This is a genomic window from Afipia birgiae 34632 (genome assembly GCF_000308295.2).
Taxonomy (GTDB): Bacteria; Pseudomonadota; Alphaproteobacteria; order Rhizobiales; family Xanthobacteraceae; genus Afipia; species Afipia birgiae.
Genome location: NZ_HG326653.1, coordinates 703,212 through 908,754, shown reverse-complemented (window position 1 = coordinate 908,754; position 205,543 = coordinate 703,212). Strand labels below are relative to the sequence as shown.

The 205,543-nt window shown below is 62.0% G+C and carries 194 protein-coding genes, 1 tRNA gene and 3 pseudogenes; 93 read left to right on the top strand and 105 right to left on the bottom strand.

Annotated elements, in window-relative coordinates; all coding sequences use genetic code 11:
* Positions 1-35 precede the first annotated feature (35 nt).
* The 6 genes from BN32_RS18310 to BN32_RS18285 all read right to left on the bottom strand — a co-directional run bounded on the left by BN32_RS18310 (position 36) and on the right by BN32_RS18285 (position 7,023).
* Complete coding sequence (locus BN32_RS18310) at positions 36-761, bottom strand: ABC transporter ATP-binding protein (RefSeq protein WP_040426663.1); 726 nt, start codon at positions 759-761, stop codon at positions 36-38.
* Positions 758-1,519, bottom strand: coding sequence for an ABC transporter ATP-binding protein (locus BN32_RS18305; protein WP_019198880.1), 762 nt, complete (start codon positions 1,517-1,519; stop codon positions 758-760). Before BN32_RS18305 ends, BN32_RS18310 begins: the two co-directional genes overlap by 4 nt.
* A complete protein-coding gene (locus BN32_RS18300) occupies positions 1,512-2,609 on the bottom strand; it encodes a branched-chain amino acid ABC transporter permease (protein WP_040426661.1) in 1,098 nt (365 codons plus the stop codon). The genes BN32_RS18305 and BN32_RS18300 overlap by 8 nt, the downstream gene beginning before the upstream one ends.
* Positions 2,610-2,614: 5 nt before the next feature.
* Positions 2,615-3,487 (bottom strand): branched-chain amino acid ABC transporter permease, encoded by an 873-nt coding sequence (locus tag BN32_RS18295; RefSeq protein ID WP_019198882.1) that lies wholly within the window; start codon positions 3,485-3,487, stop codon positions 2,615-2,617.
* 266 nt (positions 3,488-3,753) lie between these two features.
* Positions 3,754-4,953 (bottom strand): ABC transporter substrate-binding protein, encoded by a 1,200-nt coding sequence (locus tag BN32_RS18290; RefSeq protein ID WP_040426660.1) that lies wholly within the window; start codon positions 4,951-4,953, stop codon positions 3,754-3,756.
* A gap of 210 nt (positions 4,954-5,163) precedes the next feature.
* Positions 5,164-7,023, bottom strand: coding sequence for a feruloyl-CoA synthase (locus BN32_RS18285; protein ID WP_019198884.1), 1,860 nt, complete (start codon positions 7,021-7,023; stop codon positions 5,164-5,166).
* Between the two features lie 417 nt (positions 7,024-7,440).
* On the opposite strand from BN32_RS18285, the pseudogene BN32_RS28235 reads away from it, so the two are divergent.
* Positions 7,441-7,557: pseudogene (locus tag BN32_RS28235) on the top strand (allophanate hydrolase-related protein); the annotation flags it as partial.
* Between the two features lie 100 nt (positions 7,558-7,657).
* On the opposite strand, the gene BN32_RS18275 reads toward BN32_RS28235, so the two are convergent.
* Entirely contained in the window at positions 7,658-9,841 is a 2,184-nt protein-coding gene (locus BN32_RS18275) for a TonB-dependent receptor (protein ID WP_019198886.1), read from the bottom strand.
* 237 nt (positions 9,842-10,078) lie between these two features.
* Here BN32_RS18275 and BN32_RS18270 point away from each other — a divergent pair, with 237 nt between their 5' ends.
* The 5 genes from BN32_RS18270 (at position 10,079) to BN32_RS18250 (ending at position 15,940) form a co-directional block, all read left to right on the top strand.
* Positions 10,079-11,257 carry a PepSY-associated TM helix domain-containing protein gene (locus tag BN32_RS18270; RefSeq protein ID WP_019198887.1) on the top strand — a complete coding sequence of 393 codons (1,179 nt, stop codon included), beginning with the start codon at positions 10,079-10,081 and terminating at the stop codon, positions 11,255-11,257.
* Between the two features lie 194 nt (positions 11,258-11,451).
* On the top strand, positions 11,452-13,563 hold the full coding sequence (locus tag BN32_RS18265; protein WP_040426657.1) for a TonB-dependent receptor: 2,112 nt from the start codon (positions 11,452-11,454) through the stop codon (positions 13,561-13,563).
* A gap of 236 nt (positions 13,564-13,799) precedes the next feature.
* Positions 13,800-14,732: a tonB-system energizer ExbB gene (gene exbB / locus BN32_RS18260; RefSeq protein WP_040426656.1), complete on the top strand. Its 933-nt coding sequence runs from the start codon at positions 13,800-13,802 to the stop codon at positions 14,730-14,732.
* 3 nt (positions 14,733-14,735) lie between these two features.
* Positions 14,736-15,167, top strand: coding sequence for a TonB system transport protein ExbD (gene exbD, locus BN32_RS18255; RefSeq protein ID WP_019198890.1), 432 nt, complete (start codon positions 14,736-14,738; stop codon positions 15,165-15,167).
* 20 nt (positions 15,168-15,187) lie between these two features.
* Positions 15,188-15,940: an energy transducer TonB family protein gene (locus BN32_RS18250; protein ID WP_019198891.1), complete on the top strand. Its 753-nt coding sequence runs from the start codon at positions 15,188-15,190 to the stop codon at positions 15,938-15,940.
* 120 nt (positions 15,941-16,060) lie between these two features.
* On the opposite strand, the gene BN32_RS18245 is transcribed toward BN32_RS18250, so the two are convergent.
* A complete protein-coding gene (locus BN32_RS18245; protein ID WP_019198892.1) occupies positions 16,061-16,597 on the bottom strand; it encodes a methylated-DNA--[protein]-cysteine S-methyltransferase in 537 nt (178 codons plus the stop codon).
* A 122-nt stretch (positions 16,598-16,719) separates the two neighbouring features.
* Between BN32_RS18245 and BN32_RS18240 the strand changes: the two genes are divergently transcribed.
* Positions 16,720-17,043 (top strand): DUF1304 domain-containing protein, encoded by a 324-nt coding sequence (locus BN32_RS18240; RefSeq protein ID WP_040426655.1) that lies wholly within the window; start codon positions 16,720-16,722, stop codon positions 17,041-17,043.
* On the opposite strand, the gene BN32_RS18235 is transcribed toward BN32_RS18240, so the two are convergent.
* Entirely contained in the window at positions 17,040-17,468 is a 429-nt protein-coding gene (locus BN32_RS18235) for a DUF1330 domain-containing protein (RefSeq protein ID WP_040426940.1), read from the bottom strand. The genes BN32_RS18240 and BN32_RS18235 overlap by 4 nt on opposite strands.
* Before the next feature lie 197 nt (positions 17,469-17,665).
* On the opposite strand from BN32_RS18235, the gene BN32_RS18230 reads away from it, so the two are divergent.
* Complete coding sequence (locus BN32_RS18230; protein WP_019198896.1) at positions 17,666-19,951, top strand: transglycosylase domain-containing protein; 2,286 nt, start codon at positions 17,666-17,668, stop codon at positions 19,949-19,951.
* A 70-nt stretch (positions 19,952-20,021) separates the two neighbouring features.
* On the opposite strand, the gene BN32_RS18225 is transcribed toward BN32_RS18230, so the two are convergent.
* From BN32_RS18225 to BN32_RS18210, 4 genes are all read right to left on the bottom strand, one after another.
* Positions 20,022-20,861, bottom strand: a complete 840-nt coding sequence (locus BN32_RS18225; RefSeq protein WP_019198897.1) for a M48 family metallopeptidase — start codon at positions 20,859-20,861, stop codon at positions 20,022-20,024.
* Positions 20,862-21,113: 252 nt separating this feature from the next.
* Positions 21,114-22,439 carry a polyhydroxyalkanoate depolymerase gene (locus tag BN32_RS18220; protein ID WP_019198898.1) on the bottom strand — a complete coding sequence of 442 codons (1,326 nt, stop codon included), beginning with the start codon at positions 22,437-22,439 and terminating at the stop codon, positions 21,114-21,116.
* A gap of 119 nt (positions 22,440-22,558) precedes the next feature.
* Positions 22,559-23,389: an ABC transporter permease gene (locus tag BN32_RS18215; RefSeq protein ID WP_019198899.1), complete on the bottom strand. Its 831-nt coding sequence runs from the start codon at positions 23,387-23,389 to the stop codon at positions 22,559-22,561.
* Positions 23,386-24,180, bottom strand: coding sequence for an ABC transporter ATP-binding protein (locus BN32_RS18210; protein WP_051488543.1), 795 nt, complete (start codon positions 24,178-24,180; stop codon positions 23,386-23,388). Before BN32_RS18210 ends, BN32_RS18215 begins: the two co-directional genes overlap by 4 nt.
* A 109-nt stretch (positions 24,181-24,289) precedes the next feature.
* Here BN32_RS18210 and BN32_RS18205 point away from each other — a divergent pair, with 109 nt between their 5' ends.
* From BN32_RS18205 to BN32_RS18190, 4 genes are all read left to right on the top strand, one after another.
* Positions 24,290-25,612 carry an ActS/PrrB/RegB family redox-sensitive histidine kinase gene (locus BN32_RS18205; RefSeq protein WP_019198901.1) on the top strand — a complete coding sequence of 441 codons (1,323 nt, stop codon included), beginning with the start codon at positions 24,290-24,292 and terminating at the stop codon, positions 25,610-25,612.
* Positions 25,613-25,722: 110 nt separating this feature from the next.
* The gene (locus BN32_RS18200) at positions 25,723-26,277 is read left to right on the top strand and encodes an ActR/PrrA/RegA family redox response regulator transcription factor (protein ID WP_019198902.1); all 555 of its coding nucleotides are present in this window, start codon (positions 25,723-25,725) and stop codon (positions 26,275-26,277) included.
* 91 nt (positions 26,278-26,368) lie between these two features.
* On the top strand, positions 26,369-26,590 hold the full coding sequence (locus BN32_RS18195) for a hypothetical protein (protein WP_019198903.1): 222 nt from the start codon (positions 26,369-26,371) through the stop codon (positions 26,588-26,590).
* 43 nt (positions 26,591-26,633) lie between these two features.
* Positions 26,634-27,245 (top strand): biliverdin-producing heme oxygenase, encoded by a 612-nt coding sequence (locus tag BN32_RS18190; RefSeq protein ID WP_019198904.1) that lies wholly within the window; start codon positions 26,634-26,636, stop codon positions 27,243-27,245.
* On the opposite strand, the gene BN32_RS18185 is transcribed toward BN32_RS18190, so the two are convergent.
* On the bottom strand, positions 27,224-27,715 hold the full coding sequence (locus BN32_RS18185) for an MmcB family DNA repair protein (protein WP_019198905.1): 492 nt from the start codon (positions 27,713-27,715) through the stop codon (positions 27,224-27,226). The two genes, BN32_RS18190 and BN32_RS18185, sit on opposite strands and share 22 nt — an antisense overlap.
* A 148-nt stretch (positions 27,716-27,863) precedes the next feature.
* On the opposite strand from BN32_RS18185, the pseudogene BN32_RS18180 reads away from it, so the two are divergent.
* From BN32_RS18180 to BN32_RS28080, 5 genes and pseudogenes are all read left to right on the top strand, one after another.
* Positions 27,864-28,803 (top strand): annotated as a pseudogene (locus BN32_RS18180) (vWA domain-containing protein).
* Positions 28,804-29,095: 292 nt separating this feature from the next.
* Positions 29,096-31,522 carry an EAL domain-containing protein gene (locus tag BN32_RS18175; protein WP_019198908.1) on the top strand — a complete coding sequence of 809 codons (2,427 nt, stop codon included), beginning with the start codon at positions 29,096-29,098 and terminating at the stop codon, positions 31,520-31,522.
* A gap of 86 nt (positions 31,523-31,608) precedes the next feature.
* A complete protein-coding gene (locus tag BN32_RS18170; protein WP_019198909.1) occupies positions 31,609-32,283 on the top strand; it encodes an MBL fold metallo-hydrolase in 675 nt (224 codons plus the stop codon).
* A 100-nt stretch (positions 32,284-32,383) separates the two neighbouring features.
* Positions 32,384-32,608, top strand: coding sequence for a GDCCVxC domain-containing (seleno)protein (locus BN32_RS27825; protein ID WP_082773581.1), 225 nt, complete (start codon positions 32,384-32,386; stop codon positions 32,606-32,608).
* Positions 32,586-32,720, top strand: coding sequence for a hypothetical protein (locus BN32_RS28080; RefSeq protein ID WP_283805253.1), 135 nt, complete (start codon positions 32,586-32,588; stop codon positions 32,718-32,720). Before BN32_RS27825 ends, BN32_RS28080 begins: the two co-directional genes overlap by 23 nt.
* 163 nt (positions 32,721-32,883) lie before the next feature.
* Here the strand turns inward: BN32_RS28080 and BN32_RS18165 are convergent, their stop codons facing one another.
* The 8 genes from BN32_RS18165 to BN32_RS18130 all read right to left on the bottom strand — a co-directional run bounded on the left by BN32_RS18165 (position 32,884) and on the right by BN32_RS18130 (position 37,963).
* Positions 32,884-33,264, bottom strand: coding sequence for a nitrile hydratase accessory protein (locus BN32_RS18165; RefSeq protein WP_019198911.1), 381 nt, complete (start codon positions 33,262-33,264; stop codon positions 32,884-32,886).
* A complete protein-coding gene (gene nthB, locus BN32_RS18160) occupies positions 33,261-33,923 on the bottom strand; it encodes a nitrile hydratase subunit beta (RefSeq protein ID WP_019198912.1) in 663 nt (220 codons plus the stop codon). Before nthB ends, BN32_RS18165 begins: the two co-directional genes overlap by 4 nt.
* Positions 33,920-34,594 (bottom strand): nitrile hydratase subunit alpha, encoded by a 675-nt coding sequence (nthA, locus tag BN32_RS18155; RefSeq protein WP_019198913.1) that lies wholly within the window; start codon positions 34,592-34,594, stop codon positions 33,920-33,922. The genes nthB and nthA overlap by 4 nt, the downstream gene beginning before the upstream one ends.
* A gap of 87 nt (positions 34,595-34,681) precedes the next feature.
* Positions 34,682-34,885 (bottom strand): dodecin family protein, encoded by a 204-nt coding sequence (locus BN32_RS18150; RefSeq protein ID WP_019198914.1) that lies wholly within the window; start codon positions 34,883-34,885, stop codon positions 34,682-34,684.
* A 162-nt stretch (positions 34,886-35,047) separates the two neighbouring features.
* Positions 35,048-35,323 (bottom strand): pentapeptide repeat-containing protein, encoded by a 276-nt coding sequence (locus tag BN32_RS18145; RefSeq protein ID WP_019198915.1) that lies wholly within the window; start codon positions 35,321-35,323, stop codon positions 35,048-35,050.
* Positions 35,324-35,379: 56 nt separating this feature from the next.
* Positions 35,380-36,258 carry a hypothetical protein gene (locus tag BN32_RS18140; protein ID WP_019198916.1) on the bottom strand — a complete coding sequence of 293 codons (879 nt, stop codon included), beginning with the start codon at positions 36,256-36,258 and terminating at the stop codon, positions 35,380-35,382.
* Between the two features lie 92 nt (positions 36,259-36,350).
* On the bottom strand, positions 36,351-37,523 hold the full coding sequence (locus BN32_RS18135) for a DUF3095 domain-containing protein (protein ID WP_019198917.1): 1,173 nt from the start codon (positions 37,521-37,523) through the stop codon (positions 36,351-36,353).
* Positions 37,524-37,675: 152 nt separating this feature from the next.
* Complete coding sequence (locus tag BN32_RS18130) at positions 37,676-37,963, bottom strand: DUF3551 domain-containing protein (RefSeq protein ID WP_019198918.1); 288 nt, start codon at positions 37,961-37,963, stop codon at positions 37,676-37,678.
* A 122-nt stretch (positions 37,964-38,085) separates the two neighbouring features.
* Between BN32_RS18130 and BN32_RS18125 the strand changes: the two genes are divergently transcribed.
* The 9 genes from BN32_RS18125 to BN32_RS18080 all read left to right on the top strand — a co-directional run bounded on the left by BN32_RS18125 (position 38,086) and on the right by BN32_RS18080 (position 49,775).
* Positions 38,086-38,490 carry a YccF domain-containing protein gene (locus BN32_RS18125; RefSeq protein ID WP_040426653.1) on the top strand — a complete coding sequence of 135 codons (405 nt, stop codon included), beginning with the start codon at positions 38,086-38,088 and terminating at the stop codon, positions 38,488-38,490.
* A 108-nt stretch (positions 38,491-38,598) separates the two neighbouring features.
* Positions 38,599-39,513 carry a CHAD domain-containing protein gene (locus tag BN32_RS18120; RefSeq protein WP_019198920.1) on the top strand — a complete coding sequence of 305 codons (915 nt, stop codon included), beginning with the start codon at positions 38,599-38,601 and terminating at the stop codon, positions 39,511-39,513.
* A 130-nt stretch (positions 39,514-39,643) separates the two neighbouring features.
* Positions 39,644-41,023, top strand: coding sequence for a cytochrome P450 (locus BN32_RS18115; protein WP_019198921.1), 1,380 nt, complete (start codon positions 39,644-39,646; stop codon positions 41,021-41,023).
* Between the two features lie 92 nt (positions 41,024-41,115).
* On the top strand, positions 41,116-42,702 hold the full coding sequence (locus tag BN32_RS18110; protein WP_019198922.1) for an AMP-binding protein: 1,587 nt from the start codon (positions 41,116-41,118) through the stop codon (positions 42,700-42,702).
* Positions 42,703-42,739: 37 nt separating this feature from the next.
* Entirely contained in the window at positions 42,740-43,921 is a 1,182-nt protein-coding gene (locus tag BN32_RS18105; RefSeq protein ID WP_040426933.1) for a saccharopine dehydrogenase family protein, read from the top strand.
* Between the two features lie 406 nt (positions 43,922-44,327).
* Positions 44,328-46,469 carry a methyl-accepting chemotaxis protein gene (locus BN32_RS18100; RefSeq protein WP_019198924.1) on the top strand — a complete coding sequence of 714 codons (2,142 nt, stop codon included), beginning with the start codon at positions 44,328-44,330 and terminating at the stop codon, positions 46,467-46,469.
* Between the two features lie 420 nt (positions 46,470-46,889).
* Entirely contained in the window at positions 46,890-48,590 is a 1,701-nt protein-coding gene (locus BN32_RS18095) for a sulfatase-like hydrolase/transferase (protein WP_162161321.1), read from the top strand.
* A 490-nt stretch (positions 48,591-49,080) separates the two neighbouring features.
* A tRNA-Arg gene (locus tag BN32_RS18085) sits at positions 49,081-49,157 on the top strand.
* A 192-nt stretch (positions 49,158-49,349) separates the two neighbouring features.
* Positions 49,350-49,775 (top strand): MFS transporter, encoded by a 426-nt coding sequence (locus tag BN32_RS18080; protein WP_019198926.1) that lies wholly within the window; start codon positions 49,350-49,352, stop codon positions 49,773-49,775.
* A 201-nt stretch (positions 49,776-49,976) separates the two neighbouring features.
* Here the strand turns inward: BN32_RS18080 and BN32_RS26910 are convergent, their stop codons facing one another.
* From BN32_RS26910 to BN32_RS18055, 4 genes are all read right to left on the bottom strand, one after another.
* A complete protein-coding gene (locus BN32_RS26910) occupies positions 49,977-50,444 on the bottom strand; it encodes a hypothetical protein (RefSeq protein ID WP_156946995.1) in 468 nt (155 codons plus the stop codon).
* Positions 50,445-50,645: 201 nt separating this feature from the next.
* Positions 50,646-51,587, bottom strand: a complete 942-nt coding sequence (locus tag BN32_RS18065; protein WP_019198929.1) for a DUF1259 domain-containing protein — start codon at positions 51,585-51,587, stop codon at positions 50,646-50,648.
* 61 nt (positions 51,588-51,648) lie between these two features.
* A complete protein-coding gene (locus BN32_RS18060) occupies positions 51,649-52,002 on the bottom strand; it encodes a hypothetical protein (RefSeq protein ID WP_156946994.1) in 354 nt (117 codons plus the stop codon).
* 23 nt (positions 52,003-52,025) lie between these two features.
* Positions 52,026-52,604, bottom strand: a complete 579-nt coding sequence (locus tag BN32_RS18055; protein ID WP_040426651.1) for a superoxide dismutase — start codon at positions 52,602-52,604, stop codon at positions 52,026-52,028.
* Between the two features lie 426 nt (positions 52,605-53,030).
* Between BN32_RS18055 and BN32_RS18050 the strand changes: the two genes are divergently transcribed.
* Genes BN32_RS18050 through BN32_RS18040 form a run of 3 tightly spaced genes read left to right on the top strand, consistent with a single transcriptional unit; the run spans position 53,031 to position 55,390 of the window.
* The gene (locus tag BN32_RS18050; RefSeq protein WP_019198932.1) at positions 53,031-53,888 is read left to right on the top strand and encodes an ABC transporter substrate-binding protein; all 858 of its coding nucleotides are present in this window, start codon (positions 53,031-53,033) and stop codon (positions 53,886-53,888) included.
* A 24-nt stretch (positions 53,889-53,912) separates the two neighbouring features.
* Positions 53,913-54,635 carry an ABC transporter permease gene (locus BN32_RS18045; RefSeq protein ID WP_019198933.1) on the top strand — a complete coding sequence of 241 codons (723 nt, stop codon included), beginning with the start codon at positions 53,913-53,915 and terminating at the stop codon, positions 54,633-54,635.
* Positions 54,632-55,390, top strand: a complete 759-nt coding sequence (locus BN32_RS18040) for an ABC transporter ATP-binding protein (RefSeq protein WP_019198934.1) — start codon at positions 54,632-54,634, stop codon at positions 55,388-55,390. Before BN32_RS18045 ends, BN32_RS18040 begins: the two co-directional genes overlap by 4 nt.
* A gap of 34 nt (positions 55,391-55,424) precedes the next feature.
* On the opposite strand, the gene BN32_RS18035 is transcribed toward BN32_RS18040, so the two are convergent.
* From BN32_RS18035 to BN32_RS17995, 9 genes are all read right to left on the bottom strand, one after another.
* Positions 55,425-55,718, bottom strand: a complete 294-nt coding sequence (locus tag BN32_RS18035; RefSeq protein ID WP_019198935.1) for a hypothetical protein — start codon at positions 55,716-55,718, stop codon at positions 55,425-55,427.
* A gap of 43 nt (positions 55,719-55,761) precedes the next feature.
* Positions 55,762-56,490 (bottom strand): LamG domain-containing protein, encoded by a 729-nt coding sequence (locus tag BN32_RS18030; protein ID WP_040426650.1) that lies wholly within the window; start codon positions 56,488-56,490, stop codon positions 55,762-55,764.
* Complete coding sequence (locus BN32_RS18025; protein WP_051488530.1) at positions 56,477-57,889, bottom strand: ABC transporter permease subunit; 1,413 nt, start codon at positions 57,887-57,889, stop codon at positions 56,477-56,479. Before BN32_RS18025 ends, BN32_RS18030 begins: the two co-directional genes overlap by 14 nt.
* Complete coding sequence (locus BN32_RS18020; protein ID WP_019198938.1) at positions 57,852-58,580, bottom strand: ABC transporter ATP-binding protein; 729 nt, start codon at positions 58,578-58,580, stop codon at positions 57,852-57,854. Before BN32_RS18020 ends, BN32_RS18025 begins: the two co-directional genes overlap by 38 nt.
* 105 nt (positions 58,581-58,685) lie before the next feature.
* Positions 58,686-59,903 carry a cytochrome b gene (locus BN32_RS18015; RefSeq protein WP_019198939.1) on the bottom strand — a complete coding sequence of 406 codons (1,218 nt, stop codon included), beginning with the start codon at positions 59,901-59,903 and terminating at the stop codon, positions 58,686-58,688.
* A 19-nt stretch (positions 59,904-59,922) separates the two neighbouring features.
* A complete protein-coding gene (locus BN32_RS18010; protein ID WP_019198940.1) occupies positions 59,923-60,297 on the bottom strand; it encodes a hypothetical protein in 375 nt (124 codons plus the stop codon).
* A gap of 142 nt (positions 60,298-60,439) precedes the next feature.
* Positions 60,440-60,850 (bottom strand): hypothetical protein, encoded by a 411-nt coding sequence (locus tag BN32_RS18005; RefSeq protein WP_019198941.1) that lies wholly within the window; start codon positions 60,848-60,850, stop codon positions 60,440-60,442.
* A 19-nt stretch (positions 60,851-60,869) separates the two neighbouring features.
* A complete protein-coding gene (locus BN32_RS18000; RefSeq protein WP_019198942.1) occupies positions 60,870-61,340 on the bottom strand; it encodes a chromate resistance protein ChrB domain-containing protein in 471 nt (156 codons plus the stop codon).
* Positions 61,337-62,302 carry a Fe-Mn family superoxide dismutase gene (locus BN32_RS17995; RefSeq protein WP_019198943.1) on the bottom strand — a complete coding sequence of 322 codons (966 nt, stop codon included), beginning with the start codon at positions 62,300-62,302 and terminating at the stop codon, positions 61,337-61,339. The genes BN32_RS18000 and BN32_RS17995 overlap by 4 nt, the downstream gene beginning before the upstream one ends.
* A 116-nt stretch (positions 62,303-62,418) precedes the next feature.
* On the opposite strand from BN32_RS17995, the gene BN32_RS17990 reads away from it, so the two are divergent.
* From BN32_RS17990 to BN32_RS17970, 5 genes are all read left to right on the top strand, one after another.
* Positions 62,419-63,390 carry a chromate resistance protein ChrB domain-containing protein gene (locus BN32_RS17990; protein WP_084494587.1) on the top strand — a complete coding sequence of 324 codons (972 nt, stop codon included), beginning with the start codon at positions 62,419-62,421 and terminating at the stop codon, positions 63,388-63,390.
* Positions 63,391-63,406: 16 nt separating this feature from the next.
* Positions 63,407-64,822: a chromate efflux transporter gene (gene chrA / locus BN32_RS17985; RefSeq protein WP_019198945.1), complete on the top strand. Its 1,416-nt coding sequence runs from the start codon at positions 63,407-63,409 to the stop codon at positions 64,820-64,822.
* Between the two features lie 131 nt (positions 64,823-64,953).
* Positions 64,954-65,991 carry a Cj0069 family protein gene (locus BN32_RS17980; protein WP_019198946.1) on the top strand — a complete coding sequence of 346 codons (1,038 nt, stop codon included), beginning with the start codon at positions 64,954-64,956 and terminating at the stop codon, positions 65,989-65,991.
* 616 nt (positions 65,992-66,607) lie between these two features.
* On the top strand, positions 66,608-67,009 hold the full coding sequence (locus BN32_RS17975) for an invasion associated locus B family protein (RefSeq protein ID WP_162161320.1): 402 nt from the start codon (positions 66,608-66,610) through the stop codon (positions 67,007-67,009).
* Positions 66,927-68,072 (top strand): LysR family transcriptional regulator, encoded by a 1,146-nt coding sequence (locus BN32_RS17970; protein WP_347335061.1) that lies wholly within the window; start codon positions 66,927-66,929, stop codon positions 68,070-68,072. The genes BN32_RS17975 and BN32_RS17970 overlap by 83 nt, the downstream gene beginning before the upstream one ends.
* Before the next feature lie 62 nt (positions 68,073-68,134).
* Here BN32_RS17970 and BN32_RS17965 read toward each other — a convergent pair whose 3' ends face one another.
* The 27 genes and pseudogenes from BN32_RS17965 to BN32_RS17835 form a co-directional block, all read right to left on the bottom strand.
* Positions 68,135-68,362 carry a DUF2274 domain-containing protein gene (locus tag BN32_RS17965; RefSeq protein ID WP_019198949.1) on the bottom strand — a complete coding sequence of 76 codons (228 nt, stop codon included), beginning with the start codon at positions 68,360-68,362 and terminating at the stop codon, positions 68,135-68,137.
* A 2-nt stretch (positions 68,363-68,364) separates the two neighbouring features.
* Positions 68,365-69,516 (bottom strand): TraB/TrbI/VirB10 family type IV secretion system protein, encoded by a 1,152-nt coding sequence (locus BN32_RS17960; RefSeq protein WP_019198950.1) that lies wholly within the window; start codon positions 69,514-69,516, stop codon positions 68,365-68,367.
* Positions 69,516-70,490, bottom strand: a complete 975-nt coding sequence (trbG, locus tag BN32_RS17955) for a P-type conjugative transfer protein TrbG (protein WP_019198951.1) — start codon at positions 70,488-70,490, stop codon at positions 69,516-69,518. The genes BN32_RS17960 and trbG overlap by 1 nt, the downstream gene beginning before the upstream one ends.
* On the bottom strand, positions 70,487-71,176 hold the full coding sequence (gene trbF / locus BN32_RS17950; RefSeq protein ID WP_019198952.1) for a conjugal transfer protein TrbF: 690 nt from the start codon (positions 71,174-71,176) through the stop codon (positions 70,487-70,489). Before trbF ends, trbG begins: the two co-directional genes overlap by 4 nt.
* Complete coding sequence (gene trbL, locus BN32_RS17945) at positions 71,173-72,540, bottom strand: P-type conjugative transfer protein TrbL (protein WP_019198953.1); 1,368 nt, start codon at positions 72,538-72,540, stop codon at positions 71,173-71,175. Before trbL ends, trbF begins: the two co-directional genes overlap by 4 nt.
* A gap of 3 nt (positions 72,541-72,543) precedes the next feature.
* Entirely contained in the window at positions 72,544-72,831 is a 288-nt protein-coding gene (gene trbK-alt / locus BN32_RS17940) for a putative entry exclusion protein TrbK-alt (protein WP_019198954.1), read from the bottom strand.
* Between the two features lie 10 nt (positions 72,832-72,841).
* Positions 72,842-73,606: a P-type conjugative transfer protein TrbJ gene (gene trbJ / locus BN32_RS17935; RefSeq protein WP_040426649.1), complete on the bottom strand. Its 765-nt coding sequence runs from the start codon at positions 73,604-73,606 to the stop codon at positions 72,842-72,844.
* Positions 73,607-73,608: 2 nt separating this feature from the next.
* A complete protein-coding gene (gene trbE / locus BN32_RS17930; RefSeq protein WP_019198956.1) occupies positions 73,609-76,059 on the bottom strand; it encodes a conjugal transfer protein TrbE in 2,451 nt (816 codons plus the stop codon).
* 12 nt (positions 76,060-76,071) lie between these two features.
* Positions 76,072-76,353: a VirB3 family type IV secretion system protein gene (locus BN32_RS17925; protein WP_019198957.1), complete on the bottom strand. Its 282-nt coding sequence runs from the start codon at positions 76,351-76,353 to the stop codon at positions 76,072-76,074.
* Entirely contained in the window at positions 76,353-76,685 is a 333-nt protein-coding gene (locus tag BN32_RS17920; protein ID WP_019198958.1) for a TrbC/VirB2 family type IV secretion system protein, read from the bottom strand. The genes BN32_RS17925 and BN32_RS17920 overlap by 1 nt, the downstream gene beginning before the upstream one ends.
* Positions 76,682-77,662, bottom strand: coding sequence for a P-type conjugative transfer ATPase TrbB (gene trbB, locus BN32_RS17915; protein ID WP_040426648.1), 981 nt, complete (start codon positions 77,660-77,662; stop codon positions 76,682-76,684). The genes BN32_RS17920 and trbB overlap by 4 nt, the downstream gene beginning before the upstream one ends.
* Before the next feature lie 307 nt (positions 77,663-77,969).
* Complete coding sequence (locus BN32_RS17910) at positions 77,970-78,398, bottom strand: ribbon-helix-helix protein, CopG family (RefSeq protein WP_040426647.1); 429 nt, start codon at positions 78,396-78,398, stop codon at positions 77,970-77,972.
* A gap of 4 nt (positions 78,399-78,402) precedes the next feature.
* Positions 78,403-80,385 (bottom strand): conjugal transfer protein TraG, encoded by a 1,983-nt coding sequence (locus BN32_RS17905; protein ID WP_040426912.1) that lies wholly within the window; start codon positions 80,383-80,385, stop codon positions 78,403-78,405.
* A gap of 22 nt (positions 80,386-80,407) precedes the next feature.
* A complete protein-coding gene (locus tag BN32_RS17900; RefSeq protein WP_040426911.1) occupies positions 80,408-82,171 on the bottom strand; it encodes a relaxase/mobilization nuclease domain-containing protein in 1,764 nt (587 codons plus the stop codon).
* 247 nt (positions 82,172-82,418) lie between these two features.
* A complete protein-coding gene (locus BN32_RS17895; RefSeq protein ID WP_019198963.1) occupies positions 82,419-83,114 on the bottom strand; it encodes a lytic transglycosylase domain-containing protein in 696 nt (231 codons plus the stop codon).
* A gap of 69 nt (positions 83,115-83,183) precedes the next feature.
* Positions 83,184-83,531, bottom strand: a complete 348-nt coding sequence (locus BN32_RS17890; RefSeq protein ID WP_019198964.1) for a DUF736 domain-containing protein — start codon at positions 83,529-83,531, stop codon at positions 83,184-83,186.
* Between the two features lie 67 nt (positions 83,532-83,598).
* Positions 83,599-84,144: a S26 family signal peptidase gene (locus BN32_RS17885; RefSeq protein WP_019198965.1), complete on the bottom strand. Its 546-nt coding sequence runs from the start codon at positions 84,142-84,144 to the stop codon at positions 83,599-83,601.
* Positions 84,141-84,659: a DUF2840 domain-containing protein gene (locus BN32_RS17880; RefSeq protein ID WP_019198966.1), complete on the bottom strand. Its 519-nt coding sequence runs from the start codon at positions 84,657-84,659 to the stop codon at positions 84,141-84,143. The genes BN32_RS17885 and BN32_RS17880 overlap by 4 nt, the downstream gene beginning before the upstream one ends.
* Positions 84,656-84,910 carry a hypothetical protein gene (locus BN32_RS17875; protein WP_019198967.1) on the bottom strand — a complete coding sequence of 85 codons (255 nt, stop codon included), beginning with the start codon at positions 84,908-84,910 and terminating at the stop codon, positions 84,656-84,658. The genes BN32_RS17880 and BN32_RS17875 overlap by 4 nt, the downstream gene beginning before the upstream one ends.
* Positions 84,907-85,650, bottom strand: coding sequence for a DNA-methyltransferase (locus BN32_RS17870; protein ID WP_019198968.1), 744 nt, complete (start codon positions 85,648-85,650; stop codon positions 84,907-84,909). Before BN32_RS17870 ends, BN32_RS17875 begins: the two co-directional genes overlap by 4 nt.
* Entirely contained in the window at positions 85,647-86,300 is a 654-nt protein-coding gene (gene parA, locus BN32_RS17865) for a ParA family partition ATPase (RefSeq protein ID WP_019198969.1), read from the bottom strand. Before parA ends, BN32_RS17870 begins: the two co-directional genes overlap by 4 nt.
* Before the next feature lie 310 nt (positions 86,301-86,610).
* Positions 86,611-87,497 (bottom strand): annotated as a pseudogene (locus BN32_RS17860) (replication initiator protein A).
* Between the two features lie 18 nt (positions 87,498-87,515).
* Positions 87,516-87,797 carry a helix-turn-helix transcriptional regulator gene (locus tag BN32_RS17855; RefSeq protein WP_019198971.1) on the bottom strand — a complete coding sequence of 94 codons (282 nt, stop codon included), beginning with the start codon at positions 87,795-87,797 and terminating at the stop codon, positions 87,516-87,518.
* Positions 87,798-88,086: 289 nt separating this feature from the next.
* Positions 88,087-88,629 (bottom strand): DUF2285 domain-containing protein, encoded by a 543-nt coding sequence (locus BN32_RS27380; RefSeq protein ID WP_244438193.1) that lies wholly within the window; start codon positions 88,627-88,629, stop codon positions 88,087-88,089.
* 64 nt (positions 88,630-88,693) lie between these two features.
* Entirely contained in the window at positions 88,694-88,897 is a 204-nt protein-coding gene (locus tag BN32_RS27820) for a transcriptional regulator domain-containing protein (RefSeq protein ID WP_019198973.1), read from the bottom strand.
* 109 nt (positions 88,898-89,006) lie between these two features.
* Entirely contained in the window at positions 89,007-89,204 is a 198-nt protein-coding gene (locus tag BN32_RS26310; RefSeq protein ID WP_488225993.1) for a hypothetical protein, read from the bottom strand.
* A gap of 168 nt (positions 89,205-89,372) precedes the next feature.
* Entirely contained in the window at positions 89,373-89,627 is a 255-nt protein-coding gene (locus tag BN32_RS17835; protein ID WP_040426646.1) for a helix-turn-helix domain-containing protein, read from the bottom strand.
* Positions 89,628-90,143: 516 nt separating this feature from the next.
* Here BN32_RS17835 and BN32_RS17830 point away from each other — a divergent pair.
* From BN32_RS17830 to BN32_RS17815, 4 genes are read left to right on the top strand one after another with little or no spacing between them, the layout of a single operon-like run.
* The gene (locus BN32_RS17830) at positions 90,144-90,587 is read left to right on the top strand and encodes a Chromate resistance protein ChrB (protein WP_244438207.1); all 444 of its coding nucleotides are present in this window, start codon (positions 90,144-90,146) and stop codon (positions 90,585-90,587) included.
* 1 nt (position 90,588) lies between these two features.
* Positions 90,589-91,851, top strand: coding sequence for an MFS transporter (locus BN32_RS17825; RefSeq protein WP_040426645.1), 1,263 nt, complete (start codon positions 90,589-90,591; stop codon positions 91,849-91,851).
* 48 nt (positions 91,852-91,899) lie between these two features.
* Positions 91,900-92,457 (top strand): phosphatase PAP2 family protein, encoded by a 558-nt coding sequence (locus BN32_RS17820; RefSeq protein ID WP_019198978.1) that lies wholly within the window; start codon positions 91,900-91,902, stop codon positions 92,455-92,457.
* A gap of 10 nt (positions 92,458-92,467) precedes the next feature.
* The gene (locus BN32_RS17815) at positions 92,468-94,507 is read left to right on the top strand and encodes a bifunctional DedA family/phosphatase PAP2 family protein (RefSeq protein ID WP_019198979.1); all 2,040 of its coding nucleotides are present in this window, start codon (positions 92,468-92,470) and stop codon (positions 94,505-94,507) included.
* A gap of 184 nt (positions 94,508-94,691) precedes the next feature.
* On the opposite strand, the gene BN32_RS27270 is transcribed toward BN32_RS17815, so the two are convergent.
* On the bottom strand, positions 94,692-94,856 hold the full coding sequence (locus tag BN32_RS27270) for a hypothetical protein (RefSeq protein ID WP_019198980.1): 165 nt from the start codon (positions 94,854-94,856) through the stop codon (positions 94,692-94,694).
* 477 nt (positions 94,857-95,333) lie between these two features.
* On the opposite strand from BN32_RS27270, the gene BN32_RS17810 reads away from it, so the two are divergent.
* From BN32_RS17810 to BN32_RS17800, 3 genes are read left to right on the top strand one after another with little or no spacing between them, the layout of a single operon-like run.
* Positions 95,334-95,609 carry a metal/formaldehyde-sensitive transcriptional repressor gene (locus BN32_RS17810; RefSeq protein WP_040426905.1) on the top strand — a complete coding sequence of 92 codons (276 nt, stop codon included), beginning with the start codon at positions 95,334-95,336 and terminating at the stop codon, positions 95,607-95,609.
* Between the two features lie 17 nt (positions 95,610-95,626).
* Positions 95,627-97,594 carry a heavy metal translocating P-type ATPase gene (locus tag BN32_RS17805; RefSeq protein WP_244438192.1) on the top strand — a complete coding sequence of 656 codons (1,968 nt, stop codon included), beginning with the start codon at positions 95,627-95,629 and terminating at the stop codon, positions 97,592-97,594.
* A gap of 55 nt (positions 97,595-97,649) precedes the next feature.
* Positions 97,650-97,838, top strand: coding sequence for a DUF1289 domain-containing protein (locus tag BN32_RS17800; RefSeq protein ID WP_040426644.1), 189 nt, complete (start codon positions 97,650-97,652; stop codon positions 97,836-97,838).
* A 154-nt stretch (positions 97,839-97,992) separates the two neighbouring features.
* Here the strand turns inward: BN32_RS17800 and BN32_RS17795 are convergent, their stop codons facing one another.
* The 10 genes from BN32_RS17795 to BN32_RS17750 all read right to left on the bottom strand — a co-directional run bounded on the left by BN32_RS17795 (position 97,993) and on the right by BN32_RS17750 (position 111,456).
* Positions 97,993-98,394: a single-stranded DNA-binding protein gene (locus BN32_RS17795; protein ID WP_019198983.1), complete on the bottom strand. Its 402-nt coding sequence runs from the start codon at positions 98,392-98,394 to the stop codon at positions 97,993-97,995.
* A gap of 690 nt (positions 98,395-99,084) precedes the next feature.
* Positions 99,085-99,501 (bottom strand): hypothetical protein, encoded by a 417-nt coding sequence (locus BN32_RS17790; protein WP_019198986.1) that lies wholly within the window; start codon positions 99,499-99,501, stop codon positions 99,085-99,087.
* Between the two features lie 162 nt (positions 99,502-99,663).
* Entirely contained in the window at positions 99,664-100,596 is a 933-nt protein-coding gene (locus BN32_RS17785) for a DUF2493 domain-containing protein (RefSeq protein ID WP_040426903.1), read from the bottom strand.
* Between the two features lie 324 nt (positions 100,597-100,920).
* A complete protein-coding gene (locus BN32_RS17780) occupies positions 100,921-101,979 on the bottom strand; it encodes a DUF7146 domain-containing protein (RefSeq protein ID WP_019198988.1) in 1,059 nt (352 codons plus the stop codon).
* Positions 101,979-106,307 (bottom strand): strawberry notch family protein, encoded by a 4,329-nt coding sequence (locus tag BN32_RS17775; RefSeq protein WP_019198989.1) that lies wholly within the window; start codon positions 106,305-106,307, stop codon positions 101,979-101,981. Before BN32_RS17775 ends, BN32_RS17780 begins: the two co-directional genes overlap by 1 nt.
* 147 nt (positions 106,308-106,454) lie before the next feature.
* Positions 106,455-106,871: a hypothetical protein gene (locus BN32_RS17770; protein ID WP_019198990.1), complete on the bottom strand. Its 417-nt coding sequence runs from the start codon at positions 106,869-106,871 to the stop codon at positions 106,455-106,457.
* A gap of 63 nt (positions 106,872-106,934) precedes the next feature.
* A complete protein-coding gene (locus tag BN32_RS17765; protein ID WP_019198991.1) occupies positions 106,935-107,354 on the bottom strand; it encodes a DUF6915 family protein in 420 nt (139 codons plus the stop codon).
* Between the two features lie 10 nt (positions 107,355-107,364).
* Positions 107,365-107,844: a DUF6878 family protein gene (locus tag BN32_RS17760; RefSeq protein WP_040426901.1), complete on the bottom strand. Its 480-nt coding sequence runs from the start codon at positions 107,842-107,844 to the stop codon at positions 107,365-107,367.
* 97 nt (positions 107,845-107,941) lie between these two features.
* Entirely contained in the window at positions 107,942-110,089 is a 2,148-nt protein-coding gene (locus BN32_RS17755) for a ParB/RepB/Spo0J family partition protein (protein ID WP_019198993.1), read from the bottom strand.
* Between the two features lie 173 nt (positions 110,090-110,262).
* Entirely contained in the window at positions 110,263-111,456 is a 1,194-nt protein-coding gene (locus tag BN32_RS17750; protein ID WP_040426643.1) for a hypothetical protein, read from the bottom strand.
* Positions 111,457-111,823: 367 nt separating this feature from the next.
* On the opposite strand from BN32_RS17750, the gene BN32_RS17745 reads away from it, so the two are divergent.
* The 4 genes from BN32_RS17745 to BN32_RS17730 are packed head-to-tail and all read left to right on the top strand — an operon-like array spanning position 111,824 to position 115,638.
* On the top strand, positions 111,824-112,417 hold the full coding sequence (locus BN32_RS17745; protein WP_019198995.1) for a DUF6088 family protein: 594 nt from the start codon (positions 111,824-111,826) through the stop codon (positions 112,415-112,417).
* Entirely contained in the window at positions 112,410-113,429 is a 1,020-nt protein-coding gene (locus BN32_RS17740; RefSeq protein WP_040426642.1) for a nucleotidyl transferase AbiEii/AbiGii toxin family protein, read from the top strand. Before BN32_RS17745 ends, BN32_RS17740 begins: the two co-directional genes overlap by 8 nt.
* 15 nt (positions 113,430-113,444) lie before the next feature.
* Positions 113,445-114,326 carry an AbiJ-NTD4 domain-containing protein gene (locus BN32_RS17735; RefSeq protein WP_019198997.1) on the top strand — a complete coding sequence of 294 codons (882 nt, stop codon included), beginning with the start codon at positions 113,445-113,447 and terminating at the stop codon, positions 114,324-114,326.
* Positions 114,316-115,638, top strand: a complete 1,323-nt coding sequence (locus BN32_RS17730; protein WP_040426641.1) for an AbiJ-related protein — start codon at positions 114,316-114,318, stop codon at positions 115,636-115,638. Before BN32_RS17735 ends, BN32_RS17730 begins: the two co-directional genes overlap by 11 nt.
* A gap of 219 nt (positions 115,639-115,857) precedes the next feature.
* Here the strand turns inward: BN32_RS17730 and BN32_RS17725 are convergent, their stop codons facing one another.
* The 3 genes from BN32_RS17725 to BN32_RS17715 form a co-directional block, all read right to left on the bottom strand.
* The gene (locus BN32_RS17725; RefSeq protein WP_040426899.1) at positions 115,858-118,035 is read right to left on the bottom strand and encodes a hypothetical protein; all 2,178 of its coding nucleotides are present in this window, start codon (positions 118,033-118,035) and stop codon (positions 115,858-115,860) included.
* 76 nt (positions 118,036-118,111) lie between these two features.
* Positions 118,112-119,035: an ImmA/IrrE family metallo-endopeptidase gene (locus BN32_RS17720; protein ID WP_019199000.1), complete on the bottom strand. Its 924-nt coding sequence runs from the start codon at positions 119,033-119,035 to the stop codon at positions 118,112-118,114.
* Entirely contained in the window at positions 119,032-119,352 is a 321-nt protein-coding gene (locus BN32_RS17715) for a helix-turn-helix domain-containing protein (protein ID WP_019199001.1), read from the bottom strand. The genes BN32_RS17720 and BN32_RS17715 overlap by 4 nt, the downstream gene beginning before the upstream one ends.
* A 186-nt stretch (positions 119,353-119,538) precedes the next feature.
* On the opposite strand from BN32_RS17715, the gene BN32_RS17710 reads away from it, so the two are divergent.
* Together BN32_RS17710 and BN32_RS28325 are read left to right on the top strand one after the other, a co-directional pair.
* Positions 119,539-120,786 carry a nucleotidyltransferase domain-containing protein gene (locus BN32_RS17710; protein ID WP_019199002.1) on the top strand — a complete coding sequence of 416 codons (1,248 nt, stop codon included), beginning with the start codon at positions 119,539-119,541 and terminating at the stop codon, positions 120,784-120,786.
* A gap of 2 nt (positions 120,787-120,788) precedes the next feature.
* The gene (locus BN32_RS28325; RefSeq protein ID WP_019199003.1) at positions 120,789-121,037 is read left to right on the top strand and encodes a type II CBASS E2 protein; all 249 of its coding nucleotides are present in this window, start codon (positions 120,789-120,791) and stop codon (positions 121,035-121,037) included.
* A 33-nt stretch (positions 121,038-121,070) separates the two neighbouring features.
* Here BN32_RS28325 and BN32_RS17700 read toward each other — a convergent pair whose 3' ends face one another.
* A complete protein-coding gene (locus BN32_RS17700) occupies positions 121,071-124,043 on the bottom strand; it encodes a Tn3 family transposase (RefSeq protein WP_006023681.1) in 2,973 nt (990 codons plus the stop codon).
* Between the two features lie 135 nt (positions 124,044-124,178).
* Here BN32_RS17700 and BN32_RS17695 point away from each other — a divergent pair, with 135 nt between their 5' ends.
* On the top strand, positions 124,179-124,805 hold the full coding sequence (locus BN32_RS17695) for a recombinase family protein (protein ID WP_024342673.1): 627 nt from the start codon (positions 124,179-124,181) through the stop codon (positions 124,803-124,805).
* Positions 124,806-125,249: 444 nt separating this feature from the next.
* Here the strand turns inward: BN32_RS17695 and BN32_RS17690 are convergent, their stop codons facing one another.
* The 5 genes from BN32_RS17690 to phnC are packed head-to-tail and all read right to left on the bottom strand — an operon-like array spanning position 125,250 to position 129,693.
* Positions 125,250-126,137 (bottom strand): LysR family transcriptional regulator, encoded by an 888-nt coding sequence (locus tag BN32_RS17690; RefSeq protein ID WP_006023683.1) that lies wholly within the window; start codon positions 126,135-126,137, stop codon positions 125,250-125,252.
* A gap of 7 nt (positions 126,138-126,144) precedes the next feature.
* On the bottom strand, positions 126,145-127,146 hold the full coding sequence (locus tag BN32_RS17685) for a phosphonate dehydrogenase (protein WP_006023684.1): 1,002 nt from the start codon (positions 127,144-127,146) through the stop codon (positions 126,145-126,147).
* 12 nt (positions 127,147-127,158) lie between these two features.
* A complete protein-coding gene (gene phnE, locus BN32_RS17680; protein ID WP_006023685.1) occupies positions 127,159-127,977 on the bottom strand; it encodes a phosphonate ABC transporter, permease protein PhnE in 819 nt (272 codons plus the stop codon).
* Between the two features lie 7 nt (positions 127,978-127,984).
* Positions 127,985-128,845 (bottom strand): phosphate/phosphite/phosphonate ABC transporter substrate-binding protein, encoded by an 861-nt coding sequence (gene phnD, locus BN32_RS17675; protein WP_006023686.1) that lies wholly within the window; start codon positions 128,843-128,845, stop codon positions 127,985-127,987.
* On the bottom strand, positions 128,842-129,693 hold the full coding sequence (gene phnC, locus BN32_RS17670; protein WP_006023687.1) for a phosphonate ABC transporter ATP-binding protein: 852 nt from the start codon (positions 129,691-129,693) through the stop codon (positions 128,842-128,844). The genes phnD and phnC overlap by 4 nt, the downstream gene beginning before the upstream one ends.
* A gap of 222 nt (positions 129,694-129,915) precedes the next feature.
* Here phnC and BN32_RS28320 point away from each other — a divergent pair, with 222 nt between their 5' ends.
* Both BN32_RS28320 and BN32_RS17660 read left to right on the top strand, forming a co-directional pair.
* A complete protein-coding gene (locus BN32_RS28320) occupies positions 129,916-130,269 on the top strand; it encodes a type II CBASS E2 protein (RefSeq protein ID WP_488225992.1) in 354 nt (117 codons plus the stop codon).
* Positions 130,266-131,300 (top strand): CBASS cGAMP-activated phospholipase, encoded by a 1,035-nt coding sequence (locus BN32_RS17660; RefSeq protein ID WP_019199008.1) that lies wholly within the window; start codon positions 130,266-130,268, stop codon positions 131,298-131,300. Before BN32_RS28320 ends, BN32_RS17660 begins: the two co-directional genes overlap by 4 nt.
* A 31-nt stretch (positions 131,301-131,331) precedes the next feature.
* Here BN32_RS17660 and BN32_RS17655 read toward each other — a convergent pair whose 3' ends face one another.
* The 9 genes from BN32_RS17655 to BN32_RS17615 all read right to left on the bottom strand — a co-directional run bounded on the left by BN32_RS17655 (position 131,332) and on the right by BN32_RS17615 (position 142,242).
* Complete coding sequence (locus tag BN32_RS17655) at positions 131,332-132,456, bottom strand: DUF3800 domain-containing protein (RefSeq protein ID WP_019199009.1); 1,125 nt, start codon at positions 132,454-132,456, stop codon at positions 131,332-131,334.
* An 8-nt stretch (positions 132,457-132,464) separates the two neighbouring features.
* On the bottom strand, positions 132,465-132,905 hold the full coding sequence (locus BN32_RS17650) for a hypothetical protein (protein WP_019199010.1): 441 nt from the start codon (positions 132,903-132,905) through the stop codon (positions 132,465-132,467).
* A gap of 94 nt (positions 132,906-132,999) precedes the next feature.
* A complete protein-coding gene (locus BN32_RS17645) occupies positions 133,000-133,626 on the bottom strand; it encodes a hypothetical protein (protein ID WP_040426640.1) in 627 nt (208 codons plus the stop codon).
* 64 nt (positions 133,627-133,690) lie between these two features.
* A complete protein-coding gene (locus BN32_RS17640; protein ID WP_040426639.1) occupies positions 133,691-135,052 on the bottom strand; it encodes a tyrosine-type recombinase/integrase in 1,362 nt (453 codons plus the stop codon).
* A gap of 523 nt (positions 135,053-135,575) precedes the next feature.
* On the bottom strand, positions 135,576-136,601 hold the full coding sequence (locus BN32_RS17635) for a DUF1214 domain-containing protein (protein ID WP_019199014.1): 1,026 nt from the start codon (positions 136,599-136,601) through the stop codon (positions 135,576-135,578).
* A gap of 10 nt (positions 136,602-136,611) precedes the next feature.
* Positions 136,612-137,928, bottom strand: a complete 1,317-nt coding sequence (locus BN32_RS17630) for a DUF1214 domain-containing protein (RefSeq protein WP_019199015.1) — start codon at positions 137,926-137,928, stop codon at positions 136,612-136,614.
* A gap of 551 nt (positions 137,929-138,479) precedes the next feature.
* Positions 138,480-139,550, bottom strand: a complete 1,071-nt coding sequence (locus tag BN32_RS17625) for a hypothetical protein (RefSeq protein WP_019199016.1) — start codon at positions 139,548-139,550, stop codon at positions 138,480-138,482.
* A 290-nt stretch (positions 139,551-139,840) separates the two neighbouring features.
* Positions 139,841-141,691 (bottom strand): GGDEF domain-containing protein, encoded by a 1,851-nt coding sequence (locus tag BN32_RS17620; protein WP_040426638.1) that lies wholly within the window; start codon positions 141,689-141,691, stop codon positions 139,841-139,843.
* A gap of 293 nt (positions 141,692-141,984) precedes the next feature.
* Positions 141,985-142,242, bottom strand: a complete 258-nt coding sequence (locus tag BN32_RS17615; RefSeq protein WP_019199018.1) for a DUF3551 domain-containing protein — start codon at positions 142,240-142,242, stop codon at positions 141,985-141,987.
* 400 nt (positions 142,243-142,642) lie between these two features.
* Between BN32_RS17615 and BN32_RS17605 the strand changes: the two genes are divergently transcribed.
* Positions 142,643-142,861, top strand: a complete 219-nt coding sequence (locus BN32_RS17605; RefSeq protein WP_019199020.1) for a hypothetical protein — start codon at positions 142,643-142,645, stop codon at positions 142,859-142,861.
* Positions 142,858-143,724: an SDR family NAD(P)-dependent oxidoreductase gene (locus BN32_RS17600; protein WP_019199021.1), complete on the top strand. Its 867-nt coding sequence runs from the start codon at positions 142,858-142,860 to the stop codon at positions 143,722-143,724. Before BN32_RS17605 ends, BN32_RS17600 begins: the two co-directional genes overlap by 4 nt.
* A 156-nt stretch (positions 143,725-143,880) precedes the next feature.
* On the opposite strand, the gene BN32_RS17595 is transcribed toward BN32_RS17600, so the two are convergent.
* The 5 genes from BN32_RS17595 to BN32_RS17575 form a co-directional block, all read right to left on the bottom strand.
* Positions 143,881-146,166 carry a xanthine dehydrogenase family protein molybdopterin-binding subunit gene (locus BN32_RS17595; RefSeq protein ID WP_019199022.1) on the bottom strand — a complete coding sequence of 762 codons (2,286 nt, stop codon included), beginning with the start codon at positions 146,164-146,166 and terminating at the stop codon, positions 143,881-143,883.
* Complete coding sequence (locus BN32_RS17590) at positions 146,163-146,654, bottom strand: (2Fe-2S)-binding protein (protein WP_040426636.1); 492 nt, start codon at positions 146,652-146,654, stop codon at positions 146,163-146,165. The genes BN32_RS17595 and BN32_RS17590 overlap by 4 nt, the downstream gene beginning before the upstream one ends.
* A 207-nt stretch (positions 146,655-146,861) precedes the next feature.
* Positions 146,862-147,779 (bottom strand): DMT family transporter, encoded by a 918-nt coding sequence (locus BN32_RS17585; protein WP_019199024.1) that lies wholly within the window; start codon positions 147,777-147,779, stop codon positions 146,862-146,864.
* A gap of 75 nt (positions 147,780-147,854) precedes the next feature.
* On the bottom strand, positions 147,855-148,211 hold the full coding sequence (locus tag BN32_RS17580) for an AtuA-related protein (protein ID WP_040426635.1): 357 nt from the start codon (positions 148,209-148,211) through the stop codon (positions 147,855-147,857).
* A gap of 4 nt (positions 148,212-148,215) precedes the next feature.
* The gene (locus BN32_RS17575) at positions 148,216-149,568 is read right to left on the bottom strand and encodes an acyclic terpene utilization AtuA family protein (protein WP_019199026.1); all 1,353 of its coding nucleotides are present in this window, start codon (positions 149,566-149,568) and stop codon (positions 148,216-148,218) included.
* Positions 149,569-149,643: 75 nt separating this feature from the next.
* Here BN32_RS17575 and BN32_RS17570 point away from each other — a divergent pair, with 75 nt between their 5' ends.
* Positions 149,644-149,973: a hypothetical protein gene (locus BN32_RS17570; RefSeq protein WP_040426885.1), complete on the top strand. Its 330-nt coding sequence runs from the start codon at positions 149,644-149,646 to the stop codon at positions 149,971-149,973.
* Between the two features lie 146 nt (positions 149,974-150,119).
* Here the strand turns inward: BN32_RS17570 and BN32_RS17565 are convergent, their stop codons facing one another.
* The 3 genes from BN32_RS17565 to BN32_RS17555 form a co-directional block, all read right to left on the bottom strand.
* Positions 150,120-150,686 carry a polysaccharide biosynthesis/export family protein gene (locus BN32_RS17565; RefSeq protein ID WP_019199028.1) on the bottom strand — a complete coding sequence of 189 codons (567 nt, stop codon included), beginning with the start codon at positions 150,684-150,686 and terminating at the stop codon, positions 150,120-150,122.
* A gap of 118 nt (positions 150,687-150,804) precedes the next feature.
* The gene (gene msrA, locus BN32_RS17560; protein WP_019199029.1) at positions 150,805-151,458 is read right to left on the bottom strand and encodes a peptide-methionine (S)-S-oxide reductase MsrA; all 654 of its coding nucleotides are present in this window, start codon (positions 151,456-151,458) and stop codon (positions 150,805-150,807) included.
* 164 nt (positions 151,459-151,622) lie between these two features.
* Positions 151,623-151,940, bottom strand: a complete 318-nt coding sequence (locus BN32_RS17555; protein WP_019199030.1) for a hypothetical protein — start codon at positions 151,938-151,940, stop codon at positions 151,623-151,625.
* A gap of 311 nt (positions 151,941-152,251) precedes the next feature.
* Between BN32_RS17555 and rpsT the strand changes: the two genes are divergently transcribed.
* From rpsT to BN32_RS17510, 9 genes are all read left to right on the top strand, one after another.
* Positions 152,252-152,518, top strand: coding sequence for a 30S ribosomal protein S20 (gene rpsT, locus BN32_RS17550; RefSeq protein WP_019199031.1), 267 nt, complete (start codon positions 152,252-152,254; stop codon positions 152,516-152,518).
* A gap of 1,172 nt (positions 152,519-153,690) precedes the next feature.
* Positions 153,691-155,160 (top strand): chromosomal replication initiator protein DnaA, encoded by a 1,470-nt coding sequence (gene dnaA / locus BN32_RS17545; protein ID WP_019199032.1) that lies wholly within the window; start codon positions 153,691-153,693, stop codon positions 155,158-155,160.
* Between the two features lie 272 nt (positions 155,161-155,432).
* Entirely contained in the window at positions 155,433-156,551 is a 1,119-nt protein-coding gene (gene dnaN, locus BN32_RS17540; protein WP_019199033.1) for a DNA polymerase III subunit beta, read from the top strand.
* Positions 156,552-156,582: 31 nt separating this feature from the next.
* The gene (gene recF, locus BN32_RS17535) at positions 156,583-157,722 is read left to right on the top strand and encodes a DNA replication/repair protein RecF (RefSeq protein ID WP_019199034.1); all 1,140 of its coding nucleotides are present in this window, start codon (positions 156,583-156,585) and stop codon (positions 157,720-157,722) included.
* Positions 157,723-157,974: 252 nt separating this feature from the next.
* Positions 157,975-160,416, top strand: a complete 2,442-nt coding sequence (gene gyrB, locus BN32_RS17530) for a DNA topoisomerase (ATP-hydrolyzing) subunit B (protein ID WP_040426633.1) — start codon at positions 157,975-157,977, stop codon at positions 160,414-160,416.
* A 92-nt stretch (positions 160,417-160,508) separates the two neighbouring features.
* On the top strand, positions 160,509-161,933 hold the full coding sequence (locus BN32_RS17525) for an MATE family efflux transporter (RefSeq protein ID WP_019199036.1): 1,425 nt from the start codon (positions 160,509-160,511) through the stop codon (positions 161,931-161,933).
* Entirely contained in the window at positions 161,914-162,399 is a 486-nt protein-coding gene (locus tag BN32_RS17520) for a DUF2867 domain-containing protein (protein ID WP_040426632.1), read from the top strand. Before BN32_RS17525 ends, BN32_RS17520 begins: the two co-directional genes overlap by 20 nt.
* A 42-nt stretch (positions 162,400-162,441) precedes the next feature.
* Complete coding sequence (locus tag BN32_RS17515) at positions 162,442-162,900, top strand: Rrf2 family transcriptional regulator (RefSeq protein ID WP_040426631.1); 459 nt, start codon at positions 162,442-162,444, stop codon at positions 162,898-162,900.
* Positions 162,890-163,798 (top strand): NAD(P)/FAD-dependent oxidoreductase, encoded by a 909-nt coding sequence (locus BN32_RS17510; RefSeq protein ID WP_019199039.1) that lies wholly within the window; start codon positions 162,890-162,892, stop codon positions 163,796-163,798. Before BN32_RS17515 ends, BN32_RS17510 begins: the two co-directional genes overlap by 11 nt.
* On the opposite strand, the gene BN32_RS17505 is transcribed toward BN32_RS17510, so the two are convergent.
* Positions 163,795-164,550 (bottom strand): bestrophin-like domain, encoded by a 756-nt coding sequence (locus BN32_RS17505; RefSeq protein ID WP_019199040.1) that lies wholly within the window; start codon positions 164,548-164,550, stop codon positions 163,795-163,797. The two genes, BN32_RS17510 and BN32_RS17505, sit on opposite strands and share 4 nt — an antisense overlap.
* Before the next feature lie 148 nt (positions 164,551-164,698).
* Here BN32_RS17505 and BN32_RS17500 point away from each other — a divergent pair, with 148 nt between their 5' ends.
* From BN32_RS17500 to BN32_RS17490, 3 genes are all read left to right on the top strand, one after another.
* A complete protein-coding gene (locus tag BN32_RS17500; RefSeq protein WP_019199041.1) occupies positions 164,699-166,066 on the top strand; it encodes an MmgE/PrpD family protein in 1,368 nt (455 codons plus the stop codon).
* Between the two features lie 149 nt (positions 166,067-166,215).
* Entirely contained in the window at positions 166,216-167,592 is a 1,377-nt protein-coding gene (locus BN32_RS17495) for a malonyl-CoA decarboxylase (RefSeq protein WP_040426630.1), read from the top strand.
* 30 nt (positions 167,593-167,622) lie between these two features.
* Complete coding sequence (locus BN32_RS17490) at positions 167,623-168,540, top strand: pirin family protein (RefSeq protein ID WP_019199043.1); 918 nt, start codon at positions 167,623-167,625, stop codon at positions 168,538-168,540.
* Between the two features lie 3 nt (positions 168,541-168,543).
* Here the strand turns inward: BN32_RS17490 and BN32_RS17485 are convergent, their stop codons facing one another.
* A complete protein-coding gene (locus BN32_RS17485) occupies positions 168,544-169,323 on the bottom strand; it encodes an SDR family NAD(P)-dependent oxidoreductase (RefSeq protein ID WP_019199044.1) in 780 nt (259 codons plus the stop codon).
* A 256-nt stretch (positions 169,324-169,579) separates the two neighbouring features.
* Between BN32_RS17485 and BN32_RS17480 the strand changes: the two genes are divergently transcribed.
* Positions 169,580-170,371 (top strand): enoyl-CoA hydratase/isomerase, encoded by a 792-nt coding sequence (locus tag BN32_RS17480; RefSeq protein ID WP_040426881.1) that lies wholly within the window; start codon positions 169,580-169,582, stop codon positions 170,369-170,371.
* 224 nt (positions 170,372-170,595) lie between these two features.
* A complete protein-coding gene (locus tag BN32_RS17475; RefSeq protein ID WP_040426629.1) occupies positions 170,596-172,806 on the top strand; it encodes an SLC26A/SulP transporter family protein in 2,211 nt (736 codons plus the stop codon).
* 31 nt (positions 172,807-172,837) lie between these two features.
* On the opposite strand, the gene BN32_RS17470 is transcribed toward BN32_RS17475, so the two are convergent.
* Both BN32_RS17470 and BN32_RS17465 read right to left on the bottom strand, forming a co-directional pair.
* Positions 172,838-173,167 (bottom strand): hypothetical protein, encoded by a 330-nt coding sequence (locus BN32_RS17470; RefSeq protein WP_019199047.1) that lies wholly within the window; start codon positions 173,165-173,167, stop codon positions 172,838-172,840.
* A 257-nt stretch (positions 173,168-173,424) separates the two neighbouring features.
* Positions 173,425-174,426, bottom strand: coding sequence for an adenosine kinase (locus tag BN32_RS17465; RefSeq protein WP_019199048.1), 1,002 nt, complete (start codon positions 174,424-174,426; stop codon positions 173,425-173,427).
* Between the two features lie 126 nt (positions 174,427-174,552).
* Here BN32_RS17465 and murJ point away from each other — a divergent pair, with 126 nt between their 5' ends.
* The 15 genes from murJ to trmB all read left to right on the top strand — a co-directional run bounded on the left by murJ (position 174,553) and on the right by trmB (position 188,645).
* Positions 174,553-176,109, top strand: a complete 1,557-nt coding sequence (murJ, locus tag BN32_RS17460; protein ID WP_019199049.1) for a murein biosynthesis integral membrane protein MurJ — start codon at positions 174,553-174,555, stop codon at positions 176,107-176,109.
* 63 nt (positions 176,110-176,172) lie between these two features.
* Positions 176,173-177,210, top strand: a complete 1,038-nt coding sequence (gene trpS, locus BN32_RS17455; protein WP_019199050.1) for a tryptophan--tRNA ligase — start codon at positions 176,173-176,175, stop codon at positions 177,208-177,210.
* A gap of 201 nt (positions 177,211-177,411) precedes the next feature.
* The gene (locus tag BN32_RS17450; protein WP_040426628.1) at positions 177,412-177,906 is read left to right on the top strand and encodes a universal stress protein; all 495 of its coding nucleotides are present in this window, start codon (positions 177,412-177,414) and stop codon (positions 177,904-177,906) included.
* A gap of 122 nt (positions 177,907-178,028) precedes the next feature.
* Positions 178,029-178,595, top strand: coding sequence for a NifU family protein (locus BN32_RS17445; protein WP_019199052.1), 567 nt, complete (start codon positions 178,029-178,031; stop codon positions 178,593-178,595).
* A gap of 185 nt (positions 178,596-178,780) precedes the next feature.
* Complete coding sequence (gene tsaB / locus BN32_RS17440) at positions 178,781-179,470, top strand: tRNA (adenosine(37)-N6)-threonylcarbamoyltransferase complex dimerization subunit type 1 TsaB (protein ID WP_019199053.1); 690 nt, start codon at positions 178,781-178,783, stop codon at positions 179,468-179,470.
* 2 nt (positions 179,471-179,472) lie between these two features.
* Entirely contained in the window at positions 179,473-179,979 is a 507-nt protein-coding gene (gene rimI / locus BN32_RS17435; RefSeq protein ID WP_019199054.1) for a ribosomal protein S18-alanine N-acetyltransferase, read from the top strand.
* Positions 179,980-180,187: 208 nt separating this feature from the next.
* Positions 180,188-180,637, top strand: a complete 450-nt coding sequence (locus BN32_RS17430) for a Fur family transcriptional regulator (protein ID WP_019199055.1) — start codon at positions 180,188-180,190, stop codon at positions 180,635-180,637.
* Positions 180,634-181,332, top strand: a complete 699-nt coding sequence (locus BN32_RS17425) for an HAD family hydrolase (RefSeq protein ID WP_019199056.1) — start codon at positions 180,634-180,636, stop codon at positions 181,330-181,332. Before BN32_RS17430 ends, BN32_RS17425 begins: the two co-directional genes overlap by 4 nt.
* A gap of 107 nt (positions 181,333-181,439) precedes the next feature.
* Positions 181,440-182,843, top strand: coding sequence for a tRNA (N6-isopentenyl adenosine(37)-C2)-methylthiotransferase MiaB (miaB, locus tag BN32_RS17420; protein ID WP_019199057.1), 1,404 nt, complete (start codon positions 181,440-181,442; stop codon positions 182,841-182,843).
* A gap of 4 nt (positions 182,844-182,847) precedes the next feature.
* Positions 182,848-183,897 carry a PhoH family protein gene (locus BN32_RS17415; RefSeq protein ID WP_019199058.1) on the top strand — a complete coding sequence of 350 codons (1,050 nt, stop codon included), beginning with the start codon at positions 182,848-182,850 and terminating at the stop codon, positions 183,895-183,897.
* A gap of 50 nt (positions 183,898-183,947) precedes the next feature.
* Positions 183,948-184,454 (top strand): rRNA maturation RNase YbeY, encoded by a 507-nt coding sequence (gene ybeY / locus BN32_RS17410; protein WP_019199059.1) that lies wholly within the window; start codon positions 183,948-183,950, stop codon positions 184,452-184,454.
* A gap of 1 nt (position 184,455) precedes the next feature.
* The gene (locus BN32_RS17405; RefSeq protein WP_019199060.1) at positions 184,456-185,586 is read left to right on the top strand and encodes a hemolysin family protein; all 1,131 of its coding nucleotides are present in this window, start codon (positions 184,456-184,458) and stop codon (positions 185,584-185,586) included.
* Positions 185,583-187,184 carry an apolipoprotein N-acyltransferase gene (gene lnt / locus BN32_RS17400; RefSeq protein ID WP_019199061.1) on the top strand — a complete coding sequence of 534 codons (1,602 nt, stop codon included), beginning with the start codon at positions 185,583-185,585 and terminating at the stop codon, positions 187,182-187,184. Before BN32_RS17405 ends, lnt begins: the two co-directional genes overlap by 4 nt.
* A gap of 197 nt (positions 187,185-187,381) precedes the next feature.
* Entirely contained in the window at positions 187,382-187,798 is a 417-nt protein-coding gene (locus BN32_RS17395; protein ID WP_040426880.1) for a helix-turn-helix domain-containing protein, read from the top strand.
* Positions 187,799-187,910: 112 nt separating this feature from the next.
* On the top strand, positions 187,911-188,645 hold the full coding sequence (trmB, locus tag BN32_RS17390; protein WP_019199063.1) for a tRNA (guanosine(46)-N7)-methyltransferase TrmB: 735 nt from the start codon (positions 187,911-187,913) through the stop codon (positions 188,643-188,645).
* 14 nt (positions 188,646-188,659) lie between these two features.
* Here trmB and BN32_RS17385 read toward each other — a convergent pair whose 3' ends face one another.
* Positions 188,660-189,751, bottom strand: coding sequence for a DUF2336 domain-containing protein (locus BN32_RS17385; RefSeq protein ID WP_019199064.1), 1,092 nt, complete (start codon positions 189,749-189,751; stop codon positions 188,660-188,662).
* 422 nt (positions 189,752-190,173) lie between these two features.
* Here BN32_RS17385 and rimP point away from each other — a divergent pair, with 422 nt between their 5' ends.
* The 11 genes from rimP to BN32_RS17330 all read left to right on the top strand — a co-directional run bounded on the left by rimP (position 190,174) and on the right by BN32_RS17330 (position 204,664).
* The gene (gene rimP, locus BN32_RS17380) at positions 190,174-190,950 is read left to right on the top strand and encodes a ribosome maturation factor RimP (RefSeq protein WP_040426878.1); all 777 of its coding nucleotides are present in this window, start codon (positions 190,174-190,176) and stop codon (positions 190,948-190,950) included.
* A gap of 3 nt (positions 190,951-190,953) precedes the next feature.
* Positions 190,954-192,558 (top strand): transcription termination factor NusA, encoded by a 1,605-nt coding sequence (gene nusA / locus BN32_RS17375; protein ID WP_019199066.1) that lies wholly within the window; start codon positions 190,954-190,956, stop codon positions 192,556-192,558.
* Between the two features lie 72 nt (positions 192,559-192,630).
* A complete protein-coding gene (locus tag BN32_RS17370) occupies positions 192,631-193,314 on the top strand; it encodes an RNA-binding protein (RefSeq protein WP_019199067.1) in 684 nt (227 codons plus the stop codon).
* 53 nt (positions 193,315-193,367) lie between these two features.
* The gene (infB, locus tag BN32_RS17365) at positions 193,368-195,980 is read left to right on the top strand and encodes a translation initiation factor IF-2 (protein WP_019199068.1); all 2,613 of its coding nucleotides are present in this window, start codon (positions 193,368-193,370) and stop codon (positions 195,978-195,980) included.
* A gap of 155 nt (positions 195,981-196,135) precedes the next feature.
* On the top strand, positions 196,136-196,561 hold the full coding sequence (gene rbfA, locus BN32_RS17360; protein WP_019199070.1) for a 30S ribosome-binding factor RbfA: 426 nt from the start codon (positions 196,136-196,138) through the stop codon (positions 196,559-196,561).
* Positions 196,561-197,679 (top strand): tRNA pseudouridine(55) synthase TruB, encoded by a 1,119-nt coding sequence (gene truB, locus BN32_RS17355; protein ID WP_019199071.1) that lies wholly within the window; start codon positions 196,561-196,563, stop codon positions 197,677-197,679. Before rbfA ends, truB begins: the two co-directional genes overlap by 1 nt.
* Positions 197,680-197,681: 2 nt before the next feature.
* Positions 197,682-197,951 carry a 30S ribosomal protein S15 gene (gene rpsO, locus BN32_RS17350; RefSeq protein WP_019199072.1) on the top strand — a complete coding sequence of 90 codons (270 nt, stop codon included), beginning with the start codon at positions 197,682-197,684 and terminating at the stop codon, positions 197,949-197,951.
* Positions 197,952-198,260: 309 nt separating this feature from the next.
* Positions 198,261-200,405 carry a polyribonucleotide nucleotidyltransferase gene (pnp, locus tag BN32_RS17345; RefSeq protein ID WP_019199074.1) on the top strand — a complete coding sequence of 715 codons (2,145 nt, stop codon included), beginning with the start codon at positions 198,261-198,263 and terminating at the stop codon, positions 200,403-200,405.
* Between the two features lie 160 nt (positions 200,406-200,565).
* A complete protein-coding gene (locus BN32_RS17340; protein WP_040426627.1) occupies positions 200,566-201,324 on the top strand; it encodes a superoxide dismutase in 759 nt (252 codons plus the stop codon).
* 421 nt (positions 201,325-201,745) lie between these two features.
* Positions 201,746-203,944 carry a catalase/peroxidase HPI gene (gene katG / locus BN32_RS17335; RefSeq protein WP_040426876.1) on the top strand — a complete coding sequence of 733 codons (2,199 nt, stop codon included), beginning with the start codon at positions 201,746-201,748 and terminating at the stop codon, positions 203,942-203,944.
* 123 nt (positions 203,945-204,067) lie between these two features.
* On the top strand, positions 204,068-204,664 hold the full coding sequence (locus tag BN32_RS17330) for a glutathione S-transferase family protein (protein ID WP_019199077.1): 597 nt from the start codon (positions 204,068-204,070) through the stop codon (positions 204,662-204,664).
* 31 nt (positions 204,665-204,695) lie between these two features.
* Here BN32_RS17330 and fabI read toward each other — a convergent pair whose 3' ends face one another.
* Positions 204,696-205,505 (bottom strand): enoyl-ACP reductase FabI, encoded by an 810-nt coding sequence (gene fabI / locus BN32_RS17325; protein ID WP_019199078.1) that lies wholly within the window; start codon positions 205,503-205,505, stop codon positions 204,696-204,698.
* Between the last annotated feature and the right edge of the window lie 38 nt (positions 205,506-205,543).

Below are 205,543 nucleotides of genomic sequence, written 5' to 3'. Positions count from 1 at the left end.
ACGGGTGGCGGACGCGAGGTCGCGTGGGGTGACAGTCACGCAATCGCCGACTCAACCCCCAGATGCTGCTCCAGCAGATCCTGCTTCTGCGCCAGCTCAGCCGGCGTCCCGTCGAACACCACCGCGCCCTTCGACAGCATCACCATGCGGTCCGCAATCCGCGACAGCGAGCGAAAGTCCTTGTCGACGACGATGGTCGCAACGCCTTCGCCGCGGATGATACCGAGGGTGCGCCAGATGTCTTTGGCCACCAGCGGCGCAAGCCCTTCGGTCGCCTCGTCAATCAAGATCAGATCGGGGTTGGTCATCAGCGCGCGGCCGATGGTCAGCATCTGCTGTTCGCCGCCGGAGAGCTGATGTCCGCCATTGGTGCGGCGGGCGTGCAGACGCGGAAACAGTTCGTAGATTTTTTCCAGCGTCCACACCTTGCGTCCATCAATGCCGGGACGCGCGGCCATGACGAGATTTTCCACCACCGACAATGAGCCAAACACGCCGCGGCCTTCCGGCACCAGCGCCACGCCCGCGCGCGCAATCGCTTCAGGGGCCGCGCGCATGATGTCGCGGCCGTTGAGAGTGATCTGTCCACGGCGGTCAGCGACGAGGCCCATCAGCGAGCGCAACAGCGTGGTTTTGCCCATGCCGTTGCGGCCGAGCAGAGCCACCTGTTCGCCGCGCGCGATCCCAAAGCCGATGCCATGCAGCACCTGGCCCGCGCCGTAAAATGCTTCGAGCTTCTGCACCTCAAGTAAAGTGCTCACGCGTCCTCCTCAACGCCGAGATAGGCGAGCCGCACCGCCGGATCGACACGGACATCCTGCGGCAGGCCGCTGGCAATGACGTGACCGTCCGCCATCACCGTCAACCGGTCCGCCAGTTCGAACACCGCATCCATGTCGTGCTCGACCACCAGCACCGCGCGGCCCTTCTTCAGTGAGGCAATCAGATCGACCACCTTGCGCGCCTCCGATTGGCCCATGCCCGCAAGCGGCTCGTCGAGCAGGATGATGCGCGGCTGCGTCGCCAGCACCATCGCGATTTCAAGCTGGCGCTGCTCGCCATGAGACAGGTGCATCGCCGTCAGCTGTGCACGCGCCGAAAGCCCCGCCTGCTCCAGCGCCTCGCGGGTGCGGCGATTGACGTCGGCGTCGGAATAGACGTTGCCGAACATTTTCAGCGGCGACGCGGCATGGGCCTGCGCCGCCAGCCGCACGTTTTCCTGCGCGGTGAACTGCGGGAAAATCGTGGTCTTCTGGTATGAGCGACCCAAACCCGCGCGGGCACGGCGATCCGGCGCCAGCCGCGTAATATCGTTGCCGCCCAGCATGATCTCGCCAGCGCTCGGCGTGAGGTCGCCGGACAACAGATTGATCAGCGTCGATTTGCCCGCGCCGTTCGGCCCGATCACGGCGTGGATTTCTCCAGTGTGAACGTCGAGCGACACATCGGAAACGGCAGTGAGGCCGCCGAAATGTTTCTTCAGGCCAACGGCCCGGAGCGCGATATCCGCGTTAGCCATGACCCGCCTCCTTCGCGTCGTCATTGCGAGCGGAGCGAAGCAATCCAGAAGCATTCGGCAAAGAACTGGATTGCTTCGTCGCTACGCTCCTCGCAATGACGGTTGATGAATCTGCGTCAGATTGCGGGTCTGATGCGGGAAGGATCATCTTCAGCAGATCGCGCACGCCGTTCGGCAGCGCCAGCACGATCAGGATCACGGCCAGACCTTCCGCGAGTTTCCAGTGCTCTGTCGTCGCCTTCAGCACTTCCTCGAGCCCGATCAGCACAAGCGCACCGACCAGCGGACCGGCCACCGAACGCTGACCGCCGATCAGCACCATCACCAATACTGTCGCCGACAGATGCCAGCCCAGCATCTGCGGCGCGACGAAGCCGAACTGCGCGGCAGCGAAATATCCGGCGATGCCCGCAATCGCGCCCGAGATCACGAACGCCGTCAGCCGCACGCGGAACACCGGGAAGCCGAGCGCGCGGGCGCGGCGTTCATTGTCGCGGGCTGCCGCCAGCGCATGACCGAACGGCGAACGCACGATCATGGTCAAAAGCGCAATCACCGCGACCAGCACGGCCAGCACCACGAAGTAATAGACCAGGGGTTTTTCGAGATCGAGCAGCGTGATGTTGCCGAGCATCATCGACGGCTTGTTGTAGATGAAAGCGCCGTCGGAACCGCCGGCGAACTTGCTGTCGTGAAACAGGAAGAACAGCATTTCGCCGAACGCCAGCGTCACCATGATGAAGTAGATGCCGCGGGTGCGCAGCGCCAGCGAACCGATCACCGCGGCGGCCGCCGCGGAGGCGGCCACCGCGAGCGGCAGCGTCCACCACAGCGAAGCGGGATCGTATTTCGGCGACGCCAGCGCCAGCACATACCCCGCGATGCCGAAGAACGCGGCATGGCACAGGCTCACCAGCCCGCCATAGCCGACCACGAGATTGAGCGACATCGCCAGGATGCCCATGATCAGCGCCTTGCTGATGAACTGCACATAGTATGTGGGTGCAACGAACGGCAAAGCGATCGCCAGCGCCAACAGGGCAACGGGCACAAGCCACACGCGCGGATCAGGTCGCTCATTGTTTTGCATGCGGGTCAGACCTCCCGCCGGCCGAGAATGCCGTTCGGACGCCACAACAACACCGCCGCCATCAGCACATAGATCAGAACGCTCGATACGCTCGGGAAGAACACCTTGCCGAACGTGTCGGTGAGGCCGATCAGCAGCGCGCCAATCGCCGCACCACCGATCGAACCGATACCGCCGAGCACGACAACGACAAAGGAGAGAATGAGCATGCTGTCGCCCATGCCGGGATAGACGGTCGATACCGGAGCGACAATGATGCCGCCGAGTGCTGCGAGCGCAATGCCGACCGCGAACACGTAGCGGTTCACGGTGTCGAAATTAATGCCGAGCGTGCGCGTCATTTCGCGGTTCTCGGCGCCGGCGCGTACGATCATGCCGATTTTCGTTCGTGTGATCACAACGTAAATGATCGCGGCCGCAACGAGACAGAACGCACAGATCGCGAGGCGATAGACCGGATAGGACAGGTTGTCGGTGAGCTGGATCGCGCCGCGCAGCCCTTCCGGCGGCAGCACCGAATGCACGTCCTTGCCGAACAGCAATTGCCGCACCTCGTCGATCACGAGGATCAGACCGAACGACAGCAACACCTGCGCGAGGTGATCGCGGCCGTAGAGCCTGCGGATGAAAACGTTTTCCAGCAGCAGCCCGACGACGAAGGCGATGGCCACACCCGCGACCACGGCGATCCAGAAGCTGCCGGTATAGGCGGCGATCCAGTAGGCGAGATAGGCGCCCAGCATATAAAACGCGCCGTGCGCGAGATTGATGACGCCGAGAATGCCGAACACCAGCGTCAGCCCGCTGGCGACGAGAAACAGGACCATCCCATACTGAATGGCATTCAGAAGCTGAACGCCGAGAGTCACGAGGTCCATTGAGCTAACGATCCTATTGATCAGACTTCGTCATTGCGAGGAGCGACAGCGACAAAGCAATCCAGTCTGTGGGCACATCACTGGATTGCTTCGTTTCGCTCGCAATGACAGATTTCTCTGTCATCCTTCGAGGCTCGCCGCAAGCACGGCTCGCACCTCAGGATGACGCTCTCTTGTTTCCTTCGCCCTGCATGCTTAACCCGTCACCCTGAGGTGCCGGAGCGAAGCGGAGGCCTCGAAGGGCGACGGGCTAAACGCGCGACGCCTCACGCCATCTTGCAGCCGCGCGCCGGATCGTCGACGGCGGCCTGCGCGATCGACACCATTTCATTGCGGCCGTTGCGCACTTCGCGCAGATAGATGTTCTGGATCGGGTTGTGTGCCTTGTTGAAACTCAACGGCCCGCGCGGCGAGTCGATCTTCGCCGCGCCCATCGCGGCGATCATCTTGTCCTGCGCCTTGGCATCGCCGCCCACCGCCGTGAGACCGATATCGAACAGCGTGGCCGCGTCGTAGCCTTGCACGGCATAGATATCGCCGTCGAGGCCGGTCTTGGCCTTGAACGCTTTCAGGAACGCAAGGTTGGCCGGGTTGTCGAGATTGTCGGCGTAATGCAGCGTGGTCTTGATGCCGTTGGCCGCCTCACCCTGTGCCGCAATGGTTCCGTCGGTAAGGAATCCCGCGCCGTAGAGCGGAATGGTCTTGTTGAGGCCCGCCGCCGCATAGTCCTTGACGAATTTCACAGCGCCGCCGCCGGCAAAGAACGAGAACACTGCGTCGGGCTTCAAAGTGGCGATGCGGGTGATCAGCGCCTGGAATTCGACCTCGGGGAACGGCAGTGTCAGATCCTCGACGATCTTGCCGCCTGACTTGGTGAAATTCTCCGAGAACGCGCTGATCATTTCCGCGCCGGCAGTGTAGCGCCAGGTGATGGTGACGACGTTCTTGATGCCGGCGTCGAACATCACCTTGCCGGCGGGATAGGTCGACTGCCAGTTCGAGAACGAGGTGCGGAACACGTTCGGCGAACACAGCGCGCCGGTGGCGTCATTGGCGCCCGCATTCGGAATGATAAGCATCGTCTTGGTGTCGCGGGCGACCTTGACCATCGCCATGGCGACGCCGGAATGCACCGTGCCGACCACGACATCGACCTTCTCGCGTCCGACCAGGCGGTTCATGTTGTCGGTGGCAGCTTCCGGCTTGGATTCATCGTCCACCTTGATGAACTGGACCTCGCGTCCGCCGAGCTTGAGGCCCTTCTGCTGGTAGTAAAGCTCGAAGCCGTTATCGATGAACTGGCCGAGCTTCGCGAATGTGCCGGTATAGGGCAGCATCAGACCGACTTTCAGCGGCGCATTCTGCGCGATCGCCGGGCTGAACAGGCGGGGCGTTACAGCAAGCGTCGCGGCGCCCGCGGCGCCGGACAGCAGTGCTCTGCGGCTCACCTTCATGGTCTTGGACATAGGCGTCTCCCTCTCATTTCTTATGTTTGAATCTTCTTCAGCACGATCTTCCGAAAACCTGTTTCCGCTTTTCGGGATCATGCCTTTGCAGGCCCGTTCAGGCTCCGCCGGTTTATGGATTCCCGCAGTCCACACCCGCCGCATTGGGTACAGGCACCCGATTGCAGCACGCATGGCCTGGTGTTTTCAATGGCAGTGTTTTGCGGCCGGTCAGGCCGGACATCCGATCCAGTCGCCGCACCCATCGTCATCGAGCCTTTTGAGATCTGAAGCGCGCCGCGACAACACCGCGCGCTGGTTGATATAGCCCTTGTCGGTAATCTCGCCGCCGTCCACCGACGGCAGATCCGCTAACAGCAGGGCACGGGTGGCGAAGCTTGAGGAGCCGCCGCCCCGTGCCTTCAGGCGCGCGAGCCCCTGCGCCATCGTGTCGCGCACAACTGGCGCGCGCAGCACGTCGGCGAGATCGGCGTCGGGCAGTTTCGCCAGCGCGCGGCAGGCCGGGATATTCGGAAACACCAGAAAGCGGACGTCATCCTTGTCGTGACCTGTGACCACGATGTCCTGCGCCAGCGGCGCAAGGGCTGCGATGCCCGCGATGCGCAGCGTGCCGACGCTGACCCAGGTGCCCGATGTCAGCTTGAAATCCTCGGCGACGCGGCCGTCGAAAAACAGACCGAGTTCGGGGCGCGCGGCATCCGCGAATATCATCGCGTCGCCCATCAGATAAAAGCCGTCGGCATCGAATGCCTTCGCGGTCTGCTCGGGCGCTTTCCAGTATCCCGGCGTTACGTTCGGGCCGCGCACCCGCGCCTCCAGCTTGTCGCCTGTCGGCACCAGCTTGATTTCGGTGCCGGGGATCGGCACGCCGATATTGCCCGAGCGCGGCGCCTGGAAATGGCAGTCCGTCGCCAGCGGTGCGGTTTCGGTCGAGCCCCATGACGAGACCATCGGCACCGCATGGCCGACGGTCGCGATCGACAAGGATTCGAGCGCTTCCCAGAGATTCTGCGGCAGCGCGGCGCCTGCGTAGAACAGCAGCTTCACATTGGAGAAGAAGCGCCGGCGCAGTTCGTCATCTTCGCGGAGTGCCGCGATCAGCATGTCGTAGCCGCGCGGCACATTGAAATACACTGTCGGAATCACGTCACGCAGATTGGCGAGCGACAGCGCGAACAGGCCAGGCGCGGGCTTGCCGCTGTCGATGTAAAGCGTGCCACCGTTGCGCAGCACGCAGTTGAAATTGTGATTGGCGCCGAACGTATGGCTCCACGGCAGCCAGTCAAGCGTGGTGAGATCGGGGTCACCGAGGAACGGCCAGGTCTGGATTTTCGCGGCCTGGTTGGAGGTCAGCATGCGCTGGGTATTGATCACGGCCTTTGGCGTGCCGGTCGAGCCGGACGTGAACAGAAACTTCGCGATGGTGTCATGACCGACGGCCGCGAAAGCACGCGCGACCTCAGGGGTCTCTGTCGCCGCCGTCAGGGACGAAAATGAAATCGCGCTGTCGAAGCCATCCGGATCACCGGCCACAACGACCGCCGTGTGCAGCGGCGCAATGGCATTCAGCGCGGGCGCAAACATCTTTGCGCTTGAGACGTAGATCGCGCCGGGGTCGAGCAGCGCGATCATGCTTTTCAGCTTGTCGAAATCCTTCGAGACCAGCGAATAGGCCGGCGACACCGGCGCCGCCGGTACGCCTACATGCATCGCCGCCAGCATGAACACAGCATGATCGATCGAATTGTCGGAGAGAATAACGAGCGGGCGCTCCGCGCTCATGCCCTGCGCGAGAATCCATGCACCCGCAGCGCGCACCCGCCGCAGCGTTTCGCGATAGGTCAGCTTGGTCCATGGCGCATCGGCATTGCCGCGCTCGGCAAGGAAAACGGTATCGGGCGTGTCGCGCGCCCATTGCTCCAGCCAGTCGCCGACGCAACGCGCGAACGGCTGCAACGGTGTCGCCGATCGCAACCAGATGCTGCCATCGGTTTTGCGTTCTGCGACGATATTCGGGCTGGCGAACAGCGCCTGCGCGCTGGCCTGACGATGAGCCGTGGCCGCTGTCATGGCCGCGCGCCCGGTGCATGCGCCGGCATTGTTTCCGCCGCAACTTCTGCGCGCGCAGACATCGGTTTCCCTCCCCGTGGCGACTGCAACTTTAGCATAATAATGCAGTTCTTCCCGCCGCTCTTCGGCGACTAATGCAATATAATGCAGATTGTTTAGAACGTGTCAATCGCCGTCCACGCTCTGTGGCTGCGGCAGCATGCCGCCTAAAATTTAGTCTGACGCCGGAGGCCGCGCATTGTTTTCGCCGCCTAAGGGATCCTGTCGGCGCGTCTCAACCTGTTGTTTCAGATCGGCAATCAGTCATCTCCGCGACTGCTCCGCGCCTTGTACACACAATGGCACGCTTGCCTCGTTCAGACCGGAGAACGAGGTGTCGCCGATGCTGCCAACCAAAAATTTGCTCGGGGCCGAGCCGCCGGCGGCTCCGCCGCAAAGGGCTTTCTGGTCGAGGCCGCCGCGATCGAAGGCGCACGCGACATCACGGCGTTCGGCGGCTGGCGATTCATCGCGGCGCAGGTGAAATCGGCGTAAGGACTCATCCTCGAAATATTGCGATCAAAACGCAAAAGGCGCCTGCCAATAAATTGGCAGACGCCTTCATGCGAGACGGTGGGGGCTGTTCTGACTCGCCTTAGAAGTTCGCCGTGGCCGACACGCGGAACGTGCGCGGCGCACCCGGGGTGATGTTCACGTTGCTATGCGCTGTCGCGTAATACCCAACATCGAAGATGTTCTCGACATTGAGCTGCGCGCGCCAGTTCTGGTTTAGCCTGAAGTAGAGCGCGGCGTCGACGCGGGTGAAGGCAGGCAGCCTCACGGTATCATCCGAGGAGGCATACGAACTGCCGTAGTGGATCACGCCGACGCCCGCGCCCCACATCTCGTCGATCTTATACCGGTTCCACATCGTAAACGTGTTGTACGGCACGAGGCCGACGCGATTGCCCTTCACGATGGTGGTCGAGTTATCGCTGGTGATACGCGAGTCGGTGTAGGCATATCCCCCCGTGATCTGCCACTGATCGGTCACATAGCCGGTCAAGGCGACTTCCGCACCACGGGTCTTGGTTTTGCCTGTGGTCAGAATGTTACCCAACACATCGGTAAATCTCTGGTTCTCGCGATCGAGATCATAGACCGCCGCGGTGAATTGCGTCCGGGGCGCGATGTCCCATTTGACGCCGACTTCGGTGTTGATGAACTTCTCCGGCTCGGTAACAGCGAGTTGGGGCGTCAGCGAACTAAACTGGTCGCCTGAGCTTGGCAGATATGAGGTGCTGTAGCTGCCGTACACCGAGACGTTTTCAACCGGCTTGAACACGAGGCCGACGCGCGGCGAGACCAGATTGTCCACTCGGTTCGAGGTCGTGCCGCCCACGTTGCGGTTCGTGGAGGTGAGGTCGAAACGGTCGAAGCGAGCCCCAGCGATCACCTGGAAGTATCGCGTGATCTCCATCTGGTCCTGAACATAGGCGGACGCCAAGTTCAGCGTCGCCAGGGAATTCGGGTCATCTGCCGCATGAAAGAAATTGATCGGCGCGAATGACGTCGGGTTCGACGCGGGAACGGAGTTGCTGCCCGGGATGACGAACGCGCCGCTATTGCGCAGGCTGCCCGTGGTCTGCCGCCCGACCTCCGTTCCGAAGACGATGGTGTGCAACACCGGCCCCGTGTTCGTCCGGTACGTCCAGTCGGTCTGGTTGAAGGCGTTCTCACGCTTGATCGCACTGTTGTATGCGGACAGCGCCACGCGCTGCGTGGCGGGGTTCACGGCTCCGCCCGCGAAAACGTTCTGGTAGAACTTGTCGAAATTCGAGTATTGCGATGCGCTCCTGACCGTCAACCCGTTGTTGAAATCGTGCTCGATCACTGCATTTGCGATGTGAGCGTCCGCGCGGGAAACACTCAGATCGGGATTGCCGAAGAATGTCGACCGGGAAGTCTGGAAAGGACTGGCGGGGTTGAAGCGCGTTCCCGTCCCGTAAGACGGAATGCCGCGATCCGCGGTGCGATCGTCATGGAAGTATTCGTAGCTCAGTTTGACCTTGGTATCCTCGCCCCGGATCGTAACGGTCGGATTGATGCCGTAGCGCTCGAGATCGACGTAATCCCGGAAGCTGCCGGACTTCTCATACATCGCGTTGATACGGCCTGCGACATTGGAATCGACCGCGCCGCCGGCATCGATCGAAACCCGCTTGTTGTCGTACGATCCGCCCTGGACAGTCACTTCGCGGATCGTCCTGCCATCCGCTTCCTTGGTGATGCGATTGATAACGCCACCGCCGCCGCCGCGGCCGAAGATCAGTGCATTCGGGCCCTTGAGCACTTCAATGCTCTGAATGTTGTAGAAGTCACGATAGTACTGGACGTCGTCGCGCACGCCATCAACAAAGAAATCGGCTGACGTGTTCTGGCCGCGAATCACGAGTTGGTCGCGATTGCCTTCGCCCTGTGCCGGTACCAGCCCGGGAACATAACGTATTGCTTCACTGATGCTCTGCGAGCCGGTGTCCTTGAGGAAATCCTTGGTGAGCACCGTCACGGACTGAGGCACGTTGATTAGCGCCGTGTTGGTCTTGGTCGCGCTGGACGTCCGCGTGGCGAGATAGCCGATGGTGCCATTCTTGTCGCCGGACGCGCTTTCGATGTCGATCGTGGGCAATGCTTCCTGCGCAACAGCGCCTGACACAATGGCCGCGGAAGCCAGCATCAACGCAACATAACTCACCGAAAACCGTGCCGTGCGCCCGAAGTAAAGTCCGGCTTCGCGTGAAGCGACTCCCTTCAAGGCAATTCCTGCAACAACCCGCATACATCCATCCCCACTTAATTGCCGCGCGTTCATGAGAACGGCGAATTCAGGGCACGCCTTTAGAAAATGTAATGAAGACAGGAAAGCCTTTGAGATTAGAACGTCTTCAAATCGGGCATGTCGCGGAGATTAGGAATTGCGGCAATAAGCGCTGCGCGACTAGAAGAAGTAGGCAATACGCGCTTCTGATGATCCGTTTTAGAATCTCTCCAAGTCACTGAATTAGAAACAATCTAAATGCCAGACCCAACTTCAGATTACCGCCGCGGAGCTCTGAAGCGGCTCTGGCGTAACATTCACCTGTGGCTCGGCATCGGCCTGTTCATTCTGCTCGTGCCTGTGGCGCTGTCCGGCGCGATCCTCGTCTATCACGACGACATCGGCGAATTTCTGAGCACGCCGAGCGGCGCAGTCGCGCCGTCGAAGCCACCGGACATCGCGCTCGCTATTGCGAATGCACGCAAGGCTGCAGGCGACGGCTTCACACCGATGTCGATCAGCTTTCCGGAAGACAACCGCGCACCGCTGACGATCGCGTTGCGCGGACCCGCGGCGAAGGGCGAACGGCCGGTGCGCCTCACCGCGACCATCGACCGCCATGATGCACGCGTTCTCAGCATCGTCGATTTCCGTCAGACATTCTTCGGCTTCATGCACGTGTTCCATGAAAATCTGACCATTCCGGACTACGGACGCAGCATGGTCGGGTGGACCGGAGTTGCGATGCTGACGCTCTCGCTGACCGGCCTGTATCTGTGGTGGCCACGGCACGGCCAGTGGTCGCGCGCCTTCGTGTGGCGGCGCAGCCCGGCGACGTCATCGAACCTGCACTACATGACCGGCTTCTGGATCTGCTTTCCGCTGGCGCTGATCTCATTGACCGGGATTTATCTCGCCTGGCCGCAACAGGGCCGCGATCTGCTGTCGTCGATCGCGCCGATGACAGCACAGCAGCAGCGCGGCGGTGGTCCGGGCGGCCAGGTGATGGCCAGGCCGACGCATTCGCCGTCCGAGATTTACGCGACCGCATCCGCGCAGCCGAATTCGGCCGTTGACGCGATCTTCTTTCCCAATCCGCAAACCGGCAGCTGGCGCGTCAGGCTACGCGAAGACGGCAAGACCGAACCGGTGACAATCATGATCAACGACCGCAGCGGCGACGTGAGCGTCGTTCAGCCGTTGTCGGGTGATCGGACCGCGTCCTGGATTCGCTGGCTGCATGAAGGCAGTCATTCCGGTGAAGTCTGGCGCTTCGTCGTATTCCTGAGCGGCATCATGCCGACAGTGCTCGGCGTCACAGGCATTCTGATCTGGCTGCGCCAGCGTCGTCAGCGCGCGCTGATGAAAACGAACGCACCGCTCGCCGCGTCGAACAAGCCGTCACGCCCGGTCGGCGACGCCGCGCCCGCAGAATAATCGCAACCTCACAAGTCCGACCTCCGCCGCCGCAACGGCGCGCCTCGCGCCCCGCCGGCGAGGTTCGCCGTCGCTTGCCCATGCCTCTAATATCCCGCGCCACCTGCTTCTTGAGAATCAATCGCAAAAACTATTGCGAATAGTTCGCACTTGCATTATCAACTCCCGGCGAGTTGCGTCGGCGTGGGGGTGAAATGCGTTTGAACTCATGGGTTTCCGCAGCGAGCATGGCCTGCGTATCGGTGACCGTGGCGGGTGTAGGGCATGGTCAAGCCCAGGACGTCCTTCCCGAGATCGCAGTGTCGGCACCGGTCCCCACGGGAACCACATCTGATGACGGATTGCAGCGCGGACCGCTCAACGTCATCGACAACACCTATCAGTCGGCCACCGCGATCACCGGCCGCGAAATCCAGCGCAGCAACGCGGCGTCTCTCGCCGATCTGCTGTCCGGATTGCCCGGCGTCTCGTCATCGACCTTCGCGCCTGGCGCGAGTCGTCCCAACATTCGCGGTCTCGACGACTATCGCGTGCGCGTGCAGGAAAACGGCATCGGCACCCAGGACGCATCCGACTTCAGTCAGGATCACGTCGTACCGATCGATCCGCTCGCCGCCGACAAGGTCGAGGTGATCCGCGGACCGGCGACGCTGCGCTACGGATCACAGGCGATCGGCGGCGTGGTGAACGCCACCAACAATCGCATTCCCGAGCAACTGGTGCAGGATGGTTTCAGCGCGCGGTTCAAGGGCGGCGCATCGTCCGTGGACAACGGCCTCGACGGCGCGGTGAGCCTCGACGCCAGCGGCAACAATGTCGCCATCCATGCCGACGCCTACGGCCGGCGCGCAGGCGATTACCGGATTCCCGGCGGCGTGCAGGCCAACACGCGCTTGCAAACCGAAGGACAGTCCGTCGGCGGCTCCTACATTTTCGATGGCGGCTTTATCGGCACCGCGATCCAGCACATCACCAGTCTCTATCACATCCCCGGCGTGGCCGATGCGCAGCAGAATTCGCGCATCGACATGGAACAGACGAAATGGACCAGCAAGGGAGAGCTGCGCGCGCCGGTCGACGGCATTGATGCCGTACGTTTCACCTTCGGCGCCGGCAACTACAAGCACAATGAACTCGGCCTCGACGCCAACGGCGTCGACGCCCTGAAGAACATCATCAAGAACCGCGAAGTCGAAGGCCGTTTCGAACTGGATCACGCGGCGATTGCAACCGCCGCGGGCGCGCTGACCGGAACATGGGGCGCGCAGTTCGGCCAGCGCGACCTCGGCACCGACGGCAGCCTCGGCGGCCTGCTGGCGCCGACGAAAACCAACACCGCTGCCGCCTTTGCGTTCGAGCAAATTCAGTTCACCGATACGCTGCGCATGCAGGCGGCGGCCCGCATCGAGAACCATATCGTCAAGGGACTGGCGCCGACTTTCCCGGCAGACTTTCTGCCGCCGCCCAACACGTTCACCGAAGAACCTGCGCGGCGAACCTTCACACCGAAAAGCGCCAGCCTCGGTGTGTTGAAGAACCTGCCCTGGGACATGGTGGCGACACTCAACGCCCAGTATGTGCAACGGGCGCCCGCTGCGCCTGAACTTTTCTCGCGCGGCTCCGATGGCGCGTCGGGCACTTTCGTGATCGGTAATCCGGATCTCAAGATCGAGACCGCGCAGACTGCGGAAATCGGCCTCAAGCGCGCCAAGGGACAGTTGCGGTTCGAGACCAGCCTCTATTACACGCGCTATCAGGATTTCATCTTCAAGCAGGTCACCGGCAATTTCTGCACCGACACGTTCGCAACCTGCGGCGCCACCGGTCCGCTGACACAGGTCGCTTACGGCCAGCGCGATGCGATCTTCAGGGGCGCAGAAGTCGCCGCCCAGCTCGACGTCACACCGCTTGGCGACGGCATGTTCGGCATCGACGGACAGTATGACATCGTGCGCGCAACCTTCACCGATGGAACCAACGTGCCACGCATCGCGCCGATGCGCGCGGGCGGGGGCGTGTGGTGGCGCAGCGCCGAATGGTACACGCGGATCGGCCTGCTGCATGCGTTCGCGCAGAACGATGTCGGGCTCAACGAGACGCCCACCGACGGCTACAATTTGCTCAAGGCAGAGGTGAGCTACACGCATACGTTCAGCAGAACGGACAGCGGACCGCGCGAAATAACCGTCGGCCTTGCCGGCGACAACCTGCTCAACGAGCGGATTCGCAATCATATTTCCTTCAAAAAAGCCGAGGTTCTACAGCCCGGCCTCGGCGTGCGGCTGTTCACGAATGTGAGGTTCTGATGAGGCGCAAACTCTGGAATCGTTCCAGTTTTGGCGAAATCTAGGCCCCCGGTGGCGACAAGGACATCGCAGTGCACTATTCTGAAAATGAACCTCGCCTCTCGGCGGACGGCTATGGCCGCAGTGCCTCGCTGCGGATTCATCGACGAGAGCTTCGGACCAAAACTGCAAGATAACGAGCCATTCAGCGTTAGGCCGGTGACGGCTGCAAACGCGATTTGAGAAGCGGAGAGCATATGACCAACCCCAAGAAGGCTGCCGGATCCCTGGTCTTGCTTGCCGCGGCAACGTCTTTGATGATTACGCAGGCTTTCGCGCAAACTCCCGCATCACCGACGCCATCTGCACAAACACCTGCTGTGCAAGCGCCTGTCGCACAAACGTCTGCGCCGACGTCAGCCGCTCCGGCAATCACGGCGCCCGCTGCGCAGGCTCCCGCGGCCCAAGCACCCGTCGTTGGGCAGACTGCAAAAAATCCGACGCTTCCGCACAACCTGTCCCCGTGGGGGATGTTCATGGGCGCGGACATCGTCGTCAAAGCCGTGATGATCGGACTGGCTTTCGCCTCGCTCATCACCTGGACGATCTGTGTCGCGAAGCTTCTTGAACTGCGCCACGAGACCAGACGCGCGAAGAAGCGCATCAAGGTCCTCGCCAACGACATCTCTCTCGCCGAAGCAGAGCGTGACGCCCGCAGCGGCAAGGATGCCGTGTCGCGGCTGGTGCAATCCGCAGCCGCGGAAGCTGCGCTGTCGGATACTGTCAACGACGAGGGCTTCAAGGAACGCGTCGAACTGCGGCTCAGCCGTGTTGAAGCGGCGATGTCGCGGCGGATTTCGCGCGGCACCGGCATGCTCGCCACCATCGGCGCGACCGCACCGTTCGTCGGCCTGTTCGGCACGGTGTGGGGCATTATGAACTCCTTCATCGGCATTTCCGAAGCTCACACCACCAACCTCGCGGTCGTTGCGCCCGGCATTGCCGAAGCATTGCTCGCGACCGCAATGGGTCTGATCGCCGCTATCCCCGCGGTCGTGATCTACAATCATCTCGTCCGCATGATCACGGCCTACCGCGCGCTGCTCGGCGATGCGACTGCGCAGGTCATGCTGCTCATCAGCCGCGACCAGGGCCGGCGTTCACTGCGCATCGCGCGCGCGGCGGAGTAAGTCATGGGCGCACGTCTGGGTGGAAAAGTCGGCGGTTCGGATGACGATCTGACCGAGACCCACGAGATCAACGTTACGCCGTTCATCGACGTGATGCTGGTCCTTCTCATCATCTTCATGGTCGCCGCTCCGCTGGCAACCGTCGACCTCGGCGTCGAGCTTCCGGCCTCGACGGCGACGCCGCCGCCACGGCCCGACAAGCCGGTCTTCATCACCGTGAAGCCCGATCTCTCGGTTGCGGTCGGCGAGGATATCGTTCCGCGCACCACGCTGATCGGCGCGCTCGATACCGCCACCAGCGGCAAGAAGGCCGATCCGGTTTATCTGCGCGCCGACAAGAGCGTCCCTTACGGCGATCTGATGGACGTGATGAACATGCTGCGCAACGCGGGCTACCTCAAGGTGGCGCTCGTCGGGCTCGACGCAAGAAACTGACGACAGAGAGCCTCGCCGCGATGAACACACTCGTCCTGCACGGACCGCCCGATATTTCAGACGTTCGCCGCTGGGGTCTCGCGGCGGCGCTGGTCGTGGCGACGCATGTGGCGCTGGTCGCAGGATTTGTGCTGTACACACCGTCCATCCCGAACGCGATCGGCACGGCGTCCGAGCCGATCATGCTCGATCTGGAATCCGCACCGCAAACGCCGGAGCCGGTGCAGCAGGACATCGCACCCGGCCCGCAGATGCAAGAAGCCGAACCTCCCGCTCCCGAGCCTGAAAAGCAGCCGGAGGTGGTCGAGGAACAAATCGCGCCGACGCCTTTGCAGGAAAAGGCGGAAATCGTTGCACCGCCGGAGAAGCCGAAGCCCAAGCCGGAGCCGGTCAAGAAAAAACCGAAGCCCGTCGTCGAGAAGCCGAAGAAGCCGACCGACAATCCCGCGCCGCAGACCACGGCAACGCCACAGGCCGCACAGGCCGCGCGCGCGAGCTATAACGGTATCCTTTCGGCACATCTCCAGCGCTACAAACAATATCCATCAGCTGCGAAGGCCGCCGGCGAGCAGGGCGTCGCGATGCTGAGCTTCACCGTCAGCCGCACCGGCGGCGTGCTGAGCGCGCAGCTTGCCAAATCGTCCGGATCGTCGGCACTGGATGGCGAAGCCATGGCGATGATCCGTCGCGCGCAGCCGTTGCCATCGTTCCCGCCGGAAATGACGCAAAGCTCCGCGAGCTTTACCGTGCCGGTGCGCTTTTTCATGCGCTAACGGCATCCGTCACGTGATCGCCTCTCACGCCAGTGTCCCGAACACGTGACGCCGCGCGCCGGTAACATCCCGGCGGCCTTCCCGAAGACTCCCCCGAGAGTTTCGCAGGATCATGCCCGATCATTGTTCGGGGCGTTTGAATGCAGCGCCCTCATGCGCGAGCAGCCATTCTTTCCGCGCAAGACCGCCGCCATAGCCTGTGAGCGAACCGTCTGCGCCGATCAGGCGATGACACGGCACCACGACGCTGACCGGGTTGGCGCCGTTGGCGAGACCGACCGCGCGGGCCGCATTCGGCACGCTCAGCCGCGATGCGAACGCACCGTAACTCGACGTCTTGCCGGCGCGGATCTTGTGCAACTCACTCCACACCTTGCGCTGGAAGTCCGTGCCGTTGGTCCGCCATTTGATGTTTTTCAACTGGCCGAGATCGCCCGCGAAATAACCCGTCAGCGCCGCGACGATGTCCTTCGGAGCGGCTGCTTTCTCCAGAACATAATCGCCGTAGTGCCGCCGCAGCAGACGGTGCAGCCGCGTTTCATAGTCGCTCCAGTCGAGCGCGCGCAGGAAGTCTCGATCGTCGGTGACGAGCAGGGCGGTGCCGATCGGAGTTTCCAGCCGGTCGAGACGAAATCGGTGCGGTTGCTTTGCGGTCATGTTCGGCTTCCGTGATCGTGAATTTCAACCATCATGGCCGCGGCGATCGGGGAAGTCTTTCCGTTTTCCGACAACATCGGGCCCTCGGCATTCATCATACTTGCTGCTAGGTTTCCCTAGCGCTGCACATCTATTTCCTGGTGCTGGAAATGTTTCTCTGGACCAAGCCGAAGGGTCTGGCGACGTTCGGCAACACCATCGAGAAGGCGCAGGCCTCCGCGGTGCTCGCTGCCAATCAGGGACTTTACAACGGCTTCCTCGCCGCCGGACTGATCTGGGGCCTGCTTCACCCCAATCCGGCGTTCGGCTTCCAGATCAAGGTGTTCTTCCTGCTATGCGTGATCGTCGCCGGACTATACGGCGGCTACTCGGTCAGCAAGCGGATTATCATCGTGCAGGCGCTTCCCGCCGCGGTCGCACTCATCCTGCTCTGGCTGGCCCGCTAGTCGGGAATTTCGCCGAACGTCGCGCCGACCTGCATCGGCGCGGTGCGGATCAGCCGCGAGTCTTCGACCGCTGCCTGACGGTGCTTGACCGCTTCGCGGTAGACAGGATCGCGGATCATCTCAACGAACGCGGCCACGCTCGGATATTCCGCGATGAAGCAGTGATCCCATCGCTCGGTTGAAGGGCCGATCAGCATCAGTTCGAATTTGCCCTGCCAGACGATCCGGCCGCCGAGCCGGGTAAACACCGGCCCGCTTTCGCGCCCGTAACTGGCATAGGCTTCCGCGCCGGTCGCTGCACGGCCGTCAGGGTATTTCGCCTGCGCATGCAGCCGCACCAGGTTCAGCATGTGGATCGGACCGGGACGATCGTTGGCGCGGAATGCGGCGAAGACGTCCTTGGTGGGGTCGATATGGCCGGTCATCATCTTACCTTTGTGCATGAAATTGGCCGGCAGCCTCGCTCGATCCGCAAGGCAAGGTCAAGGCAGCTCTGGACCGGCATTTCTGGCATGCCGCGACGGAACATCTAATCCCTCGTTAACCTTTGCGTAACGCGCCTTTAAACCGCCGCCGCTAGCCTGCACGCCTTGCACAATCATCATTGCCGGCACGGGTTTGGATGGCGTTGGGGCGTAAAAAGAAGAGCGGCCGCAAGGAGCCGAAGTTCGACGGCGCCGCGTCGCTCGATAACGTCCGCCTCAATCCTTGGGACCGCGTCGGTGGGCCAGAGGACGACGACGACGTCCGACCGAAGCGGCGTGCGAAAAGCCGTCCGGTCGATGACGACGAAGATGACGCGCCGCGCGAACCCCGTCCGCGCAAGACCCGCGCGTCGGGCCGCAAGGAAAGTAAGGCCAAGGCGAAGGGACGCGCGCGGTCCGGTTTCGGTCGCCTCGTGTATTGGGGCGCCGTACTCGGCCTGTGGGCGATTATCGCCGGCGCTGGCGTCGTCATCTGGGTCGGCGCGCATTTGCCCGCGATCCAGTCGCTGGAAATTCCCAAGCGCCCGCCGACCATTCAGATCACCGGCATGGACGGCAGCGTCATCGCCACGCGCGGCGAAATGCCGGGCGCCAATGTCTCGCTGAAGGATCTGCCGCCCTATCTGCCGAAAGCGTTTATCGCCATCGAAGACCGCCGCTTCTATTCGCATTTCGGCGTCGATCCCACCGGCATCATGCGCGCCGCTGTCGCCAACCTCATGCATCGCGGCGTCTCGCAGGGCGGTTCGACCCTGAGCCAGCAACTCGCCAAAAACCTGTTCCTGACGCAGGAACGCACCTTCCAGCGCAAGCTGCAGGAAGTCGAACTGGCGCTCTGGCTGGAACGGAAATACTCGAAGAACGAGATTCTGGAGCTTTACCTTAACCGGGTTTATTTCGGCTCCGGCGCGTATGGCGTCGAAGCGGCAGCGCAGAAGTATTTCGGCAAGTCGGCAAAGAACGTCTCGGTGTCCGAAGCCGCGATGCTCGCCGGTCTCGTCAAGTCGCCGTCACGGCTCGCGCCCAACCGCAATCCGGAAGGCGCGGAGAAACGCGCACAGATCGTGCTGAGCGCGATGGCCGACGTGAAGTTCATCACCGACGCGCAGGCCAAGGCCGCAATCGAAAAGCCGTCCTATGCCGTGCGGCCGGTCGGCGCGGGCACCATCAACTATGTCGCTGACTGGATCGGCGAAGTGCTTGACGATCTCGTCGGCCAGATCGACCAGAACATCGTGGTGGAAACATCGATCGATCCCAAACTCCAGAGTGTCGCCGAAGCTGCGATCATCGATGAACTGGCCACCAAGAGCGTGAAGTTCAACGTCACGCAGGGCGCATTGGTGGCCATGACGCCAGAAGGCGCGGTGCGCGCCATGGTGGGCGGGCGCAACTATGCGGAAAGCCAGTTCAATCGCGCAGTGACGGCGAAACGCCAGCCCGGCTCGGCGTTCAAGCCGTTCGTCTATCTCACCGCCGTCGAGGCCGGGATGACGCCTGACACCGTGCGGCAGGACGCGCCGCTCGACGTCAAGGGCTGGCGGCCCGAGAACTACAGCCGCGAATATTTCGGCCCGGTGACGCTGACGCAGGCGCTGTCGATGTCGCTGAACACCGTCGCTGTGCGTCTGGGTCTCGAAGTCGGCCCGGCCAATGTGGTGCGCACCGCGCATCGTCTCGGCATCGCCTCGAAGCTTGAGCCCAACGCAACACTCTCGCTCGGCACATCGGAAGTTTCGCTCAATGAACTGGTGGGCGCTTACGCGCCCTTCGCCAATGGCGGCCTCGCCGCTTCGCCTCACGTGGTGAACAGGATCCGCACGCCCGAGGGCAAGGTGCTGTATGCGCGCCGCAACGATCCGCCAACGCGCGTGATCGCCGCAAACGCCGTCGGCATGATGAACGTGATGATGCACGAGACGCTGGTCACGGGAACCGCGAAGAAGGCGGACATTCCGGGCTGGTCGGCTGCCGGCAAGACCGGCACCAGCCAGGATTTCCGTGATGCCTGGTTCATCGGTTACACCGCTAACCTCGTCACCGGCGTGTGGCTGGGTAACGACGACAATTCTCCAACGAAGAAGGCAACCGGCGGCGGACTGCCGGTCGAGGTATGGACCCGTTTCATGAAGGCCGCGCACCAGAACGTGCCGGCATCGCCGCTGCCGGGCTCGATGCAGTCGCCCGGCGGCTTCCTGTCCAACCTGTTCCCGGGAACTTCGCGCGCGCCTTCTCAGCAACAGCCCTACCCCGCGCAGGCTTATCCGCAACAGTCGAACAACCGGGATTTCCCGCCGCCGAATGCGCCGGTGCGCACTCCGCAACAAAGTCAGCCGCCCGTTACACAGACGTCGTCACGGCCTGAAGCAGCAGCAGGTCTCGATGGCTGGCTGATCGATCGGGTATTCGGCGGACGACGTTGATCGTACGCATAACTGAAGTCTGATTCAGCCTTACTGAATCAGACTCGCTGCATGTCACTCGGGTCAGATGTTATTCGTCGATGCCATAGCGATGAAGATCGTTGCCGTGGGTGTCGAGCCAGCGCTTGGCGCGTTCGGTGGCCGGACAAATTTTCGCCACGACTTTCCAGAACCGCGGCGAGTGGTTCATCTCGACCAGATGCGCAACCTCATGTGCCGCGAGGTAATCCAGCACATAAGGCGGCGCAAGAATAAGCCGCCACGAGAACGACAGCGCGCCTGCGGAGGTACATGACCCCCATCGGCTCGACTGATCGCGGATGGTGATCCGCTTGACCTTGACCCCAAGCACGTCAGCATAGCGATGCGAGGCTTCAGTCAGCGCCCGGCGCGCTTCGCGCTTGAGGAAGTCGTGAATGCGGCGATCGATAAACTCGACATCACCCGCGACACACAGAATCTTGTCGCCGCTGTCGCGCATTTCCTGCCACACGGTTCCACGCACACCGGCACGATGAACGATCCGGTGCAGATTCCCGCGCAACGGCACCGATGTGCCAGGTGAAAACGGCGCGGCTTTGGGCAAACCACCGAGACGCGCAGCGATCCAGGCGCCGTGACGCTGCGCGAAGTCCTTGGCTTCAATCAGATTTCCACGCGGAGGCATGGTGAGGATGGCTTCGCGCCTGCTCGGATGAATACGCAAGGTGTATCGACGCGCGCGGCGATGTCGCCGCAACTGAATCGTGTAGATTGATGAGCCAATTTTCACCGCAAGCGTGCGCGGTTCGGTCGGGCGGCGATAAAGGAGAGCACGAAAGGCCATGTCAGCGGGTCCGGACAGCAGGAATTCGCCGGGATTCTGCCATATCCGCCGCCAGTGAAATTCATCGGCGCAAAAACAAATCATTTGCCCAATATATCGTAGCTTTAAGGCCTTAGCCTCCTACATCCGGGGGGCTGGAACATGAAATTTCGATTCATTTCTAAGCCGGAACCGGCGCCGGAAAGTGCCGCGGGAATTCACTCCTCCGCCGCAATTGCAGACGGCAAAATCGATTGTGGATTCAGAGGCTTATGGCAGTGATGGGAGACTCCAGAGTGAAAAGCTCCAGAATCCCCCAAAAATGGGGCTTTTTCGCCCCAAAGCTCCAAAAAGAGCTTATTCCGCAGCCGCCAGAGCCCGCTTGGCATGGGCCGACGAATGCATGAAATCGGAGATACGCGGGACGATTTCCGACCTGAAGCGGGAGCCGTTGAACACGCCGTAGTGGCCGACGCCCTTCTGCACATAATGCACTCGCCGCGTGTCCGGAATCGAGCTGCAGAGGCCATGGGTGGCTTCGGTCTGCCCCAAACCGGAGATATCGTCGTTCTCGCCTTCGACCGTCATGAGAGCTACGCGCTCGATCTTCGATGGATCGACCGGCTTGCCGCGATGCTTCATCTCGCCCTTCGGCAGAGCGTGCTTCACGAACACCACATCGACGGTCTGCAGATAGAATTCGGCCGTGAGATCCATCACCGCCAGATATTCGTCGTAGAACTCGACATGCTTGTCGACGAGATCGCCATCGCCTTTGACGAGATTGCTGAACAGGTTCTTGTGCGCATCGACATGGCGGTCGAGGTTCATGCTCATGAAGCCGGTGAGCTGAAGAAATCCCGGATAGACGTCGCGCATGAAACCCGGATGCGGGAACGGCACCTTGGTGATGACGTTGTTGCGGAACCATTCGATCCCTTTTTGCTCAGCCAGATCGTTCACGCCGGTCGGATTGCGCCGCGTGTCGATCGGGCCGCCCATCAGGGTCATTGAGGTCGGGAAGTAAGGATCCTTCTCGGCTTCCATGATCGACACCGCAGCCAGCACCGGCACGGACGGCTGGCACACTGCCACGACATGCACGTCGCCCTTGAGCGCGTGGATCATCTCGATGACGTAATCGACATAGTCGTCGAGATCGAAGCGGCCCTGCGCCACCGGCACCATGCGGGCATCGGCCCAATCGGTGATGTAGACGTCATGCGCCGGCATGAAGGCTTCGACCGTACCGCGCAGCAGCGTCGCGTAGTGCCCCGACATCGGCGCGACGATGAGCACGCGCGGATGCGGCGCGCGCAGCGGCTGGGTCAGCTTGCGCTCGAAATGCAGCAAGCGGCAGAACGGCTTTTCCCAGACCGTCTTGATCTCGACGGGAACCCGCATGCCGTTGACTTCGGTATCATGCAGCCCCCATTCCGGCTTGCCGTAACGACGCGTGGCGCGCTCGAACAGTTCGCAACCGGCTGCCACTGATTTTCCAAACTCTGTGCTCGCGAGCGGATTGAACGGGTTCTCGAACCACAGCTTCGTCATGTCGGCGACGGCCCGCGCGGGATTGAGCGAAGCCTGGCCCATCTCGTACACCCAGTACATGGGCGTGGTCAGCGCAGGGCTGACTTCGGACGGCAGGCTCGGCGGCCTGCCAAATTCGCCTATCGGCATGGTTAGTCCTCGATCCCAGTTTCGCAACGCAGCATACTGTCGGCACTGCGGCAAAGCGTCAATCCGACGAATCTACAGGACAGGCGGTTAATTAACGGAACAGCGCCCTTTCCACAGGGCTATTCGCCGCTCTGTACCAGCGATCCATTCTTTCGGGCGCTCTTCAGCAGCAGCAGGAAGGCCACAGTCGAGGCGGCAAACAACACCACATTGATCGCCAGTGCCTCGATCATCAGGTCCGCGCGGAATACGCGGTCGATCAGCAGCGCCCGCATCCCCTCAAAGACGTAGGTCGGCGGCAGCATCCACGCCACCACCTGCAGCCATTCCGGCAACACCGAAACCGGGTAATAGACGCAGGTCAGCGGCAGCAGCGCGAACATCAGCGTCCACGCCAGCCCCTCCGCACCCATGCCGTTGCGAAGCACCAGCCCCGACGAGATCAGCCCGAACGACCAGCTCGTGAAGATCAGGTTGCAAAAGAACGCCACCAGCGCGAGGCCGAAACCGAACAGGTTGAAACCGAAAAAAGCGATGGCGAGGATCGTCATCGGAATGACGCCAACGGCCAGCCGCACCACGCTCATCACCATCAACGAGATCAGGTATTCGCTGACCTTGAGCGGACTCATCAGGAGATTGCCGAGATTCTTCGACCACATCTCTTCGAGAAACGACATCGAGAAGCCGAGCTGACCGCGGAACAGGATGTCCCACAGGATCACCGCGCCGATGAAGGTGCCGCCGGCCTTGGCAAAGAATCCCGCGTTCTGCGAGATGTAGGCCTGCGAAAAGCCCCATGTGATCAATTGCAGCACCGGCCAGTAGATCAGCTCAAGCAGCCGCGGCCATGACGACGTGAGAAGATACCAGTGACGCAGGATCATCGCGCCGATGCGATACGGCGCAATGGCGTGTGGATTGGTGTGCCGAAGCCCGGCCCCGCTCATGATGCGGCCTGCTGCACGCGGCCGCGCGCCACATCGAGAAACACTTCTTCCAGCGTGGCGCGGTTATAGCGCGCAAGAATCGCCGCCGGACTGTCGTCGTCCTCGATGCGGCCGCGCTTCATGATGATGACGCGGTCGCACAACCGTTCGACTTCCAGCATGTTGTGCGAGGCCAGCAGGATCGTGGCGCCGCGCTCCTTGCGGTAGGTTTCGAGATGACTGCGGATCCAGTCCGCGGTGTCCGGATCGAGCGACGCGGTCGGCTCGTCCAGCAGCAGCAGTTCCGGCTCGTTGATCAGGGCTTTCGCCAGAGCGACCCGGGTCTTCTGGCCCGCCGACAGCTTGCCGCTGGGGCGGTCGAGGAATTCGCCGAGATCGAGATCGGCGGCAAGCGAAACGATCCGGTCCTTCAGGCGCTCCACCCCGTAGAGCCGGCCGAACACGGTGAGATTCTGCCGCACCGTGAGACGGCCGGGCATATCCACGTAGGGACTTTCGAAATTCATCCGGCCGAGCACCTCGGCGCTCTGTTCGGGCATCGCGCATCCGAGCACGCTGACCCGGCCCGAGGTCGGCGACACCAGTCCCATAATCATGGAAATGGTCGTGGTCTTGCCGGCGCCGTTGCCGCCGAGCAGCCCCGTCACCGAGCCGTGCGGAATCGTAAACGAGATATCGTCCACGGCGCGCGTGGTCTTGTAGACCTTCACCAGCCGGTCGAGCCGGATCGCGGCGTCGGGCGTTGCCGGACCGGCCTGAGGCATGACGTGGGCTTGAAGCGGAGCACTCATGACAAGGCGTTCATTGGGCCAACCGCGCCGTGTCTGCAAGGGCCGGATATGCAATGCTCTGATGTGGACGCGGTTTGTGATCGGCGTGGCCAGACGCTAAGACTACCCGATGAGCGATCTTGCGTCTGATTTCCGCCATCCGAACCGCTACGTGCGCCTCGATACCATTCTGAGGCTGCGCTGGCTTGCCGCGCTCGGGCAATTGGCGACGATTTTCATCGTCTCCGAAGGGCTCGATTTCGAGGTCCCGGTGATCCCCTGCGTGGTCATCATCGGGCTGTCGTCACTTCTCAATCTGGTTCTGCAGATCAGGTTCAACCCCGTCCACCGCCTGGCGCCCCGGTATGCCGCGGCGCTTCTCACCCTCAACATCGCCGAGCTTGCCGCGCTGCTCTTCCTCACGGGCGGTCTGCAAAATCCATTTTCATTTCTCTTTCTTGCACCGGTCCTGATCTCCGCGACCGCGCTGCCGACGCGGATCACGATCGGACTCGGAATCTTTGCAGCGGCCTGCGCCACGGCCCTCGGATTCTACCATCTGCCGTTGCCGTGGAACGGCGAGGAGCCTCTCGTCCTGCCGCGCACCTACATGATCGCGGTCTGGATTTCGATCGTGCTAGTGATCGGCGTCACCAGCCTCTACGCGTTTCAGGTCACCGAGGAAGCACGCAAGCTGTCCGACGCGCTGGCCGCGACCGAACTTGTGCTGACGCGGGAACAGCACCTGACCCAGATCGATGGCCTTGCGGCCGCCGCCGCGCATGAACTGGGCACACCACTGTCCACCATCTTCCTGATTTCGCGCGAACTGGAGCAGGCGATCGAGGCCAAGGGCCTCGACGAACACGCCCGCAACGACCTGAAGACGCTGCGCGAGCAGGCGCAGCGCTGCCGCGAAATTCTCGCGAAGATCACGCAACTGTCATCGCAGGGCGCGCCGTTCGACCGGATGCCGCTCTCCACATTGATCGAAGAGACGGTCGCGCCGCATCGCGATTTCGGCATCGCCATCAAGGTGCGCATCGCGCTGGCACAGGACGCCGAGCCGGCCGGCATGCGTAATCCGGCGATCCTCTACGGCGTCGGCAACATTCTGGAGAACGCCGTCGATTTCGCGCGCGAGCGCGTCGAGGTGAATGCGTGGTGGGATGCGAACACGGTCGAGATCGTCGTGTCCGACGACGGGCCGGGAATTGCGCCGGACATTCTCAAGCGGATCGGCGAACCCTATCTGACACGCCGGCGCAACAGCGACGCGACCGGTGGCGGCCTCGGCCTCGGTGTTTTCATCGCACGTACCCTGCTGGAGCGAACCGGCGCGCGGGTGTCTTTCACCAACCGCACATTTCCCGACCATGGTGCGATCGTCACGATTGTCTGGCCCCGCAGCAGCTTCGAGACCTCGGAAGTTCCGTCAGAGACCCTTACTTAATAGGCGCCGCACGGCGGTTAGGCGGCAAAAGCCGCGCCGGCCTTGGCATCGCCCGATTGACGCGCCATATCTATAAGACACATCGTAGGACACCTCAGGAGGCGCAAACCGTGACCGCAACTGCCGATTTGACCGAGATTGCCGACCGTTCCTTGCTGATTGTCGAGGATGACAAGGCATTTCTCGACCGGCTGGCGCGCGCCATGGAAACCCGCGGCTTTGCGGTGAGCACCTGCGACAATGTGTCCGACGGACTCCATCATATCGATCAAACCCCGCCAGCCTTCGCGGTGGTCGATCTGCGGCTCGGCGACGGCAACGGCCTCGACGTGGTTTCGGCGCTGAAGCGTCAGCGGCCGGATGCCCGCGCCATCGTGCTGACCGGCTATGGCAACATCGCAACCGCCGTGACCGCCGTAAAGATGGGCGCGGTCGATTATCTCTCGAAGCCCGCCGACGCGGACGACGTTGTCGCGGCGCTGCTCGCGAGCGGCACCGACAAGTCGCAGCTCCCGCAGAACCCGATGTCGGCCGATCGCGTCCGCTGGGAACACATCCAGCGCATTTATGAAATGTGCAATCGCAACGTGTCCGAGACGGCGCGCCGCCTGAACATGCACCGCCGGACCTTGCAGCGTATCCTGGCAAAGCGCGCACCGCGCTAAGCGCGGCTCAACGGCGCGGAACTTTTGTGATCGGCCCTGCGTTATCCGCGCAGGACCATCAGAAAGGGAGCGGCCGCGGCGCCGAGAGCAGATGCGAAAAGCGCGGCATATCGAAATCTCGTCCCGGCTCGAAGTCACCAAACAGTTTGGCCTGGTTGAAGATTATCGCATCGACTGGCCGACGGGATCGAGCCTGCGTGCGCCGCGCATTACCGTCCGCAGGCGGGAAGCCTATCCGGCTCAGATCACACGCAATTATGTGACGACGCTGCTTGAGCCGCTGGTCCCCTCCCGCGAAATCGTGGTGACGTAATCTCAAGCGCGAGATCACACGCAGCATCAAAGGCGAAACCATCATGGGCGCCGCAATCTGGGATACGATCCGCGAAGCGACACAGACGTCGCACAGTCGTCTTGACGTCGCGCTGGCAAAGCTCGACTTGGCGATTCCCCTCTATCACGAGGGCTTCCTGCGCAGTCAGGCCGAAGTGTTGGTTCCTCTCGAAGCCGCGCTGGAAGCCGGTGGCATTGAAAGTCTGATCCCGGACTGGACGCAACGTATCCGCACCCCGGCGCTCGAACGCGACCTCGCGACGTTGAACATCTCCTGCAATCCGCTACCCGCGCCCGGTTTCGGATCGGCGGCGGAAATGCTCGGCGCGGTCTACGTGCTTGAAGCCTCGCGCATGGGATCACGCGTGATGCTCGCGCGTCTTGCGGAGCACCCCGACTCGGATGCGATGAACGCGACGGCCTATCTTCGTCACGGCTTCGGCAAACGATTCTGGCCAAGTTTTCTCACGTTGCTGGAAACTCATCCCGCCGCGCAAAGCGATACGGCAGGCGTGATCCGTGGCGCGGAAATCGCATTCGCGATGTTCGAGACTGCCTTGAGGCCGATGGCAAACGCCGTCGTGGACTTTACACGCGGCGGCGAAAGCGGCGCCTACTCGCCGACACCCGGATAACCCTGCGGATCGGCCAGCCGGTGCATGCGCTGCGCCGCCAGCAATCCAAAACTGATCAGCATCGATTTGCGCGTCGCGGCCGGCAGCCGATGCTCGGGCGCGTCGCAATGCAGATGCGCGCCGTAGGCGTCGGCGACGATCAATCCGGCATCGGGCGGAAACAGTTCGCAGGGCAAATCCTGCGTGAAGGCGAAGAACAGCCGGTCGCAATGCAGCCGGTAGTCCTGCCATTTTTGATCGGCGCGCAGATCCTCGACCGACGACTTGATTTCAACGATCCAGATGTCGCCCCGGGCGTTCATCGCCACCAGATCGGCGCGCCGTCCTGACGGCAAAGTCAGTTCGCTGATGCATGAAAAACCCAACGATCTCAAAAACCTGGAAGTGCCGCGCGCAATCGCCAGCGCGGTGTCGGACTGGCGGCGATCCGGCGGCAAACTCGGCTCGATATGGCGAAACGGTGAATGCATGATTCCGGGGAGGGTAGCAGAAAAGCAAAAGCTCCTCAGCCCCAAAAGCGTACGCCGCGCGACACAATTCGGACCCCGCGCCGTCGCGAAGCATGGGAACCATCGGTTCCGCTGGGAGCGAACCCGGTTTCAGCCCTTGGAGGGGGAAATGGACTCACGCATCACCGACAAATTCAAATTCGGCGGCTATGGACTCGCACTTGCCGTTCTCACATTGCCGATCACCGCGACATTGTCGCAAGCCGTTGCGAAACCGGCCGTCGAAGTCGCGTTCGTCGAACTGAAAGCGCGGGGCGGCGGCGACTGGCCAGAGAGCGTCAACGAAGCGCTCGATGTGGCGGTCAACACGTTGCAATGGAGCAAGGGCAGCGATGCGAAGCATCGTGTTTCTGGTTGGCGATGCACCGCCGCACATGGACTACGCGCAAGACACCAAATATCCGAAGACGCTCGCGGTGGCCAGACAGCGCGACATCGTGGTCAACGCTGTGCTCGCCGGCGGCGCGCGCGACACCGAGCGCGTCTGGCAGGACATCGCACAACTCGGCGACGGCCGCTTCATTCCGATTCCGCAGGACGGCGGCGAGGTCGTGGTGATCGAGACGCCTTACGACGACGACATCATCATCCTGCAGAAGGAAATCAACGGCACCGTGATTCCCTATGGACCGATGAAGCTGCAGAAACGCGTCGAGGAAAAAACCCGGCAGTTGTCACAGGTCGCGGCGGCGGCGCCGGCGCAGGCATCCGACATGGCGAGCTATCTCAACAAGCGTTCGAAGATCTCCTCTGAAGCGGTTACCGGCGACGGCGACCTTGTCGGCGCTGTTGCGTCCGGCCGCGCGACGCTCGGCAACGTCAGGGATGACGAGCTTCCCGACGATTTGCGCAAGCTCTCCCCCGATCAGCGCAAGGCCGAACTCGAACGGCGGACGCTGGCCCGCAAGACCCTGAACGAGAAACTCGCCATCCTGGTGCAGAAGCGGGATGCTTACGTCACCGACAAGAAGCGCAGCGCCGCGCCCGCCAAGGTCTCATCATTCGACCGCGTCGTTGAGGACACGCTGAAAGCCCAGACGAAGCGATAAGGTTTATTTCGCGTTTCCGGCTGGCCCGGGACCTGTTTCTGGCGATTCGACCGGCCGCCCTCCCGGCGGCCGGTTTACAGTTACAAAACATCCCGGAAAATTTACGCGCGATTCACGCAACTTTCGGGTTCCGCAACCGGAAGGAGCAACATTCGCGCGTTCTTAATCGGTTACCGCCAGTGTTGGAACTCGCGCATTCGGACGAGGCCAAGACCTACGCCGCCTGCGCTGGAGTGAGAATGGCAGACAGGGAATTCACGTCAAACAGCAGGCGGGGGGCGTACGGCGTCCGATGAAGTTCAATTTTGTATCCGCGAAAATGCGTCTGCTGCGGCTGGTCTCGCCCTTCATCGCCATTATCCTGTTGCAGGCCTTTCTTGCAGGCATGAGCCTGAGCATCCTGTCGTCCGTCCGCGCCTATGTCGGCGGCGAAAGCCTGTGGTCGAAAGGCCAGAAGAACGCCGTCCACCATCTCTATCTCTACGGCGAAACCGGCAACGATCAGCACTTCGAACAATACGAGAAAGCCATCGCCGGACCGCTGGGCGACCGCACCGCGCGTCTCGCGCTGGAACAGAAGCCTCCGGACCTCGCAGCCGCCCGCGCCGGTTTCCTGCTAGGCGGAATTCACCCCGACGACATCGACGGCGTCATCTGGCTGTATCGCTATTTCCGGGAGTTGCCGCCTTTCAGGAAAGCGATCACGCACTGGGTCAACAGCGACCCGATGCTCGATGAACTCACCGGCCTTGCGAAGCAAATCCAGATCGAACAAAACGGCACGCTGGTTTCGCCCTCGCAACTCAGCTCGCTGCGCGAGCGGATCGACCAGTTCAACGCCCGCATCGCGCCCGAGGCGACAGGTTTCGCCGAAAGCCTCGGTAACGGATCGCGGCAGGTCAAGCTCGTCCTGACCATCGCCAATCTGCTCGTCGCCGCGCTGCTGGTGGGTCTGCTGCTGACGCTAACGCGTTACTTCATGGCGCAGCGCCGCAGATTCGTGCATGCGCTGCGCACCGAGAAGGAACGCGCGCAGATCACCCTCGCGGCCATCGGCGACGCCGTCATCAGCACCGATGCAAAGGGCAACGTCGAATACATGAATCCGGCCGCCGAGCGACTGGTCGCCTGCCGCGCGCTGGCCGCCAGAGGACTGCCGGTCGCCTCGCTGTTCCGCATTCTCGACGAAGAGACCGGACAACCGCGCGAAAGCCAGATCGAACAGATTCTGGAAGGCGGCGACCTCACTCACCCCACGCGTCCGCAATTGCTGCAACGGCCGGATTCCACGTCCGTCGCGATTTCGATGATCGGAACGCCGCTCTACAAGGAGGGCGCCGTTGCGGGCGCCGTGCTGGTGCTGCACGACATGACCAGCGAAAAGAAATACATCGCCCGCCTGTCATGGCAGGCCTCACACGACAGCCTGACCAAGCTGGCCAATCGCCGAGAGTTCGAGCACCGGCTGGAAAAGGTCTTGCGGCATCAGGACCACCACCGGGACGGGCCGCACGCGCTCATGTTCCTCGACCTCGACCAGTTCAAGATCATCAACGATACCTGCGGCCACGCCGCCGGCGACAAGCTCTTGTGCGAAGTCGCCGTGGCGCTGCAACTGCATCTGCGGGTCGAAGACCTGCTGGCGCGGCTTGGCGGCGACGAGTTCGCGATCCTGCTGGGGAACGGCGACCTCGAACGCGCGGCGATTGTCGCGGAGCGGCTGCGACAGGCGGTGCAGGATCTCAACTTCGTCTGGAACGGGCGTCCGTTCACGGTCACCGCGAGCATCGGTCTCGTTCAGATGCGCGAGAACGCCACGAAGAATGAAACCCTGCGCACGGCGGACCTCGCCTGCTACCTTGCCAAGGAGAAGGGCCGCAACCGGATCCAGATCCACAATCCGAGCGACACCGAACTGCTGCATCGCTTTGGTGAAATGGCGTGGGTGCAACGCATTCACGACGCGCTGGAAGAAGAGCGCTTCTGTCTCTACGCACAGACCATCGCCGCCCTGCACGACACCGGACAAGCCGGCGCGCATATCGAGCTGCTGTTGCGGCTGCGCGACAGGGACGGCAATCTGGTGCCTCCAGGCGATTTCATTCCTGCTGCCGAACGCTACGGCCTGATGCCCCTGATCGACCGCTGGGTCGTGCATCACGCTTTCGATATTATCTCTGCGCGGATCGGCAGCATCGCACCGGAGAACATCGCCACCTGCGCGATCAACCTGTCAGGCGCAACTTTCAGCGACGAAGGTTTCATCGACTACGTCCGCGAGCAGCTCGAGCTTTTCAGCATTCCGCCGGCGATGATCTGCTTCGAGATCACCGAAACCAGCGCGATCGCCAATATCGACAACGCCAACCGCTTCATCGGCGTGCTGCAGAAACTCGGATGCCGGTTCTCGCTCGACGACTTCGGCAGCGGCATGTCGTCGTTCGGTTACCTGAAACATCTTCCGGTGAACTACCTCAAGATCGACGGCGGGTTCGTCAAGGACATGCTCGACGATCCGATCGACCGGGCCATGGTCGAAATGATCTGCCGGATCGGCAAGGTCATGGGCAAACAGACCATCGCCGAATTCGTCGAAAACGATGCCATTCTCCAGGCGCTTCGCGAAATCGGAGTCGATTACGCGCAAGGCTACGGCGTCGGCCGCCCGGAACCGTTCGACATGGTCAGCACCGCCGCACCAAATCTGCGCGTGGCCTGACCGCGCCGGCGGCGGGTAACCCTCTCATCGGCAAGATTCGTCGGAATCCACTTGGCGCGGCGCAAAAAATCAGCATTGTGGCCCGCATGACAGATGAATCGAAGACTGCCGCCAAAGCCGGTGCCCTGATCGTACCGGTCTCGCCGTTTCAGCAGAATTGCACGCTGCTGTGGAACGCAGCGACCATGCATGGGGTCGTGATCGATCCCGGCGGAGACGTTCCGGACATCCTCGCCGCGATCAAGCAGGCTGGCATCACGGTCGACGAGATCTGGATCACCCATGGCCATATCGATCACGTCGGCGGCGCGGCGGAACTTCGCGACGAATTGAAAGTGCCTATCGTGGGTCCGCATGTCGCGGACAAATACCTGCTCGACAACGTCGTCGCGAGCGGCGCCAATTTCGGCATGACCGGCGTGCGCAACTTCGCGCCGGACCGCTGGCTGAATGAAGGCGATCAGGTCAAGATCGGCGATCTCACGTTCGACGTCTATCATTGCCCCGGACATTCGCCGGGCAGCGTGGCGTTCTTCAACAAGGACATGCGTTTCGCGATCGTGGGTGACGTGCTGTTCAACGGCTCGGTCGGGCGCACCGACCTGCCCGGCGGCGATCACGCCACGCTGATCAGTTCCATCAAGGACAAACTGTTGCCGCTCGGCGACGATATCGGCTTCATCTGCGGCCATGGTCCCGGTTCGAATTTCGGCCACGAGCGCATGACCAATCCGTTCCTGAACCACAGCGAGATGGGCTAGCGAGGCGATTGACGCTCGTGAGGGAGTACTCACCCCTCCTTCACATTTGTTTGAGTGTCATTTTCCGAAGGAGACCCATTGGCGCGTGTAAAGTGAGTCGATGCAGCTTGAATCAACGATCATCTGTCCGGATTGCGGCCATCGCGCGATGGAAACAATGCCCACCGACGCCTGCCAGTTTTTCTACGACTGTAAGGGTTGCGGCACGCGGCTGAAGCCGAAGACAGGAGACTGCTGTGTATTTTGTTCCTACGGCTCCCTGTCCTGCCCACCCATCCAGGCACAACGGGACGGAGAAGCAGGTGCGGCGTGCTGCAAAAGCTGAACGTCGAGAACGGCGATCACGCCACGCCGATATCGTCTGCAGCCACGGCCTCGGCTCGAATTTCGGCCACGAGCGCATGACCAATCCGTTCCTGACCGACGAAACGGGTTAGCGTCCAGCGCATGTCATCCCGGTCGCCCCCGCGCAAAGGCGCGAAGCGCGTCTAACGCAACAAGCGGGAACCCACTCTTTGAAAGAACTGGATTCCCGCTTTCGCGGGAATGAACGGAAAGAGTATTCGTTCAACGCGAGCGGATCGTGCTCCAAACCCTCGATCAGAAATCTTCAGCCGCCAACTCGATCGGCTGGCCGTGCGGCGTGCGGTCGGCGGCGTGATCCCACGCATCACGATAGCGACGCAGCTCGTTCGCCGCCGCGATATCCTTCGCCGTCACCAGTTTCTCAAGCGTCGCGAGCCAGTGCCGGTAATAGGTCTCGCCGGTGTCGGCGTCGCCGTCGGCCTGCGCAAGCTTGATTTGCTGCGCCAGTGCGTCCGCCCATTCCGTCCATGTGAACAGGCCGCGCGCATGCAGCGCCAGCGCCATGGCGAAGGCGCGTGCCTCCCATGGCTCGCGAAACACCGGCCCCTCGTCGTCGCGCGGAATTCCTGGAACGCTCGCCGTGGCCTGCATCGCTGCGCGTTGGTCAATCGTCATTCGGCGCGCTCCAGATAGGTTTCCCAGGCGTCCACCGAAACTGCAGTGCGCGGATCGGCGCGTTCGCCCCATAACTCCGGGCCGGTAAAGCGCACGGTGTAAAGCTGCTGCGGATTTTCGCCTGTGCCGCGCGCATTGCTGTCCGCAAAGACATGCGCACCATGAAGCAACTCCACCACACCGGTATGACCCCGAACATAGCGGGGCAGCCGGACATGGCCTGCCGGATGAATGTTCTTTGCACGCACGCGGTCGCCGACGGCGAACAGCGGCGCCGACGTTGCGTCGCGCGCCGTCGGCGCGCCCCGGCGCAACATGCCGTCGACGTCGTCGCGCGCCAGGACAGCCACGTCAGCCTTCGGCGGATGCAACATGCGGCCGGCCTCGACCTCATCCGGCATCACCAGACCGCGCTCCTGCATCAGCCGCTCCAGACCCACGAGCCAGATCTGGTAGTAACTCTTGCCGAGATAATCCGCGGGCGATCGGTCCTCGCGGGCGAAACGGGACATGTCGATGTTCCAGCCGCCGGGCCGTGCCATCGCCAGCGTCATCGCCAGAACCCGCCGCTCCCACTCGCCATGAAACACCGGCTCGTTCGGCTCAGGCCTCACCGGACCGAAGCCATCGACGCCGCCCATGTCATGCGCGCCGTTCATGGTGCGGCCTGTCCTGGTAATTTCGCGAAACCGGTCCCGATCATGCTGTCGCGCGTGACCAGTTCCGCAAGTTGCTCCTCACTCCAGCCCTCGGTGCCGGCGGGTCGCTGCGGCACCACCAGATAACGGATCTCGGCGGTGGAATCCCACACGCGAATCTCCGTGTCGGCCGGAAGCTCAAAGCCGAAATCGCGCAGCACGCCGCGCGGATCGATCACCGCGCGCGACCGGTACGGCGCGGCCTTGTACCAGACTGGCGGCAGGCCGAGCACCGACCACGGATAACAGGAGCACAGCGTGCAGACGACCATGTTGTGCTGCCGCTCGGTGTTCTCGACCGCAACGATGTGCTCGCCCTGACGCCCGGAGTAACCGAGTTCGGCGATGGCGGGCGTGGCATCGGCCAGCAGGCGCGCACGATAGGCCGGATCAGCCCAGGCCTTTGCGATCACGCGCGCACCGTTGCGCGGCCCGACCTTGGTCTCATAGGTTTCGATCAGCAGATCGAGCGCCGCAGAGTCGACGTAGCCTTTTTCGGTCAGGACGGATTCCAGCGCGCGGACGCGCAATTCCGTCTCCGACAGTTCGGAATGATCATCATGATGGTGATGATGGCCATGGTGATGATCGTCGTGATGATCGTCGTGATGATCGTGATCGTGTCCACTCATGAGGCAAGGATAATCCCACCCGCCTTCGCGTGTCGAGAGCGCGAATGGCAGGTCGCAACACCATAATGAGATGTGATGCGGGGACGTTCAGTCTTTGAGGATAAATGTCACCTTCAGATTGACGCGGTATTCCGCGATCTTGCCGTTCTTGATGACGCATTTCTGATTGGCGACCCAGACACCTTCGACATTCTTCAATGTCTTGATGGCGCGCTTGACGCCAACCTGGACGGCGTCTTCAAAACTTTTTGGGGATGCAGAAATGAGCTCGGTGACGCGTGCAACTGACATGATTTTCTCCTGACATGGATCAAGACGTAAATCCTTGGCACTTGAGCAAAGTCAGCTTAGGCGCACCGCGAGGGGCGTCAAGATCGCAGGGCCGGCTGGTGCATCTGCAGCATGGCCGTCACCGCCGCAGGGCAGCGCCCAATACAGGACGGCTCCGCAGAATTACACCGGCTTTTGCTTGTTGTACGCCGCCAGCATGTCTTCGACCTTGACGCCGTTGATGGTCATGCCCTCGATCCGGCAATCCGTGAGGCAGGCCCCGGCCATATTCGCGTTATTAACGTGCAGGCCAGCAAGATTGGCGTAATCGATCCGTAGCCCGCTGAGATTGATGTCGTGCATCGTGCAGCCCGACATGTTCACATCGTCAAATGACGATCCCGAAACGTCCGAACCCTTCACATCCAGGCGTTGCCTCTGTCCTCCGTGGATATCCATGTCCGTTCCTCTCGATGAACACGTTCTGGCTCGTCTGCTGCCGCTGTTCGCGAAGCTCAGTTTCTCACCGCATAGAGCGGCGTTCGTAATGTGAATTGAACAAACGGATCCGGCGTCCAGGACACCTCGATCGTCGCCCCGAACAGCCGGTTGTCATTGTCATCCATCCGTTCGAGGTCGATCCTCATGGTCGGCTGGGTAAACGCCTTTGCCCTGATGAGACCACCGAAAATCTGGCCCCCGCCGAATGTCTGAATGCCGAAGCGGCCGGACAGCTTCCAGTTGTTCGGCCACTGATAATAGCCGCCGAGATACCCGACATACGCAGGCTCGACTTTCGCAAGCGCCGAGTCCACCCAGACGGCGGTTACGCGTGTGCCTGCGAGCAGACCCTGCGTTTCATCTTCGTTGAGCGCGCGATCGAGTTCGACAACCGTCTGGTTCGATGTCGATCCCAGCCCCGGCACGCTGTTGATCGATCGCGTCACGGTCGAGATCACCGTGACGGTGGCTCCGTCCTGCCGGATGACGTCGGCATTGAACCCGATATTCCAGCTATCGAGAATCATCGACGACCACGGCGAGATATCAGAGCGCGACGTGATGGCGCTGACGCCGCCATAGATCGAGAACCGGTCGGTAAGATCAATCGTCAGCGGCGCGTTCAGCATCACGAGTTGCGATCCCACCGGAATCGGCGAGACGAAATTCCTGAGCCCGATGGCGAGCGTATTGGGCGGCACGATCGCATAGGCCGTGTTGTAATCCAGGTAAATGTTCGGCTGCTTCGGGCCTGCCTTGGATGATTCGTCGTCTTCGTCGTCGCTGCCACGCGCCGGATCGAAGCAGCCGAGGACGGCAAGCAGCCCGAGCGCGGCACCGTAAAACGGTGTCCGGCCACGCTGGCGCTTACTCCTGGAATCGATTCTGCCCATTACGGCTCACTAACATGAACGCGCCCGCGAAAGTCCAGCGATGGTGCCGCTTTCCACGTCCCTTTTCAATGACCGTCGGGAAAACGTCTGGCTTAGTTCAACGTTGCCTTCAACGCGGTGGCGGCGGACGCATAACCACCGCGTGCGCCATCGACGAAATGAAAATGATCGGGCCGCGACGCCGCCAGGGTAAAGCATGTCATCAACGCCGCATCCTGGCGGTGCAGGCCGTAACGCGCCGTCCCGGCGGCCGCCGCAGCCGCGAGGCGGCCTTCCAGCGCGTCCGCCAGTTCGGGCTTGCAGTCAAGCACCATGCGCAGGCCGTCGTCATATTTCCGGAAATCCGAATTCTCGACCACCTGTTGCATGTAAACCTGTGGCACGAAGCCGCCGGCGGGAATGCCGAAACGAAACAGCACATAGGCAAACAGCGTCATGGCATGAACATTGAGACGGCGGACAAACAGCGGCCCACCGCGCTGCGCCAGCGCCTCATACTGAGCGCCCGGCGCCGGCCAGCGCAGCGACGGCCCGGCAGCCGGGACCGGCCGTCCCGAACCCGGGCTTCGCTCGACCAGCGTCACCACATCCTCGATCAGGCGGCGGAATGCGGCGCTGTCCGCGGATGCAGGCACGATCAGCATCGACAAGATGAGGCCGCGCTCCGCCGGCATCTCGGAAAACCGGCACGACAGTCCGGTGAGATCGGGATGCGCGCCCGGCGGCGCCATCGGCACCGCGAACTCGCCGCGCTTCATGGCAGCTTCCGCCCACGCCAGTCCGCCGCCCGAGAACATCGCGTAGGACACATGCGGCGAGGCCGCATAGCGCGCAACCCGCACATCGAGACCCTGCGCGCGAATGGCTTCGATCGGCACCAGCGCGACGCGCAGCGACAGATCGAGATCCTCCTTCACCCACGTTGCGGTGGCCGCCAGCGCCTCGCGCGCCAATTCTGCATCCTGCGGCGACACCGCGAAGCTCGCGCCGTCGCCTCCGAAGGCAAACGGGAAATCGCGATTCTCCAGCGCATTTGTCACGGACGCGATCACCGACGCGCCCGCCATGTTCACGGCCTTGTAGCGATTGTCCGCAATCGCCTTGGTCGACTGCACGATGTCGGCCACGCCAATGAACCATCCGCCAGGCAACGGCTGGTACAGCGACGGATCCATCAGATTGGCGAAGCCGCGAAACACCGGCATGGCGCTGTAAAAGGCGTCCCCACCGCCGCTGTCCGCATTCTGGCCGTCCGCTACGTTCATCACTTGCCATTTCTCTCAGGCGCGGGTGCTGCACAACGTTCCAAAAATACGGGCGCGCAGCAATACGGGTTCAATATTCGCCGCAAACAAATATCGGCGCGGAAGCTCCGCGCCGAGGATATCTGACGGCACTGCGTGGACCGGGAATGATCTCAGCTATGATGCCGGTGCCGGCGATGTCGGCGCGGAGCGGGCTCATAGTATCCGCGCGGCTGGTACCACGCATTGGCGCTGCATGAGCCGCCGACGCCGCTGGTAGCCGCCCGGCACTGGTCATAGGTGTAGTAGGCGCACACCCGGCCCTGACCGGCACGGCTATAGTTCTCCGAGCAGAACGGCGCATCGGCCTTGGCCGGCGCGGAGCCAAGCGTGATCGCAAGCGCCGCAACGGCAACCGTTGCCAGACTTGCAGTGGCTGACGCAAAATTGAGTTTCGACATGGGTGCCTCCTTGATGTCTTACTCTATATGGGCACCGCCTCCGGATTGGCTACCGGTTTTCATCACGGCGTCGCCGGAAGGTGCTACACTGGACCAAGCGGCTCTCCAGCAAATGAGTTCCGATGTCTCCCGTCTCTCTGATGCTCAACATTTTGTGGGTCGTGCTTGGCGGCTTCTGGATGGCGTTCGGCTGGGCGGTCGCTGCGGTCATCATGGCGATCACCATCATCGGTCTTCCGTGGGCGCGCGGCGCCTGGAATATTGCCGTCTACACGCTGTTTCCGTTTGGCCAGAAGGCCGTATCGCGCGAGATCTATATCGGCGAGCGCGACTTCGGCACCGGGATTTTCGGGTTCATCGGCAATCTGATCTGGCTGATCCTGGCCGGGTGGTGGCTGGCGCTCGGCCATCTCTTCACGGCGCTCCTGCTCGCCATCACGATTATCGGAATTCCGTTCGCCTGGGCGCATTTGAAACTTGGCGCCATCGCGTTGTGGCCGATCGGCAAGACCATCATCCCGGCCTAGTCCGTTTGCCGAAGGGCAGCATCCCGCATTCGCGGTATAACTGGATGGAGACTTTCCACCGCCGCGTAGAACCCATAATCTTGCGCGAATGGTTCTGGACAGACGTCGATGATGCACGGCCCACAAGCTCCGCCGGTTGCGCATTCGCTGCGTCAGGTCGCGGATGATATCCTGGCAACGGCCCGGGCCGCGCAAGACCAGATCCAGGAACGGCTCAATGGCGGTGATCCCAGCACGGCCATTCATGACCTTCGCGTCGCGCTTAAACGCTGGCAGGCCTTGTTGCGGCTGCTGAAGGATCCGGTCGGTGACGAGTCCGTGACTTTGCGCCACGAGGTGCGGCTCCTCGCCCGCGAGTTTGGCCGCAGCCGCGATGCACAGACCGCTCTCGATGCGCTGGCCGACATTGCAAAGCCGAGGGAGGCCGAGACACCCCCGCTGTCGAAGCGAACCGAGACAACCCTCACCCGGCGGCTGCAGGAGGCACGAGCGGCATCCGAAGCCGCACAGCTTCATGCGGAGGCCATTCAGCGCCTGCACGACGGCCTTGCGCGAGCATCGGTCTGCGTAACAAACTGGCCGCTTGAAAGCATCTCCTTTGACGACATCGTTACGGCGCTCGCACAATCCTATCGCCGCGCCCGGCGCCGTCTTCCGCGCAAATGGGAGGATGCCGATCCCGAGGACATTCATGATTTTCGCAAGGCCGTCGTGACATTCCGCTACCAGCTGGACCTCATAGCGCCGCTGTGGCCGAAGGTGTGGCATGCCTTTATCGACGAGGTGCAAAAGGTGCGTCTGCAACTCGGCAGGAGCAACGATCTCGTCGCTCTCGGCCTGTTGACGCAACCGAGACAACCATTGGCTCACTGGCGCTCGCGCCTGACGCCGCCGATCGAAAGCCGGCGGCAATTTCACCTCGACCGCGCGCGGTCGCTGGCCGGCCGGGTGTTTGCAGAATCGCCGCGATCATTCCGCAAACGCATCGAGGCCCTGGCGAAAGCGGCAGCGGATTTCGCCTAATCTGCCGGCGTTTTCCGGGCTCAAAGATTCAATGCACCGCACCATCACAACTCCCCGATCCAGCCGCGATCGGAGTTGTCGGTATCCGCCAACTCGGCGATAATTCCGGCAGCCACTCCGGGGAACGCTCATGTCGATGCAAAGCCTGACATCACCGGTCGCGGTCAAGCCGCCTGTCATGGTGGACCGCAGCAAACTTGCCCACATTCCCGGCGACGAAGGCTGGCCGTTTGTCGGACGAACGCTCAATGTTCTCGCCGATCCGAAAGGCGAAGCCGATGCGATGGCGCGGAAATACGGCCTGATCTATCGCTCGCGGGTTCTCGGCGAAACAAGCGTGTCGCTGCTCGGGCCTGAAGCCAATGAATTCATGCTGCTCGACCAGACCAAGCTGTTCTCCTCGACCAATGGATGGGAAACAATCCTCGGCCGGCTGTTTCCGCGCGGGCTGATGCTGCTCGATTTCGAGGAACACCGCCTGCATCGCCGCGCCATGTCGGTCGCCTTCAAGTCGGGACCGATGAAGAATTATCTCGCGCAACTCGATACCGGTATCGCGGCGCGCGTGGATCAATGGCGCGAGGCGCCCGGCCCGATGCTGTTCTATCCGGCGATGAAGCAACTGACGCTCGACCTCGCTGCGACCTCATTTCTCGGCACCGGGATCGGCCCCGAAGTCGATGAAGTCACACGCGCCTTCGTCGACATGATCGCCGCCTCCGTTGCGGTGATTCGCCAGCCGTGGCCGGGCACGCAGATGGCGCGCGGCGTCAGGGGACGTCAGCGCATCGTGGCCTATTTCTCGCAGCAGATTCCCCTGCGGCGCGAGAACGGCGGCGACGACTTGTTCTCGCAGCTCTGCCACGCGACCCATGAGGACGGCGCGCTGCTCTCGACGCAGGATATCGTCGACCACATGAGTTTTCTGATCATGGCGGCGCACGATACACTCACATCGTCACTCACGTCATTCGTGGCGCTGCTCGCGGCGCATCCTGGGTGGCAGACGCGATTGCGCGACGAAGTCGCCGCGCTCGGAATAGAGCCCGGCGCGCCGCTGCCGTTCGACAAGCTCGACGCCATGCCGCTCACCGAAATGGCGTTCAAGGAAGCGATGCGGATGAAGCCGCCGGTGCCGTCGATCCCGCGCCGCGCGACGCGTGACTTCAGCTTCAAAGGCTATGATATTCCGGCCGGGACGCTGGTCAGCATGAATCCGCTGTTCACCCATCACATGAGCGAACACTGGCCTGACCCCGAGACGTTCGATCCGCTGCGCTTCACCGACGAAGCGCAGCGCGCACGCCATCGCTTCGCATTCATCCCGTTCAGCGGCGGCGCGCATATGTGCATCGGAGTTCACTTCGCCTACATGCAGGCCAAATGTTTCGCGTTTCATTTCCTGCAGAACCTCAATGTCACCCTAGAGCCGGGCTATGTGCCCGCATGGCAGATGTGGCCGATCCCGAAACCCAGGGACGGATTGCGCGTAATTTTGACTGCTACCTGAAGCCCCGCGCGGGCCGCCAAACCGTTGACTCCGCGCCCCCTGTCAGACAAGCAGTTGGCAACCCGCAGCGGACAAGCGGGACGGGAGAAAACATGCCTAATTTCAACATCGCACCGGGTCATATCGGCCCCTTCGCCGGACTCGATGTGCCGTGGCTGCTGCGACTGCGCGCCGAAACACGGCGCGACCATCCATTCCCGATCTGGGCGCCGTTCGACGCGCCGTCACGTCCATGGACCTATGGCGAATTCCACGAACGCGTCGGCGCGCTGGCCGCGGGCCTCGCGCAACGCGGAGTCAAGCCCGGCGACTGCGTGCTGATCCATCTCGACAACTGCATCGAGATGCTGCTCACGTGGTTCGCCTGTGTCGAACTCGGCGCCATCGCCGTGACGACCAATACCCGTTCCGCGCCGGGCGAGATGGAGTACTTCGCCGGTCACTGCGGCGCAGTGGCCGCGATCACGCAACCAGCCTATGCCGAGTTGATTGCAGCGAACTGCCGCAACCTGCGCTGGCTCGCGGTGATTTCCCACGACGCCGGCGCCGCACCCGCGCAGGGAGACAAGCCGCCGAAGAGCGAAGCGTTCGAGACGCTGTTTGCCAACAGCGCGGACCGGCCGCGCCGTCCCGCCGATCCTTACGCATCGTGCAGCGTGCAATACACGTCCGGCACCACGTCGCGGCCGAAGGCGGTGTTGTGGACCCACGCCAACGCGCTGTGGGGTGCGAAGATCAACGCCGTGCATCAGGACCTGCGGCCCGAGGACATTCACCAGATTTATCTGCCGCTGTTTCATACCAATGCGCTGGCCTACTCGATGCTGTCGACGTTGTGGGTCGGCGGCACCGCCGTGATCCAGCCGCGCTTTTCCGCAAGCCGCTTTTGGACGACAGCGCTGGAGCATCGCAGCACCTGGACATCGCTGGTGCCGTTTTGCGTCAAGGCGCTGATGGAGCGCGAGATCCCGAAGAGGCATCACTTCCGGCTGTGGGGCAGCGCGATCTGCGAGCCGCCGACCGACGCCATCTTCGGCGTGAAAACCATCGGCTGGTGGGGCATGACGGAAACCATCACCCACGGCATTGTCGGCGAGCCCCATCAGCCCAACGTTCCGCTCGCCATCGGGCGCGCCGCGCCGGAATACGAGATTCGCGTTGTCGACGAGCACGGAGCGCCGACGCAGGTCGGCGGCACCGGCGATCTTCTGATCCGCGGCGTTCCCGGCCTGTCGTTGTTCAAGGAGTATCTGCACAACGAGAAAGCGACGCGCGAGAGTTTCGACGAACACGGCTATTTCATCACCGGCGACCGCGTGAAGCTGCTGGAGAATGGCTTCCTGCGGTTCGGCGATCGCGCCAAGGACATGCTGAAGGTCGGCGGCGAGAATGTCGCGGCCTCCGAGATCGAACAGGTCGTCATCACCGTGGCGGGCGTGCGCGAAGCAGCGGTGGTTGCAAAGAAGCATCCGATGCTGGACGAAGTGCCCGTGGTGTTCGTCATTCCGACGAGCGGGCTCGGCGGTGCGCCGCTTACGCTTCAGCAGGATATTCTGAGCGCCTGCAGGAACGCGCTGGCCGACTTCAAGGTGCCGCGCGAAGTGCACCTGGTCGAGGACATGCCGCGTTCGACGCTTGAAAAGGTGGCGAAGGCGGAATTGCGAAAATTGCTGGCATGACCCGGTGGCGCCCGACGAACGGAAAGAGGATATCGCGATGACCCAACCGAAATTCGATGTCGTTGTTTATGGCGCGAGCGGCTTCACCGGCAGACTCGTCGCCGAATATCTCGCCGCGCATTACGGCCCCGGAAACAATCTCACATGGGCGATGGCAGGCCGCAGCCGCGACAAGCTTGCGGCGGTCCGCGACGAGATCCGCGCGCCGAAAGACACACCGCTGATCGAAGCCGACGCCAGCGACCCCGCCTCACTGAAGGCGCTTGTCGCCCAGACCAAGGCGGTTTTGACCACCGTCGGTCCCTATCAGCTTTACGGCTCCGAGCTTGTGGCGGCCTGCGCCGCCTCCGGCACCGACTATCTCGATCTCTGCGGTGAACCCGCATGGATGCGCCAGATGATCGATGCCCATCACGCAAAGGCGCAATCCACCGGCGCCCGCATTCTGTTCTCATGCGGGTTCGATTCGATTCCGTTCGAGCTCGGCGTATTCTTTCTGCAAGGCGCGGCGAAGAAGCAGTTCGGCGCGACTGTGCACCGCGTGAAGGGCCGCGTGCGCAAGATGAAGGGCACGTTCTCGGGCGGCACGGCGGCAAGCCTGAAAGCCACTTACGCGGCCGCAGCGAAGGATCTCAGCATTGTGCCGCTGCTCAAGAATCCGTTCGCGCTGACGCCGGGCTTCGAGGGCCCGAAGCAGCCGCCCGGCAACAAACCGCTCCACGATGACGAACTCGGCATGTGGGTCGCGCCGTTTGTGATGGCGACGATCAACACCCGAAACGTGCACCGCTCGAATCTTCTGATGAATTTCCCCTACGGCCAGGACTTCGTCTACGACGAGATGATGCTGGCCGGGCCCGGCGAAAAAGGCGAAGCCACCGCCAAGGCCATCGTCGCCGCCAATGCCGCAATGGGCGGGCCGGGCGGACCGAAGCCCGGCGAAGGCCCCTCAAAGGAAGAGCGCGAGACCGGTCTCTACGACATCCTGTTCGTCGGCGTGTCGCTTGACGGCCGGCAGATCCGCGCGTCGGTCAAAGGCGATCGCGATCCGGGCTACGGCTCGACCTCCAAGATGATAGCCGAATGCGCCGTCTGTCTCGTGCGCGACGCCGCGGACGTTGCCGGCGGCATCTGGACTCCGGGCGCAGCATTGGGCGACCGCCTGATCAAGCGTCTCATCGATCACGCCGGTCTGCAATTCGCAGTCGAGACCGCCTGACGAACAAAACGCCTCCGTAGAAGCCCTGAGGTGCGCGTGAGCTTGCAGCCACGCGCAGCCGTTGCTCGCCACGGGCTCGCGGAATGCCGCGCGCGTCGTTCTCGGCGCGCGGGAGCGCAACCAAATCTTAGGTCTTGGATCATAAAAATCGAATCAAGAACGTGGCCAAGATCCTGCAGGCAACTTTGCCTTGCGGTCGAAGCAGGGCAGACGAGAAGAGAAGCCGGGAATTGAGCCTTCAGCAGCGTATCTTGCGACCCTCGCTGATTCCCGCACAGCCTGTAACGGCCGCAGGGGCGCATCCAGCTTTCACCCCGCCTCGCCGCCATTTGCCATGCGCATTGCTTGTCGCGCACGAGCGGTTTGCTTTCCCCTCCTACATGATCCGGAGTTTCTGATCTTGAAAATGAATCTGCCTGTCGTTGACGTCGAATATCCGCTTGGCGACGAGACGATGATCGTCTCCAAGACCGACACCAAGGGAAAGATCACGTACGTCAACGACCAGTTCATTGAAGTCAGCGGTTTTAGCGAAGCCGAATTGCTCAATCAGCCCCACAACATTGTTCGCCATCCGGACATGCCGGCCGAGGGCTTCGGTGATCTGTGGGCGACGCTGAAGAGCGGCAAGCCATGGACCGGCGCGGTGAAGAACCGGCGCAAGAACGGCGAATATTACTGGGTGCTGGCGAGCGCTTCTCCGATCTGGGAGAACGGCGCGGTGACCGGCTACATGTCGGTGCGCACCAAGCTGCAGTCCGACCAGCGGCGCGAAGCCGAAACCGTCTACGCCCAGATCCGCGCAAAGAAGGCCGACAACTACCGGCTGGACGCGGGCATTCTGCGCAAGCGTTCATTCGCCGACCATTTCTCGTTGTTTACCGGCTCGCTGCGCGCACGGCTGATCACCCTTGTCGCGACGCTGACGATATTCATGCTGGCGATCGGCCTGGTCGGCCTCGTCACCGCGCAACAGGCCAATACCCACCTGAAGCAGGTCTACAACGACCGGACCGTGCCGCTCGCCCACCTGTTCGCGATCAATGACCGGATGCAGAGCAATATTCTGTCCCTGTACGGCGCGGCCACCAACGGGCTCGCCAAAAAGGCGGTCGGAGGCGTGGAGACGACCGTCAGCAACAACATCGCCCAGATCGGCAAGAGCTGGGAGAAATTCATGTCGAGCTCCCACACCGCGGCGGAGCAAGCCATTGCCAACAGCTACAGCCAGAAGCGGCGGAGCTATGTCGAGGACGGCCTGAAGCCCGGCCTCGCTTTGCTCTCGGCCGGCAAGTTCGGTGACCTGTCACAGCATCTCACCGAAAGAGTGAACCCGCTGTTTGAAGCCGCCAAGCAGGACGCGGAAAAGCTCGTCGCGCTGCAGATCGATGTCGCAAAGGACGAATACGAAAACGCCCAGAGCAACTTCACGACCTCGATCATGGTCGCATCCGGCGCCTTGATCGCGGCGCTCGCTCTCGGCATCCTGCTCGGCCTGATGACGATCCGCGCGATCAGCCGCCCGACAGGCCGGCTCATCGAGCTGATGACACGTATCGCCCAAGGGCATTTCAACAACCGGGTCTTCATCGAACGCGACGACGAGATCGGTGTCGCCCTGCGCAATCTTCAGGCGATGCAGGCCAAACTCGGTTTCGACCGGGAGATGCAGAAGCAGGATGAAAAGAACCGCCTGATCCGCACGCACCGGATCGAGGAGCTCGTGTCGACATTCGAGGCGGACGTCTCCAGCATGCTTGGCTCGGTTTCGTCGCAGGCCGCCGAATTGCAGGCGACGGCGGCGTCGATGTCGACGATTTCCGAAGAAACGTCCCGGCAATCCACCACGGTCGCCGCGGCATCGGAGCAGGCCACGGCGAATGTTCAGTCCGTGGCGGCTTCCACCGAGGAAATGGCGGCTTCGGTCAACGACATCGCCCGGCAATTGCACGAGTCGAGCACGGTTGCCGCGGAAGCGGTCCGGCAAGCCGAAGTGACGAACACAAGGATCATGGCCCTGTCCCAGGCCGCCGACAGCATCGGCGATGTGGTCCAGCTTATCAACACGATCGCCGGGCAAACCAACCTCCTTGCGCTCAACGCCACGATCGAGGCCGCGCGCGCAGGAGAATCCGGCAAGGGCTTTGCGGTCGTTGCACAGGAGGTGAAGATGCTCGCTGCGCAGACCGCGAAGGCGACCGGCGATATCAGCGAGCAGATCAGCGGCATGCAGGCCGCGACGCAGGAGTCGGTGACCGCGGTCAAAGGCATCAGCGAAACCATCGACCGCATCTCGTCGATTGCGGCCGCCATCGCAGCCGCGGTCGAGCAACAGGGCGCCGCGACCAACGAGATCGCCAACAACGTGCAGCAGGCTGCGCGGGGAACGGCGCGGGTCACCAGCAACATCGCAAGCGTCAGCACCGCCGCACAGGAAACCGGTGTGGCCTCGACGCAGATGCTGGCGTCGGCGGACGAACTCAGCCGGCGCGGCGAAGAGCTGAAGAAGCAGGTCGACCACTTCCTCGATCAGGTGCGCGCGGCCTGAGCCGCCGCTCGCATCTTCCTAAACCCGTGCGGGCGGTTGCCCGCATGGGTCATAGATGGCCACGCACCCGTAGCTCAGCTGTATAGATGCGGATCCTCACGAACCCTTGCGGCGGCAACCTTCTCTTGCCGCCAAGAAGGCAGCAGGGCGAACGCGCCCGCGCAGCCAACCGCGAGGTGCCTCAATACCTACGACTCGCGATTTAGTCCGAGTTATCTCTATCGCCGAGTGGCGAGGGTATCTTTTTACCTTCGATCGCAATGAAGAATGTCGATCTCGATTCAATTTTTTAAAACCTTAACCCTAGAAATATCTCCTGCTTGAACTGTGCGAGTTCACGATCCAGACAACTGCGACGCATGAGCAGATCAGTTGTTTGGGCTCTGCCGAACCTAAGAACAGAGAGCAGCGCCTATGCGTTTGGATCATGCGAGCCACACGTCGGGAATCGCGAGAGCAATAGCGATCGTCGGGCTCAAACTCTGCGGCATCTTCGTGTTTGTCGCCGTGACCAATCCAAATGCCTTGACGTGGCCCAGCCAATACATCGAACAGGGGCGATGGCTCACGCTTGTCGTCTATCTCGGGCTCTGGGCCTGCGCCCTCACCGCCATCCTGATCGCTGCTTTCCAGGTTAATCCCTGGGTCAGATCGTTTTGGGCGGCGATCATCGCACTTTCGAGCGCCGCAGGTTTTGCCTTCTATCTTGTTTCCGGCGTGGAAATATCGATGTTCGATATCGCATCGTTATGGGCTGCGCGTCATGAACTCGGCCGTGCCCTCGAGTTCTACGGCTCGGCCATGGCCTGGAGCGCCCTGGTTTTCCTCTTCGGATTTATCGTCATTGCGGCGCCATCGGTTAGGCCCGGCGCGCCATTGCGACGACTGTTGCGATATCTTGCGTGGGCACCGGCGTTTCCGATCATGCTTTTCGCCGCGGTCATTTATGCAAAGGACGGCGGCGGACACTATGGCATGTCGATGCAATTCGCCCCGCTGTCCGTCGCAGCCTTGTCTGGTGCAAGGCTCGCAACCAAAGCGACGCCTACCCGTGAGCGGGTGACGTGGCGCGCCGACGGTCGAAAAATCCGGCACGTGGTTTTACTGGTTGATGAAAGTGTGCGCGGCGATTACATCGACTGGCGCCCCGGAAATCCTTACACCCCGGACATCGCCAGCCTGAAAGATCGCATCATCAATTTTGGACATGCGGCTTCTGGAGGCAACTGCAGTTCCTATTCCAATGCACTGCTGCGATTTGGTGCGACACGCCCCGATCTGATGCATTCTGTCGCGAGCAACGCGACAATCTGGGATTATGCAAAGACCGCTGGCTTCCGGACCGTCTTCATTGATGCTCAGGCAGCCTTCCTGCGGGGACCGGCCAAGCTGCAGAACTTCATGACGCCCGAGGAAAAGAGGGAGATCGACTCATTCAATGCTGTCGAAGAGACGGTAGCCCCGCCCGACCTTGATGACAGGCTTGTCGACATCCTCGCCGAGACGCTCAAATCCGATCAGCCGACGTTTGTTTATGCCATCAAGAACGGCGCGCATTTCCCTTACGACCGTGGATATCCATCGACGCAACAAATTTTCCGGCCGACGATGAGCGAGAGCGCCCGCGACGATGGGCAGGCCTTGATCAACTCGTATCGGAACGCCATACGATGGTCGGTGGACCGCGTTCTAAAGCGTCTCGTCGACAGTGTCCCACTCGATGATACGCTTATCATCTATACTTCCGACCACGGGCAAAATCTGTCGACTACGGCATTGTCGCACTGCTCCGTTAAAAACGCTGACCCGCGCGAAGCTCTGGTCCCGCTTTTTGCAATCACTGAGGAGCCCCGACTGCGCGAAAGACTTTCGGCCGGCGCCAAGACCAACTGGGGCTATGCCAGTCATTTTTCCGTTGCGCCGACACTTCTCGACCTGTTCGGTTTCAAACCGCAAGACATCGCAACCAAATACGGGCCGTCCCTGTTTGAGAAGCCGGAGCAACAGGCCGAGTTCACGTCGGGCGATATCTTTGGATTGATTTCCGAAAGAGTTCATTGGAATAAGATCGACCTGTCAAAGAGCTATATGGAGCGGGAAAGCCGAAAAGATGCTTTCTGACAATTCTGCCTTGCCGGCGAGCCGATAGCGGGCCGATCGTCAACGGGCCAACCGCACCACAACCCGCCACAGAGGCCGCGTCTCATCCGACACGGCCCGAACCGGTGATCTGAGACAGGGCAACACGGGCCCGAAATCGGGCTTCAAAATCCACTCCGCCCGTTGCCCGCGCGGGGCCAATCGGCTAAATGGACACTATTGCACCCGTAGCTCAGCTGGATAGAGCGTTGCCCTCCGAAGGCAACGCTAAGTCAAGTGCGGTGAAGGTGCGAGTCGAGAAAATCGAGGTAAACCAAGCGATTGGCAAAACTCGAAGGAAGCAGGAAAACCGCTTCCGTGGTCGCGGAAGCATCGCGGAAGCAAACGGTGGGGAGTGTGTAGAGTACGAACGGCGACAATCGGTGGGGCGTGAGCCCGCGTCGTTGCGCTGATGTGAATGTCAGATTCGAGATTGACCCTGTTCGGTCTCGGCCACTATCTGAAGATCAATGCACCCGTAGCTCAGCTGGATAGAGTGTCGGCCTCCGAAGCCGAAGGTCACAGGTTCGAATCCTGTCGGGTGCGCCAAATACCGCCGATTGCCCTCTAAAGCCGCCGATAACCCGCCGAAACTACGCATGCGCGAAGAGCGGAAGATGGTCCGTGCGCGAAAAAGCGTAGAAACTGCGGTGTTTGGGGTGAACAAGCTCGAATCGCTGACGGTGATATCGCGTTTATTATCCCGCGCAGCCCCAGGTCGATGGCTCAACGCTTTCACGGGTGCTGCTCGGGATTGGCATTGCCGGTTTCATCGGCACCAGCTTCATCAGCCGTTTCCGGAAGGATGGCCCCTATCGCACCTTGATTGTGATCCCGGTCGCGATGGCAGGCATTGCGGTTACGCTGATCCTGTTCGGCGGGCACCTCGCCGTCACCGCGACGGTTCTTGCGGCCTGGGGCCTCATTGGCACGGTCACGCCGGTCGGCTGGTGGACCTGGCTGACGCGATCGCTGCCGGATGACGCGAAAACCGGCGGCGATCTGCTGGTCGCTGTGATCCAGCATGCGATTACGTTCGGTGCCGTGATTGGAGGCGTCCTCTATGACATGAGCGGCTATCGCATAACATTTGCAGCCCGCGCCGGTCTGCTTCTGATTGCTGCTCTCTCAGCCATACTGACATCTCGGCAGAGACAAACTGCGTAGTGCGCTTGCCCCAAGAAATACCTGATATCTTGCACTTGGCCCGATTTTGGCAAAGCGTTCGGTTCGGACGGTGCACGTAATCGCGAAGGCTCGTGCGCGCCGGTTCGCTGCCGGCGCGTAATGTGCCGCGCGGTTCAATGACACGGCGAACACTCAGAATAGTTATCGAGGCTTGGCCGTAGCAACTGGTGCCGAACGGCGTCATCTGCCTCTTGTCGGCAAATTCGGCCACGCCGCCGAATTGCTGGCATCTGAAATCGGCTGGAGAACACCCTCGATCGTTAGACCCGTTCCCTTCGGCGTCATTACGATCCGCGAGCCCGAGGACTTCACTTCGTAGCAGCCTCCATCGGGTTCGGGGAGATCAACGCAGAAATCATCCGCACGAACGAACCATTTTCCCGTTCGCAGCTTGCCCATCGAGTAGCTGCGGACCGAGCCGTCCCGTTGGTAGACTTCGCGCCAATGCACTTCATCGGTGAGCTGCATATTCGAAAATCTGGCGCGTATCTGTACGCCCGATAGCCTCTTTAGATTTTCCGCCCATGTGCTCCCGCTCTCGAACACCAGCAGGGTCAGAAAGGTGATGCCGACAAACTGGATGATCGGTCTTGCACCACGTCCACGCACAACGGCACTTAGTGTTTTGGTTTGCACGACTTGAGACATATCTGGTACTCGGTCTTACAGGCCAGACCTGCGTAATTCTTCATACACGCCTTACGCTGTTCGGCGCATACCTTGCAGGACGTCTGGGCTTCGGCGGCCCGATCAGCGGCGAAGAGAACAGTCACCGCGAGCGCCACCAGGGCCGCGCGCCTCATCCACCGGTTTCTCCTCAAGTTCGGCATATTATTCGTTCCTCCTGTTCTATCTCATTGTGCTGGTGGTCTTGTCGAGCGCCGCGCGCAGACTCTTTGCCAGCTTGATCGCATCGTCGACGGCCCAGAAATGCAGGAAGAACAGTCGCGGCTGCTCGCTGAGCATGTGGCTATGAATCGCCGTCACGTCGATGCCATTCGATTTTAGGGCTTTGATGACCGGATTGACCTCGTCGCCCGTCAAAACAAAATCACCCGTGATCGCGGCCTTGCCGCCGCCGGTCGGCTGGAAGTTGATCGCCTGCGCCACGCCCATCGGGCCGACCGGCGCGATCTGCATTCCGCCCTCGCTGATCGGATCGCGCCGCGGAACGGCGAAAGCGTAGACGCCGCCATTGTTCTGCCCCTTGGCGCCGATGATTTGATCGAGCTGGGCGGTATCGAGATCGATCGCTGGCGGCGCAGATGCAGCGGTCGGCGTCAACGGCGTCTTGCTTGCTGCCAGCGCGTCGCGGATGACGGCAGCCATCTTCACAGGATCGCCGCGACCGCCGACATGCATGTAGAAGGTCGCGGGACTCGCCCGCAGCAGGTGGTTGTGAATCGCGGTGATCTCAAGCCCACCCGCGATAAGCTTGGCCATGACCGGGTTGACTTCGGTTTCCAGCAGCACGAGATCGCCCATTGCCATGGCTTCGCCGTGCATCGGCATGAACGCAATCCAGCCGCCGAGCGCCAACGACGGCTTGATGGTCACGCCATCCAGCGTGACGGTCAGATCACTGCGTGGAAATCCATAACGATGCACCTCGCCGGAGATCGCCGGCTTCCGACCAAAGATGTCATCGACCTTTTGCCACTCGATGGTCTGGGCGTAGGCACTGGAGATGAATGGTTCGGTAAAGACCTTCCAGTCGATGGATTGCGCATTCGCGCTCAATGCGGACGACGACGCCAGGATTGAAGCAGCCAGACAATTTCTCAGACGCATTGTGAACCTCCATGGTTGGATCAAAACAGATCCCCCCTCCGAGCCCGCATTAATTTCATCGTCACTTGCCGCGATGCTTGGCAATAATGGCGTCGAATGTCTCCTGATCCTTGCTGGCGCGCATCCTGACATTCGCTCCGGACATCCACACCTCACTGCACTCGACCGACGTACTGCTCGGCAACGATATACAAAGCTTGTTGCCCTGGACCTTCCAGATGCCGGTCCATGAACTACCGGACTCGGCGCTAATCAGCTTGCCGTCCGGCCGCAGATACATCGACCAGTGCGGACCGTCGGTGATGTCGTTGCCGACGATCCGCGCACGAATCTGGCTCGCATCGAGCAATTTAAACTGGTCTTCTGCGCGCGCGGAAGATTGTGAGGCGAGCGTGAGCGTGCTTGCAACTAGCACGATCCCAAGTCGTCGATGCGAAGTCATTTCAGGAGCCCCTCATAGACGCGCTGCACTGCCGGCCAATTGATGGTTGACATGAAGACGCCGACATAATCGCCAGCCTTCGCGCCGTAATCGATGTGATAGGAATGCTCGTACATATCGAGCGCCAGGATCGGCGTTGCGCCGGCCAAGGTATGGCAGTGATCAGACGCCCATTGATTGACGAGTTTCGGATCACGCGGCGACCAGGTCAGCAGTACCCAGCCTGAACCACCACCCAGCGCCTTGCCCATTGCGATGAATTCGGTCTGCCAGCGCCCATAGGAACCGAAATCACGTGCGAGCGCGTCCTTCAGGCTGGTTCCCGGCTCGCTTTCATCACCAAGGCCATCGAAGAACACCTCGTGCAGGATCATTGAATTGGTCGCGATGAGCTGTTCTCGCTTCAGCCCGTTGATCAGGAAATTGGGTGCCGTTGCATAGTCGAGGCCGGCAAGCTGCTCTTCGATGAGGTTCAGCCGCTTCACCGCGCCGCCGTAGTTATTCTCGTAGTGACTGACGATCATGCGTTCGGACATGCCACGGATGCGGCTCGGATCGCATGAAAGGGGTTTCATGACAGCCTCCCGACGTATGGCCTGGAAGGCAACCTGACACCTGAGCCGTCGGCTGACCGCAGCACGCCAGCATCAGAGATTTTATCGGGTGAGATTGGGATATCGGCAGACATGATGCGCCCTTGGTGGAAAACCGGACGCGATTCTTGGGCATGTCGCCTCGTGGGGAGATCGCTTCCCCATGAAGGTAGGTAAGGCCGGAGAAGCCAATTTGTCAATGTCGAAGCCGGGTACTGGTCCAAGCCACCCATTGGCAGGCGGAAATTTCTCATCAGTCGCGTGTAGGACCTTTTCCATCGACGGTTCTCCCGCTACTGTCGGTTCCATCGTAGCAAGCTGATGAGCCGCTGCGCATTCTGGCATGACGATGCCGGTGATTTCAAAATCCATTCATCCACCGTGATGGATCGCGCAGGAGACTGACGCATGATTCGCCGTTGCCATTTACTTCTGGCTACTCTTTTCGTCGGCCTAGCGGGTCTGGTTACGCCGGCAAACGCGCAACCTGCCAACTCCAATGAACTCGTTGTCCTGACGACCACGACCACGCAGGATAGCGGAATCCTACGAGTCCTGACCGATGCATTTGCGAAAAAATCCGGCCTGACCGTAAAAGCGATTGTCGCCGGCAGTGGCGACATCCTGAAACAGGGTGCCCGTGGCGAGGGGGACGTCCTGCTGACGCATTCGCCCGAGGCTGAGAAGCTCTGGATGAGCGATGGCAATGGCACGTCGCGGCGGCTCGTGATGTATAATGATTTTGTCGTTATCGGGCCGGACAGTGACCCGGCGAAGATCCGGGGCCTGAAGGCGGTCGACGCACTGCGGCGCATTGCTGAGACCAAATCGCCGTTTGTGTCCCGTGGCGATCAATCCGGAACGCATGTTCGAGAATTGGCAACATGGAAACGAGCCGGGATCGATCCGAAAGGCCAGTCCTGGTATCGTGAAACGGGTCAGGGCCAAGGCTTGACGATGGATGTCGCGTCCCAGTTCCAAGCCTATGCCTTCACCGATCGGGGCACCTACCTTGTCCACGCCAAACGCCTCGGCTTGCCCGTTCTCGTCGAGAACGATCCTGTCCTCTACAATATTTACCACGTCATGCCGGTGAACTCGACCAAGTTCCCCCGCGTGAACGCGCCAGCCGGGCAAGCGTTCGCAGACTGGATCGTTTCTTCGGAGGGACAGGCGGTTATCGCCGAAGTCGGAAAGGCAGAGTATGGCCGGTCGCTATTTGTGCCGGCCGCAAACCTGAACGAGGCCCAGCTTCTGCAGAACTGATACCGGGATCGGCGAGGCTGCGTGATGGGGACCGGATCCTGGGACTACTGGGCCGAGATTGGTCAGGGGCTTGTCGACGCGGTTCTGCTGCTCGTGACGGGCGATCCCGAAACGTGGATCATCATTCGGCAGTCGCTGCTTATCTCGGTCTCGGCCACCCTCGCCAGCATGGCGGTCGGCGTTCCAATCGGGCTCTGGATCACCTATGCGAGGTTTCCAGGCCGCGTGGTTTTGCTTGCCATTTGCAACACCGGCTTCGGGCTTCCGCCGGTCGTCGTTGGCCTGGTCCTTTCGATTCTGCTGCTGAGGCATGGGCCGCTGGGATACCTGAACCTGCGGTTCACACCCTATGCGATGATGGTCGGCCAGTTCATCCTAAGCGTGCCGATCATCGTCAATCTGACCGTCGTTGCGCTCCAGCAACTCGACCCAAAGCTTCGGCTTCAAATCTGGGCACTTGGCGCCTCACGTTGGCAAACGCTTTGGCTCTTGAGTCGCGAAATACGCCTGCCTTTGTTGGTTGCATACATGGCCGGCTTCGGCGCGGTCGTGTCCGAAGTCGGTGCAAGTCAGATGCTCGGCGGAAACCTGCCCGGCTCGACGCGGGTGTTGACCACAGCGATCGTCATGGAAACCGGCATGGGTCATTATGATCGGGCTATGGCCTACGGCATCGTCTTGCTCCTGCTGGTGGCGCTGGTCGTCGGCCTGCTGACCTGGGCGCAACAACGCGATGGTCACCGGTGACGGGCGCGCTCCTTCGGGCCACGGGCATCAGTGTTCACCGGGGCAGCCGCCTGACGCTCCAGCCAACCGATTTCCTCGCGCATGCCGGCGAAACTATAGGCATCTATGGTCCAAACGGCGCCGGAAAGAGCACCTTGTTGCAGGCGCTCGCGGGCCTGCTCCCTCTTGCCTCGGGCTCGATCGCCTTGAAGGGGCAGATTCTGGGACGGGAGTTGCCACCATTAGCCTACCACCGACGCATCGCGGCCGTATTTCAGCAACCGCTGCTTCTCCGTGGCACAGTCGGCCACAATGTCGGCCTTGGACTGGCCTTGCGGGGCGTCGGCCGCATCGAGCGCCAGGCACGGGTCAAGCCGGTGCTCGAGCAATTGAAGATCGACCATCTCGCCGACCGCAACATTGCCACGCTCTCAGGTGGAGAGGCGCAGAGAACGAGCCTGGCGCGAGCTTTGGTGCTCGAGCCGGAAGTCCTGTTCCTCGATGAGCCATTTGCCGCGCTCGACCAGCCGACCCGTCGTCGCCTGGTTCAGGAATTGGCGGTCGTACTGCGAGCGCGGCGAATGGTGACGGTGTTCGTTAGCCACGATCTGGCGGAGGCTTCCATCCTTTGCGTTCGCTGCCTGATCATCGACGCAGGAACGATCATCCAGGAAGGCTCGCCCCAGGGAATCGTGCAACACCCCGGAACGCGTCGTGTTGCCGAGATCGTCGGCAGCGATCATCTCTGGGATGCCCGCACCAATAGTGGTCAATAGATCAATTGTAACAATGAGAGGCCAGACTCAGGCCTCAATCATCGTCATCGTCGTCAGCCGCGCGCAACCGGCCGGTTCGCGCGTCGACGACGACCTTCGTGGTTTGGCCGGCCTTCGCACCGATCGCTTCAAGATACCGTCCATCGCGAACGATCTGTACGTTTGACCAACCGTCGGATTGCAACTTCTGTCGCACTTGATCCTCGGTGACCGGCTGGTCGCCTGCTATGAAAACCGGGCCTCGGCGGGGTTCGGCCGTGAGCATGGCCGCTCCGGTAATGGCCAACAGCAACACGCCGCTAGCTGCAAATATCCACTTCCTGTCCATGGCGGTTCTCCTCGTCTCGGCCCCCCGTTTGCGTCTGCATGTTTCAATCGGCCCCAGTGACGGTGTAGTCGCTGAAGTACATATGGCTGTCGGCCTTCGACCACAGGCCGACGCGTCCCGACACCGGTTGCGCCAGGGTGTCTTCGAGGTAAAGCTTGCCGTCGAGATAACCTTCGACCTTGGTGCCGTTAATGCGAACCTTCAATTCATGCCATTGATTGGCCGCAGTCGGCGTATTGCGCACCCACTTGACCGAGGAGCGCTTGCCTTTCTCGAACTTCCACAGCACGAGGTTGTTTTCGAGACAATTGGCGCGAATGGTCAGGTAGTCGCCGTTCGGCTTGAGATTGAACAGAATGCCAGCGCCTTGATCAATGCGACCGGAAATTCCTTTGAACTGGACCGTGATCTCGCCACTTTTGAAATCCGGGATGTCCTTAGCCACGGCATAGGGAAAATACGCATAGGCTTGCACGCGGTCCAGAAACTCGGCGTAGCGCTCGCCATACAGCGCGCGCGCTTTGTCAGCGACACCGGCAGACGATTGTCCTTCTTTCCACTTACGGCCATCGACAACGATGACGTTCTTCCCTCCTTCTTGCTCGATCCGCCAAATTCCGACGACGCTCAAAAAGGACTTGGGCTCGGTGCCGACGGACTCTTTCGCAAGGTCAACCTTTATTGCCTGTTGTGCGGCGAGCGGAACGGCGGCCAGAGTTAGCAAGCAAGCGGATAGTGTTGCTGCGATGGTGAGATGACTATGCGTGTGCATGGGTGTCCTCCAACTTGAACATTTTGCGGACATCGAGGGTGCGGCGGCTCCACCTCCAACAAAGAGCGATCAGCAGCGGCAAACCACCAAAGAACCAGGCCCAGACCGGGCCGGTTTGGGTGACGACGAGGGGATAACCCGGATAGTCGGGTGTCGAGAGCTGGGTTGGCGGAGCAAGGCCGGCCAGCGAATAGATCAAAGGAAGGATCTCGCGAGGGCTGGTCGACCGACTGGCATCCGTTCGCCGATTGTAGACGTAGGTTACCTCGCCATAGCGTTCATCGCTCGTACCCGTGCGAGGACTGAATAGACCATCCGCGATTTCAACGGTCACATTTGGTGCCGCTCTTTCAAGCTTTGCCAGCACATTGCGCCGAAGGTCGACATAACGTGGGTCCTCAATGGCGAGATGCACGGTGATCAATAAAGGCCCGGTGAGTTTGGCCAGCGCCCACTGATCCGCCGTGGCGAAAGAATTGCGTTGATCTTCAGTCACATCGAACGTGGTTCGCAGGGCGCCCGATGCACCCAAGGTAAGCCCGAGGGCGGCAACGCAAACCGCCGAACGCCACATTTTTTTGCGTGCCGGGACGCCCGTCGGCAGCCAGACAGCCGCCAACCCGCAGAAGCCGGTGATCGCCGCAATCATGCCGGCGACGAGACCAAACGACAACAACCCGCCTTCAAACGTGCGCAGTGTCGGCGTCAAGGAGAGATGCGCGACCAAGCCCATGAAACCGGAGCTGCCGGCAGTCGTGAAATCGAGGACCCACGATCCGATCGTAAAGGCCAAAGTGATGATCGCCGCCGTCGCCGAGGAATCAGAAAGAGATGCGGCAAACAACGCAATCGAGCCGACCAGAAGAGCATATAGCCCATGTCCGAGTAGAAGGTTCAGAAGCTCGGGACCAGCCAAATGACCGCCGAAGAACAGCCAGGCCAGAAGGGCCGATCCGCACGCCACGCCCGCAGCCACGAACCAAGCCAACCCGACGGCGACAAGCTTGATGCCGATCACGGTCGAGACGCGATAAGGCAACTGAAGCAACAGCCGGACCGCTCCGGATTCTTTTTCGCCGCCCAAGACACGGATCGCGACAAAGGGAAATAGCAGGGTCACGGCAACGTAGAAGCCGCCGAAGGTCGGCACGAGGATGCCGTCCAGAGGCGAAAGGCTGTTGGCCATGACGGGTGAGCCGATCGCCACCGAGCTGGCTTCGCTGTAGATCCGCAAGGCTTCCATGAAACTGAAGCCGACCAGCGGACAAAGCAGCAGCAACATGGCCCACGCCGCACGTCCGCCGAAGATCTCCCAAAGCTCTTTGACGAGCAGCGGCAGGAGCGGCGCGCGCGTTTGGGGCTTAAGCGAGCGCAAGAAACACCTCCTCAAGGCCGGCATTGGGTGCCTTGATGCGCGTGCGAAGCTCATCGAGTGTGCCCACCCCGCGCACCTCACCTGCCGATAGCAGGACGAAGCGGTCGCACATGCGCTCGGCGTCAGATAGCTGGTGAATGGACAAAAGGAGCGTGCGGCCCTGCGCAGCCTCCCGCCGCAGCACCTTCATCATCTCCCGGGTCTGCTTCAGATCGAAACCGTCGAACGGTTCATCCATCAAAAGAAGCGGTTGCCGCGCCAGAAAACCCAGCGCCAGCATCAGGCGGCGGTTAAAGCCTTTTGAGAGTGACCCGACGCGCTTCGCCAGCGACCCTTCGAGACCCACCCTGATAACGATACCCGCTACGAACTCCCGCGATCTGCCATAGACATCGGCGACGAAGAACAGCACCCGTGCGACCGGTTGATCGGCATAAGGCCGAACGCCATCGGGGACGTAAAACATGAAATCACGGCGCCGAGCCGGCGCGATCGAAGCGCCCCTCACCAATACAAAACCGTTATCCGACGGAAGAAGGCCGGCGAGGGCTTCAAGAAGGGTAGTCTTGCCGGCGCCATTTGGACCGATCAGGCCCAGCACTTCGCCCTCGCAAACAGCGAAGCCAACGTCGTTGAGCGCGAGCTGCTCGCCATAGCGCTTCGTCAGCGAGACGATTTCCATCAGCGGTTCACTTCGCAAAACGGCAACCGTCATGGGCGGTTTCTCCGGTCAACGCGCCTTGTCGTTCGGATCGAACGGCTTGAGGTCGGATGCTTCTGCCTCTGTCATGCGGGCGTCCTTTGGACAGTCGTCACAGCCTCATCTTGCAGGCACAGATACCGATTGACGGGTTGCGACAGGGAGCGACTGGGGATGCTCGAACCAGCCAACGAAAGGAAGAACGATCAGGAAGTGCAGGAAGTAGTAGGTGGCGCCAATACGACTCAAAATGAGCCACGCACCTTCTGGCGGTTGCCCGCCCGCAAATGTGAGCAACACGCAGTCGCTCACAAAAATCCAGAAGAACCAACGGAAGACCGGCCGAAACCGGGCCGAGCGCACGGGGCTCGTATCCAGCCACGGTAGAAGGAACAACACGAAGATGGCGCTGAACATGCTGATCACGCCAATGAGCTTGTTCGGCACGGCGCGAAGGATCGCGTAGAAGGGCAGAAAGTACCACTCAGGCACGATGTGGGGCGGCGTCGCCGCTGGATTCGCCGGAATCGAGTTGTCCGGATTCAGTAGCGCATTCGGCTCGTAAAAGGTGAACCACGAAACGACGATCAGGAAGATCGCCACGCCAAACAGATCCTTTGCTGTATAATAGGGATGAAACGGGACTGTGTCTTCAGGGCCTTTACTATCGACGCCGAGCGGATTGTTCGAGCCAAAACGATGCAGGGCGATCAGATGCAATCCGACAACGGCGACAATCACGAAGGGCAACAGATAGTGCAGCGCAAAGAAGCGGTTGAGCGTGGGATTACCCACTGAGTATCCGCCCCACAACCACGTGACGATGCTGTCGCCAATGCCCGGAATTGCAGAAAACAAATTGGTGATGACCGTCGCGCCCCAGAAGCTCATCTGGCCCCATGGCAGCGTGTAGCCGAAGAATGCCGTGGCCATCATCAGCAAGAAAATAATGATACCCACTCCCCATAGAAGCTCGCGGGGCGACTTGTAGGAGCCGTAGTACATTCCGCGGAAGATGTGGATGTAGACAACAGCAAAGAACATCGATGCGCCGGTGGTGTGGAGGTAGCGGATGAGCCATCCGTAGTTCACGTCGCGCATGATCTGCTCGACGGAATTGAAGGCGCCGTCGGCGGTTGGCGTGTAGTGCATCGCCAGAACGATGCCGGTCGCGATCATGATCACGAGTGTAAGACCAGCCAGAGAACCAAAATTCCAAAGGTAGTTCAGATTTCGTGGCGTGGGATAGTCGTGCAACTCGCGTCGCAAGAAGGAAAAGATCGGTAAGCGATAGTCGATCCACGCGATAAAACGATTTTGATGATCTGGCTGGCTCATCGACGGAACTCCTGGCGATCTATCGGCGGTTACTCATTCTTTCTAGAACGCCTTCAAAGGGAGGATAGGACGAGCCTGGAATTTTCATCTGAAGCGTGCGCATAGAGATCCAGACCTCGTAGCAGATTGTCTTTTTCTCGTCGTTGTAGGTCTTGCAAAACTGATCTTTGACGATTTGCCATAGACCTGTGCGAATATTGCCCATCTCGTCACTCGTAAACTTCCCGCTTGGCGAATAGGATTCCACCCAATGGGATTCATCCGTCAGTTGCATGCCGGTCAGCTTCGCCCGGATTTGCGCCCCCGACAGTTTTCGGAATTCCTCTGCGTTGGCGTGTCCAGCCAAACCAACAGCACAGGCGATGATGATCGGGATAAGTTTATTGGGCTTCATCGTCAAAACACTCGTATTTCATCTTCTCTCGTAGAAAAGACGGCCGTGTGCCATGCTCGCTGACCTAAGGTTGAGAGCTGCAACCGCCTCATCTGGATTCCCGAACGTCGATTTTCCGTTGGATGGCGGTACAGAGCACTCATCAATTTCGCCTCAGTGGACGCTGCAGGATACCTTCGTCGTAGATGTCCAAGCCGGGTTGACGAAGTTGAAATGTTTTTCCCGAGCGCCAAACCTCATAGCAGCGTTGATCATCTGCCGCCTGATCCAGGCAGAGTTGATCTTGTTGCACGCTCCAACGCCCCGCGATCTTTCGGCTCATCGAATAGATCGTGAGAGTGCCGCTACGAGCAAAGACATACGCCCAATGAACCTCGTCGGTGAGTTCCATACCCGCTAACGTCGCCCGAATCTCGGAGCCTTTGAGCATCCGAAACGTACCCGCTGCGCGCGCAATGCCGTTCCACGGAAAGGTTGCGGCGACAATCGCGAGTGCGGCGACGCCGAGCATGATCCGCCGTGCCAGCTGATAGCGTGCTAAGTCTTGATGCATGAAACGCCTCCGATGTCAGTCAGCCGGATGTCGCCTTCATCGCGGGCGGCCAGTTATGCGTTTCCGCTTTACGTCGTGATGCCCAGGCATAGAGCGCGTCGTAGATGACGAAGCCGTGGTTCAGGACCTCGTGGTCATCCGGAGACAGGTCGCGCAGTCCCATTGAGATCGCCAACAGACCGGCTGACTGCGGTGTGAGATCGTGCCTATCCGTATCGGCGCCGCGGACGATGGCCGCAATCGTGACGATGGCCGGATTCTTGGCGAGATCATGCTTCTCGACGAAGGCGTCGAAACTGCAGCCCTCACCGAAATGCGTGTATTCGACGCCGGGCACGTCGTAGGGGATGGCTCCGGCTTCTTCAGCAACCTTTCTGACCTGATCCGGCGGCACGAACAGGAATTCCGCCTCCTTGTCGATGAACCTTGCGATCAGCCAGGGACAGGCGATCCGGTCGATGACCGGACGTTCACGGGTAACCCACTTCATGATGCGGTCCTCCTGGTGGAAGCAGTGAACGGAACGGTCGATCCTCCGATCGCGCGCCAGGCGGCGATGCCACCGGACAAAAAATGCGCATCGAAGCCGCGACGGTGAAGCTCGGCGACCACATTGCGGCTGGCCTGAAGACCGTAAGTGCAGTAGGCAATCACGGGTTTGCCGCCAGTCAGTTCATCGATCCAGTCAGCGACCGCTTCCGGAGCACGGAACGTCGCACCCGGAAGCATGTCGTTGCGCATCGGCAGATCTTCGACCAGACAGGTGTCGATGAGCAAAACGTCCTCTTGCCGCTGAAGTCGGACAAGCAGATCTTCAGGGGCAATTCCGAGGTCGGGCTCATCATTCTCGTGCGCATCCAGTTGCCGGTCAGCGATGCGCTGGAATCGTTTGCCGACACGCTCCCAGTGGATGTTCTTCATGAAGGCATCGACATAGGCGCCGGCCTTCGCCCCAAAATCGATGTGGTAGGCATGCTCGTACATATCGAGCGCCATGATCGGGATACTGCCTGCAAGGCAGTTCGTGTGATCCTGCCCCCATTGGATCACCAGGCGCCGATGGCGCTCCGACCAGACCAGCAAGGTCCAGCCCGATCCGCCGGCCTGCGCCTTGGCGCAGGCCGCAAAGCGGGATCGCCATTTGGTGACGCTGCCGAAATCGCGCTCGAGGGCCGTTGCGAGATCGGCAGCCGCATCTCCCGTTCCTCCGAGGCCGTCGAAATAGATCTCGTGCAGGATCGCTGAGTTCGCCGCGATCAGTTCCTCCCGCTTCAGGCCGTTGATGTCGAAGACCGGGGCTGCTCCCCAATCTATTTCGTCCAGCCGGCGCTCGATAGCGTTCAACCGCCGGACGGCACCTCCGTAATTGTTCTCATAGTGGCTCGCCAAAAGTCGCTCCGAGAGCCCCTCGAGGCGCGGCGGCTTGAATGGCAATGGCATGATCCGATGCATGACGGTCCTCCACTCGGGATGCGCGATTGAGGTGAAGGCTACGCGCGAATCTGAAATGATACAAGTGTTGCGTTTGGGAATTTTGATGGTACAGTATGGATATGAGTTGTGATGGAATGCCTGCCGAGCAGCGATGGCTGCTCCTGATCCACCAGTTGCCCAGCAAGCCGGCCTATTTTCGAGTGAAAATCTGGCGTCGGCTGCAAGGCATCGGGGCTGTGGCGGTCAAGAGCACGGTCTACGCGCTGCCGGCGAATGCGGAGACGCAGGAGGATTTCGAATGGCTCCTGAAGGAGATCGCTGAGGGCGGCGGCGAGGCGATGGTTTGCGAGGCCCGCCTGATCGACGGTCTCTCCGATGTCCAGGTTCGCGGGCTCTTCGACGCAGCCCGCGACGAGGACTACGAGGCGGTCGCCAAGGAATTGCGCACGCTGATCGAACGCCTCGATATCGGTGTGACGTCCGAGGAGAAGGCGGAAGCCCGCTCGCAAGCCAGTCGTCTGCGCAGACGGCTCTCAGACATCGCGGCGATTGATTTCTTCGGGGCGACCGGCCGCCTGACAGCCGAGAGCCTGATCGCGGAGATCGAATCCAGGCTCGCAGAGGATGTGGATATGACGAAGCAATTGGTGGAGGTCCCGGCGCAAACGCTGGGTGATTTCAAGGGGCGAACCTGGGTCACGCGCAAGGGCGTGCATGTCGATCGCATCGCCTGTAGCTGGTTGATCCGCCGCTTTATCGATCCCGAGGCAGTAATTCGTTTCGTGCCGGGCAAGGGATACAAGCCCAAGGTCGGAGAATTGCGCTTCGACATGTTCGAGGGCGAAATTACTCACGAGGGCGACCGTTGCAGCTTTGAGGTCTTGCTGGCACGGGCCGGCATTGCGGACCCCGCACTCCAGGCGATCTCCGAGATCGTCCATGACATCGATCTCAAGGACAGCAAGTTCAGCCGCGAGGAAACGACGGGTATCGCCAGCCTGATCGCCGGCATCTGTGCGGCAAATCCACAGGACGAGCAGCGCGTCGTTCAAGGCACGAGCGTCTTCGACAATCTTTATCAGTATTTCCGCTCCAAGCGCGGTTGACCGACAGGAAGTGACCATGAGCCAAATAGAAGCGATCGATAAGTCGACAATCCAGAATTCCGATGTGCCTGCTCATGGCATTTCGTTTGGTGAAGCCATGCGCGTCTGGGCGCGTGTCGCTGCCCTCAGCTTCGGTGGCCCTGCCGGGCAGATCGCCGTGATGCACCGGATCATCGTCGAGGAGAAACGCTGGATCGGCGATACGCGCTTTCTGCATGCGTTGAACTACTGCACGCTTTTGCCGGGACCGGAGGCGCAACAGCTCGCGATCTACATCGGTTGGCTCCTGCATAAGACCAAGGGGGGCCTCGTCGCCGGAATCCTGTTTGTGCTTCCCGGCGCACTGGCCATCATGGCGCTGAGCTGGATCTATGTCATTTTCGGCAATGTTGGCGCCGTCCAGGCTCTCTTCTTCGGACTGAAAGCCGCGGTGCTGGCGATCGTACTCGAAGCCGTTATTCGCATTGGCCGGCGCTCGCTCAAGAACAACGTCCTGATCGGCATGGCGGCGGTCGCCTTCCTTGCTCTGACTGTGTTTCAGGCGCCGTTCCCGCTCGTGGTCTTTGGGGCGGGCCTGATCGGCTATATCGGCGGGCGAGCTGGATGGAAGGCGTTTCTTGCCGGCGGCAGCCACGGCAAATTTAGTGGCAAGGAGGTCGCGGACATCGACAGCGTGCTCGGCGAAGGGGTTCCAGAACATGCCCGTCCTCCGCTTTCGTGGTCGCTCAAGGTCGCGATGGTCGGAGCGCTGGTCTGGGGCGGGCCTGTCCTTGCGCTACTTGTATTTCTCGGGTCAGGAGACGTCTTCACCGACATTTCCATCTTCTTTTCCAAACTGGCCATGGTCACCTTCGGCGGCGCCTATGCGGTCCTGTCCTATGTCGCGCAACAAGGGGTCGAGCACTATGGCTGGCTGAAGCCGGGCGAGATGCTGGACGGTCTCGGCCTCGCTGAAACGACTCCCGGCCCGTTGATCATGGTGACGCAGTTCGTCGGCTTCCTGGGCGCCTACCGCTCACCGGGGGCGTTGAACCCTCTGCTCGCCGGCACGCTGGGCGGGTTGCTGACAACCTGGGTGACCTTCGTTCCCTGCTTTTTGTGGATTCTCCTCGGCGCGCCGTTCATGGAGAACATGCGCAACAATAAGGCGCTGTCGGCGGCACTCTCGGCGATTACCGCCGCCGTCGTCGGCGTGATCCTCAATCTTTCGGTCTGGTTCGCGTTGCATGTGCTGTTTTCGCAGGTCCATGAGGTTCGCGGCTTTGGCGCGACGGTCGATCTGCCCGTCCTGAGTTCGGTGAACATTCCCTCACTTATCCTGACGGCTGGCGCGATCATCGCGGTGTTCCGCTTCAAAATCGGCATGCTGACGGTGTTGGGTAGCTGCTCGGTCGCCGGAATTCTTTATGGGCTTTTCGCTGGGGGTGTCTGATCGGAGCGGCCGGGATCGGGGTCGTAGCGGGGAGCTGAGCAGCGGCCTCGCGTTCATGGCCATACGCTCGACGTGTCGTTTCGTGGCCTCTCCGCCGAGAGGTGCTGCATGTATTTCGAGGGCCGATTGCCATGTCTCAGTCCACCGCTCGCCTTGGCCGCATCGCCATTCTATGGCGGGACGATGAAGCGGCACGCTGCACTGCCACGCCGGAGACGAGCCGGTTCAAGGCTGTCTTCGCGGCGCTCGGCGAAGTCGGTATCGATGCGAAACCGGTGGTCTACGAAGATGACGTTCTGGACGCCGTGCGCGCACAACTTGCTGCGTTTGATGGTGTGTTGGTCTGGGTCAACCCGATCCATGAGGGGCGCAACCGCGCGAAACTCGACGCGCTGCTCCGCGAGATCGCGACGAGCGGGGTATGGGTGAGCGCCCATCCCGATGTAATTCTCAAGATGGGCACAAAAGACGTGCTCTATCGCACCCGCACCATGAGTTGGGGCTGCAACACGGCCCTCTATCGAACGGCCGAGGAGATGCGCGCAGAATTGCCGGCGCGGCTTGCCGCCGGCCCGCGTGTGATTAAGCGCAACCGCGGCAATGGCGGCCAGGGCGTTTGGAAGGTCGAGACGCTGGCAAGTTCACGAAACCAGCCGATGGTACGTGTGCTCGATGCCACCAAGAATGCGGCGGAGGAGCTGGAGCTGGATCGCTTTCTAGAGCGTTGCGTCGCGTATTTCGAAGACGGTTGCGTGATCGATCAGCAGTTCCAGCCGCGCCTGACTGAAGGTGTGGTGCGCTGCTATATGGCGGGCAACCGCTGCGCCGGCTTTGGCCATCAGAAGGTCAGGGCGCTGGTCGAGGCGCCTGCGGCACGCGCTGAGGCCGGACCGCGACTCTACACCTCCAATGCCGATCCGCGCTTCCAGCGTCTGCGCCGGCTGATGGAAGACGAGTGGACCCCGCAGTTGACCTCCTTGCTGGGCATCCCGCCACGCGACCTCCCAATAATATGGGATGCGGACTTCATGCTGGGTCCATCAAACGCCGACGGGACCGACAGCTACGTGCTGGGGGAAATCAATGTCAGCTCGGTGTTTCCGATTCCCGACGAGGCGCCGACGGAGATCGCGCGCCGGGTTGCCGAACGACTGCAATCGAAACGCTGAATGATCGCTACAAGGCCCACAACATGGGAGCGGCCTATAATTTCTTTCATTTCAATTATGACACGGAAGGGGCCGTTGGAGGGGACTACGTGTTTTGCGAACTGGTGCGTCGCAGCGGCTACGACGTTTGGCTCTACATGACTGACCGCATCAGACACTTCGGAGAGCATGGTTACCGGCTTTCTGTCTAGGAGCGTTCCACACCGATGCATGGCCTGGAGACTGCTGCCGGGACCGGCTTCGGGCGTTCCTGTCGTCGCGGCGACACGCCACAGATGGCAACGCGCTGGCCGAGGGCCGCAAATTAGGCCGGCAATTGGCACCACTGTTTCAACCGATGAACGAAAGACACTCGGACGATGAGCGGGCAATTTCGGTTCTTTGGAGGCGTCTCATTCGCAATGCTCGCAATAGCAGCCGGCATAACGATCTGTATTACGCCCGGCGTTACGATCTCTGCGCCGAGCCAGGCAGCTTCGATCATCGAGCGCTATGACGGTCCCGCGCCGCAGCGCTTCGAGCTCGCACAGTCGGCACAACCGGCCGGCGCAAACGCTGGCAGGACCGCCTCCGGCCTTCCCGGCGGTGCATCCTCACTCAGCGAGACCTACCGGGATTGGCGCGTCGCCTGCGTTCAGGATGGGACGGCCAAGCGCTGCTCGCTATCGCAAGTTCAGGCACGTCAGGAGGCCAGCGTGTGCTGGCGATCGAATTGAACGCGCCGAACGGCAATACGGTTTCAGGCACGCTGATCATGCCATTCGGGCTCGCGCTTGATTCAGGCGTGTCCCTTCAGATTGACGACAAGCCCGCGATGCAGGCCCCGCGCTTCAGGACCTGCGTGCCGGATAGATGCCTCATCATCGTCGCCTTCGACGCGCCCACGACAGTTGTGCTCCGCTCCGGCACAGCGTTGAAGGTAAAGGCTGTCGCCGATGGTAGGGCCGCTGCGCCGTTCTCGAGCTCGCCGCAAGGTTTCGCCACTGCGCTTGACGGCGCGGGGGGGCTGTCGTGTTGAGGTTGGCCAGCCGAGCGGACCATTCAACGCGGTTACGTTACGTCTCGCCCCGGTATCGGCGAGCGACCGCAAGGCACCGGCCGGAAACCCCGCTCGAAACAGCGTGGGGGGCTGCCCCATGCTGACGCACAAACCCAACAAGCCGTTCTGCGCTAACTGCAAACAGATCGCCGCGATCGAGCTACGGCATCTGCGCTATTTCGTGGCGGCGGTCGAGCATGGCAGCTTCCGCAAGGCCAGCGTTGCACTTCGCATTCAGGAATCGGCGATCAGCCGCCGCATTCGCGATCTCGAGGGCCATCTCGGCGTCGCCGTTTTCAAGCGATGCAGTTGGGGCGTTCAGCTCACCGACGCCGGCGAGCGTTTTTTGCCGCGGGCGAAACGCGCGCTTCGTCACGTTCAGGAGGGCGCTGGAGATGCCGCCGTCGTCGCGTACGGGCGAGAAGGACGGATCAGGACCGGCATTTTCTCCTCGATCGCCTCCGGCTTTCTGCGTGAACTTCTGGATGCTTTCGCGAAAGAACATCCCGGGGTCCATGTCGAACTGATCGACGGCAATCCTTCCGAACATATCGCGGCCATTCGACAGCTTCGGCTCGACTTGGCGTTCATCACCGGAACCGTCGATTGGCCGGAATGCGAGACCGAACAGCTCTGGACCGAGCGCGTGTTTGTCGTGCTGCCTGATGGACATCATCTCTGTCGGCACGAGGAGCTGGAATGGGAGAACTTGACTAGCGAAAAGTTCATCGTCAGTGACACCGCGCCCGGCGAGGAGATCCGCGACTATCTGGTCCAGCATCTAGCGGACCTCGGCCGGCATCCGGAGATCAATCCGCAATTCGTCGGTCGGGACAGCCTACTGGCTTTTGTTTCGCTCGAGCGCGGCTTGACGCTGACCAGCGAGGCGACGATCGCGATGCAGATGCCGGGGATCAGGTATCGGCCGATCCGCAATGAAGTCCTGCCCTTCAGTGCTGTGTGGTCGGCGAGGAACAACAACCCCGCCGCCGACAAACTTTTGAACCTCGCGCGTTCGATGGCCTCAAAGATGCGGACATAAGCCCGTTCCAATGGCGATACGCGTGAACGATCAAGGGCGAGAATTCCGTCCCCCGATACAGATCAAACCTTTTCGGAACGAGAGACGCGCCTCCCCTTGGCGAACCCGCGATCTGTGGCGATGAAGCGCTCCAGCATCGGCACGATGAGCTTGGCCGGCTCGACTGGCGCGCCGCCATCGGCGAGGAGGCGGCCGTATTCCAAGAGATCGCGATGCAAGGTCGCCGGCAGCTCCAGCGCGATCTTCACCGGCCTGTCGTCAGCGATGGGGCCGAGTTTGAGCTTGGTCATGACTACCCCCTGTATGCTTCGAGTACCAGATCTCGCGTGACGACAATCCTGACCGGGAATCCCGGCCGGATGGTCAGCGTCGGCGCGACATTGAGCTGACGGCGGACGATCTGCTGGCCAGCATCATTGATGGTGTCCTGCCCGCCGCTACGAATGGCGCGCAGCAATCGGTTCTCGTCGCTGATGGCGAGTTCGGAGCCGACCGCGAGCAAGGTGGAAAGGCCGGCGGCCTTGGCGAGGTCCCACCAGTGGTAATCGACGCCGTCTTCAAGCCCGGCATAGCCTTGCGTGTCGGCGCCGGGCTGGCGTTCCAGCACGATGGAGCGACCGTTCGGCATGATGAGGCGATTCCAGACGAGCAACACCCGGCGCTGGCCGAACTGCACATTGTTGTCATACTGGCCGATGATCCGTGTCCCCTGCGGCACGAGCAGAATGCGTCCCGTGGGGCTGTCGTAGATGTTCTCCGTGACCTGCGCGGTGATCTGGCCGGGAAGATCGGAACGGATGCCGGTGATGAGCGCGGCCGGAATGACGGCGCCGGCCTGGAGTACGAAGGGCGAGGCTGGCGCCATGACGCGATCCGACGAAGTCGTGCGGCGATCGACGGGCGCGTTCAGGAATGCGAGCTGTTTGTCCTGCGCCGTCTGCTGACCGGGCAGCCCTGACAGGCTCGCCATGTCGAAGCCGGCAAGGCCCGGCGTCGGTGTTCCGGCTGCGGCCGGCGAACCTGCCCGCGACTGGAAAAACACGGTGCTGGTGCGGGCGGCTTCCTCCTCGGCGCGGCGGCGTTGCTCGGCCTCGTCGACGCCGGGCGCCGGAACGACAGGCGGCACGACGGGTTGGCCTGCATTCTGTGCGGAGAGGATCGGCCGTCCGAGATCGCCCGGCAGCGGCGGCCCGAGAACGGGGCCGGTATAGTCGCGCGGCAGGCCAGCGAGACCGTCGGCGGGCTGCCGGTTGCCGGTCGAATACAGCTCCTCGCCCTCCTTGCCGGCATTGCGGGTCTGGAGGGCGTAGATCAGCGATCCACCGATGCCGACCAGCGCGACCGCTGCGACGCTGGCGAGCACTTTGCGCGACAGGCGGGTGACGCGCGGCGGCTCGGCACGAAGACGCATCGGGGCAGCGGTATTGGTTGAGTTGTCGCTCATTATGACGGCCTCCCGTCGGTCCGGACGATGCGGACGGTCTGCTGGCGGTCGCCGCTGCCGAGGCGTAGCTCAGCCGCGCCGAACAGGCGGTCGACGATCAGGATGTGTTGATAGATGCGCGTATTGGCGATCTGCGCCTCGCCCTCCGAGCCGATCACGAAGATCGGCGGCATCTCGCCCTGGACGATCCCTCGCGGAAACTCGACATAGACGCGGCGGCCGTCGTCATAGACCGCGACCGGCTGCCACGGCGGATTGTCGCCGGTGAGGCCATAGCGATAGTTGCGCGCAGCGGCGGCCGGGATGACCGGCGTCGCCGGCATGGCCTGCCGCTGGCCGGGAGCTTGCGGATAAGCCCAGGCGACGGCGGGCATATAGGGCTTCTGGCCGGAGCGCAGTTCGAGCATGTAGGTGCGCCGGTCGGTGGTGACGACGAGATTGGTGGTGATGTCGGCGCGCGAGGGTTTCACCAGCACATGGACGCGCCGCGTGGCGCCGCTGCCGCTCTCGGTGTCGCCGATGATCCAGCGCGCGGTGTCGCCCGCTGCGATCGGGCCTGCGCCGGTCAGGCTTTCGCCGGGTTCGAGCGCGATGTCGGTGATCTGCCCCGGCGCCGCATAGACCTGGTAGAGCGCGCCATCCGACCACGGATAAATCTGGATGGCGTTGTAATAGCCTTCGCGGCGCGGCTGAACGCGGGCGGCGGCGTTGGCGTTCTCGACGCGGGCTGTCGGCGTGCCTGCGGCGACCCCTCCGCGTGCAGGCGTCCACGCCGGTGGGACATGCAGCGGCCTCGGCCGATCATTGGTGACGGCGGCCGGAACAGAGGGCAAAGGCGGCACGCTTGAATCGTAAGTAATCTCCGGCGGCTTGCTCGCGCAGCCCGCAAGCACGCTTGCGGAAAGCAGCAAAGCCGCGATTGTGGATTTACGGAAAGACGGCATCCCGCCTTTGCGGATCGTCGGCCCGGTCATTGGCTCATCTCCCGCGACCATGAGATTGCGTTGATGTAGATGCCGAGCGGATTGGCCTTGAGCCGTTCGGCGTCGCGCGGCGGTTGAACCACGATGGTTAGGATCGCGGTCCAGCGCTCGGTCGCGGAGAGTTTTCCGTCCTCGTAGCGACGCTCAATCCAGGCGACGCGGAAGCTATCCGCCGAAGCGCGGATGACACTGGAGACTTCCACCGCGACCTGCTGCTTGCCGACCTTGGCGAACGGGTCGTTGGCGCGGGCATAATCGTTGAGCGCGGCCGCGCCGCGATCGGTTGTCCATTCATAGGCGCGCAGCCAGTTCTGCCGGACGATGATCGGATCGGCTGGAATACTCCTGACCTGTTCGACGAAGCGGGCGAGATGCCAGGCCACTTGCGGATCGGTCGGGCGATAGTCGGCCGTAGCGGCGGCGACGGTTTGCGCTTGGCCGAGATTGTCAACCTGCACCACCCACGGCACGACGGTCCCCCGCGCGGATTGCCAGACAAGCGCGGCGGCGAAGCCGGCCGACAGGATCAGCGATCCAAAGGCCATGTATCGCCAGTTCTTCGCCTGTACGCGGGCCGAGCCGATGCGTTCGTCCCATACTTGGGCAGCGCGCTGGTACGGCGTCTCAGGTTGCGGTGTTTTGCCGTAATGCGTGGCGGGGCGTCTGAAGGGGTTCATGAGCGATCGCTTTCGGAGAGGTTGACGGAGGAGCCGGAGCCGTGACTGTCGCCGGAGCGGACGGCATGTGCGACGGCGCTGACGCCGTGACTCACGGCCTGATGGCGCTTCATGCGCCTGGCCCAGTCGGGCGCGCCGCCGCGTACCGTTGCCTGGCTTTCGGCGGATGAGGCATCGGCTGCAGGGGCGCCCTCGACCGTTCCCATGGTCGAGGCGCCGCCTGTCATGGCGAAACCGGCTTTCGCGCCATCAGCGTTGCTTGATTTGACGCTCTCGCCGGCACGGGCGGCGGCGCGGCGTAGCGGTGATGCGACGGCAGAGCCGGCGGCGCGCGCGACGCCACCCAGACCGGAAGCCACGCCGGATGCGCCAGACTGCCCGAGAGAACCAAGGGTGTAGGCTGACGAAGCAGCGCCGGCAGCCGTGGCGCCACCACGAACGGCAGCCGTCCCGCCCGAGATGGCGGCTGCTCCTCCCTTCGCGGCCAGGCCCGCCGCTCCGGCGGCAGCCACTGCCGCGCCCCCGACAGCAAGGCCGGTTCCTACGGCGGCGCCCGCGCCAAGCTGCGGACCGCCGGAGACGAGACCATTGGCGATGCCGGGACCGAAGATGCCGAGACCGAGCAACGACAGCGCGGCCAGCACGATGGCCATGGCCTGATCGACAGTCATCGTCTGCGCGCTGGCGCTCTGCGTGAACTGCGAAAACAGCGTCGAACCGATGCCGATGATGACCGCAAGGACGAGAACCTTGATGCCGGAGGAGATGACATTGCCGAGGACGCGCTCGGCCATGAAGGCGGTCTTGCCGAACAGGCCGAAGGGGATCAGCACGAAGCCGGCGAGCGTCGAGAGCTTGAACTCGATGAGGGTGATAAAGAGCTGGATCGCCAGAATGAAGAAGGCGAGGATCACCAGCGCCCAGGCGAAGAGCAGGCAGACGATCTGAATCAGGTTCTCGAATACCGAGATCCAGCCCATCAGGGGCGAGATTGCTTCGAGCAACGGCCGGGCGGCGTCGAGGCCGGTCTGCGCGACCTTGCCGGGACGCATCAGGTCCGCCGCGGAAAACCCCGTCCCGCTCGCCTTCAGGCCGAGACCGGCGAAGCTATCGAAGACAATCTTGGCGAGATTGTTCCAGTTAGAAATCAGATAGGCGAAGACACCGACGAACAGCGTCTTCTTGACGAGGCGCGCGATGATGTCGTCATCGGCGCCCCAGCTCCAGAACAGGGCCGCCAGCGTCACGTCAATGACGATCAGCGTGCTCGCCACGAATGCGACCTCGCCGGACAGCAGCCCGAAGCCGGAGTCGATATAGCGGGTAAAAACCCCGAGGAAATTGTCGATGACGCCACTACCCATGCGTCACCGCCCTTCCGGGGGCAGCGGCGCAACGGGCGCGGCCGTCTTGCCGAGAAAACGATCGCGGGTCTCGGCCCAGACGCGCAGGCAGTCGGCGTCGTTCGCCGCCGCCTGCCCAAGCTGCTGACACCGGCGCTGGCTCGCGCGCAACGGATCGGTTGCGGGGTGGAGCTGCGGCATCGGCGAAGATGCCGGCGCGTCGTCCTTGCGGGTCAGTTCGATCGCGGTCGCCGTGATAGCGACCGCGACGAACATGATTGCGCCGATGCGCGCCAGCATCTTGCCGTCCATGCTCTCGCCCTCAGTTACCGCTGTTGAACATCTGGGCGTTGCCGGGCTGGTAGCCGCTGCCCGGCGCTAGAAAGCGGCGACGCTGCTCGCGGCCCTGTTCGGCGGCTGCCGTGCGCTCGGCTTCGGTCAGCATCTGCGCGCGGCCATTGGCGGCGCCAACGGCGGTGAGATCGGCAAGCTGCTGGGCGAGAAGCGCGAGGAGCTGGTTGCCGGCCTGCGTCGCCTGCAACGCGCCGGTCGCCGACTGGCTCTGGCTGACCAGCGCCGACATCTGCGTGCGGTTGCTGTCGATATTGCTGACGACGCCGGCCTGCACGCGCATCGCGTCCTGCAACCCGCCGACCGTGTTCTGCCAGCGCGAGCGCGCGTCGGTGATGAGCTGCTGATCGGTCGCCGATATCGAGACGCTCCCGTATTTCTGCTGAAACATCTGGTCGATCTGCTGGACATTGAAGGCGATGTTCTGCGCCTGGCTGAGAAGCTGCTGGGTGCGCTGGACGTTCTGCTGAAGCTGCTGGAGCGCGGAATACGGCAGGCTCGCCAGATTGCGCGCCTGGTTGATGAGCATCTGCGCCTGGTTCTGGAGCGACGTGATCTGATTGGTGATCTGCTCCAGCGAGCGCGCGGCGGTCAGCACGTTCTGCGCATAGTTCGACGGATCGAACACGATCAGCGCGTGCGCAGGAGTTGCGAGAATCGGCGTGAGCGCGATGGGCGCCGCGAGCATGGTCGCGGCCAGGATCATGGCGCGCGAACGGAAAAGACGGATATTCATGGTCAAGACTCCTTTTCGGCCTGGGGGATGAGCGCCGGGAAAGTCGGGATGAGATCGGCGGCCCAACCGACGTCGCGGGACTGGAGCCAGGCCGCGAGGAATCCTTCGCGACCATGCTCGGCGACGAGATTGGCGATCAGGGTCTGGGCGGATTTGGAGGACGCGGCGCAAAGCGCGAGGGCTACTTCGCTGAGTCCCAGTTCGAACAGCCGATTGCCGCGCCGCGACTGGCAGTAATAGTCGCGCTTGGGTGTCGCCCGCGCCAGAATTTCGATCTGTCGGTCATTCAAGCCGAAGCGGCGATAGATGGCCGTGATCTGCGGCTCGATCGCGCGCTCGTTCGGCAGCAGGAGCCGCGTCGGGCAGCTCTCGATAATTGCGGGCGCGATATTGCTGCCGTCAATGTCGCTGAGCGACTGCGTGGCGAAGATGACGCTGGCGTTCTTCTTGCGCAGCGTCTTCAACCACTCCCTCAACTGGCCGGCGAAGCCTTCATCGTCCAGCGCGAGCCAGCCTTCATCGATGATGAGCAGCGTCGGGCGGCCGTCGAGCCGGTCGCCGATGCGGTGAAACAGATACGCGAGCACAGCCGGGGCCGAGCCGGTTCCGACAAGCCCCTCGATCTCGAAGGCTTGCACGGCGGCGCGGCCGAGCTGTTCGGCCTCGGCATCGAGCAGTCGGCCATAGGGACCGCCAACGCAGTACGGACGCAGCGCCTGTTTCAGATCGTTGGACTGAAGCAGGACGCAGAGGCCGGTGATGGTGCGCTCCTCGACCGGCGCGGAGGCGAGCGAGGTCAGCGCCGTCCAGATATGTTCCTTGGCTTCGGGCGTGATGGTGATGCCTTCGCGCATCAGGATCGCCACGATCCAGTCGGCGGCCCAGGCACGCTCATAGGTGTCGTGAATGCGTGCGAGCGGCTGGAGCGACACGGAAGCGTCGGAGCCTTCGGTCAGCCCGCCGCCGAGATCGTGCCAGTCGCCGCCCATGGCGAGCGCGGCGGCGCGGATCGAGCCGCCGAAGTCGAAGGCGAAGACCTGCGAATTGTCGTAGCGGCGGAACTGCAAAGCCATGAGGGCAAGCAGGACCGATTTGCCCGCGCCGGTCGGGCCGACGACCAGCGTGTGGCCGACATCGCCGACGTGCAACGATAACCGGAACGGGGTCGAGCCTTCCGTTCTGCCGTAGAGCAGCGGGGGCGCACCGAAATGCTCGTCCCGTTCCGGCCCCGCCCACACAGCAGAGAGGGGGATCATGTGGGCGAGATTGAGCGTCGAGACCGGCGGCTGGCGGACATTGGCGTAGGCATGTCCGGGGAGCGAGCCGAGCCAGGCATCGACGGCGTTCACACCTTCGATCATGGCCGTGAAGTCGCGGCTCTGAATGACCTTCTCGACGAGGCGCAGTTTCTCATCGGCGAGACGCGGATCGGCATCCCAGACGGCGATGGTCGCGGTGACATAAGCCATGCCCGCCACGTCCGCGCCGAGTTCCTGCAAGGCCATATCGGCGTCAGCCGCCTTGTTCGACGCATCGGTATCGACCAGCACGGATTGCTCGTTGGTCATCACCTCCTTGAGGATCGCGGCGATGGACTTGCGCTTGGCGAACCACTGCCGTCTGATCTTCGTCAGCAACTTCGTGGCGTCGGTCTTGTCGATCAGGATCGCCCGCGTGGACCAGCGATACGGGAACGCCAGCCGATTCAGATCGTCGAGCAGGCCGGGCGTGGTCGCGGTCGGAAAGCCAGTGATGGTGAGGATGCGAACGTGCTGATCGCCAAGGCGTGGCTCCAGCCCGCCGGTCAGCGGCTGATCGGCGAGCAGCGCATCGAGATAGATCGGGGTCTCGGGAACACGGACGCGATGACGTTTCGTCGAAACGCAGGAATGGAGGTAAGTCAGCGTCTCGCTGTCATCGAGCCAGGCGCATTCCGGCATGAAGCCATCGAGCAACGCGATAACGCGATCGGTGCGATCGGTGAAAGCGCGCAGAATCTCATGCGGATCGACGCCTGACTTTTCCCGGCCCTCATAGAGCCAGGCTTCGGTGCGTGCTGCTTCCTCGGCCGGCGGCAGATAGAGGAAGGTCAGGAAATAGCCCGATACGAAATGGATCCCTTCTTCCTCGAAGTCGGCCTTGCGCTCGGCATCAACGAGGCCAGAGGCCGGATCAGGAAAGACGCTATTGGGATAGGTTGCGGCCTCATGGCGCTGCGCTTCGACAAAAATGCTCCAGCCCGATCCGAGACGGCGGAAGGCGTTGTTGATGCGGCCGGCGACGGCGACCAGCTCGGCGGCAACAGCACTATCGAGATCGGGGCCACGAAACTTCGCCGTGCGCTGAAAGCTGCCGTCCTTATTGAGCACGACGCCGGGGCCGACGAGCGCGACCCAGGGCAGATAGTCGGCAAGGCGCGAAGCCGAGCGGCGATATTCGGCGAGATTCATCATGGATCGCGCTCCTCAGACCGACAGATGACCGGGGATACGCAGATGGCGGCGGCCGACTTCCACGAAGAGCGGATCGCGTTTCGCCGCCCACACCGCCGCGAAATGGCCGACGGCCCAGATAGCCAAGCCGACCAGCCAGAGGCGCAGGCCGAGGCCCACGGCTCCGGCCAGCGTCCCGTTCAGAATTGCGATGGACCGCGGCGCGCCGCCGAGCAGGATGTGCTCGGTCAGTGCGCGGTGGACCGGGACCGAATATCCCGGCACGGCGTCGAGTTGTTCGAAGGCGGCAGCCATCAGATCAGCGCCCCGCCGCCGAAGGAGAAGAAGGACAGGAAAAAGCTCGACGCGGCGAAGGCGATCGAAAGCCCGAAGACGATCTGGATCAGACGGCGAAAGCCGCCGGAGGTGTCGCCGAAAGCGAGCGCCAGGCCGGTCGCGATGATGATGATCACCGCGACGATTTTGGCGACCGGCCCTTCGATCGACTGAAGGATTTTCTGAAGCGGTTGCTCCCACGGCATGGAAGAGCCGGAGGCATGGGCGGCCGGGAGCAGAATGAGATTGATGGTGGCGACGGCGACCGCCGTCGCGAAGGTGCGGCGGATACGGATTGCTGTACGGATCATGCGGGCTCCATGGAGTTCGAAGTGGCAGGGGTGATGTGGTAGTCGCCGTCAGGACCGAGCCCTTCGACGCGGGCGAGTTCGGCCAGCCGGCGCGCGGACCCGCGGCCGGAGAGGACGGCAACGAGGTCGATGGTCTCGGCAATCAGCGCGCGGGGGACCGTGACGACGGCTTCCTGGATGAGCTGTTCGAGCCGGCGCAGCGCACCGATGCCGGTTCCGGCATGGATCGTGCCGATGCCGCCGGGATGGCCGGTGCCCCAGGCTTTGAGGAGATCGAGCGCTTCGGCGCCGCGCACCTCGCCGATGGGAATGCGATCGGGCCGCAGGCGTAAGCTGGACCGCACGAGATCGGAGAGCGTCGCCACGCCGTCTTTCGTGCGCATGGCGACGAGGTTCGGCGCGGCGCATTGCAGCTCGCGCGTGTCCTCGATGATGACGACACGATCGGCGCTCTTGGCGACTTCGGCCAGCAGCGCGTTGGTCAGCGTGGTCTTGCCGGTCGAGGTGCCGCCTGCGACAAGAATGTTGGCGCGGGAGACGACTGCGATACGTAGCGACGCGGCCTGATCGGCGGACATGATGCCGGCGGCGACATAGTCGTCGAGCGTGAACACCGCGACGGCGGGCTTGCGGATGGCGAAGGCAGGCGCCGCGACAACGGGAGGCAATAACCCTTCGAAGCGTTCACCAGTTTCGGGAAGCTCGGCGGAGACACGCGGGCTCCGCGCGTGAACCTCCGCGCCAACGTGATGCGCGACCAGACGCACGATGCGTTCGCCATCGGTCGCCGACAGTCGCTCGCCCGTATCAGCCAGCCCTTCCGAGAGACGATCAATCCAGATGCGCCCGTCCGGGTTCAGCATTACCTCGACGACGGCAGCATCTTCCAGAAACCGCGCGATGGCTGGACCGAGCGCCGTGCGCAGCATGCGCGCGCCGCGCGCGTGACGTTCCGAATATTGATGCATAGCCGCCATATCGCCCCGATTTCCAGCCGGGACTGACAGACGCACCCCCATGCGGGGCTGATTAAAAGAGCCAGATCTGAGGCCACTTCAACAAGAAAACAGAGGCGTAGTAGTGTAGCGCGCAAATACAGGAGATCGGCGGAATCACAGATCCGAGGTGAGCGACAAGAAGGTCGTCGGAAGGAAGGTTCGATGATCGATAGACAGATTCGGCATTGGTGCTGCGCCATTTGTTTTTGCCGACTGCGTCCGTTCGTCGGGCAATGATCGAGATTTTCAACGCGGCACTATGGTCGACGGGCGCAAGGGCAGCAGGCTATTCCGACACTTCGCTCGGCGCGGCGCCCGGCACATCGTCCGGGATTTCGCGCAGGAAGCTCTGGCCCTTCTGCAATCGCTTGCCGAGCGTCTCCACGAAGCCGTCAAACCGCTCGCGGCCTTTGGCCTGCGCGGCAGCGTGGGCGTCCGGCGGCACGGGCGGGGTGATCGACAGCCAGAAGCGCACATAGAGCGCCAGTGTTTCGGCGGTGACGCCGAGATCGCGCTCCATCCGCTGGACCTGTCTGGACAGCCGGTCGAGCCTGCGGGCGAAGGCTGCTTCGCGCGCGTCCGCGTGGTCGGGCGACAGGAACGAACTGACGGCCGCCTCGACGATCGCGGACCGAGGCAATTTCTTGCGATCGGCAAGCTCATTGATGCGACCGATGAGTTCGGCGGGCAAAGTGAGATTGAGACGGTCGCGCATGGTGTCACAGCTCCATGTTGTCGCCGGGATCGAGTGCGACCTGGCGGGCGATGCCGGTCATTTGGCGACGCAGCGCCTGGCGCTGGCGCGCGACGTCTTCCGGCTCGTCGTCGAGGATGCGCGTGAACTCCTCGGCGGGACGCATCTCGGTCGTCTCCTTGACGATCGCAACATGGTCGGGAAGCTCGGGTTCGCGGCGCAGGCCCGCATTGGCCTTGTCGGGCTTGTGGGCGGCTACCAGCGCGGGATCGGGCTTTTGCGGCTGGAGAGTCGACCAGCCATCCTTATGACGGGTGCGCCCCGATTTTTGCGAATCTGGCGGCGGCAGCACGCGCTCGCGGAACCGTGCATCTTCGTAATAGCGCGCCTTCTTCGCCCGCACCGGCGGCGTGCCGGCGACCATGACGATTTCGTCGGTCGGCGGGAGCTGCATGATCTCGCCTAGGGTGAGCAGCGGCCGGGCGGTTTCCGAACGCGACACCATCAAATGGCCGAGCCAGGGCGAGAGCCTGTGCCCGGCATAGTTCTTCATCGCCTTCATCTCGGTCGCGGTCCCCAGCGCATCCGAGACGCGCTTGGCGGTCCGCTCGTCATTGGTCGCGAAGCTGACGCGGACATGGCAATTGTCGAGGATCGAATTGTTGGCCCCGTAAGCTTTCTCGATCTGGTTGAGCGACTGGGCGATGAGGAAGCTCTTGATGCCGTAGCCGGCCATGAAGGCGAGTGCCGACTCGAAGAAGTCGAGGCGGCCGAGCGCCGGGAATTCGTCGAGCATCATCAGGATGCGGTGCTTGCGCTCCTTGGCGTGCAGATCCTCGGTGAGACGGCGGCCGATCTGGTTGAGGACCAGGCGGATCAGCGGCTTGGTGCGCGAGATGTCGGACGGCGGCACGACCATATAAAGCGTGGCGGGCTTTTCCTCGGTCGTGAGATCGGCGATGCGCCAGTCGCACCGGCTGGTGACTTCCGCCACGACCGGATCGCGATAGAGGCCGAGGAACGACATGGCGGTCGAGAGCACGCCGGAGCGCTCGTTGTCGGATTTGTTGAAGAGTTCGCGCGCCGTCGAGGCGACGACCGGATGCGGACCGGCTTCACCGAGATGCTTCGTCGCCATCATCGCGGAGAGCGTCGCCTCGATCGACCGTTTCGGATCGGAGAGAAAAGCTGCGACGCCCGCGAGCGTCTTGTTCTCCTCGGCATAGAGGACGTGCAGGATCGCGCCGACGAGAAGGGAGTGGCTGGTCTTTTCCCAATGGTTGCGCTTGTCGAGCGAACCCTCGGGATCGACCAGGACATCGGCGACGTTCTGAACGTCGCGGACTTCCCATTCGCCGCGCCTGACCTCGAGCAAAGGATTGTAGGCGGCTGAGTTCGGATTGGTCGGATCGAACAGCAGCACGCGGCCGTGCCGGGAACGGAAGCCGGCGGTGAGCTGCCAGTTCTCGCCCTTGATGTCGTGGACGATGGCCGAGCCCGGCCAGGTCAGGAGCGAGGGTACGACCAGGCCGACGCCCTTGCCTGAGCGCGTCGGCGCAAAGCAGAGCACATGCTCCGGCCCGTCATGGCGCAGATAGTCCTGTTCGAGCCGCCCGAGCACCACGCCGTCGGCGCCGAGCAGACCCGCCGCCGCCACCTCTTTCTTCTCGGCCCATCGCGCCGAGCCGTAGGTCTGGACATTCTTGGCCTCGCGCGCCCGCCAGACTGACATGCCGATGGCGACAGCGATCGCGATGAAGCCGCCGGAGGCCGCGATGAAGGCGCCTTCCGTGAAGGTGCCCGGCGCATAGGCGTCGTAGAAATACCACCACCAGAAAAAGGCCGGCGGATAATAGACGGATACGCCGCCTAACTTGAACCAGGGTGTTCCGAGCTGCGCCTGAAACCCGAGCTGCCAGGCGACATATTGCGTGGCGCCCCAGGTGGTGGCGAGCACGATGAGGGTGACGACGAGAATCTGTCCCCAAAGGATTTTGGTTGCGGACATGGCGAGATCCTTTCCGTGGTTGTCAGATGCCGAGATCGCGCTTGCGGCCGATCGCCCACTCGATGCCGCCGCCATCCTTGGCGACGCCGGCGACGTGCTGGCCGAGTTTGCGTTCGAGGTCGCGGGACCAGGGGACGAGCTGGAAGCCGAGCCTGTCGTCGATCATCGCGAAGCGGCCGGAAGACAGCGTCAGGCGCTGGCGCACGGTGCCGGCGACGTACTCGCCGGCCTGTGCCTTCACATGCGGCAGGCCGGTCTCGGCCGTAAGCTTCTCGCCGACAGCATCGACTTCACGCCGACGCAGCGTCGTAAGAAGATCGCGCTGCATCACGATGCGTTGGCCGTCCCGGCGCGCCAGTCCCTGATCGGCGAGATGATCGGCCCGCGCATGGATGGCGTCGCGCACCTCCTGCGCAAAGCCTGATTGAGCGAGCGGCATCGCCTCGCGCTCGACAAGGCGATGGTCGAGCCAGGTGGCGCCGGGCGCCGTGACCTGCGCCTGAAGATCGAGATCGGAGCGCGTCGCGAGCACGAGCGTCGGACGTTCGTCCTCGGGGCCGCCGAAGCGGCGAACCTCGACGATGCCGCCATTGGCCGGAGCGCGTTCGAAGGCGTCGATGTCACGAAAGCGGACATGATGCGCACGCCCGTCGACGCCATCGATGACGGCATAGGCCTCACCGCTCAGCTCGTCATGCAGGCCGCGATCGACGAGACGGCCAATGATCGGAGCTTCGGCTGCGCCGCCGTCGATCACGAAATCGGAAAAGCCGCGATCCTGATCGCGCCCGGCGAAGGCGCGGTGCATGGTCTTGATGATGTCGCCGCGGATGCCGAGCTCGCGTAACGTGCGTTCGGCTCCGAGTCCGACCGTCCACTGGCCGGGCTCACCCTCGAACGCAAGGTCCATCTTCTTAAGATGCTGGAGGCGGCCGACCATGAGGCGGCGCAGTTCAGGATCGGCGGGACCGCTCTGGTCGGGCCGCAGATCGATGAAGCCGGTTTCGTCGGCGACGCGTTGAATCTCGCCATCGATGCGGGTCCAGCGTTCGGCGGTGATTTCCTTTTCCAGCGCGTTGCGAATCTCATGCTCGGGCTTCGGGCCGAGTTCGATGTCGACCAGGTCCATAGCGCGGGAGCGCAGGCCCCGACTGATATAGTCGCGCGAGATGACGAGATCGGCGCCGGTCTCGTCGACGCCGCGCACCAGAAGATGGACATGGGGATTGTCGGTGTTCCAGTGATCGACGGCGATCCAGTCGAGGCGCGAGCCGAGATCGGCTTCCATCTGCCGGGCAAGGTCGCGGGTGAACGCTTTGAGGTCGATCATCTCGGCCGCGTCCTCGGGCGAGACGATGAACCGGAAATGATGCCGGTCGTCCTTGCACCTCTCGGCGAAGGCGAGGTCATCGGCGCGATCGGTTCCGGCGTCGAACATGACGCCTTTCTCTCCGTCGCGGCTCACGCCCTCGCGCTTGAGATAACTGAGATGGCTGGTCAGCGGCGCCGAGCGATACGCCTTGCCCCGATGGCGAGCGATCCGCGCCTTGATGACGACGCGGCGCTGCGGGGAGAAGATCCGCGAGCGGCCGAAGATGTTGCGGCCGCGTCCGAAGGTCGAGTGGCCAAGGCGCCGGCCAGCCTTGCCTGCCGGCGCTCCGCCAGACGTATGGCCAGCGCGCTGTGCGGCGGCGAGCACCTGATTGACGAAGCTCTTTGTCCTCGGCGCGCGCGTCGAACGGACGCGGCCCGGCTTGATGCGGAAGTCGCTGTCGCGCTCGCTCATGCCGGCGCTCCGATCGGCGCGCAAATCGCGGCGTGCATATCGAAGCGTTGAAAACGCTCGCGAAATCCGGGCAGCATGCCCGCGACCGACCGCCATGCCCGCGAAAACGCAAGCCATACCAATGGCTTGCGTTGATCCAGGCATGGGCTTTTACCTTGCCCTCTCAGTCGGTCGTTCCCTGTCTCCCCCCTCTTCGCACGCCATGACACGCGGGAGCCCGAGACCGTGCGACAGATGCCGAGCAGGCTCATGGCGTGGTCCTGTCGCCCGAACGCGCGACGAACAGGCCGCCCAATCGTGGAACGATGGCGGAGAGATCGCGCGCCGGGGCTGCATTCGGAGCGGTGACGGATGAACGGCCGGGCGGCACAGGATCGGCGGCTGATCTACGATCCGGCTGCGCGATGAACAGCGGTGCGCGGATCCAGGCGAGCGGATCGGCAGCCGCCATCATTGTCCCGCCGGAGCCGATGGCCGACGCGACAGTGGCGACATAGGCGCGGGTTTCCGCCGGTAGCGGGCGGCCGTTCAACGCTTCGTCGTAGCGGCCGGGACCGGCGTTATAGGCCGCGATCCAGCCCGGCGATCCATAGCGATCGAGCAGCTCGCGGATATAGCCGCTACCCGCGATGATGTTGTCACGCACGTTGTAGGGATCGCCGCCGAGACGATGGCGAGCGCGCAGCTCCGCCCATGTCGCCGGCATGATCTGCATCAGACCCATCGCGCCCTTCGGCGAAATGGCGCGCGGATCGCCAGCGCTTTCCGTGCGCATGACGGCGCGAATCCAAGTGGCCGGCAAGCGGAAGCGCGTCGCGGCCTCAGTGATATGGGCGGCATAAGGATCGCCGGCCGAGGCCGATGCGACGGCTAAGCTCTGCGCCATCGTGACCGCCGGCATGACGTACACGACGGCAAGGCCGGAAAGGAGAAGAAGAGCCATGCGCCGGGCCGCGCGATGCAACCCGGACACATTTAGATGGCTCGTCGGCGAACGAGAGCCAAGCATCACTCACTCCTTCTCGCCGCGATCGCGTTGACGCGACCAGTGCAGCGACCAGGTGCTGCCGGCATCGTCGTCACGGAATAGGTTGGCGCGGATCGGCTGCGCCAAACCCGGATCGTCGATCACCAGCGCGATGTATTCGCCGGCCTTCTCGCCGGTGCGTTTCCAGCCCGCGCCGATCTCCGGGCCGATGTCTCGGACGCCCGGATCGTGGTCATGGACGCGGTAGTCCGGCGCATTCTCCGCATCCGACGGATCGGCCGGAACGATGACGATGTCGTGGAAAAGCGTGAATGTTTCGATGCGCCCGACGATACGGGATTCCTCGCGCGTGAACTGTCCGATTTGCGGCATGATGGTCTCCTTGGCGGTGAGGTTGGAAATCCGTCGACGGGCACCGCTCCCGCCGAAGGAAAGGCGGTCAGCGCGTCGGTGCGCGCCATTCGAAACGGCCGTCGCCGCCCTCGTCGCTCCACAGCGGGATGGCGCGGCCGATGATCTGGTCGGTGGAGGTCAGGCCGAAATAGCGGCCGTCGAGACTGTCGTTGACCTGCCAGTTCATGAGAAAGACTTCGCCGGTCGCGATGCGGCGGCAGCCCTGCCAGACCGGAAGATCGCGGCCAGCGCGATCACGATCGAGCGCCACGCCGACATTGACGCCATCGACGGTGATGGCGAGGTTCGAGCGGCAAACCGTCTGCCCGGACACGGCGAGGATACGCTTCAGCAGCGGCACGCCCTTCGGCAGGTAGCCGCGCTCGGCGAGGAAGGTAGCGAGTGGTTCCGGTGCATCGACGGCGACCAGATCGGTGACTTCGAACAGCCCCTCGAAGTCGATCGAGTAGAAGCCGATCGGCGCGCTGGCGGAGGCGTTCCAGATCAGCTTGGTCGGCATCGACGTGAGGCCGGGATAGCCGACGCCCATGGCCGCGAGCGCCGTCGTGAATATCAAGCCAAAGCGCGTCATGGCTCGACCTTTCGGCGCAGCAGGTAGACGTGATGTTGGTCTGACGTGTAGGCGCGAGGTTCCTGGCCGGCGGTCATTCGGTTGTGAATATGCCGCCAGTGGTCGGGCGAGACCGCTGCGGGATCGATGCCGAGACGCTCGATCGCGTCGATCGCCTGCAGCACGCGTTCGACCTTCGGCCAGCTCTCGATCTTGAGCAGGATGTCGCCGCCAGGACGCACGAAGGGCAGCGTCTGGAACGGCTCGCCGCGGCACACCGCGCGCACGATGTCGATGCGCGAGATGATCGTGCCGTACTCGCCCGCCGCCCAGCGGACGAAGGCGAAGATGCTGTTCGGCGCGAACCCGACGATGCTGCGGCGGCGATCGAGGATCTGTTCGTAATTCTTGCGGCCGAACCTGATCCAGTGCTCGACCTTCTGTTTCTGGAAGGTCAGTTCGACCAATGTCGTGAACGGCGCAGGCCCGTCCGGCCGCGGACGGCTGCGCGCGCGATGGGCCGCTCTGCCCGTCATGGCTGATCTCCCGCGATGGGTGGAAATTCGCGCGCGAGCAGCTCGCGCAACGCCTCGGCGACGGTGATCCCGCGTCGAAAGGCCGCGACCTTGATGCGACCGCGCAGTTCAGGCGTGATGTCGATGGTCAAGCGGGCGGTGAACGCATTGTCGGCAGCCATGCCGGGCGGTTGCGGCTCAGTCGCTCTGATCCATTTTTCGGGATTGCCCGGCCGGGACACAAACCGGCGTTTGTCGGCGCGCTCCGTCATGCCGCGCCTCCACCATGGAACGGCAGCAGGGCTGCGATGCGCGCGCGGGCGCGCTCAGCCATGACGGCATCGATCTCGCAGCCGAGATAACGACGGCCGCTGAGCCGGCAGGCTTCACCGGCCGCGCCGGAACCGGCGAACCAATCGCCGACCAGGCCGCCTTCGGGGCAGCTCGTGCGGATCAGAATTTCGAGAAGCGCTGACGGTTTCTCGGTCGGATGGATCGCGCGACCATGACAATTGCGCACGTAGATGACGGAGCGCATGAGCCTTGGGCCGCCGTCATGGCTGAGATAGTGGCCGGCATCGATCTGGCCGGTATGCGGCGGACGTTGCTTCCGTCGCGCGGTGCGCGCCGTCGCATCGGGCGTCGTCTGCACATCATTGTAGATGTCGCGCCACGGCGTCTCGGTTGGATAGAACTGGACGGCCAGTTCATGCACGCGCTTGAAGCGATCCGCGTGAAAGCTGGAGCCGTTCTGCTTCTCCCAGACGATTTCCTGCGCGACGCGTAGCCTCGCGTCGGCGAAGCGGTCGGCGGTCGCCATGAAGCATCGCAGCGAGCCGAACACCCACAACGAGCCGGTCGGGCGCAGCGCATCGCGAGCGCGCGTGATCCAGCCGTCGACCCGCCGGTCCCAGGCGAGCGACGTGTCGCCATAAGGGGGATCGGCGAGGATCAGATCGAACGGGCCGTGCGCCGGCATGAGGTGGCGGCAATCGCCGGTGAGGATCGTCATGGTGCGATCCTCCCGATGCGAAGTTGCTCGATCTCGCTGGCGAGCGCAGCGATCTCGCGAGCGGCGGGACCGTCGTCATCGATCTCGAAAGAGAGCCGGCCCGACTGCGCGGCGTCGGCGTAGATGACGCGCTGCCCGATCGCCGTGCGCAGTACCGGCGGATCGTGATCGGCCAGCGTCTCGGCCGTCTCGCGAGCGATGACAGTGCGCGCGCCGCAACGGTTGAGGACAAACCGCGCGGCAAGGCCGGGGCGATAGATGCGAGCTTCGTTCAGAAGCGCGAGCATCTCCGCCGAGGCCCAACCGTCGAGTGGAGACGGCTGCACCGGGATCAGCACCAGGTCGGCTGCGAGCAGCGCCGAGCGCATGAGGCCGGCGACACGCGGCGGACCGTCGATCACGACATGATCGACGTCGCGCGCCAACTCGGGCGCCTCACGATGCAGGGTATCGCGCGCAAGGCCAACAATACCGAACAGGCGCGGCGAGCGTTCACGGGCGCGTTGTTGCGACCAGTCGAGAGCCGAGCCCTGCGGGTCCGCGTCGATCAGCGTGACCCGCTTCCCCTTCCCGGCCCATTCGCCGGCGAGATGCAGCGCGAGTGTCGTCTTGCCGACACCACCCTTTTGATTGAGGAGCGCTACGATCATGACGCGCCTCCGTTCGTGAACTTGCCAGGCCAGTTCACGATTAAAGGAAACCCGGTCTCCGATTTGAGGAGCAAAACAACGGCGGATTGCCAGCCGTTTCCAGCCTTTGCGCCATCGTTGCGGAGGTTATCCGCAGGCGTGCAACAGTGCGGGGGCGTTAGAAAGATTCCGAAGGAATCTAGGTTAGAGAAGTTACGGCCGTCGCAAGCCTTTGAATCTCGGCGATGAATCGTCGTTTCCGGTCCCCGATAGCACGAGGATCGGGTCCCCGATGGCACGATAGGGGCGGTCCCCGATAGCACGAGTGAATTCACAGCTTGTCCCCAAAGCGCGTTGACGGTTTCCGTCGCGGGCGCGGCGGGGTGAAAAAAGTCGGATCGGTTGCGACGAAGGTGAGGAGTTCGGGACCGCCGACCTGCTGCGTGATGGCGAGCCGGTAGCCAGGCAGGGGCTGGCGGCGGATGATGTCGCGCAGGTCGTAGGCGAAATGCTTCAGCGGCGAGAGGCTGCCGGATTTCTGGTGCAAGTGAGCGAAGTCGAAGCTCCAGCCGAAGGACTGGCGGCCGCCATGTTTGCGCACGACGCGGTAGAGCCAGCGTTCGAGCCCGCCGGTCAGATCGAAATAGGCGCGGTCGATGGTCAGAACGAGCGCGTCATCGAGAACGGCGCGATAGAACCAGTCCGGCAGGATCAGCTCGACGCCGACAGGGCGACCGTCGCGATCGGTTCGCTCCTGCCATTCGTTGATCCACGAGAAGCGATGCCGACGGCCTTCCGCCGGTTGGCGGATCGAGGTTGCGACGGTAGTGGATTGGAGCCGGTCGAGCGCGGCCTTCAGGCGCTGGTAATCGCGCAGCGATACGCCACGGCCGACGAAGGTCAAAATCTCAAAGGTGTCGTCGCCATGAGCCGGGAGGTGCGCAGGCCTGCGTCGCGCGCCTCGACGATCTGGCTCGCGGCCCAGATCAGGATGTCGGCATCCCAGATGGTCGCCATGCCGTGATCGGGCACGGCCTCGACACGGATGGTCACATCGCCGGCTTTGAAATCGATGGGCGCGATGCGTTTCGATTTGGCGAGGGAGAAGAACGGATAAGCCATGAGATCCTGCGCGTCTCGCGGCGCGAAGTCGCCGGGGAGCGCCCGGAACAGATCGAGCTGCCCGCGCTCCGAAGGGGACTGGTGCCGCGCCGCCATTCGGAAAATCGTGCGCTGTCAGCGTGCGTATCGTCCTGCGCGCGCCGGCGGCGTCGGCGACTGGCGCTTGGCGGGAAGAACCGAACCGCGCGGATCGGAGGTCGAGGTGACGGCGCCGCGATCGGCCCAGGCTTCGAGATCGTCGATGGCGTAGACGACGCGGCCGCCGAGCTTTCGATAAGCCGGGCCGGTTCCGTAGGTCCGGTGCTTTTCCAGTGTTCGGGCGGAGAGGCCGAGGAATTCGGCGGCTTCCTTGGTGCGCAGAAAGCGCGGCGGGAGAACGGCGAGTTCAGGTCGCATGGATCGGCCTTTCGTGGTGTTTGCGTGAGCCGTTGGAAATCAGCGGCGGGCGAAGACCACGATGGCGAAGCGAAACAGGTGAGATGGAGTGGGATTTTGGGGGGACCTGAAATCCCACACCACATCCGCCGAGCCCTTGGGGTGGACTGACAGCAATGACGTGTTCGCGGCGGATGAAAGGAATTTTGTGAGACGCGTTGCGCTGTTGGCGTTGTACGTCAGCGGTTCGCGAGAGGCGGGCAACGCATCCGCCGGTGTCCTGCGGTCATGCAATGGCGATGTTCTGCGTTCAGCGTTGGTCGCTTTCGGTTCGCCTGGTTCGCGAACCCTGGGACCGCCGGTGGCGCAGCAACGTTCGATAACCTCCAGCGACCATCGCATGTGCATCGCGCAGCAAGGCCATGACGGTATGGCGGGCAGAGGATATCTGCCAGTCGTCCCGCTTCATCCGCGGAAGACGGAAGATAATGCGGGCGATCTCCTGCTGAGTTGCGCCATCCCGGAAGCCGTCGAACGCTTGCAACATGTGACGCATCCGCCTGCGCTTCTGCGGCGTGAGGCGTGTGTCCTGTGGCACCGCGCGGCCGTAGAGCGACGCAAGAAGGCGGTAAATGGACTCTACCCGATCAAATCCTTCCAGACCGATCGGGACCATGGCGACCAAAGGAACCGCAGGCGAATGGCCGGAGGGCAGGATGAGCTGGAGGTGCTGGTTCTTGCTCAGTTCGTAGAGGAGAAGCGTTTCGCCACCCTGTTCGACCGATCGAGCGATATCGAATGCGGCTCGTGCATCGCGATCCAAAGAGAAGATCGGGGGAGCGGCTGCCAGCACAATTGTGCTGGTGTCGGCATGTGGGAGCCAGAACACCTGCGCCTTGGGAGGGGCCTGCAGTGGATCAAGCGGGAAATCGCAGCCCCCACTGCTGCCGAATCCTGTCGGTCAGCAATTGGGGATCTTCCTTTTTGAGCGAGTACACATCGAAATCATGATCATACGCTTCATTGCGACGGAGCCATTCCCAGGCGATGTCAGAGGCAGCAAGTCGGTCAACGTGGAGGTAGAGCGCCGAGGAGCGCCATCCTGAAGCGTCGGGTATCATCGTCAGTCCTCCCTCCGTCAAATTGCGGGGGAGCCAGCATTCCCGGAACGATTGTGACGCTGAAGCCGCGAAGTTTGGCGGGGGCGATGCCGCAGCGGCATCGCATGGATCAATGACGCTGACTTTCGCGCACCAGCTCGCGATACCCGTGCTCGGTCATCCAACGAGCACGCGCAAGGTGAGTGTCGTGAATCCGACGACAGCGCTGCGGATTGCTTTGTGGATCGAGGCCGAACAGGATTTGAACGGCTTCCTGCCAATCGGCGCCGTCACGCGCCGCGTCGAGGAGCCGTAAATAGAGAACCATGTGCGTGCGATTATAGTTGGTGAGCCGCTGACTTATCGGCGGCTCATCCAGGAACGCAAATGTCGATGGTTCCCTCATTGCCGAACATTCGCATGGTTAGGATATTTTAACCATCGCCCGGTGCGTGCATCTTGGGATGCTGGCGAATGGCTCGATGGCGCGGAACGACTATCGGCGAGCGTGGCGGTTGAGCGTGTCATGATGCAGCAGAACCCCTTGCCCTTTGTCGGTGGAGAGCAGAACGATCCCTGCCGCTTCAAAAGCCCTGCGCACCTGATCGCGCGTCGTTTCGTAGACCTCGAGACCGCTTTCGGATTCGAGGCGTTTCAACGCGGTCAGCGATATGCGGGCCTTGTCAGCGAGCGTCTCCTGCGTCCAACCCAGCAACGCGCGAGCGGCCCGCGATTGTCGGGGAGTGATCATGCATGATCACCTCCCACCGACGCGAACGCACTTGCCAGAACTACGACTATAATAGTCGTTCTTGTCGCCTCGATCCAGCCGAAAGTCGCTTCACCGCGCTGCGGTGGGCCCAATCGACCGACGACTGGTTCGGTCGTGCCTTTTGCCGAAGGCGGGGCCGAAGCCCCATCCGGCTCAGGCGAACGGATCGATCTCGCCGACGATGGTGTCGGCCTCTCCATCATATTCCGCGGCGGGCATGACGCTCATGGTGCCGTATCTCGGCTCGTGCGAAGCTGTCCGTTACGCGCGTAATTCTGAAAGTTCTGCGGGCGTGTTCGGTCGCCCGCCCGTAGCGAATGAACCGGAGCAGCTATCGATCGCCTGTAGCGAGCGCTCTTATTGATTTGTAACGGCCGTTTCATTATACAGGCGGCTATGGTTTCGTTTTCATGGCTATTGCTCACGTATAAGGTCCCGCCCGACCCAGCCACCAAGCGCGTCGCGCTCTGGCGACGGCTCAAGGGCCTAGGAGCTGTGTATTTGCAAAACGGTGTCTGTCTGCTGCCGAAGACCGATGATCACGTCCGCCGGCTGAAGATGATCGAAAACGACGTTTCGGAAATGGGCGGCGAAGCCGTGATCTTGGAAACCGTCGCGCTCGATCGTGCACAGGAGGAGAAGGTCGTGACCCGTTTTCGGGCCGACCGGGACGATCAGTATCGCGAGTTCCTTGGGAGATGCGCGGATTTCGAGAAGGAGATCGCCAAAGAAATTGCGATCAACAAATTCACCTACGCCGAGCTTGAGGAGGAAGATACAGACCTGAAGAAGCTGCAAGGCTGGCTGCAGAAGATTAAGAAACTCGATTTCTATGGCGCGCCGCTCGCAGAGGAAGCCACGACACGCCTAAGGGCCTGCGAGGAACTGCTCGACAGCTACGCACAGCGTGTCTTCGATGCTCACGACGAGAATCGCTGAGATGAGCGACCAAGCTCGAGAGCGAGCCGCCGCCATCGAGAAGACATCCCGAACCGGAGCCCGTCGCGGGATTCCCGCCGGCATATGGGCGCTCGGCTCCGTCTCGATGCTGATGGATATCTCCTCGGAGATGATCCACGCGCTTCTGCCGGTCTATATGGTGGCCGTGCTCGGCACCTCGATACTGGCCGTCGGCGCTATCGAGGGCATTGCCGAGGCGACCGCATCGATCACCAAGGTCTTTTCCGGGGCACTCAGCGATTGGCTCGGCAAGCGCAAATTCCTGGCGGCGCTCGGCTATGGTCTTGCTGCCTTGACCAAGCCGATCTTTCCGCTGGCTTCGTCGCTCGATTGGCTCGTCGCCGCCCGCTTCATCGATCGTATGGGCAAGGGCATTCGCGGCGCCCCCCGTGACGCGCTTGTCGCCGATATCGCGCCGCCTGAGCTTCGCGGCGCGAGCTTCGGCCTGCGCCAGTCGCTCGATACGATCGGCGCCTTTGTCGGACCGGTCCTTGCTATCGGCCTGATGTGGCTGACGGCAAACCATTTCCAGACGGTGTTCTGGATCTCCGTCATTCCAGCGTTCCTGTCCGTCGCGCTCATTCTCGTCGCAGTCAAGGAGCCGGAACGTCCGAAGGAGTTGCGCAAGGTTCGGATGCCGTTGCGCCGCGAAGAGCTGCGCCGCCTGGACGCTGCTTACTGGCGGGTCGTCGCCGTCGCGGCAATCTTCACGCTAGCTCGATTCAGTGAGGCGTTTCTCGTCCTCCGCGCGCAGTCGATCGGCCTGCCGTTCGCGCTGGTGCCGGTGGTGCTGGTCCTCATGAGCCTCGCCTATTCACTGTCGGCCTATCCCGTCGGCATCCTGTCCGACCGCATGGACAAGATGGCGATTCTGATCGTCGGGCTTCTGCTGCTGATCGTCGCGGATGTGGTGCTGGCTTTCGCAACCGGCCTTTTTGCTGTGGGTATCGGCGTCGTGCTCTGGGGCCTTCACATGGGCTTCACGCAAGGGTTGCTCTCGACGCTGGTGGCAGAAACCGCGCCGGCGGAATTGCGCGGCACGGCCTTCGGCATATTCAATCTGATCTGCGGCCTGGCGCTGCTCGCCGCTAGCATTATCGCCGGCGCGCTTTGGGACACGGTCGGACCTCGGGGGGCGTTCCTTGCGGGCGCTATTTTCGCCGCCCTGACCGTGCTGGCGTTTCTTCGTATGCGACACATGCTGGCAAGCCCTGTCATGCCCCAAGCAAAACAGGATCAATGAAGCGCCGCCAACACGAAGGGGCCGACAAGAAAAGAAGAGGATTTGATATTGCAGCTTTATGATCTCGATGCCGCCGCGACTCGCACCATCAATAGCTTTGCCGGAGCGAGCGCTGCGGTTGATTTCCTGATGATCCAGGTATCGGCCATCGGCGTGCCGCTGCTCGTGCTGGCAGTTGCCGCACAATGGTGGCGAGGACCAGACAGATCTCACAACAGACACGTTCTCGTTGCGACGGGGCTCTCGTTCTTGCTCGGCCTGGCGATCAATCAGCTCATCCTGCTGTTCGTCCATCGCGTCCGGCCATACGATGGCGGCATATCGCATTTGCTGATTAGCCCTAGCGCCGATCCGTCGTTCCCTTCCGACCATGCCACAGCGACCTTCGCCGTCGCCGCGGCCTTTCTGCTGCACGGGATGCGGCGAATGGGATTGTGGTTTCTCGCGACGGCGGTTCTGGTAGCGGTGTCCCGTGTCTATATCGGGACTCACTATGTCAGCGACGTGCTCGGGGGAGCCGCTACGGGTATTGCTGCTGCCACGTTGATCCGCAGGCTCTATCGGGAAGGGACGCGCCTAGATCGGCTCGTCACCTCAATCCTGTAGGAAACGCGGAATGGTCGTGTCCTTCTTCTCGACCGTCACAGCGTTCATCGCGGCATACCCGCATCTGGCCTATGCGGTCGTTCTCCTCCTCGCCCTGTCGGAATCCATTCCGGTCATTGGCGTCTTCATCCCCGGCACCGCCGCCATTCTGGCAGTTAGTGCGCTGGTTCCAACCGGAATCGTAAAGCTCTTGCCGTTGCTCGGCGCTGCGACGGCCGGTGCCATCATCGGCGACGGCCTCTCGTTCTGGATCGGCCACCGCTACCACCGCGAAATCCTTGAACGGTGGCCGCTCAACCGGCACCCGGACCTCATCACCCGCAGTGAGGCCTTCTTCGCACGGCACGGCGACAAAAGCGTCTTCATCGCGCGCTTCACGCCCGGCGTGCGGGCCTTCATTCCCCTGATTGCAGGCATGTTGCGGATGTCGGTGATGCGTTTCTACGTCGCCAACATCCTGTCCGCATTGGTATGGGCACCATCTCATGTCCTGCCCGCCGTGTTCGTTGGCGCGGCGTTCGGCATGTTCGGCGCAGCCGCCAAGCCGCTCGCCATTTTGTTTGTTCTAATAGTCTTCGTCATCTGGGCGATGATCCGTCTCGTCCGGTTCGCACTGCATCATGGCCCGGAATTCGTGTCGGGCCTGTCGGACTGGCTGCGCCGGCGCGCGGCGGCGAACCCGTCCCGCTGGAGCCGCTTTGCGTTCGACCTTCTCGATCCGGCGCGGCCCGATATGCGGGGCGTCACGCTGCTAGCCTTGCTGCTGATCGGCTCCGCATGGCTGTTCTTGGGGATTCTCGAAGACGTCGTCAGTAGCGACCCACTGGTCCGGGCGGACACCGCGATCTATCAAGCGCTTCAAGACCTGCGCACCCTACCAGGCGATTCCGTAATGCTCGCCATCACCGAGCTTGGCGACACCTATGTCGTCATGGCGATAACGATCGCCGTGCTTCTATGGCTCGTGTGGAGACGCGCGTGGCGGTCGGCGGCCTATTGGCTGGCGGCGGTCGCCGGAGCGTCGGCGCTCAACACCGTCATCAAGGTTACGCTTCACCGCGCACGTCCGACCGAATTGTTCTACACGGGCTGGAGTGCATTTTCCTTTCCGAGCGGCCACAGCACGGTCAATCTCGTTCTCTATGGCTTCCTCGCCTTGCTGATCGGTCGCGAGGTTCGACCGGCCTGGCGTCTTCCTGTCGCCTTCACTGCTCTATCTTTCGCGCTACTGATCGCTTTCTCGCGCGTCTATCTGGGCGCGCATTGGTTCTCGGACGCGGTCGGAGGCTTGGCCTTCGGCACGGCCTGGGTGGCGGTGCTCGGGCTTTTCTACGTGCGAAAGCCGGCCCAACCCGTTGGTGCGGTGTACTTGATGGTCGTCTCCTGCCTGGCGCTCATGCTTGTCGGCGGCGCGAATGTCTATCGGCATCATTCTCTCGACGTCGAACGCTATGCTGTAAACCGCGTGATGCCCACGATGATGGCCGGCGACTGGTGGTCGTCAGGATGGCAGCGGCTGCCCGCCCGGCGCATTGATCTGACCGGCGAAATCGAGGAGCCGCTAACAGTCCAATGGGCAGGAGACCTGCCTGCCATTCGCCAGGATTTGCAGGACAAGGGATGGCGTCTGCCTGCAACATGGACGTCATCGAATGCACTGGGGTGGCTGATCGCGACGACACGTCCTGTCGAATTGCCGGTTACACCTCATCTCTCAAGCGGAAGGCTCCCGAGCCTCACGCTTGTCTTGCAAGACAGTGCCGCACCGGATGATTCGCGGTTTGTGCTACGACTATGGGATGCTGACGTCGAGCTCGTGGACAGAAACCCGTCGCCCGTTTGGATCGGTTCTGTCGTGAAAGAGCGTGTCGCGCGGCCTCTTTCCCTTTTCACCATTGCATGGGCCCAAGCGGATGCGAACACACCGCGTGACACTATGGCTCAGATGCTTCGATCGGGCCGTGTCGCGACTCGCCCCGATAGCGACGCAGGCGCGGATTGGGATGGAGGTGTCCTGCTGCTAAGGGATCGCACTAACTCGGTCAAATAAACTGGCTAAGACTTAGTGCAACGATTCCAAGAAACCGCACCCGAATACCTTATCTATAATAGTCGTTCTCGGTGCGTTGATCTAACCGAAAGTCGCTTTGCGGACTGTGGCGAGAGTAATCGGAGAGCGACCGGTTCGGGCGCGCCCGCCTTGCCGAAGGCGGGGGCCGATGCCCCCATCCGGTTCAGGCGAACGGATCGATCTCGCCGACGATGGTGTCGGCATCCCCATCATATTCGGCGGCGGGCATGACGCTCATGGTGCCGTCGCCGGCGCGGTAGATGATGATCGTGACCATCAGGGTGGCGGCCAGGCTGAAGGCGAAGGCGTGGGCATCTGCGAGGGACATTTTCCGGCTCCTGTCTGGAGGCGGGGACCATCCCCGCTCGACAGGCGCCCGACGTGTTTCGGTCCTGGCCGGGGTCATCAGAGAGGCAAAGCCGAACTGACCGCACGCTTCGCGTAGCGGACCCCTCGAGGGTTGACCGCATGAGGTCGGGATTGAAACCAGGGTCAGCCTCAAAGAGCGGGGTGGTGCCCGCTGACCGGAGCGGAAATCCCTACATCGCGCGCTATGACAGTCCTGCCGCCGCCCGGCGGCTGCAGCGTCGTCGAGCCGGGGAGCGCCGCTGCATGCTCGCTGCCGGAGGGGATGAAGCCGGAAAGGGCTTTTTGCCTGAACCGGATGGGGGCTTCGACTTCACGGGTGGAAACAGGGGCGTGTGACAGCAGTCATCTGCCGGGGACCAGCACGATGCTGCCATGCAGGCCTGTGTTTGAATAATATAGGGGGGTATACTATCTGTATTGGCAGATGGAGGGCGTCATGTCGCACACGACCCGCGAGAAAACGAAGCTGCTGAATCGGGTGCGTCGCATTCGAGGCCAGATGGAGGCCGTCGAGCGCTCGCTCGAGGACGAAAAGGGCTGCGCCGAGGTGCTCCAACTGATCGCGGGTGTCCGTGGCGCCATCAACGGGCTGATGGCTGAAGTGATCGAGGACCACATCCTGCTGCACGTGGCCGATCACGCTCTCGCGCAAAACGAACGCAATGAAGGCGCGGCCGAACTGATCGATGTCGTACGCGCCTATCTCAAGTAACACCGGAGTCTGCCGCTATGACCATCCAGAATGTCTATGACCGGGCGCGCGTCGATGCCGCCGAATCCCCCATAGCCGCCCCGGCCGCCGAAACGCATCTCCATCATCGCGATGATCATCATCACGACCACGACGATCATGACCACGAGCACGGGCATGATCACGATCATCCCTTCGAATGGTCCGAGGCCGTTCGCATCGCACTCGTCGCGGTTGCGGCGGCAGCCGTATGGTTTCGTGTCTGGGAGCCGTTCCCCGCGGTCAGCGTGATCGGCGTCGTCGGCCTCCTGATCGGCGGCTGGCCAATCCTCAAGGAAGCCTTCGAGAACATCATCGAGCGGCGCATGACCATGGAGCTGTCGATGACGATCGCCATCGGCGCGGCTGCCGCCATCGGCGAGTTCTTTACGGCGCTGGTTATTACCCTATTCGTATTGGTCGCCGAAGTCCTTGAGGGCCTGACCGTCGGTCGTGGCCGCAAAGCGATCCGCGACTTGCTTGAGTTCCTGCCGCGCGAGGTCTCGGTGCGGCGCGCCGGTTCGATCCGGTCTGTCTCGGCGGAGGAGCTGTCGATCGGCGACGCCATTCTGGTGGCGCCCGGTGGACGTATCCCTGTCGACGGGGCAGTTCTGTCCGGCCATTCCTTTGTCGACGAGTCCCGCATCACCGGTGAGTCCATGCCGGTCGAGAAGACTGCGGGCACGCACGTCTTCGCCGGCTCCATCAACCAGTCTGGCGCGCTTGAGGTGGCTGCTGAACGGATCGGCCGCGACACGAGCTACGGCAAGATCATCGAGGCTGTCGAACGAGCCGAAAAATCCCGCGCGCCGGTCCAGCGTCTTGCCGACCGCCTGGCTGGCTATCTCGTCTACTTTGCGCTCGGCGCCGCCATCCTGACCTTCCTGATCACTCGCGACATCTATTCCACGATCTCGGTGATCATCGTCGCCGGCGCTTGTGGTGTCGCCGCCGGCACGCCACTTGCTATTCTCGGTGGCATCGGCCGTTCCGCCCGCCTTGGCGCCATCGTCAAGGGAGGCGTTCACCTTGAGACCTTGGGCCAGGTCGATACCGTGGTGCTCGACAAGACCGGTACGCTCACCTTCGGCCGCCCCGAGGTGCAGGAAGTCACACCCGTGGCCGGCGTCAGCGCTGATGATCTGCTCGACGCCGCCGTAACGGCTGAACTGCGCTCCGAACACCCACTCGGCAAGGCGATCGTCGCCCATGCCCGCACGCAAGGGCGTGGTGTGATCGAGCCGTCGAGCTTCGCGTATACGCCGGGCCGCGGCATCACGGCTAGGGTGGCCGAGGTCACCATCTTGGTCGGCAACCAAGTATGGATGACCGACAACGGGATCGCCATGTCGCAAGTATCCGGCCAGAAAGGCCTGGCGGGCTCCGAGATCTATGTCGCGCGTGATGGGCGACTGCTAGGCTCGATTGGGGTAGCGGACACGGTTCGGCCCGAGGCGAAGCTGGCGATCGCAGCCTTGCAGCGCATGGGCATTCGCACGGTGCTGCTCACGGGCGATGCGCGGCGTGTGGCGGATGCTGTCGGCGTCGAGCTCGGCATCAAGGAAATCGAAGCGGAGCTGTTGCCGGAAGACAAGCTGGCGCGCATCGGGACGCTCGTCGCGGCCAAGCGTAAGGTCGCTATGGTCGGCGACGGCGTCAACGACGCCCCTGCGCTCGCCGAAGCCAATGTTGGCGTCGCCATGGGTTCGGGAACGGATGTGGCGCAGGAGAGCGCCGATGTGGTGCTCCTCGGCAATGACCTTGAACGCTTCGTCGAGACACTCGCCGTCGCTCGGCGCACCCGCAGCATCATCTGGGCAGAATTTCGCCGGAACGATCGGTGTCGACACGCTTGGCATCGCGCTGGCTGCCTTCGGCTTCTTGAACCCGCTGTTGGCGGCAGGCATCCATGTCGTGTCGGAGCTGGTCTTCATCCTGAACTCGGCCCGCCTCCTGCCAACGCCTGAAAAGACGGTCGCCGCGGCGCCTGAACTGAAACCCGAACCCGCGAAGGTGTGAGCCGTGGCAATCGCGTCGCCTTGTCTTGATATCTGCAAGTCCGATCGGAAGGCGAACCTGTGCGTTGGGTGCTTGCGCACGACGGAAGAAATCCGCCAGTGGCGCAAGCTCACCGACCACAAGCGTCGGCAGATTCTGGCCGAGCGCCGTCGACGTGAAACCAAGCTGGCGGAACGTCGGGCGATTCGGTGAGCGAGACTTCAGTGACGGCGATGGAGCCGATCCTGATGGCTTGTGGAGAGGAGACGCCATCGCTGTATCGGGATCACGGCATTGGCTGAGCTTCCAGTTCCCCGCGAACATGTAAAATCCCGGCGGCTTTCGCCGCCAGCTTCCGGTATCCCGATCAGAACGGGATGTCGTCGTCATCGACGGTGTTATCGCCGTCGTTCAGGGTCTGCTTCGCCCGGCTCAGGAAATCCACCGTCTCGGCGATGATCTCGCAGCCGTAGCGATCGACGCCCTGCTGGTCAGTCCATTTCGTGTAGTGGATGCGGCCGCGAACCAGAACCTTCATCCCCTTCTCGCAATGCTGCTGGATCGTCTTGCCGAGGCCGTTGAAGGCGGTGATGCGGTGCCATTCGGTATCTTGGACCCGGTAGCCCTTCTCGTCCCGGATGACCCTGCCTTCCGAGTAGCGGGGACGCGAGGTGGCGAGCGTGAAGTGGGTGATGCTGGCGCCGCCGTTGGTGGTGCGGGTTTCAGGGGCCTGACCAATGTTGCCGGCGAGAATGACGATGTTCTGCATGGAAAGTCTCCGTTGCTTCGCGGAGGGGCCATTCCCTCCGACGAGACCCGGCCAAGGCCGTCGGGAGACTCCTGCACTGACGCCTTCGGCGGCAGCTTGACCCCCAAGGCCCGGAGTGGTGCGGGCAGGCGCTTCAGCGCCAACACGGTCCGGAGCCGCGGGGGTTGCCGGAGGAAACAGAACGGACTTAGGGGATCAGTCAGTCGGAGGGATTGGCGCCTCTCGAAAGCCGGGAGACGACGCGCAGCCGAACCATCGTGCTTGCTGGCAAGAGCGCCCGATCAGGCCTATCCGCCACGCGGACGCACTCAGAACCCACTTTGCCTCCTCATGCGTCCTTGCGGAAAAGGCAGGCTGGAACGAGGACGGTATAGCTATCGGGTTTCAGGCGCGTGGCGCTGCCCCACCGTATCAGCGCGAAGAGGAGATCCATGCGGATGTGCATGAGGCATGATGAAGGTGTTCGCGGCTATTTCCACGCCGATATGGGACAGGCCGCCCCGGTGCGCGGTGATCGCCATGGCTGCGGGATTCGCTGTCAGACGGCGTTTTTCGAAATGGGCGATGCGGATCGAACGCGCCGGCGAGCGCGTTCCTGATACTGTCGATCTCGTTCTGATCGGGATACCGGAAGCTGGCGGCGAAAGCCTACGGGATGTCTCGCGGGAGCGGAGGATCGCGGCCGTTGCCTCAGCGCGAAAGGACGGCTGTTCCGACCGCGTAGAGGTTGAGCATCGCCGCGATGCCGATGAATAGACCGCCAGCGCCGCACAGCAGATTGAGGACGAGACCTCCGTCGATCATGTGCTTGGCGATGCCGTGGACAACCGTATAGCCGGCGATCACGGCGGGAATGGCGAAGATCGCCAGCGCGATAAGACGCAGAGCCGGGTTTTTCGCGAAACCGACGACGGCGATGACCAATGCGGTCGAGCCGAGCGCCGCGCCGATAGCGGCAAGGCCCGACATGAGAAAACTTGCATCGGCCGCATAGGCATATTGAAACGCGGTCAAACCGGCCGCGAAGGGCAAGGCGTAGATCGCGAGATTGTAGGCGAGCACACAAAACGCGATCGTCAGGGAGATGGCGAGCAGGATCAGCGTCATGAAAACCTCCGTGCAAACGGTTGGGGATCACGACAGGCTGCCGGGAGATACGCTCCGCCTGCGACTATGCTGCTTCGCCGGTACTGCAAGAATGCTGATGTATTCTGAACGAGAGCGTTTTTCTCGTAAAGACAATTATAGCCGCCGCGAGGCGGCGGCGCGTTATGCGCCGCCGTCGAACTTCATGACGGGGATGCCGAGTTTCCGGGCCTTGTCGCCGAGATTCTCTTGAATCCCGCTGCCGGGGAAGACGAGGACGCCGACCGGCAGGACATCGAGCATCGCGTCGTTGCGCTTGAACGGGGCGGCCTTGCCGTGTTTGGTCCAGTCGGGCTTGAAGGCGATCTGCGGCACCTTGCGGTTGTCGGCCCATTTGGCGGCAATGAGTTCGGCGCCCTTCGGGCTTCCGCCGTGTAGCAGCACCATGCCCGGATGCTTGACGTGAACCTGATCGAGCCTGGCCCAGATCAGGCGGTGATCGTTGAAATCGAGACCGCCGGTGAAGGCAACCTTCGGACCGGGAGGCAGGAGCACCTCGTTTTCCGAGCGCCGCTTGGCGGCGAGGAAATCCCGGCTGTCGATCAGAGCGGCGGTGAGGTTGCGATGATTGACCATTGAGCCGGTGCGCGGCCGCCAGATCGAGTGGGTGTTGCGCTCGAAGTGCTCGGCGGCCTGGTCGCGCATCAGCTCGAAGGCGTTGCGCCGTTCGAGAAGGGTCTGGCCCTGTGCCGTCAGGCGTTCGAGTTCGACGGACTTGACCTCCGAGCCATCCTGTTCGCGCTGGAGACGTCGCTGGGCGATTTCGTTGTCGTCGAGTTCGCGTTCGATCCGGTCGGTGGCGCGATGGAAGAGGTTGACCGTGCCCCAGAGCAATTCTTCCAGATCGGGTTCGAGGCGGGTGTCAGCGAGCGCCACCACGAGGGCGTCGAAGATGTCGGCGATGCTGCCGGCGATGACGCGGCCTTCCGGAAGCGGTCGCGGATCGGGTTCGTCTTCGAAGGGACGGTAGCCGTAGAGCTGGAGTTCCTGAAGCAGGTGATCGGTCGGAGAGGAATCGTGGTGTGGCTCGTATGCGGTGTCGTGTTCGTCGGTCATGGCGACTTTCCTTCGCGGTGTGGCCGCGCCCATCGCGGCCTTCATGGCGACGAAGGCGGCGGGCGGGCCGGACCTGCACCCGCAGCGAAGCGAAGGGCCGGAACGCCGTGGAGGATGCTGGAGGCCGGCGATTTTGCCTCGCGATGCAAAGCGTCCGTAGGACGCGGCGGAAAATCGTCGGCCGCAGGCATTGCCTGTCCGGCCCGGCTGACGCCCGATCGCCCTCTCAGAAGGCCGTGGGTGTGGCCTCTCGACCCCGAAGGTCTCGCGCCATGATCGCAGCCTCTCACGCACCCCGCTGTCGCACCTTCCCTTGCCAGTCGATCAGGCCGCCAGGGACATGAAGCGGGCGACGTCCTCCGAGCCGACCTGAAGACGCAGATGGGCCGCAAGGACGTCGAGGCCGAGCAGCCGGAGATCCTCGTTGAAGTCCCCGAGCCGTGGCGTGAGCACGATCGTCTCGATCCCGACGGCGCTGGCGCGCTCGATCAGCACGGTCATCGCCCTGTCGCCGGCCGGATCGTTGTCGCGCGCGACGTAGAGTCGCCGCAGCATCCGCGGGAACAGGATGGCCGAGAGGTGCGCGGCCGAGAGCGCCGCCATCGACGGCATCTGCGTCAGGACCGATCGGACGGACAATGTCGTCTCGATGCCTTCGCCGGCCGCCATCACCTCGCCGCCCACGCCGAAGCGCACGGCATGGCCGAGGAGGTCCCCCATCGCACGCCGCGGCGTCTCGATCGGGGCACGGCCGAGATTGGCCTCGCTGAAGCCGCCGGGGTCGAGCCAGGTGCGGTGTGCGCCGGTCAGCTTGCCCGAGAGGTCGGTGACGGCAGCGATCATCGCGGGCCAGGTTTCGGTCGGGCTATGCTCGTCCGGCCGGTAGTAGCAACGTGGATGGAAGTGAAGCGCGCCGGTTTCGTGCAAAGCCGTAATGCCGCGTTTGCGCAAAACCGCTTCGACGAGGGTTCCGCCGATCGGCTGCGACATGGCAAAGAGCCGCCGCGCCGCTTCGGGCGAACCGGCGCTGGTGGACCGTCTGCCGGTCGGTGTCCTGGTCCTTTCCGGTTCGGGATGCGGGAGCGCGAGGAATCGGCGCGCTTCCTCGGCCACATCCTTGAAGTCGACAAGGCCGCAACTTTCGCGGATCACGTCGAGCAGATCGCCATGCTCGCCCGGCGCCGCGGCATCGGTCCATTTGCCGGCCGGACCTTTCGGCGAATCCTTCAACCGCACGAACATCGAGCGGCCCGGCGTGTTGCGCACATCTCCGACCTGCCAGTAATTGCCCTGACGGCGTCCGGCGGACAGATAGTGACGGCACACCGCCTCGGCCTGCCGGCCAAGGCGGTGTGCAAGTTCTGCGGCATCGTGACGGGGCATCAGGCTGCCTCGCGCTCACCGATGCGCGCCACCGGATAGGTGTCGAGCAGCTTTCCGAGCACCGTCGGCCCCGTGCTGTCGATCGGCACGAAGAACCGAAGCGACCAGGAGATGATCTCGGTGAAGAGACCATACGCGCGAAGGCGGTCGCGCATTGCCTCGGTGAAGCCGGACAGCTCGATACGGCTCGCGCCCATGACGCGCACGCGGCGGAGCTGAAGACCTTCGGCAAGGTCGAGGATCGTCCGCCCGTCGATCAGCGCGGCATAGGCGTCGTCTGCCGACAAGCTGGTCGTGCCGGTCGACGCGGCGTTCGCGGCCCAGGCCGGAGAAACGCGGCGGCCGATGATGCGCTCGCCATCGTCGGTCTGAAGCCGGTACACGCGGGTCGACTCGTTCGGCAGGCGCTTCCACACCGGCAACAATAATCCAGCGACGATGTGGATCGCGCTTTCCGTGAAGGTGGGCACATCGGCGAGTTCACTTGACCAGGCCGTGGCGAAGGTGTCGCGATCTGCCTCCTGCCAATGGCTTTCCGCCATCGACTTCAACGAAGCGTGGTGATGCTCCATCGGCCGGATCAGCCGAACGCGGCGCTCGATCTCGCCATCGTCGAGCATCAGCGACGGTGCAGGAATCTGCACGGCGGCGCGCCCGGACCGCTCGTTGACGAGCAGCTTCGCTCCACGATCATCAAGCCAGCAGAGCGCGTCGTCGAGCGACAGCGGACGGTTACGTTCGCGCTGGGTGATGGTCAGCAGCCGGGTCTGCGCGCCCGATGCCGGGTGGGTGTAGATCGTCGTGCGATCGGTGACGACGAAGCTCTCCGCCGTCAGCGTTTCGAGGCCGACGTCATAGATGCCGCTGGCAATCGCGCCCGACACCTTCGCGTCAAGAAGCTGTTCGAACGCGGTGAAGAGGATACCCTGCAATTCAATAGTGAGGGCCAGCAGCCGATTGAGAAACGTGGTGATCGGCGGCAGCTCGTCCTTGATGCCGTTATCATCCATCAGCTTGAGGCCGGTGGCGGTTTCGAAGCGGTGCAGCGAGCAGCCCGCGATCTTGCCGCGCACGATCAGGAGGTAGAGCTGGCGCAGCGCGTCGCGCGCGTAGCAGGATTCCAGATTGTCCTCGGGCCGGAACAGGCCCTGGCCGCCGGTCTGCCGCTGTCCGCGCGTGATCGCGCCGAGCGTATCGAGCCGGCGCGCGATCGTGCTGAGGAAGCGCTTTTCCGCTTTCACGTCGGTCGCGATCGGACGGAAGAGCGGCGGCTGCGCCTGGTTCGTCCGGTTGGTGCGGCCGAGCCCCTGGATCGCCGCGTCGGCCTTCCAGCCCGGTTCGAGCAGGTAATGCACGCGCAGCCGCTGGTTCTTCGCCGACAATTCCGCATGGTAGCTGCGGCCGGTGCCACCCGCGTCCGAGAAGACGAGGATGCGCTTCAAATCGTCCATGAAGGCGGCCGTCTCGGCGAGGTTCGCCGATGGTGCGCGGTTCTCCACGGCCAGACGCTCACCCTTTTTGACGATCCGCCGCGAGCGGCCCGTCACCTCGGACACCATGTCGGTGCCGAAGCGTTGAACGATCTGGTCGAGCGCGCCCGGCACAGGCGGAAGCGAAGCAAGGCGTTCGATCAGCTCGTCGCGGCGCGCGACGGCTTCGCGGCTCTCGACCGGCTGCCCGTCGCGATAGACCGGGCGGGATGACAGATTGCCTTCGCCATCGGTGAACGGCTCGTAGAGCTGCACCGGGAAGGAGTGGGCGAGATAGTCGAGAACGTATTCGCGCGGCGTGATGTCGACGCGCACGTCGTTCCACTCGTCTGTCGGGATTTCGGCCAGGCGGCGTTCCATGAGGGCTTCGCCGGTCGACACGATCTGCACGACAGCAGCATGGCCAGCCGCAAGGTCGCGCTCGATGGAGCCGATCAGGGCCGGCGTCTTCATCGACGTCAGCAGATGCCCGAAGAAGCGCTGTTTCGCGGATTCGAAAGCCGAGCGGGCGGCGGACTTCGCCTGCCGGTTCAACGTCCCGGTAGAGCCGGTGATGTTGGCGGCCTCCATCGCCGCGTCGAGGTGGTTGTGGATGATGGCGAACGCGCCGGCATAGGCATCGTAGATGCGGCGCTGTTCGTCGGTGAGCTGGTGTTCGACCAGTTCGTATTCCACGCCGTCGTAGGAGAGCGAGCGGGCGGTATAGAGTCCGAGCGAGCGCAGGTCGCGGGCCAGCACCTCCATCGCCGCGACGCCGCCGTCTTCGATCGCCTCCACGAATTCGGCGCGCGTGGCGAACGGGAAATCATCGCCGCCCCAGAGGCCGAGCCGTTGAGCATAGGCGAGATTATGGACGGTGGTTGCGCCGGTGGCGGATACATAGACGACACGGGCATTCGGCAGGGCGTGCTGAAGCCGCAGGCCGGCGCGCCCTTGCTGCGAGGGGGCGACGTCGCCCCGGTCTCCCTTGCCGCCGCCGGCGTTCTGCATCGCGTGGCTCTCGTCGAAAATGATCACTCCGTCGAAATCGGAGCCCAACCATTCGACGATCTGCCGGACGCGCGAAACCTTCTCGCCACGGTCGTCGGAGCGCAGCGTGGCGTAGGTTGCAAATAGGATGCCTTCCGACAGTGCGATGGGCTTGCCTTGCGGGAAGCGCGATAGTGGTGTGACCAGCAGGCGCTCCATGCCGAGCGCGGACCAATCGCGCTGCGCGTCCTCGATCAGCTTGTCGGACTTGGAGATCCAGACGGCCTTGCGGCGGCCCTGGAGCCAGTTGTCGAGGATGATGCCGGCCGACTGGCGACCTTTCCCTGCGCCGGTGCCGTCGCCGAGCATGAAGCCGCGGCGGAAGCGAATGGTGTCGGGCGCGTCGGCGGGTGCGGCCTTCACGAAGTCGAAGGTCTCGTCGGCCGTCCACGATCCGGCGAGGTAATCGCTATGTGCCTCGCCGGCATAGATCACCGTTTCGAGCTGGGCATCGGATAGCAGGCCAAGGATGTTCGCCGGCAGGGTCGGCCGATAGTTCGGCTTCGGCGGCGCGATGCTCGCCATCGCGGCGGATTGCACGAGCTTGGTCGGGTGCGCCTGCGCACCGGGGATACGGATCGACTGCAATCCGTATTCTTCATAAATCGCATCGGTCAGATGCGCGCCCTCGGCAGGCGTCCAGTCCACGGTCTCATAGGCGAGCGCGACACCTGCGGGATCAGCGGCGACCGATGCGGACGGACGCGAGGCCGCCGCGCGGGCGAGATAGCCGTGAACGGATTTCGGCGGGGCGACCGCGACCGACGCGGAGATCGTCGGCAAGGCGACGGGCGGACGGGCCGGCATGTCGCGCGCGATCCAACCGAGCAGCGTCGCGACGTCGGGAGCCGAGCCGGCCGATGCTGGCAGCACGGTCGGGTCGGCAGCGGGAGCCTTGTCGATGACGGTCAACCGCGTCGGAAACGTCGTTCCGTGCTTGGCATAGACGGAGCCCGCGATGGCGGCAGAGAAGACGACGGTGCCGCGCTCCTGCAAACGCACAAAGGCATCACGCCAGTCCGGTAAGTCTGGTCCGACGTTGGCGCCGGTGATCGCGACCAGGCGGCCACCGGGCGCGAGCCGGTTCAGCGCCGATGCGATATGGCGAAACCCGGCCTCGGCAACACGGCCGGCGACGTTGGCCATGGCTGAGAACGGCGGGTTCATCAGCACAACGGACGGAACGACCGCGCGATCGAGGTGATCGTCGATCTGCGCGGCGTCAAAGCGCGTGATATGCAAGGCCGGAAAGAGGGATGAGAGAAGATCGGCGCGGACCTCGGCCAGTTCGTTGAGGATCAGCGAACCACCGGCCGTCGATGCCAGGATGGCGAGCAGGCCGGTGCCGGCCGAAGGTTCCAGCACGCGGTCGGTCGGCGCAACCGACGCGGCCGTGAGCGCGGCGAGACCCAATGGGATCGGCGTCGAGAATTGCTGAAGCGCCTGCGATTCCTCGGAGCGACGGGTATGTGTCGGCAGCAAGCCAAGGATTTTCGACAAGACGGAAAGCCGCGCTGCCGGCGATGCGGATTTGCGGAACAGGGCCTTTCCGTATTTGTGCAAGAAGAGGACAGTTGCGACCTCGCAGGCTTCATAAGCCGCTTTCCACGTCCAGGCGCCGGACGTGTCCGATGCGGCGAAGGCTGTCTCGAGCGCGGTGCGCAAGATGGCAGCGTCGATCCGCGCGCCGCGTTCAAGATGAGGAAGGAGAAGATTGGCGGCCGCCAGGATCGCGGTGGCAGAGTTGGCGTTGGACGCAAGCGGAGACGTCGCCGCGGGCTCGCCGGCGACGGAAAGCATGATGTTCATGTCGAAAACCTCGGGAGAGCGGAAAACGGGCAAGCCCGCGCGGCGCTCTCTCTCGAACCACCCGGACTCGCCTCGTCCCGGCCGGCCTCTCCCTCTCAGGGGCCTGACATGAAAAAAGCGCCCGACCGCGAGGTGGGCGCTTTTCGTTCAGTCGCCGGGCGTACCGCCGTCGAGCAACTCGGCGAGCCAGCCATCGGTGTAGATCCAGCCGATCGTCTCGCCAGTCGCGAGATCGAGCACATGCGCGCCGCCACCGAAGCCGTCGAGGCGCGGGCGCGAGCAAGTGTTGGCGTATTGGAAGCCCCAGCGACCGACGAGACCGAATTCGGTGGCGCAGCGCTTCACGAACTGGATCAGCCGCTCGGGATCGCCGGTGACATCATCGCGCATCCAGAGCCTCGAGCCGCCATGCTCGGGCTGGATCGAGAGGAGGAAACCTTCCGAAGGTGGTTCCTCGGATGCACCCTCCTCGGACAGCGCATTGTAGAGATCGAGCGCGCGCGCGGCGTTCTTGGGTGTGCCTACATCGAGCAGGCAGGAGAAATGGGTGAAATAGTCGGCCATGTCAGGCTCCTGAAACGAAAATGCCCGGCGCGAGGCCGGGCTGAGGTGAGCGGATCAAAGCGGTCAGGCCGCTGTTGGATCGGCGGCAGAGTGCGGCGGGGTTCCAGGGTCCGGTCCCGATTCCTGCCGCGCGGCGAAGGGATCGACCAGCTTGTGGAGCGGCTGTGCGCGTCCCATCCACGGCTGCGGCCGGATGCAGCGCACCCAGTCGGCGAAACTCGGGATGAAGCCGAGATCCTCCAGCACATGCTGCTCGCCGATCAGCCGAACCGGCACGATGCGGCCGGACGAGATGGTGATGGTGGCGCCGAAGGTCCGCTCCAACTCGAATATGCCCTGCGCATGATGGCGAAGCGCACGATGACGGAAGTCTGCCGTGATCTCCTTCGATTCATCGAACCATTGATGGAGCGGGAGGTAATCTTCCGCCGTTCCGCCCCATTTGCGCGCGGAGGACAGCGCGTGGTGATAGCAATGTCCCATCGCGGCCTCCTCAAAAGCTATGAGTGTAGTTTTCGGACGCGGTGTAACGCGCGTTGTAGTCGAGCGTTATCGTCCGCTCCGCGACGTCGAAGACGATGTCACCATAGGCGCCGTCGTTGTTTTCCCAACCGGAATGCGTTCGTTCGAGAACGTCATAGGCCAGGTTTTCGGCTGCCGTGGCGATGGTGACGGTGGAGCGCTCGGGCTCGGGTTGACCCCAGACCGTCACCTCGAACTCGATCGTGGCGTTGGGCATGGCAACATCGTCATCGCCTGCGCGAGCCTCGACGTTTTCGATCTGCCCAGAGTCGCCATAGCCATCGAAGGTGACAACGACTTTCGCGACGTTGGTGGATTCCAGCGCGTTGAACAGCGCTGACTTGTTGGTCTGGAACACCTCGTTCTCAAGCCGGGTCCGCAGGGCAGACAACGCTTCCCATTCCGAAAGCGATGGAGTGGGCGCGGCGGTGGTATCGGATGTCTCGGACATCATGGTCTCCTGAAACGAAAATGCCCGGCGCGACAGCCAGGCGAAGGATGAGTTGAGGGAATGTGCGGGACGGCCGGAGCCGTCCCGCATTGGCGCGCTATTCGGCCGCGATCATCGCGACGTGCTTGTCGTCTTCCGGCTCGACGGTCTCGTCGTCCTCGCCATCGTCGGCGAGGAATGCCGGCAATGCCTCGTCGCCGCCGCCCCGATCCGCGCCCTCGGCGTTAGGTTCGTCGACGCCGCCGCTGACGCGCAGCGGCTCCGGCAACCAGCCGGTGTCGGCCAGCAGACGCTCGGCCTCCTTCGCCATGTCGCCCTTCTTCATGTGGTCGATGAGCTGCGCGGCCCGCTCGCCGGCGCCTTCGCGAACGGCTTCGAGAATGCGCGCCTTGGTGACGCGGCCGAGATAGTTGCCGACCGTCGGACGCCAGCCCGCTTCCACCATGTCCATGCCGGTCGCGCGGGCGAGGCGATCAGCCTGCGACAGGCGGACCTTCAGGCCATGCTCGCTCACGCCGGAGCCGCTGTACGGGTTCGGCTTCTCGTAGAGCGCGTTGACGCCATAGCTGACGCAATGGGCGAGTAACGCCATGCGGCTGGTGTCGTCGAGCCCGGCGAGCCAGTTCCATAGCGTGGCATCATCGGCGGGGACATCGACCTTCCATGCCTCATGCCGCTCGGCGACGGATTTCGCGGAAGGACTATCCTTCAGCTCGTCCGCCTGCGCCGGGAAGAAGATATGCCGGACATTGGCCTCCAGGCACCCTGTCCCCGCGCGATGTTGGAACGTATCCGACACCAGCTTGTGGAGCAGCGCCGTTATCGCGACATGCGGATTGGTCGCCACGGCGTCACGTAGCGCGAGCGTGCGATGCGCGGTCAGTTCGGAGACAAGGCGGTCGGGTAGCGGCTTGATGCCGTCGTCCTCCTCGTCCTCGGCCTGAACAGGCTGGCCGCCGATGGTGATGACGGCGCGCTGGATAGCAGGCGTGCGGATTTCGCCGGTGTCGGGATCGACCTCGTCGTGCGGCGCATCGCCATCTCCGGTCTCGATCGGCAGTTCGTCCTCGGGACGGACATAACCGCGATCGACCGACAGCGAGCCGTCAGAGCCGATGCTGACGAACACGCCGGCAATGGCAATGTCGGCCGAGTCGTAACGGACGGGCCGATTGTCGAGTGCGTCCATGGCGGTCTCGATCTCACCGAGACGTTCATCGACTTTCTCCGGAAGCTCATCGGCGTCCTGATACTCTTCGGTCAGCCGATCGAGTTCCGCCTCGAGCGCATCGCGGGTCGCCTGTTCTTCCGGGGTCAGGTCGAGTGTTTCGCCAGCGATCTCGCGCAGGCCGTTCGTGACGCCGTAGGGAATGCTGACAGCGGCCTCGACCCATTTCCAGCCTTCGGCGCCGATCTCGTCGGCGATCACGGCGAGTTTCTCGGAGACCAGACGATCGAGCAGCGCCACATCCTGAAGCCAGCCGCCATCGTCGGACTGGAACAGGTCGCGCAGCACGACGCCGCCCGCGGCCTCATAGGCATCGACGCCGACGAACACGGCGCGCTTGTCCGAGGCGCGAACCGTGGTTTCCGTCAGCATGCGCCGGATCTGGAACGGCTCCTTCTGCCAGCTATTGCGGATTTGCTCCCAGACCTGCTCCTGGCGAGCGTGATCCTGCGAGACCGTGAACGCCATGAGCTGTTCGAGCGTCATGCCGTCGTCGGCATAGATGTCGAGCAGATTCGGCGAGACGGACGCGAGGCGTAACCGCTGCTTCACGACGTTGACGCCGACGAAGAAGGCCGCGGCGATGGCCTCCTCGGTCATGCCCTTGTCGCGCATGGACTGGAAGGCGCGGAACTGTTCGAGCGGATGGTTCGGTACGCGCTCGTCATTTTCCGCCAGCGAGATTTCCTCCATCAGGATGCCGCTGTCGATCGCGCTGACGACGCAGGGCACGGACGCGGACTTGTTGAAGCGCTTCTGCTTCACCAGCATCTCAAGCGCCCGGTAGCGGCGGCCACCGGCGGGCACCTCGAACAGGCCGGTCTCGACGCCCTCGGTATCGACGACGGGGCGAACGTGCAGCGACTGGATAAGACCGCGCCGCGCGATCGACGCGGCCAGTTCCTCGATCGAGACGCCGGCCTTGACGCGCCGAACGTTGGACTGGCTCAGCACCAGCTTATTGAAGGGAATGTCGCGCGCGGACGACAGCGTGATCTTCTGAACGGCAGTTGCCATGTTGGTTACTCCGCGACGAGCGCTGAGAGCCTCTCTCTCGAACCCAAACTCGTCACGAAGCGAAGCGCCGCCCTCTCACTCTTGGAGGGCAGCGCCACGGATACGGAGGAACGGAGAGGCACGAAGGCGCAAAGCCGGAGACACGGAAATCCGTGCTTCCGGCTTCACTGCAATCAGGCGGCGCGATCGAGCAGCTTCTTGGCCTTGCCCTCCAGTTCGAGCCGCGCATCCTGGTTGGTCTTTTCGCGGGCAACGGCGGTGATGCCTGCGACAAAGTCGAAGATGGACTCGGGCGGGCGGCCTTCCTCGGCCAGGACGGTCTCGATGATCTTGCCGGTCTCGGCCTTCGAGAACCCGCGCTTGCGCAGGAATTCGGTCCGGTCTTCATCGGATTTCGCAACGATCCGCTCGCGCGCCGCCTTGATGCCGTTGATGAAGGGCATGGGCGAGGAGTTCGCGAAGTTCAGCAGCGCCGGCGTGGCCTCGTGCGCGAAGCGGGACGCCGCGTACTTGCTATGGCGGATGGTGATCTCCTCGAAATCTTCCACGCCCCACAAATTGCGATTCTGGCAGACCGCGCGGAGGTAGAAGCTCGCCATGCCAAGCGTCTTCGCGCTCACCTCGGAATTCCAGCAGTAGAAGCCGCGGAAATAGAGGTCCGGTGAACCATCGGGGAGCCGACCGGCCTCGATGGGGTTGAGATCGTCCACGAGGAAAAGGAATACATCCCGATCGGACGCATAGAGTGTCGTCGTGTCCTTGGTGATGTCGACGCGGGGATTGTAGACGCCCGTCGACCAGTCGAGCACGCCCGGCACCTTCCAGCGCGTGTCACCCGTGCCGTTGCCGGCGATCCGCTGCACCGCCTCGACCAGCTCGTGATCGTAGATCCGGCCGTAGTCCGGGCCGGTGACGGCGCGCAGCTCGATGCGGCCGTTGTCGGTTTCGAGCGTTTTGATCTGCTCGGCCCGGTGCGAGGTCAGGCCATATTGCAAGTTGATGCCGGCCAGCGCGGCGGGGAGCTGACGAAGATAGGCGGCGGGAGCGCCGACCTGGCTGGCGAGCTGGCCGAAGCTCCAATGGGTCGGCGCGGCGGGCGTGTCCGAGCCCGGCAGAATGAGCGACAAGCGTTCCGGATCGGTGCGGCTCGCCTCGACATGGACCAGCGCGGTCTCCACCACGCGGGTCCGACTACGCTCGGATCGCCCGCGCACCGAGTCCGCCAGCTCCGACAGGGAAAGGTAGCGCTCGTCATCGGGGCGCGAGAACCACTCAGAGGAAACGCGGCCGAGGCGTTCACCGCGATTGACGTCCACCTTCCAGCCGCCACTCACGTCGCGCCGGGCATCGAGAATCTGCATGTTCATGGGATCAAACTCCATGACGGGCGTCGGAAGACTCTCTCCCGACCCTCAACCCGTCACGGAAACCCGGTCCACACTCTCACTCTAATGGGGGCGTTGCGGGGTCTCCCCGCAGAAGGGGTCGGCCGAGACCTTGGGCTCGGCCACAGGGGAAGGCTTTCCCCTCCCGGCCTCCCAGATTGCAGTCGCTACGCTCCCAATCAGCGGGTGACTGATTTCCAATCAGCCGAACCTAACGCCCCCTTGCCGGCCTGCCTTGGGTTCTGGCGCGGAAGGAATGTTTCGCCGCAAGAGCCCCGATTTGGACCGGCCTCCAGAGGAGATTGAAAACTGTCAGAAAACTGCGTATATTTCTGACAGGAGATTTGCTGTGCAACGACTGACCGAACAGATTCTGGCGCATACCGAGGGCCTTCCCGAGGGCGCTCCGATCGCGGCTAAGAGCTTGCTCCACCTCGGCAATCGCGCCGCGGTGGATCAGGCATTGTCGCGACTGGCCGAACGTGGCCGGCTGATGCGTGCCGGGCGCGGCGTCTACCTGCGCCCGGTTTCGAGCCGGTTCGGCGTGCGGGCGCCATCCTTAGAGAAGGCCGTCGAAGCCCTCGCGCTCCAGCGGGGTGAGGTCATCGTGTCGAACGGCGCAGCCGCCGCCAACGCGCTCGGCCTCACGACCCAGGTGCCGGTCCGGTCGGTCTATCTGACATCGGGCCGTAGTCGGACGATGAATCTGGGCCAGCAAATCGTCGAGTTGCGGCATGCGCCACGCTGGCAACTGGCGCTGGCCGATCGGCCCGCCGGACAGGCTGTGCGCGCGCTGGCCTGGTTGGGGCCGGAGAAGGCAGAAGCCGCCTTGAAGACATTGAAGCGCAAGTTGCCGTCTTCCACGTTCGGCGAACTCGTCGCGGCCGCGCCCCAGCTCCCGAGCTGGCTCGCCAGGACGGTGGGCAAGGTCGCGCATGGCTGAAGCCTTCCTCACATTGTCGGCGGGCGATCGGCGCGAGGCCCTGGCCGTCGCTGCCGATCGATCCGGCCGCCCGCTCCATCTGCTGGAAAAGGACGTGTGGGTTGTCTGGACTCTCGCGACGCTGTTCGGGTCCGATCTCGGCGAGCATCTCGTGTTCAAGGGCGGCACGTCGCTGTCGAAGGCGTACCATGTCATCCGACGCTTTTCCGAAGACGTGGATCTCACCTACGACATCCGCGCCATCGCCCCTGACCTGGTGGGCGAGAATGGTGAAGCTCTGCCGAAAAACCGGAGCGAAGAGAAACGGTGGTCGAAGGCCGTTCGGCACCGCCTGCCGGAATGGGTCGATGGAACGGTCCGGCCTCTCCTTGCCGGTGCGATCGACGTACAATCGCTGCCCGCGACGCTCAGGGTCGAAGGCGACAAGCTGTTCGTCGACTATGAGGCGACCGCTGCGGGATCTGGCTATGTGGCTCCGAGCGTGATGCTGGAGTTCGGAGCCCGCTCGACCGGCGAGCCAGCCAGCCCGCGCGATGTCGTGTGCGACGCGGCCGGACTGATCGAAGGCGTTGAATTTCCGACGGCGCGGCCGCGCGTGATGCATGCCGAGCGGACCTTCTGGGAGAAGGCGACGGCGATGCACGTTTTCTGCTTGCAGGAACGGCTTCGTGGCGAGCGCTTCGCCCGCCACTGGCACGACGTTGTTCGACTGGATGATGCCGGGATTGCCACCGCCGCAACGTCCGACCGTGATCTCGCCGGCGCGGTTGCCCGCCATAAGAGCATGTTCTTCACGGAGAAGGCTGCCGATGGCGAGGCCATCGACTACGAAGCCGCCGTCGGCGGGAAACTGCAGCTCGCGCCGGCTGGTGAAGCGCGCACGGCATTGGCTACCGACTATGTGCGCATGGTCGAAGACGGGCTGCTGCTCGAAGATGCCGAGCCGTTCGAGGCGCTGATCGAGCGATGCGCAGACATAGCGGAGCGGGCAAACCGCGCGGCAAAGGGATGATATTGGGGGAAACGGGTGTCTACCTATTTTACGGATCGTGAATACGGAACACGGCCCCAAACCATCGATGTCATCGATGAGCGCTTGTGGGCCGGCCTCTACAGCTTGATCCAGACCGGAATTGGTAACGGCTCATTTGGCCTGCGCTTTCCGGAACAGTGCCCGGACGGAAACGGTCCGTGCGGGTGTGACGAGCAGGCCTTCCGCCAGGTGCTAGGCGCCGAGGTGCCGTGGATCGAATGGCCGCTTTCTCCGAACGTAGTGCCCGACACGCCGGTGATCCTTGATCTGCTCGAGTTCTGCGCCAGCGCCGTGGGTGAGCCTATTCAGGGCGCCTATCATTCCTACTACCGCCACCATCACCTGAGTTGGGACCGAGACGCCGGCCTTGAACGATTTGTGGCGGACGTGAACCTCCTGTTTCGCCGGAACGCTATCGCCTATGAGCTCACGGCAACCGGACAGGCCCGCCGCCTTCTTCCGCAGGCGATCGCCAACACGATTGGCTGGGCCTTGTTTCAGACTGGCGATGCGGAGACGGACCGGCTGCTCGAAGCCGCGCGCCAACGGTTTCTCTCGCCAAAGCCCGAAGATCGGCAGGACGCGCTGGAGAAGCTGTGGGACGCTTTCGAACGGCTGAAGACGCTGGAGCCCGGCGCCAACAAGCGCGCGCAGGCTGATGCGCTGCTGGACCGCGTCGCCCCGCCAGGCTCTGGATTTCGGGAAGCGTTTGGGCGGGAGGCCGCTGAGCTGACCTCCATAGGGAACAGCTTTCGCATTCGTCATTCCGAGACGACGCAGGAAGCGCTGACCTCTCTGGATCAGGTCGATTATCTGTTTACGCGGATGTTTGCATTGGTACGCGTGATCCTGAAGGGGACCGGGCGTGGCGGATGACCTTTACGGGCTCATCTCCGGGATTCTGCACGGGATGACGCACACCCAAATGAGCCGGGAGCCAGAGCAGATCGCCGGGCTGGTCGTGCCTGCCCCGGAGGGTTTCTCGAAACGGCAGCGTATCGAAGCGGTGCTCGAGAACCTCACGCAGGAGGATCTGGCTCGACTGGCGCTCAAATTCGCTGCTGCTCGCAGCGATATCCCGCTCGATGAAGCGGGTCGCAAGGTGCTCGAGGCTGATGATCCGCCGCTGACGCAGATCACACGACGAGACGTCGCGCGGATCCTCGGCGACGATCTCGCCGGTGAACGCAGCACCGTGGAAGTGGTCGAGGGCTACTTCCCGCTTTCCTCGCCATTCGAAGGCTTTTTCGGCAGCAGCGGCCAGAGCCTGCGCGACCGGGTCGCCCGGCACATGGATCACAATCCCGGCGATTGGTCGGTCGAACAATTGTTCGGAGAAATCGGGGCCTTCGATTGTTCCAGGGCCAGGTTCGGCGCCTTGCTCGAACAAGTTGTTCATCCCCTTTGCCGATCGGGCGATGAGCAGGCGAAGACGGTCGCAGCGCTGAACAGGGTTCTCGCGCGGGATGGATATGAGCTTGCGCGGGACGGCGAGATATCCGGTCACCCGCTCTTCAGTTTCCGCTCCCTGGTGCGCGGGGTTAGTGGTCGGCCGAAAAACCTGATCTTCGCCTCGCGAGGACCAAAGCCGGAGATCGGCTTTGTCGATGCGATCAACAACGACATCATCATCCTGTCTGGCGAAGAGAGCTGCCTGGTCTACGACCGGCCGATTGGCGCGACCGGTCTTTTGTGGTCGGAACTCGTTTCCTGGTGGGGCGAGGTCACGCCGGGGGCTGATGCTGCAAATCTCGGAGCGCGCCTCCAGGAATCCCTGGCCTCGGACGCAGAACGCAAGCTTTTCGCGACCTACTTCAAGGCCTATCGGTCCGCCCTCGGCGAGGCGCTGCCGGCGCTCCTGCCGCAGGTCTACCTTCACTATGATCCTGCCGTCGTGAAAACCCTGCGCCACCGGCTTCCCCTACCGCGTCAGCGCATGGACTTCCTGATGCTGCTTCCCAGCCGCCAGCGCATCGTGATCGAGGTCGACGGCAAGCATCACTTCTCGGAAAACGATCTTCCTTCATTGAAGGTCTACGCCGATATGGTGTCGGCCGACCGCGAGCTGCGCCTTGCCGGATACGAGGTCTATCGGTTCGGCGCGAATGAGCTGGTCGGTGACGGCGCCGAGGCGAGGATTACGGATTTCTTCGAAAAGCTCTTTCGACTGCATCGCGTCCGGCAATGAAGTTGCTCGCCGATCCACCAATCTCCGACGGACTTTGGCTTCTCAACAACCATCTGTAGACTGGGGGTCGAACTCCACCGCGATCGACCCAGAGGTCGAAGGGCCACGCGCCTGTAGCGGCAGCCTTGCGATGAACCTCCGTCGTCTTGATCTTGATGAATCTTCTTTCCGAGGCGGCCATCGAGCATCGCGCAGTGAGATCGGCGACCTGACGCGGGCTCAACGACGTCGTTGCTGGGCTCGCCAAGCGCGATCAGCTTTACGGACCGCTCGCTGCTCTTGCCTTCGCATTGCATCTTTGATGGCGTGCGTAACTGCCTTGGCTTCGCGTTCGACCCACTCACCATCAACCGAAAATAGCTTCGCAATGCTAGCAGTCGTCATTTCATCGTGCGCGAGATCAACGACTGCCGCAACGGTGCGCTCTCCCAGACCAAAGCGATGTCCGCTCTTCTTTGCATGGCCAATCATCAACTGCAACTGAAGGGGGTCAGCGAGATACGATACCAAGTCGTCCGGCGTTGGCTTGTCTCCCTTCCAAAGCGACTTCATCGCCGTACGGTGCAGGACGATGCCCTTGCCTTTGAGATTGTGTGGCCGAACGATGTGGAAGTTGCGGTCTTGAAAGAATCGCTTCAATCCCGAGGCGTCGGTGATGTAGACGCCGTCAAGATCGCCCGTTCTTGCATATGGTAGGGAATTGACGACACACGGCACGATGGTCTTGTTGGCCACGTCAATGCCGGCTCGCTCGAGAACGATATCGGAATGCTCGACAAGCGCATCGGCCAGTCGCTTCACTTGATTGACCGCTGACAGCATCTCCAGCGCGAAGTGATATGCGGCCGCAGGGTTGTGTCCCGATAGCGTACGGTTCTTGCATTCGAGGATGAAGATGTAATCGTCCCACGGAACGACTACATCGTACTCGAACTCCTCTCCGTCCCGCTTGAACTTGAAAGCCTTTGCTGCAAAGCCTTGTTTCACGAAGAACGCTAGCGTCTCCTGCTCGAAAGCCTTTCCTTTGCGACCTAGCTGCTTGCCCTGATTTCCGATAGCGGAAAGGGTCAAACGCGCGGGATCAGAAGTCAGAATGCCGGGGCCGAAGACGAGGAGTGAACCGTCCTCCATGCGAATTAGCGGATGGTCGAAAAGATCGCGGCTGGACGCCCGAAGCGACACGAGGTCGATGAATATCTCGGCCGTCCCGTCCTTCAGGCCGACACGATCGAGGACGGCAATAAGCGTCTCGCGGGGCACGGTGGCGCAGAGGCCATTCCTCCCGGCCTGGACGTATCGTTCGTCGGAGAGGCAACGCAGCGTCGCGTAACCCCGAATCCATTCGATAAGCCTCAACCCGCAGGGACGCTCCTGATCATCGACGATCGAATAGCCGAGGATCTCACTGAGAGAGACGTCGGAATGCGCCTCCTGCGCTGAAACGAAGACGCCAGGGGGGAGGCTTAGCGGTCTCGCGATGCCCGACTCCGTCGCATCCATGTTGATCTGAAGCGCCATCTCCTGGAACGTTTGGATGAGGCGATCGTTGAGGCGATCGTTCGCGAGGTAATCGAAGAATTCGCCGTCACTGATGTGGTCGTATTCAATGGCCGTTTCGGCACCTTCGGGTGTCCACGTCGGTAGATTGCCTTTCGTGAAAACCTTGAGTTCGCCACCGAAATAGCGGCAGCGCTGCTCCATCCGTTCCCAGTGACGCCAGGAGGCGGCCAACACTTCCGTCAACCCGGCCTTATAGATCTCGTCGTCGGTGACGTCCGACAATTTCGGCAACACCAGGAACTTCTGACTATCGAACCAACGGTAGCGATGACCGAGGAGCATCAGAGTCATCGTGGTGATATCGACAATGCCCGCGAGTACGCCATCGGGCGAATAGGAAGAGCCGTCGGGCTGCCTTATCCGGAAGGACTGCAGCGTCAATTCCTTCCGTGTGCTGCTCGCGGTGCGGAAGGCTTCCATCAGCTCATGATAGGAGTATGCCGATCGCGAAAGCGCTGCCGAAGCCTGGGTGTCAGGCAGCAGCTTGGCGGCGACCGTCCCCTCCTGTGTACGTAGGATTTCGCGATAGCCGTCTTCGATTCGTTGAATAATTGCGATCTCATTGCCGAGCGGCGCCGCTGCGTCCTGGCCGTGGTGATCCCTGAGGAAATTGCCCAACTCGTCGATGAAGATGGAGCGCGCCGCTTCCCGAGCTGCGTCAGGTCGCTTGATGAGAAAATCGGTGCTGCGACGAATGTGGCCGAGGAGTTCCGAGACGACATCGTCGTCCAGATCCAACATCGATAGATGCTGTTTGAACTGGTCCCAGGCGAATGTCTTCAATGCCTGTTTTACGAGATTCTCTTTCAGCTGCCGCGGCGGATTTTGTAACGGCACGGGCTCACTCGCATTCATATCTCAACAACCGCAATGGATCGTCTAGGCCGGTTCCGATGCGAAGAGGATTGTTATTCTATCGAACCGGCATTTGGCCGCTTCGTTTGAAATGGTCGAAAACGTCGGTCTCTTCCTCTTCTGCTTGGAACCGCGGACCGTCTGCTTCGAATTGCAGCACGGTGATTTCCTGGTCATATCGGTCAGAGCGAAAGCACATCTCATGGACCGGCTCCGGAAACCAGATGCCAGCTTGTTGCGAAATGCCGCTCAGCGCGCGGTCAGAGTAATCGCGCCTTGCAGCAAAGGCTTGCGAGGGCAGCTCGTACACCGTGTTCTTCGTCCTGATGAATCGCCCCGACTTCAGCGCAGGACCACTCGGCTTCGCCCAATGCGCAAAACCCTCGTTCGAGACCACCATCATGGCCCGTGTTTCGGTGTATTCGAGCCAGCGCAGGATCGCCGCAGTCAACGACACGCCATAGCGTTTCGCGAGGCGGCTGAGCGTGTCAAAATCAGCCCGTGCCTTGGCCGGCAGCTGGCGGCGGAAATCGTGAAGCGGCATCAGCAGAGCCGCGGCAAACTCGTCGGCTTCCTGCTCGATGCCGGACCCACCGCGACGATCCACCGCGTTCTCATCGCAATAGATGCCGCCGTCGAAAGCCCCATCCTGCTCGATCAGCTGGCGATGCAGGACGTAGTGGGCGAACTCGTGTCCGACGGTAAACGAGCGACGCCCGTCCGACTGGCCGACATGGTACATGATCGCCCATTGACGCGGTCGCGCCTCGCCATAGACCAATGCGCCGACGCAGCCAGGCATCTTGCGCGCGACGACCTCGTGGATGGGGCTTTCGGGCGCGATCTGGCGAGAGTATTCCAACGCGAGTCGGAGTACGTCGACCGGCGCTCGATCAAATCGATCCGCTCCGAGCACGATGTCCAGCATCTGCGTGATGCGCGCCGCCTCCTTCAGCGGGCGAAGGCGGCCGGGTTCGCTCATTTGCGTGTTTTCGTATCCAGGATGCGGGCCATCTCGCGAATCTGCCGGCGGGTATCCTCCGGAAGACCGCTATATTGCCGGAAGAAGGCGGTATCCTCCGCCTGGCTGAGCGTCTGCTTGTCGCTTCCGATCAGATAGTCGACCGTAACCCCCAGGGCGCCCGCAATCGCGGACAGCTTTTCGGCAGAGGGCCTGGGCGGATTCTTGTTCTCCAGCTCCCAGATGTAGCTCTTCGACGAGCCGGTATCCTGCGCAAGCTGATCGAGCGTCAGACCTTTCTTTGTCCGTAAGTCCTTGATCCGCTCACCAAATTTCATAACCAGTCCTTCCGCTCGGTTCGGCCCAAGCCCTGTTCGGAGTAGCTATATCCTATGTCCCTTGACAGACGCATTCAAGCTCCCCATCTTGTTCGGAGTAGACATATTCCGATTCATATCATCCCGAACATCGCGCGGGCGGTGACGAGATGCACAGATGCAGCCCAGCCCGCCGCGGAGATCGATGTGAACATCCAGCTTGCGCCGACCGGCCTCAATCCCTTCGACGACCCTCTCGACCGTATCCTCGCCGAAATCGCGCTCAGCGTTCAGCTGCCGCCCTCGCTGCATGACAAGGCGAAGTCACGCTACGAGGCGGTGCGACGCCATCTCGAGGCCACGGCCGCCTTCTTCGACCAGATCGAGCACTTCTATCCGCAGGGCTCCATGGCGATCGACGCCACGATTTCGACGCGCGGCACTGATGACGAATACGATCTCGACATCGTCTCACAGCTCGGCGGCCGCTTTCGCGGCATGCCGCCCCTCGAAATCCTGACCGAGCTCGAATCCGCGCTCAGTGACTACCCCGTGCAGCGGGTATTGCGGCAGACGCGCTGCGTCACCCTGTTCTACGCCGACAAGATGCATCTCGATGTCACGCCATCGCTGCGCGCCTACGGCACGCTTGATCGCGAAGGCTTGATCACCCACGCCAAAGGTCCGCGCCGCTCCGAAGACGATCGCTTCGTCGACATGAACGCCTACGGCTTCGCACAGTGGTATGCGAGCCGGACGCCGCTGGAAGTCCGCATGGCGAAGGAGTTCCACCGGCGGTGGCTCGACCATGCGGGCCTTGCGACGCGCGCCGACGCCGACGTCGACGATGTGCCCGATCAGTGCGACTTCATCGTCAAGAATACGGCGACGCTCGCGCTCCAGCTCCTCAAGCGCTACCGCAATATCCGCTACGCCAGCTACAGCGGACGCATCCCGCCGTCGGTGATGCTCTCTTACTATGCCGGGCTCGCCGCGCATCCGAACACGTCGCTCAGCGCCATGCTCGTTCGCCTCGCAAGCTGGATCGTCCGCGACATCGAGCAGGCCTCGCTCTACGGGCGCCTCCTGCATGTCGCCAATCCGGTCTGCAAGGCCGATGTCTTTACCGACCGTTGGCCTGAATCCGTTGCTCAGCAGAATGAATTCGCCGAGTATCTGCGTGAGCTCGTGCGTTCGCTGGAGGCGATGCGCAAGGGCGAGATGTTCCCCAACACGATGATGGACGTCTTGCGCGGGAATTTCGGCGACCGCGTCGTGACCCGGGCCGCCGATCAGATCGCGACCGAAGTTGGTGGCGGCATCCAGCAGTCGCGTCAGCTCTACACTCGGCGGGGCGGCGTGCTGTTGCCCTCCGCCGCCGCAGTCGCTGCGCCGATGATCAATCCGGCAGTCGCGACAGCGCGGCCGCACACTTTCTTCGGGCAGAAGATCTGACGATGGCGGCGATCCTCTCCATCGACGAGCAGATCGCCTCCATGAAAGCGGCCTGGCCGCAGTTCGCTGCGCGCGGTGTCGACCGTCGCGCCCAGTCCGCCCGGTGGGTAGGAAGCGTAAGGCCGCAATATGCGAGTTACTCTCTGGAGATACGATACGAGCTCGGATCCTTTCCCGAAGTGCGGGTGCTCTCGCCCGTGCTGATCCGTTTACCCGGGAACGTGGAGGGGCAGCTACCTCATGGCCCCTGAACATTAAAGGGGCACAGATATACGGCAGGCGGATCATGGGTTGAACGGGATGGCTCGGAACCCGTTTTTGTCGAGAGCCGGCTTTTCTTCCCAGAGGTAATCGCCGGTCAGGTTCACATGCTCCCATGTGAGAGGCGACAGGCTGGACAGCAGATGATCCGGGATAGCCTGTCCTGCACTGCGCAGGGCATCGATGACGCGGCCGATATAGATTGTGTTCCAGTGAATGATGGCGGTGACAACCAGATTGAGAGCGGATGCCCGGATCGACAGGTTTTCCTGACTGCGATCGCGGAAACGGCCGAGACGATGAAGATTGACTGCCCGAACAAGGCTGTTCCGGCTTTCGCCCTTGTTCAATTCAGCGGTAGTTGTCTTTCGCAATTGCTCGTCGTTGATCCAGTCGAGGGTGAAGAGGGTTCGTTCAATCCGTCCCATCTGGCGCAACGCCTGGGCAAGACCGCTTTGCCTCGTTGTCGCCGACAATCGCTTCAGCATGAGCGAGGCGCTGACGGTGCGCGTGCGTAGCGAGGTCATCAGGCGCAAGATATCATCCCAATGCGTCCGGATCAGATCGGCGTCAATCCGGTCACCCATGACATTCTGAAGAATTCCGTATTGTTTGGCCAGTCCGAAGGCGTAGAGGCATCGCCCGTCGAGATCGGGGATGCGCGGCACGAATGCGAAGCCGAGCGCATGACAGAGGGCGAATACAAGATCGCTGACGCCGCCGCCATCGACGTGGTGTCGGACAATATTAAGGCCAGCGTCGGTTTCCAGCAATGCGTCAAGCACGTGAACGGCTTCACTTGCCGTTGCGGCGATGATTTTGGTATGAAAGGGCGCGTAGCGACCAGAGATTGCGGTGTAGAGCTTGATAATCGGGTTGTTTCCATACCTGCCATTGACGCCGCCTGCGACTTCGCCGCCGTCGCCAAGATGGATATGTTGTCCGTCCGACGAGGAAACAGCGTGCGAGCCGAACACTGTTGAGAACGGGGCAGAGTGTTGAGCCTCAACCAGTTTGGCGAGCGCCAGAGCGAATGTCTCCTCGCGAAAATGCCAGATTGCCATCTGCTGTAGCTGGCGGCGCGTGATGCCGGGACAGGCATGCGCCATCTTCGAGAAGCCGAGATTTGTGGCTTCGGCGATCAGCGCCGCATAGAACACCCGCAGATCGGAAGGTGACCGACCGGTCTGGAGGTGCTCGAATAACGAACTGAAGCCGGTCATCCGGTCGATATCGGCCACAAGGTCCGTCAACCGGATTGGCGGCATGGCTGTCGCCACCCGCCTTGCGAACGCGATTGCGGCTTCGGTTTCCGTGCTTCTGACCGCTGGGACCCGCAATCCTTTTGCGCCGATGCGGGTATCGCCTCGACTAGTTTCCAGGCGACGTGTCGCCTCACGCAGCTTTTGATCCAGAGCGTCGGCCTTCTGGGCGAGATAGGTCTCGACATCGATCGGAATCGCGACCGGAATGCGGGCCTCGGCTTTGATGACGGCAAACGTCTGGTGCGAGATCATGTACTCGTCGAGTGCGCGGTAGGCGCGGGAACCCCTGATCCATATGTCGCCGGCGGCAATCCTGTTTTTCAGCTCGACGATGAGAAAGAGTTCCAGCATCTTCCGGTCGATCACGTCATCAGCGCCGACGATTTCCTTGCGCCATCGCGCATTCGCCAGCAGCAACGCCTTGCGGATCCAGGGCCGATCGTTTGATCTGGCCCCTTTCCTCCAGGCAGTTTCCATCTGCACAATAGCTTCAATGATATGTACGTTTCGGCGGTTTCCTTCAAAGGTGAACGAGGCCAGAAATGCAGCCGCGAACCGCCGGATGCGAGCATATTGAGCCGGCAGGTAGGTGATCAAATCATCCTCGCTGCGAGGCCTTCTCACTGCCTTCGCCGAAGCTGTTGCCTGAATGAGCTCTTCCCAGCTCGCGACAGTGGTCACCGCCTCATCAAGAGAAAGCCCAGCTTCGCGTTGGGCGGTTATGGCTTCGCCAAAATTGACGAAGAAATCGAGTGCGGATGTCGCCGACGATGCGGTTTCGAGGAGTTGCTTGTCACGGGCTGCCTCTGCCTGCCGAAAACTCTTGCCAATCAACGTCTCGAACATGCTGATCGCCGCGTCGGTGAGTGCTATTTCCATTTCCAGAAAAAACGCGGCCAATGTCGCGTGACGGCGGCCTGGCCGCATCTGCTCAAAATTCTGGGCAGTCAGACGACGACCTTCCTGTGCCATCCGACGAACACGGTGAGCCGGGATCGCTTGAAGCACATCATTGGGGACACCGACATGACGCACGGCCTCCAGTCGATCTATCAATCCCCGCATGGCCGTTGCCCCGGCTTTACCGGGAGGTTCTCGCAACCAGGATATGCCGCTCTGTTTTGCGCGTCGTCCCGCGCCGAGCAATGTTTCCATCCGAAGAACAAGGTCCGGCGTCAATCTTCCGGCGACATCGGTATACAGCGCCTCCTCGGCTTCAGTGCAAGCCTGCCCCGCCAACCGTTCGAGCACGGTAATGCCGGGAATAATGATGCGCCTCCGCCGCATCTCGTCAGCCAGTGTTGCAACGACAAATTTGTCTTTCGTCGAAGCGATCGCAATGCCGCGTGCAAATGCAAGCAGATCGGCGCGCAACGGGTGTGACAGTTCAGTGAAGCCATAGTGCTGGCGCAGGATGGCGAGCTGCTCATAGCGGGTTGGTGCTCTCCGTGCAAAAGTGGAAAGTGCCTCTGGCTCGATCCCGAGTTGTTCGGCCAGAAACGACAGCGCCACAGAAGGGATGACTTCCCCCCGCTGAATCAGGCGGCCGGGATAACGAAGAGCAGAGAGCTGAAGCGCTAATCCCAACCGAGTGTCATCATGGCGTCGAGTTTCGATAAGATGGCGATCATCGTCATCGAGGCACCAATGCCGGATCAGAGTGTCGTCATCAATGGGAAGAGCAAGGAAATTCTGCCGTTCGGCATCCGTCAAAATCATCCGGCGGGGCATGGGTACTCCGTTCGTCACAAAAAGATCGGAGATAACCGTTCATGGAGCTTACATTGCAAGACGGGTTATGTGACAATCTACAGACTTTGGCGCGACCAAATGAAGAATGTCACACAAACGGACGTATAAATGACATTGTTGATCGGATACGCACGGGTCTCGAAAGCTGATGGCAGTCAAGCCCACGACCTGCAGCGCGACGCCCTGATCAGGGCCGGCGTTCTGCCTGACCATATCTATGAGGATGCAGCCTCGGGCCGCCGCGACGACCGACCCGGTCTTGAGGCATGCCTGAAGGCGCTGCGTGTTGGCGACACACTCGTGGTTTGGAAACTGGATCGGCTCGGCCGTGATCTACGTCATCTGGTCAACCTGGTCGGCGATCTAACCAAACGCGCCATTGGTCTGAAGATATTGGCTGGCGAAGGCGCATCGATCGACACCACCACTACCAACGGCCGACTGGTATTCGCCATCTTCGCCGGGCTGGCTGAGTTCGAACGTGAGTTGATCGTCGAACGGACTAAGGCAGGCCTGGCGTCAGCCCGCGCCCGAGGGCGCAACGGCGGCCGCCCCTTCAAGATGACGCCAGCCAAGCTGCGGCTTGCCGCCGCATCCATGGGACAACCGGCAACCAAGGTGCGCGATCTCTGTGCCGAACTCGGAATTACCCGGCAGACGCTCTACCGGTTTGTCGGGCCAGAAGGCGAGTTGAGAGCCGATGGTGAAAAGCTGCTCAGTCGTCGCAAGCGCGAAACCTGAAGTATGCGAGGGGGACAGCTTCGTGCCTTCTCCGGCCGCTCCCGGACCCCTTTCGGACCTTGGTTCGAGAAAGTTGTACGGCAAGCCATGAGCCACTGCGGCCTTTTCCGGCAGAGGGCAGGAACGTCGCGGTGGAGTGGAATTCTGCGCTTTCGATTGGTTGCCGAGGGCGGCTTGGTTGCCACTTTGCGGACATTCGCCACAGGAGAAGCTAGCCAGATCGACTAAGAAACACGAACCCATGACATGGGTTGATGGAGCTGGGCCGCCTTCAGCTGACCGCAGAGCGCATGCGAAAACAGATCGCCTGTACCCACGCTCTTTGACGTCGCATTTAAGCTCCTCACTCAATCATCGAACCGGTTGAGCGACCGCTTAGACCGTGCGAAATACGCGTTCATGACCAACAAAACGCGCATGTAGCCGATTCGAGAGGCGCTGACGTCAGCGAGCGGATACCGTCTCATTGCAGTGAGCGTTCAATAGATGCTGGGCGAAGGCCGGTATAGGCATGCCCGAAATGCCGGTGCGCCAAGCGACAAACAGGTCCTTTCGTAGCGGCGGGTCAGGGAAGGGTAAGGCACGCAGGCTTCCGGCCCGCACCTCGTCCGATACGGCTGACGCCAGAACTAGAGAGATGCCAACTCCAGCCTTTACCGCCTGCTTGACAGCCTCGGTGCTACCCAACTGTAGGGAAACCCGCGGCATTTGAGCGTGATCGCCGAAATATTTCGCAAGCATCCGCCCGGTCCCGGTGCCAGGTTCGCCGCCGAGAAGCTCAAATGCGGATAACTGAACCGGATCAATGTGGTCTTGAGACGCCAATGGATGATCGGGCGGAACGATGACGACGACGGGCTCGCTTCTCCAGCGCTCGACTTGGCAGCCGTCGCGGTTGTCCCACCATTCCAACACGGCCACATCTATTTCGACATTCTCCAGTTTCTCGACGATGGACGGATTGCGGTCAATCACCATATCAAAAGCCGCTGGATCGCGGCCTTCCAGATATGACCGGACATAGGGCTGCAGCAGATAGATTCCGATATTGGAACTGGCACCGATCCGCGTGCGCTCCCCAGAGACCGCGGCGAGTGCACGCTCGTTAACCCTAAGGATGCTCTGGGCATAAGGCAGAAAGTTCATCGCTTCCCGCGTCGGCTCGCACCCCGTTCGGGAGCGATGGAATAGCAGGACACCCAGCTGCTCCTCAAGCTTCTGGATATGTGATGAGGCCGTCGGCTGAGCGATCCGAAGATATTCTGCGGACGCTTGAAAGCTCTTATGCTTCGCCAGGGCCAGAAATGTCCGCACCCATACTAGATTCAGCATTGCCGATCTAAGCCACTTGTCTCGGATTGTTGACGGCATCCATTGGCGGCTTACCCGAAAGGGCCTGCAGGATATTTTCTGCAGCGCGCAGTTCGATTGCCAAGCGAACTTTCTTAACAGCAGAGCCAATATGCGGGCTGAACATCGTGTTTGGGTGACCCAGCAAGCCCGGAGCGATCTCCCGCGGTCTGTCTTCGCGAGCCCAATCCTCCAGCTCGAACACGTCGGCGGCATACCCGCCGAGCTGACCGCTGGTGAGCGCAGTTAGAACAGCAGCTTCGCTCACGACAGAGCCGCGGCATGGATTCACGAGGTATGCGCCTGGTTTCATCAGGGCGAGCGTCCTGTCGTTGATCAGATGGATGGTGTCTGGGGCCAGCGCCAGGGCCAGGATGACGATATCGGATTCGGATAATACCTCCTCCAGGCTGCGCCGAGCAACACTAGGTCGAGCTTCGCCGCCGGGTGCTGGGATCGGCACCCGGTCGTTGTATAGCAGCGTTGCGCCCCAGCCATTCAGCCGTTCGGCGATGGCTTGCCCAATCGCCCCCATTCCGAGAATACCAATGGCGGACCCCGCGATGCCCAGGCCGAAAAACTCCGGCCGCCAACCGGCGAATTTGCCGCAGCGGACCCTGGCATCGGCCTGGATCATCTTGCGGGTGAGGCCGATGGTAAGGCCGATGGCCAACTCAGCCGTCGGCACGGTCAGGAGGTCAGGCACGATGCTCAGCCAGATGCCCCGGGCCGTACAGGCCGCGACATCGAAGTTATCGTAGCCCTTCAAGGCCGCGCCGATGACCTTCATCTGCGGGCAAGCTGCCAGGAAATCGGCGTCGACCCAGTCCGGCATGAAGGCCATCATTGCATCCGCCGTGCCGACACGGCGGCGAATCTCTTCGCGGGGCAGGGTTTCCATAGTTTGATTGGGAGTGACTTCACAATGGTCACAGAGGAGATCCAAGGTTTCCTGATGCACTTTGTGGGTGATGACGACGCGCGGTTTCACGATGGCCGGTCCTTACTTGAATTTCTTCCGCAAATAGCCGCTCAGGCCATCGACGATTGTCACCATTATCAGGATGACGAGTAAAATGGCGCTGACTTCTTGATACAACATGATTCGAAGCGATCCCATCAGCTCAAACCCAATACCGCCTGCGCCAACCATTCCCATTATCGTGGATGCGCGGAAGTTATATTCCCAGCGATAGACGGATACGTCTGCGAACTGCGATGACACTTGTGGCAGGACGGCGTGGAACAACACTTGAACCGGAGTTGCACCTGCGGCGCGCGCAGCCTCTATGGGGGCCTCATCGACATGCTCAATTGCTTCCGCAAAAAACTTGCCGACCATACCGACCGAATGCAGGCCTAATGCCAGAACGCCGGGTAAAGCACCAAAGCCTACGGCAGCAACGAAAATGATGCCCATAATCAGCTCCGGGACCGAGCGAAGAGCGTTTAGCAGGGTACGGGCGACATGAAATACGATCGTGTGCGGCGACGTGTTCCGGGCAGCAAGAAAAGCCAGCGGAAATGACAGAAGCACCGCTATTGCCGTTCCGGCAATACTCATTGCCAAGGTGTCCACCAGCGGCTTGAGCCACGCGCGCGCATTGGTGAAATCCGGCGGCATCGCCTCGCGGGCCAGCGTTAAGATGGCCGGAACCCCGTTTGCCAGGGTCCCGAAATCCAGAAGACCAACATACCAGAATGCAACCAGCACAATAGCGAGTACCGCAGCAACCTGGGCAGACTGCCGGATCCACGCCCGACTGTACTGATCGAGATAATGGTTTGTTGTGTTGATTGTGGTTGCGCCGAGCGTCGTCATCACGTCCTCACATCGCTCCGAAGTCGATTCCAAGCAACTTTCCCATATCGCGGATCACGTCGTAATCATTGTCCGTGATCGGGGCGAAACCGTCCGCCTTGAAGTTCTTCAGAACTGCGGGGTCCTTCAGGTTCACGAAAGTGGTGCGGATCTTGTCCTTCAGCTCCGGCTTCAGGTCGGAGCGCATCGTCCACGGGTATTGGGGATATTCCTTGCTGTAGGCGATGACCTTGACCTTGCCTGCGTCGACGAGCTTTCTCTCAAGAAGAGTTTTCCAGATCACCTCGGAAAGGCCCCCGACTTCCGCATTGCCGTTGGCGACATTCACCGCAACCGCATCGTGGCTGCCGACGAAGTGCTGCTGGTAATCGCGATCATTCACGACACCGGCTTCCGCCATCAACGTCTTCGGAATCAGATGGCTGGAGGTGGAAGCGCGATCGCCGAAAGCGACCTTCTTGCCCTTGATGTCGCTGAGCGAATTCACATTGGCATTCGCGTTGGCAATGACGACAGAGCGGTAAGTCGGCTTGCCGTCGCTGACCATTGCCGCAAACGGCTCGATATCGGCTTTGCCCTTGGCAAGCACGTACGAGAGCGGACCGAAATAGGCTATGTCGATCCGGCCGAAACGCATTGCCTCGATCATCGACGAGTAGTCTGTTGTCACAACCAGATCGACCTTCTTGCCCAGTTCCTTCTCGAGGTAGTCCTTGAGCGGTTGATTGCGCTTGATCAACTCGGACGCATTCTCATCCGGTAACAGTGCGACCTTTAAAGTCTCTGGATTCGGATTGGCGGCGTGGGCTGGCGCTGCCAGCCCCATGGCAAGGGCGGCAGCAATGGCAAATTTCAGCAGGCGGTTCATAGGGACATCTCCATCTCAGGCGTAAACGGTGGCTGGGCGTAGGCGGGGTTACTCGTCCGGCTGGGTGCGATTGGCTCACGGCGGTGCCCGGCGTATATCGCGGCGAAATTGTCGTCATTGAGCTCATCAGGAGCGCCGTCAAACACAACATGTGCACCGGCAAGGCCAATGATCCGGTCTGCAAAGCGCTGCGCGTATTCCAGCTGGTGCAGCGACACGATGGCGGTGATGCCGTCTTCTTTGCACACCTGGCGAAGCAGTTCGAGGATCTTCTCCGAGGTGGCGGGATCGAGGCTGGCGACAGGCTCGTCGGCCAGAATGATGTTGGGCTGCTGCGCCAGCGCGCGGGCAATCCCGACACGCTGCTTCTGGCCGCCAGAGAGCTGATCGACACGCGTCATGGATTTGTCGGCCAGACCGACGCGCTCGAGGCAGTGGAGAGCCAGTTCCAGGTCCGCGCGGGGCAGCGGGAAGAAACTGCGCAAGGTATTGTGATAGCCGAGTCGGCCGGTGAGGACGTTGGCGAGGGCCGTATGTCGCTCGATCAGCTGATGGTGCTGGAAAATGAGTGCCGTTCGGCGCCGGTGCTGGCGGAGTGCGCCGGTCGGGCCAAGGACACCGAAATCCGATGAGACAATCTCGCCGGAGGTAGGTTTAACAAGGAGGTTCAGGGAGCGCAAAAGTGTCGATTTCCCCGCACCCGACAGGCCGAGTAAAACGGAGAACTCGCGCTGGAAGAAATCGAGGGTGGTCGATCTGAGCGCCACCACTCCGCCTGAATAGGTCACACCGACATTTCTGAGCCGCAACACGTATTTGCGGTCGGTCTCGGCATCGCTGGGCTTCATGGATCACCATCTGTAATGTGAATGACGCAGAGATTGCGTTTCGCAATACAGTAGGGCTCGTGGATGACACTTCGATGTCAAGGTCGCGAAGGTTTTGTGACTCTATCCGTCAGTGAAGTGACCCTTCGCCGCGTGCAAGGCGGACGATGCTGCATTGCGGCAAGGTTGTTACATCCGCAAATGTCTCATTTCCGCGTTCAAACCTAGGTGCTTGTGTTGTGAATGGCGTCTCGTTCCGATGGGCGAGACGAACGGCAAAGTTCCACCCTTCTACGACCTTCGACTGTGGCGCGGAAGCCCGTCGCTGTTCGTGATCTGAACTTTCTACCGTATATCTGTGCCCCTTTAATGTTCAGGGGCCCTCATGTCTATCCGCCGGCCGAGGATCCCACGCTCTGTCTGTTCGATCCTCGCGACCATGAATGGACAGCGGCAATGACTATTGCCAGCACGACCGTCCCTTGGGCGCTCGACTGGCTCGCCTGTTACGAACTTTGGCTGATGACAGGGCGCTGGACCGGCGGCGGACGCCACGCCGGATCGCAATCCGCCGAGGCAACGGAGACCACGCAATGAACTACATTCCGCCGCGACGGTCGGACGGCACCATTCAGCACACGCGCCTGAAGCAGCCATGGGCGCAAGGCCGCCCTTTCCGCATCCTGTCGATCGATGGCGGCGGCATTCGCGGCGTCTTTCCTGCGGCCGTCCTCGCCGAACTCGAAAGCCGCTTCCTGGGCGGCGGCTCCATCGCCAATCACTTCGACATGATCGCAGGCACGTCAACGGGCGGAATCATCGCTCTCGCTCTCGCTCACGGCATGACGGCCCGACAAGCGCTGAACATCTATCTTGAGCGCGGCGAGCGCATCTTTCCGCCCGCGGCTGGGCTCGGCAGGGTCTCAAGGGTGCTGCGCTGGCTGGTCAAGCCGAAGCACGACCAGGCTGCTCTCAAGGACGAGTTGCTGCGGATCTTCGGCGACAAGGTGCTGGACGATGCCGTCACCCGACTGGTGATCCCGAGCTTTGAGGGACGCCACGGCGAGCCCTTCCTCTACAAGACGCCGCACCACCCGGACTATCAGAAGGACCGCCACAAGAAGTTCGTGCATGTCGCGCTCCACACGACCGCTGCGCCGTCCTACTATCCTGGCGTTGAGGACGACGGTTACGTCATGATCGACGGCGGCATCTGGGCCAACAATCCGGTCATGAACGCGCTCGTCGACGCGCTTGCCTGCTTCGACATCGCGCGCGAGGACGTGCGTATCCTCAGCCTGGGAATGGGCGAAGCCACCTTCACCATCGATGAGCGAGCGCGCAACGGCGGCATTAAAGATTGGGCGTTCTTGCGCACCTTCAATGCGGCCTCGCGAGCGCAGTCACGCAATGCCCTCGGTCAGGCCTATCTGTTGGTCGGCAAGAACAACGTCACACGCATCGATGTGCCGGAAAGCGACACTCCGATCGCGATGGACGACGTGCAGCGCTCAATGCGCGAGCTGCCGATGGTAGCGCGCAGCCTCGTCGAAGGCGCCGGGCATCACATCGAGCGAGTGTTCCTCGACGGCGCTGTCGAGAAATTCATCCGTTGCCCGGCAGCATAGGACTTTAACCGCGCCGCGGACTGGTCTGATGTCACGCCCAGCCCGTGTCCTCACCTAGAAACGCCCATAATTTTCGCTGATCCGAAATAGCCATCACATAGTTGGCGAAGACCCGGTTCTCATCGATCGAACGGTTAATGAGACGAGCCATTGTCGCAAGATTCGTAAGCTGCCGCCCGTTGAGACTTTGTCGAGCATCAATGAGATGCTCCTTGTCCTGTTCAATTGCAAACGCGCATAGTTTGCCTAGCAGTCCGACGATCGGGTCCGAGATTTGAATGCCGATCTCGTCATGCGACGCGACGAAGCGAAAATGTTGAAGCTGGCTCGCGCCATCCATAAAGCGCCATGTCGCTAGCTCCCGGCTCACGACGTCTTCAACATCGAGAATATGATGGGCATGCTTCAGTATGCAGAGCCGCGCCGCATAAAAATGCCTGTAATGCGCGATGAGCAGCCGCGGCTCTTCTCCGTTGAGGAACGGTAGTGCTTCAAGCTTCTTGCCAAGGTGGAGCAGGCCGATAAGCATCCGGAAGTGAAAATCGGGCAGCAGCCTTTGTCGGGGCTCGAAGAGCCCGATGAGGGCGTCAAGAAAGCGAGTCCGGTTGGCGGCGCCGACATTCGGATAGTCGCAACTCCTAAATAGGGTGATGACCGAGGAGAGGTTCGCACGTGTCAGCGTGTTCAGAGCGTCCTTCAGCTCCCAGGCCATTGCCGTGAGTTGAAATTGACCGGCTTCGGCAACGATGGAATCCACGATATCCACGATCGACCAGTAGATCGGATCGAGAGCTTGATAATGCAGGAACAAGCGTTCCTGTTCGAGCCACTTCAGGAAGACCCCAACCTTCGCGCTATCGAGCAGTTTCAGGATATCGCCTTTCCCCAAATGCACGAGCTTGAGTTCACGCACGCTGGGTTGAAGCCGAAGTGACTCACGCAGCGCTAGAAAGGGTAGCTCGCGAGGTGGCCCGCTATGGGCAATTCCGCCCAAAACGAAACACTTCGCCTCGGGAGCGTTAAGTCCATCCTCGGTGATGCGTACGAGACGGTAATTGTTCGTCTCGTCATAGTAGAGCGTGTACGCTCCATCCGCTCGGTTGAGACCATGCAGCCTGATTTCATGGTCGCGCATCTGATTGACGTCGATATCCATGCTGGCCTCTACCGCGCAGTCAACAGCCGACAGGCAAGCTGGCGCTCGCCCCATCGCGTGGAGAAGGTATCCGAGACCTCAAACCAACTTCCGTCATTGCCGCTGCCATGGTTGGCGCCCATGCAGGAACACTCGCATTCGTGGCCGCGTGCCTCCTGGCATGCCCTCGCGCAGATTTCCTGCTCGCGATAGGGCTGGATAATGTAGACCTTGCCGTAGCGGAGCAGCGCTCGATCGACAAAGTCGTTGAACCAGGATTTCGGAAGCTCCCAATAGGACTCGGTCCCCCCGATCCATTCAGGCGCCACTCGTCGGCTGTTCTGAAGCCATTGCCGGTTGTCGTCGACAAACGGCAGTCGCACCCGAAGCCTCTCACCACGTCCCGTACGACGCAGTACGACGGGGATCTGCTTCTGCTTCCACACGTAGTTAAGAGTCAGCCGATCCATGGACGTCTTACCGTTCAAACGGGCTTTGATGTGTTCGATTGAGGGACAACCTTACCGGCAGCGAAATTCGCCCACTCGCGCTCGCGGGAAACCGCTAAAGTCCTCTCGTGCTCATAATATCGGCGAGCATCTGGCCGATATCGCCGGCGCGCGTGGCAAGTCTTCCGTCAACAAGATGCGCGTGCCCATGATCTTCTTCATAGCGATAGCTCGATTCAAATTCCTGAAAGGACTCGCCGGTTAGAGAAATGCCTGCCACGATCATGCGCTCATAGGCAGAGACCACAAAGTTGAAAAGCGCCGGGTTGATGTTCACGACTGAGCCGTACCAGTGAAACATGGCGCCGCATGCCTGCCGGGCTTCCTCCTTGTGCCGTCCCCTTGTTTCGTTGATCGCGCTCTCAACGATATCGGCGGGAACGAGGCATAGGACCATCAAATCAGTGATGATCGGATAATCCCCCAAGGGGATAATCCTGACGACATGTCGCATCTCTTGATGATGATGAAAGAAATTCCTCAGGCATTTCAGTGCCGAAAATTCCTGCAAATCGAAGAAATCGACTCCGCGACCGATTTTGAGCCGGTCGTTAAGGCTGTGCGCCGCCTCAAGAAACGAAAATAGCGTGTCGCGATCAGGGGCAACACAATGGGAGCGATACAATCGAAAGAGTCGCTCGGCGGCATCGAAAGAGCTCGCTGGGTCACTCTGTTTGCTCATATTTCTTCTTCTCGTTATGAATCGGATCGGGATTCTAGCCGCCTGCTGCCTTCGGAGACAAAATCTAGGCGGCAAGACGTTTCTCTCCCGGCTGATCCGTTGTGTCTTGGTCTCCGACGGCGTTCTGCAGGAAGCGTGCGAGCGCCGCTTTGCGCGAACCCCGATCGAGGGCGTAAGCAGTTTGTTTGAACTCGATTCCGTCGAGCAGCCCCTGAATATAGCCTGACATGGTATCGGCAGCCATGATGAGGGCGGTATCGAGCGTGTGAATATATTTGCTCGTCACCGAGCCCTTCGAGTGGCCGACAAGCGCGGCGATCGTCACTTCGGTAAAACCGAGATCGTTGCCGATGCTGGCGAAGCTGTGCCGCAAGACGTGCGGCGTGACATCGGACAGAGGCGACTTCTTGAAGATCTGCTCCCAATGGTTCGGGAAGCTGCCGAAGGCGTTGTCCTCATCCTGGCCGGGGAAGACATAGGTGCCCGTCGCGCCCTTGCGGCGTTCCTCTAGATACTCGACCACCGGCAAGCCTACCGGGCGGACGGACACGCCTTCCTTACTGTTCTCCAGGCGCAGGCAGCTTCCGTCCGTATCTGTCTCGCTCCACATGAGGCCAATGATCTCGCTGCGGCGACAGCCCGTGAGCGCGATCTGTCGGATGATGTCGACGGTCATGGCGTACTTCTCGATCGCCGCCGCCTCGCGCATCATCTGGCCGAGCGTGCGATATTCCGCCTCTGTAAGCCGGCGGTTCCGGACATTGTCCTTGGGCTTCTTGATGCCGTGCGCCGGATTGTGCTCGATGATCCCAGACTCGACGGCGTAGGTGAGGATGCCACCTAATAGACCAACCGTGCGCGTCGCCGTACCGGCACCTCCCCGCACGATCGCCTTGCCGCGCAACTTCTTCGTTTTGACGGACACTCGCGTCTTGCCCGCCATGATATCCTTCAGCACTTTGTTGATGTCGGCCTTGGTCAGGTCCTTCACGCGGCGCGCGCCTATCAACGGAATGATATGGCGTTCGATGCGGCCGGTATCGGTGACAATGGTCGTCGTCTTCTTCGGGCGGCCGCCTTTGCCGAGGATGAGACCGGCTTTCAGATCGTTTAGGTAGAGCGCGCACAGCTCTTTAACCGTGACGGCTTTGTGGTCGAGCTGACGCTCCTCGGCCGGATTGTCGCCACCGGCGACGCGACCGAGTTGAACCTTCGCTTCCTGCCGGGCCGTCTCCGGCGTCCAGATGCCATGTAGGCCGATGGTGTAGCGTCGAGTTCGACCGGCCGAGCGATATTGGATAAGGTAGCTCCGCTTGCCGGACGCGAAGACGCGGAGACCGAAGCCGGGCAATTCGTCGTCCCAGATGAAATAGTCCTTGTCGCGAATCTCGACGGCATCCACGACTCGCTTAGTTAGCTTTGCCATATGGCCTCTCCTTCACTGAAGAGGGCTGCTTCCGCGGAAGCACCACGGAAGCAGCAAGACGGAAATCGGAGCGAAAGTTCGGATATGGGTTTCGGCGGAAAAAACAGAATTGTCCATATAGATCATAAGGTTGGCGTAGCATGGCGTGCCCTATCGTGCATTTAGGATGGGCAGCCTAAAAAACTCCGAAGGCAAAGGTCACACGTTCGAATCGTGTCGGGTGCGCCAGCAGCGCCGCTCCACCATGCTCTTTTTCCCCACCGAGATCGATCCATGGCCAACCACTTGAACGCATTCACGCGGTGCAAAACTGCAATTTTTGCAAGGTCGGTGATCGGATATCTCTGAAGGGCCTAAAGTGCGAAAGAGTTGTGACAATTGCGAGCTCCCCACGTTTGCACTCGCTGCGGCACAACAGTTTGATCTTCGCCATCTGAACCTCCCCAGTTTCAGATTTGTCGAATTCGCTAACGGGAAATCATTTGCTTGGCCAGTGAGCAAGCATTGGTAGCTCCGGCACGGTTCATTGTACTGCCTGCGCCTCCGGGAACTTCCATTTGGCGCTCAAGATTTCGGCTCGCGGACGATAGAGGCGCACCATGTAGTTCCAACCCTTCACGATCGGCAGACAGTTAGGGATTTTTCCGTCGCATCCGCCGAACTGGACGGAGACCGAACCATCAGCGCTCTTCTTCGCGGTGATGTTGTTGAGCGAATAAGCGTCGTATGGGTTTTTCTGAAATCGGCCCTCTGAGTCGTAAACGGTGATCGACCAAAAGCCGTCGACCGGGACGTTCGTTACGTTCAAACGGTACTTGGTATTGCCGTCGTTCTTCGCCGGAAAGACGTTGAGGTACTTGGCTTCCTTGTCGGGATTTCCGCCCCATGCCGATGCACTCAAAATGAGACGGCGCACCGGATCGACCTGCTCCCTCGTGCCAAAGCCTCTGTTGGAATCGGGAAGGGTCGACGCCAGCACCAGCAGTGCGTCCTTTACTTTCTTATGGCTGACGGGATCCCAGTTCGGGATTTCGAGCTTCCCGGCATTTCTCTGCTTGATCTTGACAGCGTCCTGCAAAGCGTTGGCCTGCTGGACATCCTTCGGGTCGGCAGGATCGACCAGCGTTCGCAGCGCCAGCATCAAGTAGCGCGTGCCGATCTTTTGTCTCGTGAACGTGTGGCTGCCGGCGCCGTAATATACAGCAGGCGTGTACTGGTCCTCATCGAGCACGATCAGGGACATGAAGCGTTTGCCAGCATCGGGTAGTGTGATCGTCACAGGCCCCGCATCGAGGTCAAACACCGCTGCCGAATACAGCGTGTCGCGGTTCGCGCGGATGACGATTTGATTGTCGACCGGCTCAAGTTCGCGGCGGTGGAGGAACCTGCCGATGCTTCCGGCGCTTTTGACGACACTAGAAAAATAAGTGTCGCTCTCGGCGCGCGTGAAGTTATCGGCGGAGACCGGCATTGTGTTGCCGGACGACTGCGCCTGCGCGGATGTCGCCAGCCAAATCGAAGCAAATGCCGCGAGAGCAATCTTCTTCATGGATGCCTCCTTAGTCCACCTTTGTCATTGGCGAAGGCGTCCACTCACCTCGCTTGACGAGGTCTTTGGGTACGTAGGTTCGGAACGTCAGCGAGAACGGCTTACTTTCGGGCGACGGCAGCCAATTCGATTCAGCCACACCCGCGACCGGCTTCGGGCCAACAGCGATTTTCAGCGAGCCGTCTGCCCCCTTCGCAAGCGGCGAGAAATTGTTGAGGTGAAATCTGTTGAGCGGATTAGGGACGACGCGGTAGTCCGGCACGCCGACGAGAATGACAGACCAGAAGGCTTCACTGACACTTTCCGGCAGCCTGTCGGCAGGAAAATGGATGACATAGCTGTTAGAGCCATTCAATGTCTGCTCGTTGGTGTCGCGTGTGGCGACGAAATAGATCACCTCGTCGATCGTGTTGGCCCAGATGCCGGCATAGTTGGCGACCGTGCGAAGCCGGTAATCGGCGCCGTAGTTGCCGACCGCGCTACCACCGACCCAATGATTGCGATAGGGCGCGCTTTTGGTAAAGGTGTACTCGATGAATTCCGGGACGATCTTGCGGATTTGCGCATCGACAGCGGCCCGCGCCTGTTGGCCTGACGCAACGTAGGCTGCGACGGCTCGAACTTTCTGCTGCATCGGAGCGGCATTTGGAGCGACGTCCAGCGCACTTGTAAGCTTGTCGTCGACATCATCAAAAATCTCGACGCCCATTAGATTCCTATTGTCAAACATCGGTATAGCGGGCGGCGCCTTGATCGTTGGTGTGCCGAGGGCGTTCGCCTTGAACGCCTGCTGGAGTTTCAAAGCCTCGTCTTTATCATCCTTGATTTCCACACGGCCGAGCAACTTGGCCTTGCTTGAGTGCAGTTCGATGCGCGCAGCGTCCGTGGGAATTTTCGCGGTCGAATTGGGATACACCAGCGCGAATTTCCCGAAAGGCTTCGAGGGGAATATCCGATCATTGATGTTGGCGATCACTTCACCCCATTCATCGAGAATCTGCGCCGTGTAGTAGCGGCCCTTTATCTCCGGCACTTCAAATATGATCGGCGTGTCGCTATCGACCGCGAACCAGGCTTCGAGATAGGCGGTATCGAGGTTCGGATTCACCCAATCCGCTGAGCCGATTGGATTGTATTTTATCGTGTTGTAGGCGAACCCCGGCGCGCCGCGATCCATATGTTCCTGGCGAATCACAAGCACCCGACCCAACAGATAGATGTAAGCGTCGGTGACGTCACCGTCGGAGATGCGGAGGGGCTGCGCCAGCGCGTTGGCGGCTGCTACCACATACGTGAACGCAAGAGCCGCAAGGGTCATTTGCTTCATGGCTCTACTCCCTACTACGCCACGATCACAGGGCTTGAAATCTGACGCCGCCGGAATCGGCCAGCCTGCACGGGCGACTATCGCGGCAGCATCTCTTCCCTATTTTGACTGATCCGTAGAACTTCTCCCGCGGCCATCGACGGGTCAACCTTAAACTGATTGGCGGCCATTTCGGGCAATGTGCAAATTGTGCCAATTTGAGATCGTGGTTTCTGAAACACGGCAACGGCACGCAGGGAAGGCGCCGCCGATGTAACCCGCGTCTTGGCAAATGCGCTCGCGATCAGGGGTGGTGCTTTCAAGCCGACGAGATCATCGCCTGAGCGCCGTGTCGGGTGCGCCATTTGCATACGAAACCGCATCATGGCCGCGGCAAATGCTCGGCATCAAGCTGAACTTAGGCAACCGTTAGAGCTTGGCCATTGCAAGCGCAGCGTTTTCGACCACGCTCACCGACGACAGCGCATGGCCACCGAGGCAATGATCGGCGACAGCAACTGTTCTGGACTGATCGGAGATAGCGGCGTGGGTTCAAGTGTTCAGAACCGCAATCATGCGGCCGCTTTCTTTCGATTGGCGTCAAGCCGACGATCGACAAGCGCAACGATAGCATCAAGACCAGGATGACTCATGCCCTGTTGCTCGGCGACGAGCTGCACAAGCTTGTCGGCGCGTTCGATATTAAGTGCACCGCTGTTGATTGCGCGTGCTGCAGACGCAGGGCGAGACAGGCTTTCCGCCGCCGCGGCGTATTTGTCGAAGGGCACCAGTTCGCTGTTCGTGGCGCCGAGCTTGATACAAAGAGCAATCACGAAGTCATAGATGTCGCGCGACTCCTGCAGATTGGAATGCACCGCTTCCTGTGCGGTTCGCATGCCATCTTCCGTGATGCAGCGGTAGTTGCCGGCCATTAGCATCGCCCATTTCGCAAGAGGGACGAAGATCGAGTCGTGAACGCGCAACTTCACTGGTAATTCGATCTTGCCCTCCGGCGCGTCAAAGCGTATCGCGCTGATGTCCTTCTCGAGGTTGTGCAGGATCTCGTTGCTCGCGTCATTGTCAAAGCGCGCGACTTTGAAGTTGGTCGGCAGCGTCACCTGCAGTACATTGACCTTCTCGCCCGGAGGCCGCACTGCCTGCGGATCGGGACTGCATAGTGTCAGCGCGCGCGGATCGAAATTGTCCCAGACTGCTGGCGCGGTATAAGCGGCCTTCAGCTTGTCCGCGTTCAGACCTGGAATGCGCTTCATGTAGGGCAGCGGCGGCATGTTCATGATGGACATGCAAGGCACCCGCGACTTCGCCACCGTATCGAGGAGCTCCCGCACCCCGGGCGAGCCGTATTGCGGCTCCTGCATCGCAAGCCCAATCAGATCGTAATCGGCCGGGTTCACATCGGCGGGGCCTGCGGCAGACACCGTACCTGACAGCCTGCGTGAGTCGATTTCGATCTGATCCGCGCGGCCACGAATCGGCATTCTGACGCGAAAGCCCTCGGCGTTGATCAAATCGGCTTCCGCGGGCAGGCACACGAGTTTCACATTGTGCCCGCCGAACATCATCTTGGACGCAAGCAACGATCCATAAGACGCACCCAGGATGAGAATATTGTAGCGTGGCATGAGTAGGAACTCCTTTGGTCAGGCTGCGCGACATTAGCGTGTTGGCCGGCGGGTATTTTCAAATCGTTTGCGAAGATATTCGCATTTTCCAGCGGGTGCGGGGGTCGGTAGCCTGATTTAGGCTGACTGATCCGAAGTGATTACCTGACCGAGCGTGGCCACCGGCTCGTCCACGGCAAAGCCAGAAACATCGGTTGACGGACAAGCCTGCACTCATCCGAGTCCGACGCGTATGCCCAACCGACTGCAAAGCGGCGGCTGCCATCCTGTGATACCGCCGTTCGATTGAGCTAGCGCGTGCCGGCGGTTCTTCGGGTGGGCGCCTTCGCGTCCAGATCGTCGGGGAGGTCGGGCACCAGCGTCGGATGCAACGGCTGCGAGTCGCGCACGCAATTGCGGCCGTCGGATTTGGCGCGGTAAAGCGCCGCGTCGGCGGCCTCGACGAGCCGCCGCCATGCCAGTTGCCCGAGATTGCCTTTGGCGAGGCCGAAACTCGCCGTGACGATCAGCGCCGTGCCATCCGACAGAACAAATTCGTTCGTTTCCAGCACGCTGCGGATTCTTTTCGCGAGTGCTTTTGCTCCGGCGAGATCGTCGCCCGGAATCAAAATCACGAATTCTTCTCCGCCAAAGCGGGCAAAGATATCGCCGGGCTTCAGCATCGGACGCACCACACGCACACACTCTCTCAGCACATGATCGCCTTCGAGATGCCCGTAACGGTCGTTGATGGCCTTGAAGTGATCGAGATCCATCAAAATCAGACACGCGCCATCCGCCATGACCTGACTGCTGGTATGGCTTTCGCCGATCATATCGAGCGCACGGCGGTTCATAAGGCCGGTCAGTCCATCGGTCTCCGCCTGCTGTTTGAGCTTTTTTGTCAGCGACGCGCGCTCGGCCAGGCTGTCGCGAAGAATGTCGATGGCGTCGAACAGGCGGCGCATTTCGGTGGCGTGACGCGGCTCAGGGTATGGTACGGTGGGACGATCCTCCGCCAGAACGATCACGGCTTCCCGCGCCCGCATCAACGGCCCGAACACAAACCGCTGAGCTGCGACCAACAGACCAGCCAGAATTCCGAGAATGATCGTGGTGATGGCGATCGTCACCACAAGAGTCACCAGCGCTCCGTTGCGAAGCACGGTGAAGTGCTCGAGTGTAATATCGAGAAAACCTCCGCGCAGGCGTTCCAGCGGCTTCAGCGTTTCAACGAAGTGGACCGTGAATTCGTCAGCCGTCATAGAGTACTTGCCCGAGATGCGGCCTTCCGCGACAAGCCCGTCAACCATGCTCAAACCTTGACCGAAGAACATCCGCTCGACATCGCGCCAACCCGTAGACAAAAGCGGATTGCCACGGCTGATGACGTCCTGATCTCCTATCAGTCGCCACAGTTCGAGAATGCGGCCGCGCGTCCGGTTGCTGTCGACCAGATGTTTCAGCTGAAGCGGCTGGCTGACGGCAATTGGGGCCATGATCTGCGACGCGATCCGACCGCCATGCTCACGCAACTCACCGAGAATCCGCCCGGTCATCACCGGTGCCGCCAACCCCGGACTCGATAGACTGAGGGCCGCCACCTTCCAGGCAACGACGGATTGAAATGTATCGACGACCTGAAACATGCTCTCGATCGCCGCCTGCACATCGGCGATGCTACGGTTCGCTCGCGGCATGGCCGCGACGCGGTCGACCTCCCGGCGGCCTGCCCGAAGCTGCGCCTTCACCGGCGTCAACAGATGCGACGGAACGCCGCCACTCGCTGACAACTGTTCGAGGATGGCGTCTGACCGGGAGCGGAATACAACGAGCCGCTCGCGCAGCGTCCCGTCCGTCAGGCCCGCATCGCCAAGCACGCTGTTCGAGGGCCCGCGTTCAGCCGAAAGAAGATTTGCGGTATCAAGGATCAGCCGGTAGCCCTCAAGTCCGCGCAGATTCTGGCGGGCGCGCCGATAGTCATCGAGCGACCGGCCGATCACGCTGGTGGCAAGAATTCCGGTGCAAACGAGCGCAATCCCGGTACCGATCAGCAACTTGCGGCGCAGGCTGTGATCGTCGCCGCACGGCATGCTGTGCCAAAGCCGGATCTTGATCCGTCGCAGAAATGCTCCGAGATTCCTGACCGACCTTGAGGTCATCGTTCTGCTGGTCCTTACACTGGAGCTTCTGCGTCCGCGGCCATAGGCACATGCAGGACTTTCATTTGAGTAAAGTGACACGGTTAAGATCACGCCTGGCGGCCGAGCCCGCTCGCGGTTCGGCGCGCAGAGCGCCGCGCAAGTATCCGCGATCACATCTGTGCGACGATACCTGCCGCGTTAGGGGAAAATTCAGCTTAACGCACGGCGTGGTGCATGGCAGACATCGGCGATCTGCAGTTACGTCGCGTATCCGCGATTTGCCGCTCCGTCCGCGAACTGGACGCTGCGTGTCAGTAACGCGGAACGCGGCGCGGACGCACGGGCACAGCGTTTCGGTCAGCCTGAGAAAGCCAGTAATTCGGTTGGCAATAAGCAGCCGTACCGGAGATCGCGGCCAAACACTGCTCGTAAGTATCGTATCGGCAGTCGCCCGGCCCCGCGTCGCCTTTCCTGCAGAACGGATAGTCGTACGCGGCCGAGAACTCCGTGCCGAGAAATGAGAACGCTGCGATTCCGATCGCTGTCAGTATGACTTTCCGCTTGTCCATCGCGTACGATCTCCAGTCAGGGCAATATCTGACCAACCGTTCCTCCGGTGCGGGTGCCCGTCAAGCAACGAATCTGTGACCCGATTTCGGCAGAGTGTCGTCAGCCCAGCGCGGCTGGTGTCGTCCGGCAGCATCCGCTTGAACAGTGCGATTATGCGCTCTGCTTCTTTCGGCTCAAGCGTAATGGCGTGCCGGACTGCGGCCGCAAAAACGGCGCCGCGGCAGCAGCGGTGTGGATGCGCGACCTGAAGGACTGGACCTTCTGGGATCATCTGCGGACGATTGCCTCTGCCGCCGCCAGCGCATTGTTCGTGGTCGCACTTGCCGCGCGATGAAAGCGTTGACCGGGCGCGGCAGAACCCTTGTATACTGGCGACTAGCGGTCATACGAGAGGTTGGCATGCGCAAGGTGATCGAATTCGACGACAACACCTATCAGGCGCTGGTGCAGCTCGGACGGGACCGGATGGCGACGCTTCAGGAGCTTGCAGATGAATCCTTCGCCGATCTTCTGAAGAAACACGGCGTGCCGAAAGACCTGCGGGAGGCACTGCGCCGAAGCGCCAAGGCCTCCGCGCCCGTCGCGAAGCGCAAGAAGAAAACCGCCCGCCGCAAATGACGCTCGCCTCTGGCCGACATGCTGCTCCTGCCGGCCCGGTGCTGATCACCGGATGCTCCAGCGGCGTCGGCCGCGCCGCGGCGACGATTTTCCGCGCAGCAGGTTATGAGACTTTCGCAACCGCCCGTGATCCATCGACGCTCGACGATCTGCGCGCACTGGGTTGCCGCACGCTGGCGCTTGATGTCACCGACGAGACTGCAAGGCGCGCGGCCGTGGATGCCATTGAGCGTGAATTCGGCGCGGTCGGAGTTCTCGTCAACAATGCCGGTTATGGCCAGTACGGTCCGCTGGAAGAGATTTCGCTCGACGCCCTGCGGCTGCAGTTCGAAACCAATGTCTTCGGCGGCTTAAGACTGTCGCAGCTGGTGCTGCCCGCCATGCGGCAAGCAAAACACGGACGCATCGTCAATGTCAGTTCGGTGGCGGGACGCGTCAGTTCGATCGGCGGCGGCGCGTATCATGCCACGAAGTTTGCCATCGAAGCGCTGACCGACGCCCTGCGTCCGGAGGTCGAACCTTTCGGCATTGACGTCGTCAACGTGCTGCCGGGTCCCATCGCCACGCACTTCGAGGCGACGCTGCTGAAAAGCATTCCGGACACCGGGCAGCAAAGTCCCTACGCTTATTTCAAGCAGCGCCTTGCTCAGCGCATGCGTAGCTTCCTCGATCCTCATCGATTCGGCGTGATGTCGGCGGAGACCGTGGCGCGCACCGTCTTCAAGGCCGCGACAGCAAATCGGCCAGGAACGCGTTACAACGTGGGCCTCGTCGCGCATCTTGGCCCCATCGGCCGCGCCCTGACGCCTGACCGCGTCGTGGACTTCATAACGCGGCGGAAGGTGCCGGTCGAAAAGAAATAGTCGGGACTTGATACGAATTCACCCTCTCCCCTTGTGGGAGAGGGGGCGAAGCCACGAAGCGGGTGAGGGGTCTGCACTTTCACGATGAGACCTAGCCCCTCACCCGGTTTCTCACTGCGTTCGAAACCACCCTCTCCCACAAGGGGAGAGGGAAGTTTACGCCTTCTTCATACCGGCCTTCACCGCATCCGCCGTGATCGGCAGTGAGCGCACGCGCGCGCCGACCGCGTTGTAGATGGCGTTGGCCAGCGCCGGAGCCACCACCGTCACCGCGGGTTCGCCGACGCCGGTCGCGGGTTCGCCATTGGCAATAACGGCGATCGCCACCTCCGGAACCTGGCTCATCCGCATCGGGGTGTAGGTGTCGAAGTTGGTCTGCTCGATCGCGCCATCCTTCATGGTGGCCTTCTCGAACAGCGCCAGCGACATGCCCCACAGCGCCGCGCCCTCGACCTGGGCGCGGATGCCGTCGGGGTTCACCTGCGTGCCAACATCGGTGGCCACGGTGAGCTTCTTCACCTTGACCTCGCCGCTGTCGTCCACCGCGACATGGGCGACGCACGCCGTCCAGCTCGCGGTGGCGCGTTCCTGCGACGACACGCAGGCGACGCCCATGCCTTCACCCTTGGGCAGTTTCTTGGTGCCGTAACCGGCAAGACCCATCGCCGCGAGCAGCGTGTTGCGCAGCCGTTGCGCGCCGCCGGCATTGGCGCCCGCGCCATCGAGCAGATCGATGCGGAACTGCGCCGGGTCCTTCCCCGAAGCCACCGCCAGTTCATCGAGCATGCTTTCCACCGCCCAGAAGGTCCAGCCGGGAGCCACCGAGCGCAACTGGCCCGAGGGGGTGGCCGACTGCGCCAGCTCGTTGATGATGGCGCGGACATTGTGGTTGGGCACCGTATAGAAGAAATCCGCGCCGTTCACCGTAAAGGCATCGAGCGCGCCCTTCTTCTCGACATCCGGCGACAGGAACGCCGGGATGCCCCAGCGCTTGGTCGGCCAGGCGCTGACCACGTCATGATTGAACGCAATCAGCTTGCCGCTGTCGTCGAGACCGGCCTTGATCTTCTGGAAGGTCAACGGACGCGAGAAGTCCATGGTGGTGTCGTCCTCGCGCGAGTAGATGACCTTCACCGGCTTGCCGACGGCTTTCGCCGCAAGCACCGCCGGCACCAGCATGTCGCCGTCGAGACGCCGGCCGAAGCCGCCGCCCAGCCATGCCTGATGCATCACGATGAACTTCGGATCGATGCCGAGCGCACCGGCGGCGATCCCGCCCGAACGGGTAGCGAACTGGTTGCCGGTATAAACGTGCCAGATATCGCCCTGCTGCTGCGCCGTGGCGTTCATCGGCTCCATCGGCGCATGGATGTTGATGTTGGTGGTGTACTCCGCCTCCATCACCTTCGATGCCTTGCCGAGCGCCTCCGCCGTATCGCCATTCTTGACAAAGAACAGCCCCGACGCGTTGTCGGCCTGCAGCCGCTTGGCTTCCGCCAGCAGGGATTCGCTCGAGACCTTGGCGTTCGGCCCGTTGTCGTAGGTGACCTTGAGCGCGGCCGCCGCCTTCTTGGCGTTGGCAAAGGTGTTGGCCACCGCCACCACCCAGCCCGTGGTGGTGCCGGTCTTGTCTTCCAGCGTCACCGCCTTGATAAAACCCGGCACTTTCTTGGCCGCCGAGTCATCCACCGACTTCACCGTCGCGCCATAGCGCACCGGCGGCATCACGATTTTGCCGTAGACCATGCCGGGCAGGAACGTATCGATGCCGTACTTCGCCGTGCCGTTAGTCTTCGCCGGAATGTCGATTTGCGGGATCGACTGGCCGACCAGCGTGTACTGATCCGGCGCCTTCAGCTTGAGCGCTTTCAGCTCATCGGCCGAAAACTTCTTTGTTGCCTTGCCGCTCTTCACGACCTCCGCGAAGCTCAGCGACTTCTTCGATTTCGGATGCGAGATTCTGGAATCACGCACCACAAGTTCGCCGGCCGGGACACCCATCATGCCGGCTGCGGCTTCGGTCAACGCGATGCGGCCGGCGGCGCCCGCGCGGCTCATGGCGTCGAAGTTCATCATCGTGCTCCAGGAGCCGCCCGTGATCTGCACGCCAAGAACCGGATCATTGTATTTCGGATCGTTGGAGGCGAGTTGAACCCGCATATCCTTCCAGCTTGCGCCCAGTTCTTCAGCCACAAGCTGCGCCATGGTGGAGGCAATGTGTTGCCCCATGTCGGCCTTGCCGCAGGTCACGGTAACAAGCCCGTCCGGCGCGATCGAGTACCACACACTCGGATCAAACGTTGCGGGCGTGGCAGGTGCAGCAAGCGCGGATGATCCCGGAACCGACGCGAAGCCGAGCGCGAGGCCCGCAGCAGAGGTGCCGACGATAAACGAGCGGCGGCTGAGATCTGTCGATGTTTCGACAGTGATGTGCTTATTCATGTTGCCCTCCGATCCGCCGGCGCGTTCGAAGCGGTGCGCATATCGTTGGCTGCGCGCATGATCGCTTTCTGAATGCGCGAATAGGTCATGCAGCGGCAAAGGTTGCCGTCCATGTGCGCGACGACTTCATCCCTGGTCGGATTGGTGTTCTTGGCGAGCAGCGACGCCGCCTGCATGATCTGGCCGGACTGGCAGTAACCGCACTGCGGCACCTGCTCGAGAATCCACGCCTTCTGCAGCGGATGATCGCCCTTGGCGCTCAAGCCTTCGATGGTGGTGATCTTCTTGCCGGCCACGTCGCTCAGCGCAGTCTGGCACGAGCGCACCGCCTCGCCGTTGACATGTACTGTGCATGCGCCGCAAAGACCCGCGCCGCAGCCAAATTTCGTCCCTGTCATTTGAAGCTGTTCGCGAATAACCCAGAGCAGCGGCGTATCGTTCGCCGCTTCGACGGACACATTCCGCCCGTTAATGCTTATCGTGGGCATTTTTTCGTTTCCCCGCCGGTGCACGACATCGCTTACGGCGATGACTCACATCAAGGTCGTCCGCCCACCACGCACCGGTCGGTAGCAAGCCACCGGAGAATGGTCGCGTTCACAACCGCTGGCAACAAAATTAGAATCGATCAAAACAAAATGATGGCGTATGAGCGCGGCAGCGCCGTTGTGCAACGCCGCAAGCGGCGCAGGCCGCTAGCTGACAGGGGGAGTTGCGCGCTTGGGAATCGTCATTGCGGCAATCCCGGCAACGACGCAAACCAGACCGATCCAGATCGTGGGCGAGAGTGTTTCGCCCAGAACCACCACGCCAAGACCGACGCCGAGCGGCACGCGCAGGTAAGCCTGCGCGGTGGTGCCGACCGGTCCCAGCGTCTGGATCAGGCGGAAATAGATCACGAAGGCGAGCGCGGTCGAGAACACCGCAAGCGCAATCAGGGCTGTGATGGACGCCGCCGACGGTGTCAGCGTCCATGGCCGGTCGATGATCAAACTGAGCGGCGTCAGCATAACCGCGCCGCAGATCAACGAGCCGGCGGCCGGCACCATCGGATCGAGCCCGTTGAAATTGCGCCCGAACAGCACGGCCGCACCGAACAGGACCGCGGAGAGCACCAGTGCAAGCTGCGCGATGACATCCTGTCCCAATCCGTTCAGTGCATCGACGCCCACGACCAGACAGATTCCGGCGAGACCTGCCGCAACACCGAACGACTGGCGCAAGGTCGGACGCTCGTGACGCACGAACAGCAGCGCCAGCAGGAAGGCAAAGATCGGTGCGTTCGAACCCAGGATGGTCGCGAGACCGGCGCCGACGTGCTGCTGCGCATAGGCGATCAGCGTGAAAGGGATCACGCTGTTGAGACAGGACTGAATCATGAACCGCTTCCACACCGCTGGATCGCGCGGCATGGTGATGCCACGCAGGCGCATGATCGCCAGCAGAATGCCGCCTGCGATCAGCGTGCGCGCGGCGATCAGGGTCAGCGGCGGAATGGTCTCGACGCCGATCTTGACCAGCGTGTAGGCCGCACCCCACAGCGTCGCCAGCAGCACCAGCAAGGCAAGATTGATCGCGGTGCGCGAGGGTGGCGTCTCGATTGCGAGTGTCATGTCGCGCCGTCAGCTTTCTGTTCGCGGCGACGTTGCCACGCCGGCGCAGTTCATTGTTTCGATACGGGTCGAAGCTTATCCGCCGCGCAGCAGATTCGAATACTGCTCCGGCACCTCGATGTCGAAGCCGAGGATCGCCGCCGAGAGCGCCTTTCCGTAATTGTCGAGGCTGAGGCTGCGCGATACACCGCCGCCGAGCGCACCCTCCGCCACGAAGTTCAGCGCGGCGAGATTGTCGGCTTCATAGCGCGTGACATCGCCCTTGATTGCGCCGCGATAGAACGCCTTGAACCGCGCCGCGGTCAGTTGCTCTTTCAGCAAGGGATAGAATTCGTCGCAATAGGCGATGACGGCGATGTTCGAGGTGTTGCCCTTGTCGCCGGAGCGCACATGCGCGACGCGTTCAAGTTTGACCTGCAAAGTCCCTTGCATGGCTTCAGCTCTCATACCTGGTGATGGCGGGGGGCACCGCTTCGCGCGGGACCAAAGTGGACCACACGCCGATGATCTCGCGGGCACGGTCCTGATGCGGCACCCGCTTGCCGGTCATGCCCACACCTGACACGGCCATGCCGTCGATCTCACGGCCGACCTTCAAGGCCTCCTCACGCGTCCTGCAGCGCGCCGCGACGCGCACCGCGACTTCATAAGGCTCCGGCGCATCCTTTGGTGTGGCTTCGCCATGAATCGCATTGAGGCCGAGGAAATCGATCCGCAGGTCGTCGGTCTTCAGGTCCACGATGCGAAACCGCTCTTCCAGAATCCGCTTCGCTAACTGCGCACGGCGCAGCGCGCCCGGCCCTGCATAGAAGAACATGTCCTCGCCGATGAAGCCTTCCATACAGCCCATCGAGACTTTCAGCGTCGGCGTCCGCGGCTTGCCGCCGATATTGCTGACGCGCATACGGTCCGGCCCAACCTGCTCGAGCGCGGCAGTGGTGAAATCAACCACCACGTCCGGCGTGATGTAGTTCGCCGGATCGTGCACCTCGTAGAGCATCTGCTCCTTTACCGTCATGGCATTGATCGCGCCGCCGGTGCCCGCGACTTTCGCGATCACCGCGCTGCCATCCGCTTCCACCTCGGCAATCGGAAAGGCCAGATCCCACGGGTCCGGCACATCCTTGAAACCAGGGTCGGCGAAATAACCGCCGGTGACCTGCGCCCCGCATTCCAGCAAATGCCCGAGACCGCTGCCCGCGCCAAGCCGATCGAAATCATCCGCCCGCCAGCCGAATTCGTGCATCATCGGCGCGAGAAACAGCGACGGGTCGGCGACCCGGCCGGTGATGACGATGTCCGCGCCCTGACGCAGCGCTTCGACAATCGGCTCCGCGCCGAGATAGGCTTCCGCTGAAATGATCTCCGGCGCGATGGAGGCGACCTGCGCGCCGCTTTCGAGAATGGTGCCGCCGAGTTTCGCGATCCGGTCGGTGATCAGACTGCCCGAGACCGCGGCGACCTTCTTTCGTTTTGCTCCATGTTCGCGCAGGAGTTCGACGATGCGCTGCGCCGCGCCGTCCGGATTGATCCAGCCCTGGTTGCTGATGATCTTCGTGCCGCGCTTCAGGCAACCCGGCAGCACCGCCTTCATGCGGTCGTCGAGATAGGTGTCGTATCCGGGAAATGACGGATCACGCCGCTTGCGCACCTGCGCTGCGGAGACGGTCGCTTCCGCCATGGTTTCGAAACAGAGATAATCGAGGTCGCCCCGCTCGGCGTTGAGTTTCGCCGGCTCGATGCGGTCACCCCACCACGCCGATCCCGCACCTATCCGCAAACGCGACAAAAAGTTGATCCTTCCCCGGAATTTTCGTTGGTCTTTCGGCTTGCCTTGACCGGCAAATCCAACAAGTATTTGCGCATGAAACTAGTTGTCTTCACAGCGCTTGTCGCCCTTATCCTTGCGCATACCCCCGTGCACGCGAGGCAGTTGCCGCCCTCCCCGTTCACCACGACGCTGTCCAACCACACGCCGCTGGTGTTCGGTATGAGCGTGGAGGACGCGACCGAGGCGCTCGGACAACCGCTGAGCTATGTCAGCGGGCGGCCCGGCAACGAAATCTTTCTGGTGATCCGCAATGTCGGCGGCAGCCGCTGGTCGTTCCGCGACAATCCGCTTTATCTGCAATTCCGCGGCGGCCGTCTGACCGGCTGGAAGGCCGACTGGAGCCGCAACTGGATGTGGCGATAGGGCGGCACTCAGAGATCCCGAATTGACACCGAGCCGTCGCCGGATGGAACGCAGCGATGTCCTGAGGCGCGAACATCGTGCGCAGAATCGATGGCCTGGGGAGTATGGGTCCCGGCCTTCGCCGGGACGCCGCGCGGAGGGGCGCGTTAAAACCACCGCTCGGCGACGACGACAGTATCGCCGGGCTTGAGGAAGGTGCCGGGCGGCACAACCGCCTGCGCGGTCCCACCTTCGCCGACGCGGGTCAGCCGGATGGCATTGCGTTGCGCGCGCGGCGTGAAGCCGCCGGCAATGGCCACCGCACTCTCGAGAGTCATATTGGGCACGTAGGGATATTGTCCGGGAGCGGCGACTTCGCCGAGGATGAAGAACGGGCGATAGCTCTCGACCTCCGCGGCCACATAGGGCTCGCGCAGATAGCCTCTTTTCAGCCGCGCCGTAACGGCCGCGGCGAGTTCAGCAGGTGTCAGACCGCGCGCGGGCACCGACCCGATCAGCGGCATGATGATCGATCCGCTCGCGCCGACCGCATAGGTATTTGTGAGACCGTCCTGGCCATAAACGACGATGCGCAGCCTGTCACCGGCATCAAGCCGATACGGCTCATCGACCGGAGCGTAGCCGGTCGATACCGACGCAGACGTCCGCATGCAGCCCGTCAGCGCGAGCGCAGTGACAACGACAGCGATTAGCGACCATCGCGACGCACGCATAAAACACTCCGGGCCCGTCCTCATCTGAGAGACAGGCCCGGTTTGCGGCACGTATGGTTAACAAAGCGTTAGGCGTCCATTTGGCCGCACATGATCCGATCGAAAACGGGTCTCCAGATCATGCGCTGACGCCCACTCCGATCGGGCAGGACACGCCGGTTCCGCCAAGACCGCAGTAACCGGCGGGATTCTTCGCCAGATACTGCTGATGGTAGTCCTCGGCAAAGTAGAACTCGCCGGCCGGCTTGATCTCGGTGGTAATCGAACCGTACCGCTTGGCGTTGAGCGCCTTGTTGTAGGCGTCCTTCGAGGCCAGCGCCGCCTTCAACTGTGCATCGCTGGTGGTGTAGATCGCCGAGCGATACTGCGTGCCGATGTCGTTGCCCTGACGCATCCCCTGGGTCGGATCGTGACTTTCCCAGAACGTCTTCAGCAACGCGTCGTAGGACACCTTCTTCGGATCGAACACCACCAGCACCGCCTCGGTGTGGCCGGTGCGGCCCGAGCAGGTCTCTTCATAGGTGGGGTTCGGCGTCGATCCGCCGGCATAGCCGACCGCAGTGACATACACGCCGTCCATTTCCCAGAATTTGCGCTCGGCGCCCCAGAAGCAGCCGAGACCGAACACCGCGGTCTCGAGGCCTTCGGGATACGGCCCCTTGAGCGCATGGCCGCTGACGAAATGGGTCTTCGCGGTCGGAAGCGCTGTCGGTCGGCCAGGCAGTGCATCGGCAGCACTCGGCACTTCAAGGGGTTTGCGGGAGAAGAACATGGCTTGCTCCTTGTGGGTTGGCTTCTCTCTATAAGTATATGTGCCTTTACGCGCCGCCCGTCAGGGCGTTACGCGTAGCTGGCTCATCATATGTCCGGCATCGCCTCTTGAAATTCCGGCGGCCGCGTTCGCAGATTCCAACCGCTGGACGAACCCGTCGCCGGTCAATTCCGCGAATAGCCGATCAGCGGCTTGGCGGGCCGGAACAGCAGCATCAGCAGAATGCCCAGAAGGCCCAACACGGCCCAGGCGGGCTGGTTGAGCAGCAGCTTCATGACGCTGTTCCAGAGCAGCGGCGAGACGCCCTCAACCATAGCCTGAAACGACAGCTGGCTGGCCTGATTGATGTCGTTCCACAACTCGCCAAGCCGCGTGATCCGCAGCGTCTGGTCGGCAATGGTCCGGGCCCCATCGTAAACCAGCGACAGGAAGCCGACGACCAGCAGAAACAGCCCGATCAGACGAAAAAACCCGCGGATCATCGTTCACCCCCTATATTTCAATCACTTCGCCGAGCCCGGCAGGGACCTTAAACAGTCCCGATTGGGCCAAAATAGGCCCGGAAATCGTTGACGGTGCAGGCCAGTATCCCTATAAGAACCCCGACTGGCGGCGGGCGCAATCCTGCCGCCGATGTTCTTTAAGAGCGTGTCGTTTTAAGCAAGCTCTTTGGAAAGAACATTCTCAGGAACACCCGATTTTCACCCAGCATCGGCCGAACGGTCGATATCGATCGCTCTGCTGGCTCGATATGACAGCCGCAGACTGACCGACCGAGAGAAACCGAGAGACCATGGCCAACACCACCTCTGCCAAAAAAGCGACGCGCAAGATTGCCCGCCGTACCCTGATCAACAAGTCGCGCCGCACCCAGATGCGCGGCTCGGTTCGCAACGTCGAGGACGCCATCAAGAAGGGCGACCGCGCCGCTGCACTCGAAGCGATGAAGCAGGCCGAGCCGGATTTGATGCAGGCCGCGCAGCGCAACATCATTCACAAGAACAATGCGAGCCGGAAGGTGTCGCGCCTGACGCATCAGATCGCTAAGCTCGCGAAGTAAGCTCCGCAGCGCAATCTGAAAAAGCAGACTGACAAAAGAGCCCGGCTGACGCCGGGCTTTTTCTTTTGCCGTCGCTTCATCGTTCGCAAACATTCTTCATCGCGACTCGATCGGCGGCACGTAGGCACCGCAGAGAGTGCACATGCGAAGAGCGCGCGCTGCGCTTCCGATCTTTTGAAAAAGCAAGTGCGCGAGCGCACCGACTCCAGAATGCCGACAAGGGTTACCCTGTTCGGTCGATCACAAAAATGCACGCGCGGCGAAGACCTTATCGGCATAGCGCACGGCAGCACTTGGAAAACGCAGGCGCCGCCTGATGAATCTTAAATTATTTATGAAGGAAGTTTTGACGATCGGCCGATTTGTGACAGCTGTCCGACTTCTCGAATCTTCGCACAGATTCAAAACCTTGCCGTTTTGTCACGAAGACGCGCCCGTTTCACATCGCCCGCAAGTCGCACTTTGAGCGCGCGATGCGAAATCAATTCCGTTGCGAGCCGTAGCGCCTCGTGTATTTCTTAGTACGTCACGTCGTCCACGGCTCTTCTGATCAGCGCGGTTTGAGAACCTTGGGCGGGCATGCAAGTCAGGACAGTCTGCAGGCTAGCGACGCTTTCCAAGCGATGGTCGGATCCGAACTCACATGATTTGTGGGGCCGGTACCCTGTGTGAAAATTCTCCGCCGCGGCCGGGACACTCCGGCCCCCGGATCAAAAGTGAGAAGCCGCACAGAGTAAAGCATCCACCGGCTTCGAAAGACAGGGGACAGGGTTGGACGGGCAAAACGAAGCGAGTTGATGTCTGATCGATCAGCGGATCGGACGATATGAGATTTGAACACATCAAGGCGACAACAACTTGCCGCGAATTTCCCGCGGCAGGAGGGGGAATATCTATGTCCAGCAGCCAGAGCCGACAGAACGACTTTGCAGCATTCATTTCCAGCGATGTTGTTTCCGTGAACGCGCCAGCTGCCCCCTGCGGTCCGCCAATCCGGCACAGTACGCGCTAACGCCACACGCGCCTTCCCTCCCAATTCAGCGCCACGCGGCGATCAACGCCGAACGGCGGAGCGTCCGAGGACGAAGGAAGGAGCGCATGTCGGCGGGCGGCCCCACTCATTTCACGGCGACCACGCCGGATCACACATCAACCAGAAGATCAGAACGCAAATGACAATCTCGGCAGAAACAATCTCAACGAACCTCGGACTGGCAGACGTCGAACGCGATCAGTGGGCCCGGTTCAAGGGACGGCTCCGGACCAACGTCGGCGAGGATTTCTACACCAGCTGGTTCGCGCGCATGGACCTCGAGCGCATCCATGACGACTGCGTCCACATGACGGTGCCGACCAAGTTCCTCAAAAGCTGGATCCAGGCGCACTATGCCGACCGCGTCCTGACCTGCTGGCAGTCGGAAGCGCCGAGCATCAAGCGCATTGAACTCACGGTGCGAACCGCCATGCGCTGTGCCACCCCTGTCAAGGATACGAAAGCGCCGCAGGACGAACGCCGGGCTGACAATAACCAAAGCCGGCCCGCGCCCGAGTTGCGCAATACCGCCACCGCGCCGGTTTCAGCCAGCCACGATGCGCTCGGCGGCTCGCCGCTCGATCCTCGCCTGACATTCGCAACCTTCGTGATGGGCCGTTCTAACACGCTGGCGCATGCCGCCGCCCGTCAGGTGGCCGAAGGCCGCCGCGGCGACAGCGTGATGTTCAATCCGCTTTACATTCATGCGGGCGTGGGCCTCGGCAAAACCCATCTGCTGCAGGCGGTGACCTGGGCCGGAAATTCCAATCCCGAGCGCAAGGTACTGTATCTCACGGCCGAGAAATTCATGTACGGCTTTGTCGCCGCGCTGAAATCGCAGACCGCGCTGGCCTTCAAGGAAGCGCTGCGCGGCATCGACGTGCTGGTGATCGACGACCTGCAGTTCCTGCAAGGCAAATCGACCCAGTCGGAGTTCTGCCACACTCTGAATGCGCTGATCGACGCCGGCCGTCAGGTCGTGATCGCCGCCGACCGGCCGCCGTCCGATCTCGAAAGCCTCGACGATCGGGTGCGCTCGCGTCTGGCCGGTGGCCTCGTGGTCGAAATGGGCTCACTTGGCGAAGAACTGCGGCTCGAAATCCTGAAGTCGCGCGTGTCCGCGGCGAAGGCGCATCATGCCACCTTCGACGTGCCGATGCCGGTGCTGGAATATCTCGCCAAGACCATCACCCACAACGGCCGCGACCTCGAAGGCGCGATCAACCGCCTCCTCGCTCACTCGAAGCTCAACGCAACCACCGTGACGCTGGAAATGGCCGAGCGCGAAGTGCGCGATCTGGTCCGGCCGATGGAGCCGAAGCGGGTCAAGATTGAGGACATCCAGCGGGTCGTCGCCCGGCAATACAATGTCAGCCGCTCCGACCTCCTGTCGTCGCGCCGGACCGCCAATGTGGTTCGCCCGCGTCAGGTCGCGATGTACCTCGCCAAGACGCTGACGCTGCGCTCCCTGCCTGAAATCGGACGCCGGTTCGGCGGCCGCGACCACACCACGGTTCTGCATGCCGTCCGCAAGATCGAGGCGCTGGTCTCCAAGGACCTCACGCTGTCCGACGAGGTCGAACTGCTGAAGCGCCAGCTTCAGGAGTGATCCCGCCGGCATGGTTTGGAAAGACCTGAGATAACAAAGGGGGAAAGCCGCTTCCAAGCGGTCCCTACCCTTGCGCTTCGCGCGCAACCGCGTCACCTTACGGTCCCCCGAGGCCCCGGCGAAACCTCCATTTCGTCAGGTCCGCGGGTTTCAGTCGCCGGCGCGTGCTTACCAGCCGCCCGGCACCTCCAATAACGATGTGGACTCGTCCGGCCCATCCCGGACGTGCTCCGGGACTTAAAAGTCCAGACTTGGGATCGGGCGGAATTGTCATGAAGGTTACCGTCGAGCGCGCGCAACTGCTGAAATCGCTGAGCCACGTTCATCGCGTGGTCGAACGCCGCAACACCATTCCGATCCTCGGCAACGTGCTGATCCGCGCCGACAAGTCGCGCCTCAGCCTGAAGGCCACCGACCTCGACCTCGAAGTCACCGAAACGCTGGCGGCCGAGACCGGCACCGGCGGATCGATCACCGTCCCTGCGCACATGTTCTACGACATCGTGCGCAAGCTGCCCGACGGATCGCAGATCGTTCTCGAAGGCGACGGCGACAGATCGGTTCTCGCCATCCGCGCGGGGCGTTCGCGCTTCACGCTGCAGACGCTGCCGGAAAGCGACTTCCCGGATCTTGCCGCCGGCGACATGACCCATTCGTTCACGCTGGCCGCCGCTGACATGAAGCGGCTGATCGACCGCACCCAGTTCGCGATCTCGACGGAGGAGACGCGCTACTATCTCAACGGCATCTATCTCCACGCAGCAGGCAGCGCCAAACAAGCAACGCTGCGCGCGGTGGCGACCGACGGCCACAGACTGGCGCAGGTCGATCTGCCGCTGCCGAAGAGCGCCGAGGGCATGCCGGGTGTCATCGTGCCGCGCAAGACCGTGGGCGAAGTGCAGCGTCTGATTGAAGACAACGAAGCAGAACTCAAGATCGAGCTGTCACAGGGCAAGATCCGTTTCACCATCGGCGACGTCGTACTGACCTCAAAGCTGATCGACGGCACCTTCCCGGATTATGGCCGTGTCATTCCGCAGAACAATGACAAGGAACTGATCGTCGACAAGAAGGATTTCGAGGCCGCGGTTGACCGCGTCTCGACGATTTCCAGCGAACGTGGCCGCGCCGTGAAACTCGCGCTGTCTGCCGGCAAGCTGATCCTGTCCGTGACCAATCCTGACTCGGGAAGTGCGACGGAAGAACTCGAAGTCGAGTATGCGTCCGACCCGCTCGATATCGGCTTCAACTCGCGCTACCTGCTCGACATCGCAGCCCAGATCGAAGGTGAAGTCGCCGTGCTGCGTCTTGCCGATCCCGGTTCGCCGACGCTGGTGCAGGACAAGGATTCCAAAGGCGCACTTTACGTCCTGATGCCGATGCGGGTGTAAGGGCCCGTATTCTGCTGTAAGACGGCGGACCATGACCGTCTCCCGCATCCTTCGCCTGAGCCTCACGCATTTCCGCAACTACCGCGCGGCGAGCGTCGAGACGCGCGGCGATGTTGTGGTGCTGGTCGGCCCCAATGGCGCGGGGAAAACCAATTGCCTTGAGGCGATCTCGTTTCTGTCACCGGGCCGTGGCCTGCGCCGCGCCACGCTGGACGATGTCGCGGACATCCAGGGCGATGGATCGTGGGCAGTGTCCGCTGAAGTTGAAGGTGAACTCGGTCTCGCCACCCTCGGAACCGGCATCGACGCACCGCGCGCCGACGGCACAGCATCATCTCGCCGCGTCCGCATCGACCGCGAGCCGGTGACGTCCGCAACCGCCTTCGGCGATCATCTGCGTATGGTGTGGCTGACGCCGGCGATGGACAGCCTGTTCATGGGTGCGGCCTCCGAGCGGCGGCGCTTCTTCGACCGTCTGGTGCTGGCGATCGACAGCGAGCATTCGAGCCGTGTCTCGGCGCTGGACCGTTCGCTTCGTTCCAGAAACCGCCTGCTGGAAGACCGCAATTTCGATGCGCACTGGTGCGACGCCATTGAGCGCGAAACCGCGGAGCTCGCCGTTGCGGTTGCGGCCCAGCGCGGACAGACGTTGCAGCGCCTCGCGGGAATGCTTGCCGCGCGTGGATCCGCGTCGGCATTTCCCTCCGCACTGATTGCGCTCGACGGCTGGATGGAGAATGCCCTGCTGACCGACACGGCAACTGCCGTGGAAGACCGTTACCGCGAGATGCTGCGCGAGAGCCGCGCGAAGGACGCCGCTGCCGGGCGCACGCTGAGCGGGCCGCATCTCACCGATCTGATGGTGATCTACGCGCCGAAAAATATGCCGGCCCGCGACGCCTCCACGGGCGAACAGAAGGCGCTGCTGATCGGCCTCGTGCTGGCTCACGCCAATCTTGTCGCCGAGATGACCGGCATCACCCCGCTCCTGTTGCTCGATGAAGTCGTCGCACATCTTGATCCTAACCGCCGCACCGCGCTGTTCGACGAGTTGGCGAGGCTCGGCGCGCAGGTCTGGATGACCGGTGCGGACCCCGCAGCATTCGTCGACGTCGGTGCGGGCGCGGACGTTTTCGATGTCGAAGGCGGTCATGTTTCCCGGCGCGGGTGAGGCGGAAATCAGGGGGCGGAATCGCCCCCAAAGGACATCGCGCAAGCTGCCCGAATCAGGCTTTTCCACAGCCCCGAAAACGCCGTTTCGGAGCCTTGAAAAACAGCCAAAAATTCCCATTTTATCAACAGTTTGCAGGGCGCTACTTTGTCCTAGGAGCTTAACTGTTTTCATGGCACAAATTGACAATCGAAGGCGCGTTTTTCGCGACCCGATTCGATCTCTCTGCCGAACCATCTTTGAAGGCAACTCATGACCGAACCAGCCCGGCAAACCAGCGCCGAACCTATGGACAATCCAGGGGCGGAATACGGCGCTGAATCGATCCGCGTGCTGAAAGGTCTCGACGCCGTCCGCAAGCGTCCGGGCATGTATATCGGCGACACCGATGACGGCTCCGGCCTCCATCACATGGTGTACGAGGTCGTCGACAACGCCATCGACGAAGCGCTCGCAGGCCACGCAACCCGGGTAGAGGTCGTGCTCAATCCCGACAACTCGGTGACCGTGCGCGACGACGGCCGCGGCATTCCCACCGACATTCACAAAGGCGAAGGCATTTCGGCCGCTGAAGTCATCATGACCCAGCTCCATGCCGGCGGAAAATTCGACCAGAATTCCTACAAGGTGTCCGGCGGGCTGCATGGCGTCGGCGTGTCCGTGGTCAATGCACTGTCGAGCAAGCTGGAATTGCGGGTCTGGCGCAACGGCAAGGAACACTACATCCAGTTCAAGCACGGTGACGCTGTCGCTCCGCTCGAGGTGGTCGGCGACGCCAACGGCAAGCGCGGCACCGAAGTGACGTTCCTCGCCTCGACCGAAACCTTCACCAACGTCGAATACGATTTCGCAACGCTGGAGCATCGCCTGCGCGAGCTCGCGTTCCTGAATTCCGGCGTCAACATCACGCTTTCCGATATGCGCCACGCGGTGGAGAAGCGCGAGGAGCTGTTCTACGAGGGCGGTGTCGAGGAATTCGTCAAGTATCTCGACCGCAACAAGAAGCCCGTGGTGCCGATTCCGATCGTGATGCGGTCGGAGCAGAACGGCATCAGCGTTGAAGTCGCGATGTGGTGGAACGACAGCTACCACGAGAACGTGCTTTGCTTCACCAACAACATTCCCCAGCGCGACGGCGGCACCCATCTGGCGGGCTTCCGAGGCGCGCTGACGCGTCAGGTGACCGGCTATGCCGACGCCATGGCGAAGAAGGAAAAGATCGCGCTGACCGGCGACGATTGCCGCGAAGGCCTCACGGCCGTGCTGTCGGTCAAAGTGCCCGATCCGAAATTCTCGTCGCAGACCAAGGACAAGCTGGTGTCCTCGGAAGTGCGGCCCGTGGTCGAGAACGTGCTGAACGCAGCACTCTCCGCGTGGTTCGAGGAACATCCCGGTGAGGCCAAGACCATCGTCGGCAAGGTGATGGAAGCCGCAGCCGCGCGCGAAGCCGCGCGCAAGGCGCGCGATCTCACCCGGCGCAAGGGTGCGCTGGACATCGCCTCGCTGCCCGGCAAGCTCGCCGACTGTCAGGAACGCGATCCGGCGAAGTCCGAACTCTTCATCGTCGAGGGTGATTCCGCAGGCGGCTCGGCCAAGCAGGGCCGCAACCGCGAATTCCAGGCTGTGCTGCCGCTGCGCGGTAAAATTCTGAACGTTGAACGCGCCCGCTTCGACAAAATGTTGTCGAGCGAGCAGATCGGCACGCTGATCACCGCGCTCGGCACCGGCATCGGCCGCGACGATTTCGACATCGGCAAGCTGCGCTATCACAAGATCATCGTGATGACCGACGCCGACGTCGACGGCGCGCATATCCGCACGCTGCTGCTGACGTTCTTCTTCCGGCAGATGCCGCAACTGATCGAAGGCGGTTACCTCTATATCGCGCAGCCACCGCTCTTCAAGGTGACCCGCGGCAAGTCCGAGCAATACCTCAAGGACGAGCGCGCGATGGAAGATTACCTGATCGAGACCGGTCTTGATGACTGTGTTCTGAAGCTGTCGTCGGGCGAGGACCGCAAGGGCCGCGACCTTCAGGCGCTGCTGGAGGACGCGCGCGTCATCCGCGGCATCCTCAACAGCCTGCACAGCCGCTACAACCGCACTGTTGTCGAACAGGCCGCCATCGCAGGCGTGCTGAGTCCTCATGTCGTCGGCAACATCGAGACCGCCAATGCCGCCGCCGACTACATCGCCAAGCGCCTCGACGCGCTGGCCGACGAGGTCGAGCGAGGCTGGATCGGCACCTTCAGGGAAGGCGAAGGCTATTTCTTCGAGCGCACCGTGCGCGGCGTCAAGGATGCCGCCATGATCGACGACGCACTGCTCGGTTCAGCCGAGGCGCGCAAGCTCGATGAATATGCCGCAGCGCTGCAGGAGGCCTATCCGCGCAGCAGCGTGCTCCGCCGCAAGGACACCGAGACGCCGATCCACGGCCCGATCAGCCTGTTCGAGGCAGTGACCGATGCCGGCCGCAAGGGCGTCACCTACCAGCGCTACAAAGGTCTCGGCGAAATGAACCCGCAGCAATTGTGGGAGACGACGCTCGACGTCAACGCCCGTTCACTGCTGCAGGTGAAGGTCAAGGAAGTCGACGCCGCCGACGACATCTTTACCAAGCTGATGGGCGACGTGGTCGAACCGCGCCGCGAGTTCATCCAGGACAACTCCCTCGACGCCAACGTCGACGTGTAAGCGGCGCGGCCGCGCCGCCCTCTCCGCATAAACCAAGGCGCGACGCTGCGCCGGTCATCATTTGGCCGGCGGCTCTGTGCTAGAACCGCGTCATGACATCCCTCGACAAAGCCGATTCCGTCTCTGCGACCGGTGAATCCAGCTTCGCCAGAAGCGCCACCGCGACCGAGTTCATCGAGACGATCAAGCTGGCACTCCCTATTGCGCTGACGCAACTGGGGCAGATCGCCATGATGACCACCGATCTCGCGCTGATCGGACGGCTCGGCGACACCGCGGTCGCCGCCGCATCGCTGGCGCATACGGTGTTCTTCGTCGCCTTCGTGATCGGCATGGGGCTGGTGTCCGCTGTCGCCCCGCTTGCCGCGCAGGCATTGGGCGCGCGCCAGCCGCGTATCGTCCGCCGCGCGCTTCGCGTCGGCCTGTGGGCTGCGCTGATGCTGTGCATACCGATGATGATGCTGCCGCTGTTCGGCGAACAGATCCTGCTCCAGCTCGGTCAGGCGCCGGAAAACGCCCGCCTCGCGCAGCGTTATCTGCTGGGCCTTGCGCCCGGCATGGCGCCCGCATTGTGCTTCATGGCGATCCGCAACTTCATGGGTGCGGTCAACCGGCCCGAACCGGGCCTGTGGATCACACTGGCGGCGATTCCCGCGAATGCTGTACTCGGCTACGCGCTGATCCATGGCCATTGGGGTATGCCGAAGCTGGAATTGCTGGGCGCAGGTGTCGCCACCACAACGGTGAACTTTGGCATGTGCGCGGCGGCGCTGTGGTTTACCTGGAGCCAGCGGCCGTTCAAGAAATTCCAGGTGCTCGGGCGCTTTTGGCGGATCGACTGGCCGTTGATGCGCCAGCTTGTCATCATCGGCGCGCCGATCGCGGTGTCGTTTCTGCTGGAATACGGATTGTTCTCCGCTGCCGGTCTTCTGATGGGATTGATCAGCACGACAGCGCTAGCTGCACATCAGATCGCGCTGCAGATCGCGGCCGTCCTGTTCATGGTGCCGTTCGGCATCGGCATGGCCGCCACCGTGCGCGTCGGGCACGCGCTGGGGCGCGGTGATGTCTCAGCGATTCGCCGCGCCGGCGTGGCCGCGATCGTGCTCGGTATCGCCTTCATGACGACGATGACGCTTGCCGTAATCGTGATGCGGTTTGACCTCGCGGGATTTTTCTTCGGCGATACGCGGCAAGGCTTGGCCGCCGTCGAACTCGCCGCCACGCTGATGCTGGTCGGCGCTACCTTCTTCATCGCCGACGGCATCCAGACCGTGGCAGCCGGTGCGCTTCGCGGCCTCAGTGACACACGTATCCCGCTGCTGCTCGCGGCGATCAGCTATTGGCTGATCGGTTTCACCGCCGCCTACGGTCTCGCGTTCTGGGCCGGTTCGGGAGCGATCGGCGTCTGGATTGGCCTGTCGATCGGCACCGGCATCTATGCCATCCTGCTCGTGCTGCGTTTCCGCACCCTGACGCAACGGCTGAGGTTGCAACATGACCGTTCAGGCTTTTAGCGTACGAGGCGAGCCCGATGCCGGGATGAAAGGACTGCTTCCCGGCGCGCAGTTCGCCGATGCGTTTGGTGTCGCCGTGAATGACGACAGCCTCACTGCGCGACAGGCGGCGGAGCGGATGTTTCTCCGTTTGCCGCGCTGGATCGACCGTCTGATGAAGCTGCGAAATCTTGTCGTGGCGCCGCTTGGCCTCAAGACCCCTACGCATACAAAAACCATCGTCGCGGATTCGATCGGACCGTTTCCCGTGATCAGCGCGACGCCGCAGCGGCTGGTAGCGGGGTTCGACGACAAGCATCTCGACTTTCGCGTGATCGTTGACGTAACCGGCAGCGTTCCGAGCCGTCAGGTTACCGCGACGACGCTGGTGATGACCCACAACCTGCTCGGCCGCGCCTATCTTGCGACCATCATGCCGTTTCACCGGATTATCGTTCCGGCCATGCTGCGGCAGGTCCCCGAATAAGCGGGATTGACTTTCCTTATTTCATGTAACATACAAAGTTACATGAAAAGAGACAGCCGTTTATCCTCGATTCTCCACGTGCTTTTGCACATGGCGGAAAAATCCGAGCCGCTGACCTCGGAAACCCTGGCGACATTTCTCGCAACCAATCCCGTCGTCATTCGCCGCACCATGGCGAGCTTGCGCGACGCCGGTTTTGTCCGCTCCGAGAAAGGCCATGGCGGCGGCTGGGTGATTGCGTGCGATCTCACCAAGGTCACAATGCGTGACATCCATGAAACGCTCGGCGCGCCCTCCCTGTTCGCCATCGGCAACCGGACCGAAAGTCCGGGCTGCCTTGTCGAACAGGCGGTCAATGCCGCCATGAGCGAGGGCTTCCGCGAGGCCGAAGCGCTGCTGATGGATCGGCTCGGCCGCATCACGCTCGCGGATCTCGCCGCGGATTTTCACCAGCGCTTCGCGGACTACAAAGCCAAGCAAGGACACAGCCATGCAGTATGACGCAATCGTTGTCGGCGGAAGTTTCGCTGGCATTTCAGCAGCGACCTATATCGCCCGGGCGCGGCGGAACGTTCTGGTGATCGATGCCGGCAAGCCCCGCAATCGTTTTGCCGATGCCTCGCACGGCTTCTTCGGCCATGACGGGAATGCACCCGCCGCGATGATCGCCAATGCACGCGCTCAATTGCTGTCCTACCCCAACGTCACCTTTGTCGCGGGAGAGGCCGTCGGTGCTGCGCGCGATCCCGATGGATTCGAGATCTCACTGGACTCAGGCCAATCCGCACATGCAACGCGCATCGTGCTCGCCACCGGCGTGGTCGATGAACTGCCCGACTTTCCCGGATTGCGCGAGCGCTGGGGCAAGACAGTCATTCATTGCCCCTACTGTCACGGCTTCGAGTTCAATGGCGCGCCGCTCGGCGTGCTCGCGACCTCGCCGATGTCACTTCATCAAGCGGAGCTGGTTCCCGATTGGGGTCCGGTGACGTTTTTCATCAACGAGGTCATCGATCTCGACGACACTGCCCGTGCGCAACTCGCAAGACGCCACGTCATAGTCGAGTCCGGGAAGGTGGCTGGGCTCGAAGGTGCGGCACCTGATCTCACGGGCGTTCGTCTTGAGAACGGACGCGTTGTCCCGGTTGCGGCCCTCTTCGTCGGCGCTCCGATCCGGATGGCAAGTCCGCTGGCGCATCAGCTGGGCTGTGCGTTTGACGACACGCCGATGGGCTCGGTCATTCGCACCGGACCTGACAAGCAGACGACAATTCCGGGCGTGTATGCGGCTGGTGACGCCGCGCGCGTGCCGCACAGCGTTGCCTGGGCCGTCGCGGACGGGGTGACCGCCGGCGTTTCACTGCATCGCGCGTCCGTTATGCAAGCGGCCGCGGCTTAAGGCGTCATCCAATCCAGCGCCTGCTGCATCGGCACGGACGAGACCTTGATGAAACCTGCGAATGGCTGATCCATATCGAAGATCAGATTGATCGCCACTGACACCGACAGTGCGGCAAGAAAAAATGCGGCGATTACGGTCCCGTTGAATGGAGCGAATATCGCGCGGCACAGGAACAGCACGCTGAGCCAGAAAATCCCGACGATCAGAAATGGACGAGGTGTCGCATTGATCTGCTGGACGGCCAAAAGACGGCTGGTGCGCTTCAACTCCCTGATGATATCAAGCGCATTCTTGCGGCCTTCGATGTGAACTTCGCTTTTTGGCGCGAACAGGCGGAGATCGCCTTCGATCTCATCGAGCAGCCGCACCGATTCAAGGGCGTCGTTTGCGGAATCGGCGGCCCGGTCGGTCCATAGCTGCGCGATTTTGCGTGCTGTGAATGTGCGCAGCATCTCGCGTGCCCTTGCTGCGTCCTGGCCAAAATGCATCAGCTCGCGGTCGAGCAGCGTCAGATTGGCGCTGAACTGCTGAACCTCCTGACTTCGCAAATCAAAACTCGATTTGGTGTTGGCAACCAGAAGGCCGAGCACAAGCGCTGCCAGCAGCGCGACGACGCCCATGACATTGTGCACCGTTTTGCCCGTCTCGTCTGTCCGGTGATGCTCAGGCAGAAAGCCACGAATCGCAAAGCCGAGCAGCCCCGCGCCGAAAATGCAGATGAAAGCGATCAAACCGATGCCGGTAAACATGGCCGTATCACTGTGAAAGATGGAAACACAACCAGCCTCAAAGGTCGTCCCGCAAGCCGCCGGATGTCAAGGCAGGCAGGACGCACAGCGGGTTGAACATAAGCCGCAGGATGCCTAGTGTGCCGCCAAACGAACAGGAAGAACAACAATGGCGAATGAAACCGCAACGCTGGCCGCTTACGTCGCGAACCTCAGATACGAAGACATCCCGGCTGAGGTGCGGGAGCGCGCCAAGGCGCTGACGCTGGATTTCCTCGGCAGCGCCGTACGCGCACGTAGCGAAGCGGAATCGACGCCGTCGCTGCTGGCGATGCTGGCCACCCTCGGCCTCGACGGCAAGGGCGAGGCGACGGTGTGCGGCGACGCCAGGACCTACACGCCGGCCATCGCTGCCCTGCTCAACGGTGCGCTCGGCCACTCGCTCGATTTCGATGATACCCATGCGGACTCCTCGCTGCATCCCAGCGCACCTGTGGTGCCTGCCGCCTTTGCGGTCGGCGAGATCGTAAAGGCAAGCGGCCGCGATGTGCTGACCGCCATCGTTGCGGGCTATGAAGTCTGCTGCCGCCTCGGCAACGCACTCGATCCGACCTCGCATTATGCAAAGGGCTTCCACCCGACTGCCACCGCCGGCACCTATGGCGCGGCGGCGGCAGCGGCAAAGCTTTACAAACTCAATGCAGATCAGACCGTCGCCGCATTCGGCGTTTCCGGCAGCCAGGCCGCAGGCTCGCTGCAGTTTCTGGTCAACGGAGCCTGGAACAAGCGTTATCAGGTTGGCGCTGCCGCGATGAACGGCGTCGTCGCCGCCTCACTGGCGCGCGAGGGATTCATCGGCGCGACGGAATCGGTCGAAGGCAAGCACGGCCTGCTGGTCGGTTACAGCGACGACGCGCATCCGGACAAGGCCGTGGCCAGTCTCGGCAACGTTTATGAAACGATGAAGATCGGCGTAAAGCCGTATCCGAGCTGCCGCTATACCCACGCCGCCATCGATGCGCTGATCGCCATGCGCCGCGAGCACAATCTCACGCCGGAAAACATCAAGAGCGTCGAAATCGGCCTCCATCGCAACGGCATCACGCTGACCGGCGACGCCGCAACCAAACGTCATGCTCGCAGCGTCGTCGGCGGACAGTTCTCGATGTTCTTCACCGGCGCACTGGCGCTCGACCAGGGCTCGTTCGGCTGGGACGACTACAAGCGGCTCGGCGACCCGGCAATTGAAGCGCTCGCCGACAGGATCGAGGTTGTGCAGGATGCCCGGCTCGAAGGAAAAAGCCATCCGTTCGGCGCGCGCGTCTCCATCGTCAGCGGGGAAGGCACACTTGAACGCCTGATCCCCGACCCGTCGGGCGAGCTGTCGTCGTTTCCCGACGCAACGGCGATGCAGCAGAAATTCCTGCAACTCGCCCGGCCGGTGCTCAAGGAACGCGCCGACCGCTTTGCGGACGCCATCCTGTCGCTCGACAAGTTCGACCACATCGACCGCGTGACCTCGCTCGCGCGGCTCTGAGTCGCAACGCTGCAGGCAGCCTGCGGATCAGGTATTCTCAACAGGAAGTCTGCCCAAACGAAAGTCGGGGCCGGACCGTCTGGAATCGGTCGCATTCGCTGTCTATCATCCACGAATAGAACCTGACTGAGCAGGAGCAAAGCTGACGAATGGCGACGCTGGGACTAGATCGGGCCTCCCTAAGTAATCTGCTCACCACGCTAACCGAGCGAGGCCGCAGCCTGCTTGGCTTGTCGAACGGTGCGCGTGCAATGTCGCAGGCCGAACTGATCGGACTTGGTGAAACCCTGCTGTCGCGGCGCGGCGAAGCCACCGGTGTCGCACTCGCCAATACACTGCTCGCGGGTTACTCGGCTGCAAGCGAGGCCGACCAGCTTGCCTTCCTCAATGCCCTTGCCGATCTGTTCGGCCCGGACATGGACGAACTGAACGCGGCGCTGGCCATGGTCCGCGACAAGGGCACTTCCCCCGACGCCGTCAGCAAGCTTTTAAAGGCGGCCGAGCCGCGCCGCCAGGAGCTGATCCGGCGGCTCAATCTCGCGCCAGGCGGCACCGCATCGCTGGTGCGGATGCGCGAGGCATTGCTGGCGCATATCAAGGATCATCCGGCGCTGAAGTATGTCGACAGCGATTTCGTGCATCTGTTCGCGTCGTGGTTCAACAGGGGTTTTCTTGTGCTGCAACGGATCGACTGGACCACGCCCGCGAACATTCTGGAAAAGATCATCCGCTACGAGCAGGTGCACGCCATCACCAACTGGGACGACTTGCGCAGCCGCCTCGCGCCATCGGACCGCCGCTGCTACGGCTTCTTCCATCCGCAGCTCGTGGATGAGCCGCTGATCTTTGTCGAGGTGGCGCTGACGCGCGAGAGTCCGGCGGCGATCGCGCCATTGCTCGATCTCACGCGCGCACCAATTGCCGCAACCGACGCCACAACGGCGGTGTTCTATTCGATCTCGAATACGCAGAAGGGCCTCGGCGGCATTTCCTTCGGCAACTTCCTGATCAAGCAGGTGGTCGAAGAGATCAAGCGCGAACTGCCGAATGTGCAAACCTTCGTAACGCTCTCGCCTGTACCGGGATTCGCCACCTGGCTGAAGCGCGAACGCGCCTCCGAGATCTCGCCGCTGCTCGATGCAGCGTCACGCGCTACGCTCGAGGCGCTGGATACGCCGAACTGGGCCGACGATTCCGACATCGCCGAACAGGTCAAGGCCGAACTGCTGCCGCTGGCGGCGTATTACTTCATCGAAGCCAAGGGCTCGCGCGGGCATCCACTAGACCCTGTTGCGCGCTTTCACTTGGGCAACGGCGCGCAGCTGGAGCGGCTGAATTTCCTCGGGGACCGGTCCGAGAAGGGCATGCAGCAGTCGCACGGGCTGATGGTCAACTATCTTTACGCACTCGACAAGATCGAGACAAACCATGAAGCCTTTGCCGAAAAGGGTCAGGTTGCATCCTCGTCCGCGGTTCGTAAGATGCTGCCTGTCCGCGCGCTCGCGGAGACATCGGCGAGCGCGTAACATCCTTCCATCAACGCCGGGAGACGCGCCATGAGCTGGATGCCATCAAATGATCCGATCCTCGGCGATCCGCAGACCTGCGACGCGCTTGAGCTCATCATCGTGCCGCGCACCCGCGATCTGGGTGACGGCTTTGCGGTTCGCCGCGCGCTCCCGCACGGCAAGCGGCAGATGGTCGGCCCGTTCATTTTCTTCGATCACTTCGGGCCGGTGCAGTTCGTCGCCGGCAAAGGCATGGATGTGCGCCCGCATCCGCATATCGGACTTGCCACCGTCACGTATCTGTTCGACGGCAGCATCATGCACCGTGACAGCGAAGGCAACATTCAGGAAATCCAACCCGGCGCCATGAACCTGATGACCGCCGGACGCGGCATTGCCCATTCCGAGCGCACACCGGATGTACAGCGCGCCAACGGCCAGCAGATGCTCGGCCTGCAAAGCTGGATCGCGTTGCCGGTCGGCAAGGAGGAGATCGCCCCCTCATTCCAGCATTTCGCTGCCGCCACGCTGCCCGAGGTACACGACACCGGCTTCAAGGCCCGCATCATTGCGGGTTCGTCGTTCGGCGTGAAATCGCCAGTCGATATGGTGTCGGAGTGGTTCTACACGGAAGTCGCGCTCGACGAGGGCATGCGCGTGCCGCTTGATGCCGATCACGAGGAGCGCGCCATCTATGTCGTCGATGGCGAGATCGAAATCGCCGGCGAAAAATTCGAAGGCCCGCGGCTGCTGATCTTCCGTCCCGGCGACCGCATCACCGTGAAGGCGACGCGCCGCGCGCGGATGATGTTTTTGGGCGGCGCTGCGCTGGAAGGACCGCGCCACATCTGGTGGAATTTCGTCTCGTCGAGCAAGGAGCGCATCGAAGAGGCCAAGGCCGACTGGAAAGCCGGCCGCTTCGCTCATGTGCCGAACGAGCACGAGTTCATTCCGCTGCCGGAGTAACGCTCAGAACACCGTGTAACCGCCATCGATCAGGATCGTATCCGCGGTGTGATACGATGACGCCTTGCTCATGAGGTAAACCGCGATGCCGCCGAAGTCCGACGGCTCCCCGAACCGCCGCATCGGAATGCGCGGCATCACGTTGGCAACGAACTTCTCATTTGCCATCAGGCCTTCGGTCATCTCGCTCTTGATCCAGCCCGGCAGGATCGCGTTGGCAGTAATGCCGTAGCGCGCCTGTTCGACTGCGAGCGCGCGGATCAGCGCATTGATCGCAGCCTTCGTCGCCGCGTAGTGTTCATTACGCGCCGTGCCGAACAGCGACGCCATACTTGATGTCGCCACCAGCCGCCCGAATGCATCGCCATTTGCTGCCCGCTCGGTCATGTGCCGGGCCGCAGCCTGAAACACATGAAACACGCCATCGAGATTGGTGGCGAACATCTTTCGCCAGTCTTCCTCGGTGCGATCGATGAAGGCATGCCGTCCGCCGCCGCCGATGCCGGCATTGGCGAAACAGCCATCAACACGGCCGAAGGCGTCGAGCGTGGCTTTCATCGCGGCTTTTACCGATGCCGCATCGGTGACATCGCAGACGCGCGCCTCGGCCTTTCCGCCCTTGCTGGTGATCGAAGCGACGGCCTGCGCGTTCTTGTCCGCATTGCGGCCCCAGATCGAAACGGCACAGCCTTCGGCCGCCAGTGCCTGCGCGATGCCGAGACCGATGCCGCCATTACCGCCGGTTACCACCGCCACGCGGCCGCTTAGATCGAAAATGCCCATGTCACTTCATCTCCCATCGTGTCTTGTTTGGTGATCACATTGACCAATCGCCTGGGTAAAATCAAACAACCAGCTGCGCGCGCGGCTCTTTCGCCATGCGAAATTGAAATCCGCAATACATGGCAGACCCGCCATCATGGCGGTGTGGACGCGCGCCGTTTACAGCCCATCCGGTTTCCGGAATAGTCGCGGCGAAACGCACGCGGCAGCGCCTGCCGGACGTGGCGATCAATTAAACCCATCAAGCGAGGAACGCATGCAGTTCAAACATTGCCGACTGGAATTCGACGGACCGGTCGCGACACTTGTGCTCGATCATCCGGAAGTCATGAACGCGGTGTCGCAGGACATGCTCGCCGGTCTGGCCGAGGCGATGGATGCGATCGACGAGAAGCGCGACGACGTGCGTTGCCTCGTGATTACCGGCGCAGGCAAGGCGTTCTGCACCGGCGCCAATCTTCAGGGCCGCAACGATCAGAGCGGCAAGCGACAGAGTGCCGGCACCTCGCTGGAAACCGGATTTCATCCGTTCCTGCGCCGCCTGCGCAACCTGCACTGCCCGATCGTCACCTCGGTCAACGGACCGGCCGCGGGCGCCGGCATGAGCTTCGCGCTGATGGGCGACATCATCCTGTGCGCGCGGTCGTCATACTTCCTTCAGGCGTTCCGGCGAATCGGCCTGGTGCCGGATTGCGGATCGACCTGGATCCTGCCGCGCCTGATCGGCAAGGCCCGTGCCGTCGAGTTGTCCCTGCTGGGCGAACGGCTTCCCGCCGAGAAGGCGCTGGAATGGGGACTGATCAATCGCGTCGTCGATGATGCAGCACTGGCCGAGGAAACCAGGAAACTCGCCCATGATCTGGCCAACGGACCGACAGTCGCACTGTCGCTGATCCGTCAGCTCTATTGGGAGAGCGAGAACAATTCGTTCGAGGAGCAACTCGATCTCGAACAGCGATCCCAGCGCGTGGCCGGCCGCAGCGAAGACTTCAAGGAAGGCGTCGGCGCGTTCCTCGAAAAGCGCCCGGCCAAGTTCAAGGGACGCTGAGGGCCACCGGCAAATTCAGATCGCGAAGACAGAAGCCGCGCCGGCAACAGCGCGGCTTCTGCTCTTCCGGCTGTTGCCCGGCAAGCGATGGGAAACAGGCATTTGCACCGCGCTTCTCATTCCGCGCAAAACGTGGGCAGATGGATCTGCTGTCACAAGAATCTCTTTTACGTCAGCTTTGCCGTCGTCTAGGACAGACCTGCCTCCATCGATGGACGTCCCGCGTGGCTTTTCCCTCCGTCACCCCCGTTTCCAGCCCGAGCGTGAAGCTGCGTCAGTGGCTGAACGATATCTTCGCCAGCGCGGCACCCGCCGTGCTGACTGTGTCGTTCGGGCTCTCCTATTCGGTGCTGATCTTCAGCGGCCCTCTGGTTTCGTATCTGCCCTATGGAATCGCCGCGACCTTCACGGCGACCGCGGTGATCGCCGTTGTGATCGCGCTGGGCAGCACCTTTCCGTTCGCTGTAGGCGCCCCTGAAACGTCCACGGCGGCGGTCACCGGCATTCTGGCCGCATCGCTCGTGGAGCACATCACAACGACCGATCCTACGGCCCAGCTTCTCGGCCCGGTGCTGCTGACGCTCTCCGCCGCGACAATCATCACGGGACTCGTGCTGTGCAGCATGGGCCTTACCCGGATCGGCCGTGCGATCCGATACGTGCCTTATCCGGTGATCGGCGGATTTCTGGGCACGACGGCGCTCCTGATCACGCTCGGCGGAGTCCGGGTCATTACCGACCGCCCCCTGCGGTTCGACACCCTCGCCTCGTTCGCGAATCCCATGACGATGTACGAGCTCCTCGCAGGAGCTGCATTGGCATTCACGATCTATCTGATGTGGCATCGCTCCCGCAATCCGCTCGCGCTTCCAGCGATCCTGGTCGGCGGCGTTATGGTGGCTCATATCGCCTTTCATTTCGCAGGTGTTTCGCTGGAACAGGCGCAGATGCTCGGCTGGACATTCCAGTCCCCGCCGCGCGCCAGCCTGACGGCGCCATGGCGCCTGAGCGATATCGAGAACTACCCGTGGCAGGCGCTGCCCGGGCTGGTTGGCAACCTGATTGCCGTGATTTTCGTCACAGCGATCAGCACGCTGTTCAACACCACAGGCCTCGAGGTTGCGACAGGCCGCGAAGCAAATCTCGAGCGCGAACTGACTGTCGCAGGAACAGCCAATATCCTGTCGGGACTTTTCGGCGGCTATGCCGGATGCATCTCTCTCAGCCGGTCGCTGCTCAACACCAACGGCGGCGCAACGAGCCGCCTCTCGGGGCTGGTGGTAGCTACCGTCGCGGTCCTCATGCTGGTGGCCGATCCCGCACTGCTCGGCTACATGCCCAAGTTTATCCTCGGCGGCTTGCTGATCTATCTCGGGATCGATCAGCTCAATCGCTGGATTGTCGAATCGCGACGCAGGCTGTCCACCACCGAATACCTGTCGCTACTCGCGATCATTTTTATCATCATGACATGGGGCTTCATCGCCGGCGTCTTGATCGGAATCGTGATCGGCTGCGCGACATTCGCTCTGAGCGCATCGCGCATCAGCTCCATCAAGTTCGGCTTCAATGGAGCGGAGTATCGCAGTTCGCTCGACCGCTCGCGGCATGACCTCGCGCTGCTGGCCGCCCACGGCAGGGAAATTCACGGACTCAATCTGCAGAGCTATTTGTTTTTCGGTTCAGCCAATCGCCTCTACCAGCACGTCCGGGCGCTGCTGCAGCACCATCCCGAATGCCGGTATCTGGTGTTCGATTTCAAGCTGGTGACCGGCATCGACTCTTCGGCCGCCTACAGTTTCGCCCAGATCAGGCGCTCGGCAATCGAGAGCGGCGTCAAACTGGTTCTTGTCAATCTGCCGTCGGCGACCGAACGAATGCTGCGCTCAGGAGAGTTTCTATCCGGCGACATCCTGGTGATGCCGGAACTCGACCACGCGCTGGAATGGTGTGAGAACGAGATTATCGTCCGGCATCGCGGACACGAACAGGACGATGGCGATCTGCAGAGCTGGTTCGTCGCTATCCTCGGCAATAAGCACGACGCCGCCGAACTTGCGCAGCGTTGCGAACGTGTCGAGGTCGGCGCACTTGAGATCATCGCTCGAGCGGGCGAGCGGGCCGACTCCATGCTGTTTATTCTGAACGGCCGGGTTGGCGTGACCGTTGAAGCTGGCGATGGCCGAATCACGCGCGTGCGAAGTCTCGGGCGCCGAACCACAGTCGGAGAAATGGGTCTTGTTGCCGGTCAGCCCCGAAGCGCCACGATCCAGGCCGAAATCGATAGCGTTCTTTACGTGCTGCGCGCCGACGCCTTCAACGCGATTATGGCCGACAATCCGCAATTGGGCCAAAAGCTTTTGACTTACTTCATGTCAGTGATGGCCGAACGGCTTGCATTCGCGAGCCGTATGATTGGCGCGCTACGCCGTTAACGCAGCAGCTCTGAATCGAGCCGCCGCAAGATCAGGCCACGTGGCTCAAATACGCTTCGCGGCGGCCGAGCATGCGCTCCGCGGCAACCTTGGCCTCCTCACGGGTCGACGTTGCGAAGGTGCGGTACTCAAGGTCGAGCGACGTCACCGGATCGCGCTTGCCGAACCACGAGGCGAAAGATTTGGGTCCCGAGGTAATGGACGACAGCGCATGAGCGATGTTGTCGGTCGCCTCGAATGCGAACAGCGCACCGGACGATGCGTGCCTGACCTCGAAGATTCCCGGTCCGATCGGCGCTTCCAGTCTCTCGCCCCGAACGGCCTTCGGATAATGTTTCCACTCGCTCCAGGTCGTAATCATGGTGTCCTTCCGCCGCGCGGTGCGCGGTACTCCTACACGTGGTCACTCGTTGCCCGCACAGCGGGAAAAACTCCAACGAACACGGCTGGCAAATGGTTCCAGCCAAAAAGCGCCATCCCCCATATGGATGCAGGGGACGACGGCTTCAAGAACCATCGCGGTTAACGGTAGGTCACCCGATCGTGAACGATTGGCGCATCGTGGCAGCCCCGGCCAGGACGGCTGATCAGCACAGAGGATATGACCTGGCCGTCGTTCTAGACCGGCAGGCCCGCCGCCTGTGCCAGAGTCTTGAGGGACGCCTGCGGCCGCGCGCCGATGTGCTGGATCACCTCCGCGGCGGCGAGCGCGCCAAGCCGTCCGCACTGCTCATGGCTCAAACCGCGCACGATGCCGAACAGGAATCCGGCCGCGAACAGATCGCCCGCGCCCGTGGTGTCCACCACCTGCTTCACCGGAAATGCCGGAACCGGCGTCACCTTGTCCTTCGCAGCGACCACGCAGCCTTTTTCGCTGCGGGTGACCACAGCGAGTTGAGCATCGCCGCGCAATTGCGCCAGCGCCTTGTCGAAATCATCCGTTTGATAGAGCGAGGTCAGTTCGGCCTCGTTGGCGAAGACCAGATCAACCGTCTTGGTCCGGATCAGATCGAGGAATTCGTCGCGGTAACGGCCGACGCAAAATGCATCGGACAGCGTCAGCGCCACGCTGCGATTGTTGTCGTGAGCGATTTTGGAAGCTTTGAGAAAAGCCTCTTTCGCGTTGGCCGGATCCCACAGATAACCTTCGAGATAGACGATCGAGGAGGCCGCGATCTGCGCCGGATCGATATCGGCGGGCGACAGATCCTGCGCCGCGCCCAGATAGGTGTTCATGGTGCGCTCGCCGTCCGGCGTCACCAGAATGTAGGAGCATCCCGTCGCAGGGCCATCGGTCGCGGCCGTCGTCGTGAACGCAACGTTCGCCGCGCGGATGTCGTGACTGTACATGCGGCCGATCTGGTCGTCCTTGATTTTGCCTACATACGCCGCCTTCGCGCCAAAACCCGCCACGCCGAAAATGGTGTTCGCCGCCGAGCCGCCGGACATCTCGATGGCCGGGCCCATGGCCTCATAAATCGCGGCAGCGCGCGCCTCGTCGATCAAAGCCATCGAGCCCTTGGCCATGCCGTGCTGACCGAGAAAGGCGTCGTCGGTCTGCACCAGAATATCGAAGATGGCATTGCCGATTCCGAGAACGTCGTATGTCGCTGCGGTCATTAATGATAATCCTGCTGGGCGGGGGCCGGAACCGGCAAAAGCTGGTAGTTCATGGGGCCATGAAGGTCCGGCGACCTATCACGACAATGAGCCCGCCAGCAAGCATGTGATCCGCAGAATAGTTCGATGATCCGTCACATCCTCACAGTCTCGACCGGAACGCTGGCGTCGCGAACGCTGGGGTTCTTGCGCGACGCCCTGATCGCGGCGCTGCTCGGAGCCGGTCCGATCGCGGACGCGTTTCTGGTCGCCTTCCAGTTCATCAATGTGACGCGCCGCTCCTTCACCGAGGGCGCACTGAACGCCGCGCTGGTGCCGCATTATCTGCGCGTGCGGGAATCCGAAGGCGCGGCCGCCGCCGCAGCCTTCGCCGGACGTGTGCTCGGCAGCGTCAGTCTCATTCTGATCGGCATTGCGCTTGTACTGACATTGCTGATGCCGCTCGTCATCGCAGTGCTGGCGCCGGGATTTGTCGGCCGCGAGACCTTACAATTCGCTATCAACGACGCACGGCTGATGATGCCCTATTTCGCATTCGTCGGCCCCTCCATCGTGATGATCGGCGTCCTGAACGCCGAACACCGTTTCATGCTCACCGCATTTTCGCCTGTGTTGTTCAACATCACCATGATCGTCGTGCTGGTCGTGCTGCTGGTCTGGCGGCACGAGCCCTTGTTCTCGGCGACCGTTATCGCCGGCGCGGTCGGCGTCGCCGGCTGCCTGCAAATGCTGATCCTGATTCAGCGCAGGCCGTGGCGCGACGGCATCGCCACGCCGGTCCGGATTTCATTCGACCCGCAAATTCGCGGGTTTCTGCGCAAGGGCATTCCCGGCATGGTTGCCAACGCCGGCCCGCAATTCCTGATCGTCGGCGGCGCCATCATCGCCTCAAGCACGCCCGCCGCAGTGTCGTGGCTGTATTTCGCCAATCGCCTGATCGAATTACCGCTCGGCATGGTCGGCGTGGCGATGGGCACGGTGCTGGTGCCGGAACTCACCCGCGCCATCCGCAACGGTGACCGCCAGGCTCTGATGCAGGCAGAATCCCGCGGGGCTGAACTCGCGACTGCGCTGGTCTTGCCGGCGACGCTCGGCCTGATCCTGCTCAGCGAGCCGATCATCCGCGTGCTGTTCGAGCGTGGCGCATTCACGCCGGCGGATACCGCTGCCACCGCGCAGGCGCTGTCGATTCTTGCGCTCGGCCTGCCCGCGCACGTTCTGGTCAAGGTGCTGGCGCCGGCGTTTTTCGCGCGCGAGGACACCAAAACGCCACTGGCTGCAACACTGCTCGGCATCGCAACGGCGGTGGTCTGCGGATTGTTCTTCGGGCACGCCTATGGCGCGAGCGGCGTCGCCGCCAGCATCTCGCTCGGCGCATGGTTCTGCGCCGCCGTGCTGGCCTGGCGCGGCGCGGCGACCTTCGGCTTTTCCATCGACGCCACCGCGCGGCGGCGGCTGCCGCGCATCGCGATGTGCGCGGCGGCGATGGGCGCGATGCTTTTCGTCGCAGAATCCTTCGTGTCCCCGGTGACGGCCACGGCAGGCTTTCCGGCCCAGATCACCATTCTCGGCGGGCTGGTGGCGGCCGGCGTGTCGTTCTACGGCCTGCTGCTGGACCTGTTCGGCGTGGTGAGCTGGGGCGAAGCCATCAGCAATTTGCGCGATGGCGGCTTGCGCGAGTAGCGCCGGCACGGCTAAAGACGCGCAGATAAAACGGCTGCCGGACGACGGCACGGGAATTGTAAAATGGCTGCAAAAGAACTGGTTTTTTCAGGCGTCCAGCCGACGGGCAATCTGCACCTCGGCAACTATCTCGGCGCGATCGTCAACTTCGTCAAACTCCAGGACACCCACAACTGCATCTACTGCGTGGTGGACCTGCATGCCATCACCGTCTGGCAGGATCCCGCCGAACTGACGCGCACGATCCGCGAGGTCACCGCAGCCTTCATCGCCAGCGGCATCGATCCGAAGAAGCACATCGTGTTCAACCAGAGCCAGGTCTCCGAACACGCTGAACTCGCATGGGTGTTCAACTGCGTGGCGCGGCTCGGATGGCTGAACCGCATGACCCAGTTCAAGGAAAAGGCCGGCAAGGACCGCGAGAACGCATCGGTCGGTCTCTACGCCTATCCGAACCTGATGGCTGCAGACATTCTCGTCTATCGCGCCACCCATGTGCCGGTCGGCGAAGACCAGAAGCAGCATCTCGAACTGGCGCGCGACATCGCTCAGAAATTCAACAACGACTTTTCCGACTCGATCCGCGCGCACAATTTCGGCGAGAAGTTCTTCCCGATGCCGGAGCCGCTGATCACCGGCCCCGCCACCCGCGTGATGTCGCTGCGCGACGGCACCAAGAAGATGTCGAAATCGGATCCCTCCGATTACTCGCGCATCAACCTCACCGACGACGCCGACAGCATTGCGCAGAAGGTCCGCAAGGCGAAAACCGATCCGGAACCGTTGCCGAGCGAGGAAGAAGGCCTGAAGAACCGTCCCGAAGCCGACAATCTGGTTGGCATCTATGCGGCATTGTCAGGACAGCCGCGAACGGACGTGCTGCGGGAATTCGGCGGCGGACAGTTCTCCGGCTTCAAGTCGACACTGGTCGATCTTGCGGTCTCCAAACTCGGGCCGATCGGCGCGGAAATGAAGAAACTGACGCAGGACGCCGCCTATGTGGACGCGGTGCTGGCCGACGGCGCCGATCGTGCGCGCGTCACTGCAGCGGAAACCATGAATGCGGTGAAGGACATCGTCGGTTTCATCCGCAAAAAGTAATACCGTTTCAACTCCATGTTGTCGTTATGGCCGGACATACCCGTTCGAAGGACGGTGTCTCTTCCGCTTGCCTATGTCCCGGCAAACTCACATTTTTTGGCTTCACGAATTCGCGAATCAAGTTCCGTCAAGCCTCTTCTCACCTTGTCGGCGCGCCCTCGCGCATGGCAGCATGATGCCGGTTCATCATCCGGGACATGCATGAGCAGCCAACGACGAAGTTACGAGCAGGGCCACAAGCCGAAATGTCTTGTCGTCGTTGACGACACCGCAGAGGGCGACCGCGCGGTGTATTACGCAAGCCGCTGGGCGGTCCGCGTCGGCGGTGGCGTGGTGATGCTGCGTGTTATCGACACCGGGGACCGCAACCAGCAATGGCTCGGCGTGGCCGACATCATGCGCGCGGAGGCCGAGGAGATCGCGAATGCGGCGCTCGACCGCGCCTCGGGCCGCGCCAACGGTATCGCAGCCATCACCCCGGAACGGGTGATCCGCGAGGGCGATCCCGGCGAGCAGATTCTCGACGTCATCGACAGGGACGTCGACATTGCGATGCTCGTTCTGGCGGCGAGCGCCGGCGCCGAAGGGCCGGGCCCGATCATCACCATTCTGGCGAAAACCGCCGGGACATTTCCAATCCCTATCACCGTGGTGCCCGGCAATCTCAGCGACAGCGACCTCGACGCGCTGTCATAAAGGCGGCGGACACCCGCCATGCGCCCTTGATCGGGCTTTTTCAGCCGCCATCTGTGCTATAGGGAACCCCTCACTTAACCCGTTCGCGCCGGCCTTGAACCGGCGATGCGCCGGAGATTTCGATGTTTATCCAGACCGAAGCGACCCCCAACCCCGCCACCCTGAAGTTCATTCCCGGCCGTGCCGTGCTCGACACCGGCACCATGGAATTTACCGACCGTGATTCCGCCACCCGCTCTCCGCTGGCCGAACGTCTGTTCGCCGTGCCAGGCGTCACCGGGGTGTTTTACGGCTCCGATTTTGTGACCGTCACCAAGGACGACAGCGACTGGCAGCACCTCAAGCCGGCGATCCTTGGCGTCATCATGGAGCACTACATGTCCGGCGCGCCACTGCTCGCCGACGGCCAGGTGGCAGACGGCGACGCACCACATGCTGAAGAATTCTTCAGCGAAGCCGACACCGAGACGGTCGCGATCATCAAGGACCTGCTCGAGACGCGTATCCGCCCGGCAGTCGCCGGTGACGGCGGCGACATCACCTTCCGGGGCTTCAAGGACGGCATCGTCTATCTCGATATGAAGGGCTCCTGCGCCGGCTGCCCGTCATCGACCGCGACGCTGAAGCATGGCATTCAGAACCTGCTGAAGCACTTCATTCCGGACGTTGTCGAAGTCCGGCCGATGTGACCGGCTGAGTTCAGATTTATTCCATGTTACGTCATGGCCGGGCTTCGTCCCGGCCATGACGATTCTTGGACACGGTATCCTCCCAACCGGGTCACCGGGACAACCCTGGCGATGGCAGGGTGTTTGCATCCAGTTGGCGTTCTTGGGCATTTCTTGGAAACCTCCAACGGTGCTAGATCACGTCCATGATCGTTCTTGCCATTGATACCGCGCTGGATTATTGCGCCGCCGCCGTCCTGGATGCCGGCGCACGGACCATGATCGCGCATGAAACGCTGGAGATGAAGCGCGGCCATGCCGAGGCGCTGATGCCGCTGATCGCGCGCGTTATGAAAACCTCTGGCCTGCGTTATCTCGACCTTGACCGCGTCGCCGTCACCACGGGACCCGGCAGCTTTACGGGATTGCGCGTCGGCATCTCCGCGGCACGCGGCATCGGCCTCGCCGCCGACAAGCCTGTGATCGGCCTCACCACCCTGTCGGCCTATGTCGCGCCGCTGGTCGCCGAGCAACAAGACCAGCCGATTGTCGCTGCGATCGATGCCCGGCACGACCATGTTTATTTTCAGGTCGTCGCCGGCAACGGCGCCGCCCTGATGCGGCCAGCCGTCGTTCCGATCGAAGACACCTTCGTGGCTTCGCGTTTCGGCGCGCTGCGCATGGTCGGCAATGCCGCGCGCATCCTTGCGGATCGATGGCCGCGCAACGTTCCGGCGCCATCCCTGGTCGATCCCAGGCCTGGTCCCGATATCGCATGGGTCGCACGGATCGGAGCCGCCACCGAGCCGGATGCCGCTCCAGCCAAGCCCTTCTATTTACGGCTGCCCGATGCCAAGCCGAAGGCCGGCTTCTCCCTGCCCGACGCTCGTTCATAGCCATGTCACGCCTCCCCGCATTTCTCGCCAGCTTGTTTCCGCAACTTTTCAAGCGGCCCGATGCCACGGTCGAACCCGCGAACCTGCGCGATGCGCCGCGGCTGTCGCAACTGCACCGTGCCTCGTTTCATCGCGGCTGGGGTACGGACGAATTCGAACAGATTCTGATCGAGCGCAACGCACTCGCGCATCGTCTGCGACTCGGCGGATCCACCATCGGCTTTATTGTGTCGCGCACCGCAGCGGATGAAGCGGAGATCCTGTCGGTTGCCGTTGCCCAGAAGCATCGCGGGCAGGGCTTCTCGCGCGATCTGCTGCGCACGCATCTTGGACATCTCGCGGGGCTCGGCCTGAAAACCGTATTTCTCGAAGTCGAGGAAAACAACCGTCCTGCCCGCGCTCTTTATGAACGCGCCGGATTTCGCGTCGTTGGCCGCCGCGAACGGTACTACAAGGACGCCAGCGGCGAACAATTGAACGCTGTCGTGATGCAACGAGACTTGTCGTAAGCTCCCTGCGGTGGCAAAACACGCTGGTGTGGTGGTTCGCAAGTCCGCAACCTTTTCTCAGCACGTCCATTTGCGGACTTGCGAACCAAAACCACACCAGAATAATAATTTCTAGTGTCCTTTTGAATCCGAAGTTCGCTATGGAACGCGCCGCAAAAGCAGGCGAACTTCGGATTCAGGACACTAGGTACCCACTGGAACCAACACCATGACGGCCCTCAAATCCATGCCTCCCGGCAAGCATACGGATATCGAGAAACGCTGCGCGGCAGCCGGCATGCGCATGACCGAGCAGCGCCGCGTCATCGCGCGCGTGCTGGCAGAAGCCGTGGACCATCCCGACGTCGAGGAGCTGTACCGGCGCTGCGTCGCGGTCGATGACAAAATCTCGATCTCGACGGTCTACCGCACAGTGAAGCTGTTCGAGGACGCCGGTATCATCGAGCGTCACGATTTCCGCGAGGGCCGCGCCCGCTACGAGCAGGTGCCCGAGAGTCATCACGACCATCTCATCAATCTGCGCGACGGCAAGGTGATCGAATTCACCTCCGAGGAAATCGAAAAGCTCCAGACCGAAATCGCGCGCAAGCTCGGCTACAAGCTGGTCGATCACCGGCTCGAGCTCTATTGCGTGCCGCTGGACGACGACAAGACTTGAGCACTTCGTCCCCTTACGACCTCATCATCTTCGATTGCGATGGCGTCCTTGTCGACAGCGAGGCGCTCGCATGCGTCGTTCATGCCGAAGTGTTGACGGAGTACGGCTACACGATCACCGCCGCGCAGGTGCATGAGCGTTTCCTCGGGCGTTCGGCGCGCGAAGCACGGCTTGAGGTCGAAAGCGAACTCGGTCGCGTTCTGCCCGACACCTATACCGTACAACTGCGGGCGACCATCGATCGGGTGTTCGGCGAAAAACTCACACCCGTTCCGCACATCGCCGAGACGCTCGGCAGATTGTCGCAGCGGACCTGCGTGGCGTCGTCAGGTACGCCGACGCGCATTCGCAGCAGCCTCGGCACCACCGAACTGATCGACTACTTCGCGCCCAACCTGTTTTCGGCGATGCAGGTCGAGCGCGGCAAACCCGCACCTGACCTGTTTCTGTTCGCCGCCGCGCAGATGAACACGCCACCGGCGCGATGCCTCGTCATCGAGGACAGCGTTCCGGGCGTCACCGGCGCGCGTGCCGCCGGCATGGCCGTGATCGGATTTACCGGCGGCAGCCACTGCCGCCCCGGGGACGCCGACCGGTTGCGCGCGGCCGGCGCCACAATCGTCATCGACGATATGCGCGATCTGCCGGCCCTGACCGCGCAAACCCTGAATCGCGATGAAATAACAGTCATTTAGCCTGTTTTTCGGTGATCCGGACACCGTGCGGTCGCTGGATTTCGCCAGCCTTTATCTATATCTGAAGCGCCAGAAAGCGGCCGGGAGCGCCGCCCGTCAGGATCTTAATGACCACGCCGCGCAAGCTGCACATCAAGTCATACGGCTGTCAGATGAATGTCTACGATGCACAACGCATGGTGGACACGCTGGCGCCTGAGGGATTCGTGGAGACGGCCAGTGTTGATGACGCGGACCTCGTGATCCTCAATACCTGTCACATTCGCGAGAAGGCATCCGAGAAGGTCTATTCTGAACTCGGCCGCCTGCGCACCGCCAAGGACGAGGCTGCACGCAACGGCCGCGAGATGCAGATCGCGGTCGCAGGCTGCGTCGCACAGGCGGAGGGCAGCGAGATCATCCGCCGCGAACGCGCCGTCGATATCGTGGTCGGCCCACAGAGCTATCATCATCTGCCGCAACTGCTCGCGAAGGCAAAGACCGACGGCCGCGCCATCGAAACCGAATTCCCCGTCGAAGACAAATTTGCGTCGCTGCCCGATCCGAAGCCGGCCGTAATCCGCGCACGCGGCATCTCGTCTTTCGTTACTGTGCAGGAAGGATGCGACAAGTTCTGCACCTTCTGCGTGGTGCCTTACACGCGCGGCATGGAAGTATCGCGTCCAGTTGCGCGCATCATCGACGACGTCCAGCGCCTCGCCGACAATGGTGTGCGCGAGATCACGCTGATCGGGCAGAACGTCAACGCGTTTCATGGCGACGGCGGCGACGGCCAGCCGTGGTCACTCGGCCGGCTGCTGTATCGTCTCGCCGAGATTCCAGGCATCGTCCGCCTGCGTTACTCGACCAGCCACCCCCGCGACGTTGATGAGGCGCTGATCGAAGCCCACCGCGACATTCCCGCCGTGATGCCGTTCGTGCATCTGCCGGTGCAGTCCGGCTCCGACCGCGTTCTGGAGGCGATGAACCGCAAGCATACCGCCGCGGATTACGCCCGGACCGTCGAACGGTTCCGCAAGGTGCGTGAAGACATTGCATTTTCATCGGATTTTATCGTCGGATTTCCCGGCGAAACCGAGGAAGATTTTTCGGCCACACTCGCGCTGGTCCGCCAAATCAGTTACGCTGGCGCCTATTCGTTCAAGTATTCCCCCCGCCCCGGAACGCCGGCCGCGGACATGCAGGAGACGGTCACGACCACGGTGATGGACGAGCGATTGGCGCGGCTCCAGGAGTTGATCGACAGCCAGCAGGCTGCCTTCAACGCGGCAGTGATCGGCAAGACGATCGATGTGCTGTTTGAGCGTGCCGCGCGCAATCCCGGTCAGATCGTCGGTCGCACCGCTTATCTGCAACCTGCTCACGTCATGGCGTCGCCCGACATTATCGGCCAGGTGCTGCCCGTCGCCATCGACAGCCTCGAACGCTACAGCCTGATCGGCGCCCTCGCCGGTTCCGCGCCGTCGCCCGTCGCGCCACTTTCCCATCCCGCCATGACCCCCGGAGCCTGAACCCTTGCCAAAAAGCGCATCGGATTCGCCGACACTCGCCCCAGGCCGCAAGCACGACGTTCAGACCCCGCACGAAGCCCAGATCGTCGTCGCCTTTGACGACAACGGCGCCGCCTCCGCCCTGGTCGGTCCCTACGGACAAAACCTCGCTTTGATCGAGCGCCGGCTCGGCGTGGTCGCCGACTCGCGGGGCAACCACATCACCATCGCAGGTTCCCGCGACGGCTGCGACGCAGCGCGACGGGTGCTCGAAATGCTCTACGAGCAGGCGGTGCGCGGCCAGGACATCGCGCAGGGTGATGTCGAAGGCGCGATCCGCGCCGTGATTGCACAGGGCTCTCTGTTCGAGTTCGACCCGAAGACGGCAAAATCGCAGTTCGAGGAAATCAATCTGCGCAAGCGCCCCGTGCGCGCCAGAACAGCTGCGCAGGATGCCTATATCCGCGCGCTGAAGCGGCACGAACTGGTATTCGGCATCGGTCCCGCCGGCACCGGCAAGACATGGCTGGCCGTGGCGCAGGCCTGCCAGCTGTTCGAGCGCAAGGAAGTCGATCGCATCATCCTGTCACGTCCGGCCGTGGAAGCCGGCGAACGTTTGGGTTTTTTGCCCGGCGACATGCGCGAGAAGGTCGATCCTTATCTGCGGCCAATCTACGACGCGCTCTACGACCTGATGGATTCGCGCATTGTCGAGCGCGGCCTGCAAAGCGGGGAAATCGAGATCGCGCCGCTGGCGTTCATGCGCGGCCGCACACTCACCAACGCGGCGATCATTCTCGACGAGGCGCAGAACACCACGTCGATGCAGATGAAAATGTTCCTGACGCGGCTTGGCGAGAACAGCCGCATGATCATCACCGGCGACCCGAGCCAGGTCGACCTGCCCAACGGCCAGCCGTCGGGACTCGCGGAAGCGGCCAAACTGCTCGACGGAGTCGAAGGCATCACACAGGTGAAATTCACCGCTCAGGACGTGATCCGTCATGAACTGGTGGCACGGATCGTCGCCGCTTACGAAGGCGCGCCGAAGCCCTCCGACACCGGCAAGCCTTGATCCATTCATCGCAACCGAGCTGACCGATAACGGTAAACAAGATTAGTGATATGATGCCCGCCCACATTCCCGCGACCGAAGTGCTTGTGACGGCTGACTGCTGGGCCCGTGAGAGCGGCGCCGAGACCACCATCCACCGCGCCATCGAAACAGCGGCTTCCATGGTCGATGCCGACACCGGCGACGCCGAGATCGCGGTCATGCTGACCGACGACGCCGGCATTCGCACCCTCAACAAGAACTGGCGGGGCATCGACAAGCCCACCAATGTCCTGTCGTTTCCTGCGCTGCAGCCGGAGCGCGCATCCAGTGGCGATGCGCCGCGGATGCTTGGCGACATCGCGATCGCCTATGAAACCACACGCAGCGAGGCCGACACCGAGCACAAGCCGTTCGATCACCATCTCAGCCATCTGGCGGTGCACGGTTTCCTGCATCTGATAGGCTATGATCACGAAAACGACGACGATGCCGAGATCATGGAAGGTCTCGAGCGGGATATTCTTGCGCAGCTCGGGATTCCCGATCCCTACGCGCATGACGACCAGGTGAACTGAAGTGCCCGACTCTCTTGCCGAAAAATCCGACGATAGTCCCGATCCGCAACGATCGGGCAATCTGCCGGTCCCCGTGCAACATGGCGAGGTACTGCGCCCGTCGTCCGAACTATGGTTGATGCGTGCGCTGCGTGCGCTGTTTGGATGGAAGGCAGGGTCTGCCCGTGCCGATCTTCAGGTGGTGCTCGACGCCACTGCGCCCGACGAAACCAGTTTCACCACGGTCGAGCGCACCATGCTGCGCAACATCCTGGGACTGCACGAGCGGCGCATTGCCGACGTCATGGTGCCGCGCGGCGACATCGTCGCGGTTAAACGGGATATTTCGCTGGGCGAATTGATGAGTCTGTTCGAAAGCGCGGCCCATTCGCGCCTCGTGGTCTACAACGATACCCTCGACGACCCAGAAGGCTTCGTTCACATCCGCGACCTGCTCGCCTTCATGACATCGAAGGCGAAGGTGGCGGACGAAGTCAACGCCAAGCGCAAGAAGCCTTTTCCCGCCGGCCTCGATCTGCGTTCGGTCGATCTGCGCATGCAGCTGTCCGACGCCAGCATCATGCGCAAGCTGATCTATGTTCCGCCATCGATGCCCGCCATCGATCTGCTGGCGCAGATGCAGGCGACGCGCATCCATCTCGCGCTGGTGGTCGACGAATATGGCGGCACCGACGGCCTGGTATCGATCGAAGACATTGTCGAACTGGTGGTCGGCGAAATCGATGACGAGCACGATAGCGATGAGCCGGCGTCCGTCGTCCGGCAATCCGACGGATCGTTCATCGCAGATGCGCGCGCCAGTCTTGAAGACGTGCAGTCCGTGGTCGGCGAGGAGTTTGACACCGGTGAAGCCGGCGAGGAGGTCGATACGCTCGGCGGCTATCTGGTGACGCAGGTTGGCCGTCTGCCAGTGCGCGGCGAGGTCATCGCCGGACCGGGCGATTTCGAGATCGAAGTGCTCGACGCCGATCCGCGCCGCGTCAAGCGCGTGCGCATCGGGACCCGTAAGGATCGCTCTAATTTGCGCCACCGCGAGTTGCGTCGCCGCGAAGCGGCGAATGATGCTGCCCAGGCGCAAGCCAACAATCCGGCCAATCCGGCGTCACCCAGCGACGGCGCCGGCAGCCGATGACATCATTCCGCGCTCTGATCGCCGGCATTATCCTGTCATGGGGATGGAAGCGCGCGATGATCGCGTTGGTCGCGGGGGCCCTGTCGGCGCTGGCGATGGCGCCGTTCAATGCATGGCCGATCCTGTTTCTGACCATGCCGGTGGCGGTCTGGCTGATCGATGGCGCGAGCGCCGGACGTCTCGGCGGCCTTCCGGCCGCAGCGCTCAGCGGATGGTGGTTCGGCTTCGGCTATTTCGTCGCGGGACTCTACTGGGTGGGTTACGCATTTCTCGTCGATGCCGAAACGTTCGCATGGCTGCTTCCGTTCGCCGTGATGGGCCTGCCGGCAGGCCTCGCGCTGTTCATGGCCTTCGGCTTTGCACTGGCGCGCCTGATCTGGACTGCGGATGCATTTCGCATCCTCAGTCTCGCCAGCGCGCTCACGGCCAGCGAATGGCTGCGCGGACATATTCTCACCGGCTTCCCGTGGAACGCTTTTGGTTACGCGTTGACCGAACCGCTCGCGCTGGCGCAGACCGCTTCGCTGATCGGGCTGTGGGGATTGACGTTCATTGCGGTGGCTGTGTTCGCAAGTCCCGCCGTGCTGGCTGATGATCGTGTCACCACGCGCCGCCCCTGGATCGCGCTCGCCGCTTCTCTCCTCCTTCTTTGTGCGATGGGCATCTATGGCGCGCTACGCCTTGCCAGCCAGCCGACGCAGTTTGTCGATAAGGTCAAGCTGCGCCTGATGCAGCCGAACCTGCAGCAGGATGTGAAGTTCAACTACTCGGCCCGGCAGATGGTGATGGACAAATACCTGTCGCTGTCGGACCGCGCGACCGGACCACAGTCGAGCGGCGTCCGCGACGCGACGATCCTGATATGGCCCGAGTCCGCGTTTCCGTTTTTCCTGACCCGTGAAGCCGATGCCATGGCGCGGATCGCCAACCTGTTGCCGCAAGGAACGGTGCTGGTCACGGGCGCGATCCGCCCGCCCGACCAGCCCGCCGGGACACAGGTCACTCGCGCCTACAATTCAATCTATGTCATCGATCACGACGGTACGATCCTGTCGGTGTACGACAAGCTGCATCTCGTGCCGTTCGGCGAGTATCTCCCGTTCCAGTCGGCGATGGAAAGACTCGGCTTCGTTCAGCTCACCAAGGTGCGCGGCGGATTCATTCCGGGTGACCGGCGGCGTACGATGACGGTGCCGAATGCCCCGCGCATGCTGCCGCTGGTTTGTTACGAAGCGATCTTTCCGGGTGACATTCTGCCGGGTGACGATCGCCCCAGCTGGATCGTTAATCTGACCAATGACGGCTGGTTCGGAATCTCGACCGGTCCCTACCAGCACTTGCAGCAGGCGCGATTGCGAGCTGTCGAGGAAGGACTCCCCCTCGTACGCTCGGCGAACACCGGCATCTCTGCCGTGATCGATCCGCTCGGCCGAATCATCGCACATCTGGAACTCGGCAACGAAGGCGTGCTCGATTCCGCCTTGCCAAAGCCTGCACCGGCCACGCTTTTCTCGCGGGTCCGGGATATCCCCGCAGCACTGGCGATAGCATTGTCGACTGTCATCGTTATTCGCCGGCGCGTGAAACAAAAGCCCTGAAGCGAGCGTACCTTCATCGTGCGATAGCGCGTAACTGCATGACGGAACCGGGCGATAGAGCGCCGCCGTAACCTAAATTCTTCAGCAAGTGCATGACTAACGTTTGACGTTCCCGCGGTTGGCAGCGTATGCCGGTTAGAACGCTGCGTTTCGGTTCGGTTCGTTGTATTCAGTATGCCGGTGGCGTGGAGCTTGAGATGACGACCAAGGCCCCAAATCCCGTTGACAAGTATGTCGGCAGCCGCGTGCGCATGCGCCGGATCATGCTTGGCATGAGTCAGGAAAAACTTGGCGAGGCGCTTGGCCTCACATTTCAGCAGGTCCAGAAATACGAGAAGGGCACCAACCGCATCGGCGCAAGCCGCCTGCAACAGATTTCCGATATTCTTCAGGTGCCTGTTTCGTTTCTGTTCGAAGGCGGGCCGGCAGGTCCGAATGCACTGGCGGGATTGAGCGAAGCGCAGTCGCCTGCCTACGTTGCGGATTTCCTCGCCACCTCCGAAGGGTTGGCGCTCACCCGGGCTTTCACCCGGATCACCGACGCCAAGCTCCGCCGCAGTATCGTGGAACTCGTCGAACAGATGGCGGCACGCGAACAACCCGACCCCACGTAAGTTCGCAGGCACAGATAATCGCCAGGCGAACGAAGCTGTGGTGACGCGCGACTGGATCGATTCCAGATCGACTTCGTACAGACAACACCCGATGGATCGTCAAGGCCTGTAGATGACCAAGTCAGCGGACGACATTGCATCATCAGGTCCGCAAGGTAACGACCATGGCCACGGCTCGTTCTTCGGGCGGCGCAAGGGGCACAAGCTTCGCAATCATCAGGCCGATCTGATCGAACATCTGTTGCCGCGACTGACGCTGGATCTCGACAGCGCCGACGCATCCGATCCAGCCTCGCTGTTTGACGTGCCGGTCAATGAGCTTCGGCTTGAAATCGGTTTCGGCGGCGGTGAACATCTGATCGCGGAAGCGCTCGCGTTTCCGCAGACCGGCTTCATCGGCTGCGAGCCTTACGTCAACGGCATGGCCAAGATCCTGTCGCAGATCGAAGCTCACAACATCACGAACATCCGGCTGTTCGCGGGCGATGCGGCCGAGCTGCTTGCATGGGCCGCGGCATCAAGTTTCAAGCGCATCGACCTTATTCACCCCGATCCGTGGCCGAAGCGGCGGCACTGGAAACGGCGCTTCGTGCAGGAAGCAATGATCCGCCAGATGTCGCGCGTTCTCGATCCCACCGGCGAATTTCGCTTTGTCAGCGACATCGATGACTACTGCTCATGGACCTTAATGCACATGCAGCGATCGAGAGACTTCGTATGGACAGCGGAGCGAGCTGACGACTGGCGCATGCCGTGGCAGCACTACACGATGACGCGTTATGGCAGGAAGGCCGATCGCGAAGGACGCAAGGCGGCCTATCTGATCTTCAAGCGAATAGGTATCTAGTTCGCATCAAGACACTAAGCCGGCTTGCCCTTGTCGCGCAGCCGCCAGAAGGTCAGAACGCGTTGTGCGGTCGCCGGCGACAGCCGGTCGTAGTTGATGCGCGCCTCCTCGATGTCGGGACCAGACGCTACCCGGCCCGGACCGAGACGCAGCACCACCAGTGCGCGCACAGTGGCCCATTCCAACCCGATCGACTTTCCAAGGAGCAGGACAGGATCGTAGCGATCGCCCAGCACCAGCTGGTGGACCACTGAAATCCGCATACCCGTCAGCGCTGCGAGCGCGGCAACCGATTCCTCGTACTTGTGCTGTTTTGCAAAACCGAGCAGAGCGGCCTCATCAAGTTCACCAGCCTGATGCAGCACAAGGATGGCGCGCTGGGCCGGTTCGAAATCACGCACCTGCGGTTGTGATTTCGGCGCCCCGGACAGCTCGATCATCGCCTGATTGATCGCAGCCTTCTGTTGGGGCTTCGCCATGTCGAACAGGCGGCGGCGAACGACATCAACGGACTTCGCCACCAACTGCTTCAACGAAGCGGCCGAAAGGTCCTCGCGTTGTCCGACGGTCAACGCCAGCATGCCATCGTCGGTGGCGCGCTTGATCAATCCGGAATAACCGGATTCTGAAAATTGCGCGCCGGCGTTGGCTGCGACGCTGCGCACCACCTCGCGGTCGCCGCGGCGAACGATCACATCGGTCACGGACGGTGACAGCGTCGGGCGTCCGGAAATCGCCGCCAGATGCTCCTGACCTTTTCCGCGCGCGATGTCGACCAGGGTGGGATCGTCCAGCAGCGGCGAGCGGCTCAGAATCGGGCCGGAGACCCTGATCTCAGTTTCGCGCGCCAGTTGCTTCACCAGCGTCGGAGGCGCGTTGTCCAGTTTGGACAACCGCTCAGCGAGTTCCGCACGCGTCTCGATTTCCGTGGCAGGCACCAGTCCGACCAGAATATCGTCGAACAGCGCAACATGCCTGGTTTCGAAATGCGCGGCGCCTTGCAGAAAGAGCCCGGAAATCCGCTCAATCGCCTCCGCCCGCTTCTCAGCGGTGCCGTTCTTGACGATCTCATCGAGTTCCGGAATCAGCGAAAAAGCAGCGGCCATACGTATCTCTGTCACGGCTGGCGCGGCGGTTCACCGGCAGGCGGCACGCTCCGCCCAGGAGCTCCCGGGATTTTAGGTATGACGGGTGAATCAACAGTTAGCCGCGAACGCCTGTCTTGTCCCGGGCAGGCACAAGGTTACGCAGGGGTGTCCGAAATACCGCAATTTGGCTGCAAGAGCCTGTGTCCTTTCAACAAATTGGAACGATAGCGGTCTCAAAGCCGGTTCCGTCCCACTCGGCAATTTGCGGGAAGCCCTTGCTGCACAGGCCGAAAACGTCTATATCCCGGGCAACTGATAAATTCTCATACGCACACGTAGGAGAGTGGGCCCCCCGGGACCCGCTCTTTTTTATTACCTGATGACCCGTGCCGCAGGCTGCGGCGGGCCGACAACGATTAAGAGCAGTCTTGATCCTCGACATGACCGACCCAACCGACGTTGCCGTAGACGCCGAACTGCTTGCCGAACCACGCCTCGTGGTCGAGCCGGGCGTGGCCGCGCGCGTTTCCGCAGTCGCCACACCGGTCCTGCAAGGCATGGGCTATCGGCTGGTGCGGATCAAGGTGTCGGGCGACGCCGGCTGCACGGTGCAGATCATGGCGGAACGGCCCGACGGCACCATGTTGATTGACGATTGCGAAGCGATCTCGAAGGCCCTGTCGCCGGTGATGGACATCGCCGATCCGATCCAGCGCGCCTATCGGCTGGAAATTTCATCGCCCGGCATCGACCGGCCGCTGGTGCGACGCACCGACTTCGAGCGTTATGCCGGCCATCTGGTGAAAATCGAGATGGCTGTGGCGCATGAGGGCCGCAAGCGATTCCGCGGCAAGCTCGACGGCGTCGAAGGCGACGGCATCAGAATTATTCGCGACGACATCCGTGCCGATCAGGAGCCGAGCGTGCTGCTGACGATGGAAGACATCGCCAGTGCAAATCTTGTTCTGACCGACGAACTGATTGCGGAATCCATGCGCCGGGGAAAATCGGCCGCCCGCGAAATACGTGAAGACCTTGGCATCGAGCCGCCTCCGCCCGAGCACGCGAAAAAGGCCCGCGCCGAACTGCCCATTTCGAAAAGTTTCAAACCCAAGCCAAAGTCGAAAAAACCCGCGCCCAAGAACACCAAAGAACATCGCCTCGCCGCCGAAAAGAAAGAGCGCGCGGGCATATCCGATCCCCACGAAGGAGACTGAGCCATGGCCGCTGTCAGCGCCAATAAACTCGAACTGCTGCAGATCGCCGACGCCGTCGCGCGAGAAAAGTCGATCGACCGCTCAATCGTGATCGCAGCGATGGAGGACGCCATCGCCAAGGCGGCCCGCGCCCGCTACGGCTCCGAAACCGACGTGCACGCCGAAATCGATGCCAAGAAGGGCGAATTGCGGCTGTCGCGCCACATGCTGGTGGTCGATCAGGTCGAAAACTCCTCGAACCAGATTTCGCTGAAGGACGCGCAACGCGCCAACCCCGGCGCGCAGATCGGCGACACCATCGCCGACACGCTGCCGCCGCTGGAGTACGGCCGCATCGCCGCGCAGTCGGCCAAGCAGGTCATCGTGCAGAAGGTGCGCGAGGCCGAGCGTGACCGGCAGTATCAGGAATTCAAGGATCGCATCGGCGAGATCGTCAACGGCGTGGTCAAGCGCGTCGAATACGGCAGCGTCATCGTCGATCTGGGCCGCGGCGAAGCCATCGTGCGCCGCGACGAAATGCTGCCGCGCGAAGTGTTCCGCAACGGCGACCGCGTGCGCTCCTACATCTTCGATGTCCGCCGCGAAACCCGTGGACCGCAGATTTTCCTGTCGCGCACCCATCCCCAGTTCATGGCGAAGCTGTTCGCGCAGGAAGTTCCTGAAATCTACGACGGCATTGTCGAGATCAAGGCCGTGGCCCGCGATCCGGGTTCGCGCGCGAAAATCGGCGTGATTTCCCGCGATTCCTCGGTTGATCCGGTCGGCGCCTGCGTCGGTATGCGCGGCTCGCGCGTGCAGGCCGTGGTGAACGAACTGCAGGGCGAAAAGATCGACATCATTCCGTGGTCGCCGGATATCGCGACCTTCGTCGTCAACGCACTGGCGCCCGCAGAAGTCGCGAAAGTCGTCATAGATGAAGACCGCGAGCGCATTGAAGTTGTCGTCCCGGATACCCAATTGTCCCTTGCAATCGGACGGCGCGGACAGAACGTGCGTCTTGCCTCGCAGCTGACCGGCTGGGACATCGACATTCTCACCGAACAGGAAGAATCGGAGCGCCGTCAGGCCGACTTCGAGAATTCCACCCGCGTTTTCATGGAAGCCCTCAATGTCGACGAAGTCGTCGGCCAGTTGCTGGCGTCCGAAGGCTTCGGTTCGGTCGAAGATCTGGCGCTGGTGGATCCACGGGAACTCACCAGCATTGAAGGTTTCGACGAGGAAACCGCCAACGAGCTGCAGAGCCGTGCCCGCGAATATCTTGAACAGCTCGAGGCAGAACTCGAAGCGAAGCGAAAGGAATTGGGCGTGGAAGACGCTTTGACGACCGTACCGGGTGTGACCGCCAAGATGCTGGTGAAGTTCGGCGAGAACGACATCAAGACCGTTGAGGATCTGGCTGGCTGCGCCACGGACGATCTGGTCGGCTGGGTGGAGCGTAAGGACGGCGAAACCACCAAGCACCCGGGCATCCTCGACCCGAATGAAATTTCACGCGAAGACGCCGAAGCCCTGATCATGCAGGCCCGTGTCGTCGCCGGCTGGATCAGCGAAGCCGATCTTGCCAAGCCGTCGGAAGAGGCTGCGGCCTCCGAAGAAAACCCGGCGTAAGCAGGCCGAAACCCATGAAGCGACTTTCGGACAACACCATGCTCCGCAAGAGTTGAAGGAAATGACCCGCGCATGCTTGCCATCGCTGATCACGCAGATCTCGACAACGGACCCCGGACAAAATCCGGGACCGAGCGGATGTGCGCGGTCACGCGGCAAGTGGCGCCGATCGACGACCTGATCCGCTTCGTCCTCTCTCCCACCGGCGAAACCGTTCCCGACCTGAAGCGCAAGCTGCCGGGGCGCGGGCTATGGGTGTCACTGTCTCATGCCACCGTCGCGGAAGCCGCCCGGCGCAACGTGTTTGCGCGCAGCTTCAAGCGTGACGTCCAGGTGTCGAAAACCCTGGCCGACGACGTCGAGCGCATGATGGTCCGGGGGGTGTCCGAAGCCCTCGCCATGACCGCAAAGGCAGGTCAGGTCATTTCGGGATTTTCCAAGGTCGAAGGTGCGATCGGGGGGCGGCAGGCGGTCGCCCTGATCCACGCCACGGACGGCGCTCCGGACGGAATCCGCAAGCTGAACGCCAAACTGGCGGCCGTGAGGCGGGAAAACGGCACGGAATCGGGTGATTTTCCCATTATCAGCGCCCTGACCACCGATGAATTGGATTTGGCACTCGGACGGGCAAATGTGGTACATGCTGCCCTGCTCGCGGGCCCGGCAAGCAAGACCTTCCTCGCACGTTGCCAGACGCTCACCCGATTTCGGGGGACGGGTGGCGGTCACGATGGCGGGATCGACCAGAACAATTAGGGCATTGCCGTCAGACGCGGCATGCGAGCAACGAACGAGATTGGGACTGTTGAATGGCTGATACGAAAAATCCTGGCGATAAGACGCTGAGCGTCGGTTCGAAAACTCTGTCGCTCAAGCCGCGTACAGAGACCGGCGTCGTGCGCCAGAGTTTCAGTCACGGCCGCACCAAGCAGGTGGTGGTCGAAAAGAAAACCAAGCGCCGTCTGGCCGGCGATCCCGCACCTGCGCCCGAAGCGGTGCCTGCAGCACCCGCGCCTGTCGCAGCACCTGCGAAGGTTGCGCCGCGCGCGCCGGAGCCTGTACGCCCGCCCGCCCGCAAGTCGGGCGTCGTCCTGCAAACCCTGACCGAAGACGAGCAGAGCGCCCGTGCCAGCGCACTCGCCGATGCGCGCGTTCGCGAAGAGGAAGAGCGCCGCGCCGCGGAAGCCGAAGCCGCGCGCCGCAACACCAAGGAATTCAAGGAACAGCAGGAGCGTGAAGCCGCCGAAGCCCGCAAGAAGGCCGAGGAAGAACGCCACCGCGCCGAGGAAGAAGCCAAGGCACGCGCCGAGCGTGAAGCCACCAAGCGTAGCACCGAGGCCGCGGCAAAGGCGGCTGCGCCTGCCACCACGGCACGTACGGCTGCAACGCCTCCGGCCCGCCCGGCTGCTGTCGCTGCCGACGGATCCGATGATGATGAAGCGCCGCGCTTGGTGCGCCGCCCCGGCGGCGGCCCGGCTCGCCCGGTCATCGCGCCGAAGCCAACCGCAAAGCCCGCGCCCGCGAAGCAGCGCGGCCGCTTGACCCTTTCCACCGCGCTCAATGCCGACGACGTGCGCGAGCGTTCGATCGCCTCGTTCCGCCGCCGCACCCAGCGCCTCAAGGGCCATGCGTCCAACGAGCCGAAGGAAAAGCTGATCCGCGAAGTGACGATCCCTGAAGCGATCACGATTCAGGAACTCGCCAACCGCATGACCGAACGCGCGGTGGACGTCATCCGCCTGCTGATGAAGCAGGGCGCGATGCACAAGATCACCGACGTGATCGATGCCGATACCGCGCAACTCATCGCCGAGGAAATGGGCCATACCGTCAAGCGCGTCGCCGCGTCAGACGTGGAAGAAGGCCTGTTCGACGTTGCCGACGATCATGCGTCCGATACGACGCCGCGTCCGCCGGTCGTGACCGTTATGGGTCACGTCGATCACGGCAAGACCTCGTTGCTGGACGCGCTGCGTCACGCCAATGTCGTCAGCGGCGAAGCCGGCGGCATTACCCAGCATATCGGCGCCTATCAGGTCACCTCGCCGGAAAGCGGCAAGAAGATCACCTTCATCGACACGCCGGGCCACGCCGCGTTTACCGCGATGCGCGCCCGCGGCGCCAAGGTCACCGACATCGTCATCCTGGTCGTGGCTGCCGACGACGGCGTCATGCCCCAGACGATCGAGGCGATCAATCACGCCAAGGCGGCGAAGGTTCCGATGATCGTGGCGATCAACAAGATCGACAAGCCGGAAGCCAAGGCCGAGCGCGTGCGCACCGAACTGCTGCAGTACGAAGTCCAGGTCGAATCCTTCGGCGGCGACGTCGTCGACGTCGAGGTGTCCGCAAAGAACAAGACCAACCTCGACAAGCTGCTGGAAATGATTGCGCTGCAGGCCGATCTGCTCGACCTGAAGACCAATCCGGACCGGCCGGCCGAAGGCACCGTGATCGAAGCCAAGCTCGATCGCGGCCGCGGCCCCGTGGCCACCGTGCTGGTTCAGCGCGGCACGCTCAAGGTCGGCGACATTATCGTGGCCGGCGCTGAAATGGGCCGCGTCCGCGCGCTGATCAACGATCAGGGCGAGACCGTGCAGGAAGCAGGCCCGTCGGTTCCGGTCGAGGTGCTCGGATTCAACGGCCCGCCGGAAGCCGGTGATCGCCTCGCCGTGGTCGAGAACGAAGCCCGCGCCCGCGAAGTCACGAGCTATCGCGCCCATCAGAAGCGCGAGAAATCCGCCGCCAGCAATGCCGGCATGCGCGGTTCGCTTGAACAGATGATGTCGCAGCTCAAGACCACGGGCCGCAAGGACTTCCCGCTGGTCATCAAGGCCGACGTGCAGGGCTCGCTGGAAGCAATTCTCGGCTCGCTCGAAAAGCTCGGCACCGACGAAGTCGCAGCCCGCATTCTTCATGCAGGCGTCGGCGGCATCTCGGAATCCGACGTGACGCTGGCGGAGGGCTTCAACGCCGCGATCATCGGCTTCAGCGTCCGCGCCAACAAGGAAGCGGCCGCTCTCGCCAAGCGCAACGGCATCGAAATCCGCTACTACAACATCATCTACGATCTCGTGGATGACGTGAAAAAGGCGATGTCCGGCCTGCTCGCGCCGACGCTGCGCGAAACCATGCTTGGCAACGCCCAGATTCTCGAAGTGTTCAACATCTCGAAGGTCGGCAAGATCGCGGGCTGCCGCGTGACCGACGGCACTGTGGAACGCGGCGCGAACGTGCGCCTGATCCGCGACAACGTCGTCGTCCACGAAGGCAAGCTGTCGACACTGAAGCGCTTCAAGGACGAAGTGAAGGAAGTGCAGTCCGGCCAGGAATGCGGCATGGCATTCGAAAGCTATCAGGACATGCGCGTCGGCGACGTTATCGAGTGTTACCGCGTAGAGACCATCCAGCGCTCCTTGTAAGTCCAAATCTTACAGGCGCACTGGATTTTTAAGAAAGCTAAGGCGGCATGACCGGATTTTCTCCGGCCATCCACGTCTTGCCAGCAACATCAGGAACGACATGCATGCCCGCGATACGCGCGGGCATGACGGTTTGATTTTCGGCAGGGATCATCATGGCCACACGCAAAAAGGACAGCGACCCTCGCGGCGGTACGACCGGCGCCTCGCAGCGACAGTTGCGCGTTGGCGAAATCATCCGCCACGCCGTTGCGGACATTCTTGCTCAGGGCGGCGTGCACGATCCGGCGCTCGAAGGCCACATCATCACTGTGCCCGAAGTGCGGATGTCGCCGGACCTCAAGCTCGCCACCATCTACGTGATGCCGCTCGGCGGACGCGGTCTCGCCGAGGTCGTTGCAGCGCTCGATCGCAACAAGAAGTTTCTGCGCGGTGAAGTTGCGCATCGCGTTAACTTAAAATTTGCGCCTGATCTTCGCTTCCGCGTTGACGAACGATTCGATGAAGCAGAACGGATCGAGAAATTACTGAGAACACCTGCGGTTCAAAGAGACCTCAAGACAGATTCGGACCAAGACTGATGAATGTGACTAGCCCAGACCGCGTGATCGAACCGCAAACAACCGATTCGAACGCGCCTGCTGAAAATAAATCTTCCGATACCGCAGCGAGCGGCGCGCGGCATAATGATCCGCGCCAACAGCAAGGCGGCAAGCAACAGCGTCAGCAGGGCGGTCAGCAAAAGCGCGATCGCCGCGACGTCCACGGCTGGGTTTGTCTCGACAAGCCCATCGGCATGACGTCGACTCACGCCGTCGCCGTTCTCAAGCGCCTGTTCAATGCCAAGCGCGCCGGCCACGCCGGTACCCTCGATCCGCTGGCCTCCGGCGGATTGCCGATTGCACTGGGCGAAGCCACCAAGACCGTCCCCTTCGTGATGGACGGCCGCAAGCGTTACCGCTTCACGGTCGCTTGGGGTGAGGAACGCGATACTGACGACACCGAGGGCAAGGTCACCCAGACCAGCCCCGACCGGCCGTCCGTGGAGGCGATCCGGGCCCTGCTGCCGCAATTTACCGGAACCATCGAGCAGACCCCGCCGCAGTACTCGGCAATCAAGATCCAGGGCGAGCGGGCCTATGACCTCGCCCGCGACGGGGAAGTCGTGCCGCTGGCCCCCCGCCCGGTCGAAATTCACGAATTAACCCTTGTCGAACAAATAGATAACGACAAATCGGTGTTCGAGGCAGAATGCGGCAAGGGCACCTATGTCCGGGCTCTGGCGCGCGATATGGGCCGGATTCTGGGGTCATATGGCCATATTTGCGCGCTTCGGCGCACGATTTGCGGGCCTTTCACTGAAGCGGACATGATTCCGCTGGCAGATCTGGAGGCTTTGTGCGATAGAGCCGCGTCTGGCGAGGGCAGCCTCGCCGACGCGCTTTTGCCCGTTGAGACCGCGCTGGACGACATCCCGGCACTGGCCGTCACACGGGCGGATGCCGCAAGGCTCCACAGGGGCCAGGCGGTTTTATTGCGCGGACGGGATGCGCCAATTTCAAACGGCACAGTCTATGTCACCGTCGGAGGCCGCCTTCTGGCCCTCGCCGAACTTGGCAATGGCGAACTCATCCCCAAGCGCGTGTTCAACCTGACCGGACTGACTGCCAGCCCGGCTCGCAACAATGAAAGTGTTTGACGATGTCGATTGCCGCAGAACGCAAAGCGGAAGTCATCAAGAAGAATGCAACCAAGACCGGTGACACCGGTTCGCCTGAGGTTCAGGTCGCGATCCTGTCGGAACGCATCGCCAACCTCACCGAGCACTTCAAGACCCACGGCAAGGATAACCATTCCCGCCGCGGCCTGTTGAAGCTGGTGTCCACGCGCCGTTCGCTTCTCGACTACGTGAAGCGGAAGGACGAGGCGCGCTACAAGTCGCTTCTCGAGAAGCACAACATTCGCCGCTAAGAAATCCACGCGCGCAATCCTTGCGCGCGTTTTGCGTGGCGTGGGAGTTTTCCCAAGGCGTCACGCTTCCAACGCGCGGACCTGATGAAATGTCCGCGCGGCGTGTCCAGCAGCAATCCGGCAGCTGGGCGATAACGGGTAACATGCCCGTACCATCGAAAGGATGGACGCCATTCGAAATTCAAGAACCATGGCAGGATCGCCGGACGCTGACGCCGCATTTGCGCACGATCAGCGTCCGGCAATCTTGCGCATGGTTTTTGCGTTTCAGGCGTCCGTTCTTTCGTGAACCCATGAAAGACCAAGACAATGTTTAAAGCTCATTCGGTCGAGATCGACTGGGGTGGACGTCCACTCAAACTCGAAACCGGCAAGATCGCGCGCCAGGCCGACGGCGCGGTGATTGCGACCTACGGCGAGACCATCGTGCTCGCCACCGTCGTCGCCGCCAAGTCCGCCAAGGACGGCATCGACTTCCTGCCGCTCACCGTCGACTATCAGGAAAAGACCTACGCAGCCGGCCGCATTCCCGGCGGCTACTTCAAGCGCGAAGGCCGCCCGACAGAAAAGGAAACGCTGGTTTCCCGCCTGATCGATCGTCCGATCCGCCCGCTGTTCGTCGATGGCTGGCGTAACGAAACCCAGGTCATCGTGACGGTGCTGTCGCATGACATGGAGAACGATCCCGACATCCTGGCGCTGGTTGCATCCTCCGCCGCACTGACGATTTCCGGCGCACCGTTCCAAGGCCCAATTGGCGCCGCTCGCGTCGGCTTCATCAACGATGAATACGTTCTCAACCCGACGCTCGACGAGATGGCCGACACCAATCTCGATCTCGTGGTTGCCGGTACCGCCGACGCCGTGCTGATGGTCGAATCGGAAGCCAAGGAACTGAACGAAGACATCATGCTCGGCGCCGTCATGTTCGGTCACCGCCACTTCCAGCCGGTGATCCAGGCGATCATCGAACTGGCTGAAAAGGCGGCGAAGGAGCCGCGCGAGGTCAAGACCGACGACAACAGCGCGATCGATACCGAAATGCGCAGCGTCGGCGAAGCCGAACTGCGCACGGCCTACGCCATTCCGATCAAGCAGGATCGCTACGCTGCGGTCGGCGCGGTGAAGAAGAAGGTCATGGACCACTTCTTCCCGGAAGGTCAGGAACCGAAGTACGACAAGCTGCGCGTCGCAGGCGTGTTCAAGGAATTGGAAGCGAACGTCGTTCGCAACAACATCCTCGACACCGGCAAGCGCATCGACGGCCGCGACTCGAAGACAGTTCGCCCGATCATCGCCGAAGTTGGCGTGCTGCCCCGCGCCCACGGCTCGGCGCTGTTCACCCGCGGCGAAACCCAGGCGCTGGTGGTCACCACCCTCGGCACCGGCGAAGACGAGCAGTACATCGACTCGCTGTCGGGAACGTACAAGGAGCGCTTCCTGCTCCATTACAACTTCCCTCCCTACTCGGTTGGCGAAACGGGCCGTCTCGGCGGCACCAAGCGTCGTGAAATCGGCCACGGCAAGCTCGCCTGGCGCGCGCTGCATCCGGTTCTCCCGGCTGCGCACGAATTCCCGTACACGCTGCGCGTCGTCTCCGAGATCACCGAATCGAACGGCTCGTCGTCGATGGCTTCGGTCTGCGGTGCATCGCTCGCACTGATGGACGCTGGCGTGCCGTTGAAGCGGCCGACTGCAGGCATCGCGATGGGCCTCATTCTTGAGGGCAAGCGTTTCGCGGTTCTCTCCGACATTCTCGGTGACGAGGATCATCTCGGCGACATGGACTTCAAGGTGGCAGGTACCGAAACCGGTATCACGTCGCTGCAGATGGACATCAAGATCGCCGGCATCACCGAAGAGATCATGAAGATCGCGCTCGCCCAGGCGAAGGACGGACGCATTCATATCCTCGGCGAAATGGCGAAGGCATTGACCAATGCCCGCGCCGAGCTCGGCGAACATGCGCCGCGCATCGAAGTCCTGCAGATCCCGACGGACAAGATCCGCGACGTGATCGGCACCGGCGGCAAGATCATCCGCGAAATCGTCGAAAAGACCGGCGCCAAAATCAACATCGAGGACGACGGCACCGTGAAGGTGGCGTCTGCCAACGGTGAATCGATCCGCGCGGCGATCAAGTGGATCAAGTCGATCACCTCGGATCCGGAAGTCGGCCAGATCTATGACGGCACCATCGTCAAGGTCATGGAGTTCGGCGCGTTCGTGAACTTCTTCGGACCGAAGGACGGTCTGGTTCACATCAGCCAGCTCGCGGCCAACCGCGTGCAGAAGACCTCCGACGTCGTCAAGGAAGGCGACAAGGTCAAGGTCAAGCTGCTTGGTCTGGACGATCGCGGCAAGGTTCGCCTGTCGATGAAGGCAGTCGATCAGGAAACCGGCGAAGACCTCGAGGCCAAGCAGAAGGCCGAGGGCGTTTCCGCAGCCGAGTAATTGTTTCACAACCTCGTGTGACGACCCCAGGGGGCGGCATTTTGCCGCCCCCTTTTGTTTGCCTCATGCGAAACTCGATTTGTGCCCGCAGCGTAGCCTTGTGATGGCTCGGCTGCATTTGCACCGGATCGCACCACGCTGCCACACCAGGGAGTATTCCATGTCATCGATATCCCGACGCCATCTCATGACTGCAGCCGCCGGGGTCGCCGTCTCTGCGGCTGCGCCTCGCATCGTGTATGCGCAGGCTGCCCCGGCTCCCGCCGCAGCGCCGGCTGCCGCACCTGCCACTGGCCCGTTCACGCTGCCGCCCCTTACTTACGCTGCCAACGCGCTTGAGCCGCATATCGATGCCAAGACCATGGAAATCCACCATGACAGGCATCACGCTGCTTATGTCGCTAATATGAACACCGTCGCCAAGACCAATCCGCAACTCGGCACGATGCCGATCGAGAACATCCTCGGCAACATCAACGCGCTCGATGACTCCATCAAGTTCACGGTGCGCAACAATCTCGGCGGCCACGCCAACCACACCATGTTCTGGAGCATCATGGGCCCGGACGGCGGCAAGCCGGAAGGCGACGTGCTTGCTGCGATCGACAAGGATCTTGGCGGCCTGGAAAAATTCCAGACCGACTTCAACGCCGCCGGCGGGCGCCAGTTCGGTTCAGGCTGGGTGTTCGTCATCGTCTCGAAGGACGGCAAGCTTTCGATCGAGACCCGTCCCAATCAGGACTCACCGATCATGGACGGCAAGCGCGTGCTGATGGGCAACGACGTCTGGGAACACGCTTATTACCTGAACTATCAGAACCGCCGGCCCGATTATCTCAAGGCGTGGTGGAACACGGTGAACTGGGCAAAAATCAGCGAGCGTTATGCCGCTGCGAAGGCCGGCACGCTCGGCGTGTAAATCTCGAAACAAGTCAATTTCAACCAAAAGGGCGGCTTCTCAGCCGCCCTTTTTTCGATGCCGAAGCGATCATTTGGAAGTCGCACGTTGACGCGCCGGTCAGGGCGCGGATCGACACTCCGCCAGCATCCGCGAAGGTGCCAGAGCGCATCCGACGAATAGCCGGACGATCAGAATAACTTATCTGGCCGTAAAGAAAATCCGACTGGACCTGATGCTGGAATTCTTCCAAAGTCCTGTCGGACGGTTCCCCAAGGTACGGCCGCCGATGCCGAAACGCGCTTGTATCAGCGAGCGCATTTCACCGCTCAATTCGAGACTTCAGAACGTAAAACGGGTCTCGGTCGGAAATCATTCCAGCGTGGGCGACGCATCGGACCAACCCGCGAACCACAAATCACAGAAAGATCGGAGAAAAAACATGGACGCAAAAACCGATGACAAGAGCGCCGGCAAATGCCCCGTCGTGCACGGCGGCAGCAGGACCAATCGTGACTGGTGGCCGGACCAGCTGCGGCTCGACATCCTGCAGCAGCATTCGGCCAAATCCGATCCGCTGGATCAGACATTCAACTACAGTGAAGAGTTCAAGAAACTCGACTACGAAGCGCTGAAGAATGACCTGCGCAAGCTGATGACCGACTCGCAGGATTGGTGGCCGGCCGACTTCGGCAACTACGGTCCGCAGTTCGTCCGCATGTCCTGGCACGCCTCCGGTACCTATCGTCTCGCTGACGGCCGCGGCGGTGGCGGTCGCGGTCAGCAGCGTTTCGCTCCGCTCAACTCCTGGCCGGACAACGTCAATATCGACAAGTCGCGCCGCCTGCTGTGGCCGATCAAGCAGAAGTACGGCCAGAAAATCTCCTGGGCCGATTTGTTGATTCTCGCCGGCAACGTGGCACTCGAGACCATGGGCTTCCGCACGTTCGGTTTCGCTGCCGGCCGTGAGGATGTCTGGGAGCCGGATCAGGACGTGAACTGGGGTACCGAGACTGAGTGGCTGACCCACCGGCCTCTTGAAGGATTCGACAATCCACTCGGCGCCACCGAGATGGGCCTGATCTACGTCAATCCGGAAGGTCCAGGCGCCAACGGCGATCCGGTGTCCGCCGCCAGATTCATCCGCGAGACCTTCAAGCGCATGGCGATGAACGACGAGGAAACCGTGGCGCTGATCGGCGGCGGTCACACCTTCGGCAAGACTCACGGCGCCGCGCCCGAGTCCCACAAAGGACCGGCCCCTGAAGGCGCCGCTCTGGAAGAGCAGGGCCTCGGCTGGACAAGCAACTACGGCAGCGGGTTCGGTGCAGACGCCGTCGGCAGCGGCATTGAAGTCACCTGGACGCAGACACCTGCGCAGTGGAGCAACCACTTCTTCGAGAACCTGTTCAAGTACGAATGGGTGCAGACCCGCAGCCCCGGCGGTGCCATCCAGTGGGAGGCCAAGGACGCCGAGGACGTGATTCCCGACGCGCACGATCCGTCGAAGAAGCACAAGCCGACCATGCTGACCACCGATCTGTCGCTGCGTCTGGACCCGGTCTACGAGAAAATCTCGCGCCGGTTCCTGGAAAATCCGCAGGCCTTCGCCGAGGCCTTCGCCCGCGCCTGGTTCAAGCTGACCCATCGCGACATGGGCCCCCGCGCGCGCTACCTGGGCCCGGAAGTGCCCAAGGAAGAACTGATCTGGCAGGACCCGATCCCCGAGGTCGATCATACGTTGATCGACGACTCCGACATTGCCGCGCTCAAGGCCAAGCTGCTGGCCTCGGGCCTCACCGTGTCTGAACTGGTCAGCACCGCCTGGGCTTCGGCCTCCACCTTCCGTGGTGGTGACAAGCGCGGCGGCGCCAACGGCGCGCGCATCCGTCTCGCGCCACAGAAGGATTGGGAGGTCAACCAGCCGGCTCAACTTGCCAAGGTGCTGCAGACGCTCGAACGAATCCGGAAGGAGTTCAACGCGTCGCAGTCGGGCGACAAGGAAGTATCGCTTGCCGACCTGATTGTTCTTGGCGGAGGTGCGGCAGTCGAAAAAGCCGCGAAGGATGCCGGCGTCAATGTGACCGTTCCCTTCTCTCCTGGACGTGCGGACGCCTCGCAGAAGCAAACCGATGTGGAGTCCTTTGACGTGATGGAGCCGATCGCGGATGGCTTCCGTAACTACCTCAAGGGCAAACCTGCCGCGCCGGCCGAAGTGTTTCTGGTGGACCGCGCACAGTTGCTGACGCTGACCGCTCCGGAAATGACGGTTCTTGTCGGCGGCCTGCGCGTTCTTGGTGCAAATACCGGGCAATCCCTGCACGGCGTTTTCACCAAGACGCCCGAGACGCTGACGAACGACTTCTTCGTCAATCTGCTTGACATGAGCACGAAGTGGCAGCTGGCCGGCGATGTGTACGAAGGCCGCGACCGGAAGACGAACGAGGTGAAGTGGACCGGCACCCGCGCCGACCTCGTCTTCGGCTCGCATTCGCAGCTCCGCGCTCTCGCGGAAGTCTATGCATCCGCAGACGCGAAGCAGAAGTTCGTGCAGGACTTCGTCAAGGCGTGGGTCAAGGTCATGAACGCCGACCGCTTCGATCTCGCCGATCAGCCCAAGGCGCTGCAAGCCGCGGAATGATCCATCCCGCTTGACGGCAAGACGACCAAAGCCCCCGCGATCGCCTCGCGGGGGCTTTTCATTTCAATCGTCGCCGAGAGACAATCTTGATACGAATAAGCAAAAGATCAGGGAGGACTGAGAATGATGAAGCTTTACTGGTCGCCGCGCTCACGCTCCTTCTCCGGCCTCTGGCTGATGGAAGAAACCGGCCAGCCCTACGAGCGGGTGCTGACGGACATCTCGACCGGCGCGCAGAAGACTCCGGAATTTCTGGCGGTCAACCCGATGGGCAAAGTGCCCGCGCTGAAGGACGGAGATGTGTCCATCGCGGAAGCCTCCGCGATCTGCGCCTATGTTGCGGATCGATACCCCGAAGCGAAGCTGGCGCCGCCCATCGGCGATCCGCGCCGCGGAAAATATCTGCAATGGCTGTTTTTCTCGCCGGGCTGCATCGAGCCGGCGATCATCCAGATCTTCACCAAGATCGACGTGCCGACATCGACCGCAGCCTGGGGCAGCGCGACGCAGGTGTTCGATGTTCTCGACGCCGCACTGGAAAAGGGTCCGTTCCTGCTGGGCGATACGTTCTCTGCCGCCGACATCATGATCGGTTCAGGACTGAATTTCGCGATCAGGCTGTTCAAGATGGTGCCGTCGCGGCCGTCATTCGACCGCTACATCGACGCCTGCTCGGCGCGGCCCGCGTTTCAGCGCGCCACGGTGATCGCGGCGGGATAAGAACCCGACGCGTGAACCGGGCGGGCTCGGACTAGTCAGCCTTGTCTTCGGCCTTCAGCGCATCCGGATGCGGCATCGAGATGATGTTGTAACCGGAATCGACGAAGTGGATTTCGCCGGTCACACCGCCGGACAGGTCCGACAGCAGATAGAGAGCGGTGCCGCCGAGCTCGTCGAGCGTGACGCCCCGGCCCAGCGGCGAATGCTTCTGCTGGAAGGCAAACATCGCGCGCGAATCGCCGATGCCCGATCCGGCGAGCGTGCGTACCGGACCTGCGGAGATGGCATTCACACGAATTCCGGCGCGGCCGAAATCCGCCGCGAGATAGCGCGTCGAAGCCTCGAGCGCCGCCTTGGCCACACCCATCACGTTGTAGTTCGGCATGACGCGGGTCGAGCCGCCGAAGGTGAGCGTCACAATCGATCCGCCGTTCGGCATCATCTCCGACGCGCGCCTGGCGACTTCGGTAAACGAGAAACACGAGATCACCATGGTGCGCGAGAAATTCGCGCGGGTGGTGTCGGCATAGCGGCCCTTGAGCTCGTTCTTGTCGGAGAAGCCGATGGCATGGACCAGGAAATCGATCGAGCCCCACTTCTCTTTCATCGCCGCGAAGGTTGCATCGACGCTGGCGATGTCCTCGACGTCGCACGGGAGAATCAGCGGGGCGTTCAGCGATTCCGCCAGCGGCTTGACGCGTTTTCCCAGCGCATCGCCCTGATAGGTGAAGGCAAGTTCTGCGCCCTGGGCGTGAAGCGTTTTCGCGATACCCCATGCGATCGAATGATCGTTGGCGACGCCCATGATGAGCCCGCGCTTGCCTTGCATGAGTCCTTGCATCAGCCCCTTACTCCGTTCGTGCCCTATGCGTGCAGATT

Bases quoted from the DNA above. Each gene is read 5' to 3' on its own strand.
- BN32_RS17780 (WP_019198988.1), bottom strand. From the start codon at position 101,979: ATGCCCCGTCACGATGCCGCAGAACTTGCACACCGCCTTGGCCGGCAG.
- trbE (WP_019198956.1), bottom strand. From the start codon at position 76,059: ATGATGAATCTCGCCGAATATCGCCGCTCGGCTTCGCGCCTTGCCGAC.
- phnE (WP_006023685.1), bottom strand. From the start codon at position 127,977: ATGACGACGCTCGGCGCAACCACAATCAACACAACAAACCATTATCTC.
- BN32_RS18105 (WP_040426933.1), top strand. From the start codon at position 42,740: ATGACCCAACCGAAATTCGATGTCGTTGTTTATGGCGCGAGCGGCTTC.
- BN32_RS17635 (WP_019199014.1), bottom strand. From the start codon at position 136,601: ATGAAGAAGATTGCTCTCGCGGCATTTGCTTCGATTTGGCTGGCGACA.
- trbG (WP_019198951.1), bottom strand. From the start codon at position 70,490: ATGACCGGGCCGACGATCCGCAAAGGCGGGATGCCGTCTTTCCGTAAA.
- BN32_RS18110 (WP_019198922.1), top strand. From the start codon at position 41,116: ATGCCTAATTTCAACATCGCACCGGGTCATATCGGCCCCTTCGCCGGA.
- BN32_RS18100 (WP_019198924.1), top strand. From the start codon at position 44,328: ATGAATCTGCCTGTCGTTGACGTCGAATATCCGCTTGGCGACGAGACG.
- BN32_RS18065 (WP_019198929.1), bottom strand. From the start codon at position 51,587: ATGCGTCTGAGAAATTGTCTGGCTGCTTCAATCCTGGCGTCGTCGTCC.
- BN32_RS18020 (WP_019198938.1), bottom strand. From the start codon at position 58,580: ATGACGGTTGCCGTTTTGCGAAGTGAACCGCTGATGGAAATCGTCTCG.
- BN32_RS17795 (WP_019198983.1), bottom strand. From the start codon at position 98,394: ATGCAGAACATCGTCATTCTCGCCGGCAACATTGGTCAGGCCCCTGAA.
- BN32_RS17965 (WP_019198949.1), bottom strand. From the start codon at position 68,362: ATGACCAAGCTCAAACTCGGCCCCATCGCTGACGACAGGCCGGTGAAG.
- BN32_RS17960 (WP_019198950.1), bottom strand. From the start codon at position 69,516: ATGAGCGACAACTCAACCAATACCGCTGCCCCGATGCGTCTTCGTGCC.
- BN32_RS17330 (WP_019199077.1), top strand. From the start codon at position 204,068: ATGATGAAGCTTTACTGGTCGCCGCGCTCACGCTCCTTCTCCGGCCTC.
- rbfA (WP_019199070.1), top strand. From the start codon at position 196,136: ATGGCCACACGCAAAAAGGACAGCGACCCTCGCGGCGGTACGACCGGC.
- BN32_RS18205 (WP_019198901.1), top strand. From the start codon at position 24,290: ATGAGCGATCTTGCGTCTGATTTCCGCCATCCGAACCGCTACGTGCGC.
- recF (WP_019199034.1), top strand. From the start codon at position 156,583: ATGACCGTCTCCCGCATCCTTCGCCTGAGCCTCACGCATTTCCGCAAC.
- BN32_RS26310 (WP_488225993.1), bottom strand. From the start codon at position 89,204: ATGGTTCTCTATTTACGGCTCCTCGACGCGGCGCGTGACGGCGCCGAT.
- BN32_RS17720 (WP_019199000.1), bottom strand. From the start codon at position 119,035: ATGAGCGAACCCGGCCGCCTTCGCCCGCTGAAGGAGGCGGCGCGCATC.
- BN32_RS17770 (WP_019198990.1), bottom strand. From the start codon at position 106,871: ATGGCCGACTATTTCACCCATTTCTCCTGCCTGCTCGATGTAGGCACA.
- BN32_RS17470 (WP_019199047.1), bottom strand. From the start codon at position 173,167: ATGATTACGACCTGGAGCGAGTGGAAACATTATCCGAAGGCCGTTCGG.
- trbK-alt (WP_019198954.1), bottom strand. From the start codon at position 72,831: ATGGACGGCAAGATGCTGGCGCGCATCGGCGCAATCATGTTCGTCGCG.
- BN32_RS17715 (WP_019199001.1), bottom strand. From the start codon at position 119,352: ATGAAATTTGGTGAGCGGATCAAGGACTTACGGACAAAGAAAGGTCTG.
- BN32_RS17785 (WP_040426903.1), bottom strand. From the start codon at position 100,596: ATGACCGACGAACACGACACCGCATACGAGCCACACCACGATTCCTCT.
- BN32_RS17515 (WP_040426631.1), top strand. From the start codon at position 162,442: ATGAAAAGAGACAGCCGTTTATCCTCGATTCTCCACGTGCTTTTGCAC.
- msrA (WP_019199029.1), bottom strand. From the start codon at position 151,458: ATGTTCTTCTCCCGCAAACCCCTTGAAGTGCCGAGTGCTGCCGATGCA.
- BN32_RS17480 (WP_040426881.1), top strand. From the start codon at position 169,580: ATGCAGTTCAAACATTGCCGACTGGAATTCGACGGACCGGTCGCGACA.
- BN32_RS18285 (WP_019198884.1), bottom strand. From the start codon at position 7,023: ATGACAGCGGCCACGGCTCATCGTCAGGCCAGCGCGCAGGCGCTGTTC.
- BN32_RS18140 (WP_019198916.1), bottom strand. From the start codon at position 36,258: ATGGGCAGAATCGATTCCAGGAGTAAGCGCCAGCGTGGCCGGACACCG.
- gyrB (WP_040426633.1), top strand. From the start codon at position 157,975: ATGACCGAACCAGCCCGGCAAACCAGCGCCGAACCTATGGACAATCCA.
- BN32_RS18015 (WP_019198939.1), bottom strand. From the start codon at position 59,903: ATGAGCCAGCCAGATCATCAAAATCGTTTTATCGCGTGGATCGACTAT.
- BN32_RS17885 (WP_019198965.1), bottom strand. From the start codon at position 84,144: ATGACGCGCTTTGGCTTGATATTCACGACGGCGCTCGCGGCCATGGGC.
- BN32_RS17805 (WP_244438192.1), top strand. From the start codon at position 95,627: ATGACCATCCAGAATGTCTATGACCGGGCGCGCGTCGATGCCGCCGAA.
- BN32_RS17655 (WP_019199009.1), bottom strand. From the start codon at position 132,456: ATGGATATCGACGTCAATCAGATGCGCGACCATGAAATCAGGCTGCAT.
- BN32_RS18010 (WP_019198940.1), bottom strand. From the start codon at position 60,297: ATGAAGCCCAATAAACTTATCCCGATCATCATCGCCTGTGCTGTTGGT.
- BN32_RS17630 (WP_019199015.1), bottom strand. From the start codon at position 137,928: ATGAAGCAAATGACCCTTGCGGCTCTTGCGTTCACGTATGTGGTAGCA.
- BN32_RS17605 (WP_019199020.1), top strand. From the start codon at position 142,643: ATGCGCAAGGTGATCGAATTCGACGACAACACCTATCAGGCGCTGGTG.
- BN32_RS17875 (WP_019198967.1), bottom strand. From the start codon at position 84,910: ATGACGGAGCGCGCCGACAAACGCCGGTTTGTGTCCCGGCCGGGCAAT.
- BN32_RS18235 (WP_040426940.1), bottom strand. From the start codon at position 17,468: ATGACCGGCCATATCGACCCCACCAAGGACGTCTTCGCCGCATTCCGC.
- BN32_RS17465 (WP_019199048.1), bottom strand. From the start codon at position 174,426: ATGACCGCAGCGACATACGACGTTCTCGGAATCGGCAATGCCATCTTC.
- murJ (WP_019199049.1), top strand. From the start codon at position 174,553: ATGATCCGTCACATCCTCACAGTCTCGACCGGAACGCTGGCGTCGCGA.
- BN32_RS18295 (WP_019198882.1), bottom strand. From the start codon at position 3,487: ATGGACCTCGTGACTCTCGGCGTTCAGCTTCTGAATGCCATTCAGTAT.
- BN32_RS18125 (WP_040426653.1), top strand. From the start codon at position 38,086: ATGTCTCCCGTCTCTCTGATGCTCAACATTTTGTGGGTCGTGCTTGGC.
- BN32_RS17775 (WP_019198989.1), bottom strand. From the start codon at position 106,307: ATGAACATCATGCTTTCCGTCGCCGGCGAGCCCGCGGCGACGTCTCCG.
- BN32_RS17835 (WP_040426646.1), bottom strand. From the start codon at position 89,627: ATGATCACTCCCCGACAATCGCGGGCCGCTCGCGCGTTGCTGGGTTGG.
- truB (WP_019199071.1), top strand. From the start codon at position 196,561: ATGAATGTGACTAGCCCAGACCGCGTGATCGAACCGCAAACAACCGAT.
- chrA (WP_019198945.1), top strand. From the start codon at position 63,407: ATGAGCCAAATAGAAGCGATCGATAAGTCGACAATCCAGAATTCCGAT.
- BN32_RS17970 (WP_347335061.1), top strand. From the start codon at position 66,927: ATGGTAGGGCCGCTGCGCCGTTCTCGAGCTCGCCGCAAGGTTTCGCCA.
- BN32_RS17595 (WP_019199022.1), bottom strand. From the start codon at position 146,166: ATGAATAAGCACATCACTGTCGAAACATCGACAGATCTCAGCCGCCGC.
- BN32_RS18290 (WP_040426660.1), bottom strand. From the start codon at position 4,953: ATGTCCAAGACCATGAAGGTGAGCCGCAGAGCACTGCTGTCCGGCGCC.
- BN32_RS18145 (WP_019198915.1), bottom strand. From the start codon at position 35,323: ATGGATATCCACGGAGGACAGAGGCAACGCCTGGATGTGAAGGGTTCG.
- tsaB (WP_019199053.1), top strand. From the start codon at position 178,781: ATGATCGTTCTTGCCATTGATACCGCGCTGGATTATTGCGCCGCCGCC.
- BN32_RS18230 (WP_019198896.1), top strand. From the start codon at position 17,666: ATGGCGTTGGGGCGTAAAAAGAAGAGCGGCCGCAAGGAGCCGAAGTTC.
- BN32_RS18005 (WP_019198941.1), bottom strand. From the start codon at position 60,850: ATGCATCAAGACTTAGCACGCTATCAGCTGGCACGGCGGATCATGCTC.
- BN32_RS17565 (WP_019199028.1), bottom strand. From the start codon at position 150,686: ATGCGTGCGTCGCGATGGTCGCTAATCGCTGTCGTTGTCACTGCGCTC.
- BN32_RS17620 (WP_040426638.1), bottom strand. From the start codon at position 141,691: ATGACCTCAAGGTCGGTCAGGAATCTCGGAGCATTTCTGCGACGGATC.
- trbL (WP_019198953.1), bottom strand. From the start codon at position 72,540: ATGGGTAGTGGCGTCATCGACAATTTCCTCGGGGTTTTTACCCGCTAT.
- exbD (WP_019198890.1), top strand. From the start codon at position 14,736: ATGGGCGCACGTCTGGGTGGAAAAGTCGGCGGTTCGGATGACGATCTG.
- exbB (WP_040426656.1), top strand. From the start codon at position 13,800: ATGACCAACCCCAAGAAGGCTGCCGGATCCCTGGTCTTGCTTGCCGCG.
- pnp (WP_019199074.1), top strand. From the start codon at position 198,261: ATGTTTAAAGCTCATTCGGTCGAGATCGACTGGGGTGGACGTCCACTC.
- BN32_RS17490 (WP_019199043.1), top strand. From the start codon at position 167,623: ATGAGCTGGATGCCATCAAATGATCCGATCCTCGGCGATCCGCAGACC.
- BN32_RS17580 (WP_040426635.1), bottom strand. From the start codon at position 148,211: ATGCAAGGGACTTTGCAGGTCAAACTTGAACGCGTCGCGCATGTGCGC.
- BN32_RS17445 (WP_019199052.1), top strand. From the start codon at position 178,029: ATGTTTATCCAGACCGAAGCGACCCCCAACCCCGCCACCCTGAAGTTC.
- BN32_RS18050 (WP_019198932.1), top strand. From the start codon at position 53,031: ATGATTCGCCGTTGCCATTTACTTCTGGCTACTCTTTTCGTCGGCCTA.
- BN32_RS17570 (WP_040426885.1), top strand. From the start codon at position 149,644: ATGAAACTAGTTGTCTTCACAGCGCTTGTCGCCCTTATCCTTGCGCAT.
- BN32_RS17485 (WP_019199044.1), bottom strand. From the start codon at position 169,323: ATGGGCATTTTCGATCTAAGCGGCCGCGTGGCGGTGGTAACCGGCGGT.
- BN32_RS17450 (WP_040426628.1), top strand. From the start codon at position 177,412: ATGAGCAGCCAACGACGAAGTTACGAGCAGGGCCACAAGCCGAAATGT.
- BN32_RS18000 (WP_019198942.1), bottom strand. From the start codon at position 61,340: ATGAAGTGGGTTACCCGTGAACGTCCGGTCATCGACCGGATCGCCTGT.
- BN32_RS17855 (WP_019198971.1), bottom strand. From the start codon at position 87,797: ATGCGACCTGAACTCGCCGTTCTCCCGCCGCGCTTTCTGCGCACCAAG.
- BN32_RS17810 (WP_040426905.1), top strand. From the start codon at position 95,334: ATGTCGCACACGACCCGCGAGAAAACGAAGCTGCTGAATCGGGTGCGT.
- BN32_RS17895 (WP_019198963.1), bottom strand. From the start codon at position 83,114: ATGGCTCTTCTTCTCCTTTCCGGCCTTGCCGTCGTGTACGTCATGCCG.
- BN32_RS18195 (WP_019198903.1), top strand. From the start codon at position 26,369: ATGCGAAAAGCGCGGCATATCGAAATCTCGTCCCGGCTCGAAGTCACC.
- miaB (WP_019199057.1), top strand. From the start codon at position 181,440: ATGACCACGCCGCGCAAGCTGCACATCAAGTCATACGGCTGTCAGATG.
- BN32_RS17625 (WP_019199016.1), bottom strand. From the start codon at position 139,550: ATGCCACGCTACAATATTCTCATCCTGGGTGCGTCTTATGGATCGTTG.
- BN32_RS17690 (WP_006023683.1), bottom strand. From the start codon at position 126,137: ATGCTGAATCTAGTATGGGTGCGGACATTTCTGGCCCTGGCGAAGCAT.
- BN32_RS17750 (WP_040426643.1), bottom strand. From the start codon at position 111,456: ATGAACATGCAGATTCTCGATGCCCGGCGCGACGTGAGTGGCGGCTGG.
- BN32_RS18055 (WP_040426651.1), bottom strand. From the start codon at position 52,604: ATGAAACCCCTTTCATGCGATCCGAGCCGCATCCGTGGCATGTCCGAA.
- trbJ (WP_040426649.1), bottom strand. From the start codon at position 73,606: ATGAATATCCGTCTTTTCCGTTCGCGCGCCATGATCCTGGCCGCGACC.
- BN32_RS18130 (WP_019198918.1), bottom strand. From the start codon at position 37,963: ATGTCGAAACTCAATTTTGCGTCAGCCACTGCAAGTCTGGCAACGGTT.
- BN32_RS18035 (WP_019198935.1), bottom strand. From the start codon at position 55,718: ATGGACAGGAAGTGGATATTTGCAGCTAGCGGCGTGTTGCTGTTGGCC.
- BN32_RS27820 (WP_019198973.1), bottom strand. From the start codon at position 88,897: ATGATACCCGACGCTTCAGGATGGCGCTCCTCGGCGCTCTACCTCCAC.
- BN32_RS17920 (WP_019198958.1), bottom strand. From the start codon at position 76,685: ATGATCCGTACAGCAATCCGTATCCGCCGCACCTTCGCGACGGCGGTC.
- BN32_RS18135 (WP_019198917.1), bottom strand. From the start codon at position 37,523: ATGAACGTAGCGGACGGCCAGAATGCGGACAGCGGCGGTGGGGACGCC.
- BN32_RS17755 (WP_019198993.1), bottom strand. From the start codon at position 110,089: ATGGCAACTGCCGTTCAGAAGATCACGCTGTCGTCCGCGCGCGACATT.
- BN32_RS17430 (WP_019199055.1), top strand. From the start codon at position 180,188: ATGACGGCCCTCAAATCCATGCCTCCCGGCAAGCATACGGATATCGAG.
- BN32_RS17495 (WP_040426630.1), top strand. From the start codon at position 166,216: ATGGCGACGCTGGGACTAGATCGGGCCTCCCTAAGTAATCTGCTCACC.
- BN32_RS17615 (WP_019199018.1), bottom strand. From the start codon at position 142,242: ATGGACAAGCGGAAAGTCATACTGACAGCGATCGGAATCGCAGCGTTC.
- BN32_RS17825 (WP_040426645.1), top strand. From the start codon at position 90,589: ATGAGCGACCAAGCTCGAGAGCGAGCCGCCGCCATCGAGAAGACATCC.
- BN32_RS18170 (WP_019198909.1), top strand. From the start codon at position 31,609: ATGACAGATGAATCGAAGACTGCCGCCAAAGCCGGTGCCCTGATCGTA.
- BN32_RS18250 (WP_019198891.1), top strand. From the start codon at position 15,188: ATGAACACACTCGTCCTGCACGGACCGCCCGATATTTCAGACGTTCGC.
- BN32_RS17510 (WP_019199039.1), top strand. From the start codon at position 162,890: ATGCAGTATGACGCAATCGTTGTCGGCGGAAGTTTCGCTGGCATTTCA.
- BN32_RS17585 (WP_019199024.1), bottom strand. From the start codon at position 147,779: ATGACACTCGCAATCGAGACGCCACCCTCGCGCACCGCGATCAATCTT.
- BN32_RS18225 (WP_019198897.1), bottom strand. From the start codon at position 20,861: ATGATTTGTTTTTGCGCCGATGAATTTCACTGGCGGCGGATATGGCAG.
- BN32_RS18270 (WP_019198887.1), top strand. From the start codon at position 10,079: ATGCCAGACCCAACTTCAGATTACCGCCGCGGAGCTCTGAAGCGGCTC.
- katG (WP_040426876.1), top strand. From the start codon at position 201,746: ATGGACGCAAAAACCGATGACAAGAGCGCCGGCAAATGCCCCGTCGTG.
- BN32_RS18245 (WP_019198892.1), bottom strand. From the start codon at position 16,597: ATGACCGCAAAGCAACCGCACCGATTTCGTCTCGACCGGCTGGAAACT.
- BN32_RS17555 (WP_019199030.1), bottom strand. From the start codon at position 151,940: ATGATCCGCGGGTTTTTTCGTCTGATCGGGCTGTTTCTGCTGGTCGTC.
- BN32_RS18045 (WP_019198933.1), top strand. From the start codon at position 53,913: ATGGGGACCGGATCCTGGGACTACTGGGCCGAGATTGGTCAGGGGCTT.
- BN32_RS18275 (WP_019198886.1), bottom strand. From the start codon at position 9,841: ATGCGGGTTGTTGCAGGAATTGCCTTGAAGGGAGTCGCTTCACGCGAA.
- BN32_RS18190 (WP_019198904.1), top strand. From the start codon at position 26,634: ATGGGCGCCGCAATCTGGGATACGATCCGCGAAGCGACACAGACGTCG.
- phnC (WP_006023687.1), bottom strand. From the start codon at position 129,693: ATGAAGCCCAGCGATGCCGAGACCGACCGCAAATACGTGTTGCGGCTC.
- trbF (WP_019198952.1), bottom strand. From the start codon at position 71,176: ATGAACCCCTTCAGACGCCCCGCCACGCATTACGGCAAAACACCGCAA.
- BN32_RS18150 (WP_019198914.1), bottom strand. From the start codon at position 34,885: ATGTCAGTTGCACGCGTCACCGAGCTCATTTCTGCATCCCCAAAAAGT.
- BN32_RS18185 (WP_019198905.1), bottom strand. From the start codon at position 27,715: ATGCATTCACCGTTTCGCCATATCGAGCCGAGTTTGCCGCCGGATCGC.
- BN32_RS17760 (WP_040426901.1), bottom strand. From the start codon at position 107,844: ATGTCCGAGACATCCGATACCACCGCCGCGCCCACTCCATCGCTTTCG.
- BN32_RS17525 (WP_019199036.1), top strand. From the start codon at position 160,509: ATGACATCCCTCGACAAAGCCGATTCCGTCTCTGCGACCGGTGAATCC.
- infB (WP_019199068.1), top strand. From the start codon at position 193,368: ATGGCTGATACGAAAAATCCTGGCGATAAGACGCTGAGCGTCGGTTCG.
- BN32_RS28320 (WP_488225992.1), top strand. From the start codon at position 129,916: ATGGCGTCTCGTTCCGATGGGCGAGACGAACGGCAAAGTTCCACCCTT.
- BN32_RS18115 (WP_019198921.1), top strand. From the start codon at position 39,644: ATGTCGATGCAAAGCCTGACATCACCGGTCGCGGTCAAGCCGCCTGTC.
- BN32_RS18305 (WP_019198880.1), bottom strand. From the start codon at position 1,519: ATGGCTAACGCGGATATCGCGCTCCGGGCCGTTGGCCTGAAGAAACAT.
- phnD (WP_006023686.1), bottom strand. From the start codon at position 128,845: ATGAACCGCCTGCTGAAATTTGCCATTGCTGCCGCCCTTGCCATGGGG.
- BN32_RS17910 (WP_040426647.1), bottom strand. From the start codon at position 78,398: ATGCGCGACCGTCTCAATCTCACTTTGCCCGCCGAACTCATCGGTCGC.
- BN32_RS17880 (WP_019198966.1), bottom strand. From the start codon at position 84,659: ATGACGGGCAGAGCGGCCCATCGCGCGCGCAGCCGTCCGCGGCCGGAC.
- BN32_RS17995 (WP_019198943.1), bottom strand. From the start codon at position 62,302: ATGCATCGGATCATGCCATTGCCATTCAAGCCGCCGCGCCTCGAGGGG.
- BN32_RS17660 (WP_019199008.1), top strand. From the start codon at position 130,266: ATGAACTACATTCCGCCGCGACGGTCGGACGGCACCATTCAGCACACG.
- BN32_RS17645 (WP_040426640.1), bottom strand. From the start codon at position 133,626: ATGAGCAAACAGAGTGACCCAGCGAGCTCTTTCGATGCCGCCGAGCGA.
- BN32_RS27825 (WP_082773581.1), top strand. From the start codon at position 32,384: ATGCAGCTTGAATCAACGATCATCTGTCCGGATTGCGGCCATCGCGCG.
- dnaA (WP_019199032.1), top strand. From the start codon at position 153,691: ATGACAATCTCGGCAGAAACAATCTCAACGAACCTCGGACTGGCAGAC.
- nthA (WP_019198913.1), bottom strand. From the start codon at position 34,594: ATGAGTGGACACGATCACGATCATCACGACGATCATCACGACGATCAT.
- nthB (WP_019198912.1), bottom strand. From the start codon at position 33,923: ATGAACGGCGCGCATGACATGGGCGGCGTCGATGGCTTCGGTCCGGTG.
- BN32_RS17905 (WP_040426912.1), bottom strand. From the start codon at position 80,385: ATGTCCGCAACCAAAATCCTTTGGGGACAGATTCTCGTCGTCACCCTC.
- BN32_RS17980 (WP_019198946.1), top strand. From the start codon at position 64,954: ATGTCTCAGTCCACCGCTCGCCTTGGCCGCATCGCCATTCTATGGCGG.
- BN32_RS18030 (WP_040426650.1), bottom strand. From the start codon at position 56,490: ATGCACACGCATAGTCATCTCACCATCGCAGCAACACTATCCGCTTGC.
- BN32_RS17505 (WP_019199040.1), bottom strand. From the start codon at position 164,550: ATGTTTACCGGCATCGGTTTGATCGCTTTCATCTGCATTTTCGGCGCG.
- BN32_RS17395 (WP_040426880.1), top strand. From the start codon at position 187,382: ATGACGACCAAGGCCCCAAATCCCGTTGACAAGTATGTCGGCAGCCGC.
- BN32_RS17340 (WP_040426627.1), top strand. From the start codon at position 200,566: ATGTCATCGATATCCCGACGCCATCTCATGACTGCAGCCGCCGGGGTC.
- BN32_RS17640 (WP_040426639.1), bottom strand. From the start codon at position 135,052: ATGGCAAAGCTAACTAAGCGAGTCGTGGATGCCGTCGAGATTCGCGAC.
- trpS (WP_019199050.1), top strand. From the start codon at position 176,173: ATGGCTGCAAAAGAACTGGTTTTTTCAGGCGTCCAGCCGACGGGCAAT.
- rimI (WP_019199054.1), top strand. From the start codon at position 179,473: ATGTCACGCCTCCCCGCATTTCTCGCCAGCTTGTTTCCGCAACTTTTC.
- BN32_RS18210 (WP_051488543.1), bottom strand. From the start codon at position 24,180: ATGAGTGCTCCGCTTCAAGCCCACGTCATGCCTCAGGCCGGTCCGGCA.
- BN32_RS18220 (WP_019198898.1), bottom strand. From the start codon at position 22,439: ATGCCGATAGGCGAATTTGGCAGGCCGCCGAGCCTGCCGTCCGAAGTC.
- BN32_RS28325 (WP_019199003.1), top strand. From the start codon at position 120,789: ATGGCGGCGATCCTCTCCATCGACGAGCAGATCGCCTCCATGAAAGCG.
- rimP (WP_040426878.1), top strand. From the start codon at position 190,174: ATGACCGACCCAACCGACGTTGCCGTAGACGCCGAACTGCTTGCCGAA.
- BN32_RS17370 (WP_019199067.1), top strand. From the start codon at position 192,631: ATGCTTGCCATCGCTGATCACGCAGATCTCGACAACGGACCCCGGACA.
- BN32_RS18215 (WP_019198899.1), bottom strand. From the start codon at position 23,389: ATGAGCGGGGCCGGGCTTCGGCACACCAATCCACACGCCATTGCGCCG.
- trmB (WP_019199063.1), top strand. From the start codon at position 187,911: ATGACCAAGTCAGCGGACGACATTGCATCATCAGGTCCGCAAGGTAAC.
- BN32_RS26910 (WP_156946995.1), bottom strand. From the start codon at position 50,444: ATGTCTCAAGTCGTGCAAACCAAAACACTAAGTGCCGTTGTGCGTGGA.
- nusA (WP_019199066.1), top strand. From the start codon at position 190,954: ATGGCCGCTGTCAGCGCCAATAAACTCGAACTGCTGCAGATCGCCGAC.
- trbB (WP_040426648.1), bottom strand. From the start codon at position 77,662: ATGGCGGCTATGCATCAATATTCGGAACGTCACGCGCGCGGCGCGCGC.
- BN32_RS17790 (WP_019198986.1), bottom strand. From the start codon at position 99,501: ATGACGCTGATCCTGCTCGCCATCTCCCTGACGATCGCGTTTTGTGTG.
- fabI (WP_019199078.1), bottom strand. From the start codon at position 205,505: ATGCAAGGACTCATGCAAGGCAAGCGCGGGCTCATCATGGGCGTCGCC.
- BN32_RS18025 (WP_051488530.1), bottom strand. From the start codon at position 57,889: ATGCCGGCCTTGAGGAGGTGTTTCTTGCGCTCGCTTAAGCCCCAAACG.
- rpsO (WP_019199072.1), top strand. From the start codon at position 197,682: ATGTCGATTGCCGCAGAACGCAAAGCGGAAGTCATCAAGAAGAATGCA.
- lnt (WP_019199061.1), top strand. From the start codon at position 185,583: ATGACATCATTCCGCGCTCTGATCGCCGGCATTATCCTGTCATGGGGA.
- dnaN (WP_019199033.1), top strand. From the start codon at position 155,433: ATGAAGGTTACCGTCGAGCGCGCGCAACTGCTGAAATCGCTGAGCCAC.
- BN32_RS27270 (WP_019198980.1), bottom strand. From the start codon at position 94,856: ATGTCCCTCGCAGATGCCCACGCCTTCGCCTTCAGCCTGGCCGCCACC.
- BN32_RS17520 (WP_040426632.1), top strand. From the start codon at position 161,914: ATGACCGTTCAGGCTTTTAGCGTACGAGGCGAGCCCGATGCCGGGATG.
- BN32_RS17900 (WP_040426911.1), bottom strand. From the start codon at position 82,171: ATGAGCGAGCGCGACAGCGACTTCCGCATCAAGCCGGGCCGCGTCCGT.
- ybeY (WP_019199059.1), top strand. From the start codon at position 183,948: ATGATGCCCGCCCACATTCCCGCGACCGAAGTGCTTGTGACGGCTGAC.
- BN32_RS17650 (WP_019199010.1), bottom strand. From the start codon at position 132,905: ATGGATCGGCTGACTCTTAACTACGTGTGGAAGCAGAAGCAGATCCCC.
- BN32_RS17700 (WP_006023681.1), bottom strand. From the start codon at position 124,043: ATGCCCCGCCGGATGATTTTGACGGATGCCGAACGGCAGAATTTCCTT.
- BN32_RS18120 (WP_019198920.1), top strand. From the start codon at position 38,599: ATGATGCACGGCCCACAAGCTCCGCCGGTTGCGCATTCGCTGCGTCAG.
- rpsT (WP_019199031.1), top strand. From the start codon at position 152,252: ATGGCCAACACCACCTCTGCCAAAAAAGCGACGCGCAAGATTGCCCGC.
- BN32_RS18265 (WP_040426657.1), top strand. From the start codon at position 11,452: ATGCGTTTGAACTCATGGGTTTCCGCAGCGAGCATGGCCTGCGTATCG.
- BN32_RS17870 (WP_019198968.1), bottom strand. From the start codon at position 85,650: ATGACGATCCTCACCGGCGATTGCCGCCACCTCATGCCGGCGCACGGC.
- BN32_RS18175 (WP_019198908.1), top strand. From the start codon at position 29,096: ATGAAGTTCAATTTTGTATCCGCGAAAATGCGTCTGCTGCGGCTGGTC.
- BN32_RS17890 (WP_019198964.1), bottom strand. From the start codon at position 83,531: ATGCCGCAAATCGGACAGTTCACGCGCGAGGAATCCCGTATCGTCGGG.
- BN32_RS17500 (WP_019199041.1), top strand. From the start codon at position 164,699: ATGGCGAATGAAACCGCAACGCTGGCCGCTTACGTCGCGAACCTCAGA.
- BN32_RS17385 (WP_019199064.1), bottom strand. From the start codon at position 189,751: ATGGCCGCTGCTTTTTCGCTGATTCCGGAACTCGATGAGATCGTCAAG.
- BN32_RS18300 (WP_040426661.1), bottom strand. From the start codon at position 2,609: ATGCAAAACAATGAGCGACCTGATCCGCGCGTGTGGCTTGTGCCCGTT.
- BN32_RS17600 (WP_019199021.1), top strand. From the start codon at position 142,858: ATGACGCTCGCCTCTGGCCGACATGCTGCTCCTGCCGGCCCGGTGCTG.
- BN32_RS17590 (WP_040426636.1), bottom strand. From the start codon at position 146,654: ATGCCCACGATAAGCATTAACGGGCGGAATGTGTCCGTCGAAGCGGCG.
- BN32_RS17815 (WP_019198979.1), top strand. From the start codon at position 92,468: ATGGTCGTGTCCTTCTTCTCGACCGTCACAGCGTTCATCGCGGCATAC.
- BN32_RS18165 (WP_019198911.1), bottom strand. From the start codon at position 33,264: ATGACGATTGACCAACGCGCAGCGATGCAGGCCACGGCGAGCGTTCCA.
- BN32_RS17765 (WP_019198991.1), bottom strand. From the start codon at position 107,354: ATGGGACATTGCTATCACCACGCGCTGTCCTCCGCGCGCAAATGGGGC.
- BN32_RS17740 (WP_040426642.1), top strand. From the start codon at position 112,410: ATGGCTGAAGCCTTCCTCACATTGTCGGCGGGCGATCGGCGCGAGGCC.
- BN32_RS17990 (WP_084494587.1), top strand. From the start codon at position 62,419: ATGCCTGCCGAGCAGCGATGGCTGCTCCTGATCCACCAGTTGCCCAGC.
- parA (WP_019198969.1), bottom strand. From the start codon at position 86,300: ATGATCGTAGCGCTCCTCAATCAAAAGGGTGGTGTCGGCAAGACGACA.
- BN32_RS17925 (WP_019198957.1), bottom strand. From the start codon at position 76,353: ATGGCTGCCGCCTTCGAACAACTCGACGCCGTGCCGGGATATTCGGTC.